Consider the following 230,686-nt stretch of genomic DNA (forward strand, 5'->3'; position numbering starts at 1 on the left):
AGCCGCCATTCAAAAACGCTGGCCGTGTGGTTGAATATCTCGGAAGATATACCCATCGTGTTGCCATTTCCAACAACCGCATTTTGAAGCTGGAAAACGGAACTGTCACATTCAAGTGGCGTGACTACAGGGATGGCAATAAACAAAAACATATGAACCTGGCTGCCGATGAATTTATCCGACGTTTTCTTATCCACGTGCTGCCTGACGGTTTTACCAAAATCCGGCATTATGGTCTGTTGAGTTCGGTTAATAAATCAACAAAACTACGACTGTGCAAAAAGCTTACAAATACGCTCGTGAATGAATTTCCAAAAGACAGGCTGTCTACGATTGAACTTTTAAATCTATTGACTGGCAGGGATGTTACATTATGTCCTTGCTGCGGGGTCGGACATCTCGTCAGGGCTTCCCCCTAAAGGTAGAAACCGCATAGGACTTATCAAATGCCTCTTTATTGGGGGAGGGGGAATCTCTGTGCATTTGTTTGTAATTGTTATTCCTTTGAAACCACCTTGCGCATGAACGGCCTTGCTATATCAATATTTGTCATTCAATCGTAAGATGAATTTTTTAATTTCCCCATAGAAACTAGCGTCAGCGCTTTCGTCCAATGAAATTATCCAAAGTCAGCTCACGTTTTCGTAGAGCTATTTTTTGTTTTATTGACTTTGGATAATTTACTATTCATTATGTAGAGCTCTACATAATACCGGCAAGGTTGAAAAGTTTAACCAAACTGTCGATTCCTTCTTACGGGAATCTGCTCTGGAGAAACCGCAAACATTAGAAAGACTGAATGAATTATTCCAAATCTGGCTTTCTGAATGCTACCAGAATAAGCCGCACACTGCTCTGAAAAGCAATATGAGCCCGGAAGCCGCCTTTCACAGTGACAGCCATCCCCTTATGTTTATCGAACCCCATGTTTTGGCTAATGCTTTTTTACACTGTGAATCCCGTAAAGTGGATAAGTCCGGTCGTATTAACTTTATGAGCAAAAAATATGAAGCGGGCTTAAGCTTCATTGGCTGCACAGTGGATGTCGTTTATGACCCGGCGGATATTTCCGAGCTTACGATCGAATATGAGGGCTATACCCCTTTTAAAGCGAAAGAACTAACCATCGGTGAACGTGTCGGCAAACGTTCGGGATTACCGGAGTATTTGCAAAGAAAGCCCGCGGATTCTTCTCGACTGCTTACTGCCGCTGCATCTAGGAATAAAGAAAGACAAAACCGTCAAAACCAGGCGATCTCCTTTCGCAGTGTAGGAAAGGAGGATGGCCGTCATGTTTGAATCCTTTTACAACTTAAATAAGGTTCCGTTTTCCAGGGATATTCCCACTGAATATTTATATAAATCGGCTGTCTTGGAGGAAACCCTGGGCAGACTTGAGTACGCGGCCGAACGCAGATGGTTTGCGGTAATTACCGGAGACTGCGGGACAGGCAAAACGACCACTATCCGCTGTTATGCTGAAATCTTAAACCCCGCCAAATTTAAAGTGCTCTATATCTCCGACTCCAGGCTTACCCCGCGTCATTTTTACAAAGGAATCTTAGAGCAGCTCGGACATGAAGCGAAATTTTACCGGGGCGATGCCAAGCGTCAGCTGCACCGGGAAGTGGAACTGATGCAGGTGGTTCACCACCAGCAGCCGGTTGTGGTCGTAGATGAAGCCCATCTTTTGGATAAAGAGATGCTGGAGGAAGTCCGCTTTCTCCTGAACATGAATATGGATGCCCAAAGCCCGATGGCCCTTATTCTGGTAGGGCAGACAGAACTCTGGGACCGGCTGCAATTACAGTCTTATGCCGCGATTCGCCAGCGGATTGATCTTCAGTGCAAGCTGAACTACTATGACCGCGCTGAAGCAGGTGCCTACATCAGGCAGCATTTGGCTTATGCCGGCGCCACCCAGGATATCTTTTCCGACCAGGCCGTTGATGACATCTACCGCTTTTCCAGCGGAACCGCCAGACTGATTAACAAAGTATGTACCCACGCCTTGATGTATGGCGCTCAAAACGGACACCGTATCATCGATGACCGGATGGTGAAACGGGTGATTGAGGGGGAACTGTCATGAGCAGGCCTTTATTAAGCTTGGAAGATTACTTTATCCACACCGGCTTTTACGATTTGCTGCCCTTAGCCACTCAGTTGGCGGAGGAGTTCGGTTATGCGCCAAGCGAAATGATTGAAGCTGTTTGCAAGGTTTACGATAAGCTTAAGCAGTATCCGCCCACCCGCAACAGAACAGCCTGGTTCAAATTGGTCTTTAAGGAAAAGCTCCATGAAGCCAGAGAGGATATTTTAACATTTAAGGCGATGGACAGGTAAGTTTTCTTACCATCTGACGGACAGACTGACCGACTTTCTTTTTCGGTCAGTTTATCCGGCAGATTAGGGACAATTAACACCAGCTATTTCTGGACATTTTGCGGGAGTATTAACACTTTTCTCTTTTATGATGCTGATAAATCTATTGAAGGTGCTTATTTAAAAAGCTTAAATAAGGCAGATAGGTACTCACTCATTCTGATTTCACCAGAAGATATTTGTGTACATGTGAAACAATGGTCTGATAATGGAAAGAAAAAGGTAACAATGAGCTTTAATTATAGCGGAATCCGTTATTGGTATGTGAGCATAACAGATACTGAGTTCGAAAATATATATCTACAATATCCAGATGGAAATTATAATTATCGTGAAAATTGCTTGCTTGTTGTGAGTTTACGGGATATGTATACAGATAAAAAGCATTATAAACCCGCTGGTGCCGACACTGTCGGTGTCGGGCAGACCAGACTGCCCTGGCTGGCCTTAAAGGCTTGACTTTGTAAGTCAGCCAGCCCGGCCAGACTGCCCAGCACTAGGGTCCTGTCCGGGTCATTCTCCGTGGTCCTTCAACCCCCAGCACCCGGAGCCCCCGACCCCAATCATGGGGGTCGGGGGCTCCGGGTGCTTCGCTGTGCCGGTGTAGACAATCGCCTCCCTTTTCTTCCATTGTACTGCAGCTCCGGCCCCCGTCGGCGCGGCCTCCGTGAACCTCCCGGGCAACTGTCAAGGGTACGCTCAAAAAAATATTTTTTAGTTTAGCCCTGGACTCTGGGTAAAAAATATTTTTTTGAGCCCGCCGCTAGCGGGTACTGGTTGCTGCCCATGCCAGGCTCCAGAGTTTGTTGCCGCGCCGGCCGCGCTAGGTCTAGTGCTGATAGTTCCGCTTCGACCGGCAGTTGCCGGTTTTACATAATGGCGGGCGGTTGCCCACCAAGGTATCAGGCGCTGATACATACATGGTCAAGATTTGTGCAGTTCGAGGAAGCTTACAAATTGTAACAACCGTAACTGGCACATTTTGTTATTTATACGCAATAAGGATCTGTCGCAGTAAAATGCTGGAAAACCCATGTTAAGACAATTATAGAATAAAAAAAGCCGATTTTCCCTATGATAAGGATAATCGACTTTCTTATTTTTCGAATTATATAGATGCCCATGAAAATTAAAAAAATGGCATATAGGCTTTGGGGTATACCACAACAGTAGCTTAACTCACAAAAAAGAAAAAGTCTATTCTTTTTTTGGGATTTCAATTATATTTTTAATGCTGGCTTCCAAGCAAAATAAAATTTGGGAGGTTTTAATGTGGAAAAAGTAAAAATCAAAAATTATCCTATGGTAAGTCCTGCTCCAACTGTCCTTATCGGAGCCGATGTAAATGGCAAACCTAACTATGCCACCGTTGGAGCATTTGGTGTGGTGTGTCTGGAACCAGTGTTTTACATCTCATTAAAAAGCACTCATTATACAACTATTGGGGTTAAGGAAAATGGATATTTTAGTATCAATGTACCCTCGGCAGATATGGTTCAAATGACAGATTATTGCGGTATAGTATCGGGAAAAACAACAGATAAGGCAATTGTGTTTACTCCGTTTTATGATGAACTTGAAAAAGCTCCCATGATTAGCGAATGTCCGTTGAATTTTCTCTGTAAGATCATTCATAGCATTCCTATTTGCGGCTTTGAAGTGTTCTTTGGGGAGATAGTTTCTACATACCTAAATAAGCAATGCTTGACAGACGACAAGCCTGACCCACTAAAAATCAATCCGATGATTATGATGGGTGCCAGTAACTTTGATTTAGGTCGGGCTGTGGGGAATGTGTTTAAAGAAGGTGTAGAATATAAGAAATCACAAAATATATGATAAATATAAATAATGTCAGTAAGAATATTGTTAATTGGCATTTTAAGCTCATGCGACATAACCAGATACTAATTTTACTATGGAAACCCGTTAAGGCGCTTACCCTTAAGACATTTTTGCAAACATCATTCTTAGGTAAGGAAGTTCAGGCCAGGCGGTTGCCCGGCCCTTTGGCTGGCGGGGATAAGGCAAGCTTAGGCCGGTTCTGGGGGTCTGCCGGCTCCGCTCAGCCGCTATGCCGGGGCAGCTTCGCCTATCGGGCGCGCTGCTTCCCGACGTGCTCAGCTGTCACACGAGGATGATGTAAATAATTAAACGAAGGTTATTTTTTTACTCTGGATACTAACGATAGCGTCCTGTCGATACTGCCAGGATATTTGTTTGTGTTACTAGGCTTGTCACCTTAGCGGTTAATGGGTAAGAATGTTGCTTTCAGGGGTTTACAGATACTGATAGATAATTAGGTTTTAATTAAAGAGAGAAATGAAAATGTTGGATAAAATGTTAGATAAAATGCAAAAATAAAAGGCCTCCGTTTTCGAAGGCCTTGATTTTCTTGTGGACACCGTGGAAAAAAGATTTCTTATCTTTCTCAAAAAAGAGCATCCAGTCCTCAAAATAAATCGGATTCTCCGCAGGCAATGACCAATTTTATGATATCATAAACCCTCAGGCTTTTCACTGTTGTGTTCAGACATTCATGCGACTGTTTTCGGTCGGTGTACTCGACATTGATCATTCCTGCTCTGCTTTCTGCTGAAAGACGGCGGGAACTTGTTCGGCTGAACTGTGTCGGGCGGTGGCTTCAAATAGATGATTTGTTTCTGCGCCAATATTTTTGATGAAACAGAGCGTTCAAGAAACGGATAATCCCGCCAGCATAAAAAAGAATGTTTTCGCATATTTTTCATTCTTCTGTCGGTCGGAAGCATTGCGAGGATTTTGCTGTAGCTGCTGTCATTGCTTCGGTGCAGAGCATCCCCTTGGCGGGGAGGCTCACACGCTGTCACAAACGGCTCACACACCGTTCCAACGGACGCAGTAGTGTCTACTGCTTCATCGATGCGGCTATCGCTTACAGGGGCAAAGCTGGGTTCCATATTCGTGGCGTAATTTTCTGTATGCATAGCTTCAGCAAGGGCATCCTCCTGAATGACTTTCATGAGCGCCAGCTTGGAAAGGTTCCGTTCTGCCGCAAGGTCAATATAAAACGAACGCTGCTCATCGGTTTCACAGCATTCCAGTATCACGGCGTTCTGTGTCCAGCCAAGGGACTGTGCCCTTTCCATAAGAACCTGGTTGTTTTCATAAGTGCGGTAAAAATCACGCATCCTGCGGAGATTACGAAGAGAGAAGCCTTTCAGCGATGGAAATTGGTCAGCAAGCATTTCAGCCAAATGTGGGATAAATGCTTTTTCTCCCTGACGGCAGATACATTGACCGATCCGTGTATAAAGCTCCAGCAGTGCCCGATTGCAGGGCTTCTCGTCTTTTTTATAGCATTCAGCTACCGCAGAGGCAACCTGTTCCAGATACAGGGCACTGTTCTTTTTCAATGCTTTCATAGACTTCTCCTTTCCGGCTCCGTGAGAGCCTGTTTTTTTATGTACCCGGCAGAGCAAGCTCCGCCGGTGAAATGCTTGGAATTGTTAGTAGCTTTGTTTCATTTCAAGGCCGCCGTCCTGTTGTGCAGTTGCTTCATCCATATGAACGCCCAGCCGGTTGGGAAGATAATCACTCAGCCAAGTGCCGCCGAAGGCACTGTGTGACTGCAAACGCCATATGGCGAGCTTTCCCATATGCAAATCCACATTTTCCACGGAAAACAGCAGATTGGTGCAGCCGTCATGCTCAAAAGCGAAAACCTCCTTGAAGGTATCGCCGTTTAGCAGGATACCTTCCTGTGTCAGCAGCTCGTTGATGCCGTTTACCCATTCTGAAAGCTCCCCGCCGCAGCCTTGAAGAATCAATCCTTCACGGTCTGTCATGGCGCGAAGCTCATCTGTCGTAATTCGTTTCACGGTATGGCCTCCCTTCATTCCATTTTCATGCCGAACTGCTGAGTAGGACTTTCCTCCGGCTCAGACGGTGCCGGACGTGAAAGCACTGAGAAGCCGTCCTCGCCGGGAACGACACCGAGGGTGCGTCCATTGTCAAAGGTGCAGTGAAGCGTGCCGATGTCATCCACAAAATTTACCGTCCCTTCCGTACCCGGCGCAATGGGGGCGTAGGGATCATCCATACTGTCGAGGCGGATGCGGGTTCCGCTGGGATACCGCTCCTTCATCCGCTGTGCTTTTTGATAATCAAAAAACATTTTCATTCCTCCTGATTCAAATTTTCTGCCAGTTCCATGCAATATAGAAAATCAGGCGCGGGATATTTCCCCGCACCTGATTGCCGTTGCCCTTATATGATCTGCTCAATCTCCGTTCCGTCCTTGAAACGGATGAGCAGTTTTTCTTCGCTGAGTACCGTGATGGCACTGATCAACTGCCGCACCGTGACCTCGTCAAAGGTGGCGATGCCGGTGTCCACCGATTCCAGCTCGGCGGCAAGCTGCTCCGCCCGTTCATCCGCCTGTTCGGTATCCTGCCGATTTTTCTCCAGCTCGCTCCGTTTGGCCACCAGTGCGGAGAATTCCATACTGACCTTTTTCAGTTCTTCATCGTATTGGGGGGAATCCGCTCCCACGGCGGCAGCAAGCTGGAGAAGCCGGTACTGCTGTTCCCGCAGTTGGGACAGCCTGCTGTCGATGGCTGCGAGGCTGGTTTCGCCGTTCTTCGGCAAAAGGGCTGTTCGGATGCTGTCCTGCAGAATCTCTTTCAAGCTCTTTTGGCTGAACATTTCGTTCATGGCACTGACCACCGCAGTGTGAATCCGGCTTTCCTCCAGCGTAGGGGCATCCTTGCAGAACTTTTTACCGTTCTCCAGACGGTTGATGCACCGCCAGACAATTTTTTTACCCTCCGGTCTGGTCCATGTCACTCTGCGGTAAGGGCTGCCGCAGTTCCCGCAGGATAACAGCTCCGTCAGCACATATTTGCCGCTGTATTTGGCAAGCTCGGTCTTGGCGGCTGTACTGACTTTTTTCAGGCTGGATCGCCGTGCCATTTCTTCCTGCACCCGCTGAAAGGTCAGCCGGTCAATGATGGCGGGATGGCTGTTCTCCACATAATATTGGGGGAGTTCGCCGGTGTTTTTCTTGGTCTGTCGGGTGAAAAGGTCTGCGATGTAGGTTTTCTGGAGCAGGGCGTCTCCCATGTATTTCTCGTTTCGAAGCATCCCCCGTATCACGCCGTCATTCCACTTTTTATGCCCCCGCGCCGTTTTGATGCCGTCCGCCTCAAGGTCTGCGATGATTTTGGCTACGCTGTGTCCAATCAGATACCGTGAAAAAATCCTGCGGACGATTTCCGCTTCCTCCGGGTCGATTTCAGGCAGATTGTTCTCGCCCCTGCGGTAGCCTAAAAATCCGGCATAGTGAAAGTAAACCTTGCCGTCCTTGAAATTTTTGCGGTGTCCCCAGCGGATGTTGCCGCTCATGGACTCGCTCTCGGCCTGTGCCTGGCTCATCATAAAGGTGAGGATCATTTCATTGTCCATGTAGAGGGTGTTGACATTTTCCTTTTCAAAGAAGACACCTACGCCCATCCGCTTGAGCCTGCGGACATAATCCAAGCCGTCCAGTGTATTCCGGCAGAACCGGGACACCGATTTAGTGATAATCAGATCCACCTTGCCCTTTTCGCAGGCTTTAATCATCCGCAGGAAATCCTTGCGCTTTTTGGTGGAGGTTGCGGTTTTGCCCTCGTCCGCAAACATATCCACCATGGTCCACTCCTGCTGGGCGGTGATTTTTTCAGTGTAATATTCAATCTGCGCCTGATAACTGTCGAGCTGTTCCTCAGAGTTGGTGGAAACGCGGCAGTAGGGCGCTACCCGCAGGCGCTGTTTGCGGATATCTTTCTGGTTGTGCTTGGGATCTGCGGGAATCACCGTGACTTTTCTCACTGCGCTTTCGGGCACTTTGCATCCTCCTTTCCATCTGCTTCAAGGGATTTTCCGTTGATGAGCCGCAAGCGGAGACCGCCGTGGGCGGTAAATTGGATTTCCTGCACTGCGGTTGTGAAAAGCTCTCTGAGAAGTTCCGCATTGATAGATTGTGTGAGGATTTTTTCCTTCAGTCTCTGCATCTGATAATAAGGCATAGAATCAGGCAGTCCGCTGTATTGCTCGGCGGCACAGGCCAGTATCAGCATTTTGGTGTACTCCGGTCCCGGCTCCGCTTTGTTCAGCTCCCGGATGACCTCGTTCTGGATGCGTACCGCCTCCAGCGTCGGCTCATTTGTATTTTGCGGCAGGGACCATTCTAAGAGGTTCGGGGTCTGCGCCAGCACATCCAGCCTTTCGGATAGGGCTGTGCGGATGTCCTCGTCCTCTATGTAACGGCGGTTGGTACAGCCCTCCTTTTCGCAGTACCAGCGGGGCTTTCCCCCAGCTCTGGTATCGCGGATCATCCTGCCGCCGCACACGCCGCAGACCGCCTTTTCACGGATGGGCTTGATGTAGTCCGGGCAGGGTGTATAGGCATTCTTTTCTCCCCTGACAAGCTGGGCCTGCAGAAAGGCTTCCGGCTCAAGGATGGGGGGATATTCCTTTTCCCCAAGATAGCGTTCGTTTTCAATGATGCGTTTAACCATGTGCTTGTTCCATTCAGTCGTGTGGCTGTGGTAACGAAGCCCCCGGCGCATCATTTCAGCGGCAATTTTGCTGTAGGCCATGCCGTCCGCATAAAGCCTGAAAATCTCTTTGACCGCCGCTGATTCTGTGGGGCTGCATTGTATCTCTCCCTTTTTCATGGTGTACCCGAAGGGGATTTTTCTCTGCCATGCCATATTACCGCACCGTCCTTTCCATGGTTTCTTTTAGTATCAAGCCATTGTGAAGGCTGATATTCATCTCGGTTTCCGATGAGATGGTGATGTTCTCCACCAGCATCTCAAATACTTCCTCCGTGAGTTCCTCCAGATAGTCAGGGCTGTCCTCCAGATAATCCAGCATGGCTTGGGTGGCTTTGATCTGACTGTCCTCGCCGTTGGCCTCCATGATGCGGCGACGTTGACGGCGCAGCTCTCGGAGCTTAAAGTCGATTTCGCCGATTTGGGATAAATAAAGAGCAGAATCTACGTATCCCTTCGACTTGAGTCGAACAAGAACGAGATTCTGCTCGGTGAGCTGGGCAATTTCTTTGTCAATATCATTGATTCTGCGGTTGGAGCGAAGCTCCTTTTCCCGAAGCTCGGTCAGCTGGGTTAAGACCGGGGACAGGATTTGTGTACGATACCGTTTCAGCTTGTGGTACATACGGAGGATTGCCGTGACAATCTGTTCCTCCGGTATCTGTGAGGTGGGACAAAGGTTTTTATCACGGTCATGCCTCCGGCAAGTCCAGTAGACCTTTTCGTTGACGATTTTTCTGCGGAACAGAGTACCGCAGCCTTCACAGCGGATTTTCTTTGCCAGCAGTGCGGAGGAAACCGTTCCGTTTGTCTGTCTCCGTCGGCTTTCCATCAGTGCCTGCACCCGCTGAAAGTCCTCCTTGGAAATAATCGCCTCATGGCAGTTCTCTACAAAATATTTTGGCTTTTCACCCTTGTTGCGCACCTGCCGGAACGGGATTTCGTTGGTGGCGAAGCTCTTTTGCCAGAGCATATTTCCGGTGTAGGCGATGTTGGTGAGGATGTACGCCACTGTGCTTGGGTGCCAGACGGTTCGCCCCTTGGTGCGGGGGACGTCTGCCTTGTTCAGATCGTCTGCGATGTCACTCTTTCCCTGACCGCTGAGATAAGCGGCATAAATGCGGCGCACTACCTCGGCCTGTTCGGGGATAATCATCAGGGTGCGCCCCTCCAGTCGATAGCCATAAGGCTCGGACGGCGAGAGGTAGTCGCCCTTTTCCATACGGATGCGGACGCTGATGCGCATATTGTTTGAGTGGTTCTGTGACTCCATCTGTGAAAAAGCGCCATAGATGGTGGCGATCTGCTCCGACGTCATTTTGCCGGTGTCGATGTTTTCTTTCTCAAAGTGGATGGAGATGCCCAGCCGTAAAAGCTCCCGCACATACTGGATGTATTCCTTGGTGTTCCTTGCGAAGCGGGATATGGATTTGACGAGGACGCGGTCAATCTTTCCGTCCCTGCAGTCTTGAATCATGCGGTTGAATTCATCCCGCTTGCTTGCCACAAGACCGGAGATGCCCTCGTCAGCATAAATGTCCGCCAGCTCCCAGCTCTCCTGTGCTGCGATATGCCGGGTGTAATAATCCACCTGTGCGATGTAGGAATTCTGCTGATCCTCCGAGTCGCTGCTCACACGGGCATATGCCGCCACACGGAGCTTTGCCGTTTCCGGCTTTCGCGCCTGTATCAATGTGATTTTGGGCGCTTCCGCCGATGTTGAATTGGGTTGATACATCTTTTTTCCCTCCTTTCAACGACATACACTACCACACCTCCCAGCATATAGCTACCGAATCGTTGATAATATTCAGAAAACAATTCCGCGACTCAGCATAGTGCGATGATGGTGGGTCGCAGCCTGCGTTCCAAGTCTTTTTTAATCCTTTCAATTTCCTGTTCTGTCATGTTCTTGGCGGCCGCAAGACGTGTGAGCTGCTGCAGGGCGGCAGCGTACATCAGATTATCGGATACCTGTGCGTTTGTCATGGCGTTTCCCTCCCTGATAGAATAGGCACTGGAGCCAGACCGACGCTGATTGCCAGTGCCTCGTCAATTTTTTTCATTTCCTGTTCATCCAGCCTGCCGACATATTCCCGCAGCCTGCTGCGGTCGATGGTGCGTATCTGCTCCAAAAGCACAAAGGATTCCTTCAGGCGGCCGCAGGCATGACCGATGCTTGCATGGGTGGGGAGCGGCTTTTTCGGCTTCGCTGTAATGGCAGCGGCAATCACGGTGGGGCTGTGGCGGTTTCCGACGTTATTTTGCAGAATGATAAGGGGCCTTACACCGCCTTGTTCCGAGCCGACCGTTGGATTTAAATCCGCGTAGTAGATGTCGCCTCGTAAAATGGTATTATGGAACTGTTTCAAATACACACCTCTTTCCTATGCCCATATTCTTAATGGCACAAAAATAGAGACCGCCCTGTATGATCTGCTTTGTTGTGAGAGCCTTTACAGGCAGGGCGATCTCCATTGCTTCTAACATTAAGATTCTTCTCGCTGTGCTTAATTCGACACTACTCCCCAAGCACGCAGAGCTCTGGTTTATAAGAGCTCAAAAGGCGACGGCCTGAACTGCGGCTGGCTTCACCGCATCATAGGAATCTCACCTCCACCGGGATCTCCGCTGGCTGCCCTCATTGCGTGGTCCCCATGTCTTGTGGGGGCTGTGACTGGACAGAAGTATCAATATAGGCTGACGGGATCATTGCGAAACAGGCTGCCACAGCCTGCTTTTCGGACGGATGGGTACCGCTTTGCACCTTATTTGGCCGTCTTTGATAGGTGGGAAAATGAGAAACCATGAACAGAATAAAAATAATATGGTTGCTTTCATGTTCTCATCGCCGTCCTACAGGTGGTCTTGGCGCATCCTCCGGAGTCGCTTTCCCTTTTGGGGTCCGTCAGCTAACGTATTCAGGTCGTCGGATATGAAATTTTCAAAGAGCAATGGGGGTGAATAGAAAAACCCCCTCACTACTAAGCCGATTTCGTGAGGGGGTCTACAAAAAATATTTTTACTTTTCTATCATTTTTTTGAGCTTCAGCCGAATCTGTCGTTCACGGTAGCTGATAGTTTGTTGCTTGATACCGGTTTCCCGTTCCAATTCCGACTGAGATTTTCCCTGAAAGTACAGGGCAAAGATTAAAGCCTGCTCCTCCTTAGAAAGCTGTGCGAGGCATCGGTGGAGCTTTTCCGCTATGAACTTGTCCACGACCACATCCTCCACACGGGGAGAAATAAGGTCCGGAATCCCATCCTCGCCTGTGGTTTCTGTCGTATCCATGGTGCTGTAATAAAAGACACCGTGTGCCGTATCCCTTTCCTCCAGATAGGTTTCACGGCGCTTCATGCGGTGATAGGTAACATAGACTTCTTCGCTGACCGGCACAAGCTGACCCTGCACCTTGATTTGGTATTTTTTCTTGATCTCCCTCTGATGCTGAGTGTCTCTTTTGATGCTTTTCATAAAATCTGCTCCTTTGAATTTCAAATTTTTGAAATCCGCCGGAGCCATCGAATCCGCATAAACGAAACAAGACGGCAGGAGAACCTCCTTTGCAGGAAGTTCCGCACTGCCGTCTTGCGTTCTGGCGGATTTCATTTTTATTACTGAGGTACGGTTATGCTACAGGTTTTACACGATCATGCGTTATGTTCAACGTGCCATCGGTATTTACGGTGATGCGAGTAACGCAATCTTTTATCTGAATTTCAAACAGACGTTGATCGCTGCTCATATCGCCGATGCGTTTTTTATTCAGGTTTCTTACTTCGGTCATAGAAATACTTCCCTCCCCTCGACTGATTTGTGAGTGTTCAGGCATATAAAGCAAAAGCTGTTATCGCCTTACGCAATAACAGCATACTAATTTATGGGACAAGCTTGGAGGTGTGGGAATAGCTTTCCGGTAGAGTGTGAGTAGCGAATTTTTAATATTGTACCAAGTTCATGCATGAAGTCTAAATATGTAAAGCCAATATCAGCGTTAATCAAGTTAACCTTGATATCAGTCTCAAAACGTGATAAAATATTCCAAATAGGCTATTTGAGGGCAAAGCTCTTTGGAGGAGATATTATGGCGTTCAGCTACAACAAGCTATGGAAAATACTGATAGATAGAAAAATGATGAAAAAAGATTTGATGGCTATGACGGGCTTAACTACAACTACTATGGCAAAGTTAGGCAAAGAACTGCCGGTCAGCATGGACGTTTTGGCGCGCATATGTAAGGCTCTCAGGTGTAATATTGGAGATATCGTCGATTACATTGATGAAGAAAATAAATAGGATACAGTTCAGTTTGAATGGAGGGTTTCGGCATGAGGTTATGTTTTGGCTCATATTTAGCGATTCTTGTTCCGTGCAAGGCAGTTAATATTGATAATAAGCAGTTGTGCGAAGCACTTCTTCATTCTGTTGCCCCCAATTATGAGTTTACCTTTTCAGGGCAGGAAAATGCAGATCGTGTCAGAGAAGATGCCACATCAAAATTACTGCGGTGTGAACAGAATCTCTCAAAAGATATTACTGGGCCAGCCCGCAACGCCGTTCCACAAGAAGTAGCCAGCTACTTTAAGAACAATGTCATCAAACTGTTGGACAGTAATTTATCCAAGCAGATAATCCTGGCGCTTAAAGACATGATTGGTAATGATTTTCCTGAAAAAGATGGGAAGAAAATACATGGTATTTACGATGATACGAAAGTCGAACTGGTCAATGGCATAACAAAAAAAGAATTGGCATCCCAAACCGAATTCTGTTTTCATTCGTTTTTGGCCGGAGTCTTTTTATATGTTGTCACAAACACTACGAACCGAAGCGGCAAAAAGACGATTCGGTCTGTTACACAAGAGTATGTTCTTTCCTTCACATCTCGGATTGAAGAAATAACGCTCCTTGAGGATAATGTGTCAGATCGGATCTGCACTTATGATTATAGAAACGGAAAGACCGATACAGAATTCGCCGAAGGTGTCGCAGAGTATTTGATAGACAAAATCAAGCAATTACCTCAGCCATCAAAACAGGACGATTCCCTGCTTGTTACTCTGCTGTCAGAAGCTAATGGTAAGTGTTTATATTGCGGTGGTTATCTTGGAATTCCCAAGCGAGGGAAGATTCCGGTTAAAAACTGTGAAATTGTCTATTTGAAGCAGTCACCAGATGAAGCGGACAGCTATGAAAATGCGGTAGCATTATGTACAAACGAATGTGCTCCTCTTGTTCCGGCGATGTCATCTGATGAAATAGCAGAGTTGCTTGAAAAAAAACACCGTTGTGCGGATATTCAGGCATTTCTTGACAGAATATCCGGCATTAAGTTTCAGGATGAAATAGAGACTGTTCTGCGCGAAGTTCATAAGACAAAGAATGCGCAAGGACTGGAACCAACAGATATCAAAGATTTGGTTGAGATTGAGCGTAAGATTCACGAACCTTTCCTAAAGGACAAGATTAATGCGAGTATGGCTCGCTTATATAAAACTGTAAAAAACACTTGCTCCCGTCTTGAACAGGAAATTGGATTTGACACGAATATGTTTGGGGAGTTAATGAAATCCGCTTATAAGCTGCTCGAAAGTGGAATACAGCAAAAATCAGATATCATCGATCCACAGGAATACATAGCAGATCTCTTAGTTGAAAAACTATTTTCACAAGTTGGACAGAGACATAGAGACGCCTGTGAGATCATTGTTGGATATTTAGTGAAAAGGTGTGATTTGTTCAATGAAAATACCAAGCAAAGTTAATTCTTTCTCCGATAGCGTCATTGCTCTCTTTGCGCCTATCTTGGAGAAATTAGAGGAGCGGGATATGACCCCGCATGAACTGCTCGAAGCGACACGGACAAAGGTATCGGAAATAAGCATATTTCTTGATGCTCTTGATTGTTTGTATAAACTTGGGCAAATAGAAATACCTGACGGGACGGAGGTACTCCACTATGTTAAAGCGGATAACATGTGAGAAGTTTAAAACTCAGCCGGAGGATTTCCGGCCTGGGCTTAACGTCATCCTTGGCAGTTCGGATGGCAGCAACGCTATTGGCAAGTCCACTTTTCTGCTGATACTGGATTTTGTATTTGGAGGGGATAACTACCCGAAATCCGCAAAGGATGTGATCACTCATCTTGATCACCACACGATAAACTTCATCTTTGAATTTGATGGTTTTCCCTACTTTTTTTCTCGAAGCACAAGCCGCCCGTCCGTGGTGAATCGCTGCGACAGCCAGTTCCATGTCATTGAGGAAATGAGTGTGCCGAACTATCGCAAATGGCTGTTCCACGAGTATAGAATACTTCTGAGGGGTATTACTTTTGATGAAATTGTAGAAAGATTCTTCCGTATTTACGGCCATGGAAGCCATAATGAACACAAGCCTCTGCAAAGCGAGCGCGAATCAATGGCAACGGCTGTCGAGTACCTTATGAAATTATTGGATAAGTTTGAAGCCATCCAGAATCTGAAAACCGCCGAAGAAAGCTATGGCATCAAGCCAAGCAAACAGGCGGAACGTTCCATATCGGATATCACGGCTGATATTGGCGAGAATAAGGATAAAATAGAAAGTCTGGAAAAGCGCCGGGAGAGGCTGTGCAGGCAAAATGAAGAGGCCAACCTGCGCGCTTTGGGTATTGATCCGCAGCAAGCGGAGCGGCTTGCTGAAATTAAGAGTGAGTTGGGTAAACTGAGCCGCCGGAAGAGCCGTTTGATATCCCAGCTTAATGCAGTCCGCAACAACATGCCTGGTAATGACGGAGTGCTAAAAAAAGACTTTTCGGCGCTGCTCCATTTTTTTCCTGATGCTAAAATTGATGCTTTTACTGATGTCGAAGCTTTCCATGCTAAGATCAACGGTTTTCTTCGTGCTGACATTGAGGAAGAAATTGCACGGCTGACGCCGCAAATTGAATACATAGATGCTGATATTGCAAACTATGAGAAGCAAATCGAGGGTTCAGGAGTCGCCAAATCTCTCTCGCAATCCATTCTTACTCAGTACGCACGTGTGTCACGGGAAATAGAAAAACTGGTTGAAGAGAATGAAGCGCTGCAAGGCGAAATGGAGCAAATGGAAAAGCGCAAGGAGATTGAACATCTGCTGGCGAATCTCCGTAAGCGGCAAGAAGAAGCTCTCGCCGCTGCTCAGGATGAAGTGAACGCTGAAATGAAGCGAATTAATGATATTATTACCGGCGGTGACAGAACCGCACCAGAATTGACGCTAAAACCGGACAAGACCTTTGAGTTTGAAACCCCCGATGATAAGAGTGAAGGAACAGCGTTTAAGAGTCTTGTGGTATACGATCTGAGTATGCTCGCTTTAACTCCGCTCCCTGTTCTGATTCATGATTCAAGCATCGTTAAGCGTATAGAGGATGCCGATTTTGAACAGATACTTGGTTTGTATCAGAAAAGCGGTGAAAGCGGCAAGCAAGTGTTCATCGCATTTGATAAGGCAGATACTTATACACCAAATACATACAAAATCGTTGATAAGGCGTCAGTTCTCCGCCTGTCCGTGGGGAATGAATTGTTTGGCAAGTCTTGGAGCCGGCAAAATGCTGTGCCAGAGACGGAGCCCATTTCCAGATCAGATGCCGAAGATAAAGCAAAAACAGAACAGCGAAACGATGAAGATTAAGGAGATAAAAGCACATGGCACGTATTGGAAACCTACTGAGGCAAATCTCCGACCCGACACTGCGAGAGCAGTTGACAACCGAAGTAGATAGTCTCAAAAAAAATAAGAAGTTTGGGCTGGTGTTTGAGGAACACGAGCCGGAGTATACGCCGCTTTACGGTGTCGCCTTTAGGTGCGGGTCTTTCGTCGCCAGAAAGACTGGAAAGCTTACAGGTGTTTATATCGTGAAAAAGATGGACGGTGAGACCGCCATCTGTGAACACAAGAACTCGCACGAAATTGAAACCATCCCGATTGCGGAACTGGTATCCGTGGCACAATTCGGCGAGCCGATTTTCCCGTCGCTTGAGCCGATTGCGAAAGTGGAAAATGCGCCGAATGACAGTCTCTGGCACACGATTATTGAAGCGGATAACTACCATGCTCTTCAGCTTTTGGAGTACCTTTACGAGGGACAAGTGGATTGCATATACATAGACCCGCCCTATAACACAGGGGCAAGGGACTGGAAATATAACAATGACTATGTGGACTCCGCCGATGCATGGCGGCATAGCAAATGGCTTTCGATGATGAAAAAGCGTTTACGATTGGCGAAGCGTATTCTTAATCCAAATACAGGCGTTCTTATTGTTACAATTGACGAACATGAGGTTCATCATTTACGGACGATGCTTGAGGATATCTTTCCAGAATTTTTTGTTCAAATGATAACCGCAGTCACGAATCCCAAAGGTGTAACTCAAGGCCGTTTTTCCCGTGTAGAGGAGTATGCTATCTTTTGCTTTGCTAAGAATGCATTTGTTGCAGACAGCAAAGATAATTTGCTTAATATACCTAATCCTAATCGAAAGCCTCGATGGAAAGGACTTCTTCGTTCCGGAACAGACGCATTGAGAACTGATAGAGAGAGTATGTTCTATCCTGTTTTAATCGATGCTGAAAAACAGATGATTATTCGTGCTGGGAATTATTTACCTATTTCCCAGAATCCTGTACTTGGAGATAAGATCGATGGATATGATGTTGCATGGCCTATCAGACGCGATGGGTCATATGGTCGGTGGAGCGTGGGTAGTGAAACACTGAATGATTTGATTAAAAAGGGATATGTGGCATGTGGGAAATTTGACATGCAAAGAGCGACATGGGGTATTTCTTACATCAGCCAACCTAATCAGCTTCAAATTGAGCGCGGTGGTATAAGAATTGTTGCTCGAAATCCAATTACAGGTGTTGTGGAAATTGAATATGTAAACGATGATACAAGAGTGATAAAAACCGTATGGCATCGTACCACTCACGATGCGGGTGCATATGGTTCTGACATGGTATCAGCGATAATTGGACAATCACGAGCGTTTTCATTCCCGAAGTCTCTTTATTCTACAAAGGATGCCATTTCTGCAGTTATGAAAAACAAGCCTACCGCTCTTATTGTTGACTTTTTCGCCGGTAGTGGAACGACTCTTCATGCTGTTAATCTGCTGAACGCTGAGGACAATGGAAAACGGCGCTGCATCCTTGTCACCAACAACGAGGTTTCCGAAGCCGAAGCCCAACTATTGACTGAACGTGGATACCAGCCGGGTGATCCAGAATGGGAAAAGCACGGCATTTGCCGTTCGGTGACTTGGCCGCGCACGGAGTACAGCATCCTCGGCAAACGGGCTGATGGTACGGTGCTTTCAGGCGAATATTTTACAAACCAAACAACGACAAAAGAAGTCAATCGCTCGTTCTATCAGCTTGGCTTTGTTGAAAATCCTGCATCACTTACCCCTGCTGCGAAAAAGCAGATTGTTGCTCTCATCGGTAAGGATAAGCTGCCGCAGTCTCTCGTGAAAGCAGACAGCCGTTTCATTGTATCAGAAAAGCATACAGCGTCCGTGTTGTTTGACTCTGATGCTGCTGATGAATGGCTCAATGTCCTTGAAGATCAGGAGCATATAACCGATTTCTATATCGTGGCAAAAGACAGCCGAACATATAATAACATCAGACAAAAGGTCGTGGACCTTCTCGGTACGGTCACGGTAACCGAACCTCTGAAGCGCCCGATGAGCGAAGGTTTCGCCGCTAATGTAGAATACTTCAAGCTTGGCTTTCTTGACAAAAACAGCGTGTCGCTCGGTCAGCAATTCGCCGAGATTCTTCCCTTGCTATGGCTGAAAGCTGGAGCGATTGGCAAGCGCCCCGAGTTGGACAGTGCGGAACTGCCGAATATGTTGATTTTGCCGCAGAACTCTTTTGCAGTTCTCCTTGATGAAGACTGCTACGGTAAATTTGCCGAGGCTTTGCTGGAAACGAAAAATATTGGTACGGTATATTTTGTTACAAACTCTGAGGAAGCGTTCAGAGAGATGTCGGATGGTATTGGGATCGAGCAAACTTATCAGCTATACCGCGACTATATTGATAATTTCGTAATCGGGAGCAGGAGGAATAATCTATGAGAGCAACGTTATTTCCGTTTCAAGAATCGGCACTTGCCGACTTGCATGAGAAGATAAAAAAAGCACATGCCTATTGGAGTGAAAAAGATCCTCAGGTCATTTCGTTTACTGCTCCCACAGGTGCCGGTAAGACAATTATTATGACCGCTTTATTTGAAGATATTATCTTCGGCCATGCCTATGGAGTAGCGGAGCCGGATTCTGTTTTCGTTTGGCTTTCGGATATGCCGGAACTCAATGAGCAGACACGTTTGAAAATTGAAAGCAAATCGGAAAAATTTCGCACAAGGGACATTCGGGTAATTGACTCGACTTTCGATGCAGAGTATTTTGCCCCCGGCGGCATCTATTTTCTGAATACACAAAAGCTCGGTTCGGACAAGCTGCTCACGCAGAAATCCAATTTGCGCGAATATACGATTTGGGAAACAATTGCAAATACTGCGGAGCGTCAGCCCAAGTCCTTTTATGTTGTAATCGATGAAGCGCATAGAGGAACATTTACATCCCCACAGGCCGAAAATAAAGCACAGTCTATCATGCAGAAATTTATTAAAGGAAGTAAAGAAGATGGGCTCCCTGTTATGCCTCTTATTATCGGAGTGACCGCTACGCCTCAACGGTTTCAAAAGCTTGTGGCCGATACGACATCTACTATACAAAAAGTTGTCGTTCCTCCTGAAGATGTGCGAGAATCCGGTCTTTTGAAAGACAGAGTTATTATTCACTTCCCCGACATTGCAATCGGTGCCGATATGACGATGTTTAAGGAAGCCGTTGCCAATTGGAAAAAGAAATGTGAACGATGGCAGTCTTATTGTGACCACGAGGAAATTAAGAAACCCGTCCGCCCTGTTCTTGTCATTCAGGTTGAGGATGGAAATGAACGGGAAATCACTCAAACAGATTTGGATTCCTGCATCTCCATACTTGAAGATGCGATCGGGCGCAGACTTCAAGCTGGAGAAGTTGTTCATACGTTTGATAAACACGAGACCATTAAAAGGCATGGGCTGGATATACGCAGGGTGGATGCTTCCCGCATTGAAGAAGATGAAAAGGCTATCGTTGTGTTCTTTAAAATGAATCTTTCCACTGGCTGGGACTGCCCTCGTGCCGAAACAATGATGTCGTTCCGACACGCAAATGATTATACTTATATCGCTCAATTGCTCGGACGTATGATACGTACCCCGCTTGCCCGTCGTGTGGAGTCTGATGCCGAACTGAACAATGTAGGTCTATTTCTTCCTTTTTTTGATGAAAAAACAGTCAAAATGGTGGAGCAGGCATTGCGCGACAGTGAGGCAATTGTTCCTGCTGAAACCGGATCGCATAAGGAGCTCATCACCCTGAAACGTGATCCTGCATTTGCCGATGTATTTAGCGATATGAATTTAATAACCTATCGCATAGATTCCGCGAGGAAACAACCCGCACTCCGCAGACTGATTGCGCTTGCCCGTGCGCTAACGCAGGACATGATTGCCCCTGAAGCTCGAAAAAGCACACTGAAAAAGGTGCTTGATGAGTTTGAATCGGAAATAGCCGAATTGAAGAAAAGCGGCAAATTTGAAGAGATCTCTAAAGCTGTTACCGGCTTGGCGCTGCGAACGCTTACCATAGATTACGGCAGCGGCGCAGAAGGGACGACAGACAACATATCAGAAATTGTGGAGCTCTCAGAATTTGATATCAACAATCTCTTTGAACGGGCGGGAAAAGTGCTCGGCGAGGGTTTGCACAAGGAATATTGGGTCCGTCACGCTGTCCGTGATTTTAAGGATGTAAAAACAGAAATTATTGTGTTGACAAACGACAATGCAGCCATGGAGCGTCTTGAATCGTTTGCAGACAAGCTGTTCAACGAATTATATGACATGCATAAAACAGCATTCCGAAAATTGAAAGAGGATCGTAGAGAAGCTTACAAAAAGCTGGCTCTATCATCAACGACCCCAATTGCTCTTGACTGGGAACTGCCTCCAACCATTGATTTTTTAATTGGCGAAGATGCTGTAATTCTGGAAAAGCACCTCTACATCCCTTCTGATGGTGGTGAATTCAAGGTAAGTCTGAATGACTGGGAACTTGGTGTTATCAGGGAAGAAATGAAGGATGAAAAGGGTGCTGTAGCATGGCTCCGCAACCTTGACCGTAAAAGGTGGTCATTGGAAATTCCATACGAAGTGGACGGTGTGGTAACTTCGATGTTCCCTGACCTGATTGTTGTTCGAGCTGATGCACATGGATATGTTTTTGATGTACTGGAACCGCATGACTCAAGCCGTAAGGATAATTATCCGAAAGCCGTCGGATTGGCCAAGTTTGCAGAGAAGCACGGAGAGCATTTCGGACGTATTCAATTAATCCGCAAGGCAAAAGGAGCGGATAAGCGAGATCACTTCTATCGCTTGGATATGGGAAAACTGAGCGTCAGAAATAGGGTCCGCGGTGTGACATCTAATGCCGAACTCGATAGAATCTTTAATGAGGATGCACAAACAGAGGAATAAGCTTCAAGAAGGGGGAAACATCGTGGCTAATTGTGAATATCAATATCCGGCACTGACCGTGGAAAAAAAGCATGGTGACGAGTGTTTCCTTAACGGCTGCTGCTCCGCTCATCTTGTAGACTTTTGGAGATGGGCATACTCCGACCTGATGGGAAATACGGAGCGTGGCAAACTCGCCGAGTACATTGTTTCTCTGGCAATGCACTGTGCCAATGGTGTTAGCGAAGGCTGGAGAGCTTTTGACGTGTTGACACCCGAAGGAATAAAAATCGAAGTGAAAACCTCAGCCTATTTGCAGAGTTGGGCGCAAAAGAGGATATCAAATATTCGTTTTGGCATCCGTGAAACTCTGGCTTGGGAGTCGGTTACGAATACTTATGCGGAAATTGCTATGCGCCAAGCGGACGTTTATGTGTTTTGCGTTCAAAACTGCAAAGAACAGAAGTTGGTAAACCCGCTTGACTTAGCACAGTGGGATTTTTACCCCATTACTACAGAAGCTCTGGACACTGCCGTTAGCAATCAAAAATCAATAGGGTTAAATACGTTACTGGCCCTTGGTGTCAAAAAGTGTTCTTTTACCGAATTGCGCGACACAGTAATTTCATTGGCTAAGACGCCGATTGACAGATAATAACAGACCAATAAAAAGATTTGGAGGTACTTTATGGCTTTTCAAACTGCTCTAACAATTAAGGAAACAATCGCTAATATACATAGCAAAAAATATTTGCTGCCGTCTATTCAACGTGAATTTGTTTGGGATGTAGACCAAATAACCCAGCTGTTTGACAGCCTGATGCTTGGCTATCCTATTGGTTCCTTTCTGTTTTGGGAGGTTAGCCCTGCTAACGTGAAGGAGTTTGTTTTTTATGAATTTCTTCGGAATTATCACGAACAGAAAAAGGATGGCCGGCACAATCCGAAAGCAAGTATTATCGGCAACGAGACCGTCACTGCTATTCTTGATGGCCAGCAACGCTTGACATCGCTGTATTTAGGATTAATGGGGACATACGCCTATAAAAAACCATATATGCGGTATGACAATCCGAAAGCCTACCCGATAAGAAAGCTTTATCTGAACTTATTGAAAAAATCGGATGACGATGACTGGTTTTATGATTTTGCATTTCTTACTTCTGATGAGTGCAAAAATGACGATAGCCACTACTGGTTTTTCGTTGGGGATATACTGGGGTTTGATAAACTGTCCGATGCGATGAAGTACCTCCAAAAAGTCAACAGCTATCTTGTTAAAATCGGACAAGGCTCATATGATGAGGAGAAAGCAGAATTTGCCACCGAAACACTTAGTAAACTGTGGCAAGCAATTCACGCCGATGGAACGATCAGCTATTATCTTGAAAAGAGCGATAAACTGGACAAAGTCCTCAACATATTTATTCGTGTAAACAGCGGAGGAACACCACTCAGTTACTCCGACCTTCTCCTTTCCATTGCTTCTGCACAATGGGATGATCTGGATGCCCGTGAGGAAATTCATAGTGCAGTTGACGAAATAAACGCAATTGGCAGAGGATTCAATGTCAATAAAGATTTTATACTCAAAGCCTGCTTAGTCCTGTGTGATTTCCCTGACATAGCATTCAAAATTGATAACTTCAATCACACTAATATGATGAAGATACAGTCGGAATGGTCAAATATTATGGCTGCCCTGCGAGAAGCGGTAACCCTTGCCGCCAGACTGGGTTTTAACAGAGATAACCTGACATCAAATAACCTGTTCATACCTATCGCCTATTATATTAAACACATAGGCTTGCCTTCAAATTTTGCGGCATCACCCAAAAATGCTGAGAACGTTAGGGCAATCAAAAAATGGCTTGTAAGCGCCATGCTGAAGCGTGTGTTCAGTTCCCAGCCTGATGGTGTCCTGCGCCCTATTCGGGAGATAATCGCTAAAAGCGATGGTTCGATCTTTCCGCTTGAACAAATTATTGAGCGGTTTAAGGGAACAAACAGAACACATGAATTTACGGATGCTGACATTGAAAATCTGCTGTATCTCAAATATGGACAAGGTGATACGCTGACAGTGATGTCGGTTCTCTACCCTTGGGCAGACTTGCACAATTTGTTTCATATGGATCACATTTTCCCAAAAGCAGAGTTCACAGAGCGCAAGCTTCGCAAGATGGGAGTTCCTTCGGATAGAATTTCAGATTTCTTGGAGAACTTCAATTACATAGGCAACCTTCAATTACTTGAGGGGCTGGACAATACATCAAAAACCAATAAAGATTTTAAGAAGTGGTTTGAGGATAACCTGCCTACAGAAGAGGCAAAGACTGCCTATCGGCAGAAACATCTGATACCCGCTGGCGTTGATCTTGCGTTTACAAACTTCCCGGAATTTTTAGAAGCCCGTGAAGCTTTAATAATTGATAGATTAAAAAAGGAACTGCAAGGATAGCGTGTGAGAAAAGAACTTGAGGGATGGATGATGGAACTGAAAATTGAAGAGCTGTGGTCTTCTACCCGCCAAGACGACTGGCTGATTGCCGAGAATTGTTATTGGAATCAGGTTTCTGATGCGAATAGAAATCTGGAAAAATCGCTTGAGATGTTAAATCCAGATGACATAAAACATATGAATGTTGAGACATTTTATCTTTTTCTCCACGACACTTACTTTGTCTGGAAATATACTGCCAAAAATCGGCTTGCCACCACCCGCGCACAGTTAAAAAGGCATTTGACTGACATCACCACACTGGCTGAGATTCAGAACGAGTTGTTTTCTTTTGATAAGGCACAAATTCGTACTGGACTTGAGATCGCAAGCAGGATTCGAGGTTTGGGCATCGCCGGAGCGTCAGGATTACTTTCAGTTTTATTCCCTGATTATTTTGGGACTGTTGATCAATTTGTAGTGAAGTCCTTGCTGCGCATTAATGAGTTAAATGAACTTGAAAATCTTGTTCGGATGCGCCCAGAGGCGTTGACGCTTGCAGATGGCGTAATGCTTGAACAGGTGTTGCGTGCAAAGGCAGACGAATTGAATCGAATATTTCAGACTGGCACATGGACGCCAAGGAAAATTGATAAAATCCTTTGGGCCTATCGTGAAAAGAATGAAAATTCGCCTTCTTTGAATAAAAAGTTAAAATTTGAAATTACATAACGAAAATCGGATTTAAGTTTGCTTTTTCTGGAAAGAGGAGTATTAAAAAAATGTTACAAAACAAAGAAAAGGAGCACTAATTAATTATGAAAACCGTTTCTAATTTAAATGAATTAATCACGAACATCCAAACTTTAGATGGATACCTCAATGCTCAAGTTGATCCGGAATATGATTTTGCCCTTAACTTAATCAAAAACGGAACTTGCTTTGTTGCGATGGAAGATTCCAGCGTTTATAGATTTTATCCCAGTAGATTCATTGGTTACGCTGACAATTCAATGGACGCTCATTTGAACAACGTGGAAAAAGACGGGAAAGAGACTAATCCGGCTATATCAAGAATTTTGGGTGCCAAACCTTCGGTCAATTCTATCTTAAATAAGGAATATGCAAGATACTGCGAAACATTGGGCTTTGAGCCACGTGATAAAGGCGCATTTGGAAGCGAAAGAAAGTTCTGGTTAATAGAGAAATGATTAACAGGAGCAAATACAATGTACGACTTAGATAAAATACTTGATGAAGTACGCACAAAGTACTATGCATCAAAAGCTTTACCACGCCCTAATATCTTATGGTCTGATGAACACTGGACAGCCATCAATGGCAAATACGATTTATATAATAATCAGATTACTATTAGCCGGGCATTAAATAGTAATGACATTTCTTATGAAGCTTTGGCATCCGTCGTTTATCACGAAAGCTTGCACCAGGATTTTGCAGACCATGACCGCAAATTTATGCTGAAGGCCAATAGATTTCCTAATTACAAGACATATGCAAAAGAACTGGATGAATACCTTAGCGATTACTCACTTAACTTGAAATATGACAAAATAACAGCTGATTATTCAAAAGGTAAAAACGAGGTGGTTTTTGTTATCATTCCTTATCTGGAAGATTTTCAAAACGCCTTTACTTTTTATGATGGGAACATTTATATTGACACAGAAGCAGAAATTTCAAAGGTTTCAAAAAGCAACTTGACAATCTTTCTGGTAGACAACGGAGAAAAATACCATATTGTTGCTTGGGCGGAAAATGCAGAGTTTTTTAAGTTTCAAAAGCAGATACTTCATGGCGATTTCGGAGGGCTTGACTTTTCTTATAGGATTTGGACTTTGAGGGATAATGTAAAAATTCTTTTTGATACAACATGTACCTATGCGATTTGTAAAAAAGCATTTCCTGCTTCTTTAGAGACTGATAAGTTTATCATATATGATATTACATCAGATGTAATACAAGAAGATTTAAAATATGTAAACTCATATTGCGAAGGCTTTTATGAGTTAGGCATGGCTCCTTTCGCAACAGAGAAAGCCGCGCCATATCTGCAGCTTGCATATAAGGAGTTGTATGCAATAGCTGTCAATGAGGTTGGGTTCCGGGGAGTATGGGCGGCAAATGCACTATGCAAAATGAATTTGAATTATGATACGCTTTTTAATAGAGCTGATGCTCTGAGGGATAGCGGACTTATTACATTGGCTTATCATGAAATGAAAAAGGCGTATTCTTTGGCAAGTAAAAATTCTAACTGTGTCGTAGAATTAATTAAATTATGTGCTATGGTATCAGATTTCTCTCTCGGCAATCAGTTGATTAAAGAACTCTCTGGTTCGATTGCTGTAGATGAATATCTTTCCAATAGTATTGCCCATCTTCAAAAGTAAAGGCATTGTATAATTCAGCGACGTTAAAAAAGTAGATAAATAATGGTTCATAACAAGAGAGGAGGTGTGTTAATGCCGTTTACTATTGTCCGTCAAGATATAACAAAGCTGAAAGTTGACGCCATCGTCAACGCAGCTAACACCGAATTGCAAATGGGCGGCGGGGTCTGCGGAGCGATATTTAAAGCAGCGGGAACAACGCAGCTCCAATCTGCCTGCGATAAACTCGCACCGATAAAGACTGGTGATGCCGTTATCACGCCGGGGTTTGATCTTTCGGCGAAGTTTGTCATTCATGCGGCGGGTCCGGTTTATCGACATTGGAATGAGGCAAAGAATGAGAAAGATCTTCGTGCCGCATACACAAATTCACTGAAACGCGCCGTTGAAAATAATTGTGAAAGTATAGCATTTCCGTTAATTTCAAGCGGCATATATGGCTATCCAAAGGATAAAGCACTAAAAGTAGCTACCTCGGCTATTCAGGACTTTCTATCTGGCCATGACATTGATGTGGCTCTTGTGGTATTTGATAAATCGGCGTTTAACATAAGCCGCGAACTGCTTGGTGAGGTGGACAGCTATATTGACGAGTACTACGCCGATGCGCATCCGCGCCAAACTCAACGGCGGGAACTGCTTGATGTGGAATTGGAAGCCTTAGAGGAAGCCGATAAAAGCGCAAGTAAGTACAACGGACCTTTTCTAAAAGATCTGCTTGCTCCGTCCGTTGGCGCCCCTGCTCCACTCGACGATTTGGTCGGCAACCTTGATGAGCCGTTCTCGAAGACGTTGCTCCGCTTGATTGATGCCAAGGGTAAGACGGATGTGGAAGTCTATAAACGGGCAAACCTTGACCGCAAGCTATTCTCTAAAATTCGGAGCAACACAGGCTATATGCCCAGCAAGCGCACAGCAATTGCCCTTGCCGTGGCGCTGGAGTTATCCCTTGACGAAACCGATGATCTTTTGAAGCGTGCGGGATATGCACTTTCTCACGCCGTTAAGTTTGACGTAATTGTGGAGTATTTTATCACAAACGGCAAGTATGATGTTTTTGAGATAAACGAAGTGCTGTTCGAATACGACCAGCCGCTGCTGGGAGGCTGATTAAATGAAACAAAATCTTCCTATTCCTAAACCAATCATTGATACTAAAGAAGCAAACGCCCTCGATACACTGACGGAGCGTTATAATAAACTAATTGAGCCGAGCAAAGTATCAAAAAAATTGAAAGAGGTCGGCTCGAAAGTTGAAGAAATTATCCCCAGCAAAGTTAAATCTTTAGGGAGCGGCGTATCCTCAGCTATATCAGAACAGGAAATATACCGACAGGCTCTTGAACTGATTGCTAAAGGATTTAAGTACGTTGAAGAGATGGCTGCTAAAACTTCAATTAGTGAACAGGCAATCATATCAAAAGTAAATAAAGCAACACCAGATATCTCTATTTCTGACTTTGAGGACATTTGCTTTGCACGCAGCTACAATATATCAAAACTGGTATCCTCATATAAAACTCAAGACTTTTTTATCGCTTTTGCAGAGGGCGGCGCAACAGGTTTTTTTGGTTTTGCAGGAATACCTTTCAACTTAGTCCTGAGTACATTTATTTACTTTAGAGCCGTACAATCGATAGCAATGTATTACGGCTACGATGTAAAGAATAGCGTTGAAGAATTAGTGATTGCAAGCGAAGTTTTTACAAAAGCATTAAGTCCGACTCAACAAGATGTAAATAACGAATTGACAGCTACAATCAGTAAAGTAATGCTAATGAGTCAAGCTTCTATGATTAAACAAACGTCCCAAAAGACTTGGTCTGATATGGCTTCAAAAGGCGGTATTCCTCTTTTGATGACACAAATGAGAGCTTTGGCGAATAAAGCTGCGCAAAAAGCACTCGATAAAGCGGGGCAAAAGGGGCTTGAAAATAGTCTGTTCAGAGAGGTGTTCGAACAAATTGGCAAAAAACTGACAAAAGAGGTTATAAAAAAAGGAGTTCCTTTTGTTTCGGCAATAATGGGGGCATTTATAGATGCGGCACAAATGAAAAAGGTATTAGACTACGCTGATGTGTTTTATCAGAAACGATTCATTTTAGAAAAAGAAAACCGCATCATGGAGATTAGCGGTGAAGACTGTATCATTATTGATACCGACATAATTGTAAACGAGAACAAAACCGATTAAAATTGTCGCTTTCGAAGTGACCACTCGCCTCGCTGGAGCTGTTATCCTTAAGTCATCAACAAAACTTAAGGAGGACATAGCAATGAAAAAGGGATTAACAGAGCTGGTTTTTATACTGGACAAAAGCGGATCAATGAGTGGTTTGGAAAGAGACACGATCGGCGGCTATAATTCCATGCTTGAAAAGCAAAAGGCGGTTGAGGGTGAATGCCGCATTACTACGGTGTTATTTGATAATAACTACGAGCTGCTTCATGACCGCATTGATATTAGGGCTGTCAATCCAATCACTGAGAAAGAGTATCAGGTGGGCGGTTCCACAGCGCTTCTTGATGCCATCGGCAGGACGATTCATAAAATCGGCAATGCACAAAAGAACACAGCCGACGACTATAGAGCTGAAAAGGTGATGTTCGTAATTATTACCGACGGCGAGGAAAACGCAAGCCGCGAATATTCCGCCGATAAGATAAAAGCACAGATTGAGCGGCAAAAGGCAAAATACGGCTGGGAGTTTATCTTCCTCGGTGCAAACATCGACGCTGTACAGACTGCGGGGCGGTTCGGAATTGCCCCAGATAGAGCTGTTGACTATCTGGCGGACAGCGCGGGAACGGAATTGAATTTTAAAGTAATGAGCGCTGCCGTATCGACATTTCGGGAAAAAGGAACTGTCGACGAAGCGTGCTTTGAAGACATTCGTAAGGATGTACAGCGCAGAGGAAAACGGAAAAGGTAATGAATAATATCAGGCATTCTGGAAGGAGTGGCATAGAAGAAAAAATGAAACGTGAACAAACCGTGTTGACCGGTAATGAGAATTTTGAAATGCATGGTATCGTACAGGATGCCAATATATCAGATTTTTGGGCATGGTCCATGTCACGACTGCTCGCAGACGGACCTCGTGGCGATCTTGCAGAATTTATTGTTCGATTAGCTCTTGGTGAAAGCATAACCATTCCGAAAAGAGGATGGGGTGAATGTGATATTATCCACCGAGGAAAACGAATTGAAGTAAAGTGTTCCTCCGTAATTCAAGAGTGGGAACGAGACCATCCTTCTCGTCCGGTATTTTCGATTCGTCCAACATATGCATCCGACATTGCGGAAGGTGTGGAAGGTGGCTATCGTTATGTCGGCCGACAAAGCAACGATCTTTGTAGGCGCTCGGATGCATATGTTTTTTGCCTTTTTTCCAATCCAAATCGCCAGACCGCTAATCCGCTAAAATTGGAACAGTGGACTTTTTATGTTGTATCCACTAATACTATCAACAAGGAGCTTGGACGTAGAAAAACGGTTTCTCTCCCAACTCTTGAAAAAATAGGCTCAATTAAGTGCGATTTTCCAAAGATTCGTTTGGCAGTACAATCTGTCTTGGCATAATGGACATTATACTTGCAACAAAAATTGAAGCTGGCCTTTCGTATGAATCTACTCAGGCCATGCTTCATTTTTGAATATAGCATATTTATTCTGTTTTTATTCGCGTGCACACTTTGTATTCAAAATTTTTAGGTCAGATGATTCGGTTGGCTGTTGGGGACCATTTGGGTTTTTGACGATGGTATGCTTATGTGAAATACAGTTTCTACCGTTCTTCTTGGCATAATACAGTTCCTTATCTGCACGATTATAATAATCGTTTATTGTGTCTTGTTTGTCCGGGATACTTATTTCAATGCCTATGCTGACAGATAAGCATTGATTGGCACAGGATTTCACTTTCAGTTGTGAGAGCGAAGCGAGAAGATTTTGTGCCATATTTATGACTTTTTCATCTTCGGTATCCTGAATAAAAATCAAAAATTCATCCCCGCCGATTCGTCCGATAATATCACTTTCCCTTTTAAAGCAACTTTTCATCTGAAGGGCAACCTGCTGTAGTATATGGTCACCCTTTAAATGACCTAATGTATCGTTATAGCTTTTAAAATAGTCTATATCGATCAGAAGTACCCCAACGAGTTTTCTTTCACGCTTGCAGATGTTTAAAGCTGCGGAGAGTGTTTGTTCCAGACCCTTTCGATTAAGCAGTTGTGTTAAATGATCCGTAGTTGCTTCCAGTGCCAAAGCACTCATTGTTTTATATTCACAAAGTAACATATGAATAAAATTTCGGGCTATTCTCATAGAAACTAAAAGTGTAGATATGTTGCAGAGTAACATCAGTAAAAACTCTTTGAGATATATTTTCCCTAAGCAAAATTCAATTGTTATATAAGCGGTCACAATTACAAATATTAGTACAATTCTTTGCCACGGAAGAACAAACAATATGGATAGTAAAATAAAAGCTATTGATCCAAAAACTGCGATTCGGATCACCGCAGATTCTGCTCCAAGTGATGGAACCAGCAACAGAATCGCAACTGCAATAATAAGCAATACCGATATTGCAATGCGTTGCTTGTTATAGTATTGTATTTTTTTCTTAACTTGTTTATCGTCAAAGCAGTGTGTTTTCATGGCATTCCTCGCAATATTTAAAAACTTTTCCTGAAGCATTTATACGTGCTTATTTGATCAGAGCATCTTTGGGGATACCAAACTGAGCGCGATAATTTAGGTGCTCCTGTTCCAGACGTTTCCATTCCATATCTGCAGTATGGAATTCAGACAAAGCCTTTTCCATTTCCGGTGAATCATATGGAATTTTTTTCTCCACCAATCGGCGAACCTTCTCTCGTCTCCTTTCTACAGTAATGCCTAATGTATATAATTTGCTTGCCTGTTTGATCAGTTTTCTTTTTTCAGTTGGTGTCATACCTATCCCTCTATAATGTAACTTATAATTTTTATATGTATCATTATAAGTTATACTTTGCGTAAAATCAAGTTGAAGAAAGCACAAAAAGAGCCTCCTTTCGGAGACTCTCATTGACTAACTTAAAATTATTCCTTTTCGGTAATATGGCGAACCAATACTTCTATCATTTCATTGACCATATCAATCTGATCCGGTTCCAGATGCTTTAGCTGTTTGCCGAGTTGCTCCACGCTGTCAGGTATCACTGGATGTTCCAGGAGATCCCCTAAGAGATAATCAGCAGAAGTTCCAAGCACATTGCATATCTTCAGAAAAAGAGAAAAGCTGGGCAGGCTGCCACCGCTTTCAATTCTGCGGATATGCACGGCGTTTACTCCGCACAGCTCCGAAAGCTGCTCAGAAGTTAACCCCTTGCTTTTACGCAATTGGTTTATTCTCTTTCCCAATGCCTGCCGCATTCTATTCTCACCTCTCTTTGTAACATTAAATTTTTATTTGTATATTTATAGTTTACAGAAGTAGCATTTCCATAAATAGCGCTTTGAATGTTACTTAAAAACATATAAAGATACATTTCTTCTTTCTCTGTAATAAATATTCTTAGAGTGAGAGGTTCTGGTGGGTTCATCATGAACCGCACCTCGGTTCAGCAGAAAGACGGAATACCCCCTTGGCGGGAAATCCGTCTTTTCGCTTTGCCACGATTCGGCTATTTTTTTAGAATCATCCGGTTGCTGGTGTTGCTGCCGTTTTCCCGGTAGCGGGACTCCTTTTCAATGAGCCCAGCATGAACCAAGTCATGCAGGGCGCGCTTGACGGTGCTGCGGGAGAGTTGTAGGTCGGCAGCAATGGTCTTAACCGCGGGCCAGCAGTCTGATCCCTTTCCCGCACGGTCGCGAAGGTAAATATAAACAGCCCTCGCCCGATGGGGCAGTTCATCGGGCGAAGCAGAATAAATGTGGTTAAAATAGCTCATTCGTTATCACTCCGTTCTGACATGGCTGCGCCGCTTTAGTGCCTCTGCGGGCGGCTCTGCCACAGGTGTGTGAAGTGCGCCGGTACCGGTGGGCGGTTCAAGGATTTCGCCCGTTTCCTCATCCACCATCAGACAGGCTGTGTGCTTGCGAACAATGTTTTCCTCCAGCGTCTGCTTATCGGCGTACACTACTTTGCGGTTCGCCTTTTCCGCTACAGTATAGGGCTTTCCGAAGCGGATGCCCCAATCCAAAAACAGCCGCAGTCTTGTCCGCATGGGATGAGTACCGGTTTTCATGACGACAAAGTTTCCTTTGGGAATGGATTTCAGCTCGTCCGGCGTCATGAGAGGACGCTCCATCATCTGTAAAGACTGGCTGGGATCGTTCTTGCCACGGCTGATACTGCCGCTCATCACGGTGCGGCTGCCCAGCGCCTTACTCAGCACTTCGGCCGTCTGGCTGTTTGGTGCAAAGCCACCGAAGATAGTGTCCTGGCAGTTGTCCACAATTATTTCCGCACCCTCTTTGCCGTAATTCTTTTCAAGCTGGCCGAAGGACTGGATAATGGGTACCATGGAAAGGCGGCGGGAGCGGCTGGCTGAAAAAATCAGTTCCAGCGATTCAATCGCGGGGAGGGTACCCAGCTCGTCACAGTAAAACATCACCCGGTTTTTCAGCTTGCCTCCGTTCTCATCCGCCACCGCGAGGATTTCCCGGTAGAGCTGCTGGATCATCAGGCTGACCATGAAATATTTGGTCAGATCTTCTTCGGGCAGGACGATAAACAGCGCGGATTTTTCATTGCAGAACTTCTCCGCGTCAATGGCGGTTTCAAAGCAGAGAATCTGCTCCATTTCACTGTCGATAAACGAATTGAGCCGGGACAGCACGGTGGACAGCACCGACGCCATAGCCTGCTCCGCGGAGTTGAGGGCGGCCCCGGCAAACCAGCGGGCCTTGTGGTCGGGCGGCAGCTTTTCCATGAGGAGCTGGAACTGGCTTTTGCCCTTTACCTTGCTGGGCGCCAGCAAATCCTGCACCAGCTTGAACACGCTGATGATATGGCGGCAGTCCACCTTTTTTCCATCCACCTTGGTGGGCGGCAGATATTCTGCAATCAGCAGAATGATGGAGGACAGAAGCCCCTCGGCGGCATCATAGAAAAACTGGTTCTGTCCGTAGTTTTCACTGCTGGCATTGATGATGGTCTTGGAGATGATTTTGGCATATTTCTCCGCCTTGGCCTTTGCCACAAGGTTGTTTTCATCGGCAAGATACGAATCCATGTAGGTGTTGACCAGCTGGAGCATATTGTTGCCATCCGAGCGTGTGGGATTTCGAAGGTCGATGACCGCCACATGGTAACCGTAATGGTCACGGGCAATGGCGCCGTAGTTGCGGAACAGGTCCCCCTTGGTATCGGTGGTCAGAAAGCTCATACCGCTGGCGCAGGCATATTCCAAATTGGGGTACAGGAAAAACGCTGTCTTACCCACACCGGACGCGCCGATCATGAGGCAGTGGACGTCGTCGGTATCCACCAGCGCCGTGACTTTGTTCTTTGCTCCTGTGCTGCCGAGGATGATGCCCTGCTCCGAAACAGCGGGGAGATTTTCTCCCTTCCGCCACAGCTCCGGCTGGAAAGGAATGTGCTTGTAGATGCTTTTGATTTCCTGCTTGGTGGAAAATCGTGCCGTACCATGCTGCCCATCGCCCACCGTGCGGGATTTAATTCCGTTGAGGGTGTAATAATGGGCTAAAAGAGAAAGGCCGCCGATGACGAGAAACATCACGGCGGCCGCTGCAAATAAGATGTAGACTTGGGATTGCATAGGTGAAACTCCTTTCTTATCAGCCAATTTGGTGGTAAAATAAAAGCCATACAAATCATGGTTATTGATGAAAGGGACTCGTAATGGACAAGGAATTATTATTGCTTAACAGCAAATTGGATTATCACCTGTTTCTTTACAAACAGCTCACGGAGCAGCTATCCTCCATTCAAAAATGTGCAGCTCAAGGCAGCATTGAAAGCTATGAGTCAATGCTGGCGAATGAAACGCTTCGAGATGCGCTGCTGCTGAAATTTATTCTTTTCCAGCGCACCATTAAAAAGGTTGGCATTTCAACTCTGGAAAGCCGGTATAAAATGCGTTTGAAACCTTTTCCGTGGCTGGAGGCGGAATACTTTGATCAGAACTGTGTGGTGCATTATGACTGCGTGTGGTCGCTTCTGCAGGACATCAAGCCGCTGAAACGGCAGATGGAGCGCATCAAAAAATACGATGACGCCCGGTATGAGGAGCATGGCGAGGATATTCACTGCAGCTTCTGCGGTAAGGGTCAGCAGGAGGTGGAACGCATCATAGCCGGTACCCATGAAGCAATCTGCAATGAGTGCGTCGGGCTCTGCTCCGAGATACTGGAGGAAGTAACGGAAGAGGAAAACGGGAAAAAATAATGTCAGGCAGGGTCATTCATGCCTGATTGCTATGCCATCCGCATTTCAAAGCCGCTCTGCCTTTGCTGCGCCGCTTCCGTTAAATCGTCATTCCAGTCCTTCCCCTGAGAAATCAGCCGTTCTGATTCATATCCCTTTTCTGCAAGCTGCTGTTTCAGCCGCTCACTGGCTTTGTGTCCGGCTTCGTCGTTATCCAAACATAGCGAGACCTTCCGGAGCTGCGGGTACTGCTCCAGCATCCACAGCATGGCCTGACCGCCCACGCCGCAGAGGGATACATAGCTGTGCCGCTGCCAGTCCTGCGGATGCAGGGTGATGAACGACAGCATATCCACCGGCGCTTCAAATACATACAGCGTATCGCTTTCGCCAAGCCAGTGAAAACTGTGCTGGGGATCGCAGCTGTCCACATTCCCCTTGAACGCCTGCCCCAAGGTGTAAATCCCGCGCTTGTGGGCATGGTGGGCAATTCCGTTTTCATCCAAGCCCACAAATACAGCGTTATGGTATTCCTTCGTGCCGTCCTTAGATTTTTCGCAGCTCTCATACAGGAGCTTTTGCTTTGCAAAGAAGCTGACCACCTCCCGGCCGATGTGCCGGGTTTTCACCAGATAGGCATAAACCCGCCGCATATCCGTATGCGCCGGTGGGAGCGCAAAGGGCTTTTTCGGCTCCGGCTCCTTTTGCGAGGCGGGTCGATAGCTTTCGCCCTGCTCACCGCCCAGCAGCAGGGTCACGGCTTCGGGATAGGAGCAACCGTAAAACTTCCGCACAAAATCAATGGCATAACCGCCGCTCTCCGCGGAGTGATCGTACCACTCGTTCCCCCGGACGGTGATGCTGCGGTCGGAGGCCAGCCGCTTATCCCGTCCGCTGGGCAGGAGTCTTTCGCCGCGCCGCTGGAGAAAGTCTGCTAAATCCACATTGTTGGCACGGTATTTCTGTTCATCTGTAAAATGCACATACACACCCATGGCGCACCTCCTATTGATGGCGATTGCCGATTCGATGAAAAAATGCCGCCCTTTTTACAGGACGGCATTGCTTTGGATACAAATTTTTCCGGACGGGTATCTGCCCGGTTTTCTTTTTCTGCTTTTTCATGGTGATCCTCCCATCGTTTTTTAGAGTGACATGGTCTGTTCGTGGTCATCCCGCGCATGACCCTGTGCCTGCTTCTTCTCCCGGAGCTTGCGCAGAAGTTTGCGGTCGATGCGCTGACCGGGCGGTTTCAAGGGTGGAGCGTTATCTGCAAACACACGGCTCATGTGATGCAGGAGCCGTGTGCCCGCCAGCAGGACGGAGGAGTCTTTGAACTCATCCATATGGTCAAGAAAAAACTGCGCGTAAAGATTGCCCTGCGCCGCTGACAGCGTAAACCAGCGGACGGCGGCCTCCTTGTCTTTTGGGACATCTTTTCCCATCAGGTACAGCTTGCCGAGGGTGTACTGCGCATATTGATTTCCCTGTTCAGCGGCGGCTGTCAGGAATTGCAGGGCAGCCGGAATGTCCTTTGGCACAGTTTCCCCCGTGAGATAAACCTTGCCCAGCCGGTATTGGGCAAATCGATTTCCCTGTGCAGCGGAGCGTTTCAGGTATTCCAATGCCTTGGGCACGTTCCTCGGAACATCCTCTCCCTTGAGATAGAGAATACCGATGGCATATTCGGCAAATTGGTTTTTTCGGTCGGCGGCAAAGGTCAGCCATCGAATTGCGGCTTCCACATCCTTGAGGATGCCACCGCCGCCAAGGTACAGTTTTCCAAGCCGGTATGCGGCAAAGTCGTTGTCCTGCTCTGCGGACAGGGCATAGAGTCGTACTGCTTCGGCCGTGTTCTGCGGAACGTACTGCCCCTTCTCATAGAGCTTGCCGAGAAAATAGGCGGCATAGGGATTTTCTGCCTCCACTGCCTGTTTGAGATAACCGAGGGCCTTTTCCACCTCTGGCGGAGATGCCGTTTCATCGGAAAGAATGAGCTTTGCAAGCTGATAGCAGGCAAAGGGATTTCCTACCGTCGCCGCCTTTTCAAAGTATTCCTTAGCCTTGGCTTCATCCTTTTCCGTGCCTACGCCATTCAGAAGCATCCAGCCCAGCCGGTACTGGAGCTTATCGTCGTGCCCTTTTTCCTCCAGAGAGACAAAGCCGAGAAAGGCTTCCTTGAAGCGCCGGTCAGCATCCAGCTGGTTTTTCACACAGCCGATGCCGTCCCGCAGCATTTTCCCAAGCTCGAAGCTGGCATAGGGAAAGCTCTGGTCTGCCGATTTGGTATAGAGGGCAAAGGCGGTTTTATGATCCTGCTCCACACCTTTGCCGTGATAGTACAGGCCGCCGAGGGAATACTGTGCGTACTTGTATTTTTTGTTTGCGGATAGGGTAAGCCAGTCTGCCGCCTGCAGATAGTCCTGCTGTGTGCCAAGCCCCGCGGAGACCATCTTGCCGATGCGGTACTCGGTGTATTTCCAAGGTTTTTCTTCCTCGGCCCTATGGAAAACAGTAAGAGCCTTTTCGTACCAGCGATAGGCTTCGTCCGCATCCGCTTCACACCCAAGCCCAGCGGCAGTCATACGGCCAAGGTCATAGAGTGCAAGGGGGTTATCCGCCCCGGTTTCCATGATGAAAAATTCACGGGCTTTCACAAAATTCTGCGGGATTCCAGCATCCTCATCGCCATGCAGATACTGCTTTGCCAGCTTGTATTCCTCCGTCCACCATGAGCCGGAGGATTTCTCTCCGTCGGAGGAAGGCATACGGGGCGGCGGTTCGGACTCGTCCTCCGGCTCAGTGGGTGTGTTCTCCGGCTCAGCCTCCATGGAAGGTGTATCGTCATCCGGTTCGGCATCCGGCAGAGCGGTTTCCACCGATGCCGGTTCCTCAAAGGTCATGGTTCCGCTGCCAAGGTTCAACGCCTCCTGAATGACACGATTGCGGATGGGCTTGAAATCCTCACAGCGGGAAAGGGGCGGCGGATCGGAGGGTGTTTCGGTATAGACGGCTTCGATTCTGCCCCTGACCTCCCACCACAGGCGGTAGGCTTCGGCAATGCGGCTGTCCTTTCCAAGCTCATCCACAATTTCATCCACCACATTTTTCAGGTCAGCTTTCAGGTAGCCGTACTGCTTTTTTCCGCTGACCTTTTGCAGACGTTCGGCAAGGTATGTGAGGAGCTGCTCCATGCGCCCGCTGACCAAAACGCCGCCCTTCATCTGGTGGAGCAGTTCCCCCATGGCTTCGGCGGCCTGTTCCTTCAACTCATCCCGCCGCTGGGTCTTTTCTCCGTAGAGCGGAATAAGCTCCTGACGGAAAATCTCATTTGCCAGAGAGGACTTCATTTTGCGGATGCCCTGTTTGGTGAGGTAGCCCTCCCTTGGGTCGATGCTGTAGCAGACCATATGGACGTGCGGATGATGCGATTCATTATGAAACGCACCATACCATTTCAGATGGTCTGGATGAATTTTCAAATTTTCCGCCAGCTCCATCGCTTTGGCGGAAAGCAGGGCTTTCCATGCACGGGCATTATCATAGCCCAGCCGTGCGGCGTCCTCCCGGCGCAGGGAAATAATCGGCGTCCAAACATTGCCGGTGTGGGCGGCCACTTCCTCCGCCACCTGAGACAAGACCAACGGCGCATCCCCGGATGTGAACAGACCATGGCTGTCGAACTTCTCCACGCGGGGACGATTTGCAATGTAGTCCAGGTATTTTTCCCGCCCGCTGATTTGATCAAGGTTTTGTTCCAGCGCAATGGAGATAAACTCCGAAGCGTTTCCCCGGTTGGGATTCTCACAGTAATCCTCGTATTCAAATAATTCTCTGGTATCGGGAAACTCTCGGAGAATCTGCGCAATCAGCTCCTGTTGCTTTTTGGTGGAGTTCCAGAGCCGGTGGGCACTCTCCATTTTTTCCACGCCCTCACGGGTAGCGATATATTTGACGAGGTTACTTAAGTGGGCGGCGGTTTTTTCGCTGCCCTTGAGATAGGGAACCTTGAGAATGATCCGCGCCATTATTCTTCAGCCTCGGCGCCGTTTTGGAACTCCACCGCATCATCCAGCCGAATTTTCCCTTTGGTCTTTTTCACCTCGGCAACGCACCGGCCGCGAAGTCGGTGCAGTTCCTCGTCGGTAATCTCCAGCGTGGCTGCTAAGAGATGCATCATCATGCTGATTTCCACCGAGAGGCGAAACAGGTTGCTTGCCACCCGGTTTTCGGTTTTCTGCAGAGTTCCCTCCATGGAGGAAAGCAGGGCCTTGGAAAGATAGGAGGAGGTGTCCTCCGTTCCAAGGTAGCCCATGTAAAAGCAGAGCGCCTTTTCTATAAACTCACTGCGACTCTTGCAGTTATCTTGTATGAGCCAGCCGTCCAGCCGCTCCATGGTTTCGGGATACAGCCATACCGCCGTTCGTTCCTTGTTGTTTTTCATGGTAAAACCTCCATTTTTGTGGGTGTTCACCTGTGAGGTGACCGTATAAAATCCTTTGTTTCCCTGTGCTTTCGCAGTTTCCGACCACCTTGACCGTGACAAATCTTCAATCCGACCACCTCATGGCAAGGCGCGAAAAACGCCCGGCACTGCTGGGCGAAGTGAGCGGCGGGCGGTCGCTTGCGACCACCCGCCTTTATCCCGCTCTTTTTTCGACCGAGGGGACCTGCCGGATTCGGGAGCCGGTGCGCCTTTCCAAACGCCCGGCACAAAGCCTTTACGTTGCCGTTTGGGGCGGGATGGGTTATGGATGCCACATCCGTCCTGAAAACGGCACACGGGGGCGAACAGGGGGCAACGCTGGGGGATACGTGCAGTGGGCGGTATGCTACTTCATCTCCATGCCAGAATGACCTTGGATAGGCTCGGATTGGCAAAGTTCTGTTTCTCTGAGGCTGAAAGAGGAAAGCGAATAGAATTCCCGGTCAAACTCACCCAAGCCGTGCCGTTTCAGAAATTCATCATTGCTGGCATTGATGCCGAGATCCTCTTTGCCGTATGCGTCAGTACAGGCGTATATTTCCTCTATGCTGCCGTCCTCCATGCGGAGAAACATTCCGGCCTTAATCTCATTGCTGTGCTTATCAAAATACTGCATCATTGCTCCTCCTGCCTCGGCTCTGCTGTTTGCCTGATTTTTTCTTTCTGCTTTTTGGGTGAAGCCTCCGCCGGAGCTTCACCCTCTATGCCCTCGTCAATGTATTCCCGGACGGAAGACGGAACATATTTTTCATAGAGCTTCTGCAGGGAATCACAAAGCTCTTTCGTGAGATCCGCGTCCTTCTTTTCCATGTAGCGTTTTACCGCACGGAGCTTTTCGCCGTCCATTTGTATGGTAATGCTTTCTTTTTTCATAATGGGAGCCCTCCTAATACTCAAATCCGATAAAGGTGAAGCCGGGTTCAAGCTCCGGCTCCTGCCCGGTGAATTCTGGAATGTCAGCAAAGAGCTGGCTGTATTCCGCGATCTTGCTCTTGCCGAGCGAGGTAAAGTTGCCGTCATGGGCGGTGTCGCAGACAAAAAACGGGCCGCAGATAATGTCCGCACCCAGCCTTCTGTTGGGTAGCATTCCGTTTATCTTGCCTTCCTCATTGCAGACGGCAACGCAGCCGTTTGGAAAGCCGATGCATTCAATCAGCCCTCCAACCTCCGCCTGCAGGCTGGCAAGGTCATTTTGGATTTCCTTGACTTGGGGCGCCTGCCCCGGCTCAATTTTGAGTACCTTAATCCTGTTTTCACGCATAAAATCATTCCTTCTTTCTCTTTTTACGGCAGATAATTTCTCGGATTCTGCTTCACGCCATTCACCCGCACCTCGAAGTGCAGATGGTTTCCGGTGCTGCGCCCGGTGGAGCCCACCTTGGCAACGGTTTCCCCGGCTTTCACCGTCTGCCCCTCACGGACAAGAATCCCCGAGCAGTGACCATATAAAGTCACCAGCCCGCCGCCGTGGTCAATGGTTAGATAGTAGCCGTAGCCGGTGCTGCCATAGACAACGGTTTTCACCGTTCCCGCCTTGGCCGCACGGATGGAGGTTCCTTTCGATGCGCCGAGGTCAATGCCGGAATGTCCCGCCCATTCCCCGGTGAGCGGGTCCGTCCTGCCGCCGAATTCGGAGGTCACCATGGAACGCCAGCTCTTTCCAAGAGGGGAAATAAGACCGGAGCTGGAGGTTTCCGGTGCGTCGGCATAGGGTCTTGTGTACAGCACCTGCTTGCCGGAATCGAATAAATCCCGGTAGACAACCTCCCCTCTGGAGGAGGACGCGTCCACCACCTTGCCGTCCCCGGCATAGATTCCAACGTGGGTAATGTTCATGAAGCGGCCGTTGGGCTTGTGGCTCCAGAACACCAAATCGCCGGGAGCAAGACCAGATTTGGGAATCGTCAGCCCGTTGTCTACGCAATATTTTCCCTGCGCCGCAGCCGTGCCGGGCAGATTTACGCCCAGCTTTTTGTACACCCACTGCACAAGATAGCTGCAGTCGGTGTAGCTGCCCTGTCCGCGCAGCTCCTGGGAATAGGGGTCGCCAAGGCGGGAAAGCCCCAGCCGGACAGCCTCTGCGCCCCTTTCTCCGACAGGCAAATCAGAATAAAAGCCGTCTATCTGATCCGGCGCCCAGTCCTCCCACAACCCGGAGCCGTCCCCCTCCATGGGTGCGCCGGTGCCGTACCGGGCACGGTAATAAATTTCGTTGGCGTTGGCCTGATCCTCATAGGTGATGGCTCTGCCAAGCAGTGCGCGGATGTTGTTGTAGACGGTGGGCAGAGAATCAATGGAAACGGCTACGGTGTAGGTTTCTTCCGAGGTGGTGCCGTCGCCGTTGTCCACGGTGCGGGTGCGTTCTTCATAGGTCACAAAGCAGTCCACATATTTACGATGCTCCAGCCGGGAGGGGGACGCTGCGCCGAAGAACAGAGAATAAAAAATTGCCTTGACGCGGTCATCGTCAAGGCTGTCGCCGCCCTCCATCTCTGCGTTCACGCTGGCAATAGCGCCGTCTATGAGGGTGAAGCTTTGGCGCATATCCCCGATGTATTCCCGGTACTCCGCAGGCATACTCGCTGGAATCACACCGCCGTGAAAGCACAGCTCCACAGCTGTGTTGTTGTGGTTTGTGGTGCCGGAGAGCAAGGAACAGACCAGCACGATGACTAAAATCAGCGGGGACAGGACGGCAGCGATTACCCATCCGATGGTCTTTCGGAGGCGTTCATCAGAGAGCGCGGCAGCGGCGGCCTTGGCAACCGCTGTAATGGTTGCGGGATCTGCCATGCCGTCACCACCATTTCATTTCACCAAAGCCGAATAGACTCTGCTGTTCCGGCTCCGGCTCACTCTCCATGAGCTGCTCGGTATAGTCCACCGCCTGCTCCAGAACAGCGGGATCAAACCCCGCGGTTTTGTAGCCCTCACGGATGGTGTTGTAGTAATAGTCCGATGGGTACCCCAAGCGATGCCCCGGCGTCATGACATAGACCATGGCGGACACCATTTGTCCGTCCAGCGGCAGCTCCATCATTTCCTTGTCATAGAACCGGGGAAAGCCCTCGTAAACATCCAGCGCCGCCTCGTCCTTCGGCGTGATTTTCCATAGCAGAACAGGGACGGAGGAGCCCTCGCAGGGTTCGATGGTAGCAACGGCTCCGCTTCGGCCGCCCCGGAACACAAGAGCATAATTCTTGATTTCGGATGCCCCCACCACCTTGGCGGATGGGCAGCGATGCGCCATCTGCGGCAGATTGAGATTGCTGCCGTAGGCGATATACAGTTTATTTTTCATATGATCTCCCTTCTACATGGACATAGTAAAAGCGGGGGACTGATCGTCCTCCGCTTCCATAATGGGTTCTGGCACCGCTTCTTCCGGCGGGGTCTGCGCCTGGGAGCGCTCCGCCTCCCGCTTTTGCCGCAGCCGTTCTTTTTGTCTTTGGGCTTGTGCCGGGTCTTTCCACGCAATACAGCCCTCCAGATGATCCAGCAGATGCTTACGGGCGGTTTTGAACTCGTCCCCGATCATGCCGAGGCGCAGAAGCCACACACGAAAGGTATATTTTTCGTTGCTGGATTGGGTTTTTGTCGGGCTTGCCGACCGCTGGTTGAGCGCCTGCGCAGTCATGGCAAGACAGAACTGGATGTATGCCTTGATTTTTCCGGCGTGCAGATCTCCGTTGAACGCCCGGAACTCCACTGTGCCTTTTTGAAACACGCTGTGCAGATTCAGGCAGTGGTAGCGGCTGTGATGGTAATGCTCCCGGCTGCCGTCGCCGCCGTTGTACCAGAGGCTTTTCAGCCGGTCGAGGGTGGCGGGCTTCTGCCGGTTGAGCCGCTCTAAAAAAGCGGGGTCAGTTTTCTGGCAGTAGTGGCTTTCCCGCCCCCGCGAGACCTTCAGCGCCTTGTAAATCATATCCTCCTTGGCCGCCATGATGTTGACCAGATTGCGCAGATGGGGTGCGTCAAAGGGGGCGGCGTTGATGTGGATATGGATGCCGCAGGAGGAATTCACAAAAGCTCCGGCTTCCCGGAGCTTGCGGATTAATTCCTGCACCGTTTCGATGTCCCCATACTGACAGATGGGGCTGACCAGCTCCACGCTGTAGTTCCGGTCAGCGCTGACCTTCCTGCGCCCCTCCTTCCGCTGGCAGTCCAGACTGCCGTCGCTCATGACCTTCCATTTGCGCCCGGTGGTATCCCTTGCGAAATAGGCGTCGTAGAAGCTGCCCTCATATTCTTTTGTGGTGCCGAAATGCTCGGCAATCACCCCGGCGGCACGGCTTCTTGTAAGCCCGGTCATTTCAATTTCAATCCCGAAATCCTGACTCTGTATCTCCATTTAACCACCGCCTTACCACATCCTGTGCTGCAGGGTCAGGTCTTTTTCCTGAGACAGCCCCGCAAGCTCCGCCGCGGAATTGAGGAAGCCGCACAGCCGTTCCCTGCGCCAGGTATCAATGAGGTACCGTCCGCATTCCTCGTTGAGCGCATTGATTTTCAGCACCGTATCCCGCACACACTCAGAAACGGCGGCGGGATCGCCCTGTGCCAAGGTGAGAGCGTCGATGTAATCATCCAGAATCTGCCCCATGAGAGACACATCCTCCGGGGTATAGTGGTAGCTCCCGGCATAGGGATCGGGGTATTCCTTACCGTCCATGCAGCGCCGAAGCTGCTCCAGAACAGCGGGGCGTTCGTCGCAGTCCGCTTTCTGGTACTTCTCCATAAAGGCTAAAAGATCCGCTTCCCGGTTGGGGGTGTAGCGGATGAAGGACAGCATATCTTCGAGGAGTCCCGATTTGTTTTCTTTCTGCTGTTGCAGTCTGTTCATGATTTTTTCTCCCTTCTTCATTATCTGCCGCCCGCCGTTCCGAACAATTTCTCCTTATATGCCGGAGCGTGAACCGCAAGGTTATACCGCTCAATACCGCATTTGTAAAGGCACACGCCGCGCTGGGGAAAGCGGATGAGGTTGTATTCGGATTCCTCTAATTGCAGGGAATCGATATAGAACCGCTTGTCGATGTTGCCTGCGTTAAACAGAAACGCATGAGACGGAATGGAAAACAGGGGCTTTGTCAGCTCCCGGATATGCTCGATGTTGAAGTCCTCCAAGTTCTGCGACGAAAGAATCACCGCCGACTCCTTCTTGCGCACACGCTTCATAAAATTGCGGATATATTCAATAGCCGTCAGGTTCGTGAGGAACAGGTACAACTCATCAATGGCGGCGACAGTGTTCCCCTCGGTCAGCAGCTTGTCGCTCATGAAGGACAGCACATTGAACAGCAGGGCGTTTTTCACATTCCGGCTGGCTTGGAGCAAGCCTTTTACTCCGAACACAATAAAACGGTCGGAGGTCACGTTGGTGTGGCCGTTGAAAAATTGACTTTCCGCGCCCATGCACATGGAGTGGAGCCCCAGCAGGATTTCCTGTAAAAGTTCTGGCGGGTAGAGCTGGTATTTGGTTTTGTCATAGCCCTTGTACTCGGCTTCAATCAGGGCATATAAGTCAGACAAAACGGGATAGTCTGTGGCGGCAAGGCTCCTGAAATCGGTGCGGTCGCTGATGCCGAATTGTTCATACAGCTTGCCCAGCATGATTTCAATGGCGTCAATGTGGCGGTCGGAAAAATCCTTGTAGCACCGGAAGAAATCCTTGAGAAAGCTGATATGCTGACTGAGCTTAGTGGACTGGCGAAACGCCTGTGGCGCATCGGTATCCTCCGGGCTGCCGCCCTCATCCCATGTTTTCGGCTCCAGCGGGTTGATCCGGTACCGGCCCGACATGAGGTCGATGAAACAGCCGCCGAGGTTTTCCGCCAGCTCCACATATTCGTGCTCTGGGTCCAGGCAAAGAACAGACTTGCCCGATTCGAGGATATTACAGAGAATGAGTTTTAACAGGTAACTCTTGCCTTGGCCTGAGTTGCCTAAAATCAGCACATTGGCGTTTGTTTTGTCATCGTCGCGCTTGTCAAAATCCGCGATGATATTCGAGCCGAACTTGTCCCTGCCGAGGTAAAACCCGCGAGGATCGGTTTTGCCGCTGTAGTTGAAGGGGTAGAGATTTGCTACAGAGCTTGCCGGGAGCACCCGTTCAAACTGGCTGGCGAACACGTTGTATCCGGCGGGACCTACGGCGAGAAAGCCCTCCCGCTGGCGCAGCATGAGCCGGTCCACATTGAGCTTACTGCGCACCAGCTCGGTGAGAACATCGGTCTGGAGGAGCTTCAGCGCATCGGGATCATGAGCGGTCAGCTCCAGAAACACAGCGCAGTGCAGGAGCGGCTCCCGGTTTCGGTGCATGGAGGATACCAGCGTGACCACATCCTGCAGATTGCTTTCGGCGGTGACGGTCTGCTGGAGGTCGTTGGTATTGCTCTTATCCATGCGGTTCTTGTTGGCGGCATTGTGGATGATCTTCTTTTCCTCGGCCGCCGTTACCTGACGGGTATAGATGCGCAGGGTCACGCCGTCCTTTTCGCCAAGGTGGCGCAGGATGGCCTGTTCCTCGGTAGCAGTGGGATATTCCCGCAGCACCCACACACAGCGGTAGGTGTTGCCGCAGAGGAAGTGGTCGGTGTTGAATTTGATGATGCCCGGTGCGATCATGTCAAGGAAATCCTTGATTTTTACATCCTCCTGCGGCGGAGATTGGCGCTTTCTTTTTCTTGCCATCAGCATTTCTTCCTTTCTGATTTTGATTTTGGGTATAGGAAAAGCCGCCACATTAGTGACGGCTTGAAGTAAAATGGTTCACTTTGATAAAGATGTGAGGTATAATTATTTTCTAAACCCTGTATTCAATTAAGGAGAAAATATATGATTGATAATTTTCAGATGACCTTTCATCACATAGGCAAACCTGTTCCGTTAGAAAACATTAAAGATAATAAGGATACGAAGTACAGTCCTCTGTTCGACATGTACTCGTTGGATATGAAAAATGATTTGTCCCTTCCAATAGAGTTACATGCTTTCGGTGAAAATTCCTCACTTGATGTTAGAATCCAAAAAGAACCTCACGTTGCTTTTAAGGTGAATGATATTGAGTCTGCCTTGGATGGGAAAGAAATCGTCATGCCGCTTTATCAGCCTTTTGCCGGGTATCGCTGCGCCATGGTTATCATTAACAAGCAGCTGATCGAGTTAATCGAAACGACATTATCTGAAAGTGAAATTTGGGGAGACGGAATATTTAAGGACAGTATTCTTTATCCCAAAGGGAAACACGTTTTAGATGAATCTGCGGAAAAGTGATTTGCGGAAAGCCGGGGGTGCATACTTCCGGCTTTCCGTTTATCTGTTCACTCATTCAAAATAACCCAGCGTTCCCCATCGTAATCCTCATACACCTCGGTCGTGACATTCTGCTCATAATAGACACCCAGCAGACGCTTGATGTCCGATTCACCCGCCTTGCGCACCGTGAAGCCCTGATCCTTGAGGCTCTTTTCGATGCGGGAAAGGTATGGCTGAACATCGCTTTCTTTTTCATTCCGAAGCCGTATAATGATTAAAAATTCCCGCGCCGTTGCCATCTGCACCTGCATATGGTCAAGGGCTGTCTGATCCTGTGCCAGCAGCTTTCGGATGACGGGGTTCTGCTCGGCGTCCATTCTGGCTTTCAGGTAGCTTTTGTTGTCCTCAAAATTTTCCCGGCTGTTCAGGCACAGCATTTCAATATCCGAGATGCCTTTCAGCACATTCATAAGGGCATAAATCCTTGCTCCGATGCTGGAATCGGACAGGACACTGATATTGGTAGGCTTGATCATAAAAAATACCAGCTCGCCGTGGGGAGTCACAAGGCTGTGGCCGGTGATGCCCTCGATGTCCATGAGCTGGCGGGTGGAGGCTTTTTCTCTGGCCTCCTGCTTCTTTTTCCGGTTCATATTCACGCCCTCCATTCATAGGTCTGCTGCTTTCCAAAAAAGAAAGCGGCGGCGTAGCGGATAAAATCAAGGATGCTCACATCCTCGAAGCGGATGGATAAAAAGGCATAGACCGCCGTCACGACAATGGGTGGCAGCCAGCCGAGCCGTGAGAGTGCGAACACTGAAATCAGGCAGCCGATGCCGATGATTCCGATGTCACGCAGCTCCCACAGCCACAGGGTTGCCTTGGATTTTAGGTTGTCGGGGTAGATGTACATGGGGGCGATTCCTCCTGTTCTTCATCAATTTTTCGCAAAAAATAGGCGATACCGCGGAGGACAAAGCTCACACAGGGTATCGCCACACTATTTCCAAGAGCCTTATATCTGGCGCTGTCGGATGCGCCGGGAATCAGCGTCCAGCCGTCGGGAAAGCCTTGGAGCCGTTCACATTCCAAAGGTGTCAGCCTGCGAATCAGGTTACGCCTTTCGACAATGCATTTATTCTGACTGACATACTGGCTGCCGATGCCTTTCTCATCCCCACGGCAAAGCGCGCCCACCACCTCTTGGTATGGCTCACACACTGCGTGGCGGTCGGAGGTCGTAATGGTGTAGCTGATGTCCGGCTTACAGCCGAGACCGTTGCCGCCGTTTTCCGGCTCCCGGTCAATGGTGTTCCCCGCAATGCAGATGGTTTCCTGCAAAATAGCAATGCCGCCTTGGTTTTTGCTGGGGTCGGGGTTTGTCGTGTCAATGGTTCTGGCAACGTCCGTTTCCCGGCATCCCGAATGGGGATTGGCTGATTTCATGCTGTTGGATTCCTTTGAATCAAGGGAAAATGCAACGGGGTTCCCCACCAGCGGAACATTGTTTCCTCCGGTTCCCATCCGGGCGGACATGGTGGGCGCCACAGCATGCGGGCCGGTGTAGCGGCTGTCGATGCCGTGATTTTCAAACAGCACCGGCTGGTTATTGCCACTCATACCGGCACTTGCCGTGATAGTCGGACAAATGCCCTCACCAATTTCAGCGCCGCCCTGCTGGGTTGCCATGACCAGCGGCTGGTGTCCATGCTCTTGGGCACGGAGCGTACCGGTGATATCCTCGGTGGAGTGCATCTGGCTGCCGCCCTGATCGTTGAGGCACAGAACTGATGGCGCAGTGCCCGTTTTAATGGTAGGGGAATACTCAGCCTGATAGCCGATTCCTCTGGCTTCGGCACTGGCATTGCCGCAGAAGCCTGCAGTAAGCACACAGGGATAGCCCTGTCCGGCCTGCCCGCCACCGCCGGTTAGCGAGGTGTGTGTTTCGGGAGTCAGAAAACAATCTCCATCCCCCTTGCTGACAACCCCTGCCGCAAACAACAGCCCTGCCGGGTTTCTGCCACCGCCGCCGTCCGCACCGGCAAGAGTAGGAGCCACACCCTCCGGCGTGAACACACGGCTTTGCTGGGTGTCCCAGCTGTTCATGCAATTGGGCTGAGATACCAGTGGAGGATGCCCTCCCATACCGGCGCGCAGTGTAGACGAAACATCCTCGGTGACATCCATCCGTTCGCCGCCCTGATCGTTTAAGCAGAACAGCGGCTGTGCCACAAAGGTCTGCTGCTTCATCCCCGGCTGGGCCTGTATCGCTCCTGCAACATCGTGCAAATCCCGTACCTCATCACGCTGATTTGCGGCAAAGGCTATCGCTGTTTTTTCTTCTGTCTGGATATATCCGTGCCCGCCGCCTTCGCCGCCGTAGAGGGCGGGCCATGTCCCAGTTTCTTCAAAAATGCGGCGGCTTTGGACATCCCATGGTGTCAGGCAAGCCCCGCCTGTATCATCAGTGCGTCCCTGAGCTGGGGCGGCAGTTCCTTGCCTCTGGCCTCCGCTCTGCGCAATATTCCCAAACAGGCCGTCTTGCTTAAATAGTATTTCGGGTGCGGTCGTACCTCCAAAATCTGCGACAAGGAAGATGCGACGGCGACGCTGGGCGACTCCCCAGAATTGAGCGTCCATGACTCTCCAAGCCAAGCTGAATTCATCTCCCAAAAGGGCAGCCCCAGCAGATTCCCAGCGCCCGGACTCAGGTCGAGGCACATCACAGGCACTGTACTTAATGCGGACGATCTCTTCAATGACCGCCCTGAAGTCCTCGCCGTCTGCGGAGCTGAAAGCTCCGGGGACGTTCTCCCAAACGAGGTATCGAGGTCGAACAAGGTGAGCTGGTACGTTTCGCTGCTCATCGGCTTTTCTCATCTCCTTTGCAATTCGGGTCTGCTCCATAAACAGGCCGGAACGCTCACCCGCCAAGCCCCGGCGCTGGCCAGCGACCGATAAATCTTGGCAGGGTGAGCCGCCACAAATGACATCCACAGGCGGCAGTTTCGCTCCGTCCAGCTTTGTAATATCCCCGACATGGCGCATTTCGGGGAATCGGATTTTCGTCACTTCGATAGGAAAGGCTTCGATTTCACTGGCCCATACGGGAGTGAACCCATTGCGGACGGCGGCAAGGGGAAAGCCTCCAATCCCATCGAAGAGGCTCCCCATGCGCATCATCAGACCATCCTCATCGCCTGTATGGGAGCCTCGGCCGGTACGGTGTTTTTTACTCTGCCAATGACAAAGCCGTTTTCCTGTTCCATTACCCGGCACACCGGGATGCCGAGCCTGACCGCTTCCTCAATTTCAAGGTGCATCCCGAAGGAAATACGGTCGCCATAGCACCACAGCTCGTCACAGCGGGGGAGCACGGCAAGCCCCATATCCAGACCGAGCTGGCGCTCCTGCGGCTTGGAATCATCAAGAAGCTGCGGATATAACAGATGGGGCGCAAAAAAAGCGTGCCCCTCATTCATCACATGGCGGCACGCTCTCTGGGCATATTTGGTATTCTGTTCGATGCCCCCTGCATAAGGGGACGCTACATAGATTAGTTTCATAGGCTTTTCCTTTCATAATTATTTCGGAGCTACCGCCTGTACGATGGTGCGGGTGGTGTTGACGGCTGCCTGTGCGGTATACACGGCGCTCATCACATTGGCCTTTGTGCTGGTATCAAGCCCGAAGGCTCCGGCGATTCGCGGCACCTCTCCCGCAGCCAGCATCAGACCAAGCCCCAGCAGGGCATGGGTTCGCAGGACCATAAGCCCTGCCGTGAGGATGGTTGCCTGCAAAAATGTGGTCAGGCACAGACCAATGATCTGCTTGCACCACTGTGTAAAGCCGTCGATATAGCCGCGGGGAACGGAAAACATATACAGGCTGCCCACGGCGATCTGGATCAGCAAAATGCCGCCGCGCTTCAGATTAGCAAAGAACACCTTAATGACCGCATAGCCCATCATGATAATCATAAAGAGCAGCAGGATGGGGCTGGTAATGACAGACAGTCCGCCGAACACGCCGGAGCCCATGGCGCCGCCGATGTCCGCCGAGCTGCCAAGCTCGGAAATGATGTTTCCGGCAAGGTCGCCAAAGCTGGTTCCATACCCGGTGATGCCCGCCGTGAGGCTGCTCTGGAGATTGACCGAAAGCTTGAACAGCTCCACCGGTACGATGGTAAAAAGAGACACCGCCATAAAGCCCTTGATGGCGTTTAAAGCGGTGTCCTTTACGCTGCCCCGGCCGTGCTGGTATTCTATGCCGGTTTCAAACACCGACACCACCAGCCCGGTTCCGTACAGCGCCCAAGCCAGATAGGAGAAAAACAGGACGATGGACTGTACCCAGCTCATCTCAAACAGCTCCACGCCCATGTTCCCCATCTGTGCAAAGAAGTCGGCCAGAAAGCCGACCACCTGTCCGTAGAGCCATTCGATGATCTGATCCATCACGGTTCCAAGGACGAAGTCCCATATGAACATTGGATTTTCACCTCTTTTCTGTAGAAATAAAAAAGGCACACCATAGCAATGCTGCGGTGTGCCTTTGTATCTGCCTGAACGGATTTCAGGCAGGGCGCAATGATTCATAAAACTTCAAAAACGACTTGACAATCTGTTCGTTCAGAGCTTCAATACCACACAACGGTGGCCGCCGAAATAAGGAAAAGGAGGTCAGTTGCGTGGCAGATTACAAAAAAATGTATGATTCGCTGTTTAACGATGTGACAGATGCCATTTCGCTGCTTCAGCGTGCGCAGCAAAAGACGGAGGAGCTTTTCATCTCCGGCGATGACGGTGTTGTGCTGGAACTCAAAAGAGATTCAGAACCCGACGGCAACGATAAATAACAAAGTCCGTTTGCAAAAAGCAAGGAGAGCGGTTCTGCCGCTCTCCTTGTTTTGCTGCTGCAAACGCCTTTTGGGAGAAATAAAAAAGGCGCACCGTGGGTTCATTCACAGTGCGCCTTGGAAAGTATTTGTGATTGTTGTTTTAGCTCGCTCACTCTGACAGGGTTTATATAATGGGTGGCATAGGCTTTTTCAATGTCCTCGCCGCCGCTTTTGGAAAACCGGAGTTTCTTTGCATGGGGGAAGCTTTTCAGTCCCCACTGTTTATAAAAAGTCCACGAAGCCTTGAGTTTGTTTTTGGCGGCATAGCTTCGGATTTCCCGCATGATAAGGGACAGCTCGGAGAGGTTCACCTTGCAGACACGCTCCAAATAATCCACCTTGCCGAAGCGCCACCGCTCATAATCCTCTTTGGAGAGGATGCTCAGATCCATCAGCACCTGCACCGGTGCCGCTATACCGCTCTTTTGGAGCTGCTGATACATGGAGTTATGAATTTTCCCCACAATTTCGCCGTGCTTCATCGCATCGCCTCCTGTGCGTTACAGCATTTTCTGCTGGGTATGCTCACCGGGAGCCTGCGTCCTTTCAAGACCCTCATCCAACTGGAGTAGGGTTTGGTTCAAGACTGCCATGCTTTCAGAGAGCTGTGCCGGAGAAAGAATGTCTCTTTGGGAAAATACATAAATCTCCTGCATTTTTGAAAAGGCTACCGTCAGCTCGGCATCCGTGCCAACAGCATCAAAAAGGGTGAATTGGGAAAAAGGTTTTTCCGACAGGTCACTTCCGATCCGCTCCCTTTCTTCTTTTCGCTTATAGGCGAGCATGGCTGTGAGTTCTTCCGGCGCTGAGAGCAGGGTGCGGATTCTTTCCTGTTCCATCATGATGGCAAGGTCATAAAGGTGCTTGGCGGTATCAAACAGCATACGCCGCTGGTAATAAAATTCCGCAGCCAGTATTTTATCTGCGAAGATACGTTCCAGCTTGATGGTCTGCACAGGAAAGAGTTTTACTCCGTAATTTGATTCGAGAATTTGGCGTTGCTCACCGGTTGCCTCTGAATAAAGAAGTGGTGAGATTTCAAGGATTTCCACCGGCTCGCTGATGGTGAAGGATGTTGCCTCCACCTTTACATAGCCAAAACGCTGCAGGGCATCAGCGGAATCCACCGCAGTTACAGGAACGTATTCATATACGCTGGTGATGCTGCCCTTCTGATTGCTTTCTCTGGCTTTATCGGTTGTCCTTGAAAGAGTATGATAGCCGTTTGCCGATGTTTCCAGCCGCTTTTTTCCCTGACTTTTTGAACAGTCATGAACTGCAACCGTCAGATCAATATCTTCCGAAAAGCGTTTCATTCGGCCGATGGATTTATACAGGGCGGTTCCGCCTTTAAAGTATGCGGGAAGGGACTCCTGCTTTACGGACAGCTCCCATAGTAGCAGCGTCAGATAGTAATCCTTTTCTATAATGTCGCTTCGGATGCCTGTTCTGCGGCTGACGTCCGAGAGCAGGGCTTCAAATGCGTCTTTATCCTGATGTAAGTTCATTGTTCACCTCCATGAGTAAATCGATAAGGGGCAGTATCACCTTTGCCGAGTAATGTTTGCGTGCGGTAAACAGCAGGGCAAGACCATCCAGTTCCTGTCGCTTTGCATAGCCTGTCAGCAGTAGCTCCGGCTTCTCCGCATCTATATGCGCATCGGCAAGCGCCATTGTCAGATCGATGAACTGGAGATATTTCCAGTTGTCGTCCGTTATCGGCACAGCAGGCTTTTTCAGCTTAATATGGCAATCTTTCGGCAGCTTTGCGCCATAACGGTTTGTGGTGATTTCCATGTTGCGGGGAATCAACGTCGTCAGTCCCAGCCTGTTCATCAGGAATGCGCCGGATTCGTACCCGATTTTGGCGCCGTTCTGTTCCGTCAGGGTTTTCTTCATCACCTGCTCAATGCTCGGCGTAACTTTCCCGAATATGGTCTGCTTCACCTGACAATAGACGCCCTTTTGCAGTCTTTCAATTTCGCCCTTGTCCGCCATCCGCTTCAGCTTCACATTGGTCAGTGCCTTGGCCTGCTCATAGGGCAAGGCAAAGGTTTCCGCCAGTTGTGCCGCAATATTTTCTGTTTGAATTGCTGCCTCGTAGGGAATATTTTTAACAGTCTCTGCAATGTGTTCTCCATATCCAATCTGCTCCATGTGCTTCACCTCCCGGTTAAGTGATATTATATGGTTGATTTTCATTTATAATCATTGCCATTATAATATCACTTTATGCGCCGAAAGTCAATTTTCTCCTGATTACATACCAAGTATCGTCCAGTCAATACTTGCATAAGGACGGTGAACGGATTTTAATTTTCAAACAAAGCCCCCCTTTTTCAAGAAATGGGAAATTATCATATTTTAGTTGACAATTACATTACAGCCGCATATAATATTTAGTAACCTCTTTGCACTGCATTACATTCTTTACTTGGAATGCGAGATCAACAGTACAAACTGAGCAGGCGATGAACCTTTTTTATAAGAGGTCATGGGGCCGGGCCACCCAACGAGTGGCAGCAGATTGCATAATGCGCACATCTGTGGGACAGTAGTATGTTCCATAGGTGTGCTATTTTTATACCCAAATGGAACAACGACCACGAAAATGGAGTGCCATAGAGCTATCAAACGCTGCCGCAAGGCCACAACGGAGGGTTCTTTTATGACAAGCAACAAACTGAACATGGCAGGCCTAGCCGCCGCCGAAGCAAAACGATTGCAGGAACAATATGGCAAAAATGAATTGACCTCACAGAAGAAAGAGAGCTTTCTAAGAAAAGTTCTGCACATTATCTGTGAGCCGATGTTTTTGCTGCTGATTGTTGCTGCAATCATCTATTTTATTCTGGGTGAACCCAGAGATGGTGCGATTATGCTCATTTTTGTAGTGGGCATTATCAGCATTGATGTCATCCAAGAATGGAAAACAGATAAAACCTTGAACGCTCTCAAGGATTTGTCTGCCCCACATGTCACAGTCATTCGTGACGGCAAGGAGCAGACAATTGCAAGCTGCGATCTTGTTCCTGGCGACTTAATGATGATTTATGAGGGAGTCAAAATTCCTGCTGATGGTATTGTGCTAAAATGTAATGACCTGTGCGTGGATGAGTCCTCCTTAACAGGCGAAGCAGAAGGTGTGTGGAAAATTCCAACCGAAAGTGCAGAGCCCATTTCTGACTATTGGCGGAAGGATTACTGTTATGCAGGAACTTTGGTCACACAAGGAACAGCAACAGTGCTGGTTGACAAAATCGGCAGCGGCACCGAGTATGGAAAAATCGGCGTTCATATTGCCGCTGCGCCAGAGGAGCCCACGCCACTGCAAAAGCAGACGGGAAGCCTTGTGAAGCTGTGCGCGGGGATTGCCGCCGTTCTGTTTGCGCTGGTAGGCATTTTTACTTGGTTCAATATTCCCGACCATCCCTTCGGCGCCCGACTGATTGAGAGTATTCTCTCCGGAGTTACGCTGGCCATGGCCATGATTCCGGAGGAGTTCCCGGTGATTCTCACGGTGTTCCTCTCTATGGGCGCATGGCGGCTGGCCAAAAAGCAGTCTCTGGTACGAAAGCTCCCCAGCGTGGAAACTCTAGGAGCCGTCTCAGTTCTGTGCGTGGATAAAACCGGTACTATCACCATGAACCAAATGGCCATGCAGAGCACCTGGGCCGTAGACGGCGACGAGCGCACGCTGTGCGAGATCATGGGAATGGGCTGTGAAACGGATGCCTACGACCCCATGGAAAAGGCCATGCTGGCTTATTGCGAAAGTCTTGGAATATCCAGAGACTTCCTCTTTGGCGGCAAGCTGGTCAGTGAGTATGCCTTTACCAACGAGCTGAAAATGATGGGGCACATTTGGCGACGGGACGACAAACTGGTGATTGCCGCCAAGGGCTCCGCTGAGCAGATTCTGACTATTTGCGACCTGACGGGCGAAGAAAGGGCAACTGCAGAGCGTAAAATCATGGAAATGTCCACGCAGGGGCTGCGTGTCATTGCGGTTGCTACAGCAAGCCCCGCCAATGAATCGGAGATCCCGCCGCAGATCACTGACTGCCGCCTGCGCCTGTGCGGCCTTGTGGGCCTTGCCGATCCTCCCCGTGAAAGTGTCAAGGCGGATATTGCGGTATGCAATAGGGCGGGTATTCGTGTTGTTATGATTACAGGCGACAACGGAATTACCGCATCCTCTATTGCAAAGAAAATTGGTATGCCAAACAGTGACCATATCATCACAGGCGATATGCTAAACGAAATGACTGACGTGCAACTGCGTGAAAGGGTTAAGGATGTCAGCATTTTCTCCCGTGTTATTCCTGAACATAAAATGCGCATTGTGAAAGCGTTTAAGGACAACGGCGAGATTGTTGCTATGACCGGTGACGGTGTTAATGATGCACCTGCTCTAAAATATGCAGACATCGGCATTGCAATGGGCAAGCGTGGCAGTGAGGTATCTCGTGAGGCCGCCGACCTTATTTTAATGGATGACAACTTTACCACCATTGTGGAAACAGTCAAGGATGGCAGGCGAATTTATGATAATATCCGCAAGGCAGTGGGCTATGTGTTCACCATTCACATCCCTATTGCATTTGCCTCCCTGCTTGCACCTATCCTCGGCATTGCGCCGACAGCACTGCTTTTGCTGCCGCTGCACGTTGTGCTTTTGGAGCTGCTGATTGACCCCACCTGCTCCATTGTGCTGGAGCGCCAGCCTGCCGAAACAGATATTATGGAACGAAAACCTCGTGACCCCAAGGAAAAGCTTTTGACTGCGCACATTCTGGCGAAAAGCGTGTTGCAGGGTCTTGTCATCTTTGCCGCATCCTTTGGTGCTTACTATGTGACGCTCTCCGGCAATGCAGACAATGCATCGGTTGCCCGCGCCATAGGGCTTTCCATTATTATGATTTCCAACTTATTCTTGGTGCAGGTGAACAGCTCTGATCATGACTTCGCCCTGCAATCTATCATTCGTCTTGCAAAAGACAAGGTAATGTGGGCCGTGAACTTCGGAACACTTGCGATGCTGGGCATTATCCTTTACTCTCCGCTGAATGCATTCTTGAAGCTGGCACCGCTGTCTGTACCCATGCTTTTGAAAGCCGTTGGGATTGCAGCAGTAGCCGTGTTCTGGTATGAGCTTGTGAAGCTTGTAAAAAAGCTGCTCAGAAGGTAAGCCTATGGGCTGGTATCAAGATATTGCTTTTCCAACGCTGATGCGATGGAATATTGGAAAAAATTCCATTTTGAAAAAGCGTACCGCACTGCTGAAACACGCATACGGCAACATTCTTGAAATAGGAATTGGGGAAGGCACCAACCTTCCCCTTTATCCTACTAATATTACACACATTGCTACTGTGGAGGCTTATCCTAGAAAGCTGAAGGATAGTGCCATCGAGGTTGCGTTATTTTCGGAAAGTGCCGCTGCACTTCATTTTGACGACAACACATTTGATACTGTGGTTTCAACCTTTTCCTTGTGCAGTGTGGATGATTTAGAACAATATAGTCCAGAGTATCCTTGTCAAAGGCAGGTGAGCGAATTTTAGTTATCATATCATTTTTCTCCTTTTTCCTCTGTTCATATGGTGAACATGTTTTCTCTTCAAACCTCACCTTAGATCCTTTAATATCCATTTTCATTGACAGAAAATAAAAGATGTAGTATCATACAGTTTAGTTGATACTACATCTTTTTTATGCTGGAGGTGCTATTATGGATGCCACTAAACGGCAAATCACAAAGATTGCCCGTGAAGTCAATAAGTTTACTGCCCGTATGCTGAAGCTGGACGATATTGGAACTGCGGAATATGATTTCATCCATGTGGTTCGCAAAAATCCCGGCATCACACAGGCTGCCATTCGGGAGATTCTCGCATTGGATAAAGGGGCCGCTGCCCGCCGTGCGGCCAATCTGGAGGCAAAGGGGTATCTTATCAGAAAGGCAAACCCTGCCGATGGCCGCAGCCAGCTGCTCTATGCCACTGAAAAGGCTGACCAATTAAAAAACTCCAAGGCTTCCGTTGAAGCTCTTTATTATGAATATTTGCAGGAAACATTGTCTCCTGAGGAAAATGCTGAGTTCTGTCGGCTGCTGAACATCCTTTACACGCGCTCCAAGGCAGAGAGCAAGGCAGACTTTCCAAACCTCATTCACCGCTTTTTAGAAGGGAGCGGAGGAAAATGAGCAGCACAAATCAAAATATCAAACAGGTTTCTCAGCCTGACCATATTCTGTCCTACTTCAAGATGGAACGTTGGTCGCTCACGCTGGTTACGATTTCAGGCATCCTTTACAATGTTGGAATGATTGCGGGGCCATATTTTGAAGGCCGTTTGGCACAGTGCCTGTTCGACATTATGGGTGGTCGTGAATCCTTTTCCGCCATGCTGTCACTGGCGGTGGTCTATCTGATTGTCATTTTAGCCGTGCAGGTCATGCGCTGCGTGAAGCGCTTCTATGTGCGCCGTTTTGCAAATAATACCAGCCGCAACATGCGTCATATGCTCTACAACAGCCTCGTGAACATGAGCCGGGATGAACTGGAGCGAGAAAGCATTGGAACGGTGATGACCAAAGCGGTATCGGATGTGGATGCCTGCGCGGAGGGCATGCGAAAGTTCACCACAGAGGTGTTTGATACCGGCGTGGTGCTGATTGCGTACCTTGCCATGCTGTTTTATTACGACTGGCGTCTGACGCTGATTTCCTGTGCCTTTACCCCTGTCGCTTATTTCATCGCAGGACGTTTGAAACACCGGGTAACGCAGTACAACGGGACATACAAAAAAAGCGCCGAACGGCTGAACGGTGCCACCATGGACAGAGTCTCCAATGCGGTTACCTATCGCATTTACAGCTGTGATAAAAACAGGGACCTAGCTTATGAGGGGTACCTGAGAGACTATGAAAAGTGCGCAGTGGCAGCAAATTTTTGGGAGAACACCATGCAGCCGCTCTACCACATCATTTCCATGTGCGGTGTGATATTTGTCTTGTATCTGGGCGGTAAAAATGTTACCGGTACTGGCTGGAGCAACTGGAATATCGCCGCTTTCACCACATTCCTGTCCTGCTTTGCCAAAATGGCGCTCAAGTCATCCAAGACTGCGAAGCTGTTTAATTCTGTTCAAAAGGCACAGGTTTCCTGGGCGAGAATCAAACCGCTTATGAAAGAGTATGTGGAGCAGTCTACTCTGTCCGATATGGATTTTTCTGCCGGGGCATCGATTAAAGTGCGGGATTTGTCTCTGCGCTGGGAAAACGGGCAGCAGGTGCTGCACGGGATTTCTTTTTCCGCACAGCCGGGACAAATCATCGGCGTGACGGGAGCAGTTGCCAGCGGAAAATCCATGCTGGGCAAGGCGCTGTTGGGGGAACTGCCCTACGAGGGTAGCATTGAGGTAGATGAGCGAGAACTGCGCACGCTGAGTTTATACGAGCGCAGCCGGCTGCTGTCCTATCTGGGGCATGAACCGGAGCTGATGACAGAGAGCATTGAAGAAAATATTCGTCTGGGTGAAAAAGGCGAAATAGCCCGCTGCCTGAAAACGGTGTGTCTGGCAGATGAAATTTGTAAAATGCCGCAGGGAGCGGCTACCTCCGTCGGCAGCGGTGGAATCCGTCTGTCGGGCGGTCAGCAGGCACGTCTTGCGCTGGCTCGCACCTGCTATCATGCACGGCAGATTTTGATTTTGGATGACCCCTTTTCCGCAGTGGACCAAAAAACCGAACGGGAGATTTTTGCAAATCTGCGTCTGCTGGCTGCAGACCGCATCGTTATTTTAATTTCCCACCGTTTACAGCTGTTTCCACAGTTGGATCATGTACTCTTTCTGGAGCATGGCACGAGCGTACTTTCCACCCATTCTGCGCTGATGCGGGGAAACAGCACCTATGAGACACTCTATCAGGCGCAGGCAATGGGAGGTGCAGGCCATGAAGAATAAGAACGGACTTGGCGTCGTTTTTCGGAAGACCGTCCGTCAAAACAGTGGGATGACCCTTCTCACCGGTATTCTGATCGCCGCCTGTGTGGCAGCCGCGCTGTTTCCTCCCCTTGTTCTGGAGCAGATGGTAAACCGGCTGACCGGACGGCAGGCCGTTTCTCTTGTGCTGCCCCTTGGTTACTTTGGGCTGCTGGCACTTTCTGATTTGCTGGAGTCAGGTCAGAGCGTGATGATTACGGTGTTCGGGCAAAAGATGGCCCATAGTCTGCGCAGCGAGCTTTGCGCCAAACTGAAACGACTGCCGGCGGCTTATTTTACACAGCATGCCCCCGCCAAAATCACCTCTCGCTTTGTCAATGATGTGGATGTGGTGGATTCTCTCTTTACAAACGGCATTATCGGGATGGTTGCCGATGCGTTTAAGGTACTGAGCATTCTTATGGTCATCTTTTATAAAAGCACCGGGCTTGGAATCCTGATGCTTTTGGTGACTCCGGCGCTGTTCGCCATGACGCGTCTGTTTCAAAAGCGAATGCTCAAGGCGCAGCTTGCAAACCGTGTCGCCGTCAGCAAGGTAAACAATCATGTGCCTGAAACCATTCATAACATCCGCACGATTCATACCCTGTTTCGGCAAAAGTACATGGAAGAAAAGTATGATTCCTATATTGAGGAAAGCTACCGTGCCCTCGATAAGTCCAATCTGTATGATTCCATTTATTCTCCCATCGTCATTTTTGTCAGCTCCTGCGTGATTGCAGTGATGATGGTGTTCGCCGCTTTGGGCGGTGGAATGCAACAGTTTTTTGGAATTACCGTGGGTACGGCAGTTGCCATCATCGCCTATGTGGGCAAGGTGTTTGAGCCGCTTGAAAGCATCGGCATGGAGATCCAGAACATTCAGTCTGCTGTGGCAGGCGTAAAGCGAATCAACGAATTCCTGTCTGAAAGAGAGCGCACCGTACCGGAGGGCACCTCAAACAGGGCGTTTTCCGACGCAAACGGGGAATCAGCTATTAGCTTTGACAATGTGGAATTTGGATATGACGATAAAACCGTAGTCTTACAGGATATGAGTTTTTCTGTGCAGCAGGGCGAAGCAGTCACATTTATAGGCAGAACCGGTGCCGGAAAAAGCACGCTGTTCAAGTTGATTCTTGGCTTGTATGCTCCGCAAAAAGGGCAAGTACTGATCAATGGCATTGATGCCGCCCAGATTTCGGACAAACAAAAAAGAAAGCTGTTCGGTTATGTGGAGCAGACCTTTCATTCAGTTGCCGGAACTGTGGCGGAGCAAATTTCTCTGTTTGATGATTCCATCGGTCAGAAACAGATTGAAGAAGCTGCAAAACTGGTAGGCCTGCATGAAAATATTATGGAACTGGACCAGAGGTACAACACGCCGGTGGAAAAGCTCACCTTCTCTCAAGGTCAGTTTCAGCTTCTCTCCATTGCAAGGGCGGTTGCGTCACAGCCTAAAATTTTACTGCTGGACGAAATCACTGCAAATCTGGACAGTGAAACTGAGTTGCGGGTGCTGCAAGGCCTGGAACGGGCGTGTAAGGGGCGGACCGTATTGTCTATCTCCCATCGTCTGAATGAGAGCACGCACAGTTCTCGCTTGATTCAAATTGGTGAATAACAAAATGTGAAGCCCTGAGATTCATCCTGAGAGGATAATAACTATGGATTTGAAAAAAAGAGCACGACAGTTGAAAACCGATATCCCAGCGGTATTTCTGTGTATGAAGGACAAAAACACTCCTGCCATTGCAAAAGTGTTGGCTGGTGTAACCGTCGCCTATGCCTTATCACCGGTTGATCTGATACCGGATTTTATTCCCGTGCTGGGGTATCTTGACGATGTCATTTTGCTTCCCTTTCTGATCGCGCTTACCATTCGTTTTATCCCGCAAGAGCTATTTGAACATTATCGGGAAGAAGCAACGGGCCAATGGGCAAGCGGGAAGCCGAAAAAGTGGTACTATGCTCTCCTGATTGTGGCCATCTGGCTTCTTGTTTTATGGCTGATTATAAGAGCATTTCTGTTTTAACTTTGCAGCTATCACAAGAAACTGGAAATAATAAATTGCAGCGCCTGCATTTTTTCTTAGATGCAGACAAGTTGATAATGTTATATTGCATATAACCTGCAATAGGCTGAAAGTATAGGCAATCTCACCAATTAGGATGAGATTGCCCATCTTCTATTTCACCATCACATTCCGAGAATTGTCCAAATATAGGTCGGCGCCGTCAGTGTGAACACCAAACAGGCGAACAGAATTGCAGGCGCCGCCCACTCAAATTGTCCGTGTTTTCTATAGTCGAAGTATGCAGTCCCCAATTTTGCAAAGAAAAACACCGCCAGAATCAGGTCGATGGCGGGGAATACCACCTTGTTGACCACGGTTTTAATCTGGCTGGAGGCGTCGTTCCACGTTCCTTCGATTGCCCCGGCCACATCGCCGTTTGCCGCAAAAGCGGTTGTGCTAAACAACAGGCTTACCATGAGAACAAGCGAGAGTGCCAGTGCAATTTTTTTGTATCTTTTCATGAAAACCACCTTCCTGAAATAAGGAACAAGGCCGCAGGATCGCTCCCGCCACCTTGTTCTTTTTCTGTGTTATAGCTAAGGTTTTTTAGGGCCAGCGTGCCAATCCTGCCACAAATTTCCCTTGATGGTCAGGCTGTCGGTCAGGTTGGCGGACAGCATTCCATCGGGCGTCCACGCATCTATGAGCCATGTGTTGACGGTATAGGCGCCATCGGGCATCCAGATCGGGCTGAAATGGGTCCGATTCTTGTAGGTGGAATAGGGATTTTTCTGAAACTCAAACCGCCCTGTACCCATTCGCTCCAACAGTCGCCAATAGGTTTCGTAGCCGAATTCGGGAAAATAGCTGACCGCATTCTGCGGCTGGGTTACCGCCGAGCTTTGGTTGGAGCTGATGCTCCCGGTGGCGGTCTGGTTGATGCCGTACCCGGATTTCATAGTTCTTCCGCTGGCAGTAGGATTTTTGCTGTCGCACTGAATGCTCATGGCTGCGGTCAGGCTGGCGCTGTAGCGATCCAGATCAAATTCGTACCACCCATGGTCGCACCAATATCCATCATCGTCCTCATCGCCGCTGTGCCACACCCAATATTCCTGCCACCACGGGCGCCAGACACTCCAGCTTACCGTGCTTTTCACTGCTCTACTTGGAACAGAAACACGGGAGAAACTGTCGTTGCGGTCATCGGCTACGGGATTGGGTGGCGGGTTCTTATCAAGATCAACGATTTTCACGTTGAGGGTCGTTTTCGCTGTGTTGCCGGGGCCGGACACTGTCACCTTAATGGTCATGTTTTGCTCGGTATCCGGGGTTCTCCATTTCACCCACGCAAGCTGGCTGTCGCCGTCGGGGTAATAAACATTGCCCACGCTGTAGGTCTGGCCTCCGATGTTGAAGCTGACGCGGGTGGGGCTGTCGGGATCAGACTGACCGCCGCTGATTCTCACTGCCGTGATGACATCGGTGTTGACACGGTACTCGTAGTCGTAGGCTTCAATCTGCGGTTTCTCCGGCTTTTCTTCAAATCGGACGATGCCAAGCCCAAGGCTGGATTTAATATCCGCGTTGGTGGCGGCGCTGGTCTTGCTGCCGCCCCATGCGGGATAGCCGAGATCGCTTACCTCCAGAAACATAGCAAGAGGCAGATTCTTGTGGGTGAGGGATACCATCCGCCGCCTTAACAGACCGCTGGTCTGCTCATCATAGAGCGCCGCCTCGGTGGCGGTGGTGGCAAACATATTGCCCTCGAACTTGTAGTAAGCCAGTGGCTCCAAAAGAATTTTATACTCGCCGCCGATGAGAACGTCATAATTCATGCCTGTAATTTCCGCAATACGCTTAACCACGTATTCGGAACAGAAGTATTTCTTTATGGCCTCAATGTTGTTGCTGCCGTTAGTGCTGATGATGCGTGGCATAGTCTGTCCGGGATTTTTATAGGTATAGCCACCTTTTACCGGGCTTAGTGAAGCACCGTTATTATATTGCAGTTTGCTAACCTTTCCAAAATGGTATATTCCCGCCGAGGGAGCCTTATTGGTAAAGTCAAAAGGTGTGGTGACCACCGCATGGTCGCTTGCGCGAACAACTGTTACACGCACACCTTCGTTGCCGGGACTCCATGAATTGGTGCTGGTTCCCTGACCCATCCCGCCGCCACCGCCGTCAATGTTCCCGCTGCCGCCGGTGTCGGCAAAAGCAGTCATCGGGCAGAGCATACACAAAATGAGGAACAGCGGCAGGGCTCTTAAAAGTAAATTTTTCATCCTAACCTCCTGTTTCTGCAAATAAAAAAGCACGGTATCTTTCAACCGTGCCATGGGGTATATTCTTATTTAGTCCATGATACCAACCTGTTTGTTGATATCGCCGTCTCCATCAACAACTTCTCCATGATTAGCACCGCCATCCGGCACATTATCAAAGCCGGGGATGCTGTTTCCACCGCTGCTGGGTTTAGAGGAGGGTTCCTGCTTCGGTGTTTCCTTCGGCTGTTCCACCTTGTCATGGTCGACAGCCGTGGGAGGCTCGGTGACCTTTTCGCCATTGGGCTTTTGCGTAGGGTCTTTGAGCTGTTCCTCGGTATATTCGGGCTTGCTCACATCGCCCTGAATGGTCTGCTCGGTGCCGCTGGAAACCGCGCCGTTGTCGGCACTTACCGGCTGAGTGGTATCGGGCGGGGTTACGGTGACCTCTTTTTCATTCTCTGTAATTTCCGGTTCGGATGGGTCTACCGTCACATTGCTTACCTCGGAGCTTTGGGACGGAAGGGGCGCATCTGCCGGTTCCGGCGTCTGGAGCCGCTGCCCGATCAGCACTACCAGCACCGCACAGAGGGCGAGTCCACCGGCGACGGCCAGCCACTTCTTCATTTTGGGATTCATATTTTTCATAAGAGTATCCTCCTATTGTTAAATTTTGAGATTCTTCTTGTTAAGTCACACCCTACCACGAAATTTTCAAAAAGTCTATCCATATTATAGAAAAAATTGAAACCAGTCAAAACCTCGGCGTATACCCGGCGCTGGTTTTGACCTTGATGGTCATGGGCGGCAGCAGCTTCCCGCCAAAGGATACGGGAACCTCCAGCAGGATGGTGCTGTCCGCTTCAAAGCGGTCGGAGGCATGATCCCCTGACGCAAAAGGTGCATTGCGAATATCCACATTTAGGTTCCAGGCCTTAAATTCCAGCTTGCCGTCCGGGGTGCGCTTTTCGTGATAGCCACTATTGTAGGAAAGCCCAAGGATGCCGTCCAGCCGGTCATAAATATCGCCGTAATCGAGGCTTTCCTCGAAATCTCCGGCATAGGGCTGGTAAGCGCCCGAATAGCCCTCCCGCACACCGTGGTACACATCATCGTAATTCTCCACCACGGTGGAGATGACAGCGGCCTGCACCGCATCCCGAACACCCTGCGCTATGATCATCAGCCGAAAATATTCAGAAATGCCGGTGAAGATGATGACCAGCGACAGGGTGATCGCAATAATCAGCGGAAAGCCCGCGCCACCTTTTCCCCGTAGGATTTGCTTGATTTTATCCATCATTTCCAATAAACCTCGCTCTTTCCCGCCGCGTCTGCTCTCAGCGTAATGGGGAACGATCCGAAGCCGCCGAACAGCCCGATGTTGGTCTGGTAGGTGACCGTTACCGTGACTTCCTCATTGAGCTGGATTCTGCCGGTTTCAGACCATTCCACGCTGGGGGAAAGCCCGGTCTTTTCCCGCAGAAGCTGCTCACGGAGGCTGGTTTCACCGCCCACCTGTCCGGCAATTTCGGCCTCCCGGATGAGCTCAGTGGCGAAGGTGTCCAGCTGCTGCTTTTGGATGTAGACGGGAAACACCTTCACAGCAAGGGCAATGACCAGCATGGCACACAGCACCAGCACGGCCACGTCAATGTAGCCCTCTCCGCGCTTGTTTCTCAGAATTTTCAGCACATGGTCACCCCCTGCTCAAAGGGTCCCTGTTCCAGCCTTGGTTCCGGGTTGTGGTCACTTAAGATACGCCACGCACCCTTGCTGAAATCGGCGGTGCAGATTTCCTGCTCCAGCAGTTCCTCCGCCGGAATATCTCTGGCAAATTCAGAGCTGCCGGGATTTCCTTTCACGCTGTGGCCTGTCAGCAGAAGCTGTGCGGTTTCCGGCGTCAGGTACACATACCCGCCGGGCGTCATCATGTCAAACGATGCGTTCGGGTGCGCTACAATAAATTTCCGCAGGGTGATTCTCACTTCCTCCGCGGAAACGGGCGCATATTCCGGGTCAAGGGTATATTCTGATTCCGATTCGCCCTTGTCCCACAGCGTCCAGAGCGCATGGGTGAGCTCCTCGCTGAAATCAACGTTCTGTTCGGATATCCACTGATCCGTTACTACCTCCAGCGGGTTTTCGAAGCGGAGCAGATACTCCATATATTCGGCGGAATAGCTGCCTTCGGCCAGCTCTTTATACACAAACTGCGCAGCGGCAATTTCACTTGCCAGCTCCACCAGCTCGGAGGCCGGTTTTTGCCGCCACTCCTTTTGATACCGCGCCATTCCGTTGTCCAGCTTTTTGCGCAGAAGCGTCATCATTTCCTGTTCCGTCATTTAGTTCGCACCTCCCTTAGAACATCCCGGAAAGGGATGTGATGATTTCATAGACAATAACCGCCATATAGGTCATGAGAAAGCACATGAGCATGGCAAAGGAAAACACCCGGATTTTCGGCGGGATCTTCATGGCCTGCGCTTTCAGCCGCTGAAGCTCCAGCTGCTTCATGTCGTGGGCCAGCATCTGAAAATACATCCCGCCGTCGTCCCCGCGCAGTACGCCGATCAGCCCTCTGGTAATATCCGAGAGCATGGGCGAATTGAACCTCGCCTCAAAGCGGGTCAACGCCGCCTCGTAGCTGGAGGAGCGCATATCCGCCGTGAGGATGTCAAGCTCCGCGGCGAAGTCCTCGCCTGCGTTTTTCTTGAAATTCTCCAGCATGGACAGCACGTCACGGCTGGCCTTCAGCTCCTGGGTGATGGTAGCCACAAAGCGCGGCAGCTCCTGTTCGATTTTCCCCCGCTTGGCGGAAAGCGCCTCATCCGCCTTACGGATTTCCTTGAAATAGACCAGTATGGCAGTAAACAGTACAATGGGTGCCAGCAGCGGCAGAACAATCAGGCAGGGAATGATACACAGCCCGATAGCCGCCGCCTTGACAATAGCCGTTGCCGTGAACAGCTCCGGCGAGTCGGAAAGCCCTGCCGCCGACAGCACATTTGCCATCCGGGTTTTCTTGTATGCATCCATGCGGAGATACCGGGAGAGCCCGACGGCGGCGTTTCGCAGCAGGGCATCGGTGGTTTTGGGCTTTGACTTGGCCTGCTTTCCTGCCGACAGCATCGCCTTTTGGGTGGCGAGAGTGGGCAGATGCAGCAGATCGGCGGCAAGGAAAAAGAGTCCTGTCGATAGGAGGACTCCGAATAAAAACAGATAGATTGTCATGGGCTCCTCCTTATCTTCGATATTCAATGGGCTGGGTGAGCTTGATCACAAACGCCGTGGAAATGAAAATCACGGCGGCGCAGATGGTCAGCACCACCTGTCCCAGCGGGGTGTGCATCAGGGTGTGATACCAGTCCTGATTCAAGAAATACAGAAGAGGGATATTTCCGATGACGAGGATCACCATAACGATGAATTCCTTTCTCGGCTCAAACACCATGTTTTCCAGCTCACCGTTGACCACCCGCATATCACTGAGCTTACTGACGATGGGCGTCAAAGTGGTTTTCAGGCTGCGGTCATGCTGGCAGGCAATGAGAGCATCGCACCACTCATGGAACACTGCGTTGTCAATTCTCGTTTTCACATCATGGAGTGCCGCCGTCACATCGGGGTCCACCAGCCGGACGCGGGACACAAAGCTCTGAAATACCGACAGCACCGGCGGGTTCAGGTACGGGAGGTTTTCCTCCACCGCCGTCAGAATATCCTCGTTTCGAAGATAGGCCGTGGTGATAATGGAAAGCGCCGTTTCCAGCTCCGCCGCAATGTCCTTTTTGAAGTGGCTGGCCGTGAGCTTCACCCACCAGAACGGCAGGAGCATACAGCCTGCCGCCATGACAGGAACCAAAAAAAAGTTTGAGAGCATGACAGCTACCGACGCACCCACGGCAAAGAACAGCAGGGACAATGCGCAGAGCATGGGAAAGCGCGCCGACCGGCCGGTGACCTTGAGGATAGACTGCACATCGGCAATTTCCCGGCGCAGATAGGACTTCTTTTTCCTGTGGGTGGTTTCATTGATTTCATCCCGGAGGGCTTTGGGCTGATCGGTCAGCCTGCCGAAAATGGCGGTTGTAAATGCCATAGGGGTCAGCCCAAGCAAAATGAAAGAGCCTGCGATCATGCCGATGCAGGCGATTAAAAGTATTGTTGTCATGCGGTTTGCGCCTCCTTTCTCCGCAAACTCTCAATGACCGCCTGCGGCATGCCGTTTTCCAGCAACCGCTTGGCAAGGCTGTCCGAGATGGTGTTGACCTGCGCATGGTGCCCCTCAATAATGAATTTTCCGTCCTCCATGCGGTTTTCGGTAATGACATACTGAAACAGCGGACGGAAACGCCTTGTGCCGTCGGGCAGGATTTCGCACTCCTGAATCTCCATCATGCGGCGCTGCTTGTTTTCCAGCTGCTTGCAGAACACCACAATGGGATAGGCTTCGGTGACATAGTCCATGAGGGTCGCATCGGACATATCCACGGCGCGCTTACACAGAGACACCATGCGGCGATAGGTGGCCTCGCAGGAATTGGAGTGGATGGTGGTCAGCACCGCCACGCCGGTTCGGGCGGCCTCCTGCGCGGCATTTGCTTCTGCACCGCGCATCTCGCCCACCACAATGATGTCCGGGTTAAAACGGAGGGCATAATCTAAAAGGTTGGTCTGGTCGATGCGCTGGCGGTCGTTATCGCTGTCACGGGTCAAGGTGTGGATGACCGAATTGACCACTTTCCCATCCTTTTCCCGCACCAGAGCCAATTCACGGGAGCCGTTCTCGATGGTATAGATGCGCTTGTTATCCGGTACGGTGGTCAGTACCCAGCCTGCCACGGTGGTTTTGCCGGAGCTGGTGGCTCCCGCTACGCAGACCGAAATCCCGTAGCGGATGCAAAGGGATAAAAAGTCCAGCATTGGGTCTGTCGCCGTACCGCTTCGGACAAAATCCTCTTTTTTCATACTCTGAGGGTTGACGATACGAATGGAAGCCGCCACGCCCACATCCTCGTCCACAATGGGGCTTTTGAGGACGGCAATTCGGATGTTTTTGCTGAGATGCCCCAGCACGATGGGACTGGCGTTATCCAGCACCATGCCGCTGATGTGCAGCATCCTGCGGATGACATTCACGGCGTGCTGGGGACTTTCAAAGCGTTCCTCCAGCTTAACCGTGCGGCCGTCGGAATACTGCACCTCAATGTCCCGCCACGAATTGATGTCGATTTCCTCAATGCCGGTTCCGAAGATGTATTTGGTCAGAAAGCCAAACTCCGCCATTTCGGTGTAGAGGGCGTCCGCCAGCCTGCCGCCGCTCATGCCATTAACAGAAATGCGGTTGTCCTGCAGGAATTTCTGGATATACCGCTTCATCTGCGCCTTGGCGTCCTCGCCGCCTGCGGTGAGGAGGGTGCTGTAATGCTCGGAGATGTACGCCTGTACCTCGGCAAGCACGGATGAGAAGTCTTTTCCCTCCGTTTCCGGGGTAAAGAACAGGCCATGCGCACGCAGCGCGCGGTTGTCACGTAGCGGTGCGGCTTCCTGCGCATCCGGCGGATTCAAAACATCTACATCAGGACCGAACTGCAAGTTTGCAAATCTCTCCGTCGTGGGTTCGGAGGTATTTACAGCTTTGGTGATCAGCTCCGGTTCTGTGGATAGCGGCTGACTGCCGTTTTTTTCTATGCGTGCTGCCTTATTCTGAAATGCCGATGCGCTTCGCTTTTTGCCTAAGCTCATATTCCAAACACCTCCCTTGTAATTTTTTCGATTTCCTTGCGGAAGGGGCGGCTGTCCTTCAGGGACAAATCCGCCAGCAGATTTCCCACCAGATACTGTTCCTCCAGCTCCGGAGAATGGGTCAGGGTAAAGGCCACCGAGCCCAGCGCCTGCCCAATCTGCTCCCCGGCCTGCCGGGGCTTTACATTGCAGGCAACCTTGTACTGCTTCTCTGCGTCCCACTTGGAATCCCGGAGCAGCGGGAGCTGGCTGGAGAGATAGCTCACGGATTTCAGATCGGCATTTGCAAGGCGCAGAACACTGTCGGCCTCCATAAGCACCACGGCGGAGAGAATATCGTTGGCGATATAGCTGCCGCAGTCCGCCACCACAAAGGGAGCTATTTTCCGCAGATTGTCCAGAAGCTCCTGCGCCTGGGTCTGCTCATAGGGCGGGTAGGTGTACTCGTTCTCTCCCTTTTTCATGCCGAGGATGGTGAGATATTTGTGCTTTTTCAGCGTCACCAGATTGTGCTTGATGAGCGGCTCCGTCACATGAGCCGCCGCAAGAATACTGCCCAGCGAATGCTCACCCTCCAGTTCGGAGGGCGGGCAGATGCAAGGCAGCATGGGTGCGGTCATATCGCAGAGCAGCAGCACCACGTTTTTCTTCCGGTCGGCAAGGTACTTTGCAATTTTTACCGCTACAGTGGTTTTTCCGCTGCCGGGGGAGCCCCAAACCGCAAGGATGCCATCCTGCGGCTCCTGCTGCGGCAAGGCATCCTCCTTTGGGGCTTGGCGGGTGAAGATGCCCTTTTTCTTAAAATTCAGCATCACTGCACCCCGCTTTCCGCAGGAGCTTCGGATGCAGTGCTTTCCTCCGGTTCCTGAGACTTAGAAGCGCTGTCCGGCTCCGCGGGATACAGCGCCGCGATGACCTTGTCCTGTGCTTCGATAAACTTGGCGCTGTTGGCAGGCGTACCGCGGTAAACGAGGGACAGATGGAGCTTGCCGTCTGCTTCCAGTTCTGCCAGCGTCTTGCTCTGCTCCGGGGACACCAGCAGGGTCACGGTTGCAGGAAGTTCTCGTTCATCAGACGCCGAAGGCGAATTGGGTCCGGCGTCACGCTGGTTGGCGTCGTAGCCGCTGCCCGCGGTGACGGCGATAACCTCCACATATTTCAGCTCGGCGGGAATCACGGTGGAGCCCTGCTTTTTGTAGTCCGGTGCAATCACCGACACGATATCGCCGCTCTGGAGCTTGCCGGACAGTCCGTTCGCAAAGCTCTTGATAGTGACCGATATGGCCTGCTTGGTGCCGTCCAGATTGTAAAGGTAGGTATTTTCCGCAGCCGGGGTATCGGACAGCTTGGTGTTTAGGATATAGTCCCCGACGGAAAGGTCGGCTGTGGCATATTTGCCCACGACGGATTCGCTCTGGCGCAGGACATTGTCGGGCAGACCAAAGCCGCCCACCTCCACGGTCTGCACCATCTCTCTGGTGACTTCCTCGCCTGCCTTGATTTCCTTTACGACACGGACAATTTCGGTTTTCTGACTAACGGACTGGTTAAACAGCGGCGTCACGCCGAAGCAGATCAGCAGGGACAAAAGGATGCAGATCACGCCGACAACCGTGCGGTTTTTGAAAAGGCTCATAGATTTTCCTCCTTGATCTCTTTATGATTTAGATGCTGGCGGAGCTGTATTTACGGGATTTCACCGCTTTCACAGCCTTGGGAATGAGCGCAGCTGCCAGCGAAACAGCAGCAATACCGGCAATGATGATGGTCTTTTTTTTGGTGATATGGATTCTTTTCATAGGATGTTTCCTCCAATTTTTAAAATGGTTACGGCAAGAAAGCCGAGGGACAAAAACGGCGCCATAGGCAGAGATGCCTGCGACGCCTTCTGCGGCTCCAGCTTGCGGAGCCGTCTAACCAGTTGGTTGATGAGATAAAAAAAGAGGGATGCCGTCAGTCCGAGCAGCAGCCCGGACGTGCATCCTCCAAAGCCCAGCACCATGCCTGCGGCGGCGGTGAGCTTGATGTCCCCGCCGCCAATACCCTCCGGCTTGCACAGGGCGGCAATCAGCAGGGGCAGTGCGGCAAGAACGCCCCAAAGCCTGACGGGGCTGAAATCCATCAGCCCCGTCAGTGCAATGAAAAGACAAATGCTGTCCGGGATGATCCGTTTGCGGAGATCCCACACAGAAGCCGCCAGCAGCAGACATAAAAAAAGCACCGCCTGTGCGATGCTATTAGCCTGCATAATTGAACATTTCCTTAATGCGCTGCACAAGGGTAGGCAGCACCGTTTCCCCGAACAGAGCATACAGCCCCGCAAGGAGCAAAGCGCCCAAAACCACGGCAATCAGGATTTTGATCGCGGTGTCAATGTAGCCGTCCCCGCGGCTGCCGGAAAGGACGCGGCGGGTTCTGGCGGCGGTCATGGCCGCCTTGGTTTTCAGCTTGCAAATGAGATGTTTCATGAATGCTCCCCCTTTATTCAAAATGGTACGTCACCGAGTAGGTGATGTTGGATTTGTTGTACATGCACGAGTGGTTGGTGTAATAATAGAACTCCAGTTGCGTGTATACGCCTGCGCCGAGGGTGCGGGTAAAAGTGATGCCGTTGGAGGTGGTGCCGTAGTCCAGCTGATCCCACTGGCCGGTCAGCCTGTTGTAGCCGCGCACTCTGCCGAAATCCGAGCCGCTGTGCCCGATGACAGGCGGTACCGTAAAGGTATATTCCGTGATGGTGGCGCCCTCAATGCCGTTTTCCATGATGACGGAATCAGGGCCGGTGAGGGTCATGCCACCGCCGCCGTTGGAGTCCGCCACAAAGAACACGATAGCAGCCCAGGGCGATTCAGCCCCTGCGGAATCCACCGCTTTGACACGGACTACGTTCTTTCCGCGGGGATAGGTCTGTGTTTCGGAATTTCTGCCCTCCCAAATCAGGGTGACGGAATCGCCGTCCGGGTCGGAGCTGGCGGCCGTAATCGTGACCGGCGTTCCCGGCGCCACGCTGTTGCCGTTCGGCGTTCGGGTAATCACCGGCGCTGTCGGCGCAGAGTTTGCCACAGTAAAGGTCTTGGAAACCCAATCGGAATACAACCCGGTTGCGTCCTTGGCGCGAACACGAACTGTGTGCGATCCAACGGCATAGTAATTGTCTGACGCCCTGTTTTCCCATTCCAGTGTGGTGGCGTCGCCATCGGCATCGGCGGCTGTGGCGGTAATATTCACAAAGAATTTGCCGTTTTTCGCTGTGCGGGTGGGGGCTGCGGTCAGGGTTACCGTTGGTGCGGAGCTGGTAATGGTAAAGGTCTTTTCCGTCCATGGGGAATACGCCCCGGCAATATCCTTTGCGCGGACTTTTATGGTATGGGTGCCGGTCGAATAGTAACCGCCTGATGCCTTGTTATCCCATTCCAGTGTGGTGGCGTCGCCATCCGCATCCGCTGCCTTGGCGCTGATATTGACAAGAAATTTGCCGTCTTTCACCGTGCGGGTCGGTTCGGCGGTCAGGGTCACGGTGGGTGCGGCATTGGTCACGGTGAAGGTCTTTTCTACCCATGGGGAATATACCCCCGCGATATCCTTTGCCCGGACACGGATAGTGTGGGTGCCCACGGCATAGTAGCTGTCGGATGCGGTATCCGCATACTCCAAGGTTACCGCATCCCCATCGGGGTCTGTGGCACTGGCGGTGACGTTTACAAGGAACATACCGTCCTTGGCGGTACGGGTGGGAACCGCTTCTACCACAGGAGCATTCGGCGCCGTGTTGGTGACCGTGATGTTCTCCGAATGGGTGGTGACTCGTCCTTCGCTGTCGTTAACAGAGGCGGTCAGGGTAAATGTGCCGGTATCACGGATGGCGATTTTCCCGCCGTCATTGCCGAGGGTTCCCTGATACTGTGCGGGATTGCCGTCCTTTTCCAGTGTCCAAGCTACGGTATAGCAACCAAGATACTGAACATTCTTTGCGGCAACCTCAAACTCCGTGCCGTAGTGAACGGTCTGCGGCATGATAAATGCGTACTGCACTACCGGCAGGATGCGGATACTTTCGCTGTGGGAATAGCTGCGTTTCAGGTAATCGGTCATGGTAGCGGTGAGAATATATTCGCCGTCATTCTTGAAGGTGATTTTGCCGCCCTGCGCGTTGAGTCCGCCGCTGAAAGCCTCCGAGAGCGGAAGGCTCTTTCCGTCCTTTGTCACGGACCACTCCACCGGCAGCACCTGATTGTTGCCGTGGGTTCTGAGGTCGAGGACGGTATCGGTATAGGCAAATTCGGGGAGGTCAAAACCGAGGGTCAGCACAGGCAGAACCTCGCATTTGTCATGGCTTTCGTACAGGAATACACGGCCGGTTTCATCGGTGACTCTGGCTGCCAGCTCATAGACACCGGCCCGTTTGAAGCGGATGGTCCCGCCGCCGTTTGTGAGTGTTCCGTCCACATAGGTCGGCCAGTCCTGAAACCCGAAGGTGTTGTCCACCAGCCATTCAACGGTGAGGCCGTCCAGATCGGCGGTTTCGATTTTGACTGTGATATCCGTATCGGTGTGGACATACTCCGGCAGACTGTAGCGGACGGCAGGCACAGGATACACCTTGAAGCTCTGCTCGTAGCGGTAGGTTCTGCCGCCGTCATCGGTGAATTCCGCTTTCAGAACATAGCTGCCCTTGGCATGAAACCGCATCTTGCCGCCGCTGTTGCCCAGCGTACCCTCGGTGACACCTGTGAGGGATACTTCTTTTCCATCATGGAGCAGCGTCCATTTTGCGGTATGGCTGCCGATTTCCCCGAAGACCGCCTCCACGGTGACGGCGCTGTCGGTGTGGAAGATTTCCGGCAGATAGAAGCCCGCGGAGCCTACCGGGTAGACGGTGATATTGACGGTATCCGAAAACACTCTGCCGGTGGCGTCGGTGACAGAGGCGGTCAGCGCATACACACCTTTTTCCTTGAAACGGATGCTGCCGTCCGAGAGCGCACCTTCAATAAAGGAGCCGGTTTGGGCAGGCTCGCCGTTCCGGGTCAGGGAGTAGGTTGCTGCAAGCCCCTCCGCTTCTTTTGTTTCTGTCTTGAGCGCCACGGTTTTATCCGTATGGGAAACGGCTGGGAGTGTCAGCTTGACTTCCGCTATCGGGTAGACATTTATGCTGTCCTGTGCGGTGATAACTTTGCCCAACTCGTCTGTAATAGAGGCGGTCAGTTTGTAGACGCCTTTTTCTTTAAACAGCACCGTGCCTCCTATGGAATCCAGCGCTCCGCTGAGAGCCGTTTCCATATCCAGGGCAGCGCCGTCCTTTTCAAGGGACCACACCACCGCATTGGAACCGAGATTTTCGGTCGTCAGCTCCACCGCTACGGATTTGTCGGTATGGGTGGTTTCCGGCAGCGTGAACGCCGCCGTCACCACTGGGTAGATGCTGATGGTCTGCTCATGGGTCACCGTGACGCCCCGGCTGTTTTTTGCCGTGGCAATCAGGGTAATGCTGCCGGTCTGTGTGAATTTCACTTTGCCGCCGTTTTTATCAAGGGTACCGTCTGTCAGCCCGGAAAGCTCCACGGGCAGGCCGTTTTTCAGGGCGGACCATGTCACACCGCTCACAGAACGGCTTTCCGGCTTGATCTCAATTTCATCGGCGGTATAGGCAGTTTTCGGCAAGGTGAAGCTGAACTGCGGGGCGGGAACATAAGAGCTGCCGCCACCGGAACCGCCGCTGGAGCTGCCTCCGCCAGAGGGCTTATCCTCCGGCTTGGCAGGAGTCGTCGGCTTGGGCGGTTCTTCCTTCTTGATCTGCTCTTTGGCCTTTTCTGTATCCACCAGCATTTCAAAGGCTTCGGCGCGGGTGGCCTCGCCGTCCGGTTTGACCGTACCGTCCGGGTAGCCGTCTACAATGCCGTATTCCTTGCCGGTGCAGATACTGGATTTATCCGCCTCGGAGAGTGTGCCGTCATCGGAAAAGCCGGTGACGCAGGGGCAGGAGGCGTCATGTTCCCCCTTACCGATGGCCCGCACCAGCATACGGATCATTTCCATACGGGAAATGGGCTGATCCGGTTGAAATTCTATGCCGAAATCGTCCTTTTGGATGATTCCAGCGATGATGAGCGCTTCAATATCCTGCTCCGACCAGTGTCCGGCAATGTCGGTGAAGCGAATGGTAACCTCGCTTTCCTCCGGTTCCGGCAGCTCCATGGTTCTGGAAACCAGCGCGGCAAATTCCCCTCTGGTGATGATGTCATCCGGGTGCGCCAGCCCGTCTGGATAACCGCTGATGACGCCTTTTTCCGTGAGAATCTGAATGGCTTCCTCCGCCCAATGCCCCTTGGCATCCTCAAAATACCGGTTTACCGCATAAGCGCTGCCTGCCAGCAGGGAAAGCACAAGGCAAACGGCGAGGACGAGACCCAGCGGCTTTTTCATTTTCTTCTTCATAGGCACCTCCTATATTCCGCCCATGACAGGCTGGCCTTGCTCCTGCTGGGCGGGGGATTCCTGTTTCTGCGCGGCGGTCTGTCCCTGAGTCAGCGCCTGCTGGTAAGCGCCGAGGACAGCCTTGTCGAATTCCGCTTTGGCCTCTTTGGTGCAGGGAAAGCAGATATCCTTGTACTCGCCGTTTCCGGCTCTGTAGCTTGGCATGGAGATAAACAGCCCCTTGGAGCCCTCCATGATTTTGATGCCCCGCACGGCGAAATCGCCGTAGACATTGACCGAGGCGGTGGCCTTGCAGCTGCCCTCCGGACGGATGGAGTGGATTTTCACATCGTACTTGGGGGCGGATGGTGTCGTATTGTTAGGCATGATCTTTCCTCCTTCTCAAAATGTCCGGCATCTTTAACCGGCGTAATTGAACATCTCTTTAATGCGCTGCACAAGGGTTGGCAGCACCGTTTCCCCGAACAGGGCATACAGCCCCGCAAGGAGCAAAGCGCCCAAAACAACGGCAATCAGAATTTTGATCGCGGTGTCAATGTAGCCCTCCCCGGCGTTCCCCGTGAGGATGGAGCGACTTTTGGCAGCTGCCGTGCCGATTTTTTTCTTAAGCTTGCAAAATAGATTCTTCATTTTTTTCCTCCGTTCTAATGATGAGGGCATGAAAAAAGACAGCCGACGGCTGCCTACATACGCATACCCATGGTTTGGGTTTGCTCCGGTTCCCCGAAGCTGATTTTCTGAAATCCAAAGCGGTCGCAGTAGTGAAATTCGCTGCCCTCTGCGTCATACAGCTCCACCACATCGGACATGGACAGGGAGTGTCCGTCATAACCGGGCGGATGATTCACATTGCATCTTGTGTAGATGGCTTCGAGATCGTTGGTATCCAGCTGGCCGTCATAGGCAACGCGGTAATGCTCCGGGGACGGCTCCCCGAACTGCCGCACCGTTTCCTCATAGGAGATAAACTTCATATACACGTCCGTATCCGGCTTCAATTGCCAGATGCGGACATTTTTGAGCGGAGCGGCGGCTTCAGCCATGCCGCCCATCCGTTCCCCCGCGGCAAGGCGCTCCATCACGCCGTCCGTCCACTGCGGGGTCAGGCTGCGGCTTTTGAGCCATGTGGTCAGCTCGTCGTTTCGGAAGATGCTGTCCACCACCGCCTTTTCTTTTTCTGTATATCCGGCCGGGTTTCCGTAGTAGGAAATGAGGCCGTTTTTCAGGGTGATTCCCGGCATATGCTCACCTCCCGGATCGTGTGTTGGGAATCCAAGACCGATTATTTGCCGTAGACGATTTCCTCCAGCATAATCAGCTCATCCAGCTCCGCGAGGCACACGCCGCTTTGGGCCAGCACCGTAAGAATACCTGCCGGCACATCGGTAATGTCCTGCTGGACATCCGCCTCTACCACCGTGATTTCGCCGCTGTCCTCGTCCGTATAGGCTTCCAGCTTGGCGTCCGCGGGGATGCCCGATTCCTCCAGTAGATAGCCGGGGATGCGGATGCTTTGGCTTTCATCCAGCAGATCATGGCAGAGAGAGCACCCTGCCACCCATTCGGCGGGGCAGCCCTCCCCGCATTCATCGCCGCAGTTGCTGCAAAGGCCGCAGGCGGAGGCGAGAACGACGGTCAAATCCGAGGCGAGGGCGCTGAGACTATGGATGGCGTTCGCCACCTCCAAGGCCGTCATTTTGTCCTTCAGAAACACAAGGGCGTTCTGTCCGGCATGAAGCTCCAGCGTATCCTTGTCGGTAAAGCCGGATTGCTCACAGGCGTCGGCAGGGAGACCGATTTGGGGCATTTGATTCTTTTTCATGAATGAGTTCCTCCTATAAAAGATTGGGTTTGAGATTTATGCAATGCTGTGCTAAGGGCGTTTTGCCTATTCCATGAAGCCTCCTTCTCCAAACAGATTCAGCTGTGACGGAGCGTTTTTCTCGCGCTCATGCAGATCATAGTTGGCAATGAGGATTTCGGGGAACTGCGCTCCGTTGTCGTACCGCTGCTTGATATTGTTAATGCGGGTAAAGGCTTCCGTCTGGATGCCCGGTGCTTCATAGAGGCTGCGGATAAATTCACAGTCGTTGTAGGACAGCAGAAATTTGCCGTCGATCCGCAGCAGCACATCCCGCAGACGGATATGGTCTTTTTCCGTGAAACCGTCCTCGCCCACGTTTTTGTAATAGCTTTCGGTTTCAAAATACGGCGGGTCGCAGTAGAAAAAGCTCACGGGGCGGTCATACTGCCCGATGAGCTTCTCGAAATCCTTGTTTTCGATGACGACCTTGGAAAGCCGACGGTGTGCTTGCTCTATGAGGGGAAAGTTGCTGCGGATGTCGTGGGGCTGGCTGCCGTAGCTGGTCAGCCCCGACGCATAGCTGTAGCGGATGAGCTGGTAAAACCACGCCGCCCTTTGCACATCCGATGCGGGAGAATCACGAGCGAGGGCGTTTTTCACAAGCTCGAAATCCGCGCGGGAATTGAGACAATAGGCAAGGGCCGCCATCAGCTCCTGCGGTTTTTCCCGCACGCAGCGGTAGAGGTTGACCAGCAGGCCGTTGAAGTCATTGTAGACCTCAAAATCGTTGCCGGGCTGCTTATGGAACAGCACCCAGCCGCCTCCGCCGAATACCTCAATGTACCGCTCATAATAGAGGGGAAACAGGGTGACGATCAGCTCCCGCAGGGATTTCTTCCCGCCGATCCAGGACATGAAGCTGTTCAGAAGTCATCACCTCCTTCCAGCGGCAGGCGCAGTTGGGTATCGTCAAAGGCCGCAAGGGAGCGGCGCAGGCCGGTAATGGCGGCGCTGATTCCGCTGATGCGGTTTCTCATATGCCGGATGGTCATGCGCACCTCGGCTTCGGTTTTCGCATAAAAGTACCCGTTCTGGTCGCTGGCAATGGGAACACCCTCCCGGCGCAGGGCATTGACCTGATCCCGCAGCTCCTTGCCTGAAACGCCGAAGCTGCGTTCCAGCTCTTTGCTTATGACGGCGTTTTCTGCGCCGTGGTGATACCGGCGCAGATGCTCTGCAAGCTGTTCTTTCTGCATGGGTCCTCCTTTCCGGCCGTTTCCCCGGAAAGAAAGGCAAAAAGGGCGCAAAAAAACAGGGCCGCCTCCTGTTGGGGAAACGGCCCTGTGTTGATGTTGGGTCTAAAAAAGCACAGGCATCTCTGCTTGCGCTATTGGATTACGCCAAGCTCTCTTAACACTGCTACGCAGTCCTTGGCGCCCTGAATGTACAGATGCTTCTGAAACGTTACCTCCAAATCCGAATTTTGACTCAGATAATACTCAATTCTGTCTTTTATACCTTGACTGATTTCAAAGCTGTTCTGGATGCTGTCACTGAGTGACATTAATTCCTGCACCAGTTTCTCCGACTGAGGGTCTGATTCACGCAGGGCAGCATACGATAGCTGAAATCGTTCCGCAAGCGCCATATCCAGTAAATCCAAGAGCTTTTCGTCCAACTGCCTCACCTCCTTCAGCACAACACAATGCCACAGCTTCATTGGAATAGCTATACCAAATGCCAACAAAATTTCGCTTATTTCATTTCCATCCCAAAGCTCTGGCTGGGACGGTTCAGGCATTGCTCCACCGTCATGCCGTTCTGCGGCTCCAGCATTCCATAGGATGTTTCAGCAACGCCGCGCTGTTCCAAAAGATATCGCCCGTAGCCTTCCAGATCGCAGAATTTGTTCAGCCCATAATCGCTTCCCACAGACAGCATCCGTTGGATTTCCTTTTTCGCATACTCTGCGGGAGAATCAGACAAAAGCTTGAATTCCTCTGTCATGGATGCAAGGTCAAGGGCTTCCTCCAGAGAAAGATCGCCGGGTGCTTCCTCCAGCATCGCCTTGTAGGTCGGCAGGCGGTTTTCCATTTCAAGCTGCCGGAGCTGCTCTGCCAGCTCATTCACCGGACCGTAGCAGTCGCCCTCCGAGGCATACAGGGCGTCATTTATTTTTTCGGTGAGGCTTGGCGCCATGCAGTCCTCCGCAGAGAATGCACATTCCTCCGGGGAAGCCACTCCGACAGCATCAACCGCCTGCAAAAGCGTCGCATCCCCGGCAGGGAGCTTCAGGTAGACAGCCGCTTCACTGTCCTGTGCAGGGCCGTTAAAATATCCCTTGGTTACACGGAGAAGCACAGTGTAATCCGGCTTTTCAAGGGAAACCGCATCGCCGCTGTGGTAGTCCGCTGCAATCTCACCGTTCTGCACCACATAGCCATGAGGCGTGAATACGCCACCCTCGCCCTCACGCATCTCTCTGCCAATTTTACCAAAGTCCAAATATGCGTAGACTTCATCCGATACCTTTTCCAGTGCCGGTACAAAGTCATTATCCGCATAAAATTTACCGAGGGACGAATCGTCGTGGGCTTCATAGGCGATCTGGCAGTGCTCGGTGCTGTGTGTCATGTTGATGAGCCGCTCCACCGGAATGGGAGCGTACTGAGTCTGAACGGCATCCATCATCACCATGCCCTCAAAGCAGTCCAGTTCCCATGCACTCAGGGAAGACAGCCGCTGTGCGAGGTGGTTCAGTTCATGAAGATTGATATCGGGCTGGATAAATTGCGGCAGATAGTCCAGCTGGCAGCTTAAAACCTCCGCAGAATAAACGGTGTCCCCGGCGGTTCCCGCTCTTTCCAACGCATCCGCCAGCTCATAGGGTGTGGCGGGGAGTGCGATTTCTGCCGACGGATTTATACCGGAAGGGTTCCACCGGCTGAGTTCTACTGAAAAATTTTTTTCTTCTCTGGCGTTAACGCTCATCTTGATACCTCCGTTTGATTGATCACTGCAATGCACATCCGGCGGTTACACGAAAACCGCTCCGTCGCACCACTTTTTCATGGCGTTGTACAGCAGCAGTACCTTGGTTTGATCCGATACCTCCTGCCATTCAGCCGGTTTGAACTGCCGGAGCCCGTATTGCCGTTCCCCTTCAAAATATGCGAGGATGCCGATGTGGACGGGAACTTTCCCAGCGATTCTGGCGGCAAGGGCTTTCGGCACACAGTAGTAATTTTCGTTCCCATGAAAGTTATGGCCGTTCCTGCTTTTGAAATCCTGATAGGTGATTTTGACTTCAAAACAGGTGACCATCATCCCAATGCGCCAATTATGGCACCGCAGGACACAGCCCCGGCATTTCTGCGCATTTTGCTCTGTGCTGCCGTCCCGAAAGCATTTTCCGGGTTCATGTCTATGCTCCGTCAGGTATGGTTCCTTTTTGGAAAACCGCTCCGCATCCAGAAGCCTGCAGAGATATTCCTCATTCTCGTAATAGTCCTCAAACCGAATGCTGTCTACGATCCCTGACGGCGTCCATACCTCATCCGCCCACCGGAGGGTTCGCTTTTCGGTATGCAGCTTTGGACGGTAGTGATGGGTCAGCGCCTTAATCCGTTTTGTTAATTCGGTTTCCATCATTCATCTCGTTTTTCCTGCGTTTTGCAATTTTTTGCATATCGGTTCTGAGGCAATCTCCCTCCGAGCTATAGCAGAAGAAACCGTGGGATGGGTACGGGCAGCTGCCGCAGCTTTGGAATGGACCGCGTGGCCGTTCGGCCGGTGGTATTCTGCCTACAGTGGAGAGAGTGTTTGAATCGTAGCAGGCGGTTTGTTTATTTCTTTTATAGCGTACCAACATGGCTACTCCTTTCCAGAAAACAAAAAAAGCCGGAAAATAAAGTGCGTTTCCGCACTCCAATTCTCCGGCTTTCCGATGCTTTCATTTTTAATGTGATTTTGGTGTATATATAAAAAAGGGCGCTAACTTTATCGGCTTTCAATCAGCCTTAAAAATCAGCGCCCTTTTTGGTTTCAGCTCATTCCTTTGATTGTATTTTGAGTGGCGCCCTTTTTCATTTTCTCTGTGCGAAAAAGGGCGCCACTCATGAATGTTCTTACTTGTAGGTTTGAGTCCTGTCTGAGTGAAGCTTTTACCCTAATAAATCTACGAGAAAAGGGCTTCCACTTTTCATCGTGGAAGCCCTCGAAAGGCTTGGATTTACTGGCTTTGTAAGCAATAAATCTTTTTTGCCTTTTGTTTTTGGTGCGGGCGGCGGGAGTTGAACCCGCACGAGGTTGCCCCCACTGGATCCTAAGTCCAGCGCGTCTGCCATTCCGCCACGCCCGCTTGTAATTACATATATATATATAGATATATACAGAATTTTTTATTTCAAAAGTACGGGTTCAAAAGAGTTGCTAATCTAGTTTACTACACTGGATTTTTTTCTGTCAAGGTATACCAACACATACCATTTAGCAATAGATAAAAGAGAAGTGACAATTAATACTGAAAAGAGTCAAAATATTTTTAATTATCCCCTTTTTTAGAACAACTGCTGAAGGATAATTGGTATTTTTGTCGAAGTAATTTTTAGGAAATAAATATTGCCGTATTCTTCCATGGGTATCCTTTAATATTTGTTGAAGCGTATACCTGCGGCAGATGATTGTTATGGTTTCTATGCAGCAATAAAGCGGGATAACAGGCTGGAATAATTGATATGTGAGTGAGCGAGGATGGCATCTGTTCTTAATTTGAAGGAAGGTGACAGCACACCTAAGTAGAGAATTATATAAGGTGTTGTTATGATGTAGAGTCCATCGGTACGAGCCGGTAAACACAAATCTGTGCTCTGGATTGTTATAGCTTAATAATGATTCCATGATATTGAGATAGGAGGATAAACTATATGCTGTGGAATAAACCTCAGAAAAAGCTTGATAATTATCTTGCTAAAGACGGACAACCCGCTGTGGTGCCACCATCAACCGCATCAGACGAAATTCCGGGGTCTGCAAAAAAAGATAGCATTATTGATTTAGTAGTTAAGCTTGCTCCGATTATCCAGGAGATGGTTCCGATGGACTGTACGATTGGTGTGTCGGACAGGGAAAAGTTTATTTATTACCTGCCCGGCCAGGAGATTAACTTTGGGTCGAAGCCTGGAGACGCGATTCCTAAAGGCAGTGGATTGTATGGCGCCGTCAGTACCGGAAGAACCATTGACACAGTGGTGCCCAAGGAAGCTTATGGCGTGTCTTTCAAGTCAAGAGGGCTGCCGTTGAAAGACGACAGCGGGCAGGTTGCTGGGGCGGTCGCTTTTGGTTTGAGTCTTAAAAACCAGGAGACATTAATTGAGGTGGCGCAGAATGTCGCGTCTTCAACGCAGCAAACTTCCGCTACTGTTGAAGAACTTGCTTCATCCGCCCAGCAGTTGGCCGGCAGTCAGGAAGTTCTCGAAAACCTGGGTAAGGAGGTGTTGGAGCAGGTTAAGAAAACAGATGTGATTCTTGGATTTATTCACGAGGTGGCTGACACATCAAATCTGCTGGGGCTTAACGCGGCAATAGAGGCGGCAAGGGCTGGAGATCATGGGAGGGGGTTTTCGGTTGTAGCTGAGGAAATCCGCAAGCTTTCAATAAAAAGTGCGCAGGCCGTCAAGGAAATTAGAGATATCCTTGCCATCATAAATGATAAAGTGCTGGTAATGTCAGAAAAAGTTGTCGAAGCGGCAGCCTTGAGCGAGGAGCAGGCAGCGGCTACCGAGGAAATATCCGCGGCCATGCAGGAACTGGCTTCTTCAGCCGGAAAACTTGAGGAAGTTGCTTCGGTAATATAAATAAATATAAATAATTAAATGACCCCGGGAGAGGTATGGGGGAGGGGATATAGTTGAATCTTGGGATTAAAGGTAAAATATTTCTTTTAATAATTCTATTCGGTGCTTTTATGCTTGGGATAGTCATATTTGGTTCCATCTCAATGACTAGCATTGACAAAAATTATTCAAATCTCCTGGAAAAAGATGTTAAGGTTGCCCAATCAACTTTGGCACTGCAAGGTCATCTATATAAGGTGGGATATACTGTACGCGGATACTTTATTGAACCGAGTGACAACAATCTAAACCATTACCGGGAAGCTGTCAATGAATTAAAGGAGCAGCTGGCGTTTCATAACAACAATAATCTTGTTAGTAACAAGGAAGCCTGGGCACAATTCGAAAACGGCATAAACAATTATGTGAGCTTAGCTGACGGCATTGTTGCTTCGGTTCAGCGGGGAGTGACGCTTCAACAGCTCAGACCGCAAATTGCCGAGGCTGGTACTGTTATGGCGGATTTGGAAGGAATTATCCAAAATTCTGTTAACTCGTATAATAGTAACATCAATACCCGGAGCCAGGAACTGGACCGTGAAGCCGGCAGGACCGTGGTTACTTCATACGTGGTAGGCACTATTGTAGCCTTTATTATGCTGGGTCTCGGTTATTGGTTTGCCACCGGCATTGCCAGACCGATCGTATCTTTAGTCAAGACGGCGGGTGTTGCTTCGTCCGGTGATTTAACAGTGCAGATCACGGCCGGTTCTAAAGATGAGGTGGGCACGCTGGCCGGGGCTTTTGGTGACATGGTTGGCAATATGCGCTTAATGGTGCAGCAGATAAACGAAAAATCCGATATGGTTGCCGATTCAGCCCAGCAATTGACGCTTAACGCGCAGCAAACGGCGGCCGGCGCCAGCGAGACCGCTGCCGCCGCGGGTGAAATTGCCACTACCATTGAACAGGTTTCGACCAGTATTCAGGAAATTTCGGAGGCATCGCAGTCTGTAACCGAGCAGGCCAACGCGGGTAACAGGGATATTATCAATGTTAGTGAGCAAATGAGGAATATTGCCAAATCGTCTGAAGATGTTTCCAAAGTGATAAACGACTTGAGCAAAAAATCACAGGAGATAAATCATATTGTCGGTTTGATTACAACCATTGCCGATCAAACCAACTTGCTGGCCCTTAACGCGGCTATTGAAGCGGCCCGGGCGGGCGAACAGGGCATGGGATTTGCCGTCGTGGCTGAGGAAGTGAGAAAGTTAGCCGAACAGTCTGCCGATGCTACTAAAGAGATAAACAATCTGGTTAACGCCATTCAGGTTGAATCACGGAAAGCGGTTGAGGAGACGGAAGAGAGTGTCAAAGTGGTTGAGTCGGGCACTAAGATAGTCCAGGGTGTAGGTGAAGGATTCAAGACTATTATTGAAGCAATACAGGGTTTGACAGAGCAAATCCAGGATGTTGCCGCTGCGGCGGAACAGGTATCGGCGGGAGTACAAAATGTAGCGGCATCCACCGAAGAACAAACCGCTGTCATGGAAGAGGTTTCGGCTTCTACTGAGACCCTGTCCAAGCTGTCCGGAGAACTGGATGAATTAGTAGGCAAGTTTAAAGTTTAATTGATGAGCATGATAAAAATGATTTAAACAGTAATCCCGTATCACTTTGATAATGATACGGGATCTCTTTTTAAAATCATTGTGTGCTTGTTCCAGAACCTTAATATGGCTGGGGCGGCTGGATTCGAACCAACGAAATGCCGGTGCCAAAGACCGGTGCCTTACCGCTTGGCGACGCCCCAGTAATAATGAGTGGGGTGGGTAATGGGACTCGAACCCACGACCCCCAGAGCCACAATCTGGTGCTCTATCCATCTGAGCTATACCCACCACGTTGCCAATATGATGCTGTCAAAGTTTCCCCAAATATCCGCAAAAGTTATGTTAACAAATAATAATGGCATTGTCAAGAAAAAACCATTTGATTATTTGAGCGGATGTTTATATTATTACATTAAATTAATATAGATGCAAATGGTTTTGGGTAAAGTCAATATTTAAAGAAATTCTTTTTACCAGTTGATAATTTTCACCGGTGCGGATATAATTGAAAAGTAATATAATACCGCCTTGCGACGGTAGTATTGCAGCGTTTGGTTCTTGTCAGCGGCGCGGCAGGCGGGTGAGCCCCACCGGTAATAAGAAAATGATTGGTGCCAGGGCTTTTGTATGCCTTGGTTTTTTAGTTGTATTTTAAGGAAAGAGTTTTGAAGGAAAGAATATGGTAATTGTAGAATAATTTATTAAAGCGGTTAGAATATTATTACAGGTATTTTATGGTATTCATAATCAACGGAGAGGGTGTGACTTTTCTATACAGCAATTGTCTAAGTAAATTACTAGAATGCAATCAAACTTTTAAGGAGGAGCATACATGAAAGCTAACGCGGAAAGGATAGAAAAGAACACAGTTCTCCTTGAGGTAGAGGTGGATGCCGAACTATTCTCACAGGCAGTAAACAAAGCCTACCGCAATATAGTGAAAAAAGTTAACATACCGGGTTTCCGCAAGGGTAAAACTCCGCGGCATATTCTTGAGCGTTATATTGGTAAAGAAACTCTTTATGAAGAAGCAGTGGAAGCCTTGGTGCCCGAAGCTTATCTTGACGCGGTAAAGGATACCGGTATTGAACCTGTTGCTCAGCCTCAAGTTGAGATTGTGCAGGCTGAAGAGGGCAAGCCGGTGGTGTTTAAGGCCACTGTAATGGTAAAACCGGAAGTAGAACTGGGCCAGTATAAGGACTTGGAAGCAGTTAAACAGTCCTATGAAATTAAAGAAGAAGATGTGCAGAAAGAACTTGACCGGCTGCAGAACAGCCATGCCAAGCTGCTGACTTTGGAAGAAGGCGCTGTGGCGAAAGATGACATAGCGGTAATTGACTTTCTTGGAAAAGTGAACGGTGAGCCCTTCAAAGGAGGAGAAGGCAAAGACTATTCCCTGGAAATTGGTTCCGGTTCCTTTATTGAAGGATTTGAAGAGCAAGTAATAGGCATGACTATTAATGAGACCAAGGATATCCAGGTGACTTTCCCCGAACAATACCAGGCGGAAGAATTAGCCGGTAAGGAAGCCACTTTTACCGTAACAGTGAAAGAAATAAAAAGAAAAGAACTGGCGCCTTTGGATGATGAGTTTGCCAAAGATGTCAGTGAATTTGATACTCTTCAGGAATTAAAGGATGATATTAAGAATAAATTAATACAAGCTGCTGAAAGCAGGGCAAAATTCACGCTCCGGCGGGAACTGCTCAATAAAGCTGTCGACAACGCTGTTACCGAAATTCCGGACAGTATGATTGAACAGCAAACCAAAGAAATGCTTGCCAATATGAGTAACAACTTTGCCAGACAGGGTCTTTCGATGGAGGATTATCTCAGTTATTCCAAGTCATCTATGGATAAGATAAGAGAAGATATGCGTCCGGAGGCTGAACGGAGCGTTAAAACTTCTCTGGTGATGGAAACTATTAGTAAAGCTGAAGGTATTACGGCCACTGAGGAGGAAATACAAGTGGAGATTGAAAAAATCGCTTCAGCATACCGTCAGGATCCCGAAGAATTTCGTAAGGCTCTTGAAAGTGAAGGCAGCTTTGATTTTATTAAAGATAATATAATAAAAGAAAAAACATTTCAATTCTTGGTCGATAATGCGAAGATAATTGAGGACACGAACGTGCAGGAGGCGGAATAGTAATAGAGGAAGCAAAGCAAACAGGTTGTTGGGAGGAAAAGATTAAGATGAATCTGGTGCCTATTGTTGTAGAACAAACTAATCGCGGGGAAAGGTCATATGATATTTATTCCCGGCTGTTAAAGGATCGCATCATTTTTATCGGCGGGCCGATAGATGATTACGTTGCCAATCTGGTGATTGCTCAGTTCCTGTTCCTTGAGGCGGAAGATCCGGAAAAAGATATTCATCTTTATATTAACTCTCCGGGGGGAGTGGTTACTGCCGGGATGGCCATTTACGATACCATGCAGTACGTTCGTCCGCCCGTTTCAACCATTTGCCTGGGCCAGGCCGCCAGCATGGGGTCGTTTCTTTTGGCCGCTGGAGAGAAAGGTAAGCGTTACGCCCTTCCTTACGCCAGGATCATGATTCACCAGCCGCTGGGCGGGGTCCAGGGTCAGGCGACAGATATTGATATTCACGCCAAAGAAATTTTGCGGACAAAGGATATTTTAAATGAAATCCTCTCCAGACATACGGGCCAGCCTTTAGATAAAATAGCCAGGGATACCGAACGGGACTTCTTTATGTCGGCACAGCATGCTAAAGAATATGGTATTATTGACGAGGTGTTCGATGTCAGGAAGCAAAGGTAAAAGAGGTGGAAATATGTTTAACGATAAAGGGCAGTTGAAGTGTTCCTTTTGCGGTAAGCTTCAGGATCAAGTAAAAAAACTGGTGGCTGGCCCTGGTGTTTATATTTGTGATGAATGTATTGAATTGTGCAATGAAATTATTGAAGAGGAACTCAGTGAAGACCTGGGCTTGGAACTTGGCGATATACCAAAGCCGAAAGAAATCAAAGAGATTCTGGACCAATATGTAATTGGACAGGAGAATGCGAAAAAATCATTGGCGGTTGCTGTTTACAATCATTATAAACGGATCAACCTCGGCGGTAAAATTGACGATGTCGAATTGCAAAAAAGCAATATAGTGATGCTGGGGCCTACCGGAAGCGGTAAAACTCTTCTGGCCCAGACCTTGGCCCGTCTGCTGAATGTTCCTTTTGCCATTGCCGACGCCACGTCCCTGACTGAGGCCGGTTACGTGGGCGAGGATGTGGAAAACATCCTGCTGAAATTAATCCAGGCTGCGGATTATGATGTGGAAAAAGCGGAAAAAGGCATTGTATATATCGACGAGATTGACAAAATCGCCCGCAAGTCGGAAAATCCGTCGATAACACGTGATGTTTCCGGAGAAGGCGTTCAACAAGCACTGCTGAAAATACTTGAAGGCACTGTGGCCAGTGTCCCGCCTCAAGGCGGACGCAAGCACCCCCATCAGGAGTTCATCCAACTGGACACCACCAATGTTTTGTTTATTTGTGGCGGAGCTTTTGACGGGATTGAGAAAATCATTGAGAACCGCACGGGCAAAAAGTCGATGGGGTTCGGCGCTGAAATCAAGCCCAGGAAAGAAATGAAAATAGGGGAAATCCTCAGCAATATACTGCCGGAGGACCTGCTTAAATACGGACTTATTCCTGAGTTTGTCGGCAGGTTGCCGGTTATTGTCACCTTGGATGCCCTCGATGAGGAAGCATTGATCCGTATCCTCACCGAACCGAGGAACGCGCTTGTTAAACAGTATGAGAAACTGTTTGGCTTGGATAATGTTGCCCTTGAGTTTGCCCCGGAAGCGTTGAAAGCGGTTGCCGAAGAAGCGCTCAGGCGCAACACCGGCGCCAGGGGCTTGCGGTCTATTTTGGAAGAAGTCATGCTGGAAGTGATGTATGATATTCCGTCACGGGATGACATCGCCAAATGTATTGTTACCAGGGAAACAATTCAGAAAAAGGAATCCCCGCGCATCATCGCTCTGGACCGCAAGAAGAAGAAGGAAGAAACGGCTTAAGTCGCGCCGGAGTTGTTATACGCGAAAGAAAGCTCCTGACGGGAATAATTCCGCAGGGGCTTTTTTCATCACTAAGGCGTTTCTGTTTCTTCCACTTCAGACAGGCAGCCAATGTTTCGGTTATTTATAGTTTAGTTTTAAGTAGGATTCCATTACCTCTTTTAAAAATGTTACATGTTTTACATCATTTGTATTTGTGAGCAGGTCATACAGTTCATATAAAGCCTCTTGAAATTCATCTTTAGGCACTCGAAGCAGTATATCTGGCGTAACTCCTAAGATTTCTGCTATTTTAGCCAAAGTCAGTAGTGAAGTATTTCTTTGGCCTCTCTCAAGATAACCCAGATATGAGCCGGTAATACCTAAACTATGTGATAATTGTTCCAGTGTTAAATCTTTTTCCTTGCGGTACCGGCGAATATTTTTTCCACATACTTTCAGTATATCAAGCACTCGTTTTCACCATCGCTATTTCAAAATATTTTTATAAAATCCCCATTTAGTAGAATAACTATCCCACCCGTACACTTTTCAATGTAAAGTAATTGATAATATAAACATATAGTTGTATAATTATTGTTAATTGTAGGGAAAAGTAGACTGATAGTTTCTTTGGAGGGCAGACCATTTCGAAAGAGTGGGGCGCAAAGCCTTGGATCTAAGGTAACTAAGTTGCTATGATTGTCAGGCTGCAGAAAGAAACGGTGACACAAATTTTTACTCGTCCTTTCTGAAAAAGCCCCTTGATACCATGGTGATGGAAGGGGTATTGATTAAATGTTTGAAGAGTTAAATAACTTAGTCAAAATGATCTATGATTACAGTTTAGAAACTTATCAACATTCAGTCAATGTGGGAATCATTGCCACTAGAATCGGGAATTTTCTAGGATTATCAGAAAAGCAAGTTTCGTTAATCAAATATGCGGGTTTGCTTCATGACATCGGTAAAACTAAAATTGATTTAAAAATATTAAATAAACCAGGAAAGTTAACAAGTAAAGAGTTTACTATTATTAAGAAACATACGGAATACGGAGTTGAAATATTATCATCCTATCCTTGGACCAAACCTTTTCTCCAGTTGGTGAATCTGCACCATGAGAGATGGGATGGCAGCGGTTACAACGGCTTTCATGGAAGAGATATTCCCATGGGAGCAAGGATACTGGCCCTGGCAGATGCTTTTGATGCCATGACTTCAGGCAGGCCTTATTCTCAAATTAATAGTATGGAGCAAATTATTAATGAATTAGATAAGTTTAGCGGCACTCAGTTCGATCCCCACTTGGTTGAAAAGGTCATCCATGCTTCAGATAAGGTATTGCTAAAAGATTGGGATGGGGTTGTTTAACTTGAAATCAGGTAATTCGAATGATACCGGGAGAAAGGCACAAATTTCAATTATACTGTCTGAATTTGAGATTCCCCCGATACAGGACGTACTGCTCATCGGCAAAAAGGCGCCCGTTGGTCCCGAAGCCGTTCAACGGATGATAGATGTGCTGAGTCCGGAACAATATGAAATTATAAAGGTAAATGAGGGGCCCTTTGAAGCAGTGGTAATTCGAAATTCACTTTCCCTATTGATTACCCGGGATAAGCTATTAAATATTATTCTGGATGAAGGGTGTAAGATTGCATCCGAAACAGCAGTTTTGAAAGCTCAAGTAAATATAGTTTTGAATATTAATGTTGAGGTTGACCTGTGATGCTCAAAGTATTTGATGTTATGTCTTCTCCTGTCATTACAGCCGATGTTCTGGATAGCGTTAGTAAAGCGGCTTTAATTATGGAAAAAAATAAAATAGGCGGTCTTCCGGTTTTAGATGAAAGAAAACAGCTGTGCGGCATTATAACCTCCCGGGACGTGCGCCGCGTCCATCATAATCGTATTGTTGCCGACGCCATGAGCAAAAATGTAGTACATGTTAACAAATATACTACTCTATGGGATGCTAAAAGTATTCTTGAGGAAAAAAAACTGGAAAGGCTACCGGTTTTAGAGGGCTGCAAACTAGTCGGAATTATTACTAGAACTGATATTCTTGTTAAAATTGGCAGGCATACAGATCCGCTAACCGGGCTTATGACAGGTTCATATATAAGATATCTGGCTGAGAACATTCTGAAGGCTGGGAATGAACTCACAGTCATATTTTTTGACCTGAACGGTTTTGGACTTATTAACAAAAAACATGGACACGTTTACGGAGATCGTTGTTTGAAAATAGTCGGGCAAATTTTTACCGAAAATACGTCCGGCGGACTCTATTTTCCAGGACGTTATGCCGGGGATGAGTTTATAGTAGTGACCACGGAAAAAAAAGATGATGCCGGTTTATGGGCCAATGAAATAATAAAAAAAATAGTCAATATCACAAAGAAAAAGGGCATGCCGGTAAACATCGCCGCCGGAGTGGCAGGCGGCCGCAGAAAAAATGCACGGATGGAAATACATCTTTCCGCAACTGTAGATGACTTAATCAATTCGGCCAGTCTTGCCTCGACTTTATCAAAGCAATACTGTGTACCTGTTACATTTTCAAATTGATATTATTATTGATAAAAGAAAACGTGCTGTTCACAGCGCCGGCTCGCAACAAGAAAAAAACGGCTTAAGTCGCGCCGGAGTTGTTATGCGCGAAAGAAAGCTCCTGACGGAAATAATACCGCAGGAGTTTTTTCTTCATTGCCGGCCGTCGCCTGTTTGGATTTTGTTCTGTTGTAAGACTCAGGATGCTTGAATTTAAAAATTTTGGTTAAAATTTCAAAAACTTAGCAATACTAATGTTAATATTCCTGTTTGATGGGAGGAAGTGTCTTATGGGAGATTATTCTTCCGGTTTTGGCAGCATATTGACTTTTATTCAGGTCTTTTTCGCGGTGATTATCGGCTTGTATTTTTGGAATTTGTTAAAGAATCAGCACAGCAGCAAGAACGTGCTGGAGAGAGAATCAAAGAGAGAAATGGAAAAGCTCAAGGAACTGCGTTCCATTTCCCTGACTGAGCCTCTTAGTGAAAAAACCCGCCCGGCCAGTTTCCAAGAAATTATCGGGCAACCGGAGGGGCTGAAGTCTTTGCGCGCGGCCCTTTGCGGACCTAACCCCCAGCACTTGATCATCTATGGGCCGCCTGGTGTGGGCAAGACCGCCGCGGCCAGACTGGTGCTGGAAGAAGCGAAGAAGAACGCCTGCTCTCCGTTTAAGGAGGATGCTAAATTTATCGAAATCGACGCTACCACGGCCCGTTTTGACGAGCGCGGCATTGCCGACCCGTTGATCGGGTCGGTCCACGACCCGATCTACCAGGGGGCGGGCGCGATGGGTATCGCGGGCATTCCCCAGCCAAAGGCCGGCGCGGTAACGAAGGCGCATGGCGGAGTGTTGTTTATTGATGAAATTGGTGAGCTGCACCCCAGCCAGATAAACAAGCTGTTGAAAGTGATGGAAGACCGCAAAGTCCACCTGGAGAGCGCGTATTACAGCGCGGAGGACCCCAATATACCCTCGCATATACATGATATCTTTCAAAACGGACTGCCGGCGGATTTCCGGATGGTGGGCGCGACTACGCGGGGTCCGGAACATATCGCGCCGGCTATTCGCTCCCGCTGTTTGGAAGTTTATTTTCGCCAGCTTCTGCCTGACGAAATTGAAATGATAGCTGCCAACGCGGCCGGGAAAATAAAGATGCCTCTCAGCGCGGGAGCGCTTGAAGTGCTGAAAAAGTATGCCACAAACGGACGCGAGGCTGTAAATATTATTCAAATTGCCGCCGGTTTGGTTATAACCGAAGAACGGGAGGAGATCCGTACTGCCGATATCGAGTGGGTTGTCCAAAGCGGGCAGTACGCGCCGCGTCCTGACAAAAAGATACCTGATCACCCTCAAGTCGGACTGGTTAACGGACTCGCCGTGTATGGCCCGGGCATGGGGGTTCTCCTTGAAGTGGAAGCCAATGCTCTGCCCGCTGCCAGGGAGCAAGGCAAGTTAACTGTTACCGGACTCGTGGAAGAAGAAGAGATGGGGGGAGGCGGCAAGACCGTTCGCCGCAAAAGTATGGCCAGGAGTTCGGTGGAAAATGTTCTCACTGTGCTGCGCCGGGCGATGGAATGCGACCCCCGGGATTACGATATCCATGTGAACTTGCCTGGGGCGGCGCCTACCGATGGGCCTTCGGCAGGTGTTACCATAGCCACGGCTGTTTATTCGGCAATCCTTGGCCTGCCGGTTGACAACACAGTGGCCATGACCGGTGAGGTATCCATTCGCGGCTTGGTTAAGCCTGTGGGCGGCATAGTGGCCAAGGTGGAAGCCGCCCGCCGGGCCGGAGCCAGAAAGGTGCTGATACCGGCTGAAAACTACCAGGAACTGTTCCGTGATTTTACGGGGATTGAGGTGATCCCTGTCAATCGTCTGGAAGAGGTAATGCGTGCGGCGCTGATCACCATGCCGGTGTTGGGCAAAAAAATAGAGCGGCAGGCTCCGGCCGCGCCGGATGTATTGAGCGCTAATGGTTTAATGGTGGGACATACCTTGTAAAATGGCTGGATTCAACGGAGATGGCATGGCCTGCTGAGTCAACTTGCTTTGATTAGCAAGAAGAAGCAAAATATAAATACAATGTCCAGATCTGTATTAATAACCCGGCTTAAGCCGGGTTTATTGGTTTTCTAGTAATTATTACTATAGGGGTTTTCAAAATTTCATGTTAAAATAAACGCATATGAATGTACGTCCTAATATTATGACAACGTAAGCAACATCTTCTCAAAAGGAGGCGCAGCTATGCATTCTGAAATAAAGACTTTGCCCTTGTTGCCTTTAAGGGGTATTCTGGTCTTTCCCTACATGGTCATTCACCTGGATGTCGGCCGTGAAAAATCAGTAGTTGCCATAGAGGAAGCGATGATCCAGGACCGGGTTATTTTTCTTGCCACCCAGAAAGAGGCGCAGACTGACGATCCGGGACAGGATGATATTTTTGCTATTGGCACAGTTGCTGAAGTTAAACAACTATTAAAACTGCCGGGTGGCACTATCCGGGTTTTAGTGGAAGGACTTGCCAGGGCAAAGGTCAGAAATTTTATAACTAACGAGCCATATTTTCAGGTGGAGATTGAGCAATACTCCGAAAATGTTCAAAAAAACAGTGAAATAGAAGCGCTGATGCGCAGTTTGGTTTACCAGTTTGAACAATACGTTAAACTATCCAAGCGGATACCGCCCGAAGCGGTTGTTTCCGTCGTTAATCTTGACGAACCCGGGCGTCTGGCGGATATTGTCGCTTCGCACCTGACCCTGCGTATTGAAGATAAGCAAAGCATTCTTGAGTCTGTAAACATCTCCCAGCGTCTTGAAAAACTATGCGCTATTGTGGCAAAAGAGCTGGAAATTGTTGAACTGGAACGTAAAATCAATATTCGTGTCCGCAAACAGATGGAAAAGACTCAGAAGGAATATTACTTGCGTGAACAAATGAAAGCGATTCAGCGGGAACTCGGCGAGAAAGATGAACGGGTGGCCGAGGGTGAAGACCTGAGAGAGAAAATCGCCCGGGCCAAACTGCCGAAAGAAGTGGAAGAAAAGGCCATCAAGGAAGTTGAAAGACTTGAGAAAATGCCGCCGATGGCGGCGGAAGCAGCGGTAGTACGCAACTATTTGGACTGGCTTTTATCCTTGCCCTGGAACAAAGCTACCAGAGACCGGCTTGATATCAAAGGAGCCGAAACCATCTTGGAAGAAGACCATTACGGATTAAAAACGGTGAAGGAACGTATTTTGGAATACCTGGCAATCCGCAAGCTGGCCAAGAAAATGAAAGGCCCGATTATCTGCTTTGTGGGGCCGCCCGGTGTGGGTAAAACTTCTCTCGGCCGTTCAATAGCCCGCGCCTTGGAGCGGAAGTTTGTCCGCATGTCCCTGGGCGGAGTGCGCGATGAAGCTGAAATCCGGGGGCACCGCCGTACTTACGTCGGCGCCATGCCGGGGCGGATCATCCAGGGTATGCGTCAGGCCGGCTCCAAAAACCCGGTATTCCTGCTGGATGAGATTGATAAAATGAGTATGGACTTTCGCGGCGACCCGTCTGCGGCGCTTCTCGAAGTGTTGGATATGGAACAGAACAACACTTTCAGCGATCATTACATTGAAGCCCCGTTTGACCTGTCCAACGTTATGTTCATCACCACGGCGAACGTGCAGCAAAACATTCCCAGGCCGCTGCTGGACCGGATGGAGGTAATCTATCTATCCGGCTACACGGAAGAAGAGAAAGTGCAGATCGGCGTGCGTCATCTCTTCCCCAAGCAGGTAAAAGAACACGGGTTGAGTAAAGGCATGTTGAAGATTTCTGAAAACACCATTCGCAAGATTATCCGGGAATATACCAGAGAATCAGGCGTGCGGAATCTGGAAAGACAAATAGCGGCGATTTGCCGCAAGACCGCCAGGCAGATTGTTACCGATAAGACCAAAAAGGTTCAGGTGACCACGCAAAACTTGAGCCAATTTCTAGGCACTTCCCGTTTCCGCTACGGCGTGGCGGAGCAGGACGACCAGGTAGGGGTGGCTACAGGCCTGGCCTGGACGGAAGTGGGCGGCGATACGCTGGCGATTGAAATCACTATTTATAAAGGAAGCGGCAAGCTGACTTTAACCGGTAAGCTGGGCGAAGTGATGAAAGAATCGGCGCAGGCCGGTTATAGCTACATCCGGAGCCGGACTGACGAACTGGGTATAAACGAGGAGTTTTACAATAAGGAGGATATTCATATCCATGTTCCCGAGGGGGCTATTCCCAAAGACGGCCCCTCGGCGGGCATTACCATGGCTACCGCCCTGGCATCGGCTATTACCGGGCGCAAGGTGCGGCATGACGTGGCGATGACGGGTGAAATTACCTTGCGCGGCCGGGTGCTGCCGGTGGGCGGAATCAAGGAAAAGGTGCTGGCTGCGCACCGTGCCGGTATAAAAACTCTGCTTTTGCCTAAAGATAATAAGAAAGACTTGGACGATATTCCTAAAAAGGTGAAAGATAAGATCAACTTTATTCTGGTGGATCATATGGATGAAGTATTGGAAACGGCCCTCGCGGAAAAAGAATACAGGCCCGAAGGTCTTGACGCTGTCCCCCCGGTGGTGTCGCCGGAAGTTTATCACCCTGCTGTAATAAGCGAGGGAAGCGCCCCTGCACCGTCATGAAAATAACCAGCGCGGAATTCGTTACCAGCGCGGTTAAAGCCGCGCAGTACCCGGCCGGGGAACTTATGGAGGTAGCCCTGGCCGGGCGTTCTAATGTAGGGAAGTCTTCCCTGTTGAATAAAGTCGTCAACAGGCGGGGGCTTGCCCGCACCAGCAATACCCCGGGACGTACCCGCCTGATTAACTTTTTTCTAATCAACGGGCAGTTTCATTTAGTGGACCTGCCGGGCTACGGTTATGCCAGAGTGGCTGCCGGTGAAAGGGAAAACTGGGGTAGAATGATTGAAACCTACCTGACGGGGAGGAAAAATTTAAAAGGCATTTTACTGCTTATCGATAGCCGCCACCCGCCAACAGACCTGGATATTCAAGTGTTCGGCTGGTTAAAGAACTGCGGTATCCCGGTGGCGGTTGTCACGACAAAAGCGGATAAGCTATCGCGTTCGAAGCTGCTCCGTTCCATGCAAACCATCAGGAAGGAATTGCCGCTAGACGGGGAAGACATGTTGACGGCTTTTTCCGCAGAAACCGGTCAGGGTAGGGAAGAACTGCTGAGTATAATTGAACAATGGGTGAATATTACTGGAAGAATATCATAAATGATTTTCTTTTTTTCTTTTCTGTTTCCGTTTCCGGGGCGTACGTTACTGTCTCAACCGCCTGACGGGCGAAACTCGTGACAACGGTAGTATCGTAAGGTACTGGTGCGGCAATTTCCCCGGCATTTTTTGCCGCGGTGTTGAATCTTTCATAAGGTTCGCGCTCGACTACCGGATTATCTGTCCATATCTTTAATGTGCCGTACCGTTCGATGGATTTTATCAATACCTGCATCTCAAGATTGGAAAATGACGGGTAAACCGCCATGGCTGCTTCTTCGGCGCTGTGTTGTTTTAGCCAGAGCTGGGCCTTGTATATAGCATTGGTGAACTTTTGGATTATCTCCGGGTTAGATTCTATATATCCAGGCAAGGCGGCGAAAGCTGTAATTGTCATATCGTCACACGCTGCTCCTACCGAGGCAACCACCTGACCATAACCTTCCATTTCTGCCATGGAAGCTTCCGGTTCCAGTAACTGAAGGTAATTGCCCGTTCCGGCGCGAAAAGCGCCGACGCGCAATTTCTCAGGAATATTGTAATAGATGGTCACCTGTCGGTAGGGAAGGATGCCGGCCTGCCTGAGAGCATTTTCAAGCGCGATTTCTGAACTGTCGTTATGAGGGCTGCCGATAATTGTTTTGTTTTGCAGCTTTTGCCATTGGAAGGCGGAATCGTTTTTCTTGCTTAATAGAAGGGACCCGTCCCGGCAGGCCATGGTGGCAAAGACTATCGGACCATTTTTCTCCCTCTCAGGATCGTCCGGGTTGAAGATTATTTTTTGCATGCCGCAAAGCGCCACGTCTGTTCTCCGGTCGGCCAGGGCGGCACGGATGAACTCAGGATTGGCTGTGGTAATTTTCACATCCAGGTGCTGTTCCTTAAAAAAGCCCAGATTTAAAGCCAGGTATTGGGGCAGGAAGTACGGCGACCTTACCGATTCTAATACCCTGACGGTATGGACCTCCTGCTCTGCGGCAGGTTTAATTCTGTCATGCAAGGCAAAAATTGCCAATGTGGCCAAGAGGGTTATCATGGCAATCTTGGCAATAAGTGTCGGACGCAAGCTGTTCAACCCCCATGTTAGTTATCTTATTGTCGCTACTAAGGAGTTAGTGGTCAGTAATCAGCAGTCTGAAAAAATGTTTTATCGTCTCGAAATACTCTGACTGCTGAATTCTGACTACTTGAATAGCAATCATAAAATTTTATTTTTTAATGAGCGCTTTCATGCCTGAAAAGCAATTATATTTTTTTTGAAGGATTTTTGCCTTTCCTGGAGAAAATATGCCAAGAGGTGCGAATGATTTCTCCTCTGCTAACAGGTGGAGGGTTTTGGTTTTTTATAATGGAGATGTAAGGAGAGGAGCGCTTTGGCTAAAGCAGATATTCCTTCCACCTACGATCCACGTGCAGTGGAAGACCGGTGGTATCCCTACTGGGAAAATGGCGGGTTTTTTCACATCGGGGTTAACCCGGAGCAGAAGCCGTTTTGTATTGTAATGCCCCCGCCCAATGTTACCGGGCAGTTGCACATGGGGCACGCTCTGGATTACACTTTGCAGGACATCCTGACCAGGTGGCGGCGGATGCAGGGTTACAACTCGCTTTGGGTGCCGGGTACGGACCACGCGGGTATTGCCACTCAGGCCAAGGTTGAAGAGCAGTTGGCGAAGGAAGGGACTTCCCGGTACGAGATTGGGCGGGAAGCGTTCCTGAAACGGGCATGGGCATGGAAAGAGCAGTACGGCAGCCGGATCACCGCCCAATTAAGAAGGCTGGGCGCCTCCTGCGACTGGCAGCGGGAACGCTTTACCATGGATGAAGGCTGCTCGGAAGCTGTGCGGGAAGTCTTTATCAGGCTCTTTGAGCGCGGTTTGATTTACCGTGATTATTATATTACCAATTGGTGTCCCAAATGCCACACCACCATATCCGATATTGAAGTGGAGCATATAGAAAAACCCGGGCATTTTTGGTATCTGAAATATCCTTTTAAAGACGGGGACGGTCACGTTGTTGTCGCGACCACCCGGCCTGAAACTGTGCTCGGCGACACGGCCGTGGCGGTGCACCCGGATGACGAACGCTATGCCGGCTTGATTGGAAAAATGCTTGTTCTGCCCCTGGTCGGGCGGGAGATGCCGCTCATCGCCGACGAGTATGTAGACCCTTCCTTCGGCACAGGGGCGGTTAAGATTACCCCGGCCCACGATCCCAACGACTTTGAGGTGGGGTACCGGCACGGCCTGGAGCAGATCATAGTAATTGACAAAGAGGGCAAGATGAGCGCGGAAGCGGGCCCGCGTTACCAGGGGCTGGACCGCTATGATTGCCGTAAAAAAATCGTACGCGACCTGGAAGCGGGCGGTTACCTTCTGAAAACCGAAGACTTGTCCCACGGTGTGGGCCACTGCTACCGCTGCAACACGGTTATTGAGCCGATGCTTTCCCGCCAGTGGTTCGTCAAAATGAAACCGTTGGCTGAGCAGGCTATTGAGGCGGCAAAAGCGGGAGATGTCCGCTTCATTCCCGAGCGGTTTACCAAAGTTTACCTGAGCTGGATGGAAAATATCCGCGATTGGTGCATCTCCCGCCAGCTCTGGTGGGGTCACCGCATACCGGTATGGTATTGCAAGGATTGTGATGAAACGATCGCGTCCAAAAAGCCGGTGTCACAGTGCCCTAAATGCGGCGGCACAGATTTAGAACAAGATCCCGATGTGCTGGACACCTGGTTTTCCTCCGCCCTGTGGCCTTTCTCGACCTTGGGGTGGCCGAAGCAGACGATTGAACTTGCGTATTACTATCCTACCTCTGTCCTTGTGACCGGGCGCGATATTATTTTTTTCTGGGTTGCCAGGATGATCTTTTCCGGTTTGGCCTTTATGAACGACGTTCCGTTCAGGGTTGTTTCCATTCACGGAATGGTGCTGGACGCCCTGGGGCGAAAGATGAGCAAATCCTTGGGCAACGGGGTGGACCCGATTGACGTCATTGAGTCGCACGGCGCGGACAGTCTGCGCTTTATGCTGGTAACCAGCAACACTCCAGGCAACGACCTGCGCTTTAACTTTGAGAAGCTGGACGGGGCGCGTAATTTTGCCAATAAACTTTGGAACGCCTCACGGTTTGTTTTGATGAACCTGGAGGATTTTGAGCCGGGCGAGCAGCGCGGCCAATACACGTTGGCCGACCGGTGGATCATTAGCCGTTACCAGAACCTGGCGGAAGAAGTCACCCGGTTGCTTGAGTCGTATGAACTGGGAGAGGCTGCCAGGGTTCTCTACGAGTTTATCTGGAATGAGTTTTGCGACTGGTATATCGAGTTGGCCAAACCTAGACTTTACGGAAAAACCACTCCGCAGGACCGCTATACGGCGCAGAGCGTGTTGACAGCTGTGCTGAAGGGCACACTGGAACTGCTCCACCCGTTTATGCCGTTTATTACGGAAGAGATATGGCAGCATTTGCCCGGCAAGGGACTGACGGTAATGCGCGCGTCCTGGCCGGTTGCCGGAAAAGAACTGGCTGATCCGGAGGCGGAGCGCCAAATGGAAATGTTGATGGAGGTAACAAAGGCCATCAGGCATATCCGCAGTGAAATGAACGTCCCGCCGGGAAAACAGCTCGAAGCCTACCTGGAGGCTCCCCAGGCCGCTTTCAGAGACGTTCTGGAACGGGGAACAGGGTATATTCAAGGCCTGGCGAATGCGAAAATAGCTATCTTTGAGGCACTGAAGGAGAAACCGGAGCAGGCTGCCCATGCTGTAACCCATGGTGCGGAAGTATTTGTTCCGCTAAAGGGATTGATCGACATTGAGCAAGAAGCTGCCCGTCTGCGTAAAGAACTTGCGGTGTTGGAAAAAGACCTGGCTAGGGTGAACGGCAAGTTGAACAACCAGGGCTTTTTAAGTAAGGCGCCGGCCGACGTGATTGAAAAAGAGAAGAAAAAAGAAAATGAATTAACCGGCAAACAGACTGCCATCAGGGAAAGGTTGTCCATGCTGGTGGGGGGAAATGAATAATTTTTACGTCAGCTTTGGACATGCTAAAGTGTATTAATATTTTGGAACAGGGTGAGACAAGGGGACGGTGAGACTGGAACCGTCCCCCCTGTCTGGATTAGTGGCCTATGGAGCTTGCATGAGAGCATGACTGCCAACAGGTTACCGGAGGCGAATTTGTTCTGGACTTCAAAGAAGCGTTGGACTACCTCGCCAACTTGACTAAATTTGGCGTTAATTTTGGTTTAAGCCGCATTGAAGAATTGTTGAGCCGGTTGGGCAACCCGCACCAATTCTTAAAAGTAGCGCATATCGGCGGCACAAACGGTAAAGGTTCCACCACCGCCATGCTGGCAAATATATTGCAGTCGGCTGGATACAAGGTGGGAACATTCACTTCGCCCCACCTGCACTCCTATTGTGAACGGTTCCGGATCAACGGCGAAGAAATAGGCGGAAGCAGGATAGCCGGTTTGATAGCGGACCTGCAGCCGCATCTGGAAGCGATGGTGTCGGAAGGTTTTGAGCATCCGACTGAATTCGAAGTATCCACTGCCCTCGCCTTTCAATACTTCTATCAGGAAAATGTTGACTTTCTGGTGCTGGAAGTGGGCATGGGAGGAGCAGTCGATTCCACCAACGTAATTGCGCCGGTGCTTGCAGTTATTACCAACGTAAGCATTGACCACACCGATTACTTGGGAAAATCAGTAAGGGAAATTGCCGAAGTTAAGTCCGGCATTATTAAGCCCGGTGTCCCGACAGTTACGGCGGCGGCGGGAAAGGCGCTGGCGGTGATCACGAAAACGTGCCGTGAAAGAGGTTCCCCGCTGACGCTGGTGGGACGCGACATTACCTGGAAGCATCAGTCCTCATCCCTTGACGGACAGCGGTTTTCGGTTCAAAGTCGCCGGTATGCCTATGATAATTTATGGCTGCCCCTGATCGGCAGACACCAGCAAATTAACGCTGTTTCAGCGATAGCGGCGGCGGAACTGCTGATTGACCGGGGCTTGCCAATAGATATCGGGAATGTGCGGGAGGGACTCGCGGCCACACGTTGGCCGGCCAGACTGGAAATTTTACGCAGGGAGCCGTTTGTGCTCATTGACGGGGCGCATAACTATGAATGCGCCCGAAGCCTGCGCCAGGCGTTAGATGATTATTTTCCGGGCAGAAAAGTTATTTTGGTAATCGGCATGCTGGCGGACAAGGAGCGGGCCAAAGTGGTGTCGGAACTTGCTCCGGCGGCCAGAGCGGTCATCGTGACCAAACCGGACAGCCCGCGAGCCGGAAATTGGCGGGAGTTGGCTGTGGAAGCACGGCGCCATGCCCCGGAAGTATACCTGGCGGAAGAAATTGAAGCAGCTTTAAATAAAGCGCTTTCAATAGCCGGACCCGATGAACTGGTATGCGTTACCGGATCGCTTTACATGGTGGCGGAGGCGCGGGAATTGCTTTTACAGTAAAAAGTAGGGAGGCTGTGATATTGTCTTATGAAGAAAAACTAAGTGATATGGGGGTAAACATCCCCGCCGTGCCCAAGCCGGTTGCCGCGTATATTCCGGCGGTGCGCGCGGGCAGCTGTGTTTACACGTCGGGGCAACTTCCCCTTGTTGATGGCAAGCTGATGTTTTCCGGTAAAATCGACAGGGATTTGTCGATGGAAGAAGGCTGCCGGGCGGCTCGTCTGTGCGTAATCAATTGTCTGGCCGCGATAAAAAGCGTGCTTGGTACTTTGGATAATATTGAAAGAATAGTCAAGGTTACGGGGTTTGTCAACAGCATCAGCGGATTTACCGGCCAACCACAGGTTATCAACGGCGCGTCGGATTTTTTGATAGAAGTATTTGGTGAAAAGGGACAACACGCGCGAGCGGCGGTTGGTGTCAGTGAATTGCCCCTGGACAGCGCGGTGGAGATAGAAATGATAGCGCTGGTAAAAGAACCGTAAAGTATGCAATTTTAGCCTGTCCCGGCAAGCGCCAAGCCTGTCTTAAACGAGCAGGCTTAATATTTTAAAGAAATATTTACGCTAAATAACATTTTTTTAATATTTTCGTCAAACCTTGTCATCAAATACTTAAAATGATAAACTGTTAAATAGCGCATGTGCTTGTCTCTTTTGTTTGGTTTCTTGTAAGCGGGGGAGATATTATGGCAAAGAGTTTTAAGAACTACGGCAATGTTTGGGTTTTAGTCCTGCTCCTGCTGGTTGGCGGACTGACCGGGAGCGCTATCGGGAACGCGCTGGCTCCGGTGTTGCCCTGGCTGGGAACTACTACAACCATAGGGTTAAAACAGTTTACGCTGGACTTGCAGTTTTTTAGCCTGACCTTTGGCTTTACTTTCGCTCTGAATCCGCTCACAGCTTTGGGACTTATCCTAGGTTATTTTATTTACAGGCGGGTGTGAAAAATAAAGGAAATAATTCTCGCTTCGTCCTCCCCGCGCCGGGCGGCTTTATTGAAACAAATTGGTTTGAATTTCCGGGTTATCGTATGTGATTTGGAAGAACACACTCCACCCGGGCTGCAGCCTTTTGAAGTAGTTGAGCGCCTTGCTGCCAGGAAGGCCATGTTTGTAGCGGATAGTTTGGCGGAAGGGATTGTTGTCGGGGCCGATACCGTGGTGGTATGGCGTGGGCAATTGCTGGGCAAGCCGTCTTGTGCGGAAGATGCCGTAGAGATGCTGAAACGCTTGCAGGGCAATGTTCACGAAGTACTTACCGGGGTTGCGCTGGTAGACGCCGGCAGCGGTAAAGCTGAGGTGGGCCATGAGCAATCCCGGGTAATGTTCCGGCCGCTGGACGAGGAAGAAATCCGGAGGTACGTCGCCACCGGTGAGCCGTTGGATAAAGCCGGCTCTTACGGTGCCCAGGGGATTGGGGCGGTTTTTGTCGAACGCATCGAAGGTTCATATACGAACATCGTCGGACTTCCTCTGGCCAAACTTTCCCTGATGCTGAAGAATTTTGGTTGCAGCGTGCTGTAAAAGAGGTTTTCTGTTAGGAGATGGACCTTTGGTTTTACCAGGCGATCGTCTAACTATTAAGGAACTTCCGGCAGATATGAGGCCCCGGGAAAGACTGTTGCAAGAAGGAGCCGGAACGCTGTCGGAAATAGAGCTTTTAGCTATTCTTCTGGGAACCGGTTCTCATGAAAAAACTGTCCTGGAGTTGGCTTCCCTGATTTTGGCGCGCTTTAAAAGTCTCCGCTTGCTTGTAGATGCCACGGTTGAAGAACTAAGCGAGATTAAAGGCGTTGGACTGGCCAAAGCCAGCCAGGTGAAGGCGGCGTTGGAACTGGCTAAAAGACTGTCCCGTTTTACCGGTCAGCCCCGGCCGGTGATTAAGTCGCCGGGGGACGCGGCCGGGCTGGTGATGGAGGAAATGCGCCACCTGGACCGGGAACATTTCAGGGCGTTGTTGCTGAACACGAGAAACCAGGTTATTGCGGACGACGAAGTGTCGATTGGCACACTAAACACTTCCAGTGTGCATCCCAGGGAGCTTTTTCGCAATGCGATTAAAAAAAGCGCTGCGTCATTGATTCTGGTGCACAATCACCCCAGCGGCGACGATACCCCCAGCAAAGAGGACCTGGATGTGACCAGAAGGCTCAGTGAGGCCGGAAGGATTATCGGGATCGAGGTGCTGGACCATATTATAATCGGTGATAACAAGTTTACCAGCTTTAAAGCAGAAGGACTTATTTAATTTTTTTGTTTTTGTATTATACATAGAAAGGGGCCGGGAAATGCGCGTCGGTCTGTTTTCCAAAGATATGGGTATGGATTTGGGTACGGCCAACTCCCTCGTATACGTTAAAGGAAAGGGTATAGTTATCCGTGAGCCTTCGGTGGTGGCGATCCAAAAGGACACCGGCCAGGTGCTTGCGGTTGGGGAAGACGCTAAGAGAATGATCGGCCGTACTCCGGGGAACATTGTGGCGATTCGTCCGATGAAGGATGGAGTTATCGCGGATTTCGACGTTACTCAAAGCATGATTAAATACTTTATTAATAAGTCGCTCCGGAACCGTACTTTTTTAGTCCGTCCACGGGTGGTCGTGGGCGTTCCATCCGGGGTTACCGCGGTGGAAGAGAGAGCGGTGCGCGAAGCGGCGCTTCAAGCGGGAGCCAGAGAGGCTTATTTGATTGAAGAGCCGATGGCGGCGGCTATCGGGTCGGGATTGCCTGTGCACGAGCCGACCGGCAATATGATTGTCGATATTGGCGGAGGTACTACTGAAGTGGCGGTTATATCTCTCGGCGGCATTGTTACCAGCCGCTCGATCCGGATTGCCAGCGATGAAATGGACGAGGCCATTATCAACCACGTTAAACGCACCTATAACTTATTAATCGGGGAGCGCACGGCTGAGTTAATCAAGATTCAAATCGGTACGGCTTATCCGCTTACGTCATCAGAGACGGAAGAAGTGCGGGGGCGTGATCTCGTCACAGGATTGCCTAAGACTGTCAATATAACTTCCGAAGAGATCTACAAAGCCCTTTCCGAACCTGTAACCAGCATTATTGAGGCAATCAAGGCGACACTTGAACAAACCCCGCCGGAACTGGCTGCGGACATCATGGACCGGGGCATTGTAATGGCCGGGGGCGGATCGCTGCTGCGGGGTCTTGACCGGCTGGTTATTGAAGAGACCGGGATGCCGGTGCATATGGCGGACGAGCCGTTGCTGGCCGTCGCTTACGGCGCCGGACGGGTGCTTGAGAATATTGATGTGTTGCGCAAAGTGTTGATTCAACCCAAAAAGCTGGCCTGACGGCGGCTTTGGTTCCTGATTTTCGTTATTGGAATTATTAGAGCAGGGAGTGAATTATGGGTGCGTTGGGTAACTGCCAGGAGGCTGTTTTTGCTTGCGGTCCTGGTGGCGGCCGCCTTGGTAGCCATACGCGTCACGGTACCCGAGCGGACCCGGCTGACCCTCCTGGAAGCCATGTTCAGGGATGCTATAGCGCCTGTACAGACAGGATTTAACTGGTTGGGCAAACAGACCAGCCATCTGATATCTTTCCCTGTTTCCATGTACAGGGCGGGAGAACGCAATCAGGCTCTGGAAGAGAAAGTTGCCAGCCTGGAAAGCCAGATAATCCAGTTGAACGAGTATAAGCTGGAAAACGAGCGCCTGACCAGTTTGCTTAATTATAAGCAGGTGATGGCTGAAACATATGATTTAATCGCCGCGTCTGTCGTCGGCAGAGATCCGGGCAACTGGTTCGGCAACATAACCTTGAACAGGGGAACCAGTGACGGTGTTGAGGAAAACATGACTGTTCTTACACCTGAAGGACTGGTGGGGCGGGTTATTTCCGTTTCCTCCTCTACCTGCGAGGTGCTTCTGATTACCGACCCGCGCAGCGGGGTGGGTTCAATAATTCAGGATACGCGCACATCCGGTATTGTTGAAGGGACAACCGCCAGTTCAGGAATGACCAGGATGATTCATATCCCTAACAGCGCGACGGTAGAGGCAGGCCAGGTGGTGATAACCTCGGGGCTGGGGAGTATTTTCCCTAAAAACATCCCTGTGGGGAGAATAACAGATATCCGGAGTGAACCGTCCGGCATGTTTAACAGCGCCGATATTCAACCGTTCGCCGATTTGAGCCGGCTGGAGGAAGTGCTGATCATTAGCGGTACGCATCCTTAAACATGGATCACTACCGGGAGGAGGTTAAGCAGTGCCGTTTCCCGCTTTGTTGCTCCTGGTGGGAGTGGTTTTGATTTTTCAAACCACTATAATGGATTATTTGACAGTTTTTGGGGTCAAGCCTGACCTGGTGATGCTTTTTGTTGTTTTCAACGGCTTCCTCCTGAGCCCAAGGGAGGGGGCTTTTTTGGGTTTTGCCGGCGGCATAATTGAGGATTTGTTTGCCGGGAGCTATATCGGCATAAACGCTCTAGCGAAAATGGCTGCCGGTTATTTGGCCGGCGTCTGCGGTGAACGTCTATATAAAGAGAATTCACTGGTGGCAGCAGGGGTTACCTTTTTCGCCACAACAGCCGGTTTGCTGGTTAATTACCTTTTGCTGCTGTATCTCAATATTTACATGCCCTTTTTTTACACTATGTTAAGAGTTGTTCTTCCTACAGCGCTTTACACGGCAATGTTGGTGCCGTTCCTTTACAAGCGTGTGCTCCGTTTGATAGTCGTCAAGAATAAGGATTTATAATTGTTGTTAGGAGCGGGGGACGGGATGGAAAAGAAATTGGTGGAGAGAAGAATGAGGGTTTTCCTTTACGTGGTAATCTTTATTTTTCTCGTTCTTGTGTCCAGGCTTGTTTATATGCAGTTGCTGCAAAACGACAGGTTTTCCACGTTGGCGAGGGAAAACCGGATGAGGTTGGTTACCATCATCGCTCCCCGCGGCGAGGTTTATGACCGCAACGGGGTCAAAATAGTCGGCAACCAGCCGGTTTATACCGTATCTCTGGATACAGTTTCCCTGGCAAGCTCTGGACAAGAGGATACCGGCGAAGTGGTCCGGCGGCTGGCAGCGATTTTAGACATGGATCCCCAGGAAATTCAGCAAAAAGTCGACCAGCAGGAACGCTTCTACGAACCTGTAAAACTGGCAACCAGAGTGCCGCTGGAGATTGTTACCAGAATTGAGGAGCAGCGCATGGAACTGCCGGGGGTAGTTATCGATATCGAGCCGCTGCGGGAATACCCCAACGGGAGTCTGCTGGCCCAGGTAATGGGGTATGTGCGGCAAATCAGCCCGGAGCAACTTGAAAAAAACAAAGATAAAGGATATAAGTCCGGTGACCTTTTCGGACAGTCAGGACTGGAAAACACATACGAGCAATACTTGCGGGGCCAGGACGGCGGGAGGCAGGTTGAGGTTAACACCGGGGGGATGCCGGTGCGTGATCTGGGTGTTAAAGAACCGGTGCCGGGCAATAACCTGGTGCTAACGATTGATCAGAAGGTGCAGAAGGCGGCGGAAGATGCCCTGGCCAGAGCCTCCCAGGAGGCGTTGAAACAGGGATATAATGAGGCCAGGGCCGGCGCCGCGGTTGCCCTGGATGTGCGGACCGGCGCGGTGCTGGCCATGGCCAGTTACCCCGGATACGACCCGGTGAAACTCTCCGGGTATTTGTCCCAGAATGATTACAACGAAATCTTTAACTCGCCCTGGAAACCCATTCTTAACCGGGCGTTATTATCTTATGTGCCGGGCTCGACATTTAAAATGATTGTGGCCATGGCCGGCCTGGAGGCAAACGTAATCACGCCACAGGATACCATATCCGACCCAGGCTATTTTTTCCTGGGCACACGTTTCAATGATTGGAAGCCGGGCGGTCATGGGATTGTGAATATGGTCAGGGCAATAAAGGTATCCTGCGACACCTATTTTTACCAGCTTGGATTGAAAGTGGGCATTGATAAAATCACCCGTATGGCTGAAGAATTTGGCCTGGGCGGGAAAACGGGCATTGAATTGCCGGGTGAGGACGCCGGTGTTGTTGCCGGCTATGACGCCAAATATCAGTTGCGCGAAGACTTTTTAAGCTCCGCGGCTCAAAAGAAAGTAAAGGAGATTGAACAGCGATACAACGACCTCCTGGCCAAGGCTATCGGTGATGAACAGAGGAAGCAGTTACTCAGCAAGAGGTCAGATGAATTGCTCGCGGTCGACTGGGAGTTGGCCTGGCACGAGTATGACACGATTATTTCCGCGATTGGCCAGGGCGACAACCGTTATAGCATGCTTCAATTGGCAAATTACGTTGCCACTATTGCCAACGGGGGCACTCTTTACAAACCATTTTTGGTGCAGCGGGTAGTCGACCCCAATGGCAAGGTTATCAAAGAGAATAACCCGGTTGTGGTTAATTACGCCAAAGTATCACCGAAAACTCTGGCGATAGTCAGAGAGGGGATGCGTGAAGTAACGCTGCCGTCTGACGGCACGGCTTACGGTTTTTTTGCCGGATTTCCTCCTGTGGCCGCCAAAACCGGCACAGCGGAGGTAAAAGATCATGACAATCATGCTCTGATTGTGGGGTTTGCGCCTTATGACAATCCGGAGATTGCCGTGGCGGTAATCGTGGAATTCGCCGGCCACGGCGGCACTATGGCCGGACCGGTGGCTGAGAGTATGCTCGCAGCTTATTTTGGTTTGCCTGATCCGGGCATAAAATCTATCAGCAGCCCGGAATAATGAAAAGTGTCTAAAAAACATGAAATGATGAGGTTTTTTATTGCCCTTTTTTTGTGTTCTATTAGCAGGATTTGGTTATCGTTCGTAGAATTTATTACCTGATAGTTCAGGAGGAGATGGCTTTGGCTAATTCTTATAGTGTTTCAGGATTTGGCCAGGATATGGCAGCCGATTTAGATGATTTGGTTGATGAAAAAACGATCCTGGTGCAGCGGACGCTACGCTCCGGCCAGAGTATTTATTACGATGGGAATGTTGTTATTCTGGGGGATGTCAACCCGGGAGCCGAAGTTACAGCAAAAGGCAATGTTATTGTAATGGGTTCCTTGAGAGGCGTGGTGCACGCGGGGGCGGGCGGTGATGAAAATGCTGTGGTGATGGCTTTTCACCTCCAGCCGACTCAACTTAGAATCGCCAATCATATTACCCGCCCTCCGGACAACGAGACGGTGGAAGCCGATTATCCGGAGATGGCGCGGATTAAAGGCGGAGTGGTCACGATTGAATTTTTTCAGACCGCTGGAGAACGCCAGGGGAAGAATATTTAACCTGAAAAGAAGACGGCAAGTTTTTGACCTCCGGCGCGAGGCGTCCAATGACTTGACAAGAGGAGGAGCTAATGAATGGGCGAAGTAATTGTAGTGACTTCCGGCAAAGGTGGTGTGGGAAAAACCACCTCCACCGCCAATATGGGAACCGGTTTGGCAGCCATGGGGTATAAAGTGGCTTTGATTGACACTGATATTGGTTTGAGAAACCTGGATGTTGTTCTGGGACTTGAGAACAGGATTGTTTTTGATATCGTTGATGTTGTCAACGGGAACTGCCGGCTGCGCCAGGCATTGATTAAAGACAAGCGGTTTGACGGCCTGCACTTGCTCCCGGCCGCTCAAACCAAGGACAAAACGGCGGTCACCCCGGATCAGATGCGTGATTTATGCGCGGAATTAAAAAATGAGTTTGACTATGTTATCATTGACTGCCCGGCCGGTATTGAACAGGGTTTCCGGAATGCCATAGCCGGAGCGGAGAAAGCGGTAGTGGTAACCACGCCTGAAGTTTCGGCCGTGCGGGACGCCGACAGGATAATCGGATTGCTGGAAGCCGCTGAGTTGCGTGAACCAAAACTGATCATTAACCGTCTCCGTCCCAAGATGGTCAAGCAGGGGGATATGATGGGCATTGACGATATCATCGACATCCTGGCCGTTGACCTGCTCGGGATAATTCCGGAAGATGAGATGATCGTAATTACCACAAACCGCGGAGAAGCTGTGGTGCTGGATCAACATTCCCGTTCCGGTCAAGCATACAGAAATATCGTCCGCCGCATTCTGGGCGAGGAAGTACCCATTATCAACCTGGATGAAAGCACCGGATTCTTTAAAAAAATAAAGAAAATTATCGGCCTAGGGTAAACCGGGAAGGAGGAGCAGCCTTGTTAGAGTTTATCACCAAGCTTTTTGGTAGGGACAACGGGAGCAAAAACGTAGCTAAGGAAAGACTGCGCCTGGTTCTGGTGCATGACCGGGCCAGCATATCGCCGCAGATGCTCGAATCGCTGAAATTAGACTTGATCCAGGTTATTTCGAATTACATGATCATTGACGAGGCCAACCTGGAGGTTAATCTGGACTCAAGCGGCAGTACTGTGGCGCTGGTTGCCAATATTCCCGTCAAAGGGATGAAACGGAACGCGGGAGATGCTTAAATATACAGATTGGGTTGCTGAGACGTAAAGACACAACAGCCTGTATTAGTCTGATACGGGCTTTTTTTGTGCTTAAATTTATAATATAATTAGCTTGTATATAGAAAAATTGTTGTTGAAAGGAATAGCGGAGTGTTAATTCAAAGCAGATTGTTTAAAAAACTTGATTACACTTTGTTGGCCTCCGTTGCCATGATCATTCTGCTGGGGCTAATTTTTATTTACAGCGCTACTAAGCCAACTGAGTTGCTGCCTGTAGCGGGATCCGTCGCGAAGAACGCAGATCCCTTCTCTGACGTAAAAAGGCAGATGCTTTGGGTATTTGTGGGATTTAGCGTGATGTTCACGGTGTTTTATTTATATTACGAAGATTTGATGAAACATGTGAGATTTTTATATGTTATTAACCTGATTATGCTTGTTGCGGTAATTAAATTCGGAATTTCCGATTTGGGGGCGCAGCGGTGGATCGAAATCGGAGGTTTCAACTTTCAACCTTCCGAATTTTCCAAGCTAATATTGATTATTTGTTTCGCGGCATTTTTGTCATCTCGTAAAAAGAAGCTTGACCGGTTGCGTGACTTGCTTCCCAGTTTTGCTTTTTTCGGCGTCCCGATACTATTGATATTAAAGCAGCCGGACTTGGGCACCGCCCTGGTGTTGTTGGCAATAATGTTCGGGATGCTCTTTGTTTCCGGCGCGAACCCCAGGCTGCTAATTATTATAATAGTTACCGTTCTTGTAATGTTATCAGTATGGATAGGGGCTCATCTTTGGCTGGAGGCAAACCGCGGAGTGACGCTATGGATGCCTTTAAAGGACTACCAGCTGAACAGGCTGATTATTTTTCTTGATCCCTGGCAAGACCCGACTGACGCCGGTTATAACGTGATCCAGTCGCAAATTGCTATCGGCCAGGGTGGCTTCTGGGGACGCGGTCTTTTCCAAGGAAGCCAGACCCACGGAGATTTTCTGCCCATTCAGGAAACCGATTTTATTTTTTCCGTCGTTGGAGAGGAACTTGGTTTTATTGGCGCGCTAACGCTTTTGACGTTGTATTTTGTGGTTATCTACCGGTGTATTCTCATAACGATAAACGCCAAAGATGATTTCGGCACCCTGATCACTGCCGGAATAGTATCCATGCTTACTTTTCATGTTTTAGTCAACGTGGGCATGACCTGCGGGATTATGCCCGTGACCGGCATCCCCTTGCCGATGTTCAGCTACGGAGGAAGCAGCATGATTACCAATCTTGCCGCGCTCGGACTGCTCTTGAATATAAACATGAGACGGCAAAAGATTCTGTTCTAAAGTAACTGTGTCAAAATCCCGTACCACTATCAAAGTGGTACGGGATTTTTTTTGACCAGTCATATTTCCTGATAAAGGAAAATATGCTTTACAGACAAGCTTACGATAAGTCAGGGGGGTGGCACTTTTGAAAGGGATTGATTTCAAGACGGGTGGATTATTGAAAAAAGACGACGACTGGATTTCAAGTTACCAGCAGCCTCACTGGAGGAAGCCGGGACGCGGTGGGGGCAGCAGGTATAATCTTTACCGGGCCGCTGTCGCTCTCCTGGTCTTCATGGTATTTTGGGCCGTCAAGGAGACCCACAGCCCCTGGGGCATAGAAGTGAAAGAAACTTTGAGAAATGTGCTGACTTCTGAGTGGAACTATCAGCCTGCGCTGGAAAAAGTAGTTCAGTACGGTTTACAGGTTGCAAACACGGACTGGCCTTTTTGGGGCGCCGTCCAGCCTGTTGCCACAAAACCTCAACAGGATGAAGTCAGTGTGATGTTGCCGGTGCCGGTTTCCGGCAAGGTGGTCCGGGGGTATGGTATGAATGTTGACCCGATTGACGGTATGGAGCGTTTCCATTGCGGGATTGATATTGCCGCGCCCGTCGGCAGCGCGGTTAGAGCGGTGCAGGACGGCAAGGTGAAACGCACAGGTGACAGCGCGGCGGTAGGAAAGTATGTATTGCTGGAGCATGACCAGGGCAGTTTTACCCTTTACGGTGAGCTTGCCAGGGTTGCTGTTAACGAAGGACAGCAGGTGCAGGCCGGCCAGACTGTTGGAGAAATAGGAACGGAAGGCGACATCCCCGGCGGGGGCCTGCACTTTGAAATGCGGGAAAACAACAAGTTGATAGATCCTCTGACCAGGTTGCAACCTTTGAATTAAGAGTAAAGCTTAGTTTTCTAAAGAGTGCAAGGAGTCAGGAGTCAGAGGACAGGAGCGAAAAAGAGAGCATGGTTTATGTCTTTAAAAATACTGACTTCTGACTCTGAATTCTGACTCCTGACTAATGAACAGGGTGGTGTCGCTTTTGAAGATTGGCCGTATTTCCGGGGTGGAAATTCATTTGAACAATTATTTTCTGGCCCTGCTCGGGCTGTTTTTTGTGGCCGGTGTGCTCGGAAAGGGGCTGATTGCTTTTGCCGTGGTGTTTTTCCATGAGTTGGCGCATGTAGTCGCCGCCCGCCGTCTGGGTGTGCAGGTTGCGGACGTCGAGCTGTTGCCTTTTGGCGGTGTCAGCCGCATGGGCGGTGATATCGTTTTTGACCCCGCCAAAGAAGTATGTGTCGCTGTTGCCGGACCGGCCGCCAATCTTTTTTTGACTGGCCTGGGGATGGTGTTAAATAATCACAGCCTGTGGGATAAAGACCTGGGGCTGTTTTTTCTTCATTGCAATCTGATGGTGGCCGCTTTCAACCTGCTTCCGGCCCTGCCCCTGGACGGCGGCAGGGTTTTCCGCGCCTACCTGGCCAGAAGGACCGGTTTGAGGAAGGCTACTTACCTGGCAGCCTGGTGGGGGCAGTTCTGGGGTGTTGTGATTACAGCCGGTGGATTAATTGGTCTGGTAATGCGTGTGTCGGGTCTGGATATCATTATCACGGGACTGTTTCTTCTTTATGCCGCCACACGGGAAAAGAGCCTGGCGCCTTACCATTTTATCCGGCACCTCGTTCAGAAAAAAAATGAGCTGGCGGCGGCAGGCGTGCTGCCCGGGGAACCGCTCGTTGCTCTTGATACGGTACGGTTGGGACATTTGATCCAGGCGTTCCTGCCGCAGCGGTTCCACCTGGTGCTGCTGCTTGGCCACGACTGGCAATATAAAGGTGTGGTCAGTGAGGTTCAGATAATTGACGCATTGCTGGCGAAGGGGGTGGATCTTCCTGTCGGCAAGTTGTTAGATCCACATGTTTGAAGTCATCTCTGCACGTTTTTAATCATCAGGAGCACATGTGGGGTGATTATTTATAGAAAGGGTTTCCATATTGATTGTAGAATAATACTCCAAGAGAATATTTGCCCGGCGGCTTTTGGTTATACTAGTGGTAAAGGTTTTGCCGGATGTTTGCAGTTGCGCTTGCCGCCGGAAGTATTAATGGGGGACACAATATCATATGGATTTACTCGAGCAAATTCTGCCGCTGGTGCAAAAGCCCGCCCGCTATACCGGGGGTGAGTGGAATATCGTCCGGAAGGACTGGGCTAAAGCTGACATAAAGGTGGCATTCGCCTTTCCTGATGTTTACGAGGTGGGCATGTCCCACCTGGGCTTGCAGATTCTTTATCATGTTGTTAACAGCCGGTCTGACGCCCTGATGGAAAGAGTATTCGCGCCGTGGCCTGATATGGAAGAAAAAATGCGGGAGCACGGCCTGCCCCTTTTTGCCCTGGAATCTTACCGGCCGGTCCGTGATTTTGACGTTATTGCCTTTACTCTGCAATATGAAATGTGTTATTCCAATGTTTTGAATATGCTTGATCTGGCCGGCATTCCTTTAAGATCCAACTTGCGCGGTGAGAAACACCCGCTGGTTATCGCCGGCGGCCCTTGCGCTTTTAACCCTGAGCCGCTGGCTGATTTTATCGACCTGTTTGTTATTGGGGAAGGCGAAGAAGCGATTGAAGATTTTTTGGATTCTTACCGGGAAGCAAAAAGCCGGAACCTGGCCAGAAAGGATTTTTTGACGGAGGCCGCGCGGGTGCCGGGAGTTTACGTGCCTTCGTTATACCGGGTTGAGTACCGGGCAGACGGCGAAATCAGCAAAGTGGAACCGGTGCTGGAAGGAGTGCCGGAAGTTGTTGAAAAAAGGGTGGTCCGGGACCTGGACAAGGTTTCTTTTCCGACCCGGCCGGTGGTGCCTTCCACCCAGATAGTGCATGACCGGATCATGATCGAGGTGCTGCGGGGCTGCACCAGGGGGTGCCGTTTCTGTCAGGCCGGCATGATTTACCGGCCGGTGCGGGAGAAAAAGCCGGCTACGGTGCTGCGGCAGGCCGCTGAACTCGTCCGGCAAACCGGTTATGACGAGATTTCTCTGACATCCCTCAGCACCAGTGATTATACCCCGGTGCGCAGCGTGATTGCCGCGCTTATTAAAGAGCATGCCGGCCGCGGTGTGGGCGTTTCCCTTCCCTCGCTGAGGGTTGATAATTTTTCCATGGAACTGGCGAAAGAGGTTCAGAAAGTACGGCGGTCCAGCATCACCTTGGCGCCGGAAGCCGGCACCCAGCGTCTGCGTGATGTGATTAACAAAGGGGTTACTGAGGAAGATCTGATGGCCGCCACTGAAGTGGCGTTCCGGGAAGGCTGGCAGGCGGTCAAACTCTATTTTATGATCGGCCTGCCCACAGAAACAAACGAGGACCTGGACGGGATCATCCGCCTGGCCCGGGAGGTGCTGGCCGGGGGCAGAAAAGCCGGCGCGCGCCGCGGCCGGTTGCGGGTGACTGTCAGCGTTTCTTCCTTCGTGCCCAAAGCGCATACTCCCTTTCAATGGGAGCCGCAGCTTCCGCTGGCAGTCCTTAAAGAAAGACAAGCTTACCTGGCCGCCGGGCTGCGCGAGCGGGGGCTGGTCTTCAACTATCACGATACTGCCGTGAGCTTTATGGAAGCGGTATTCGCCAGGGGTGACCGGCGGCTGGGCGCGGTGCTGGAAAACGCTTTTCATTTGGGCTGTAAATTTGACGGCTGGTCGGAAAATTTTTATTTTGAAAAGTGGCTGGAAGCCTTCCGGCAGGCGGGGCTCGAACCCGGCTGGTACGCTTACCGGCGTTATGAATATAACAGTGTACTGCCCTGGGAGCATATCGGGGCCGGTTTGTCAAAACAATATCTGATGCTGGAACATCAGCGGGCTCTGGCCGGTGAAACCACGGACGACTGCCGGACAGGCGCTTGTTCCGGCTGCGGCTTGTGCCCCGGCCTGGAAGTTGAACCGGATTACGCGGGGGGTGAGGGTGACGCCCAGTTACCGGATGCAGTACAGTAAGAAAGGGCCGGCCAGGTATATCTCCCATCTTGATTTGCTGCGGTCCTTTGAGCGGGCCGGCCGCCGGGCCGGGCTGCCCCTGGCCTTCAGTCAGGGTTTTAATCCTCACCCGAAAATTTCCTTTGCCGCTCCGCTGGGTGTCGGCACGGCAGGGGAGGCGGAATACGCCGACATTGAACTAACCGCTGACTTGCCGGCGGGGGAAGTGTTCCGGGCCCTTTCCGGCGTTCTGCCAGAGGGGCTCCGGCTGCTTGAAGTCCGTTCAATTCCGGACCAGTCTACCTCTTTAATGGCGGCTGTTGACTGCGCCACCTACCGCGCTTTGGCGAATTTGAGCCGGCCCTTTGGCCGCAAGGAACTGGACAGCGTCATTTCTTCTTTCATGGCCCGGCCGGAGATATGGGCGGAGCGAAAGCTCAAAACAGGAGGAAAGAAGAAACAGAATATCCGCCCGGGGATTTTTACGCTGTCAGGCAAGTCTGAAAATGATATAATTATCTTGGAAGCGGAATTGAAAGCAGGAAGCAACGGCAATGTCCGGTTTGAGGAAGTGTTGGAAGCCTTAATGGAAACCGTGGACTTGCCTTTAAAAAGCGGATTTGTATTAAGCAGGACCGGTGTGTTTACAAGATTTGGGGAAGAGAAAAAAGCATTATGGCAAGATTATTAATAAGCTAATGGTGTAAATAAAGAGAGGATAGGTTATGTTTAAAGAAATAGTGGTCAACGTTGGGGAAGAAGAAAACAGGGTTGCTGTTTTAGAAGACAAAGTACCTGTGGAAATATATATTGAGCGGTCGGTCAACCAGCGCCTTGTAGGCAATATTTTCAAGGGGCGGGTGGAGAATGTGCTGCCGGGGATGCAGGCGGCCTTTGTCAATATCGGCCTGGAGAAGAACGCTTTTTTATATATTGAAGACGCGCTGCCGGCCAGGTCTGCGGAAGGATCCGGCCAGACGGGTTCGGCTTTGGGATTGAACATTTGTGACATTTTAAAACAAGGCCAGGAAATGGTTGTGCAGATTGTCAAGGAGCCGATTGGTACCAAAGGGCCGCGGGTTACCACACACATCACCCTGCCCGGCCGTTTTCTGGTATTAATGCCTACGGTGGATTACATCGGCATTTCCCGCCGGATTGATTCGGAAAAAGAACGGGATCGTTTGAAAGATCTAGCCTCGAAGGTTAAGCCGGCGGGAATGGGGGTAATTGTCCGGACGGTGGCGGAAGGAGTGGAGGAAGAAGAGTTCCGCCAGGATATCAATATGTTAACCAAACTGTGGCGGAAAATTCTCAGCAGGGCGGCCCACGGGCCGGTGCCCAATCTGGTGCACCGTGATTTGGTGCTGGTCCAGCGTATATTAAGAGATGTTTTTACAGAGGATGTCGACCGTCTGACGCTGGATTCCCGTTACGAGTATGAAAAGGTTCTCGACCTGCTGGACATTACCGGACCCCATTTAAAAATGAAGGTTTTCTTGGAAGAGCGGGAAAATATATTTACCGAATATGGAATTGAACAGGAGATAGAGAAGGCGCTAAAGCGAAAAGTCTGGCTAAAATGCGGCGGGTACCTGGTTATCGACCAGGCAGAGGCATTGACCGCCGTGGATGTGAACACAGGCAAGTATGTCGGCACCACCAACCTGGAAGATACCGTACTCAGAACCAACCTGGAGGCGGCCAGGGAAATCGCCAGACAGCTTCGCTTGCGAAACATCGGCGGGATAATAATAGTTGACTTTATTGACATGATTAAAGAAGAGCACCGTCAAGAAGTGCTGCATGTATTGGAAGAAGAAATCAAGAAAGACAAGACCAAAACAAATATTTTGGGGATTACTCAACTTGGCCTGGTCGAGATGACTCGCAAAAAAGTCCGCCCCAGCCTGTCGGAAGTGCTGCAAAAGCCCTGCCCTTATTGTGACGGCAGGGGGAAGGTGCTCTCGGAGGAAACCCTGGGTATCAACTTTAAGAGCCAGATTTATCATGTGGCCCGTCAAACTTCGGCAGACACCATCCTGGTGGAAGCGAACCCCCTTGTCGCGGCAAGATTGATTGGCAGCGGGGGAGTCAGTCTGCGGGATTTGGAAGGCAAGACAAACAAGAGTCTATACATCCGCGGTTCCGCCATGCACCATATCGAATCGATCACCATTAAGCCAATCAACGACAACGATGATATTCAGGAGCATTCTCTTCCAGTCAAGACGGGAGAAGTTCTGGAAGTCAGGGTTGAAGAACCTCACGTTTCCAATTTGAATGACGGTATTGCCCGCGTCAACGGATTTATCCTGAACATCGAAGGGGCCGGAGTGATGGTGGGCGAAACTATCCCGGTGGAAGTGGGCAAGGTTTTCCGTACTTATGCCAAGGCCCGCCCGGTCAGAATTTAACCGGCCCGGGGAGCAATCATTTTGCCGTAGAGGAGGTTCGTAAATGAAATCAAGTACAGAATATCTTACCTTTAATACCCGAAAACACCGCGAATACATAAATATTACCGGTCCGGTGGAAGATGTGGTGAAAAAAAGCGGCGTCAAAGAAGGCCTGGTTTTAGTTTCAGCCATGCATATCACAGCCGGGGTGTGGGTTAACGACGACGAGCCCGGCATATTGTCGGATATTGACGAATGGCTGGAAAAACTGGCTCCTTTTAGAGAAGATTACCGCCACCACCGCACCGGGGAAACCAACGGGGACAGCCATCTTAAAAATCTGCTGGTGGGCTGTCAGGTAACCTTGCCCGTGACTAACGGCAAATTGGACCTTGGCCCCTGGCAGCAAGTTTTCTATGCTGAATTCGACGGCCGGCGAAACAAGAGACTGGTTATAAAAGTTATTGGTGAATAAAGTGCGGCGGTCTTGACAAATTTGCTTGATGTGTTAAAATCTTATATCGTAGGTGTTTTTACCTGCGCTTATACCGCTCGGAATAGGTCGCGTTTGTTTAAGAACGGAGGAACTCTCCTACCTGATTCCGGCGAGTCCTGATATTACGGGGTGATAGTATTGTATGCAATCATTGAAACAGGCGGCAAGCAGTACCGCGTTCAAGAAGGCGAAACTCTCTATATTGAGAGGTTGCCTGCCGTTGCCGGTGAAACGGTGGAAATCAGCAAAGTATTGGCAGTGGTTAAGGACGGCGAATTAGTAGTGGGCGCGCCGTTTGTGCAGGACGCCAAAGTGTTTTTTAAGGTGGTCAGGCACGGCAGGGGCAAGAAAATAATCGTTTATAAGTACAAGGCTAAGAAAAATTACCGCCGCAAGCAGGGGCACAGGCAGGCGTTTACCCAGGTTACCGTGGAAAAAATTGAGGCTTAGTTTAAAATAGTCTAACGGAAATTAGGTACTGGAGGTGATTGTTTTGGCACACAAGAAAGGTGTGGGAAGTTCACGCAACGGCCGCGATTCTCAACCGAAAATGCTCGGTGTGAAGAGGGCTGACGGCCAGTTCGTTTTAGCAGGAAATATTCTGGTCCGCCAGCGCGGCACCAAGATCCACCCGGGTCGCAATGTTGGCAAGGGTGGGGACGATACCCTGTTTGCCACGGTTGACGGTATAGTCAGCTTTGAGCGGAAGGGCAGGGACAAAAAGATCGTCAGTGTGAACCCGCCAGAGGCAGTAGTGGTTGGATAAGAAGTGCAGCGGTCCCGGAGGGGACCGCTTATTAATTATTACGGGCTGCAGCAGATGCAGAAGGAGGGATGTGTTTGAATTTATTGAACTACTTAGAAATCATTCAGGTGCAAAGACATGATTTTTTGAACCACCTGCAAGTTATTTCCGGTTTGCTGCAGTTAAACAAAGTTGACAGGGCGCGGGAGTATATTAGCCAAGTTGGTTTGGAGATTGCCCATGCGAGCAAAACTAGCAGGGTTAAAATACCGGAGGTTTCTTTAGCTTTACTTTACTGCTTGAATGAAGCGGCGAAATATCAAGTGGAAGTCGAGTTAACTGTTAACTCGGATTTAACCGGCTGCGGAGTGCCGGGTCAGGTGATTGGACAGGCTATCGAGCAGTTGGTGGATTGCACGCTTGAAACAATTTTTTCGCCGGAAGTCACCGGGAAACGCCTTGAGATTATTTTGAATGAGAATGATAAAAAATATGATTGCCGGCTGCTATTCCCGGAACCTCCTCAGACAGATTTGCGCCGGTTTGAAAACAGGCTTGCCAGTGTTGGAGAACTCCTGAGCCCGCACGGCGGCCGGGTCAACATGGCGATTGCCAACAGCGGCATAGAAATTTTTTTGATTTTTCCCCGTAAAGACGCAATTAATGGTTAAAATACCTGTCAGGTGAATCTAAGATGTTTTACGATAAAGCAAAAATTTTTGTCAAGGGCGGCGACGGCGGAAATGGCTGTGTCGCCATGCGCAGGGAAAAATACGTTCCGGAAGGCGGCCCCTGGGGCGGCGACGGCGGACGGGGCGGGGATGTTGTTATGCGCGCCGACGAGGGGCTGCGCACACTGGTTGACTTTCGTTATAAGCGTCATTACAAGTCCGGGCGCGGCCGTCATGGTGAGGGCAAAAACAAGCATGGCGGATCAGGTGATGACCTGACTATTCGTGTGCCGGTGGGGACAGTGATCAGAGACGCGGAAACCGGTGAACTAATCGCTGATCTGACTGGTAACGGCCAGGAGGTAGTGGCGGCCCGGGGCGGGCGGGGCGGCAGGGGAAACGTGCATTTTGCCAACCCCCATAACAAAGCGCCCAAATTGGCTGAAAAGGGTGAACCCGGAGAAGAGCGCTGGCTTGAACTGGAGCTCAAACTGCTGGCTGATGTCGGCCTGGTGGGATTCCCCAACGCGGGCAAATCAACTGTAATATCCCGGGTGTCCGCGGCCAAGCCCAAAATTGCCGATTATCCATTTACGACGATAACGCCGAATCTTGGCATGGTGCGTCTGGAAGACGGACGCAGTTTCGTAGTGGCCGACATACCGGGTTTAATTGAAGGCGCCCATGCGGGTACCGGTCTGGGCCACGATTTTTTGCGGCATGTGGAGCGCACCCGCCTGCTGGTGCATGTTCTTGACACCGCGGGCAGCGAAGGACGTGACCCGGTGGATGACCTGCGGGTGACCAACCGGGAACTGACTTTGTACAATCCCGCCATCGGTAAAAAGCCGCAAGTCGTCGCCGCGAACAAGATGGATTTAAGCGGAGCGGCGGAAAACCTCTCCAGAATTAAAGATATTTATCAAGACCAATATGATATTTTCCCAATCTCGGCTGTTACCGGGAGCGGCCTTGACGCCTTGATTTACAGAGTGGCCGATTTGCTGGAGGAACTTCCCCCGGAAGCGCAGCCTGCCGTTGAACCGCAATATAATGTCACGCACGTTGCGCAGCCGCGATTTACGGTCGAACGCGAGGATAATTGTTTTATCGTCGGAGGTAAAGAAGTCCGGCGTCACGTTGCCATGACCGATTTGAACAACGAGGAGTCAGTTGAGCGCCTGCAGCGAATTATGCAGCGCATGGGTATTGACGACGCTCTAAAGGACGCGGGGGCAAAAGAAGGGGATACAATTAAAATCGGCGGGTTTGAATTCGAATATGTGGATTAAGGGAAATTACTTATCGTCTGTATTCTTACGAGATTCTTGGATACGGTGATTTTTCCGGAAAGTACCCACATAAATAACCCTGGGCATTTTTTTACGCGGACCGGAACAGCGCGGTACGACGGGCCGCCGGAAGTATCCCTCCCAGAAGGAACTGATATGATCTTCCATCCAGATTCTTTCCCATGCACCGACAGCAACTCTGCCAATATAGGCAGCGCCTGAGTAGCCCCGGAAGTAATGAAGATATCCTGTGGATGAACAGTCATTCCCCTGCTGCGAAAGACCCAGCCGGCAATTTCCTCGCGGAGCGCCGGAATTCCTTCCGTCCATGAATATCCAAGTGCCAGTTTGTATTGTATTATTTTACAACTACAGGTTGATGTTCACAAGTGAGCAGCCCGGATGAAGGATAAAGGCCTGTAAAAGATAAGCGGCGGTATTCGGGCTGGTTGCTGGAGACCCTGACTGCTTGCCACTTTTAATAGATAATCATATATGGTATACTATCCATGGTTTGGCCAACAAAGGAGCCGTCATTAAGTGAGGCAGTATGGAAGAGCAGGAACGTAATTTTCATTTATTTAAACGTTTTGTCGTAAAAGTGGGTACCAGTTCGGTCAATCACCCTAATGGCAGGCCTAATCTTTTTCAGATAGAGACTTTGGTTCGCCAGCTTGCCGACCTGTGCAATCAAGGAAAAGAAGTGATCCTGGTCACTTCGGGCGCTGTAGGCGCGGGCGCCGGGAAGCTGGGCTTGAAAAGCCGGCCGAAGAACATCCCGGAAAAACAAGCGGCGGCGGCCGTCGGTCAGGGTATGCTGATGCATATCTATGAAAAGATTTTCGCCGAATACGGTTTGACTGTCGGCCAGGTGCTCTTGACACGGGAGGATTTCTCTGACAGGCGCCGGTTTCTAAATGCAAGGAACGCTTTGCATACATTACTCCGGCTTGGCGTTATCCCGGTAGTTAACGAAAATGACATGGTGGCCGTGGATGAAATTAAACTGGGTGACAACGACAACCTTTCGGCTTTGGTGGCCAGTTTGATCGATGCGGAAATGTTGTTTTTGCTTTCCGATGTTGACGGGCTTTACACGGCGGACCCCCACAAAAATTCGGACGCCAGGATAATTTATGATATAATTGAAATAACTGCGGAACTGGAAAAGCTGGCTGGTGAGGGTGAAGCCGGAAGCATGGGTACCGGTGGAATGACTACCAAACTGCAGGCTGCCAGGATAGCCATGCACTCCGGAGTGGTAACAGTGATTGCCAGGTCGGGAAAAAAAGACGTGCTGCGCCGGATTATCGCCGGTGAACTGGAAGGGACCGTTTTTTGGCCGTTAGTGAACAAACTTGAAAACAAAAAAAAGTGGATTGCCTACAGCTCTACCGTTCAAGGAGAGATTTTCGTGGACAAAGGGGCGACTCAGGCACTGTCGAGATATGGCAAAAGCCTTCTGCCTTCAGGTGTAACCGGGGTGGAGGGAGTTTTTGAACTGGGCAATACCGTCAGTATAGTCGGTCCGGACGGGCAGGAAATAGCTAGAGGGTTGACCAACTACTCTTCCGCTGAGATCGAAAAGATTAAGGGCGCTCAGACTAGAGATATCGCGCGTATTCTTGGTCATAAGGATTACGATGAAGTAGTGCACCGCAATAATCTTGTTCTGGATTTATAAGAAAGGCTAAAATTTGTCACACTTTATCATGCAATGACTTTTACTTGCATTTTAGATGAGAAGAATGTAATATTTTAGTTATGAGAAAGAGTACCGGTCGGGTGTGCAAGTTGGGAGTAATGGGCGGAACCTTCGACCCGATTCATTATGGCCATTTGGTTGCCGCGGAAGGCGCGAGGGAAGAACTGGCGCTGGACAAGGTTATATTTATCCCCGCCGGCAAGCCGCCGCATAAGCCGGGGCATGATCTTGCCGATGCGGGAGATCGTTATCTGATGACCGGACTGGCGATTGACTCCAATATTTTTTTCGAGGTTTCATCCATCGAGATTGACCGTCCCGGCCCGTCTTATACTGTTGATACGATCCAGTTTATCATGAACCAGTACCCGGGAGCGGAAATCTATTTTATAACCGGGGCCGACGCAATATTAGAAATTATTACGTGGAAAAATGTCGAAAGATTATTATCGCTGTGCTATTTTGTCGCGGCGTCCCGGCCTGGTTACCGGTTGGACGAGCTTTGGGAAAAGGTCGGCGCTTTTATTCAGTGCCCGGAAAAAAAGATACTGGGTATGGAGGTTCCCGCATTGGCGATATCATCAACTGATATCAGAAGGCGTGTGCGTGAAGGAAAAACAATTAAGTACCTGCTGCCGGAGCCTGTGGAAGAGTATATCGCCAAAAAAAAATTATACCGGCGCTAAAAGCCTGGAAAAATCTTAGTCTGATTAAGATTGCATTAGGACAGTTCCTTTTGCAGATAATAGTTCCAATTAATAAGTTTCGGAAGGGAAAGAGGTGATTACTTTTGACGCGTACACTATATGTGGGAAATCTACCGTGGGCTACTAAAGCTGAAGATCTCGCCAATGCTTTTTCAGTACATGGCGAAGTTCTGAGTAGCCGCGTTATTACAGATCGTGAGACTGGTCGTTCCCGCGGGTTTGGTTTTGTTGAAGTCCGGGAGGAAGATGCGGAAGCAATGATAGCCGCAATGAACGGCACGGATCTTGACGGTAGGGTTATCACCGTTAATGAGGCAAGGGCGCGGGAAGAAAGATAAAGGAAAAACCTCCATTAAAGGAGGTTTTCTCTTAGTAATATTTTGAGCCATATTTTGCTGTGGCATTGTATATGGAAGAGAATATTATATTTTAGTCAGTATTAAGGAGGAGTGGCGTTGTCCTTAAGTCCACAGGCAGTGGTGAACATTGCGGTGCAGGCGGCGGAAGACAAGAAAGCAATGGACATAACCGTTCTTGATATTCGTGAAATATCTATTATCGCGGACTATTTTATTATTTGCAGCGGCCGCTCAGGAACCCAAGTGCAGGCTATTGTTGAGAACATCCAGGAGAGATTGGATAAAGACGGGGTTGTTGCTTTGCGCCGGGAAGGTTTCCGGGAAGGCAACTGGGTGTTGTTGGATTACGGTGATGTCATAATTCATGTCTTCCGGGAATCTGAACGGCAATTTTATAATCTTGAACGCCTGTGGGGTGACGCTCAGGTGGTGGGGCTTCCCGTTAATATTTGACATTAAAGAAGCATGTAGATATCACAGGGCACACTTAAAGCAAAATTTATTGATGTGCGGCAAACCTCTTGTCTCTCGCGGGAAAGAGGTTTTCTTGCTGTCCGGCGCGAGCCTTGAGTAATCCATGTTTTTATGATAAAATTTGCAAATGGGTAAAAACGCCTTTATCCGAGAAGCATGGTGGCTGCGTCAGTGAGGCGGCTTTCAGATAAGGAGATGGGATAATTGAAAGAAAAGTATGACTTTCAAGAAGTGGAAAAAAAGTGGCAGGGACGCTGGGCCGCGGAGAATCTTTACGTAGTGCCTGATTTCTCGGACCGGCCAAAGTATTATTGCCTGGAAATGTTCCCTTATCCTTCCGGGAAATTGCATATGGGCCATGTGCGGAATTATTCGATTGGCGATGTGGTTGCCCGTTTTAAGACCATGGAGGGCTATCACGTGCTCCACCCGATGGGATGGGATGCTTTCGGCCTGCCGGCGGAAAACGCGGCGATAAAACACGGCGGCATCCACCCGGCCGACTGGACCGTGGATAACATAGACAATATGCGCGAGCAGCTAAAGCAGCTGGGCATAAGCTATGACTGGAACCGGGAAGTCGCCACCTGCCACCCGGAGTACTATCGCTGGACCCAGTGGCTTTTTCTCCAGTTGTTCCATCAGGGGCTGGCCTATAAAAAACAAGCAGCGGTAAACTGGTGTACGGACTGCGCCACGGTGCTCGCCAACGAGCAGGTGAAAGACGGGAGCTGCGAGCGTTGCGGGGCCCCGGTGGAAAAACGGGAGCTGGCCCAGTGGTTCTTTAAAATTACCGATTACGCGGAGCGCCTGCTCAAGGACATTGACCTGCTGGGAGGCTGGCCCGACAAGGTCAAAATCATGCAGGAACACTGGATCGGGCGGAGCGAGGGCACGGAAATAGACTTTAAAGTTGTCGGCCATGACGAAGTGATCACTGTTTTCACCACCCGCCCGGACACTGTTTTCGGGGTTACCTACATGGTGCTGGCGCCGGAGCACCCGCTGGTGGAAAAACTGGTCGCGGGTACGGACTACGAAGCGGAGATAAAGGAATTCGTGCGCAAGGTAAGCAACATGAGCGAAATAGACCGCACTTCCAATGAGATAGAAAAGATCGGCCTGCCGACGGGAGCGTATTGCATCAACCCGGTGAACGGCGAAAAAGTGCCCGTGCTGATCGGCAACTACGTTCTGCTGGAGTACGGCACCGGCTGTGTCATGGGTGTCGCCGCGCATGACCAGCGGGACTTCGAGTTTGCCAAGAAATATGATTTCCCGATCCGGGTGGTAATTCAGCCGCCGGGAGAGGATCTGGACCCCGCCGCCATGGAAGGCGCATATGAAGAAGAAGGCGTGCTGGTGAATTCCGAGCAGTTTGACGGGATGCCCAATACGGAGGCCATTAAAGCTATTACGGAATATCTTGAGCAGAAAGGGTGGGGCCGTTTCCGGGTGAATTTCCGGCTGCGCGACTGGCTGATTTCCCGCCAGCGTTACTGGGGGGCGCCGATCCCCATCGTGTACTGTGAAAGGTGCGGGACCGTCCCGGTGCCTGAAAGCGAATTGCCGGTGCTGCTGCCCAGGGAAGTGGAGTTCAGGCCGACCGGGCAGTCCCCGCTGGCTGAATGCCCGGAATTCGTCAATACTGTCTGCCCTGCATGCGGCGGGCCGGCCAAAAGAGAAACCGACACGATGGATACGTTTATGTGTTCTTCCTGGTATTACTTCCGTTATACCAGTCCGCGGGAGACAGCAGGACCGTGGGATAAGGCCAAGGTGGACAGGTGGCTGCCGGTTGATCAGTATATCGGCGGGGTGGAGCATGCCATTCTGCACCTGTTATACTCCCGGTTTTTCACCAAAGTGCTTTACGACTTGAAACTGGTGAGCGTGCAGGAGCCTTTCACCAACTTATTGACCCAGGGCATGGTGCTTAAAGACGGGACCAAGATGTCCAAGTCGAAAGGCAATGTGATCAGTCCGGAGGATATCGTGGCGCGGTACGGTGCCGATACTGCCAGGCTTTTCATACTTTTCGCGGCTCCCCCGGAACGCGACCTGGAATGGAGTGACCAGGGAGTGGAGGGCTGCTACAGGTTCTTGAACCGGGTCTGGCGTTTGGTGGCCCCCCTGGCCGACAAAATAAAGAGTGCGGCGGATGACGCGCCCCGCGCCAAGCAAGTGGGCGCCAACCGCGAGATGCTCCGGGTGACGCACGGTACAATCAAAAAAGTCACGGATGACATCGGCGCGCGCTTCAACTTCAACACTGCGGTCAGCGCCATCATGGAACTGGTCAACGCGCTATACCAGTATAAAGAACTCCCCGAGACCGACCGGGATCAAGGGGTACTGCGGGAAGCAATTGACGCCCTGCTGCTATTGCTCGCGCCTTTTGCCCCGCATATCACCGAGGAAATCTGGGAAGCCACCGGGCACACCGGCAGCATTCACAGCCAGCCCTGGCCGGTTTACGACGAGCTTGCCATCAAAGAAGAAGAGATAACCATAGTGGTGCAGACGAACGGCAAAGTGCGTGAACGTCTGCTGGTTCCTGCCGGACTGTCTGCCGACGCGCTGCGGGAGAAGGTGCTGGGGGAACCGCGGGTGCAACAGCTGATTGAAGGCAAAAAATTGGTCAAGGTGATCCCCGTTCCGGATAAACTGGTGAATATCGTAATAAAATAAGGCGAAACATAACAGTACGGTGTGTAAAACGGCAGGGGTGGTGCGGCAATTGCTCCTCGAACATATTTACCGTACTGTTTTTGTGTATTTTTTGGTCCTGGTAGTGATCAGAATGATGGGGAAACGGGAAATCGGCCAGCTTTCCCCTTTCGATTTCGTAGTCGCGATAATTATTGCCGAGCTGGCGGCCATACCGATGGAGGCCACTGATGAGCCGCTCTGGAATAGTATTCTGCCTCTGGTTATCCTGGGCTTGCTGGAGGTGGTGATGTCCTACGCCACCCTGTTCAGCAGAACCTTGCGCTGTATTGTCTGCGGCCGCCCGCAGGTAATTATCAAAAGCGGGCAGCTGTTGCGCAACGAGATGAGAAAAGCGCGCTATAACCTGGATGATCTGCTGGGACAACTCAGGGATAAAGGGATCGTCGACGTGGGTGAAGTGGAGTTTGCCGTACTGGAGACATCCGGGAAACTCAGTGTTATTTTAAAATCCCAGTACCGCCCGGTTACCCCGGCCGACCTGGGCATTTCGACTCCTTACGAAGGTCTCCCCACGGTACTGGTGATGGACGGCAGTGTGATCGGCGAAAACTTAAAAGAAGTCAACCTTGACGAAAACTGGCTCAACGAGCAGCTAAGAGAGCGCGGGCTTGAACCGAAGAAAGTCCTGCTCGCCACGCTGGGGACCGACGGCAGGCTGTTCGTCAATGAAAAATAAGCGTGGTAGGTATATAAAAAAATAGTTGCCACTAGAATTTTAGGGCTAAAGGGTTTAGTTATATATTCATCAGCCCCAATTCAAATCTAAACAATTCATCCGATTCTTCGGTTCGGCTGTCAGCATAATGATGGCTATATATAGAAATATCCTCCAAAACTAATACTTGCATTTTACTGATTCATGAAAAAATCTTAAAAAATTGCTTATTACCACCCGAATTTCCAGCCATCCCGAAGCATTGCCAGAAGATGTTGCTTGATAAAGCATATCATATTCCAAGTTTATGTAAACATTACTCTGCCTAGTAAATGGAGGGATAAATATAAATTATAGGCTGTATAGATTTATCTTTCCAACCCTTTATAAAAATCAGCATTTGGAGAAGTCTTCGGTATTGCGGAAAGCGTATATAGCGCGGACGGCGCTTCCAAACGATAGCTTACAATATTTTCTTATATGTATTAATACCTTGAAACGGCAAACAAACTTAATGATGATTAAAATAAAAAAAGGAAAATGCTGTTGTTGGTAGAATTACTCTAAATATGTAAAGAATATCAATGATTTGTTGCAAACCGCAGAGTTTTCTTTGGCAGGGCGGTGGGGACGTATTATTCAGCTCGATCGGAAACAACAGTTGATTATACTCCTGCTGGCAGGGGTGATTTTATTCAGCGGGGGCTACCGTTACGCTCAAATAAAGGAGCGTGCGGCGAATGAAAGCAAGCCCGCGTTGGAGAATACAACTGAAACTAAGACAAAGGAAATACAGGTGCATGTAGTGGGGGCGGTAGACAGGCCGGGAGTTTACAAATTGTTTCAAGGTGCGAGGGTCATTGACGCCGTTAACATGGCCGGGCCGAAAGAGGACGCTGATCTGGATTCTTTACAGCTCGCTTCGCTGCTCAATGACGGCAAGACAATACCTGTCCCATTTAAAACATCCTCTCCAGACACGCCTGGGAACATTTCCGAAAACACACCCGGCGGAGGTGGATATGGCGCCGCAGTTCCCGGGCAGGGCGCGGGTCAGGCTGGTTCAGCCCAAGCTAACGGCCTAGTGAATATAAACACGGCGGATCTCAGCCAGTTGGACACGCTTCCCGGGATCGGTCCGTCGCTGGCGCAGCGAATTGTCCAATACCGCGAGACAAACGGGTCTTTCTATAGCATCGAAGATATTAAAAATGTGTCGGGCATAGGCGATAAAAAGTTTGAGGAACTTAAGGACAAGATAACCGTGCGTTAATCATGCAACTTGCACTGTGCGAAGCGCGCGTTGTCGCCGATAATATTGTTAAAACACAACCTTTGGGAAACGGAGGGTTTCGCATTTGGATGTAAGCATACTGGTTAGAATGCTGTTAATGAATTATCTGCAAACTGCTCTTACCGGAGAAAAAAAAGTCGATGAGACCGGTAGCGCCGGTATCTTTGGTAGCGCCGGCGGCGACGGCAGCGATTTTGAGTCGCTGCTGGCCCTGGCCATAGCCGGCGGCAGTCTCGGCCAAGGTGACTATCTATCCAGTTACGGTGTTCCCGGCAGTGTTTCCACACGGCGGGTAAAATCCGCTTCAACCGGCACTGTTTCATCCAGAAGCGCGCAAAAGTCCGGTACTGCCGCCGGTACAGGCCTGGCCGGTTTGATTGAAAGAATTTCCTCCAAGTACGGGGTTGACCCGGCGCTGGTTAAATCGGTAGTCCAGGCGGAGTCCAGCTTCAACCCGAACGCCACGTCGCCCGCGGGAGCCATGGGATTGATGCAGCTGATGCCCGGCACAGCCGATTCCCTGGGTGTGGATGACCCTTATGATCCGGTGCAGAACGTGGACGGCGGCGTGCGCTATTTGAGGCAGCTCCTAAACCGCTACAATGGGAACAGCAGCTTGGCGCTGGCGGCCTACAACGCCGGTCCGGGCGCGGTCGACCGGGCGGGTGGAATACCGAATTACCGGGAAACGAGGGATTATGTGCGCAAGGTGTTGGAAAACAGGGTAAACTTTATAGTTTAAGCCTTGGTAATTACTCAGGAGTCAGTAGTCAGAAAAGAGACTCGTATATATCATCTTAAATTATTTGGGTTCGGTTAACTAGTTTATTAGAATAACCATCTTTAGCCATTCTTTGGAAAACTATTTTCTGGAAAATAGGTTCAAGTCATGCTCCAAAGCGGATGGGGTCTTTTAATTCAACTGAAATTATATGATTATTTTGCCATGCATGTGTCTTAAAATGTTTTATTCGACTCCTGACTCCTAAATACCTGTAATTATTCGAGGTAGTTCTATGAACAGACCTCTGATTGTTCTTACTGCCTGTTACATGGCAGGTGTTTTATCAGGCGGACTGGTAAACATTAGCTCTTCTTTGGCATTGCCGCTGGCGGGTTTTTGCCTGCTGGCGGCAGCGGCCGGTTACGCGGTGGCCTGGCGGGAAAATCGCCGGGTTATTTTAATTCTCTTTTTCTGCCTGGGACTGGCCATGTCCCGCCTGGCGCTTGAAGAAAGTGAAACGCTTCTGGTTGAATACTCCGGGCGGCAGGTGGTTCTCACCGGGCGGATAGTGGCGGAGCCGGATGTGCGGGAGGATAAAGTGTTTTACCTGCTGCAGGCGCGGGAGCTGTCGTCGGGTGAGGAGAGCCGGGCGGTCACCGGGAAGGTGCGGCTTCAGGTCAAGGAATCAAACCGGGTCCTCGGTTACGGCGACGTGGTGAAAGCAGCCGGGCTGCTGGCCAGGCCGGATTTGCCGGGCAACCCGGGTGGGTTTAATTACAGGACGTATCTGGAGCGGCAGGGCATCAGAGTAGTCTTGATGGCCCGGGGTGAAAAATCTGTGGAAAAAACCGGCGACAACACGGTTAACCCGCTGCTGAACGCTGCCCTGCAGCTGAAACGGAAACTGTCTTCAGCCGCCACCGCGTCGCTCGCGCCAACTCAAGCGGCAGTATTAAACGGAATTGTCTTCGGCACTCAAGGGCTGATTGACCCTCAAACAAGGCAGGCTTTTACTGAAACTGGAATAGTACATATCCTTAGTGTTTCCGGGCTGCATATCGGCCTGGTGCTGGGCGGAATGGTAGGATTGTTGCGGCTGCTGAGGTTGCCCCCAGGACTGACGGTGCCGCTGGTCACGCCGGTATTAATTTTTTATGTCCTGATGACCGGGTTTAACCCGGCTGTGCTGCGCGCGGCCGTCATGGCCCTTTTGTTGCTCTGGGCGCACCAGTTGGGCCGTGACCGGGACTGGCCCACCACCATGGCGCTGGCGGCCCTGGCCATCCTTCTCTGGAACCCGCTGCAAATTTACCATCCGGGATTTCAGCTTTCCTTCGCCGCCACATGGGGAATTCTCTATCTGTCACCTATTATAGCTAACGGCTGTGCCGGGCTGTGCAAAGTTTTTCCGGACGGTTTGGCCCGTCCTTTAGCCCAGGCGCTGGCAGTCCCCCTGGCCGCCCAGCTGGCGACAATACCGCTGGTGGCCTGGTATTACAACATGATTTCGCCGGTATCGCTCCTGGCCAACCTCGTGGCGGTGCCCCTGGTTGGAATAATCATGCTGCTGGGTGTCATATCCGCGTTTCTGGGCATGGTCTGGCTGCCGCCGGCTGTTTTGGTGAATGTAAGCAACGGTATCATTATCAATATGTTCTTGAAGATCGTCGGCTTCTTCCAAGGGCTGCCCGGCGCGGTGTTTTACCTGCCCACGCCGCCGGAGGCGCTGGCGGTGGTCTGGTACGGTGGTCTGCTGGCAATTGGCTGGCTCCATTCAGGAGGACCCGGGCCGGCTGTGAAAGAGCGGGTGAAAGGATGGATAATAGTAGGGCTGGCGCTTGGCGCCGCGCTCTTTTTGGTTTGGACGTCCTTGGCCGGCGGGCGGGAATTGGCGGTGCATTTTCTGGATGTCGGACAGGGGGACTGCATTCTGGTGCAAACTCCGGGCGGCAATAACATGTTGATTGACACCGGCGGCAGGCGGGATGAATTTCAAACCGGCACCGGGACCGGTGACCAAGTGGTAACGCCCTACTTGCATAAAATCGGGGTCAGGCGTTTGGACGTACTGGTTTTGACTCACCCGCACGAAGATCACGCCGGCGGCGCCGCCGCGGTAGTAAGAAATTTTCCTGTAAAAATGGCGGTTGTTTCACAAATGGACGAAGTCCTGAAGAGCCTGGAAGAATCGGGGGCTGAAGAAACAACCACCGTCAAAAAAAAAGGAAAAAATGACACCGGTGAAGAAGTACCTTTAGCTTATATAGATTTGCTGAAAAAAATGGCCGCCGCCGGCACCGCGGTGCGGACTGCCGGCGCTGGCGACATGATTAAGCTGGACCGTGAGACGGAGGTGGAAGTGCTTTATCCCGGATTGACGGCGGGCAAGACAATATCTAATATGAACAATTGCTCACTGGTGCTTAAGCTGACGTACAGACAAAGGTCATTCATGTTTACGGGAGATGTCGAGATGGATGCGCAGAGCGAATTAATCCAAGGAGGGGCGGACTTGCGGGCGGATGTCTTAAAAATGCCCCACCACGGCAGCCGTTCCTTGCTGCCGGCGCTGGTGGAACAGGTGAATCCTGAAGCGGCGGTAATTTCCGTTGGCGCTCACAATAACTTCGGCCACCCCGCCCAGTTCACCTTGGATACGCTTAATCGGGAAGGGGTGCGGGTTTACCGCACCGACCTGGACGGGGCAGTGCTCTTTGAAACAGACGGACGCCGGCTTGAGGTGAAGACCGGTAAAAATAAAGATGCGAAATGATAATGTAGTTTGCTATTATCATGTTGATGAAAAATTTATAAAGTGGTGAAGTGAATGCAGAATTCTCAAACGGGCAGTGAAGAATATGTCTTTAGCCAGGTTGAAAACCTGCTGAATGTGGGAATCGCCCTCACTGCCGAAAAAGATCACAACCGGCTGCTGGAGATGATCGTCTCTGAAGCGCGCAATATTACGAACAGTGACGCCGGCACCCTTTATTTGCGGCAAAATGATCAACTCGTTTTTAAAATAGTGCAGACAGAGTCTCAAAATGTTTTCCTGGGCGGTTCAGGGGAAGAAGTCAAACTGCCGCCGGTGGCGCTCGTGGAGAGTAATGTGTCGGCCTATGTGGCGCTTACCGGCAAAACGGTGAATATAGCCGATGTATACTTCGCTGAAGGGTTTGATTTTTCCGGCCCCCGCAATTATGACCGGATCACGGGTTACCGTACCAAGTCGATGCTTGTCGTGCCGTTGGAAGACCACGAGGGAGAAATCATCGGCGTACTGCAGCTGATCAATTCCCTGGAAAGTGACAACCGCACAGTCAGAGTATTCCCTGCACACTACCAGAAAGTGATTGAGTCCCTGGCCTCCCAGGCCGCCATCGCCCTGACCAACGCGCAGCTTTTAAGAGATATTGAAAACCTGTTTAATTCCTTTGTGCAGGTAATGGCTACGGCCATCGACGCCAGGACACCGTACAACGCGAACCACACCAGGCGCGTCGCCATGCTGGCGAGGGCGACCGCGGAAGCGGTAAACGTTGTTCAGGATGGACCTCTGGCGCAAGAGCACTTTAACCGGGAAAGGCTTGAGCAATTAACCATGGCGGGATGGCTGCATGACATCGGCAAGGTCACCACGCCTTTATCCGTGATGAATAAGGCCACCCGCCTGGAAGGCCGGATAGATATCGTGCTGCAGCGAATGGACTTTATCAGCCAGTCCGAAAAAATGAACAGTCTCGCCAGGCAAGTGGAACTGTTGAAAAAAGGAATGCCGGAGGAAGCTGAGCGGGAGATCCTGCTAAGCGCGGAGCGCCTGGTAAAGATCAAAGAAATAAAGGAGTTGATCGTCAAGTGTGACAATCCGGCAACCTTTATTGACGACCAGCTTCTTGAGCAGCTGCGCGAGGCCGCCGGCCGCAAATATCTTGATCCGGAGGGTGTGGAGAAACCATATCTAAGCCCGGCGGAACTGGAGTGCCTGTGCATCCGCAAGGGTACCCTCACGGACGAAGAACGGGACATAATGGAACAGCATGTGGAGGTAACAGGCAAAATGCTGGAAAAAATTACTTTTATCAAAAAACTCAAGGATGTTCCCCTGTTTGCGAGCATGCATCATGAGTTTCTGGACGGAAACGGTTATCCCAACAAGCTGAAAAACGGCACTATCCCTCTTGAAGGGAGAATACTGTCTCTGGTCGATATCTATGACGCGCTGACGGCGGGAGACCGCCCTTATAAAAAAGCCATACCATGGGAAGAGGCCCTGCGCATTCTTGGTTTTATGGTAAGAGAAGGCAAGCTGGACAGTGAATTGTTTAATGTTTTTAAAGAACACCGAGTTTGGGAAAAGGTATGTGATTAGATGAACGGTACTCAACCGCCGGGTGCCCATCCCGGCGAAGAAAATGAAACAGCGGATGAAATTAATCAAGCAAAGCCGGACAGCCCGCTGCAATTTTACCTTTGCAACACACTTGGCTGTTTAATGGAAAGGGAGCTCAGATCTTGCTTTGAGTGCGATGACTTCCCCTGCGCAAAATTACGTCCGTTTGGATAATATTTCTGTGCTCTTATTGTAACCGGGTTGAATTTCCCGGCGTTTGACCTGAAAAATCAAGAAAGATATAATAATTGTACGGTGAGGAGGGGTTTGCCTTGGACAAGATTAAATCAGCTTACGAAATGGCCATGGAACGTTTCCAGCAAAGGAAAGAAGTGCCCCGCCCGGAAATCGACCGGCTGGAGTACCTGCCTGTGGGAAGAGCTATAGCCGCTAATTACCTAAAGGAAATCAATTACGATATTTTCGCTGAAATCGGCAAGCACTCCGATAATTATAAAAAGTACATAATCGAAGGCATGCAGGAAACCTTTTTGAACAACATCCTGCCGCCCGCGGACAAATCTTCCCGGGAGAAAAACAAGAAGGCGATGGAAGGGCTGCTGCTAATCAAAGAGGATAAACGGGCGGTGGGGGAAGTTTTTGGCCGGCTGGAGCACCTCTTTAAGTATTACGAGCAGGCCCTGGCGCAGGCTTACAGCCGGTTCAAGGATGATTATGGCGCGAAGATCAAGGCGGCTGTGGGTAAAATGACCGGGGGGAAAGTAAATATCGATCCGGAAAAGCAACCGGGTTTCCGGGAAGAATGGATGAAAGCGCTTAGCCGTTTAAACGACCAGTATATAAGCGTGCTGGGGGAACAGAAAGATTTATTGCGAAAGTTCAATTAAATTACGCAAAGTGGGGTGGTAAATATGGCCGTTGCGGAGGTAAGCATTGTCCCTGTAGGCACGCCGTCGCCCAGTCTGAGCGAGTATGTGGCGGGATGTATCGCGATACTTGACAGCGCTGAAGGAATCACCTATCAGCTTAACCCCATGGGTACTGTCATAGAAGGGGAACTGGACCGCGTTTTGGAGGTGGTCCGGAGGATGCACGAGCATCCTTTCACAAAGGGTGTCGAAAGAGTGGTCACCACTGTCCGCGTTGACGACCGGCGGGACAAAAAGTTGACTATGGCCGGTAAAGTGGCGGCGGTTGAGGCCAGACTGAGACAGGGGCAACAGTAATGCAATATTTTATTGAGCTTTTAAACAGCCTTGAACGGGGAGTAGTTGCCCCGGTTTATCTGTTTTACGGGGAAGAGACCTACTTGCGGGAGCAGGCTGTTGCACGTTTTAAGGACTATTTTGTTCAGGGCGGCGAGTCCGCCCTGAACTATGACCTGGTTGACGGCGAAGCGGTAAACCCGGTGGATATAGCGGCAAGGGCGGAGACGCTCCCTTTTTTTTCTGATAAGCGCCTGGTGGTGGTCAGGAATCCTCTTTTCTTCAAGGCCAGACGGGCCGGCGAGCCAGTCGCGGAAACGGGGGAGGAAACGAAAGTACCGGAAAAAGAACAGACGTTGCTGAATTACCTGGAGAACCCGCTGACTTCAACCTGCCTTGTTTTTACCACCGGTGAGCCGGTGGATAAGCGCAAAAAAATATTTCGTTTAATTAAAAAGAACGGGCGGGCAATCGATTTTAATTTCCTCAAAAAGGCGGAACTGGGCCGCTGGCTGGCGCAAAAAGCCGGCGCGGCCGGCAAAAAATTCGAAACGGGAGCGGGAGACGCTTTCCTGGAGTCTGTTGGCCCGTCGCTGCAAAATCTGGTAATGGAACTGGACAAGTTAATCAACTACACAGCCGGGCGCGAAGTGATCACTCTGACGGATGTGCGCCGGGTGTCCACGCCCGGAGTGGATGACAATATTTTTGCCATTGTCGATGCGATCGGCGGCAAGCGATGCGGGGAAGCGCTGGCAGGCATAAAAGAATTGCTGGCGGCGAAAGAACCTCCGCTCCGCTTGCTGGCGATGATCACCAGGCAGTTCCGCCTGCTGCTGCAGGTGAGCGACTTAACCGGGCGGGGCTGTCCGGCCCGGGAAATCTACGGAAGGCTAAAAATACAGCCATTTGTTTATAAAAAAATTGCCACGCAATGTCGCAATTTTGAGCAGAACCTGTTAATTGGCGTTTTTGAATCCCTGTCGGAATTGGAGTCAGCGGTAAAAACCGGGCGGCAGGAGTTTTACCCGGCGATTGAGACGTATTTGTTAAAACTTTGCCTGTAGTCCTGTTTCAGGTGCGAACAATAAAACCACCCTTGACCGCATAGGGTGGTTTTTCCGTTTAACCCATCAGTTTATTGAATTTCTTCATCAGACGTGATTTTTTGCGTGACGCTGCATTTTTATGTAAAATGCCTTTTGTTACGGCTTTGTCAATTGCTTTCACGGCATTGCGAAGCTTTGTGCCGGCTTCTTCAGCATTGGTTGCGCCCAGGGCTCCTTCGAACTTTCTGATAGTAGTGCGCAGCGCCGATTTGATCCGTGTGTTGCGTAATGTCCGTAAACGGATAATTTCGGCTCTTTTTGCTGCTGATTTAATGTTCGGCATGTTTATCCTCACCCCCCAACGGGACCAATTTTACCATGCGTGGTGAAAAAATGCAAGCGCGACTGGTATATACTTTCAAATTTCGGGCAAAAATACAGGTAATTGAATAAGATAGGGGGTGATTTGAGGATGCAATGGCTCGGATTAGTAATCAGGTTTGTCGTTTCAGCACTTGTTTTAATTGTAGTAAGCTGGCTCTCACCCGGCTTCGTGGTGAGCGGAGGGTTCGTCGGGGCTTTAATTGCGGCGGTGGTGATTGCCGTACTGGGTTACATCGCTGAAGCCCTCCTGGGTGAACGTATTTCTCCCAGAAACAGGGGTCTTGTCGGTTTTATTACGGCGGCAGTGGTAATTTACCTGGCGCAGTTTATTATTCCTACGCTGCTCAGTGTGAATCTGCTCGGCGCGTTGATTTCCGCATTTATTGTCGGACTTATTGATGCTTTTGTACCGACTGTCATACGTTAACAGAGACGACCTTCATAAACCCTTCCTCCGGAACATAGAATTAATGGACGATTCCTGGAGGGGGGGGTTTTTATGTACCCGGTGCACGCCGCCCGGTTCCGCTACGCGCGCATTGATCACGTCTGCAGATTTATCGCCCTCGCCGGATTGCTGTCAATGCTGCTGTTATTATTTTCCCGGATAACAGGCGCTGCAGCCTTGACTGCGCTCAAAGAAACCGTGGATAAAATACCGGAAGGAGTCATAGCGGTTTTTTACCAGCGTGAACCGTTGAAAATACTTCAAGGCGCCCTGCCGGTGCTGTGCTGGAGCGGTTTTGAAGAGGATTCCTGCTCCGGCAGCCTGTCCCAATCGCTGCTGGATTCCCTGGGTGTTGTTGTCCGGGTTGATATGAGCAGTCCTGCCGCGGTTTTAAAATCACAAATGCCGGTGCTGGTTATGTCGGCGCCGCCGGGAGCGGTAGCTGTAAGCAGGTCAGGTGGCGCTCATCCGGTTGACAATGCTCCGGCGGCTCAAACCTCCACGCTGCCTGGAGAAATTCTGGTGATAATCTATAACACGCACACCGGAGAGACATACAGCATGACTGACCGGGCAGAAAGGCTGGACGGCAGGCAAGGCGGAATTGTGACCGTGGCCGCGGCGTTGCAGGAAACCCTGGAGAGCAAGTACGGCATTAAAGTGGCGCGCTCGGACCGTATTCATGATGCCGACTATAACGCTTCCTATCTTGAGTCGGAAAAAACCTTAAAGGAAATGCTGGCCGCCAACCCTGAGGCCAGGGTTGTTTTTGACATTCACCGCGACGCCGCGAAATCGCGTGAGCAAAGTCTGGTGAAAATTAACGGTGAGAACGTGGCGCCGCTTCTTTTCATCACCGGCGCCCGCATGTCGTCGAACTATGCCTTCGCTGCAAAGCTCTCGGCAGAAACAAATAAGATGTATCCGGGGCTTTCCCTGGGTGTCAGAGTGAAGACCAGCAATTATAACCAGTATCTTCACCCTCACGCGGTGCTGGTGGAAATAGGCACGTCAAAAAATTCAGTGGAAGAGGCGGTACGCTCAGCGGTTCTGTTTGCAGATGCGGTAGCCCGGGTGATTATGGAAGAGAGTAAGGTGATATCGTGACCTGGACAAAATATAAGTGCGTAGTTTTAATGTCAATTGCTGCAGTAGCTATAGGAAGCGCTTACACGCTGGCCAATTTTAACGAAATCGTCGCACCTGATGTACCGGTACAGGCTATCCGGTTTGAAAACGCGGGAGCAGACGTTTATCGTTTGGAAATCATGGGGGAAAACCTTGTTGTGAAAAGGCCGGATAAATATTACCGCCTTATTGAAAACAAATGCGGCGAAATCTTAATGTCCTCTAATAATAACGCCGCAGCATTCCGGGACAAGTTCCTCTCAGATATTATACCACGCGTGCTTCAGATAGAAAAAGGATTAGAACATTGGTTCCAGACCCTGCCTTTTGAAAGCGTCCGGGAAAAGGGCTAAAGATAAGAGAAGATATTGATGAAAACAAACGGTAACCCCTTGGCAGGGGTTATTTTAGTTCATGGCTGAATATTTTTTCAAAAGCATGGTGGACAAAGCAGTTAAACGGTGTTAGTATACTTTTAATTAAATAATTGTTTAGGTATCCCCGGTATATCGGGGATGAAAAGGGAACCGGGTGTGAATCCCGGACGGTCCGGCCACTGTAAGTGGGGAGCAGTTCCCAAAATGCCACTGGTTTTTGATAGCCTGGGAAGGCGGGAGATGCGCTTTGAGCCACGAGTCAGGATACCTGCCTGGGCAAAATTAAGTATTGCCTTCCGTGGAAAGGTTTGTGCTTAGAGGGTGCTATATATAAAGGTGTGAGGCCTTTTAAAACCCGGCTTTTACGGAAAAGCCGGGTTTTTCTACATCCCTATACCTGAATTTTCGATATACTGCCCTCATTAAGTCCTCCTTGCCAGGGTTCCAATAATCCTTTACCCTGAAACATTTTTTAATACTAAGTTTTAAGAAATACAAACTTAAACTTCATCCAGCCAAGAGCAGCTTTGATAATGGCGGCAGTTGCAGCTTTATGTGATGTGAGATAAGGCGTTCATTTTTTTTAGTTAGGAAAACAGGTGCCCCGTCCTGTGATGGACGGGAGTTAAAAGGGAAGCCGGTGTGAATCCGGCGCGGTCCCGCCACTGTAACGGAGAGCTGTCTTACTTAATGAAGGAGCAAACCGTCGGTTTTGGGGAAATTCCTTTTTCCTCGACGATTTCACGAAGGAATGTCCCCCACTCTTTTGCCACTGGGTTTTGCCCGGGAAGGCGTAAGGCAAGCGATGAACCGGAGCCAGGAAACCTGCCTGTTTTCCCCAGCGTTGGACCTTACGCGGATAAGGGGGTGTTGGGGTTGTACCTGGCAAAATCAATATTTCCTCCCTAGTTAATATTTAAATAATTTTCCAATATTAAACAGAGTTAGGGAGGAGAGACTTTATGCAAGGTATCAAAAGGCTTATCATGGGTATATTCATTGTTTCCCTGGTATTATTGTCTGTGGCGCCGGCGATGGCCGGAGAGAGCGAAAAAGAAAAAAAGGCCATTCTGCTGGTTACCTTCGGGACAGGCGTCCAGTCCGCAATGCCGGCATACAACAACCTGGAGCAAGCTGTCAAGGATGCTTTCCCCGGGGTTGAAGTGCGTTGGGCCTACACCTCAAAACTCATCAGGGATAAAATAGCCAAGCGGGGCGGACGGATTGTCGACGCTCCCTTCACCGCATTGTCCAAGTTGAGAGCGGAGGGTTACGGGAAAGTTGTGGTGCAGTCGGACCATATTTTCCCGGGACAGGAATATAGCGATCTCCTGGAGGTCGTCAACAGTTTTCTGACGCTTCAGACGCCGGAGGGTGAATTTGGCCCCAGGAAAATGTCCCTGGGCAGACCCCTTCTCTATCACCACGCGGACTATGTTGATGCGTCGGAGGCCATCGCTTCCCAGTTTCCCGCCGATACCGCATCGAACGCCGTGGTCCTGATGGGACACGGCAGCGAACACCCTTCCGCTTCCGCTTACGGGAAGCTTAACGATATTTTGCGGCACGAGTATAAGAATGTGTTTTTAGGCACGGTGGAAGGCTATCCCAGCCTGGAGGAAGTGAAGAAAGACCTGGCGGCGTCCGGAGTTAAAAGAGCAACCTTGATACCCTTTATGAACATTGCCGGCGACCATGCCCTGAACGACCTGGACGGCGATGAGGAGGACTCCTGGAAATCCCAGCTGAACAGACTCGGATATGAAACCGATACCCAGCTCAAGGGGCTTCTGGAGAACAAAGCAATCGTGGATATATTCGTAAAACACCTGGCCGCGGCTATGGCGGAATTGGATGAGAAAAGCCTGAAGGACGCGGAAGTGCGGGTTAACGGTGAAAAAATTGCCTACAGCGAGCCCCCGCGCGCCGATGGTGATTTGATCATGGCCCAGATGAGACCAACCTTTGAAGCCATGGGCTTTAGTGTTTCGTGGGATGAAAACGAGGGGGCGGCAGTGGCTGAAAAAAGTGGCCTGACGGTGTCCTTCCGGCCCGGCAGCGGCTATGCGCTGGTAAACGGCGTGGAAACCGCGTTGGATGCCGAATGCCAGGCAGCCAACAACGGCTCGACGATGATTCCGCTGTCCTTTTTCAGCAAGCGACTTGGCTATTCGGTTAACTGGGATGCCGACGGCAACATCAATATATTTAACAAATAAATGAAAGGTTCAAATGCAAAGCAAATTAATTCTGGTCCAACGAAAAAAGGAAAAGCAAAGGCTGCTTGTCTTACTTGTCCTGGCTGTGCTCCTGACCGCCGGCTGTCTGATCTTTACTGGCTCGGGCGTCATTAAAATACCGCCCTGGGAGATAGCCAGAATCATTTTTTCATCTTTGACCGCCGACGGCACGGCGCTTGCCGGTTTGGACGATATCCACCGGGCGGTAATACTGGAGATCAGGCTGCCCAGGATCTTGACTGCTGTCCTGGTGGGGGCCGGTTTGGCCACCGCCGGGGCAGTCTTCCAGGGGCTCCTAATGAACCCCCTGGCCGACCCCTATACCCTCGGCGTATCCACCGGCGCGGCTTTCGGGGCCGCTCTGGCCATATTCTTCGGCATCTTCCTGCCCGGCGGCTTGGGTATGCTGACAGTGCCCCTGTTTGCCCTGGCAGGGGCTCTTCTGGCTCTGGGAGCCGTATACGGGCTCGCCCTGGTTAACGGCACCCTGGCGGTCACCAACCTGATCCTTGCGGGGGTTATTGTCAGCGCCATACTTTCTGCGGCCATCAGTTTTCTGAAGAGTATGGCCGGCGAAGGAGTCGGCTCAATTGTCTTCTGGCTGATGGGAAGCTTTGCCTCCCGGGGCTGGCATCACGTTTTTTTATGCCTGCTCCCGGTCTTGGCCGGCCTTTTGATCTGCTGCTATTACGCCGACGACCTCAATGTCCTGAGCCTGGGGAGCAATGCGGCCAGACAATTGGGGGTCGATGACGGCAAAGTCATTACCATCCTCCTGGTCACTTGCTCTTTGATTACCGCAGCCTGCGTTTCGGTTTCCGGCATCGTCGGCTTTGTGGGGCTGATCGTCCCTCACCTGATGCGTATGCTGGTGGGGCCTGATCACCGGATCCTGATCCCGGTATCAGCGGTGGGAGGGGCCCTGTTGCTAAGCGGAGCGGATACCATCGCCAGAAACCTGCTGGCCACGGAAATCCCGGTGGGGGTCCTGACCACCCTGCTCGGCGGGCCATTTTTCTGCTATATTTTCAAAATGAGGGCAAAAAGCCAGATGTTTTAGGAGGACACTTTGGAAAAAACGGTGCTGATCAAGACCGACAACTTGACTTTGTGTTACGGAAAGCACCCCGCCCTGCAGACAGTCAGCCTGGACATCCGGGAAGGGGGCTTTTACGGCGTGCTCGGGCCCAACGGCAGCGGCAAGACCACCCTGATCAACGTTATGTGCGGGGTGCTGAAGCCTTCCGCCGGACGTGTCTTTTGGCAGGGCAGGGAGCTGCGGTTTTACCGCCGCCGGCATATTGCCCGCAGTTTCGCCGTTGTGCCCCAGGACTGCTCCATCAACTTTCCCTTTACCGTGCTGGAAGTTGTCATGATGGGGCGCAAACCCCACCTGGGCCGGCTGGGCAGGCTTACTGACGAAGACCTGGGGATTGTTTACAGCTGTATGGAACATTGCGGGGTTTTGGACTATGCCGAAAAGGCCGTTACCAGCCTGAGCGGCGGGGAGCGCCAGCGGGTGATTCTGGCCCGCGCCCTGGCCCAGACGCCGCAAGTGCTGTTTTTGGATGAGGCTACGTCAAATCTGGACATTTCCCACAAGATAGATTTGCTTAAACTGATTAAAAGGTTGAACACGAGGCAAGGCGTGACGGTCATTGCCGCGCTGCACGATTTGAACCTTGCCGGGATGTTCTGCGATTATTTTATATACATGGAAAAAGGGCAGGTAGCTTGCGAAGGTCCCGGAGACCTTGTTTTTAACGAAAAAGTGATCAAGCAGATTTTTAATGTGCAAGTGGAGATAGACAAACATCCGGTTACCGGCAAGTATCATTTAACTTTGCTGCCCGATTCGGGATGAAAGGAGAAAGATGAATGAAGAGATCCGGAATGATGTTTATTTTTTTTATCATTACCCTGAGTGCCGCATTGGCCGGATGCGGCCAAACCCGGACTGCTCCGGCGCCCGACAACCTGGTGGTGGTGGACGACCTGGGCAAGGAGGTCAGGTTGGAGGAACCGGCCCGGAGGATCATCTCGCTTTACGCCGCGCATACGGAGAATCTCTTTTCCCTCGGGCTGGACGAAGAGATTATCGGGGTGTCCGACAGCGAGACCTACCCGCCGGCCGCCCTGGCAAAACCCTCCTACAGCTTCCGGGAAGACGCTGAAAAGATCATAGCGGCCGGGCCGGACTTGGTGCTTGCCAGGACTTTCATAGCCAACAATTACCCGGATTTTATAGCAAAATTGGAGATGGCCGGTATTCCCGTCGCGGTTCTGTACCCGGAGAACATTGATCAATTTCTTCTGTACCTGCAAAAACTGGGTCGGCTGACCGGTAAGGAGCAAGAAGCCGCTGGGCTGGCAGCCGAATTCAACAGCCGCCTAAAGACGGTTGAGGAATTAGTGGCCGGGGTACCCTGGCAGGAGCGAAAAAAAGTGTTCTTTGAGACGACCAAGGACATAACCACCTGCACGCCGGATTCCAATGCCGCTTTTGTCCTGGAAAAGGCCGGCGCCGTCAACGTGGCGGCGGACGCGCCCGCGGTTAAACAGGGCAGCACCATAGCCTCCTATGGTCAGGAACGGCTTCTCGCCAGTGCCCGGGATATTGACGTGTACATTGCGCAAAAAGGTGAAATGAACAAGGTCAGGGAGGAAGAAATATACCTGCGGCCCGGTTACCAGGTCATCAAGGCCGTCCGGGAACATCAGGTTTACCTGGTAGACGAAGCGGTGGTATCACGCCCCACCATGCGGTTATTGGACGGCATTACCGCGCTCGGACGGATCCTGTATCCGGATTGCTTTAAAAATATATAAATCTGAATACTGAATATTACCAAATCGGAACATATTGCAAAAGATCGGCGTAGAAAACAGGGCCGGTCTGTTAAATAGCGCCACGTATTTGACATAACATTATTGAGTTAATTAATAATGAATAATTAATATAAATAAAGGACTTCCTCAATGGGGGAAGTCCTTGGTAATTGCCGCCCATTTCCGCCGGTGATATAATAATATAGTTGTGCTTGAAATAAGGAGTGAAGTTTTTTGATAGAGTGGGAAAAAGATAGAATCCGTAATTTCTGCATAATTGCTCATATTGACCACGGCAAGTCCACCTTGGCGGACAGGCTGCTGGAATATACCGGCGCCTTGAGCGAGCGGGAGATGACCAACCAGGTGCTGGACCAGATGGACCTGGAGCGGGAGCGGGGCATTACCATCAAGATGCAGGCCGTGCGCTTGAATTACCTGGCCGGGGACGGCCGGGAATACCAGTTGAATCTGATTGACACCCCCGGCCACGTGGACTTCTCCTACGAGGTGTCCCGCAGTCTGGCCGCCTGTGAAGGCGCGCTGCTGGTGGTGGACGCGGCCCAGGGAATCGAAGCCCAGACGCTGGCCAATGTTTACCTGGCCATGGATCACAACCTGGAAATAATCCCTGTCATTAATAAAATTGACCTGCCCGGCGCGGACCCGGAAAGAGTGAAGCAGGAAATCGAAGATGTGATCGGTCTGGATGCTTCGGACTGCATATTGGCTTCCGCTAAAAGCGGGACCGGTGTTAGGGATATTCTTGAACAAATTGTGGCTAAAATACCCCCGCCCGGTGGTCAGACCGGGGCTTCCTTAAAGGCGCTGGTTTTCGATTCCCACTACGATCCCTATAAGGGAGTTATCGCCTATATTCGCGTCATGGAGGGCATAGTAACTAAGGGTATGCAGATTAAGATGATGGCTACCGGCAGGGAGTTTGAGGTGAGTGAAACGGGAATATTCCGCCCCACTCTCCTCTCTGTCGGTGAACTGCGCACCGGCGAGGTGGGTTTTATCGCTGCCGGCATAAAAAACGTCAAGGACTGCCGGGTAGGGGACACGGTTACGGACGCCCGGCGCCCGGCTGCGGTGCCGCTGCCCGGCTACCGCAAGGTCACCCCGATGGTTTACTGTGGCTTATACCCCGTGGACAACATACAATATGACGATCTGAAAGACGCGCTGGAAAAGCTCAAGCTAAACGATGCTTCCTTGCTATATGAACCGGAGACTTCCGAGGCGTTGGGTTTCGGCTTTCGCTGCGGCTTTCTGGGCCTGTTGCACATGGAGATTATCCAGGAGCGGCTTGAGCGCGAGTACGGCCTGAACTTGATTACCACCGCACCGAACGTCGTTTACCGGGTTACCACCACTGCCGGGGAAGTAATGGAAATCGACAACCCCAGCAAAATGCCGCCGGCCGGCAAAGTGGAAATAATTGAGGAACCTTTTGTCAAGGCGCTCATCATGTGTCCGAAAGATTATGTGGGCGCGGTGATGGAATTGTGCCAGGAGCGGCGCGGCACTTTCGCCGACATGGAATATATGAGCGCCGGCCGGGTCATTTTGACTTATAACCTGCCGCTCAGTGAGATTATTTTTGATTTCTTCGATCAACTCAAGTCGCGGACAAGGGGCTACGCCTCGCTTGATTACGAGTTGTCCGGGTATAAGGAATCAAACCTGGTTAAGCTGGATATCATGATTGCCGGTGAAGTGCTTGACGCTCTTTCTGTAATCATTCACGATGATAAGGCTTATTACCGGGGCCGTCAGCTGGTGGAAAAACTGCGGGGGCTGATTCCGCGCCACCTCTTTGAAGTCCCGATTCAAGCCACCATCGGCAACCGTATTATCGCCCGGGAAACAGTGAAAGCGGTGCGTAAGAATGTGCTGGCCAAGTGCTACGGCGGAGACATCACCCGCAAACGCAAGCTGCTGGAGAAACAAAAAGAAGGCAAAAAGCGGATGAAGCAGGTTGGCAATGTCGAAATACCGCAGGAGGCCTTTATGGCGGTCTTAAGCATTGAAAAGTAGTCAGGAGTTAGGAGCCAGGATTCAGAATAAAAAAATGGTTTACTGTCCCGAATTATTCTGAATTCTGACTCCTGAATTCTGACTTCTGAACGACTAGAGGTGTCCGGACAATGACCCTTGGTTTATATATCCATGTTCCGTTTTGTGTTAGAAAGTGCCGTTATTGCGATTTTATTTCTTATCCTTATACGAAAGGGGCAGCCGGAATCTACCTGGATTCTTTGTTTAAGGAGATAGAAATGTATGGCGGTATTTTACCGGAACATGATAAAATACTCACCAGTGTTTTTATCGGCGGCGGGACACCTACCTGCCTGCCGGTTGAAAAATTGCTTTCCGTGTTGGAAAAGGTAAATAAAAATTTCCACTTGCCGCCGGGGTGTGAGATAACTGTGGAGGCTAATCCGGGAACGGTTGGCCGCAGGTCCCTGGCGCTGCTGCGGAAGGGTGGGGTGAACAGGCTCAGCCTGGGGGTGCAGGCTTTTCAGGATAACATATTGGCGGTGCTGGGGCGTGTCCATACCGCCGCCGAAGCCGCCGGGGCTGTCCGCGCGGCCAGGGAGGCCGGGTTTGAAAACCTGAATCTGGACCTGATCTACGGAATTCCGGGTCAAACCGGAGAAGACTGGTTGGAATCACTGGACCAGGCTACTGCTCTAGGCCCGGAGCACATAGCGGCCTACGGGCTTCAGCTGGAGGCGGGAACACCTCTGGAACAGGCGGTGTCCAGCGGCGGGCTTGAGCCTTGTTCTGAAGATCTGGAACTGTTCATGTATCAGACGGCAATTGATTATTTGACCGGGCGGGACTATGTTCATTATGAGATTTCCAATTTTGCCCGGTCCGGACGGGAGTCGGTTCACAATCTGAACTATTGGCTTAATCAGTCTTACCTGGGCATCGGTCCGGCCGCGCATTCTTACCTGCAAGGTGAACGTTTCGCCAATGATTCCACTATAAAGGGCTACGCCGGCAGTCTTGCCCAGGGGAAATTGCCGGTGGCAGCAAGAGATGCCGCAATCGTCCGGCATGAGATGGCCGAGACCATGTTTCTGGGCTTGCGGCTGCTCAAGGGAGTTCACCTGGAAGCTTTTTACCACCGCTTCGGCCGGCGGGCGGAGGATATTTACCGGGTGGAAATAACTTCTTTGCGGGAAGCCGGACTGGTGGAGCTCGCGGACGGATACCTGCGCCTCACTGCAAAAGGCCTGCCGCTCGGTAATGAAGTTTTTAAAGAATTTGTATGCAGCCATTATTAGTAAAATATTTGCATACTTTTCACCAATTCCCTTGACAATTCGTTATAGTAGTGCTATTTTTTATTTAGAGGTTTTTAGCACTCAATAACGTAGAGTGCTAACAAGAAGGAGGTCCGGCAAAGTAATGGAAGACCGTAAGCAAAAGGTACTGTTAGCTGTCGTTCACGACTACATTGCCACCGCTGAGCCAGTCGGTTCCCGGACCATCGCCAAAAAATACAAGCTGGGGGTAAGCCCGGCTACAATACGCAATGAAATGGCAGACCTGGAGGATCAGGGGTTTATCGAACAGCCTTACACCTCGGCCGGCCGTATTCCGTCGGAACTCGGCTACCGTTATTATGTTGACTTTTTAATGAGAAAGCAGGAATTATCGAAGGAAGAAGAAGAGTTAATCAGGCGGGAATATAGAGCCAAGGTGAGAGATGTCGGGCAGGTGATTCATAAAACAGGCCTGCTTCTCTCCCAATTGACTCATTATACCGCGATGGTGCTGACGCCGCGCATTGGCATCAGCAGTCTGAAACATGTCCAGATTGTATATATGCATCAGTCCCGGGCCATGGTAATCGCCGTTATGGATAACGGCGCTGTTCAGCACAGGATGATCGAGATACCGGAGAGCATCACCGCTTTGGACATGGAAACGATATCCAGGGTGCTGAACGACAAGCTTCAAGGTCTTACCATGAAAAGCATTAAATTGAATCTAATTAAGGAAATTTATTCCGAACTCGCCAGGCATAAAAATGTTCTGGACATGGTCATGGAATTAATCCAAGATAGCCTGACGCTTGAAGTCGAGGATAAAATATACCTCGGCGGGGTATTTAATATGTTAAATCAGCCTGAATTCCACAACGTGGAAAAGATTAAGACCATGCTGAGCATCATGGAACAAGAGAAACTTCTTTGCAATATCCTGGAAGGCGGGGGCGAGGATGAGGGTGTGACTGTGCGGATCGGCGGGGAAATCGACCAGTGGGATATGAAGGAGTGCAGCATGATTACCGCCCCTTACACTGTGCGTGGCCGCAAGATGGGTTCTCTTGGAGTGCTGGGACCCACCAGGATGGAATACGCCAAAGTGGTAAGTGTCGTTGATTATTTGACAAAATACCTTTCCCGGACTCTGGAGCGGATGATCCAGGGCGTGCGAAAGTGAGGGGGAACCCTGTTTGAGCTTAAAGAAGGAAGCAATTTCCGGTTCTGAGGTAGATGAAAAGCTGGCCGCCCTGATGACCAACTCCAATGCCATCCGGGCCATCGCGTCAGCGGTGGAAGGCACCCTGGGGCCCAAGGGGCTGGACACCATGCTGGTTGATAAATTTGGAGACGTGGTAATAACAAACGATGGCGTGACGATACTAACAATGATGGAAGCCAATCACCCCGCTGCGCGGATGCTGATTAACATAGCCAAGGCGCAGCAGGAGGAGATCGGGGACGGCACCACCACGGCCACGGTGATGGCGGGAGCGCTGGTCAGCGCCGGCTTTGAGCAGGTTGCCAAAGGGGTGCCCGTGGCGCGGGTAATTGAAGGATTGCGTGTCGGCTTGAAAAGAGCTCTTGAAGCAATGTCTGAGCAAGCCCGCCCGGTTGAAGGACTAAGCGACCCGGCGGTCCGGCAGGTGGCGCTGGTGGCCGGACGAGAGCATGGGGATATCGCCGATCTGGTGGTGCGGGCGGCGGTGTTGGTAGGTGAGGACAAACTCAGGGATGATCCCACGTTTAAATTTTCCGATACTATTATTGCCGAAGAAGGGGCGGAAAATCAAGTTTTTATGGGCGTTATTATCAACAAGGAGCGGATGAACCGCCAGATGCCCAAGGAACTGGAACGGGTAAAAGTGCTGGTGATTGACGATGCCCTTGAGCCGGAGGAAATTGAAGACGAGGCTTTAGGGACCGAAGCGGGATTTAGCCGTTACCTGCAACTACAAGCTGAATTTAAAGATAACATTAATAAAATAGCCGGCCTGCAAGTTGGCCTGGTTCTGGTCGATCGCGGAGTGGACGACGCGGCTGAAGAGATTCTCACGGACAATGGCATAATGGTTGTCCAGCGGGTGTCCAACAAGGAACTGCGCAAGGCGTCGGAACTGACGGGCGCGAGAATGATCAAGCGCACCGGCCTGAAAAAGGCGGTTGATGAGCTGGAAAAATGCCTGGGTTACGCCGATAGGGTGTACAGCGATGAAAAGCTGGAACAGGTATGGGTAATGGGCGGCAAAGGAAAGCCCATGGCAACCGTGCTGGTGGGCGCGGCCACGTCGGAGGTGGTCGGCGAAAGGGAGCGCATCGCCAAGGACGCCGCTTCTTCCGTCCAGTCCGCTATCAAGGGGGGTGTGGTCCCCGGCGGGGGGGCCATGGAACTGGCGGTGGCGCGCGAGGTGGAGAAGGTAAGAGAAGGGATCAGGGGAATGGCTGCATACGGGGTGGATTGCGTGGTTGAAGCCTTGAAGCGGCCCATGGCGCAAATTGTGGCCAACGCCGGATTCAACCCGCTGGAGAAGCTGGGCGACGTCATTGCCGCCCAGGTGGAAACAGGCAAGCATTCCCTTGCGGTTGACTGTGACAGCGGGCAAGTTGCCGATATGGATGAACTGGGCGTTGTTGATCCGGCCAATGTGAAAATCTATGCCCTGAAAGCGGCCGGTGAAGTGGCCGAAGCCATCTTGAGAATAGACACGATCATTAAAAAACGGGAAGAAAAAGATATGCACGATAAAGACATCGTTAATCAATGATTATGCAGTAGTCAGTAGTCAAAAGACAGAATGGGAGAATGAGAATACTTTTTTGCGAGGTGTGGGTAAGGTGAGTCATGAAGAAGAATTTAAAGAGAACCTGGAAGTAAAAATAAATCAGCCGGAAGTGGAACCTGGTGAAACGAAGCAAAATGGAACAGACGACGGCCCGGTAGCGGAGGACGCGGGCACAATTGAGGAGAAAAACGGGGATGGTGAGTTAGCCTCTTTACGGTCGCAATTGGAAGAGCAAAAGACGCGCGCCGATGATTATTACAACCGCCTGGCCAGGGTGCAGGCCGACTATGAGAACTACAGGCGGAGAACCCGCCAGGAGAAAGAAGAATTCTTTAAATATGCCTCCGAGCAGCTGATCGTGGCGTTGCTGCCGGTGCTGGACAATTTCGGCAGGGCTCTGGCGGCGGAAGGTCAATCCATTGAGAGTTATAAAGCCGGAGTGGAAATGATTTACCGGCAGCTGCAGGATGTTCTGCAAGCCGAAGGGCTGGCGGCTATTCCAGCTGTTGGTGAGCAGTTCGATCCGGCAAAGCACGAGGCGGTGCTGCAGGCAGAATCCGATGAACACCCGGACAATACGGTAATTGAGGAATTTCAACGCGGTTATTATTTAAAAGAAAAGGTAATCCGGCCGGCTATGGTCAAAGTTGCCAAATCATCTTAATAAATTTAGCATGGGACTTTAATAATAAAGATAAAATTATCAGGAGGTTAATAATTGATATGTCTAGGATAATAGGTATTGACCTGGGTACCACCAACTCCTGTGTGGCTGTTATGGAAGGTGGGGAAGCGGTAGTAATACCCAACGCCGAAGGGGCCAGAACAACTCCTTCCGTGGTCGGATTCTCAAAAAACGGTGAAAGACTGGTGGGGCAGGTGGCCAAACGCCAGGCTGTCAGCAACCCGGAACGTACTGTTAGTTCAATAAAACGGCACATGGGAACCGACTACAGAGTAAAGATTGACGGTAAAAACTATACCCCGCAAGAAATATCGGCGATGATTCTGCAAAAAATGAAATCAGACGCCGAAGCTTACCTGGGGAGTAAAGTCGATCAGGCTGTCATCACGGTGCCGGCTTATTTCAGTGACTCCCAGCGCCAGGCGACCAAGGACGCGGGCAAGATCGCCGGCCTGGAAGTGCTCAGGATTATCAACGAACCTACAGCCGCCGCGCTCGCTTATGGTTTGGATAAGGGAGAAGAGCAGACGGTGCTGGTGTTTGACTTGGGCGGCGGCACTTTTGACGTTTCCATTCTGGAACTGGGCGACGGCGTGTTTGAAGTTAAGGCGACCAGCGGCAACAACCGCCTGGGCGGCGATGATTTTGACGAGCGGGTTATTGATTTTCTGGCGGACGAGTTTAAAAAAGAAACCGGAATAGACCTGCGCAACGATAAGATGGCTATGCAGCGTTTGAATGAAGCAGCCGAAAAGGCTAAAATCGAACTGTCCGGCGTTGCCACCACCAATATCAATCTGCCTTTTATCACCGCCGACGCCGGCGGGCCCAAACACTTGGACGTAAATTTAACCAGGGCTAAATTTGAAGAATTGACCGCCGATTTGATCGAGAAGACGATGAGCCCTACCCGCCAGGCCATGTCCGACGCCGGGTTGCAGCCCAAGGACATCGACAAGATCCTATTGGTGGGCGGTTCAACCAGAATACCCGCGGTGCAGGAAGCCATACGCAAGTATTTGGGCAAGGAGCCGCATAAAGGGATTAACCCGGACGAGTGTGTTTCGTTGGGTGCCGCTATTCAGGGAGGAGTCCTGGGGGGAGAGGTTAAGGATGTGCTGCTGCTGGATGTGACGCCGCTTTCCCTCGGTATTGAGACATTAGGCGGGGTATTTACCAGGCTGATCGACCGCAACACGACCATCCCCACCGCCAAGAGCCAGATCTTTTCCACTGCGGCGGACGGCCAGACTTCGGTTGAGATACATGTACTCCAAGGCGAGCGCCAGATGGCGGGGGACAACAAGACGCTGGGCCGTTTCACCCTCACCGGTATTCCGCCCGCGCCCAGGGGTGTGCCGCAAATCGAGGTAAAATTCGATATTGACGTCAACGGTATTGTCAACGTGTCCGCCAAGGATATGGGGACAGGCAAGGAACAGAGTATGACCATAACCGCCTCCACTAACCTGAACGATAAAGAAATTGATCAAATGGTGAAGAACGCCGAAAAATACGCCGAGGAAGACACCAAACGCAAAGAAGAAGTGGAGACCCGCAACCAGGCCGACAGTATGGTCTACCAGGCTGAAAAAACTATTAAGGACTTCAAGGATAAGGCCGACGCGGCCGCCGTTGAAAAATTGCAGAAGGCCACTGACGAATTAAAAGAAGCCATGAAGGGCGGCGACATAGCATCCATTAAAGCGAAACTGGAAGCTATCACCGGACCGCTTTATGAACTGACTGCTTCTATGTACCAAAATACCGGTCAGGATCAGGCACAAGCCGGTAATGCCGGCGCCGGCGCCGGCTACGCCGGTGGCGGCGGCCAGGGCGATAAAGATAATGTGGTGGACGCGGATTTTGAAGTAAAGGAAGATAAATAAAAAAATAGCCAATATAATTTTTATATTATAATATATAAGTTAAGGAAACCTTTTGAGGGGAATTTCGGTTCCCCTTTCCTTTGTTTTAGTATATTAAGGTGGTGGATAGATGGCTAAGCGTGACTACTATGAGGTACTTGGCGTATCCAAAGATGCGACCACTGACGAGATAAAAAAAGCTTACCGTAAACTTGCGCGCCAGTATCACCCGGACGCAAATCCGGGTGACCAGAACGCGGAGGCCAAGTTTAAAGAGATCAACGAAGCTTATGTCGTTTTGTGTGATCCTGATAAAAGGGCTGGTTACGATCACTTTGGCCACGCTGATGCCAACGGTCAGGGCTTTGGCGGCTTTGGCGGGGGTTTTGGAGATTTAGGCGGTTTTGGCGATATCTTTGATATTTTTTTTGGTGGCGGCGGACGCAGGCGCACCGGCCCGGAAAGAGGTTCCGACATCCGGACGGATATGGAAATTAGCTTAAAAGACGCCGCTTTCGGTATGGAGCGCGAGATAAAGGTGCCGCGCGTGGAAACCTGCAGCACCTGCGGCGGCAGCAGGGCGGCGGCGGGCAGCAAGCCCCAGACCTGCCCGACATGCGGCGGCGCGGGCCAAGTGCAGTATTCTCAGAACACTCCCTTCGGGCGTGTTGTTCAGTCGCGCACTTGCGACCGCTGCGGCGGCGCCGGCAAGATTATCGACAAACCCTGTCCCACCTGCCGGGGCACCGGCCAGGTGCGCAAGACGCGCAGCATCAAGATCAACGTGCCGCCCGGAGTGGACAGCGGTTCCCGCCTCCGCCTGGCGGGCGAGGGCGAAGCCGGTTCGCGGGGCGGCCCGCCTGGTGATCTCTATGTATATATTCACGTCAAGCCGCACCGTGTTTTTAAGCGCGAAGGCGATGACTTGATTTGTGAAATACCGGTTTCATTCGCCCAGGCGGCGCTGGGTGACGAGTTAGATGTCCCGACTCTGAACGGCAAAGCCAAGTTAAAAATTCCTGAAGGCACTCAATCAGGCACTGTTTTTCGTATTAAAGGCAAAGGTATCCCCCATATCAACGGTTATGGCCAGGGAGATCAGCACGTGCGAGTTAAAGTGATTACTCCCACCAAGCTCAATGACAGGCAGAAGGAATTGTTAAAAGAATTCAACAGCATCGACAGCGAGCGCCGGCACGCTTCAGGCGATAAAAGTTTTTTTGAAAAAATGAAAGATGCTTTTATGGGGTAAAATAACAAGGGAGATAAATGCGTGGACTGGCTGGAAATTACTGTTCGCACTTTGCCCGGCACGGTTGAAGCGGTGGCCGGATTATTCGAAGAGTTGAAAAGCGGCGGCGTGGTTATTGAAGATCCTGCTGTTATCCTCAGGTATGCCGCGGAAACCCACCCTGATGAGTGGGGTATTCCCGGAACAGTGTCCGGGCACAGTTGGCCGCTGGTCAAGTCTTATTTCCCGGCGGATCAGGATTTGGACCGCAGGCTTTGTGATTTCCGCCAGGCTTTAGAGCGGCTGGCGCTAAGTCCGGCGCCGGAAGTAAGCACCCGCCGGGTCGCCGACGAAGACTGGGCCAATGCCTGGCGCGCTTACTATAAACCGGTGCGGGCGGGCCAACGGCTGGTGGTCAAACCTTGCTGGGAAGAGTGGAACCGTAAAGAAGGCGATCTGGTTATAGAAATGGAGCCAGGCATGGCATTCGGCTGCGGCACGCACAGCACTACTTTGTTATGCCTGCGTTTATTGGAGAGGCATGTCCGCAGCGGCGCCACGGTTTACGACGTGGGCACCGGTTCCGGTATTCTGGCGGTGGCCGCCGCCAAGCTGGGCGCCGGCCGGGTGACGGCCACGGATCTGGATGAAACAGCCTGCCGGGTGGCTTTGGAAAACGTTGCCAGGAATCAGGTCGCTGGAATAGTCCGTGTTGTTCAAGGCAACCTGCTGGACTTGGTGGAAGGTCAGGCCGACCTGATCGTGTCGAATATTATCGCCGATGTGATCATTAGTTTAGCCCCGTACGCTTCAAGGGCGCTGGTTCCGGGCGGCGTATTGATCGCCTCGGGAATCATCCGCGGCCGCGCTGCAGAGGTGCACGCCGCCATGGAAGCGTACGGACTGGCTGTCCGCGACCAGTTGGGTGAGGGTCATTGGGTGGCCTTTGTGGGAGAGAAATGTTAGGATGAAGCTGTCCCATTTTTTCGTGGCGCCAAATCAAATAAGAGAAGGCCGGGTTGTCTTAAGCGGAACCGATGCGGTCCACATCGCCAAGGTGCTTCGTTTAGGTGCCGGTGGTAGAATTGTTTTGTCTGACGGGAAGGGTAAATCGTATTTGGCGGTGTTGGAACAGGTCGACAAGAAAGATGTTTCCTGTACGATTGAAAAGGAGTTCGCCGCGGCGCCCCCAGACTTGCCGAAGGTTACTTTGGTGCAGGGTATCCCCAAAAGTGACAAGATGGATTTAATCATTCAGAAAGGCACCGAGTTGGGATTGAATGGATTGATTCCTCTGTTGAGCGAGCGGGTGGTGGTTAAGCTGGAAGGGGACAAACAGCTTAAACGGTGGGAGCGCTGGCGGAGAATAGCCCTTGAAGCGGCTAAACAATGCCGGCGTCCGGATATCCCGGAAATCAGCGGGCCTAAAAGCTGGGAACAGGTGCTGGGCGCCTTGCCGGCGGAAGCTGTGGCGTTGATGCCGTGGGAAGAGGAAAAAGCGGAGTCGTTGAAGGGTTTTTTGCAGTACGGCAAGCCGCCGGTGGAGATATACGTTTTTATCGGTCCGGAAGGAGGTTTTTCTGCCGGGGAGGTGGAGCGCGCACGGCTGCATGGTGTCCGCCCGGTAACTTTGGGGCCGCGGATCTTGCGCACTGAAACCGCGGGTCTGGCTGTTTTGACGATGATTCTTTACCAGTGGGGCGATCTTGGGGGATGATTAAGTGAAGGGTGAACGGGTGGCCATAACCACCTTGGGCTGTAAGGTCAACCAGTACGAGTCAGCCGTGCTGGCGGGGACTTTCCGTGATCGGGGCTACCGCCTGGTGGAATTTGAGGAAGAAGCTGATATTTACATAATCAATACTTGTACGGTAACACATCTGGGTGACCGCAAGTCCAGGCAATTGATCCGCCGCGCCGCCAGGACCAATCCCGGCGCGTTGATTGCCGTCACCGGTTGTTACGCCCAGGTTTCCCCGGAGGAGGTCCTGGCGATACCTGGTGTGGATCTGGTGGTAGGCACGAAGGACAGGACAAAATTGGTGGAACTGGTGGAAACCGCGGAGAAGGGTCTTATGCCTGTAAATGCGGTCAGCAGTTTAGAAAACGATGGTGAGTTTGAAGAGATTCCGGCGCTGCCTCTTCAGGAAAGAACCCGCGCCTACTTAAAGATTCAGGACGGCTGCAATAATTTTTGCACATATTGTATTGTTCCGTATGCCAGAGGGTCGCTGCGCAGCAGGCGCCCGGAAAGAATATTGGAAATGGCCCGCGAGCTGACAGCTGCGGGATATAAGGAAATCGTACTTACAGGTATTCACACCGGCTCTTACGGTGAGGACCTGGCGGACGGTGTCACCCTGGCCGGACTGTTGAACAGGCTGGTATTGATACCGGGTTTGTCAAGAGTGCGCCTGAGTTCGCTAGAACCAAATGATATTACCCCGGAGTTGGTGGAAATTCTGGCCGGCTCCCCTGTTTTTTGCCGGCATTTACATATTCCGCTGCAAAGCGGCGATGATCAGGTGCTGCGGAGAATGGGCAGGCGCTACACGGCCGGGGAATATACCCGCCTGGTGAATGTTTTGCGGGAGAATATTCCCGGTTTGGGTCTGACCACTGATGTGATGGCCGGATTCCCGGGAGAGACAGATGAATGTTATAACAATACTTACCGGCTATTGAAGAAAAGTTCGTTTAGCAAATTGCATGTTTTTAAATATTCGCCCCGCCCGGGTACGCCTGCGGCCGGTTTTACCGGCCAGATTGAACCGGCGGTTAAAGAAGCGCGCAGCCGCAAGCTAATCGGACTGGGCGGCCAGATGGCGGCCGGCTTTGCTGCCTCATTGCTGGGACAGGTGCTGGAAGTGCTGGTTGAGCGGCAGTATCAGGAAGAAGCCGGGTTGTATGAAGGTCTCACGGATAATTACGTGCGGGCGCTTTTTCCCGGGAGCAGGGAACTGATTGGGTCGATAGTGAAAGTAAAGGCTGAAGAAGTCCGGGGTGCTGCCATAAAAGGCAGGATTGTTTGAGCGCTAAGCAGGATTTATTTTCTTGGTGTTGAATAATAATAATGTTATATGTCTTTTTTTATGTCATTTCTCTCCAGGGAGGAGGTGGTTAAGTGCAGGATTGCATTTTTTGTAAAATTATTAACAAGGAGATACCTGCAGAAGTTGTGTATGAAGACGACTTTGTCATGGCATTTAAGGATCTTAAGCCAGAGGCGCCTGCCCACCTGTTGTTAATTCCGAAAAAGCACATTCCCACCTTCTTTGATTTAAAAGAAGAAGACGCTGAGATAATGGGCCGGATTCAGCTGGCGGCGGGACGTATTGTCCGTGAGTTGGGGCTTGCCGACCGTGGTTTTAGACTGGTCAGCAACTGCGGCCGTGACGCGGAACAGCTTGTGATGCATATCCACTATCACCTCCTGGCAGGAAGACCGCTAACATGGCCTCCCGGTTAAAACACGCCCCTAAAATCCCGTTAGGACATGCCTAAATCACTGCTTAAATCACTGGTTGACTGCCAACATGCCCTGCTGTATAATGAGAAAGTGTTTTCGCGTATAGTAAGATCTTCATATATAGATAGAGTTTATGGCTCCATGGTTATTGCGGAGGGAGGGAGAGTATAGTGGCTGAAGTAAAGGTTGGTAAAAATGAAACACTTGACAGCGCCCTCCGGCGCTTCAAACGGTCGTGCCAGAAAGCCGGTGTATTGGCCGAAGCAAGAAAACATGAACATTATGAGAAACCTAGCGTTAAAAGAAAAAAGAAATCTGAAGCGGCGAGAAAAAGGAGATTTCACTAATAAATATAAACCGATAACAAGACGCCCGGCTATTGTGCCGGGCGTTTTTGCTTCAGGAGTCAGGAGTCAGAAAAAAGGAGACAGAAAACAGGAATCAGGAAACAGGAATCAGAGTAAGAGTAATAAGAGAAAGGCTTGATGTTTTAAAATATTCTGAATGCTGACGCCTGACTCCTGAATACTTAATGTTTTTGATTGGTTTGTTTTCCATTTAATAGTAATCTATTCCCCTCTATTTGCATAAAATCTTGCAGGAGGGGATTTTTTTGGCTTGGCGTGATTTGAGAAAGAAATTAAAAAGGCAGTTCTCGGAATTCCTTGAATTACCCGGTGACGTGATGCTGGATTTGCCTAAAATTGTTCTATTCGGTAATGTTCAGCTGCAAATCGAAAATCATCATGGGATAATCGAATATACTGCGAATACTGTCCGGATAGCCACCGGTGAAGGTGAGGTGGCAATAAAAGGGGAGAATCTGATACTGCGTAATTTGCTGCCGGACGAGTTGCATATAGAAGGGAAAATCCGTTCTTTGAGTTTTGATTAACGGGGGTTAAGACCATGATGTTTTTTAAACTAATGTCATATTTCATCGGTTATGTAGTAATAATAGTCACCGGTAAGGCTCCTGAAAGATTTATTAATATGGCTGCCAGCAGGGGAATTTACCTTTGGGATATTTCCAGAACAGGGGAAAACGCTTTCTTGCTCAAGGTACGGCTGCATGCCGTGAAACCGCTGCGGCATATCGCCAGGCGCACCGGCTGCCGCTACAGCATTGAATCCAGAAAAGGACTGCCTTTTAGTATTGTCAGGATACGGCGTAGAAAAGCGCTGGCGCTGGGATTTGTTTTCTTCCTGGGAACACTTTATTTTCTTTCTTCTTTCGTGTGGTTCATAGAAGTCAGGGGCAACGAGCGGCTTACTGCCGCGGAAGTGCTTGGCGCCGCCGCCGATTCCGGCTTATCCAGAGGAAAGCCGAAGTGGAAAATAGAACCCGAGCAGGTGGAAGCCAGGATTCTCGAACGACTCCCGCTTGTGGCGTGGACAGGCGTATATATCAAGGGCACAAAAGTGACAATTGAAGTGGCTGAGCGGATTGTGCCTGAGGAGGAGGATCGGAGACCGTCCCACATCGTGGCGGCAAAAGCGGGGATGATTAAAGAAGTGCTGGTTTTAAACGGCAACCCGCTGATTAAGGAAGGAGATACGGTTGCACCGGGCCAGGTGCTTATTTCCGGTGAAATACCCCCCCTATTGGATGACTCTGCCAAGCAAGGTGAGGGCAATAAGAAAGAAGAGCCTAAAGCGATCCGGCCGGCTTATTATGTTCATGCCAGGGGTATTGTGCGAGCCAGAGTCTGGTATGAGGGTTACGGGGAGGCGCAGGTTATTGAAACAGGTTACCGGTTTACCGGAAGATCGAAAAAGCGGGTCAGTTTAAAATATAATTCGCAGGAAAAAATTTTGTTAGACAGCGAAAACATACCCTTTGAGCACTACGAGGTAGTGACATCTGTGAAAAAGCTTCCCCAATGGAGGAATCTTGACCCGCCCGTCGAACTAGTAACAGTAAAATACCTGGAGTTGGCCGCCTATTGCGATGAACGCAGCCGGGAGGACACTTGTAAAGCCGCTGAGGAGGCGGCCCTGGAAGCAGTAATGAAGCAATTGCCCCGGGATGCTATTGTTCAAGGACGGTGGCTGGAGGATGTCAGCGCCGGTCGCGATGAAAATGTCGTCCGGGTAAAGGCCGTTTTAGAAACGGTTGAGGATATCGGCAAGGAAAAACTATTTAAACCTTAAAGGAGGCCGGGTATTGACAGATAAATTTGAAGCCAGGGCAGAACTGGATGATATTGGCGCCGCGGCAGAAATATTCGGAAAGCACGATGAGCACCTGGTACAGATTGAAAGGATCTTGGGAGTTCACGTTGTGGCGCGGGGCCATGCTCTGACAATAACCGGTGAAAAGGAAAAGGTGGAGCAGGCAAGGGAGATCCTGGATCAGCTAAACAATTTTTATCAAGCGGGCAACCACATAACCGCCCAGGAAGTCGGCTACGCGATTAAGTCGGCGCAAGGCGGCTTGAAAAACGCTCTGGATAGTATAGCTAAAGATGTTACCATGATTTCCGCCCGGGGTAAGCAGATTAAACCTAAGACTATCGGTCAGCAAAAATACGTTGAAGCCATAAAAAATAACGATGTCGTTTTTGCCATCGGCCCGGCCGGGACGGGCAAAACCTATCTGGCGGTGGTGATGGCGATCAAGGCACTGCGCAATAAAAACGTCGGGCGCCTTGTTTTGACCCGTCCGGCGGTGGAAGCGGGTGAGAAACTGGGGTTTTTGCCCGGCGATCTGCAAGATAAGGTTGACCCGTATCTAAGGCCGTTTTACGATAGTCTCTACGATATTCTGGGAGTGGAGAACACCCAAAAGTATCTTGAACGTCATATAATCGAAATTGCTCCCCTGGCCTACATGCGGGGCAGGACGCTGGAGGACTCGTTTATTATCCTGGATGAAGCGCAGAACACCACTCCGGAACAGATGAAAATGTTTCTGACCCGGCTGGGCTTTGGTTCGAAGGCGGTAATTACCGGGGATATCACTCAGATTGACCTGCCGAAAGGACAGGTTTCCGGCCTGGTCAACGCTGTTAAAGTTTTGAAGGATATTGAGGGATTGGGTATCCATGCCCTCACTGGCGATGACATTGTGCGGCACCCTCTGGTTGAAGAGATTATCAGGGCATATGAAAAAGAGCAATAGGGCGGTAACCGGAAAGGGGGGTGAAATCGTGCTTCCAATCAGCGCGGTAAAAGGTAAAGTCGCGGCCGTCCTGTCCCTGTTGGCCAAGCAACGCAAGGTACGGCGGGGCAGTGCGGCGATTTTGTTTTTATTTCTGACTACTGTAATCATATCTTCTGACTTTATCAATGAAAAATCCAGCATGATCGTGGGGCAGGTATCTCCCACGACTGTAAAAGCTGAAAAAAGCATCGTCTTTGAAGACAAAAACAAGACCGCCATGGAGCGCCGCCAGGCTGCGGAAAAAGCCGGCAATGTATATACGATTGACCCTCAGGTCAGTGTCGCTGTGCAAAAAGATATTTCCGATCTGGCAAAAAAGCTGTCTGACGTGCAAAGCGATACCAGTTTGGACGTGGCCGGAAAGGTGGCCATGCTCCGTTCGATTTTTCCTTTTGTCATGCAAGACGCTGAGCTTAACGACCTGGCGCATGCCACCGCCAAGGACACTATGCAGGTTGAATCCGGAATAAATAACCTGGTGGCAGAGGCGATGAATGATGGAGACGGAATTACCCAGGACGTTCTGGAAGAAAATAAGAAATCCATAAACAATAAAATTGTCGGCATGCGCTTTTCCAAGGTTTATGAACAATTTGCCAAAGGTGCTGTTGATTACTATCTTCGTCCCAACGGTTTTATTCAGTCTGATAAAACCAGACAAAAGCAGGAGGAGGCTATGGCCTCCGTTTCCCCCGTCATGGTTTCAATTAAGGAAGGGGAAAAGATAATCGGGGAAGGGGAAATACTAACTGAGGAACACCTTGCCAAGCTGCAGGCGCTGGGTATTACCCGCCCCAAGCTGCATCTGTCTTCAGTCCTGGGTGTATTGCTGCTGGTCGTCCTGCTCACGGTGGTTGTGCTGGTTTATCTTTATCAGCAGAACAGGGAGATTTACGAGCATCCCGGGCACTTGTATCTACTGGGTATAATTGTTTTAGTTGTTCTGGGGGTTGGCAAAGCTATTATTGCCATTAACGTCAGCCGATGGCCGGAGTTCAGCGCCCAGTTCGGCTACATGGTTCCCCTGGCCACGGCGGGGATGTTGATTGCCATTCTGCTGGACTCCCGGCTGGCTGCGCTAATGGTAGCCGTGCTCAGTCTGATGCTGGGAACGATGACGGATAACCAGCTCCGTTTCGGGCTGGTGGGGATAATCGGCGGCATCACGGGAGTATACAGCGTATCGAAATTGAGCCAGCGGGGAGATCTCGTCCGGGCCGGGATTTACATCAGTGTTGCCAACGTAGTGGCTATTTTTACGGTTGGCCTGGCCAATAATATTCATTTTGGCCTTTTGATTTCGTCCTGCCTGGCTCTCGGGATAGCCAACGGCATTTTGTCGTCCGTGTTGACGAATGGGGCTCTGCCTTTTCTGGAGGGCACGTTTCGGATCACTTCGCCGGTCAGACTTTTGGAATTCTCACACCCTAACAACATATTGTTAAAAAGGTTGTTAACCGAAGCGCCGGGCACTTACCACCACAGCATTATTGTGGGGAACCTGGCGGAGGCGGCCGCCGACGCGGTGGGCGGCGACTCGCTGCTGGTCCGTGTGGGTGCTTATTACCATGATATCGGCAAGATCAAAAGGCCGTATTTTTTCATAGAAAACCAAATGGATTGTGAAAACCCGCACGATAAAATCGGCCCTTCGTTAAGCACCCTGATTCTCACCTCCCACGTAAAAGACGGTGTGGAGATGGCCAGGGAGCATAAGCTGCCTCAGGGGATTGTCGATATTATTGAGCAGCATCATGGCGACAGTATGGTTAGTTATTTTTACCACAAAGCTCTGGAAAACGACCGCACCGAAAGTGTCACCGAAGAAGAGTTCCGTTACGAGGGTCCCAAACCACAAACCAGGGAAGCCGCCATTGTGATGCTCGCAGACTCGGTAGAGGCGGCGGTTCGCTCGCTGCAGAACCGTACCCCGGCCCGCGTTGAGGGTCTGGTGAGAAAATTCGTCAAGGATAAGCTGAACGACGGCCAGCTTGACGAGTGTGACCTGACTTTTAAAGATCTGGATATCATAGCGACTTCATTTGTCCGCGTGCTGTCGGGAATCTTTCACTCCCGGGTGGAATACCCGGATCTGTCACAGGAAATTGAAAGGAGAAAAAAGCGTGTCAGTTTTCGTAAGCAACCTGCAGGAAGAGGTGGCGCTGGATAGCGAGCTAATTGATTTTTTAATCCCGGTAATAGAGGAAGTCCTGAGGGGTGAAGGATACGGTGAAGAAGCCGAGGTAAGCCTTGTATTTGTAAACGACAGCTATATACGCGACTTGAATTTACAGTACCGTGAGATAGACAGTCCCACAGATGTGCTGTCTTTTTCCATGCTTGAAGGGGAGTCTTTCCAGGAGGAGTGGGATGCTGAAGTGCTGCTGGGCGATGTGGTCATTTCCCTCCAGGCTGCCGTGCGGCAGGCGGAAGAATACGGACACGGCATCCGGCGGGAAGTTGCTTACCTGGCGATACATGGTGTGTTGCACCTGCTGGGATATGACCATTTGAAAGAAGAAGACAGACAGGCCATGCGTAAAAAAGAGGAGGAAATACTCCTGAAATTAAATGCTGCCAGATAATTTAGCCCTTTACCGGCCATGAGCGGCTCAGGGAACAATGGTTATGTGGTGATGCCGATGGATGTGCAAAATTTTTTAAAAAGTTTTACTTATGCTGCCGCGGGGTTGCGGCACGCGTTGTTTACCCAACGCAATATGCGGATACACTTTGCGGCCGCGCTGTTGGTGCTTGGGCTGGCGTTATATCTGAAAATAGAAGCCCATGATCTGCTTTTTTTGATATTCTCAATTACCCTGGTAATCATGGCCGAAATGTTTAACACCGCGGTTGAAGCGGTTGTCGACCTTTACGTGCAAACTTACCACCCTCTTGCCCGCGTTGCCAAAAATGTGGCTGCCGGCGCGGTGCTGGTTGCCGCCTTGAACTCGATCGCGGTAGCGTATTTGGTGCTCTATCCCCGCCTGGCTCAGTAACCATGAGAAGGAGTGCAATTTCATGGATTTTCCGGTTGAAAAACTGATTAAGGCCGCCAGTGCGGCGCGGGAAAGAGCATATGCTCCTTATTCGCATTTCAAGGTGGGCGCCGCCATACTGACCGTGGAAGGCCGTTATTATACCGGCTGCAATGTCGAGAACGCGTCTTACGGCTTGTCTTGCTGCGCGGAACGGGTGGCTTTGTTCAAGGCTGTTTCAAACGGTGAGCGGCATTTTGAGGCCATCGCCGTTACCGCCGGCACTGATGAATACTGCGCGCCGTGCGGCGCTTGCCGCCAGGTGCTAATGGAGTTTAACCCGGCGATGAAAGTTTTTATGGCAAACGGCAAGGGTGATTTCCGGATGCAAACCGCCGCCGAACTGTTACCCGCGGCCTTTGCGTTAACAAGCCGCGCGGCGGGATGCGCCGGACGGGATAAAGAACCTTCTGCCGGCAAGAAGACCGGCCTGAACATATTTGAGCCGGTGATCCGGCAACATGCGGCAACCGGTATGGAGGAAATTAAGTGAGTATTTTTGAGGTTCTCATGCTGGTTTGTTTCGGAGCGGCGTGGCCGGCGTCTATTTACAAGTCTTACGTATCAAGACAAACTGCCGGGAAAAGTATTCTCTTTTTATGGATTATATTCACCGGTTATTTTTTTGGCATCATCCATAAGTTAATCTTTAGCTATGATCTTGTCATATATCTATATGTTATAAATGGTGTTATGATTATGGCGGATATAATATTATACTACCGCAATAGGAAGCTCAATAATCCTGAAGAAGTTAAAGGTGATAGTTTTGGTAGAAGAAAATGACAATTTCAGATCAGGGTTCGCGGCGCTGGTAGGCAGGACCAACGTGGGAAAATCCACTTTGTTAAACAGGCTGATCGGGCGGAAAGTAACCATTATGTCCGAAAAGGTTCAGACGACCAGGAACAGGATTCTTGGCGTGCTCACCCGCGAAGAATGCCAAGTTATTTTTTTGGACACTCCGGGTATTCACAAGCCGAAACATAAGCTGGGTGAGCACCTGGTGCAAGTCGCTCTGAATACATTAAATGAGGTTGATCTTGTTCTCTTTCTGGTAGAGGCGAACCGGCAGCCAGGTCCCGGCGACAATTACCTGATCCGGCAGTTTGCGGATTTATCGACCCCGGTGGCGCTGGTGATTAATAAAATTGACCTGGTCAAACGGAAAGAATTGCTGCCTCTGATCGAAAGATATGCCCGGCTATACAAATTTTCTGAGATTATCCCTGTGTCGGCGTTATCCGGGGAGAACACCGGACGATTGCTTGAGGTGACGACAAGCTACCTGCCGGCCGGGCCAAAGTATTACCCCGACGAGATGGTTACCGACAGGCCCGAGGAGTTTATCCTAGCCGAACTGATCAGAGAAAAGGTTTTGAGCCACACGGAACAGGAAGTGCCTCATGCGGTAGCCGTGGTAATCGAGGAGATGCAGGAGCGACCCAACAATGTCATGGCGGTCCGGGCGGTGATATACACAGAGAGAGAAACGCAGAAAGGGATCCTGATCGGCAAGGGAGGCCAGATGCTGAAAAAAATCGGCAGCCTTGCCCGCGCGGATATGGAAAAGCTGCTTGGTCTAAAAGTTTTTCTCCAAATCCGGGTAAAGACGAGGCCGGACTGGAGAAATAAAGAGGCGCAGCTTAAAAACCTGGGATACTATGAAACATAGGAATCAGGAGTCAGAAGACAAGAGACAGAAGTCAGGAGACAAGAGTCAGGAGACAAGAGACAGACGATTTCTTTCTTTAATTTATATTTTGAATACTGACTCCTGAATTTTGACTCCTAAAAGAACTCTGACTCCTGAATTCTGAATACTTGAATTTGGGGTCTTACTGATGAAACTTTACAAGATTGAGGCTGTCGTCCTGCGGGCCAGGGACTGCGGCAATGCGGACAAACTATTGATTTTATATTCCAGGGAACAGGGTAAAATAAAAGTAATGGCGCACGGCGTCTCCAAACCGGCAAGCCGCAAACGCGGCGCCACGCAGCTTTTCTCTCATTCCAGGTTTTTGGTGAGCCGGGGCCGCGAGCTTGATTCAATCAGCCAGGGCGAAGCTATCGAAATGTTTTCTTCTCTCAGGGACGACTTAGTAAAAATAGTAAGAGTCAGCTACCTGGCTGAACTGGTGGATGTCATAACTCCGGAAGGGGAGCCGAACACGCCGCTTTTTGAGCTTCTCCTTACCACTATGAAACTTTTGGATGCGGGGGATGCCGAACTGCTGACGCGGTCTTTTGAAATTAAGGCGGTGTCTTTGCTGGGTTACCGCCCTGTGCTGGAGCAGTGCGCCAACTGTCAGGGACCTGTGGCAGGGCGTCCGGCATTCAGCCCGGCGATAGGCGGAGTGCTGTGCGAAACTTGCAGGCCGGCGGACCCGGCTGCAATGTCTTTTAACAGGGGCATGCTGGAGACCCTCAAGCTGCTCTTAAGGTGGCACCCGGCTAAATTGAGCCGACTTAAAATAGAGGGTTCAGTCAGGAGCCAGATCAGGAGTTTGCTCCATGCGTATATACGGTATCATCTGGAGCGGGACTTAAAATCAGCCGCGTTTTTTGACCGGTTTCATCAGGAGCGGGCCGGTGCCAATCATGTTCATGTATAAAATTTATCGCTGTGGGAGTAAATAAAGGAAAAAGGATAAGTCTGCTTGGGTAATATAGACGTGGTACTTACCTACGGGCTTATGTTCGCCCTTAATATTGTACGAGCTCCTTCGCCCTCGGGCTCGGTCAAACTCGCTCGCTTCACTCGCTCAAACAGTTCCCTCGCTATTCCGAGGGCTCACTTTGAATAAGGCTCAAAATCGCCCTCAAGGTAAGCACCACGCTGTCATATTAAGCAGACTTAATACTAGTCTAAAAAAGGGGGATTAAAATGGGTGAGCTTGAAAAAATCGATATCTTAAGAACCAGATTGGGTGTAAGTTATAAAGAGGCCAAAGCCGCCCTGGACGCGGCGGACGGCGACGTTTTGCAGGCCCTGATAAATCTTGAGGAGAAAGAACATACTGCGGGCGGTTCCTTCCATGAGAAAGGAAGCGAGGTCCTGGGACAGATCAAAGGGCTGTTTAATAAAAATCGTGGATACCGGATTAAGGTTAAGCAAGGTGAGCGGACAGTGGTTGAAATACCGGCCTCACTGGGGGCGCTGGGGCTGTTGGGCGCCATGGCCAGCAGTGAAATAGCCATTCTGGGGGTGTTGGCTTCAGTAGCGGGGATGGCTAATAAATATTCACTGGATATAGAGCGTGCCGGGGAATCCGATGGAGTTGAGGTAAAAAGCGGCTCCGGGGGAAACGATATTTAGCGCCGGGCATTGACTTTAACACAAAAATTTGATAAATTGTAACAAAAATATGAGTGAATAAAAGAGTCAATGACGGCCGGTCTGACAGGAAGCGCGTAAAATGACTCCCGTCTCTGGTGAAATGCCTGAGGCCGGGGGTTTTACTTTTGTTAAATATTGATCGAGGAGGCATGGTATGAATTTCCAGGAGTTAATTATCACCCTGAACCAATACTGGTCCAATCAGAACTGTATTATTTTGCAACCCTACGATGTGGAAAAGGGAGCGGGCACCATGAACCCGGCGACGTTTTTGAGAGCGCTGGGGCCGGAGCCGTGGCGGGTCGCCTATGTGGAGCCTTCCCGCAGGCCGACTGACGGGCGTTACGGTGAAAACCCGAACCGGCTGCAGCATTATTACCAGTATCAGGTTATTTTGAAGCCATCCCCGGATGACGTGCAGGAATTGTATCTGGCCAGCCTCCAAGCTATCGGCATCGATCCGGAGGAGCATGATATACGCTTTGTGGAAGACAACTGGGAGTCGCCAACTCTGGGCGCGTGGGGGTTGGGCTGGGAAGTGTGGCTGGATGGGATGGAGATCACCCAGTTTACCTATTTTCAGCAGTGCGGCGGCATCGACTGCCGCCCGGTCTGCGCGGAAATTACCTATGGTCTGGAGCGGCTGGCCACGTTTATCCAGGGAGTGGACAGCGTGTTTGAGATCACCTGGGTTGACGGGATCAGTTACCGTGACGTTCATCACCAGGGAGAAGTGGAACATTCCCATTACAATTTTGAACTGGCCGACACGTCCATGTTGTTTAAGCTGTTTGATATGTATGAGCAAGAAGCTTTAAGAGTGATCGAAAAAGGTTTTGTGCTTCCTGCTTACGATCAAGTGTTGAAATGTTCGCATACATTTAATTTACTGGATGCGCGCGGCGCGATCAGCGTGACTGAACGCACCGGTTTTGTCGCCAGGGTGAGAAATCTGGCCCGCGCCTGCGCCCAGGCTTACGTGGAACAGCGGGAAGCGATGGGCTATCCGCTGCTGAAAAAGGAGGGGGCGTGAGCACATGGCTGGCAATGCGAAGGATTTTTTATTGGAGATTGGGGTCGAGGAAATGCCCGCACGGTTTTTGGATCCCGCCCTGGCCGAGTTGAAAGAACTGGCGGAGGGGGCTCTTCAGGAGCATCGTTTGGGCTTCAAAGAAGTGAAAACTTACGGTACGCCGCGGCGGCTGGCCCTGTTCGTGGAAGGGCTGGCGGAAATCCAGGAGCCGCTTGAAAAAGAGATAAAAGGACCTGCCGCGAAAGCAGCCTTTCACCCGGACGGTTCTCCGACTAAGGCTGCGGCCGGCTTTGCGAAAAGCCAGGGAGTATCCGTTTCAGACCTGGTTAATAAAACTGTCGGAAAAGTTGAATATGTGTTTGCCGTCAAGCGGGAGGCCGGGCGGCAGGCTTTGGCGGTGCTGGCCGAGGTGGCGCCCGCATTGGTTGCCGGGCTTCATTTCCCCAAGCCGATGCGCTGGGGTGAACTGGAAATCCGTTTTGCCAGGCCAATCCGGTGGATCGTTTCGCTGCTTGGTGATGAGGTGGTGGAATTTGAATTCGCCGGATGTCAATCGGGGCGGACTACCGCCGGGCACCGTTTTTTATGCCGGGAACCGATAGAACTGGAAAACGCGGCTCAATATTTTGGAAAAATGCGCAATGCTTACGTGCTGGTTGATCAACTGGAGCGGAAGGAGGACATCCGGCGCCAGGTAAGGGAACTGGCCGCGTCGGCGGGAGGAACTATAGAGGAAGACGAGGAGCTGCTCAATGAGGTAAATAACCTGGTAGAATACCCGACCGCCTTAGCCGGGGAGTTTAGTGCGGAATATTTAAAGCTGCCCAAAGAGGTGCTTGTTACCTTGATGCGGGAACACCAGCGCTATTTTCCGGTCGCCGCGGCTGACGGCAGCCTGCTGCCCAAGTTTATCGCCGTGCGGAACGGGGGAGCGAATCATTTGGATATCGTCAGGGCTGGCAACGAGAAAGTTTTACGCGCCCGCCTGGCTGACGCGGACTTTTTCTTCCGGGAGGACTTGAGATCACCGCTGGTTGAAAAAGTGCCGGCTTTGGAGAAAATTGTATTCCAGGAAAGTCTGGGCAGTGTCTATGACAAGGTCGTCCGGATCAGCGCCAACGCTGAGTACCTGGCCGGCGCGCTGGGTGTAGGTGAGCAGGATGGCAAGCGCGTCTTGCGGGCAGCCTACCTGGCCAAGGCCGATTTGGTGACAAACATGGTTTACGAGTTTCCCGAGTTGCAGGGGATTATGGGCCGGGAATACGCCGAGCGCTCCGGGGAAGAGCAGGGCGTGGCAGCTGCCGTCTTTGAGCATTACCTGCCCCGCTTCGCGGGTGACGATTTGCCCCGCTCCATACCCGGCAAAATTTTAAGCATCGCGGACAAGATAGATAATATCGTGGGGTGCTTCGCCATAGGCATTCAGCCCAGCGGGTCGCAAGATCCGTATGCTTTGCGCCGTCAGGCGTTGGGCATCAGTCATATTCTTCTGGCGGGGGGGATAGACCTTTCGCTGAAACAATTAATCGCGAGCGCCTATCAGTGCTACGAGGGTAAAGTTCAGCTTAAGCTGAGCCTGGAGAAAGTGACCGAAGAGGTAACCGAATTCTTTGGACAGCGGCTTAGAGGCATCCTGGAGGAGCGGGGTTTCGCGTACGACACGGTCGAGGCGGTTCTTGCCTCCGGTTATGATAATTTCAGCGACGTGGCGCTCAGGGTGGAGGCTTTGACGGAGCTGCGTCCCGACCCGGCTTTCAACAATTTGCTGACGGCTTTCGTCCGTGCGAACAACCTGTCCAAAAAAGCCGGGACGGATCAAGTGGTCCGGTCACTTTTAGCGGATCCTGCAGAGATTGAGTTTTACAATCGCCTGTGCAGCGTGCGTGATCAGGCGGGAGAGTACCTTGCTTCCGGAGATTACCGTTCATTACTGGCGGCCATCGCCACCTTGCAGGAGCCGGTGGACAAGTTTTTTAACGCGGTGATGGTGATGGTGGATGACGAGCAAGTGCGCGAAAATCGCCTGGCTTTGCTTAAAAGTCTTGCGTCGCAAGTAAAGCAGGTGGCTGACTTAAGCAGGATAGTAGTGGAATCAAAATAATTCATAGGATAAATACTTGCAAAGCCAAGGAGTGCGACAGGAAGGTTCTCTAATGTCGCACTCTTTTTCTTATATGGTAAGGGGCAATACCAAAATTCCTCCCCTGCTGAAATAAACAAAACGCTAGCTGAACTAAGAAACAGCTTGAGAATGAAAAAGAAACAAAATTTAGCATTAAAAGTCTAGCGTAACGTTTGACTGTACGCTATGTTGGTTATATAGTAAGTATATTAAAGAAGATAAAAAAATTCTGAGGTGATTCCATTGGGGAGTTATTGAAATATAAAATTGGAAAAATCGCCGAGTTGGCAGGGGTTAGTAAAAGGACAGTTGATTATTACACAAATTTGGGCCTGTTAGAGCCTGTAAGATCAGAAAGGAACTATAGGTATTATTCTGAAGAATCCTTGATTAGGCTTAAATTAATTGAAGGTTTGAAAGAGAAAAGGTTAACATTGGAGGAGATTAAGGAGCGTTTGAGTCTCCTGGATGGCAATTTGGGGGAAGCAAGGAAAGGGAACAAAGGCAGGCCAAATGATATTGATTCCATAATAGAGCAAGTCAAACAGTTTGAAAACCAACTTACCCAGCTGCAGCCTGCCGTGGTATCCAGCCTGGGGCCGGAGCAAGCTGCTGTGTTGACTAAACAAATGTTTCTGCAAAGTATTATGATAGTCAATTCTTTATTGATGTATATTAATGATTTAATGCCCTAGATAAACCTCCTTTTTTGTATAAATGCAATTTGAAAGGAATGTGCTAGATAGCATAGTATCTTACGGCAGGCCCGGCTTCGGCGGCTTTATCGGCGGCATGGTGATGGGCCTGCTGGGCGCAGCAATGCTGGCCGAATTTTAGTAATTTAAAAACTATTAGAGGTGGAGGTCTAAATGAACACCATAAAAGTATGGTTATTGATGGGTACGCTTTCTGTTCTGCTTGTGTTAATGGGCAATGCCATTTGCGGCCGCTCCGGAGCAATGCTGTTTTTCCTGATAGCAATGGGGATGAATTTCTTCGGCTACTTTTACAGCGATAAAATTGCCATAAAAATGACCCGCTCATATCCGGTTTCTGAGGCAGAGGCTCCTGATCTTTATGATATAGTAAAGAAACTATCGCAGCGGGCAGGCATTCCTATGCCAAAGCTTTATGTAACGCCATCCCACCAGCCCAACGCCTTTGCCACAGGCCGCAATCCCTCCCATGCGGCGGTAGCCGTTACGGAAGGCATCATGCATCTATTAAACCGTTCCGAGCTTGAAGGCGTGTTGGCTCATGAGCTTGCCCATATCAAAAACAGAGACGTCCTGGTAGGCACCATAGCCGCAGCCCTGGCCGGGGCCATAACCATGATGGCCAATATGCTGCAATGGGCTGCTATATTTGGCATGGGCGGAAGCAACGACGAAGACGAGGGTGGCGGTAGTATGGCAGGTGGCCTGATCATGGCCATCATCGCTCCCTTAGCAGCCACGATTATTCAGTTGGCCATCTCCCGTTCCAGGGAATACATGGCCGATGCAACCGGCGCCAGTATAGCCGGATCACCCGCCGGCCTGGCGAATGCGCTTCTAAAATTAGAGTCAGGAGCACACCGCATACCAATGCAGGTTAATCCCGCCGCTTCACACCTTTTTATCGTGAATCCGTTTTCAGGTGCTTCTCTGATGAAGCTTTTCAGCACGCACCCGCCCATTCAGGAAAGGGTAGAGAGGCTCCGGAGAATAAGTCTGTAAGTAATAAGAATAATTTATCTGTAACTACAATATAAATTAATCAGTTATTGATTAATTTATAAGGGAGTGGTTTCTTTTTTATGGACCCAGCGGACCCTAGCAGGTTAAAGAATGGTGTTTTATCTAATCTAGGTCTGTTTATCGTTAAAGGTTCGGTTGCGTTATCTTGCGGCAGTGCGGCAATATATGCTTCTACCCTGTATTCCTTAAGCAACACTTTAAATGACGTTTTTTCCCTGCTTGGACTAAAAATGGCCTCCCGTCCGGCGGATGCCGAACATCCTTTTGGATACGGCAAAGAGTTATATTTTTGGTCATTCATTGCCGCGGTGTTTATGCTGGGTTTTGCCAGTATGGGCGCTGTCGGCAGGGGTCTTAAACAAATTAAAGAACAGTATGTGATAACTTCAGACATTTTACCGGTTTTAGCCCTGGCAATAGCTTTTCTCTATGAGTGTTTTCTTCTCAAATCAGCACTTGCCCGCAGTGTGCCTAAAGAGGTTCAAGATAGTGATTACATACTGAAAAACTATATCCGTTTGTTTAAAAGAAATACCAACCCCACCAATCAGATAATGGTCCTGCAAAGCACTGCAGCAGTAATCGGAACCGGGGTGTCTCTCAGTGCAACGCTTATTGCCAGTTGGACAGGCAGCTATCTGTTTGACGGACTTGCTTCAATCTGTGTGGGACTTCTGTGCGGCAGTATGGCCTTGATACTTGCTTTCCAGTTAAAAGAGCTGATCATTGGCTGCTCAGCCTGTCCGGATACTGTACGGTTAATTAATAATCTGGCTATGCAGGTGCCCGGTGTGACAGATGTCCCTAAAATAAAAACCATGTTTATAGGATCTCATTCATTGTTGGTTAACATGGAGATCAAGGTAAAAAGCGGCCTTGATATAGAATCTATAGAGGATATTAATGACGAAATAGAAAAAATTATTAAAATTAATCTGGGTAGTGTCAGACACATTAATATTGAAACATTCGCAGACGATATGGTTCAGGATTGGAAAAGAAAAACCGATTTTTATTTTAAATCAAAAACTGTAAGTGAGGTTATGTAATTAAAGAACCTGCTTCTTTTGGAGCAGGTTCTTTCCCATGACGAAAGGCGGTGCCACTCCTTGCATTCTACGGGCTATAAAGCCTTATGGATTGCCTTATTTGCCAACCTGTCTGTTTTTTTAACAAAAGCTATTGCTGCCTGGGTCGGTAATAGTGCGGCCATGTTTTCTGAAGCTCTCCACTCGCTGTCGGACCTGGTTAACAGCATCTTCCTGCTCGTCGGCATGAAGCTGGCATCACGGCCGGCGGACATGGAGCACCCCTTCGGTTATGGTAAAGAAGTATACTTTTGGTCGTTTATTGCTTCAGTATTTATGTTTGGTGTCACCAGTATGGGTTCTATAACCAGAGGCTACCACCAGATAATTGACCCTCACCCCATTGAGGCTGTAGAACTCCTGGTCATCGCTTTATCCCTTGCTGCATTATTTGAAATGTACGCTGTCAGGGCGGCCATGAGTGCAGTTTTAAATGACGTCGGTGTACAAGCAAGAGGGTTCAAAGCCATAGCGGCTTCTTTTAAAAATATCAACAATGTGGCCAACCCGGCAGTGAAGTTTGTTTTTTATGAAGACTTTGCGGCTTTGGTTGGAGTAGTCATAGCATTGATTGCAGTAGCCATAAGCAAGGTTACAAATAACATAGTTTACGACGGTGCCGCCTCAATTATAATCGGAATCATATTGGGTGTAATGGGCGTCATGCTGGCCTATGAGAACAGGGATATGATTATCGGCAGGGCGGCTCACCCCAATATAGTAAGGAGAATCGGCGACATTGCCATGAGAGTTCCAGGCGTTACTGATGTCCAAGAGATAAAAACAATGTATATTGGAGCCCATTCCCTGCTGGTTAACATGACCATAGAGACCAAGCCCAAGCTTAGCATTGAATATGCTGATGATATAGTTGCAGAGGTGGAAAAAAGGATTGTCAAAAGACTTAATATTGTAAAGGAAATCAATATAGAAGTTGTCGCTGACGACAAAATTTCCGACTGGCAGAAAAAAAGAACAGAACTGAATGAGCTGGATAAACATTAGTTTTATTTTTTCCGCCGGGGTGTTATTTTTCTGATAAAGAAAGGTTGAACTGTTTCCTGCGGTAGTATAATATATGAGTCAGTTAGTTTATCAACATTTTATGCTCTCAAGGGGCGATTGTTTTGGAACTATCCAGGCGGCAAAATGCTATTTTAGAGATCGTTAAAAGCATGGGGCCGATAACCGGCGAGCAGATTGCTGAAAAGCTTTCTCTGACGAGGGCGACTCTGCGGCCGGATTTGGCTATCTTGACCATGTCAGGACTGCTTGAGGCGCGTCCCAGAGTCGGGTATTTTCATAGCGGCAAGTTTCCGCACCAGATTGTGGCCAAAAAGATCCACAGCATACTTGTTGCCGATATTAAGTCGGTTCCTATTGTTGTGTCGGAAAAATGCTCTGTTTATGACGCGGTGGTCACCATGTTCATTAAAGATGTCGGTACTCTCTTTGTGGTTAAAGAAGGCGGGCTGTTGGAAGGGGTTATTTCCCGCAAAGACTTGCTCAAAACAACTCTTGGCGGCCAGGATATTCAGAAACTGCCGGTTGGAGTGGTTATGACCCGGATGCCCAACGTGCTGTTCACCCACTCCGAAGAGTCAGTATGGTCGGCAGCCTGGAAGTTAATCACTCATGAAGTTGACGCTTTGCCGGTCGTGCGCAAGGTTGCTCAGCCGGACGGGAGCGACGGGTTTGAAGTAGTCGGACGTTTAAGCAAGACTAACATTACAAGGCTTTTTGTGGAATTGGGAGAAGGAAATTAAGGAGGAGTTCACTATTTCTGCCAAGAATGATCTAAAGCTTGTCATATATGCCATATCCGACTCAGTAGGTGATACCGCCGAACTGGTGGCGCGGGCCGCCGCCAGTCAATTCAATCAGGACGCAGTGGAAATCCGCCTGGTGCCCTATGTTAACGATCCCGGCGAGATACCGGAGATCGTCGAGGAGGCCGGTGCCTTCAACAGTTTGATTGCTTATACTTTGGTTCTTCCGGAGCTGCGTGATCTTCTCGTCAGGGAAGCGGCAAAACAAGGCATCCCCACATTGGATATCATGACCCCGATGATTGACGCCATATCCGCCATTGTTCATCATCCACCGAAGCTTGAACCGGGATTGATTCGTAAAACGGATGAAGAATACTACCGCAAGGTTGAAGCTATTGAATTCGCTGTTAAATGTGACGATGGAAAGGACGCGCGGGGTATCACCAGGGCCGACCTGGTGGTGATCGGGGTTTCCCGCACGTCAAAGTCACCTCTTTGCATGTACCTGGCCCAAAAGCAGATTATGGCCGCAAACTTGCCCCTGGTTCCTGAAGTATCACCGCCGGAAGAAATTTTCCGGTTGCCTTCCCACAGATTGTTCGGGTTGAGTATCCAGCCCCAGCAATTAAACGAAATACGGCGGGAGCGCTTGAAAACTCTCGGTATTACTTCCAATGCCGACTATATTAGTATGGAGCGTATTCATAGAGAGTTGGAATATGCTGAGAATATTATGAAAAAGACCGGCTGCACGGTTATAGACGTCACCAATAAAGCAGTGGAGGAAACTGCCAGCAAGGTGATGGAAATATACTTTCGCGGGGAAAGAGTAGAAGAGTACAAGTAACCAGAGAGCTATTGGCGTGATTTAATCGCCCTGGACATGATTAATACGGCGATTACTGAAAAGGCCGGTATAAACATTGAGAAGTAAGCCGGTGGAAGGAGATTTATTATCAGCCTTTCCCCGTAAATCATTTCACCGGCAACCCAGGCGATAATAATACCGCCGACATAGGTAATCCAGCTGAACCTGGACATCAGGCCAGCCAGTACCTGGCTGCCGGTCATTAGCAGCGGCATGCTGAACAGCAGGCCGAGAAGCAGCAGGAACAGGTTTCCGTGTGACGCTCCGGCCACGCCCAGGATATTATCCAAAGACATAATCATATCGGCCAGCACGATTGTCTTAATGGCTCTGAACAAGTTCCTTTGGGGTGAGACTACCGTGCAGTCGACGTCTTTTTCCACCAGGAGTTTCACGGCGATCCAGATTAACATCAGACCGCCGAACAACTGCAGCAAAGGGATCTGCACCAGACTGACGGCGGCTATACAGGTGAAAAATACCCTCAGTAAAATGGCGGCTGCCGCGCCCAGGATTACGGCCTTCTTCCTGCTGCGGATGTCCAGGTTCCTGGTAGCCATACCGATAACCACGGCATTATCCCCACTCAAAATAAGATCGATCACAATTATCTGCAGCAGTGAAATCATGAGTGTGAAGTCGCCGAATAGCTCCATGGTAATCTTACCCCCGGCCTAAAATGATCTATATACAACATAATCATATCGAATAAATTATATTCCAAAATTTTTACATTCTTGTTTAATTCCCAAATATCATGGGAATTTTATATTTATGGGAAATAATATTGATTCTAATTTGCGTGACAATTTTATTATGTATTGTTTGGAATCTTTTTTGCGTGATAGAATAATATCGCATTAAGGGATGATTACGCCAGTGAAGGAAAAATATAATGAAAGGGGAGAGGAATGGAACAATTTTTGTATCTTCGACGCATTAAATGATACAAGAAACATGGAGTAAGCCGTTTTAGTGGTCATCGCCGAAGGTGTGCGCTTCCAGGCCACTGGAAAAAAAGAAGCCCACAAGACAATTTATCGGGACAAGCAACAGATCGCCTGCCGGTCAGCCGGCATGCCGGAGTTCAAACTCCCGGCGGCAAGGAAGCAGTGCGCCGGAATCATGGAGAAGGAGATTTGTTATGTATGATAATAAGGCGGTAACTCAATGGGTTGAAGAAATGGCCAGGCTCACCAAGCCGGACAAAATTGTCTGGCTTGACGGGTCTGACGAAGAAAGAATCAGACTGACCGAAGAAGCTGTCAGCACTGGGGAGATAAAGTATCTGAATCAAGAAAAATATCCTGGTTGTTTATTTCACAGGACAGAAAAAAATGACGTTGCCAGAGTGGAACACCTTACTTTCATCTGTTCCAGAAAAAAAGAAGACGCCGGGCCGACAAACAATTGGATGGCGCCGGAAGAGGCATATGAAAAGGCGGCAAAGATATTCGACGGTTCCATGCGGGGAAGAACGATGTATGTTATTCCCTATATTATGGGCCCGCCCGGTTCGCCGTTCAGTAAGGTTGGGATCGAATTAACCGACAGTATTTATGTGGTCTTAAATATGAGAATTATGACCACGATGGGTCAAGCGGCAATAGAGCAGCTTGGTGATTCCGCCGGTTTCGTCAAAGGCCTTCACTCAAAAGCCGATCTGAATCCCGAAAGGCGTTACATTATGCACTTTCCTGAAGATAACACCATTTGGAGCGTGGGTTCCGGATACGGCGGCAACGTCCTGTTGGGAAAAAAGTGCTTTTCTCTGCGCATAGCCAGCAATATGGCGCGGCACGAAGGTTGGCTGGCCGAACATATGCTGATCCTGGGTGTGGAAAATCCCCAGGGTAAAGTGTCCTATGTCGCCGCAGCCTTTCCCAGCGCGTGCGGAAAAACCAACCTGGCGATGCTTGTCCCCCCGCCGGCTTTAAAAGGTTATAAAACCTGGACGGTAGGCGACGACATCGCGTGGATGCGGATTGGCGAAGACGGCCGTCTGTGGGCTATGAACCCAGAAACGGGTTTTTTCGGTGTTGTACCCGGGACAAGTTCAAAAACCAACCCGAACGCGCTGATCGCAGCATCGAAAAACACCATTTACACCAACGTGCTTGAAGGGCCGGATGGTACCATTTGGTGGGAAGGACTGGATCAGGACCCGCCGGCGCACGGTATTGACTGGAAAGGAGATCCCTGGACACCGGATAGTGGCACAAACGGCGCCCACCCGAACTCCCGTTTTACTGCTCCGGCCGGTCAGTGCCCTTCAATCTCACCAGAATGGCGAAATCCCAAAGGCGTACCCATTTCGGCATTGATCTTCGGCGGACGACGGGCGAAAGTTGCTCCCTTGGTTTACCAGTCCTATAACTGGCAGCACGGAGTGTTCGTGGGCGCCACCATCGCTTCGGAAACTACCGCGGCCGATACCGGAGAAGTCGGCATCGTGCGCCGGGACCCCATGGCCATGCTGCCTTTCTGCGGCTATCACATGGGCGACTACTGGCGCCACTGGCTGGAAATGGGTAAAAAGATCTCCAACCCGCCAAAGATTTTCCATGTTAACTGGTTCCGCACCAACGAGCAGGGTAAATTCCTCTGGCCTGGTTTTGGTGAAAACTTACGGGTTTTGAACTGGATCATCTCCCGCTGTGCAGGCGGAGGTGGAGCTGTCGAGACTCCCATAGGCTATATTCCGGCAGTGGATGCTCTTAACTTGGAGGGGTTGGACTTGCCTGCCGGGACAATTGAATCCCTGTTAAGTGTTAACCGAGAGGTTTGGGAAAAAGAGTTAAATGAACAGTTACCCTTTTTTAAGAAAATTGGAGATAAGCTGCCGAAGGAAATAATGGATGAACACAAAGCGGTTTTGGACAGATTAAATAAATGAGTCTAATATTACTTGGCATGTTCTTTTGCTTATTATTAAAGGAGAGGCAAGCTTGCTAAAAAGTATAATTCAGGAGGGAAAGCTGTGAGTAACAAATACGTTTATCTTTTTGAGGAAGGAAATGCGGAAATGAAAATGCTGCTTGGCGGCAAAGGCGCCAATATGGCCGAAATGACCAATATCGGGCTGCCCGTGCCGCCGGGTTTGATTGTTACAACCGAAGCATGCAGAGATTTTACCGCCCTGGGGCAGAAATTTCCCGCCGGTTTGGAAGATGAGGTAAAAGAAAAAATAAAACTGCTTGAAGACAAGTTGGGTAAAAGGTTTGGTGATGAAAACAACCCGCTTTTAGTGTCGGTTCGTTCCGGGGCTCCCGTCTCCATGCCGGGCATGATGGACACCGTGCTGAACCTGGGATTGAATGACCGCACGGTGGAAGTCCTCGCCAAAGCCACCAACAACGAACGGTTCGCCATGGATTGCTACCGCCGCTTTATCACCATGTTCGGCGACGTGGTGATGGGCGTGGAGCACCATAAGTTTGAAAGCATCCTTGAGGCGCAGAAGAAAAAATCTGATGTGCGTTTTGATCACGAGCTTACGGCGGCAGACTTGCGGGAAGTAATTGTTGATTATAAAAAACTGATTCAGCAGGAAGCCGGGCGCTCATTCCCGCAGGAGCCGGTCGAGCAGCTTTTTATGTCTGTTTTCGCGGTATTTAATTCTTGGAATAATGACCGGGCCATTGTTTACCGGAAGCTGAACAAGATCCCCGACGATTTCGGCACCGCCGTAAACATCCAGGCGATGGTTTTCGGCAATATGGGCGATGACTGCGGCACCGGCGTGGCTTTTACCCGCAATCCGTCCACCGGGGAGAAGAAGCTCTACGGTGAATACCTGATCAACGCGCAGGGTGAGGACGTGGTGGCCGGCATCCGCACTCCCCAGCCGATTGCCGCGCTGGAAAAAGATATGCCGGAAATATACCGGCAGTTTGCCGATACCTGCAAGCTGCTGGAAAAACATTACCGGAACTTGCAGGATATTGAGTTCACAGTTGAACGCGGCAAACTGTGGATTCTGCAGACCCGGAACGGCAAGCGCACTGCGCCGGCGGCAATAAAAGTCGCCGTGGATATGGTTGAAGAAGGGCTGATTACAAAGGAAGACGCGGTGTTGCGCGTGGAGGCCGGTCAACTCGACCAGTTGCTGCACCGCCGTATTGATCCGGGCGCCAAATTGGATGTGGTGACCAAGGGATTGCCGGCTTCTCCCGGCGCGGCATCAGGCGAGGTGGTTTTTGACGCGGAACTGGCCGAAGAACTGGCAAAGACGGGTAAAAAGCTGCTATTGGTGCGCACCGAGACAACTCCCGATGACATTCATGGAATCGTAGCTTCACAAGGGGTGCTGACTTCCAGGGGCGGCATGACCAGCCACGCCGCCGTGGTTGCCCGGGGGATGGGCAAGCCCTGCGTCTGCGGCTGCGAAGCAATGCGGATCGATTATGGCAATAAGCTGTTCACTATTGGTGATTTAAAAATAAAAGAGGGCGATATCGTATCGATCGACGGTTCTAACGGCAATGTTATGCTGGGTGAAGTGCCGATGATTGACCCGGAGCTTTCTCAGGAATTCCAAAAGATATTGGAATGGGCGGACGAAATTCGCACGCTTGGTGTAAGGGCGAACGCGGACACACCGGAAGACGCCGCCAAATCGCGCGAATTCGGGGCGGCCGGGATCGGTTTGTGCCGTACCGAGCACATGTTCATGGCGCAAGACCGCCTGCCGATCGTCCAGGAAATGATTCTCGCCTCCAACCTGGAAGAGCGGCAGGTTGCGCTGGCCAAGCTGCTGCCGATGCAGCAGGGCGATTTTTACGGGATCTTGAAAGCGATGGACGGTTTTCCGGTAACCATCCGCTTCCTTGACCCCCCGCTGCACGAGTTCCTGCCTAACGCTGAGGAACTGGTGGTGGAAATAACCACCCTGCGGCTGACTAACGGCGATAAACGTGAAATTGACAAGAAAGAAGAACTGCTGCGCAAAGTGCGGGCGCTCTCCGAGCAAAACCCGATGCTGGGGCACCGGGGCTGCCGTCTAGGCATCACCTTCCCGGAAGTTTACGCGATGCAGGCCAGGGCAGTGCTGCAGGCTGCCGCGCAATTGATCAAGGAAGGGTACAATCCTGTTCCGGAAATTGAAATACCCCTCGTTATCGATGTGAAAGAACTGGCTTACCTGCGGGAACTTGTTATTAATGTCGGTGAGGAAGTTATGAAAGAGACAGGAGTGAAAATTCATTACACAATCGGCACTATGATTGAGGTGCCCAGGGCGGCGCTGCTGGCCGACGAAGTGGCCGCACAGGCGGAGTTCTTCTCATTTGGCACTAATGACCTGACCCAGACCACTTTAGGGTTTTCCAGAGACGACGCGGAAGGGAAATTTATCCCCGCCTATCTGGAGAAGAAAATCTTTACCGACAGCCCGTTTGTTGTGCTTGACCGCTTTGGTGTGGGCAAACTGATGAAGATGGCGGTCGAATTAGGGCGTACCACTAAACCTGATTTGCTGATCGGTATCTGCGGCGAGCATGGTGGCGAGCCTAGTTCAATCGAGTTCTGTCATCTCGCCGGGCTGAATTTCGTGAGCTGCTCACCGTTCCGGGTACCCATAGCCAGGCTGGCGGCGGCCCAGGCCAAGGTTAACAATATGCCCGGCGCGAAGAGGGATTTCGGCACGCTCTAATATGCCCGAAGGCCGTCGAAGACGTTAATTAAGGTCGAGCGGGTTTGCTTGTATTTGAAATGCGAAGGGAGACTTTAAATGGTCTCCCTTCGCATCAACGTGCTATTTCTTGTTCTCTTTACCATTCTCTTTGGGTTTTGGGCCGACAACAATAACTCTGTCTTCGGACGCGTAGTAGTCGCTTGAGATCTGCGTTCTGGACTTAACCTGGTTATCAACAATTGATTCGCGGTACACCCATGCTTGATATCCTGCTTTGCCGGGATTTTTTATTCTGATTTCACCTTCCGAAAGCGTATTATCCTCGTATGTGATAATATTTGGACTGATTGCATCATAGTCTGAGGTGATCCTGACCGAGTGCCCGTCTTTATTTTCGGCGCCAAAAATACGGATCGTCAATTTCCCGTATTCAACCATGCTGGAGATATAAACCGGTGTGTCCCGCTCATTGATAAATTTTAAGTCCAGGTAATCTCCGGCTATGGTGGCGTCGCGGCCAACCGGAACATAAGCTACCGGACTAGGGTGCGAATAACGCTCTATAACTGTCAAATCTGCAAGCAGCGCCGCGTTGTACAGAGTGGTGGCAACCTGGCACACCCCTCCCCCATAGTCCAGAGAAAGCTGGTTGTCAATAAATGCTGGGGCTTTTAAATACCCTGTTTCCGCCAGGCGGGGACCTAGGCGCCGGTTTAATGAGAACACGTCTCCCGGTTTTAGCAAGGTGCCGTTTACCGCAGTGCTGGCCAGGGCGATATTATGAGTCCTGTTCCAGGCGCTGTCATCGAAGTTGGTCACGTATTCGGCCAGTAACGTGTTGATTTCTTCCAGCGTGGCGGAAGTTATCCCCGGTTCCAGGACGCGGCCCGCCGCCTCAGCGGATAAACTTCCCCCGGCCAGCGCCAGACGGGCCTGTTCCATAGTTTTATCGAAATCAAGGTGGTACCCTTTTTTTTCGGTAATAATTACAATTTGATCATTCAACAGCTTGATTTCCGCGTCCTTAGGCGGCGTATCCCATGCCTTTTGGATACACCTAATCCTGTCAGCCAGTTTTTCACCGGAAAAAGTAATTCTAACCCGCATGTCAACCGGCGCAACCCTGAGACGCAGATTGGACATCAACTGGTTAAGCAGATTGCCCTTTTTGCCGTACGCAAACGCTTCCCCCGCGGTAGCCAAGTAATCATAACTACCGTCGATATCGGATAGAATAATTGAACAGCTTTTTCCTTCGTTACTGATTACAAACGTGCTGTCCAAGGGACGCGGCAATGCGCTTTCCAGTTTTGCCGCGGCTTCCGCGGGATTTAAACCGCCAACTTGCACGCCTTTGACAGCAACGCCCTGTTGGATTGATTCCGAGTACCTGTTATCCAGGATTGCAGCAGCTCCGACAACGCTCGCGCCGGATTGAAACATAATAATCAGTGACAGGAGAAAAGCTTTTTTAAAAAGCGGCATTTTTTTCTCCAGCGGTTAATCGCGGATATTCAAGGTGAGCTGAATATAGCGATCGGCAGCCTTGGCGCGTTCAATCATTTCACTGGTGATTGTATCGCCTTCCTCGGCCACAACCTCACCGTTGTCGGCAACGATTTTCATGGTTGCTTTTTTGCCGATGAGATATTTCCGCTGTTGTTCTTCAAAGTGTTCCAAAGCGTCTACCGGCTGTTTGTCGCTTTTCTCAAAATTTGGCAATTCCTGCGTTGCAGCGGGAATTGCGTCACTTTCCTGTATATCCGCAACCAGCATGTTTTCTATATTTTCTTCAACCACTAGAAAATCGCGGCCAAAAGTAAGGATGGATTTTCTGGGGATTATCCCGGCTGGTTTTTCACCGCGCACAAGAGTTAACTGGCACCCCATGATTACTGCGTTATTCTCATCGATAATAAAATCATCGATGGTGCCCACCAACCGGCCTTTTTTACTAAGAACCTGAGTCCCGGGCAGACGAAGGTTTTTTTCAAGCAGAGCTATAACTTCGGGTGAATCCGCCACCGCTGACAGAGCAGAACGGCTGCCAATAGTCAGCCCAAACTCGCCAATGCCTTGCACCGCTTCAAAGGGCATTGTTTTCAAACCCAGATACCATGCCGCGTCTTCGACTAACAGATAGCTTACTTTTCCGAGTTCCGGGTTTAAAACCAGGTGCTTAACTATACCTATTTGTTTGCCTTCTTCGATACTTAAAACCGGTAGCCCAAATACTTGCCGACTGTTTTTCAAACTATCCCGCCTCCATAGTTAAATTTGCTAATTTTACAGACGTTTCAATGTTTGCCTTCATTTTTATTAAATTGGGTACCTTCGAATAAGGAGCGTTGGACATTTTCGCCATCCTGAGAAGTCCGACTAGCGTATCTAAATATATGATCTGCTTCTTTAGCTTTTGCTTTAAAGAAAAATCTGGAATTAAGCCTTCCTGCCCTAAAACTGATTCGATAATCATTTTAGCTTGAAAATACTGGCCCAATTCCTGGTAAACCGCGGCTATCTCCATAGCCAGAGCGATTGACAATTGCTGCCCTTGATATAAGCGGAAGGCTTTGAAAAAATAGTCCGCTGCGGCGTCCATGTCGCCTCTGGCTTTAGCTTGAAAACCTGCTGATATATAATCATTAACCATGCCGTCGTTTATTGGCACGGCCGAGTCTTCTAATCCCATATCCGCGTTGTTCTCCTGATCCGGGTTTTCCTCCGGGGAGGCGGCAAGCTGCCCGGTATAATCCGGTTCATCTTCAGGAGTAACATCCGGTCCGGCAGACTGGGTGTCCGGTTCGGACATAGTATCCGGTGCGGCGGGCGGGAGATCGAATTCAGGCAAAATATCCGGTGCTGCGCGCGGGAGGTCAATATCGCGCGTAATATCCACAGGAAGGTCCGGCTGCGCCGTTAAGGCAACCGGTGGGTGCGACGCATCTTCAGCAACCGGCTGGGCAAATTCAACAGGAGGATATAATTCCGGCGAATCACCGCCGGATTCGAGTTGATTGTTCCCGGCAACGTCTCCGGGTTCAGATGCAACATCCGGGGCGGCAAGCGGGAGGTCAGATTCTGAGGCCGCACCTTTAACCGGGACGGTATTGGCTTTCAGGAAGAATCTGTTCTCAAAATAACTTAATACAGTTGCGGAAAATACGGTTAATCCTAAATAAATTCCCAATACCTTGCCTGTAGTAAGATTTGATAAGGCAGCGGGGAAAATTGCCCCCAGAGTTAAGGAAATTGCCACTGTACCATAAATGGTTCGGGTGCTAAGCAGGGGTATGCTTTTTCTTAATAAAAGAAATATTACTAATAAGACCAGGCTCGTGAGTAGTAGTATAATAAGGTATTCTTGCATGTTTTCACCTCAGACCTTCTGAAATAATTATCAAATTAATTAGACAATAAATCAAGTGCTAATTTTGTTTTTAACAGTAACTTTTTTTAAAAAATATATAGATAAAATTTCCTTTGTTATTAGGGAGGAGTTTACGGGTATCGACGGCGAATTATCATTTTTATTTTATTGAACTTATTTGCGGGGTGGTTACTTTACGGCAGATGAGATTGTTTGTGGCGGTTAATTTTACTGATGAAGCAAGAAAAAAATTAGGTTTTTTGATCAGGGAACTTCGGCATCTTCCCTCTGATCTAAAGTGGGTTGATGAGGCAAACCTGCATCTTACTATTCAGTTTCTCGGAAACGTCCCTGAAGATCAAGTTTCTGCCCTTGTTAACGTTATGCAACATTCCGTAAACGGAATTTATCCTTTTAGACTTGATCTGGGCGGGGTGGGAGTTTTTCCGTCGGCAGAACGGCCACGGGTGTTTTGGATGGGTATATCAGGAAATACCGCGATTTTGTTCCGTTTGCAGCGTCAGGTTCAAGAAGGGCTCAGTAAGATTGGATTTATGCCGGAGAAACGCCGGTTTTCTCCTCACCTTACCTTAGCCAGGGTCCGTTCCGTCGCCGGTTTCCCGGATGTGCTGAAAAGGGCGGAAATGCTTGCGGGAAAAAACGAAATAATATGTTCGGAAAAAATTTGTTCAATAGAATTGATGTTAAGTGAGCTAAGTCCAAAAGGACCTAATTATTACGTTTTGTCCAGGATTCAACTGCCAGGGTGAAAGGCAGTGGAGTCCCCCAACTAGCCCCTAGTTTTAGCGGAAGCTAAACGAGTCATTGTCTTGAAGTATTTTGAATTCTGACTCCTGAATACTTGGGTAGAGGTGGTGTCAAATGTTGGATATCCGTTTGCGTGCCGAAGAAATTGAACGCCGGGTATTAGCGCCCCACGCTTGTTTTAGCGGTGCAACCAAGGGAAGGCTTAAACCGGAGGCGGAATGTATCGTTCGCACCGCTTTTCAACGTGACCGGGACCGCATTATCCACTCAAAAAGTTTCCGTCGCCTTAAACATAAAACACAAGTTTTTACAATACCGGAAGGAGACCATTACCGGACAAGGCTTACTCATACTCTTGAAGTTGCCCAGATTGCCCGCACAATTGCCCGGGCGCTAAGATTAAACGAGGATTTGACCGAGGCAATCGCCCTGGGACATGATTTGGGGCATACTCCTTTTGGGCATGCCGGGGAGGAAGCTTTGAACGAGGTGTTTGAACCTGGCTTTAAGCACAACGAACAGAGTCTGAGGGTCGTCGATGTGCTGGAAGGAGGAGGAGGACTAAATCTCACTTTTGAGGTGCGGGACGGTATTCTGAACCACACCGGTCCGGTCAGACCGGCAACTTTGGAAGGTCAGATTGTGAAAATCGCGGACCGCGTTGCCTACATTAATCATGACATTGATGACGCTTTACGCGGCGGGGTCTTGACCAGAGAGCAGCTTCCCGTCGAATGCCTTACTGTTTTAGGCTATGAACACCGGGAGAGGATTAATAATATGGTGCTGGACTTAATTTATACAAACTGGGACAATGCGGAGGGAATTGTTATGAGTCCCGCTTTTCAGGTGGCGACTGACCGGTTGAGAGAGTTTCTCTTTGAATATGTATATATTGGCTCAGAGGCCAAGCGGGAGGAAGCAAAAGCGCGTCACGTCGTTAAGCGCTTATTCAGGCACTTCCAAGAAAATGAAGGGTTTTTACCAGGTGAATACCTCAAACGAACGGAATCCAACGACACCAGGCGGGCAATTTGTGATTATATTGCAGGTATGACGGACAGATATGCGATCAAAGTATATCAGAAATACTTTTTGCCTGTGCCATGGGTGGAATGATTAAAGTGATAACTGTAGCAAAATATGGTAATAATATTTGGAGTTGAACTACAACATATTGAAAAAATATCACAATACAGGCAGGGAAATCTTAAGTTATCACGAATATTTTTTACAATAACAATTTTTCATGGGTCAATAAAAGCTAGTGGGAAAAGCAGTAAATTTGTTGCTTAACAACATATTACAATATGGTTTTAGAAGGTGAGCAGGGTGGGCTTAATTCCTGATGATGTAATAGAGGCAGTCCGCCTGCGATCAGATATCGTTGAGGTGGTATCCCGTCATGTACAATTAAAGAAAAAAGGGAAATATTTTACTGGTTATTGCCCTTTTCATAAGGAGCGTTCACCATCGTTTACCGTCACTCCTGATAAACAAATTTTTCACTGTTTCGGCTGCAATACGGGAGGTAATGTTTTTAAGTTTTTGATGTTAATAGAAAACGTAACCTTTGTCGAAGCGGTCAAGATGCTGGCACAGCGGGCGGGAATAAGCCTTCCGGCAAACGAAAGCCCTGCTGAACAGGAAAGGCGGCAAAAATTAGCTCAACTAAGACAAATCAACAGCTTGGCGAACGACTATTTTCGTAATGTTTTTAAAAATCACGGTGCGGCGGGCAGGGCCAGGTCGTATTTGGCCGAACGTGGACTTTCTCAAGATACGCTGGAAAATTTTCAAGTGGGATTCACTCTTCCGGAATGGGATTCCCTGCTAAAGTTCATGGAGAAGCAAGGCTACCGCCCGCAAACAGTGGCGGAAGCCGGGCTGGCGGTAAAAAACGAAAGCGGGAGATATTATGATCGCTTTCGAGAACGCATTATATTTCCAATCTGGGACGTGACCGGCAGGGTTATCGGGTTTGGCGGTCGCGTAGTTAATAATACTGCCACTCCTAAATATCTGAATTCTCCCGAGACTGTTTTATTCAGTAAAGGACACCTCCTTTACGGTCTGCACCTGGCGAGAAGATCGATCAAGGAAAAAGGCTACGTTGTTATTATGGAAGGATATATGGATGTGGTAACCGCTCACCGTTATGGAATAACGAACGCGGTAGCTTCGCTGGGTACCAGTCTTACCAGGGAACAAGGCAGGCTGTTAATTAACTATAGCCGGAATGTAGTAATCGCTTATGATGCTGATGCGGCCGGCGTGGCTGCCACTTTGAGAGGTTTGGAGCTGTTGCAGGAAATCGGTTGTCAGGTGCGTGTAGTGAATATCCCGGAGGGGCAAGATCCCGACGATTTTTTGCGACGGCACGGGCGTCAGGGGTGGGAAGATTTAATTGAGCAAGCGTTTTCTTTAATTGAATATAAGCTGCGGCAGGCAGTCGGCAATAAACCGGTAAGGACTGTTTCCGAAAAACTGGAAGTAATGAGGCTAGTGTTTCCTGGTGTTGCAGGAATTAAAAGTGAGATTGAAAGAGAAGAGAGTTTAAAAACTATATCACGTTTTCTAAGTTCAAGTCCTGAAGCAGTTACAGCTGAATTTAAGAGATTTCAAGCAAATTCGGGAAAAAAATGGACAAATCCGGATAATATTGTTAAAACTAAGCATAATATAATAATAAACAAGGAAAATAAACTTAACTCCAGGGAAAAAGCGGAGAATGGTCTATTGCGGCTGGTTTTGGAAGACCCGTCTCTGGTGGAAATTATTTTAAAAGAACTGGGAGAGGAACCTTTTAGAAACACAAGTCATAAAAATATATTTAAACAGTTTTTAATAATATCAAGAGAGCCCTTTTACCAGCCGGCTAAAATCTTTAATTATCTTAAGGATGATGAACAGCCCTTGTTGAGTCAGTTTCTGCTTCATGATATCCCCGGCGAAAACCGGGTTCAGATAATGAAGGATTATTTGGAGTCAATTCATCGTTGCAACAGGCAAGAGCGCAGGGAAAAGTTAATAAAGGAGATTGGTGACGCGGAAAAGTCGGGCGACCATGATTTGTACGGTTATCTATGGCGTGAGTATATAATTCTAAGAGGAATTGCTGAGGCTGAGCGGATAGGTGACCATGATCGTCTTGCAAATTTGTTGCATGAATATCAGCAATTTTTAAAGACGGATACTTGGAAGCACCCTAAAGAGGGGAGTGAGAGCGCTGAGAGACGAAGTTAAGAGTGAGGGTGTTAAGGAGCTAATTGAGAGAGGCAAAAAACGTGGTGTGTTAACTTACAACGAGATTATGGACAGCCTCCAGGGAACTGATCTTACTCCTGAACAAATTGACGATATATATGAAAAATTAGCCAATATGGGCATAGAAGTTGTCCCTGAAGCAACGGAATTGGAAAAGCTTGATGGAACGGTAATTGAAGCCCAGCCCGAAGAAGAAATGGAAATAGATCTTTCCGTTCCGGAAGGCGTCGGTATAGATGATCCCGTTCGCATGTATCTGAAAGAAATTGGCCGGGTTCCGTTACTGACTTCAGAAGAAGAAGTTGATCTGGCCAAGCGCATGGAAAATGGAGACGAGGATGCGAAGCGGCGGTTGGCCGAAGCCAACTTAAGGCTGGTTGTCAGTATTGCTAAACGCTACGTGGGTAGGGGTATGTTGTTTCTGGACTTAATCCAGGAGGGCAATCTGGGTTTAATTAAAGCGGTGGAAAAGTTCGATTTCCGAAAGGGATTTAAATTCAGCACTTATGCTACCTGGTGGATTCGCCAGGCTATAACCAGGGCGATAGCTGATCAAGCCAGAACCATCAGAATACCTGTTCATATGGTGGAAACGATTAATAAATTAATAAGGGTGTCGAGACAGTTATTGCAAGAATTAGGGCGTGATCCAAGTCCGGAGGAAATCGCCAAGGAAATGAATATTTCCGAAGACAAGGTCCGGGAAATCATTAAGATTGCCCAGGAACCGGTATCCCTGGAAACGCCTATTGGGGAGGAAGAGGATTCCCACCTGGGCGATTTTATTGAAGATCACGAAGCGCGAGCTCCCGCTGAGGAAGCATCCTTTACCCTTTTGCGTGAACAACTGGACGAGGTGCTGAAAACCTTGACCGACCGCGAGCAAAGGGTGTTGCGCCTGCGGTTTGGACTTGACGACGGCCGTGCGCGTACGCTGGAGGAAGTAGGCCAGAAGTTTGGTGTAACGCGGGAACGTATCCGGCAAATCGAGGCCAAGACCTTGCGTAAACTGCGCCACCCCAGCCGCAGTAAGAAATTGAAAGATTATCTTGATTGATAAAAACCATGGAAGCCTTCACGGTGATGTTTCCCGGGGAGCGGATAATAAGTTGGGTGAACAGTTTACCCGTCTACAGCAGGCGGGCTTGATTTTTATTTATTAATTTTATCATTGGCGATATGTTGACGGGTGGCACAAAATATCGTATAATGTTAACTACCGATGTTCCTCGATAGCTCAACGGTAGAGCAACCGGCTGTTAACCGGTAGGTTGTAGGTTCGAATCCTACTCGGGGAGCCAATTTTTGGGCCCATAGCTCAACGGTAGAGCATCCGGCTCATAACCGGCTGGTTCCAGGTTCGAATCCTGGTGGGCCCACCAATTTGGTCTACGAAAATAGGGGCGATTAGCTCAGCTGGGAGAGCGCCTGCCTTACAAGCAGGATGTCGGCGGTTCAAGCCCGTCATCGCCCACCAAGTTTCAGGCGGGTTACGGGGTTTTGGGAAATTACCAAAACCCCGTTTGCAATAATAATGGTTTTACCCGATGCTGATGGTCCAAATTCCTTAGGTAAGTCAATTACCACAACGCTGCAAAAGCCATTTCCGTGTGATTTAGCCGGTTCCCCAATATCTCCACAAACTTCTGTACAATTTGCGGATCAAATTGTGTACCAGAATACCTTTTTAGCTCAGCTATAGCTTCCCTTTGATTCATAGCCTTTCTATAGGGCCGATCGCTGGTCATTGCGTCATAAGCATCGACAACAGCAAGTATCCTGCACTCAAAGGGGATTTTTTCACCATACAAACCTAAGGGGTAACCTTTACCATTAAACCATTCGTGGTGTTTGAGAATCCAATCGGCTATCGGGATTAAATCAGGCACGGAATTGGCAATGTTATAGCCGATCTCACAATGTTTTTTGATTTCAAGATATTCTTCATTAGTCAGCGAGCTCTGTTTAAAAAGAATTCTATCGGGAACACCAATTTTCCCAAGATCATGAAAGAGAGCGAAAAGGCTCATATCATTAAGCTTATATTCAGGCAGCCCACAGGCTGTGGCTAAGTGAACAACAAGTTCTTGCATGCGTTCTGCGTGTCCTTCAGTCGCGAAATCTCTAACCTCAAGCATCTTAGTTAGTGTCCTGACAATAATATTGCGGGTACTTTGACTATGGCTAAGCTTTTCTCTATACATATTAAGCTCTGCCTCTATAAAGAGTTCATGAGGGCTGGGGTGGTTGTCACTAACAGCGAATCCTATTGATAGACTTAGAGGGAACTCAGAGTTTGCCTCAGTATATTCTTTAATGGATTCCTTTAGCCTATAGCAAGCGTTTTCTACTGTTGGTTTATCTGTATATGGAAGCAACACTACAAATTCATCTCCGTCGATGCGTGCTATCATACCACTTGAGCGGAAGCAGCTTTTTATTAAATTGGCTGCTGAAACCAGCAGAGTATTGCCGGATTCGTAACCCATAGTATCGTTTATGAATTTTAATCCATCTACATCACAAACAATAATGCCCAGTGGCAGATGACGTCCTTCTTCTAATCTGAGCATTTCTTCATTAAAATAAGCGCGGTTATAAAGACCGGTAAGGGAGTCGTGTGAACTGAGGTGTTTTAGTTTTTCCTCCATCTGCTTACGTTCGGTAATATCCCGAATGGTTTCAATAGCGCCTACTTGATTTCCTTTACTATCATAAAGTGGAGCCGCTGTTATCCATATATGAGCTCCTTTACCATTGAATAGTGTGGGTACGAAACTTTCAGCATGTAATACGTGGCCTTTTTTCTCAAAATAAGTAAACTTTGATATGTATTTTGACTCTTTCTCCAACCTGTCGTGAAAAGTGAAATCGACCAGCAAAGGCCTTGACTCTCCGTATATTAAAACAGCGAAAGCATTATCATCCTTACCGAGAATTTCTGCTTTGCTGATTCCCGTGTACTCTTCAATAGCTCTATTCCAAGCGATTATCTTTTTCTCACTGTCAATGACAAAGGTGAGATCGGGAAGAAATTCAATTAATTCAAAAGCGGATTTCCCGATTCTTTCTTCAGGAGTATACCCTGTAATTTTTTTAATCGACGGGCTTATGTACCCGGATATTCCATTTTTATCTATCTTAACAATTGCGTCAAGTGAATTTTCAATCAGAAGACGTAACTGAGCTTCACTGGCTTTGAGCGCATCTTCCACCCGTTTCCGCTCGATAATCTCCTGCTGAAGCAGTTCATTGAATTTGACCAGTTCCATAGTGCGTTCTTTTACCACCTCTTCGAGGCAGCTACGGTATTTTTCTACCTCTTCTTCCGCTCTTTTACGCTTAGTGATATCACGAATTGATTCAATAGCGCCGGCCAAATTTCCCTCACTATCAAAAAGTGGTGATGCTGTTATCCACAGGAAGGCTTTCTCACCACTAAAAGGCAGCGGAATAAAGGTCTCAGCATATAATGTCGTTCCCTTTCTTTCAACATATTCATATTTTTGTTCAGTCTCCTCGTCATTGGAAAAGACAAGATCGATTAAAACTGGCCTTTGTTTACCGTAAAAGGGAACAGCGTAAGCATATTCATCTTTGCCGATAATCGCTTCTTTTTTTACTCCGGTCATTTTTTCTATAGCTTTATTCCAGTGTATTACCTTCTTTTCACGATCAATAACAAAGGTAGCGTCGGGGAGAAATTCAATAATATCCAGAAGTTGCTTATTGTTATTGTGTTGCTTTTCTGCGAATGATTCTCTTGCGATACGGTTATTTAATATTTTAAATTCAGTAACTTGTTTACGATTTTCAACCAACTTATTGAGTAGCTGTTTTTTAGTTTTAATAATGTCTTTCAGTTTTTTCACCCCTTTTTGACAAAATTCGATAAATCCCTAAGAAAGTACAATATCCAGTCGATTATAAAAATCTAACTGGACTATAAAAAAATAATTTAAATATTTACAATTAACTAAATAATACGACACAATAAATAAATTTCCTCTAAATAATTATTAAAAAAAGGACTTGGAGGGCTTGTCAGTGTCAAAAAAGGGGCAAAAAGCACATAATAAAAGCGAGGAAATGCTGTATTCAGCTTATTCGTTTCCGGTACGGCACAGGTATATACTGGACGGAAGGCCTTCTTTGAGGCGGCTGCGGGTATAGTTCCATTAATTCATAAATTTCTTTTGTTATGCCTAATGAAACAGGTAACCCCATATCTCTTAATATTTCATAAGTTATTGGATAGTCGTGTGTCCAACGCCCATCCGTTAAAATTTTCGAAAGCTGCCGCGCTTTTTCCTGGCTGTCAAATTTGTCCGCGAGAATATTGTAGATGCTTTCCCTAACCTGATTTATAGCCTTTGCCGCAATATCGGCCAACATTAAGGTTTCGTCATCAACTTTTTCAAGCGGTTTATTTTTAAGAACATTGATTATTGATGCTGCCGGATAACCACCTATTTGAGGATCTATAGGTCCTAATACAGCGTTTTCATCTATAACAATTTCATCAGCCGAGGTTGCTATAAACGCCCCTCCTGACATGGCATAATGCGGCACGAAAACAGTCACCCTCGCTGGATGATTCCTTATCGCATGCGCGATTTGTTCGGCTGCAAGCACTAATCCTCCGGGAGTATGAAGAATTATGTCTATGGGCATTTCGTCGGGGGTAAGTCTGATCGCTCTTAAAATTTGCTCTGAGTCTTCTATATTAATATATTTTGAAATTGGCAATCCTAGTAAACTTATGGATTCCTGACGGTGTATTAATGCGATTACTCTTGTACCCCTTTTTAATTCAATCTCCCTTATTTTCTTGAGTCGAGCGCTTTGTGTTTTTCTTTGCTTGAAAAGCGGCAGAAAACTGATAATAATAAGAAGAAACCAAAAAACGCTGGAAAAATCAAAAGTCATAACCGGATTCATCTCCCGTTGCCCCCGAATAAAGCGGGGTAAATAAAATAATATGCTTAACTCTAATGTTCTCCATCAAGCCCCAAAATAAACCCGGCGCGTCAGGAAGGTTGTGCCGCCTCAATAACAGGTTGAATAGAAGTAATAATAAACCTGAAATATTATATGTGTTAACTGAATGTATTGCTATTTTCTCGGCTTCTTCGGTGAAGGCGCCGCGGCATTTCCGGGCCTCAATTTCGGCGGTTACGACGGTTTTAACCGGCTCGGCGGAAATTTCCCTACCGCGGCGCTCTGAGGCCACACGGCGGCGCACAACGCCACACAGGCGATAACGGCTATTCCGGTGATAATTTGCTTCTTCATCTGGCCATCTCCCTTCAGCAACAGAACATACCACACTCCGGCGAATATAGCTACCGTCATGCCGAACAAATTTCCTGAATTTGAAATTTTCTTAAACAGGAAGTATAATGAGAAAAAAAGTATAAGAGGGATCGGAATGGATTACATCAGCGTAAGGGAAGCCGCGGATAAATGGGGTATCACAAGCCGGATGGTCAATTACCATTGCGCAGCCGGACGAATCGAAGGCGCGCAGAAAATAGGCAATATGTGGGTCGTACCGAAAAACGCTCCCAAGCCCGACGACGGAAGAAAACGTCCGAAAAAATGATTCCTGTCCGATGTGAGGTGAGCGGCAAGCATGCGTCCGGAAACCGTCGAATTTCATAACGGCCTGCCGGTCCGGGCTTTTGTCCGGGGCGGCAACCAAACCCCCTACCACTGGCACGACGCGCTGGAGATCGTGCAGGTACTGAAGGGCCCGGTTAACATCGGTATGGGCGACGACGAGATGCCGCTGAAGGCAGGCGATATCGCCATTACGAACATGGGCGAGATCCACCGCATGACCGGCGACGCAGACAACGAAATCCTGTTCGTCCACATCGACGCCGGCTTCTGCCGCAGCGTCCTGCCGGACCGATACCTGTTCCTCTACTGCTGCTCCACCTATCACGAAGCCCAAGCGCCGGAAAAGTACGGCGTGCTCAAAGACTACCTCGCCCGGCTGGTCGCTCTGCTGGTCGCAGACCAGCGCAGCGCGGATCACAGCGCGGTGAAGAAGCTCCTGAAGGAAATGCTGGTCTATACCGTGTACAACTTCGATTTTTTACGCTGGGGCTTCGGCACCGAGCCTTTTGACGAAAAGCGCGTGGCAAGGCTCCGGCAGATGGCGCAGCATACGACCGGCGGCGCGGAGGTGCAAAAGGGCCTGACGGCGCTTGCCGCGGAGCTGGGCGTCAGCCTCCAGCATCTCTCCGCCGACATCAAGGAAAAATTCGGCATGTCCTTTCAGGAGCTGCTGTGCTACGGCCGGTGCGAGCGCGCGGCAAGGCTGCTGCTCGGCACCGATAGGCGCATCGTGGAGATCGCGGAGGAATGCGGCTTTTCCGACGCCAAATACCTCATCAAGTATTTCCGGCGCTTCTTCCACGCCACGCCCTCGGACTTCCGCAAGGCCCACCGGGCGGACAGCGCGGCCCTGGCCCGGCAAACGCGATACAGGGACATGCCCCTCGGCCATGCCGGCCGCCGCCTGGCGGCGGCCGGCGCCGGAGATCACACAGAATAACCGGATGTCAATATCGTTAAATTTAGCTAAAAGAGGAGCTGTCGCACTTTGAACTCTATTGTTCGTTGTGCAACAGCTCCTCTTTCTTTTTTCCCCGGAGCTTAAAAGTGTCAATGCGCCGCCTTTCCAAATGCAATAGAGTTATGGCAACGAGGAAAGGAAGGCGATGATGGATGTACCCCGAAATCATTGAATTTTCAGGGCGGATACCGCTGAAAGCCACGGTGCGGCAGGTCGACGAATACCCCTACCACTGGCACAATGCTGTGGAGGTCATCCTGGCGCTGGAGGGCAAGGCGGAGATCACCCTGTGCGGCGAAACCTACCTGCTGAAAGAGAACGGGGTCGCCGTCGTCAACGTGGACGAGCCGCACCGCATCAAAAGGAACGGCGGCGCAAACCGGCTGCTGTTCATGCAGATAGACCCCGCCTTCTGCCGCCGCGTCGATCCGGACTTTGACTACGTGCTTTTTCAGTGCTGTTCCCCCTGCCACGAGGCCGGAGCGCCGGAAAAATACCGCTGTTTGAAAGAGCACATCGCCCGGCTGGTGCGGCTCCTCCCGGACGGTGAAGCGGGCCCATGCCAGGAAGCCTCCGTAAAAGCCTGTCTGGAGGAACTGCTGGCCTATATGACCGACAGCTTCGACTACCTGCGCTACGGCGCGGGGACCCGGCGGATCGGCGACCGGCAGGTGCGCCGGTACAGGCAGATTTATAAGTATATCCGGCAGCAGCCGGTGGTCAGGAATTCTCTCGCGGAGCTGGCGAAGGCCGCGGGGATTACCCAGCAGCACATGTCCAACGATATCCGGAAGAAATACGGGTATTCCCTGCGGCAGCTAATCTGCAGCGGCTACTGCATGCAGGCGGCCCGGCTGCTTTTGAGCACAGACGCGATGATCTATGAAATCTCCGCCGAATGCGGGTTCTCCGATCCCAAATATCTCATCAAGAGCTTCAAACAGTTTTATCACTGCACGCCCTCCGAATTCCGCATGAGGCACAAGACCGGAGCCGAAGGACTGGAAGCGCAGACGCGGTTTGAGGATTTTCCTCTGTCCTCCGCAAAAAAATTTTTAGTTTTATCCCAAAACCTTAAAAGTGTCAATGCCTCATTTGGAAAAACCATCTAAAATGGGATTTGTCATAGGATACTACGACCCTGCGGTTAAAGCCAGGGTCGCAAAATTTCATAGATAGGAGGACGAGAACAGTGAAAAGCTTGTTCCGGATAATAACGGCCCTGCTCATGACGCTCTGCATGATCGCCGGCATGACGGGCCTCCCCGCGACAGCTTGCGCGGCAGGGCTTGACGACGCGGCCATCGTCGCGGCCGACAAAGAGGCTCTGGCGATTGGCTTTGCGGTGGGTGACAGCGTGTACGGCGTGAAGGACGACCTGACGCTGCCCCTGTCCGGCGCTTCGGGCAGCACCGTCACATGGTTGTCGGACACCCCGGCGGTAATCGCCCATGACGGTACGGTCACGAGAGCGGCCGCCGGCGGGTCGGACGCGGAAGTCACCCTGACCGCCACCATTACCTACGGCGAGGCCGGGGATACCAAGGCATTCACGGTGACGGTGCTCAAAGAAGAGGGTGGGCTGCAGATGCTGATGGAGCCGATGGACGGTGTGATCTGGCAGGGCAGCGGCACGGAAATAGACCCCTATCAGGTAGCATCGGCGGATCACCTTGACGCGGCGCGGGATAATTTAAGCGCCTACTATGTCCAGACGGCAGACATCGACCTTGCCCTCGCGGGCTACGACAACTGGACGCCCTTTGGGACCTACGCGGCGCCCTTTACCGCGCACTATGACGGCGGCGGGTATGTCATCAGCGGGCTTACCGTTACCGGCTGCAACAACAACGCCAGCCTTTTCGGCTTTGTCAGCGGCAATGCCGTCATTGAAAATGTGCGCATCCAAGACGCCGCTGTGACAGGCAATCTCAACGTCGGCATCCTGGCCGGCATCATCGCCGACGGGGGCGGCGCGACCGGGGGCGCAACCATCCAAAACTGCTCCACCAGCGGTACGGTTTCCGGCAGCGCCCGGGTAGGCGGCTTGATCGGCGCGGTCCAGCACGGCAGCGCGGTGGTCAAGGAAAGCTTTTCCACCGCCGCGGTATCGGCCGATCCGGCAAATTCCAGCCAACGCGGCACGGCGGGGGGCCTGGCGGGCTTTGTCCTGTCAGGGCTGGTGCAGGACTGCTACGCCTCCGGCCGGGTAACGGCGGGCCGGTATACAGGCGGCTTCGCCGGGGAAATGCAGGGCGGCACGGCAAGATACTGCTATGCCAACGTCCCGGCAGCGGGTACGTATCCCGGAGGATTTTTGGGTTACAGGCAAGGGTCTCCCACGGTCGCCGACTGCTTTTATGACTCAGATGCCGCGGGCACGACCAGTTCCGCCGCCGGGACGGCGAAAATCACAGCGGAGATGAGGCGGCAGGCGACCTTTACCAACTGGAATTTTGACAGCGTCTGGAGCATCAATGAAGACGTCTTCTACCCCACCCTGCGTTATTATGATTATGTGTGGACGCCCGATGACCGGATTGCCGCGGATTTAAGCGCCATAACCTGGGACCTGATCAGGGGAGAGAATATCAGGCCGGAAGCTGTTACCGGGGATTTGAACCTTCCTCTTACCGGAGGCATGGAGTCGGCGATTGCGTGGGGCGCGGAACCCGCAGGGATTGTTAACGCAGAAACCGGAACGGTGGCAAGACCGGCTGATACCGATGCAACCATTGTCCTTACCGCCACGGTCAGCTATGCGGGGGGAACGCCCCGGACCAAGACGTTTACCCTGGTGGTCGTAAGAAGCTCCTTCAACTGGGAGGGCGACGGCAGCGCGGAGCATCCCTACGAGGTATCGTCGGCGGATCACCTGGATGATCTGCGCAACATAATGGGCAGCGGCGTGCATTTCATCCAGACGGCGAATATCGACCTGTCGGGCTATGCCAGCTGGACGCCCATCGGAACCAGCGCCACCCCCTTCACCGGCATCTATGACGGCAAGGGGTATACCATCGAGAACCTTGCTATAGACAGAGAAAATGAGGACTTTATTGGGCTGTTCGGCAAAATCAGCGGCGGAACCGTGGATGATCTGCATATAACGGGCGCTGTCGTAAAAGGGAAAAGATATGTGGGAATCCTCGCCGGACGGATTGAAAATAGCGGAAAAGTAACACTCTGCTCCGCGGCGGGAAGCGTGACGGCAGCTACGTCGGGAGAAGCGTCTATAGGAGGTCTAGTAGGAGAGATAACTTCAGGCTGTGAAATAACCAAATCCTATTCCTCAGGAACGGTAGCAGCTTCCGACGGCTACCGTGTGGGTGGATTAGTAGGAAATTCCGAGGGTACGATCAAAGAGTGTTTCAGCAGCAGTGCGGTAAATGGCCGCCAGTGGGTCGGAGGATTGGTAGGCTCTAACTGGGAAGGGTACATCGGAAACAGCTATGCCACGGGCGATGTACACGGCTACGAGCAACCCGGCGGTCTTGCAGGCGTTCACGGTTCTGTTGCCCAGAATACGGTTATGAACAGTTATTCTACCGGAGAGGTAACAGGGACAAATAATGTCGGAGGATTGTTTGGAACTATTTACAATGGAGCGATTATAAATTGCTATTACGACAAAGATTCTTCCGGAAGAAGCGATACCGGCAAGGGTACGCCGAAAGAGACCGGCGACATGAAAAAGCTGGAGACTTTTACCGGGTGGGACTTTGGAACCATATGGAAAATCGGCGAGGGCATATCCTATCCTACCCTGCAATGGCAGGGGCCATGGACGGACGATGAAATCATCAGCACGGACCTGGCCGCTCTGAAATGGGACGATATCAGGGGAGAGAATATCGGGATGAATTTTATGACCGGAAATCTTGCGCAGTTTCCCGTCACCGGCTTAAAAGGCGCTGCAATTACCTGGAGCGCCGTCCCAACGGGATATATCGATACCGTAACCGGAGCGCTCATAGAAAGGGAGCAAACCGAGGATGTAACCGTCACCCTGACCGCCGAGGCAAGCTATGGGGCAGGCGCGGCTCGGACAAGAGCATTTGTCCTGACCGTTAAAATGCTTGAACTGGAACGTTATGCCGTTGTCTATGACGCCAATGGCGGCACGGGAACGCCGCCAACGGAGAGTGACAGGGCTGAAAACGAACTCTTCCAGGCGGCTGCAGCGGACAATCTGCAGCCGCCGGAGGCAATGCGGTTCAAGGAGTGGAACACGGCGGCAAACGGTACAGGCGCAGGTTATGGAGCGGGAGCCACGGTGACCATGCCCGGCAATGCCTTGACCCTGTATGCGATATGGGAGATTTACTGGATCGGAAACGGCAGTTCCCAAAGCCCCTTTCAGGTGCCTTCAGCCGCCCATCTGGACGCGGTTCGGCATAATATGGGCGCGCACTACATCCTGACGGCGGATATCGACCTGCCGGCGGCGGGCTATACCAATTGGGAGCCGATTGGAGCAAATAATAGTATGTTCACCGGGGTTTTTAACGGTAACGGCAAGAGCATCACCGGGCTGACCATCGACCGGAGCGGGACTGATTATCAGGGGCTGTTTGGAGCCATCGGCTCAGGCGGCCTGGTGAAAAACCTCGGTGTGGCGGATGTAAGCGTCACCGGCAATAGGTACGTCGGCGGCGTGACGGGACGAATTTCCGGCGGCAAGGTGGAAAGCTGCTATGTCAGCGGCAGTGTCAGGGGCAATGGCTCTGTCGGCGGTATCGTAGGGCGTTTTTCTACCGGCGAAGTGAGAAACTGCTATAGCGAGAGCGATGTCAGCGGCAGCGGCAGCAATATCGGCGGTGTGGCGGGAGAAATCCAAAATGGACAGATGTTCCTCTGCTACGCCACCGGCAATGTGAGCGGCAATAGCTTTGCCGGCGGCGTGGCGGGACGCATGCTCAACGAGGGGATCGTGATGCTATGCGCGGCGCTGAACCCCCGCGTGACAGCAGCCGGCAACGGAGGGAGCCGGGTGATAAATGTGCCCGGCACCCGGACGGACGACAACTACGCCTTTAATGGCATGACGGTAACAGCGAACGGCGCGGCTAAGGCAATTAAGGCCGGCGTAAGGTTAGCGGACGGCGAGAATCTGTCCTTCGATTCCCTGTTCAGCGAAAGCTTCTGGAACGGCACGCTCTTTTTTAACACGAGCACGATCTGGCTCATCGAGGACTACAAGCTGCCCGTCTTGCGAAACATTGCGGGGCAAGACGGCGCACCGCCGCACCTGATTAAGCTGTTCGTGGACGCGGCGAAAAATGCGGCGGAGGGCGCAGCCTACAGCGACATGGCCCAGGCGGCGGCGACCGGTGAGGCTGCTATCACGAACGCGCTGCAATCCGAGGCCGAAGCGGCGGTCAACAACAGCAGCGTAACAGTTACCGTCAACAAGGTCAGCTACACGCCGCCGGTTGCCGGCGACTCCGCAAGTCCTGACGGCACCAACGGCAGCTTTGTCTTTACCGTCACCGTGGCAAGGGATTCGCAGGACCAGACCACCACGCAAAAATCCATCACCATTACGGCGACGCCTTATACAGGCGTCACGGATGTTCAGGCGGTAGCCGCGGCCAAGGCGGCCCTGACCGACGGCTCCGTCAATGTAGCCTTCGGCGCGTCGCAGAGTGACAAAACGGAGGCGGTGCAAAGCTATGTTAACGGCTTACTAAGCGCTGTACCCAACGCCGCAGGGGTAACGGCGAACGTCACCTACAACGGCGCCACCGGCCGGTATGAGGTTGCGCTCTCCAAGGGCAGCGCAACCGGCAGCACGAGCCTTACTATGAGCGTAAACGAAGCACCCGACCCGGACATAGCAATCGTGGGTAACGCTAAAACAGCGGCGGAAAACGCAGCCTACAGCGATATGACCCAAGCGGCGGCCAGCAGTGAGAATGCAATCAAAACGGCGCTAAGAAATACTGCTGTAACAGCGGTGAATAGCGGCAGCGTTGACGTCGCCGTCAACACGGTCAGTTACCTGGTGCCGGTGGCAGGCACCTCCGCGAATCCGAGCGGCACAAACGGCAGTTACACCTTTACCATCACCGTGAGCAAGGGTTGGCACAGCCAAACCACCACGCAGAAAACCATAAGCATTGCCGCGACAGCTTATACTAGCCCCAGCAGACCGGGCAGAGGCAGTTCCGCCCCCTCCGGCATCCTGGTGCCACCGACAGGCAAAGACATTGCCGACAGCGGCGTTTCCATGTCCTTCCCCGCCGGAGCGGTGGAAAGCGATATCCGCGTCCAGGTACGGGAAGCGGCTCTGACTTCCGGGATGCGCCTGCCCGATGATAGCCGGCTGATTAGCAAGGTAGTGGACATCGTGAAGAACCGGTCCGGTAATTTCGCACAACCGGTTACCATCACCATGTCCTTTAATAAATCGCAGGTAGACCCGGAGAAATACGATATCAAGATATGCTGCTTCGATGAGCAGAGCGGAGAGTGGGTGGAACTGGACAACATCAAAGTGGATTTAGATGGATCTACCGTATCCGGCCAAGTCAATCACTTTACCAAATTGGCGGTCATCGCCACCTTGAAAGCCGACGCCAAAGAAGAAAAGTCCCAGACCCCGGCTCCGCAGCCGGAAATCAAGCTGCCCGCCGACATTGCCAATCACTGGGCCAAAGACAGCATCGCCAAGCTCATGCAGGCCGGAGTAATCGGCGGCTATCCCGACGGCAGCTTCCAGCCCGAAAAGAGTGTTAGCCGGGCCGAATTCACGGTCATGCTGGTCAAAGCGTTAAAGCTGGAGGCCAAGCAAGGCTCGGTATTCAAAGACACCGCCGCCCACTGGGCCAAGGATAGCATCAACACCGCCGCCGCTCATGGCATCATCAGCGGCTACGACCAGAACAGCTTCGGCCCCGACGACCAAATCACCCGGGAACAAGCCGCGGTCATCACCGCCCGGGCTACCAAACTGCAAGCTGGAGATCAGGCGTTGAGCTTCAGCGACGCCCAACAGATATCCCCCTGGGCCTTGTCCGGCGTAGCCGCCGCAGTAGGCAATTCCTACCTGAGAGGTTATCCCGACAACAGCTTCCGGCCCCAGGGCTACACCAGCCGCGCCGAAGCGGCAGCGATTACCGCCAAATTGCTGTATTAGCGGCGGGTGTAAACGGTCTGCTTACCGGAGATGCCGCAGGGGTAACGGCAACCGTCACCTACAACGGCGGCACCGGCCAATATGACGTCACGCTTGCCAGGGGTAGCGCAACCGGCAGCACGAGCCTTACCATGACGGTGAACGAAGTGGTGACTTACACCGTCACCGTAGTAAACGGCACAGGCGGCGGCAGCTACGCACAGGGTGCGACGGTATCTATTATCGCAAATGCGGCGGCCAGCGGCCAGACCTTTGATAAGTGGACATCAAGCGACAGCGTTACCTTTGCAAATACAAACAGCGCAACCACCACCTTCACAATGCCAGGTAAAAACGTGACCGTCACGGCGACTTATAAAAATACGGGCGGCGGTTCCTCTGGTGGTGGCGGCACTCCGTCAACACCGTCAGCGCCGGAATATAACGCGGACGTGAAAGCGGAAAACGGCACAGAAACAACGCTTCCGGTCACGGTAGACAAGGATGCCGGAACCGCACCGGTAGACGCAGGCTCTCAGAACCTCGCTCAGGACGGAACAGTCATCACGGTACCTTCCATTCCCGATGTTAATACCTATACCGTCGGCATACCGGTTCCTGAGCTGTCAACGACTGATGCTCAAGGTACGCTGACCCTTGATACGGACACGGGCAGCGTCACCGTCCCGTCCAATATGCTGACAGGCACTCAGGGAATCAGCGGAAGCAAGGCGGAAATCTCCATAAGCCGAGCATTGTTATCTGGTACATTGACGGCAGCGGCAAGGCGGTATCAGTACCCAACGGACGCTACGACCCGGCCACGGGAACCGTGACCTTCTTTACCACCCATTTCAGCGAGTATGCGGTAGCGTATAACAAGGTGAGCTTCAACGATGTGGCTCCGAGTGCCTGGTATAACAAAGCCGTGAGCTTCATCGCGGCAAGGGAAATTACAAGCGGCACGGGCAACGGCAATTACAGTCCTGAAGCGAAGCTGACGTGCGGAGAATTCATCGTCATGATGATGAAAGCCTACGGAATCGCGCCGGATGCGAACCCGACCGATAATTTCTCCGACGCAGGCAACACCTACTACACAGGCTATCTGGCGGCGGCCAAACGCCTTGGAATATCCGCAGGGGTAGGCACGCGCCGGGCAAGGAAATCACCCGTCAGGAAATGTTCACTCTGCTGTACAACGCGCTCAAGGTCAGCGGCCAGCTGCCGGAGGGGGACAGCGGAAAAACGCTCGACCAGTTCACCGACGCAGGACAAATTGACTCATGGGCAAAGGATGCCATGACGCTGCTGGTCAAGACCGGCACCGTCGGCGGCAGCGCCGGAAAGCTCACCCCGCTCAGCACGACCACCAGAGCGGAAATGGCACAGGTGCTGTATAATCTGTTGGGGAAATAAATATCTAAATGATTCAATAGGCTGTGAGACTTCAAATCTCGCAGCCTATTTTGCTCTAAGCAAAGAAAAGAAGCCACAAAATCTGTGACTTCTTTCTTTTCCGTATCGGTTTGGGGTATGGTCAATAAGTTTCCCTATTAAACCGTGCCTTTACCGGCGGGTTTTTTTAACCCCGGTGTCCCCATGGCCGGCGAAATTAATACAAATTTAGATTTAAGGTAGATTTTAGGTTCAGCTAAGGTAACCTTTTCTTAGATTTAAGGCTGCGGCTGTTGAAATTAAAAACAAACAGACTCTAAATAAAGGGAGAATGTTGGCGCGAGGATAAAGTTGCAATTTAATTGAAAAAGAATTAAAATTAATAAGTCGTTTTTGAGTTTTTTAATTACTTTTCTTGACTTTTTGAGTTGTAATTGCGTTAAATTCGCCACATATGAAAATTTGATATGAGGAGATGATAACTATGGATAAGCTAGTGACTATCGCGACATATCTTAATGTGTCTGAAGCACATATTGTGAAAGGTCTGTTAGAAAGTGAGGGCATTCAGGTTTTTATTTATGATGAACAAGCAACTATTAATTTTGTTAATTTAATTGGTGGCGTAAGATTGGTTGTTAAACAATCAGATGTCGAAAGAGCGAAAATAATTATCAGTCAGAATTAAATTTTTTCCGTCAGCCGATAAATTGACAGGAAAAATACAACGATTAAAGAATCTTATTTAGATGTTATTTTAGACAATGTTTCTGGTTCTAAAAATATGGCAGGGAGGGTCCTTTTTGTCTAATCAAAAAGCACCGAGAATAACTAACATGTGGTCAAAAACTGTTGATGGGGAAAAAGGCGAGTGGCTTTCCAAAGTAATACTTGAGTCGACGAGGCCATATACTTATGGTGCCAGAAACGCAGGCGACAGGGTTATTTTCGCAGGTAAAGGCGTTGTTTTGAATATGCCGGAAGGAACGACAGAGATAAACGACGGACTATTACGCGCATTGATCGCAAAACAGGATGGTGAAAATGCCGTTTCAGTGGAAATGGTGCTGGAACACCCGGCGGAGTATCGCTTGACTGCTCTTGAAGGTTTTCCCTTCCGGGTGGAAATCAACTTGGAACGCTCTTTTGTCGCCAAGTTATTCGGGGGGAAAAAAATTGTCATAGACCCCGGTCATGGCGGTGAAGACGCCGGCGGGAAAGGACCTGTCAGCCTTCAGGAAAAAAACGTGGTTGTGCCTATTGCCAAGAACCTGGAGAATATCCTGCGCCGGGCAGGCGCGGATGTTGTGCTTACTAGGCATGGTGATGAAAATATTACTAGGGAAAGGAGATTGGATCTGGCCAGAAAGGCAGGCGCCGATTTATATATCGGGGTCCACAACCGCTCTTGTACCGACACTAATGAAGACGGCATTGCCACGCTGTATGCTCCCGCCAATAAACAGAGCGCCGTTTTGGCCCGTTACGTCCAGGAAGGATTGGTTAATAAACTCAAGGCTGCTGACAGGGGGACAGCGGAACAGGCGCAGTTGGCCGCACTCAGTGAAATACCGGCGATAGAGGCGGAAGTGCTGACCATAACCAACTTGGTGGAGGAGGTATTTCTGCGCGGACTGTCGGTGCAAAAAAAGGCGGCGGAAGGGATTTTCAACGGTCTTATAAGATACTTTGCCCGAAACGGCGCAAATTTTAAGGGTGATTTTTGATGATCTCCGGAAGAATTCCGATTAAAACACACATCGTTACAGATAAAGACGATATCGTGGAGGTGGCGAAAAAATACGCCGGCGAGATAACCTCCCCGGGCGATATTATAGCCGTCGCCGAGAGTGTCGTGGCTATTAGTCAGGGACGGGCTATCCTGCCGGAAACGGTGAAGCCGGGTTTGCTCGCCCGCATTTTATGCCACTTTCCAGGTAAAGAAGGTAGTCTGGCCGCGCCGCCGTCCATTCAGGTGGCCATACGGGAGACCGGTTTGCCGCGTTTTCTCCTGGGAGTGGCGGCAGCGGGACTGGGCCGCTTGGTCGGGCGAAGAGGAGATTTTTATCGGGTGGCCGGTCGTCATCTGGCCCAGATTGACGACTTCGCAGGCACTATGTGGCCTTTTGACAGGCATATCGTCCTCGGTCCGAAGGACCCGCAAAAAGTGGTGGACAGGATCAAGCAGGCAACCGGAGCCGAGGCGGTTATTACCGATGTGAATGATTTAGGAAAGGTAGATATCCTGGCTGCCACCGACGGTGTCGCCCGGGAGATGCTGTTCGACTATCTTAAAGACAACCCGCATGGCAATGATGACCAGCAGACACCGATAGTGGTGCTGATATCTGAACAAAACATGAGAAATTTTGCTTAAAACACGGTAATGTCAATAGAAGGATGGGAATGAATGTTGCTGGATCAGAATAGAACACCTCTTTTTGACGCTGTGAAGTATCATGTAAAAAGAAATGCTGTTCCGTTGCAGATACCGGGCCATAAACATGGAAACGGACTCGAAGAATATAAGGAATTTGTCGGCGAGAATGTTTTGAGAATGGACTTGAACCAAACAAGAGGCATCGATATAATCTGGGACCCGGCTTCCGTTATTACGGAAGCTGAAAAACTTCTTGCTGAAACATTTCAAGCAAGTTCCGCTTATTTCCTGATCAACGGCACAACGTCGGGTGTACAGACAATGATTATGAGCACTTGTAAGCCTGGAGACCAGATCATACTGCCTAGAAACGTCCATAAATCGATCTTCAACGCTCTAATACTTAGCGGCGCGAGACCGGTTTATGTACTCCCGGAAATCAGCGGCGAACTGGGCATCGTACTTGGTGTCACGGAAGATAATCTACGCATAGCGGTAGAAGAAAATCCAAGCGCCAAAGCAGTGCTGGCAATTAATCCGTCATATTATGGAGTCGCATCAAACCTCAAGTCAATTGTGGAGACGGCACATCGCGGCGGTATGTCGGTCTTGGTGGACGAAGCCCATGGCACCCACATGCATTTTCACGATCATTTCCCCTTGTCCGCCATGAAGGCCGGGGCCGATATAAGCGCGGTAAGCCTTCATAAGACCGGTGGTTCGATGACTCAGAGTTCGGCGCTTCTTATTAGGAACAGCAATATTGATCCGGTCTATATAAAGCAGGTGCTTAATCTCGCTTATACAACCAGTCCATCTTATATTCTACTGTGCTCCCTGGACGTCGCCAGAAAGCAGCTGGCTATCAGAAGCAGAAAAATACTAGATCAACTCTTGGAGCTGTTGAAGTGGTCCAGGGAAGAGATAAATAAAATTGACGGGCTCTTCGCGCCGGATAAAGTGTTTTTTGAAGAGTCCGGGCAATTTAGTTTCGATGAAACAAAGCTATTGATAAACGTCCGGAAAATCGGGCTTACCGGTTACGAAGTCGAAGAAATGTTGGCTAAAGACTACAACATACTTATTGAGCTTGCCGACATGTACAATATCCTGGCTATCACAGGTTTGGGAGAACGAAAGGAATACCTGGAAGCTTTAATAAACGCCCTGACAGACATAGCCCGGCACACTGAAAGAAGAGAAATCAAAAAAATTGAAGCCGTGCAGTTTAATCCGGAAATTGTCCTGCAGCCGAGAGAGGCGTTTTACAGCCTTAAAAAGCCGGTGCCCCTTGAACAATGCGCCGGGGAAATATCAGGTGAAATGATCATGGTGTATCCGCCGGGAATTCCTCTGGTCAGCATGGGAGAAGTGATAACGCATGAAATTATTGAATACGTAAAGTTGCTTAAGCAGGAGAGATGCACGCTCCAAGGTACTTTCGACCCGTATGTCAATAACGTAATGGTTTTGGACAGATAATGGCAAAGTATTTTGCCTCAACTGCTGACGCATAATTATGTCACCTCCAGGTAAACTAATACAAAAAAGGAGGTGTGTTAATGGATCTTATAAAGTGGGATCCCTTTCATGAACTGACGGGCTTGCAGTCGTCTATCAACAGGCTTTTTGATGAAAACTTTCGTCATCCGCGGATGCTTGCGGGGACACTTGCCCATGGATGGGCCTTCCCGGTGGACATCAAGGACACGCCCGACGCAGTTTTGATTAAGGCGGAAATTCCAGGCGCGAACAAGGAAGATATCCAAGTTACTTTTAACGACAACCTGCTGACTATACGGGGTGAGCGCAGAAAAGAAGAAAAAGAGGAAGGGGCTAATTTTCTCAGGACGGAACGTAGCTACGGCTCTTTTAGCAGGTCTTTCACGATGGATATACCGGTGAAACACGATGAAATGAAGGCGCGCTACCGGGACGGCATCCTGGAAATTGTCCTGCCAAAGGATATGGATGCGAGAAAAGTGGGGAAGAACATCGAGATACAGTAATAAAGCCGTAGAAGAAGCCTTGAATATTAAAAATTAATTTTGTGGGAACCCGGTGCATAAAAACCGGGTTTCCTTCTATAAATTGCCCGGATTAATTTTTAAAGAATAAAATATACGCCACCTATAGTGGGGACGTAAAATTTATTGAAATCATAGCATCTTTTTGATAGTTTTAATATGGCAAGCAATTATTGGATACTGCTAGTTGGCCATTCTGGCAGCGGCATCCTTGAGCATTTGACGAATGGGCAGGCTATAGGGGCATTTTTCTTCGCATTCACCGCACTCTAAGCAAGAATCCGCGTTGACCGGCAGTCCCCGGTAGCGCTCCCTGGCCCAGTTCTGCAAATCATATCTCGTATAATAGCCGTCAAGTAAAAAAATCGTGGCTATGTCGATACCCTGGCTGCAGGGCAAGCAATACTCGCAGCGGCGGCAAAAGGCCGCGCCTAGTTTTTCCTTTTCTTTTTCTAACATTTGTTTCTCAGCGGCTGATAACGGGGCGGGATTACTTCCCGCGGAGGCGTTTTCCTCCACTTGTTTGAGAAAATCCATACCCGGTATTACGGTAGAGACGGGATATTCCAGGATATAACGTAAAGCCGGACCGGCCTTTTTTAAAGCGCCCCCGGCAAGCGGTTTCATAATAATAACGCCCGTGTCCGTTTTCCCAGTGTCGTGCAATAATTCATTTACTCCGGCTGTCTCAATCGCGTTAAAGGGAAACTGCACTGTTTCTATTTCTTTTATTTTAATCGCTTCCATCAAATAGCTCTTAATATGCCCGGTAATACCTATATGTCTTATTAAACCATCCTGTTTTGCTTTTGTTAAAGCGGCAAGAGCGCCGTTCTTGCTGAATACTTGCTTTAACGTCATTTCATCCTTGACATTATGCAGCTGGTAAATGTCAATGAAATCTGTTCTCAATGCCTCCAGGCTTTTTTGAATGTCGGCGGCCATGCCTTCCCCGGTTCTGGACATGGATTTTGTCGCAATTACCGCTTCTTTTCTCCTCTTTATTAAGGCGGCGCCCAATTTTGCCTCACTATCGGTATATCCCCTGGCTGTGTCGAAAAAATTTATTCCGAGATCTAACGCCTTGTTTACGATTATACTGGCATCTTCTTCGGTAACTCGCTGAATCGGTATACCCCCAAAGCCGATAACAGAAACTTTTATTCCTGTTCTGCCGAGTTTTCTGTATCTCACGGAGCTCACCGCGGGAGTATTATAACATTACTGTGAATTATTATTAAGTGTTAAACTGATTGCGTGATTATGGATGTTTGTCTTTTCGTGAAAAGTAAATTATACTGGTTTCTGAAAGATAAAGCGGAGGTGTTTCATGGAACTGGCAAAACGCCTGGCCGCCCTGGCCGCGTATGTGCCGGCGGGCGGCATTGCGGCCGATATCGGGACCGATCATGCCTACCTGCCTATTTTTCTGATTGAGGCGGGCATAAGCGAAAAGGTTATTGCCACCGATTTAAATCCCGGTCCGCTTGAATCCGCGAAGCGGGCGGTTGAAAAGCGCCATCTCGAAGACCATGTGGACCTCCGCCTCGGAGACGGCTTGAAGACGCTGCTGCCGGGCGAGGCTGAAGTTTTGGTCTTGGCCGGTATGGGCGGCAATACCATAAAAGAAATCCTGGCTGCCGGGCCGGGAGTTCTCAAGAGTGTGAACAGGCTGGTTATGCAGCCGATGGCGGATGCCGGCGACTTGAGAATTTGGCTTGCCGGAAACGGTTGGAAAATTATCGGCGAAAAACTAGTTGATGAAGACGGCAGGCTATACCAGATAGTTGTTGCCGAACCCGGCCGGGAATTGTTTGACGATAAATTATGCCTTGAACTGGGGCCTCGCTTAATTGAGGGAAGGGACCCGCTGCTGAATGCTTATCTTGGTAAAATAATCGAACAGTACGAGCGGGCGCTAAGCGGAATGGCATCCGGGAAGAACAATGCCGCGCGGGAAAAGGCCGGGCTGCTGAAGAATAAACTTGAGCGCATCAGGAAGGTGGTGGGAAGATGCCTGTAAGTTGCCGGGACATATTTAGCCTTATTGAAAAACTTGCGCCGATATACCTGGCCGCGGAATGGGACAATCCCGGCCTGCAGGTTGGCGATCCGTTTGCGGAAATCGAACTGGCCATGTTGACTTTGGATATCAATATTGATGTTGTTAAGGAGGCAAAGTTTAAAGGCGCCGGGTTGATTATCAGCCATCACCCTTTGATTTTTAAGCCGCTTAAATCGCTGCGCTTTAACCGGCCCGACGGAAGACTTGTGGAATATACCATAAAAAACAACATTACGGTGTATACCGCCCATACCAACCTGGATATCGCTGACGGTGGAGTCAACACCGCCTTGGCGGAAAAACTGGGGCTGAATGAAACCACGGTTCTGGAACCGGCCGGCCGGGAACAGTATGTCAAGCTTGTAGTGTTTATTCCGGCCGGACATGTGGAAGCTGTGCACCAGGCTATATCCGAAGCCGGAGCGGGATGGATCGGCAAATACAGCCATTGCGCTTTTCAGACCCGCGGCACGGGAATGTTTCAGCCCCTTACCGGCACGAAGCCTTTTATAGGAGAACAGGGCAAGTTGGAATCGGTTGAGGAGGCAAGGCTGGAAACAATTGTTCCAACAACCGGATTAGATGCTGTTATCCAGGCCATGTTAAGGACTCATCCTTACGAAGAAGTGGCCTATGACGTGTATTCGCTGAAAAACCCCGGCCCGGCCTACGGGTTGGGGAGAGTCGGCAGTTTAGCCCGCCAGGTGTCTTTTCGCGAATTCGCGCGGACAGTAAAGGAAGCGCTGGGCTTGCCGGCGGTCAGATTGGGCGGTAAATCCGAAAGCAAGGTCAAGAAAGTCGCTGTTTGCGGGGGAGCGGGAGCCAGGCTTTGGCCTGCGGCCCTCCGCGCCGGCGCGGATACATTTGTCACCGGAGATATCAGCCATCATGAAGCCCGGGATATGCTGTCGGCCGGCCTGAATTTTATCGACGCGGGTCATCATGGCACCGAGCATGTGGTTTTGTCCGCGCTTAAGGAATACCTGGAAGAGCAGTGCCGCATGAGCGGGCTGAAGGTCAAAATGGTTTTATCCGATACGGATACCAACCCTTATACTTGCATGTGAGCCCGGAATTGTCTTGAATAATGCGTTTCTTTGCATATTGTTTGTCCGGATGTTATAATGAACATAGTCGATTAAGTGAGTAAATCAGATGATCGCGGGCGCCGGGCCGAAAGGTGGCGTCTGAGGAAAGTCCGAGCTCCGCAGGGCAGGGTGCTGGGTAATACCCAGTGGGGGCGACCCCAAGGAAAGTGCCACAGAAATGTAGACCGCCACTTCCCAAGTGGTAAGGATGGAACGGTGCGGTAAGAGCGCACCAGCGGCCGGGTGACCGGCCGGCTAGGTAAACCCCACCTGGAGCAAGACCGAATAGGGGAACATTTGCGGCGGCCCGCCGTTGCTTCCCGGGTAAGGTCGCATGAGTCGCGCTGGCAACAGCCGTCCCAGATAGATGATCATCCACGACAGAACTCGGCTTATGATTTGCTCACTGATAACTTTTTTACGGTTAATAATTTTGTGATCTTTGTTATGGCTTACTGAAGTGATTTATGCATCACTTGGTGAGCCATATGCTTTTTCGGCTGATATCAACGCGCATTTCATCGAATTCCTTTATATCTCTTATAGCCTTTAACAGGCCAATTCCAGTTGGACGTTTTAAGATAACAGGAATTGTAGTTTGTGCTGTCTAATTATATAATGAGGTTAAAAATAGCAATTATGAGGGGTTGAGTTTAATATCGCAACCGGAGGTAACTGAAACGGCGGCAGTTAAAACCCCGCGTAACCTCTTTGATCGTTATGAGTGGGCCGGCGCTTTCGGCGATTTGGGAACCCTTATACCCTTTGCCATGGGCTATATTGTGATAATGAAGATAGACCCGCTGGGTTTGCTGGTTGCATTCGGCATCCTGTTTATTTGTTCAGGATTGTATTATCGAACCCCAGTTCCAATTCAGCCCATGAAAGCGATCGGCAGCGCCGCGATTACCCAGGCGGCTGTTATTACGCCCGGTATGGTCTGGGGAGCCGGCATTTTCACCGGTATATTCTGGCTGGTCATGGGCTTGACGGGTACTCTTGAGATCATCTCCAGAATAGTTACCAAACCGGTTGTCAGGGGTATTGTTTTAGGTCTGGGTCTATCCTTTATCATGGAGGGCATTAAAATGATGCGGTCCGATTTCATCGCGGCCGTTATCGCCCTGGTAATTACTTTTATGCTGCTTGCCGGCAGGCGTATCCCCGCTATGTTTGTCTTATTGATTATTGGATTAATTACCACTCTGGTAAGGAGTCCGGAGCTTTTTAAAGAATTGTCCGGTATCCATTTCGATTTCCAACTGCCCCGCTTTGTATTGGGACAAATCACCTGGTCCGACTTCGTCAAAGGTACGCTTATTTTGGGCATTCCCCAGGTGCCGTTAACCCTCGGCAACGCCGTTATAGCTATAACAGCCGAGAATAACAGGTTGTTTCCTGAACGGCCTGTCACCGAAAAGAAAATTGCTGTTTCCCAGGGGATTCTAAACCTCTTTTCCACATTATTGGGGGGTATCCCCATATGTCACGGCGCGGGAGGCATGGCCGGGCACGTTCGCTTCGGCGCCCGGACCGGCGGCGCCTTGATCATCCTGGGAGTTGTTTTATTGGCAACCGGCCTTTGTTTTAGCAGCTCAATACTGCTGATATTTAAAATTTTCCCTTTAAGCATATTGGGGGTAATTTTATTCTTCGCCGGCTTGGAGCTGGCTGCTTTCGCCCGTGACGCGGGCAGTGAAAAGAGCGATTATTATACGTTGTTGATAACTGCCGGATTTGCCACTTGGAATATGGGCGCCGGTTTCATAGCCGGAATAATAATTCAAGAACTGTTTAAAAGAAAGGTGTTTAAAGTTTAGTCTTTTTCTTTAAGCAAAGAAGAAGTATAAAAGCAAATTATTAAACTATACTATATTATTAAGGAGAAAAAATTCCTTGTTGCCTTGTGCTTTAGATGCTAAAATAATAAGTAACTGAAAAGATTGCAGCGATTATTGCAGAACGTGGATTGAGTTTTGTTTACTTGCCAATTTAAATTAGCGCCTGTCTGGAGGCGTTTTTTTAATAATATAGGGTGAAATGAAATTATGAAGAGTTTTTTAAAGATGAGGGAACCGGTGAACACGTGGACACATTTTGTCACTTTCATCGCGGCTTTGGCAGGCCTGGTGCTGCTCATTATTCTGGCTAAAGACGATGTTTCAAAGTTGGTAACCCTGACGGTTTACGGAATCAGCGTTATTGTGTTGTATGGAGCAAGTTCTTTATACCATTGGATTAAAACAACGCCGCGCAAAAATTTGGTGCTGAAAAAGATAGATCACGTGGCGATATACTTGTTAATCGCGGGATCATACACGCCGGTGCTCTATTACGGACTGACAGGAGCATGGAGATTGGTGATGCTCATAGTAGTCTGGGTATTGGCGATAACAGGCATTTTGTTGAAAATGTGGTTTATTATGGCGCCTCGTTATGTCTCGGCGGTTTTTTACCTGTCATTAGGCTGGATAGCTTTGGTGCCGATGGTCCAGTTGTTTAAAAACCTCCCGTTCGGCGCGATTGTTTTAATGTTCACAGGCGGCATCCTCTATACGATAGGGGCGATTATTTATGCCGCCAAATGCTTTGACTTTTTTCCGAACCATTTTGGATTTCATGAGATTTTTCACTTGTTTATCATGGCCGGAAGCATTGTTCACTTTGTTATGATGGTGCGATATATAGTGCCGCTGTAAATTCCGGCGCTGTTGTTTAATTATTATACAAGTAGTTATTTTTTATTGCAGTTTTGTATTACAGGAGTTACTACGGCATGGTTTCAGACATGATCATTTTAATAGCCGTCGTGGTAGCGGCGGCGCTTGTTTTCGCGCTGACCAACGGTTTGCATGACGCAAGCTCGGTTGTGGCCACGTTTATCGCCTGCGGTGCGGGAACGCCTTTGCAGGCGGTGGGATTGGCGTCCGTATTTGGTTTGCTGGGCGCGCTGTTTAGCGGCAGCGCGGTGGCGGACACTGTCGCCAAAATTGTCAGCCTGCCGGTTCAGCCGTCATTGCTCAGTGTGTTGCTGGCTGCTTTGTTAGGCGCGGTTGTATGGAATTTAATCACCTGGTATCTCGGCCTCCCGTCCAGCTCCACACACGCGCTGGTAGGGGGGATTGTCGGAGCGGTTTGGGTTTCAAGCGGTTGCGAGCATATCTTATGGGGATGGAAGGAACTTATTTATACGCATCAGTTGACTGGCCTCGTGAAAGTATTTTCAGCCTTGTTAATTTCACCTGTGCTGGGTTTTGCGATAGCTTACTGCCTGCAAAAAACAGTCAGCTTTTCTTTGAAAAATGCCAGGTTCGCCGTTAACAGGCGGCTGAAAGGACTGCAATGGATCATGGCGGCCTTGCTGGCCTATAGTCATGGCGCTAATGACACCCAAAAAATAATGGGACTGATCACCCTGGCCTTGCTGGCCGGCAATCTCCTGCAGCAGCAGATTACACCCGAATGGGTAAGATTATCCGGAGGGATGGTTATGTTCGCAGGCACGTTGTTCGGCGGCTGGTCTATTATGAAGACCTTAGGGCAGGGTATCTTTGACATCCGGCCTATCCATAGTTTGAATGCACAAGTATCCTCAGGCGGGGCGATCATGTTTGCCACCGTGCTGGGAGTGCCAATATCGACCACGCATGTGGTTGCGGGCAGCGTAATCGGTGTCGGGGCGGCAGACGAGTACCGCATGGTCAACTGGAATATCGGCAAGGAAATGATGGCCGCCTGGTTTGTGACAATTCCCGCTGCGGCGGTCGTCGGCGCTATATTTTATTATCCGGTAATTTGGCTGGTTGGTTCATGGTAAAGGGGATGTGATATGGGAAAAAAGAGCTTCTTGGACAGGTTGTTTCCCGCCAAGTACGACTTTTACGGCATGCTGCGTGAACAGGCCGAAGTAACGGCGCGGGGAGTTAAAACCATGCTGGCATGGCTGGAAGCTCCCTCAACTGAAAAATTCGACCTGGTTATTAATCTGACCCTGCAGGCAGATACAATCCGCATGGACATGGAAGAAAAATTAATTGAGGCTTTCACCACGCCCTTTGACAGACAGGATATCTACTATATTTCAGTGCGCATGGACCGGATTATTGAACATGCCCGGATCGCCCTGCAATCTATCAAAGAATATGACGTTCAGCCGGATGAGTTAATTGTTAAAATGGTACGGGAATTAAGTGAGGGAACATATACGTTTGCGCAGGCGGTGGCTTTATTGGAAAGCGATCCGATTCAGGCGCGGAATCAGATACAGATGATCCGTAACGCTCATAAGGCTGTGGAAGATTATTACCAGAAGGGTATGGCCGCCATATTTAAAACGGCGGATGCCATAAACGCGATAAAACATTACGAAATAAATTGTCAGTTGAGAGACGCGGCTAATTATTTAAGCCATTCCGTGGACATTTTGCACAGGATCGTCGTGCGCTTAGTATGAATAATCGGGTAAATTCCGTCAACGTGACCGGGCAAATCCCAAAAAACCGCGGCGTCCGGATTTAACTTCCGTATATGCCACGGCTTTATTGCGTGCTTATATTACCGATCTCAGGGTGTCGCTGCGTAGGCCGACGCGCAGCGCCTCCAGCGCTATCACCTCACGGGGCGGGATGTTGCCCAGATTGACGTCGGGACCGAAACGCAGGATCAGTTCTTGCTGCTGCTCTTTGAGCGGCGCTTCCCAGATTAACAGTTCCGGGCTTTCCACGGCCGACAGGAGCAGAGCCAGGTGCTCTTTTGTGAAATGTCCGTCTCCATCGTAGAATCCGGTATTTTTACCGGATTCCCGGCCTTCGACAATGACCTTGTAAGCGCCGTTTTTCAAGTCGAGTTGAATTTGTTCAGCAGAATCTTCGATAGGCGCTCTGTCCAGGGGGTTCTTTTTGCCGATTTCCGTTAAGACCTTGAATCCTTTTTCTGCGGCCAGGGAAATTGTACGCGCTCTCACCTCCGGAGAAATATGCAGCGTGCCGTCCGAGACTTCAACCGCCGTGTAGCCCAAAGCTTTCGCCAACATTAAAAATTCCTTCAGCTTATCCTGCATAATGGCAATTTCCAGGAAAGTCCCACCGGGATAAATATCTACATTAAATTGTTTCGCCAGGTCGATTTTTGCTTCAAGCGCCTTTTGCGGGTACAAGGCTGAGGTGCCGAAACCAAGCTTTAAGAAATCGATGTAATCGCCCGCGGCATGGAACAAGTCCTTTGTTTCCTCCGGTCCGAGGCCCTTATCCAGGAGCATGGTGAGACCTTTATGACGCGGCTTTTTGCTGCGGGTGTCGAGGGGGAAACGCAGTATTTCCAGCCATGCGTTGCTAGTGGAATTTTCGCCCATGATATTACTCCTTTCCGGTCATATATGCTCTTCTATAGTATTCTTGCGGAATAGAAAGGTTCCCTGTTAAAACGATTGTTTAGAATACCGCCAGGTGAAGCCCGTCAGTGCTTATTTCGCCGGTTTTTTCGCCGGATTGATTTTTAAACCGATAGTTGACCACAGACCTTTCTTAGCCTGCGGGGCGGTTTGTTTTTGGGTTTCCGCGTTACCCGGGTCTTTGATAAAAACCAGAGCCGCTACGGCAGTCAGCAGGGCGAGCGCGGCTGAACTCCAGAACATCAAATTGGTGCTCCTGGCCATCAGAAAACCGTAAATGGGAGGCCCGAAAGCCACCCCTAAAAACCTCACGCTGCCGTAAAGCGAAGTGACCAGACCGCGTTCTTCCATGGAAGCGGCACTCGTAATCAAGTTGTTGAGACAGGGGAGCGCCATGCCGGTACTGACGCCGACAATGGAAATAGCGAGGAAATAGATAATCACGCCTTTGGCCAGCGGCAGGAAGGCGAGCGCGGCGGTCATTATGGCCAGGCCGGCCACCACCAGGAACTTCATCAGGGTTTTTTTCTTTTTAATAATAAAACCAGTCGCAAATGAAGTAGCGCTCATGAATAACACCGGAATGGCCAGGGCAAGGCCTTTAATTATTCCATCCAAGCCAAACTGCTGTTCCAAGTATTCGGAGAGGTAAAATAAAATCCCGAAGAGGACCATCAACACGACTGCCCCGGCCAGGTAGGACGACAAAAGCAAGCCGGCTTTGTTATTAAAGATATTTTTTACGGATTTTAAGTACTCCGACAACTTTTGCTGCGCGCGGTTGGATTCGGGTTCTTTAACCAGCAGCCACATCCCGATCACGACGGGGATAACAATAACGGGAAAGAAGATAAAAGCGGTGTACCAGGCAATCAGGCCGATGGCCGCACCAAGGACGGGACTGATCACTTTGCCGAGACCGTTGGAAGACTCCATCGCCCCCAGAGAGCGGCTGCGCTCATTCCCCTGGAAAAGATCGCTGCAGAGAGCCATGGCTATCGGCGCGGTGCCGGCCGCCCCGGCGCCTTGCAATATCCTCCCTGCCAGAATGACGGAAAAAGCTTGTTGTTTCAAAAAAATGGAAGCGAAAGCGGCAATCAGCCCCCCGAGGCCGTATAAGATGATGGCGGGAATGATCACAACTTTTCTGCCGTAACGGTCCGATAAAAAGCCGGCTACCGGAATAATTATGCCGGCTGTCAATGAAAACAAGGTGATCAGTAAACTAGCGGCGATAGGAGTCAAATTCAACGCGTTTCTGATATCGGGCAGGACGGGAATAAGCATTGAGTTGCCCAAAACCATGATAAACGGCACGCCTGCCAGCGCTGTTACAGAAAGCCAAAAATTATTTTCCGTTTTTGGTGCGTCATTTTTTTTTGCCAAGTCAGGTCCTCCCAAAATGTTTTAATATGATTTGATTATCAGGAAACAATAATAATTGAAACTAATAAACGAGGTGATGATAGAATGAAAAAATTAAGAGTCGGGATTATCGGCGCCGGGATGGCTTTTGAACAGTTGCATTACCCGGCTTACCAGGAGCTTTCGGATAAATTCGAAATTGTCGCCATATGCGATCTAAATCCCCAAAAAGCTAATTACTGGGTGAAGAAATTGAATCTTGCTCAACAAAAAGATTACTCCGCATACAGGAGCATGGTAGTCAGGGACGATCTTGACGTCATTGATATTATGGTCCCAATCGAGCTAAATTATAAAATTACTGAGGATGTCGCCTCACTGGTATCAGGCTCCCGGAAGTGGATCATTTGTGAGAAACCGCTGGCCGCAACCCCTGAGGAAACCAAATCAGCCATGGAACTGCCGGAAAAATACCATGTGCCTATTATGATTACGGAAAATTACAGATATAATGAGGAAACAAATATAATCAGGGATTATATTAACGGAGGAAGAATTGGCGAGGTTTTATATTTCATGCAAAACAGAGTGGTTAATTTTCTGGAAGACATGAATATGAACAAGTTTCCCTCCACGGAATGGCGTCAGCACCCGGAATTTCCCGGCGGCGCTATCCTGGATACCGGTGTCCACGATATTGCCGCCTTAAGACATATTTTTGGCGCGATTGATAAGGTCCAGGGTTTTGGAGTGCCCCAGGGCTATGATTTTTCCCCATATGCAGTTATTTGCGTGAACATGCTTTTCAAGAGCGGCCTGATTGGCCAGTTTTCATTTTTCTGCAGCGGGAAGGAAATGCAAAGACCGTGGATCGGCTTGCGGATATTTGGCACGAAAGGCATGATTTATTTGGAGGAAAGAGATTGCGGAACCATAAATATCGCTTACAACGACGGTCATCTGGAACAAATACCGTACCGGAAGCAGCGTGGTTACTACAATGAACTCCTTAATTTGTACCAGGCGGCGGCCGGAAACGAACCGATTTCCGTTACTCCCGAACTGGAATTCGGCGATACCAACACGATATTTCAAATTCTTGAAGCAGTGCGCGAGGGTGAAACGATGCCGGTTGACCGGGAAATTGACTTTATCCCGGCGTATGACCTCGAACGCAAAACACAAGCGGTTTACGATCGTTATCATTAGGAAATTTCCTTTCCCGCCCGCCAAGTGGCTTAAATTATTATTTCTTTTTACTTGCCAACTAATTGTTTTTTACATAAAATAACATTATCGCCCTGCAGAAGGAAAATCGGCATGGGCTTCGAAATATACAACATTAAGATAAACGGTGGTGCTGATTGACTTTTGAAAGAACCGGACGTCAAATATTTTGAGCATATTCCTGTTGCGCCCGACAGGAATTTAATACTCACGAGGTTGGGATACAGGAAGGGAACAACCGCGCTCAGTGAAAAAGACAACATATTTATAGAAGCGGCGGTAAAAAGAGCGCTTCTTTTATGTAATGCAAAAGGAGCTTTTTGCCGAAGCAGTATTAATGAGCGTTCAGCGGGCAGGGTCGTTCTGGAAAACGGCATCGAACTGCTCAGTGAAAAGCTGTCGCTTTTTTTGCAGCAAAGCAGTGAAGCTGTTTTAATGTCGTCCACCGTAGGGAGGGAAATCAGCGATAAAGTTGCTGAGGCGATGAAAAATGGTGACGCGGCTTTAGGTCTTATTTTTGACGCGGTGGCATCCCAGAGTGCGGATGCGGCTTTAGACTGGATGATGAAATTTATTGACAAAATAATAAAAACAAAAGGGAAAGTCTTGACAAAGCGCAGGTTCAGCCCTGGTTACGGAGATCTTGACCTTTTTCATCAAAAGGTTATTTACGATATTCTCGATCTAAAAAGAATTGGTATTTCTGTGACGGAAAAATTCATGCTTGAACCGGAGAAATCAGTTATAGCGATTGCGGGGATTGAGGTGTCACATGAATAAAGATACATTTAGACAAATGACGCAGGGGAAAATTGTATTATTAGACGGCGCGACAGGAACCGAGCTGCATAAAAGAGGTATACCGAAAGAAGCATGCCCCGAGCAGTGGGTGCTGGAACATCCCCATGTTCTTAAGGAAATTCAAAGTGAATACATCGAGGCGGGCTCTGATATCGTTCTGGCCTGCACCTTCGGCGGAAACAGGATTAAATTAAAAGAATTCGGACTTCAGGACAGGGTTTTGGAATTTAACAGGGCGCTCGCCGGAATATCTAAAGAAGCGGCGGGTGCAAGATGCCTGGTCGCAGGCGACCTCGCGCCGACAGGAAAGTTTGTGGAGCCTTTTGGCGATGCGGGATTTAATGAAATTGTTGATGTCTATAAGGAACAGGTTCAGGGTCTGCTGGCCGGCGGCGTTGATCTTTTTGTTATTGAAACCATGATCGATCTGCAAGAAACCAGGGCTGCCGTACTGGCCATCAAGGAAACCTGTGACCTGCCGGTAATCGCCAGCATGACCTTTGATACCGGCGCGAAAACCTTGACCGACAGCGATCCTGTCACAGTGCTGATCACCCTGCAAAGCCTGGGTGTTGACGCCGTTGGCGCCAATTGCTCCACCGGGCCCAAGGACATGTTAAAGGTAGTTGAGCTTATGGCGCCGTACGCGAAGGTTCCGATTATGGTGAAACCAAACGCGGGATTGCCGAGGCTTGTGGACGGGCACACGGTTTTTGACATGGGACCGGAGGAGTTCGGCAAATACGCGGTTGATTTCGTTGCCAGAGGAGTGGGGGTGATCGGAGGATGCTGCGGCACCACTCCACAGCATATAAAAAGTGTAAATGAAAATATCGCGGGGCTAAAGCCTGCCGGACGAGAGCCCAATCCCTACAGGGCGCTGACTTCTTCCAGAAGAACCGTTTTTTTCGGAGACACTTATCCGGTCACGGTGGTGGGGGAGAGGATTAATCCGACCGGCAAAAAAAAGCTCAGTGAAGAGCTGAAAAACGGCAAGCTAACCGAGGTCAGGCGTTTAGCCGCGGAGCAGGTGGAAAACGGCGCGGAGATCCTGGATGTAAACGTGGGGATGCCTGGAATTGACGAGAAAAAAACCATGGTGGAAGTGGTCAAGTTATTGAGTAATGTTGTGGAGTGTCCTTTATGTCTGGATTCTTCCTCGCCCGATGTTCTCGCAGCCGCCCTGAGAATTTATCCCGGAAGAGCTTTGATTAATTCAATATCGGCGGAAAAAGCGAAAATCCAGCGGATGCTCCCTATCGCGCGCAAATACGGAGCCATGTTTATCCTGCTTCCTTTAAGTGACGAGGGCGTTCCGGAGCAAGCGCGGGAAAGGTATGAGATAATTGAAAATGTGATAAGCGAAGCGAAGAAGCATGGCTTTGAAAATAGCGACATTGTGGTGGACGGACTGGTCATGTCGGTTTCTTCAAATCAGAGCGCGGCGGAAGAAACATTGAAAGTGATCAGATGGTGTGCCGAAAAGGTTGGCTGCGCCACTATCGCCGGACTGTCCAATGTGTCTTTCGGTTTGCCCAGGAGAGATTACCTGAACTCGGCGTTTCTGGCCATGGGGGTTGGCTGCGGATTGAGTATGGCGATAGCTAATCCCTCCAGTGAAATGATTATGGATATTAAGGCGGCTTGCGATGTTTTGACCGCCAGGGATAAAAACAGCTTGGCATATATAAAAAGGTATAGCGAAGAAAATGCGGAAAGGCCGAAAAAAGTTGAACAAGACAGTAATTTGCAGACAGTGGATCGGATCAAGCTGTCCATACTTGAGGGAGACCGGGAGAATGTTGTGGGTTTAATCGAGGAAGCGCTGGCGGAAGGCGTCAAATCTGGTGTTATTATTGATGATTACCTGATACCTGCCATCACCAGGGTAGGTCATCTTTACGAGGAAAGAAAATATTTCCTGCCGCAGCTCATCCAAAGCGCCGAGGCGATGAAAACGGCCTTTAACTACTTGGCGCCCCTGCTTGCCGGGGACCGGGAGAGAAACGGCAAAAACAGCCCGGTTGTCGTCCTGGCGACAGTTAAAGGCGACATTCATGATATTGGAAAGAATATCGTGGGGTTGATGCTGAGAAACAACGGATTTACGGTACATGATTTGGGAAAGAACGTGAGCGCCGAAAAGATTATCGGTGAGTCGAGAGAGTTGCAGGCGCGAATCATCGGACTTTCCGCCCTGCTGACAACCACCATGGTTGAAATGAAGACAGTTGTTGAGCTTGGCAGGAGCGAAGGCCTGGATGTCAAATATATGGTTGGCGGAGCGGTAGTCAATGAAAGCTTCGCGCGGGAAATCAGGGCGGATGGTTATGCGAAAGACGCTTACGAAGCGGTCAGGCTCGCGAAAAGATTAACCGGCCTGGAGTAAAGCGTGATGCACTGCTGTCTTGAAGGGCGAACATGAGCCCGTTGGTAAGCGCTATATAGTGCGACCCGAATCTATTAAAAAAAGGGGGGGTTGAGCTGACCTCAAAAATTGTCTTTCAAATTATGCATGTCGAAAACACATTTCTTGATCCGCGCGCGGATTTTCAGCCAATTACGATAAAAACACAGGTGCGTACCGATCCTCTTACCGGTAGAACCGGCCACTTTTCACACTTTGGAGCGATCAAGCCGCAAAAGCTGGATCTGGATAAATATCTGGAGCCGCGAATCAAAGGCTTTTGTCCATTTTGTGGCGACAGGAGGAACCATGTCACGCCCATGTTTCCTGAGGGATTGTTTCGTAAAGGCCGCCTGGCGAGGGGGGAGGCGCTGCTTGTTCCTAATCTGTTTCCATATGATGTTTACAGTTCAATTGTGATCATGACTGACGATCATGTTGTGTCATTAGAGAGCTTTAATGACGATAAAATATATGACTCGTTTTCCCTGGGAATTGATTTTCTTAAAAGAGTCAGGGGGAAAAGCCCCTCGGCACCATATCAGGTGATGGCGTGGAATTACATGCCGCCTTCCGGGGGCGGGCTGGTTCACCCGCACCAGCAATATTTCGCCACGGAACACCCGGGAAATCAGTTTGCGGACGAATACAAGGCTGCGGAATCATTTTACCATAACCATCAGGTAGACTACTGGACGGAATTAATAAAAGAGGAACAGCAGCATGGCGAAAGGTATATCGGTCAAGTCGGAGACACGCACTGGCTGGCGTCATTTGTTTCGCTAGGAATGCTTGGGGAAATCATGTGTGTGTTTCCCGGTGTCTATTGCCTTGATGATTTTACGGATGCGCATATCCGGCGCCTTGTTTCAGGGCTCCGAAAAATATTTTGTTATTATCTCAAAAACGACATTTACAGTTTTAACGCATCCTTATACTGGGGCGCCGAAGGCCAGCAGTTTTTCCCTGCCCACTTCCGGATCGTGCCGCGAACATTTCTCAATACCAGGGATTACGCGCCTGACATAAATTTCTTCCAGACAGTATTGCAAGAGCCTGTGTCAGTTGTTTTACCGGAAGACTTGGGCAAAGAGGTCAAACCATATTTTGTTAATAGGTAATTCGGTTAAAAGGGTGTAAAATATTGTACTTTTGTGATAAAGTTACTTAATAAGGGTAATGGTGGGGGATGGATGCTCTTTGAATCAATCGGTCATTATTTTGCTGGTTGTCGCTATTCTAGGGTTAATCGGTAAGAACGGCACAGTGGCGGCGGCGGCGGGTATTTTACTGGTCATCCGGCTGTTTATCGGAGAGCGGCCTGTCCCATTCCTGGAAGAGTATACGCTTAAGGCAGGCATTACCGTCATCACCATGGCAGTGCTTGTGCCCTTCGCCACGGGAGAGGTGGGCATACAATCACTTTTGAACACGCTGAAAAGCTCCGCCGGCCTTATAGCTGTACTAGTCGGTGTGGTTATCGCCTTTCTGGGGGGGAAAGGTGTGACTTTTCTGACCGATCAGCCGCAGGTGCTGGTTGGATTGCTGATGGGCACAATCATCGGTGTGGCTTTTTTCAAAGGCGTGCCGGTCGGCCCGCTTATCGGCGCCGGGATAGTGGCGGTAATATTATCCGCACAATAAACGGCTGGTTTCCCTCTTTTTCACGTTCCCGTGAGTCCATTTCCACCAAGTCGCTTATGCGCCGGTCTGTCAGCAGTTCTTGCCAGCAGTGAGCCACTGCATCAATAAAATCTTGTCTCAACGGTGTTTTTCTTTTGATCAAAGGACACGTGTAGGGCAAATATAGTGTTTCATAGATTAATAAAAGAGTGCCGTCTTTTAATAAATGCGGCGCCAAGGGGAAAAGGCGGCAATTCAGCGGACGGTGTTTCCTGGGACAGGGCTTGGTGCAGCAGATAAAGTATACCGGGTTGTTCCATGATGCCGGAAAATCATCTTCCCCTGGGTTTCGCCGCTCCCAACGCAGCCAGTCCTCCTCCCTCGTGAACATCTCTTCTTCACCCGGATACAAATACATTCCCAGGGTATTATTTTTATCCGGCCGGCAACAAATTTTGCCGCACAGCTTGCCGCAGTCATCTGCCAAAGGGGTCATATTTTCAGTTATGTTGTAGAGTTTTTGGTAATTTACGATTTTCGCCGACATATATTTATTATATCATTACTTAATATAATGTTTTATAAATAATCGCCCGCGTATATTGATAGAGGGTGTTATAATTATCATATATATATATTTTGGAAGCAGAGAGGTTCATACAGTATGGCCGGCAGTTGGCGAAACGCTGTTAAGGTAATTGCTTTTATTCCCGCCTTATTAATCCTGGCGCTCACACCGGTGCTAATTTGGGGCTACTGTTACGCGAACTGGGTTTTGGCCGGTTTCTCCAGTGCCAAAGCCTTGTCCACAGTATTTGACCAGAACTCTTTCCTGTATGATGAAAATGGCAACTTGATCTGTGAAATTCATGGTGAGATCAATCGTACGCCTGTTTCGTTGAGCCAGGTTCCTGAGCACGTTCAGAAAGCTTTTGTGGCGATTGAAGATGAAAGGTTCTACAGCCACAGCGGAGTAGATATCAAGGCTATTTTACGCGCGGCGTTCAGTTATTACCGATCAGGACGGATTACCGAGGGGGCCAGCACGATTACCCAGCAGGTTATTAAGCTTTACTTTTTGTCGCCGGAACAAACTCTGCGGCGAAAAGTAAGGGAAGCTATGCTGGCTCTGGAATTCGAAAGACGCTTTAACAAGGATGAGATTCTGGAGTTTTACTTGAATAGAGTGTACTTCGGTGAGGGCGCCTATGGCATTCAGAGCGCGTCAAAAGTTTATTTTAATAAAAATTCCTCTGAGCTCACGCTGGCGGAGGGCGCGCTGCTGGCCGCCCTGGTACAGGCGCCCAGCGCCAACGATCCTTATTTAAATCCGGAAAGCGCGCAGCGGCGGCGAAACGTAGTGCTGGAAAAAATGAGCGAACAGGGCTACATCCTTAAATCCCAAGGGCAGGAAACACAGCGGAAGCCTGTGGAATTAAACAGCGATGTGAGTCTGGAGAATTACCGATCTTATTTTCTCGATTATGTCATGGATGAAGCGGTTGGTGTAATCGGCAACGATAAGATATTTAAAGGCGGATTAAAAATATACACTACCCTGGAGCCAGAAATACAAAAGAAAGCCGAACAGGTGTGCGCGCGAACAGATTTATTCCCTTCTGAAAAAGTCGAAGCGGCTATAGCGATGGTAGAGAACGGCACAGGGGCGGTGAAAGCTGTAGTGGGAGGCAGGCAGTACGGGGTGAACCGCGGATTTAACCGGGCTACCCAGTTATCCAGACAGCCAGGATCAGCCTTTAAGCCGATTGCTGTCTACGCGCCGGCTTTTGAACTCGGTTACACCCCGGACTCGGTTATTTCGGACTCGCCGTTTAAAGTCGGCGGGTACGAGCCGCATAATTCCGGCGGCGGCTATTACGGGCCGATTACTATCCGTACAGCTGTGCAGTGGTCCCGCAATGTAGCCGCAGTCAGGCTGTTAAACCAAATTGGAGTGGACCGTGGTTTCGAAATGGCCGCGAAATTGGGCTTTGAGCTGGTGGAAGAGGACCGCTGCCTTCCTTTAGCCCTGGGCGGATTGACCAAGGGAGTATCCCCGCTGCAAATGGCCGGGGCATATGCTGCTTTCCCCAACGGAGGTGTTTTTATCAAGCCGTATTCGATTAAACACATCGAAGACTCGCAAGGGCAGACACTTTACCGTCATCCCCAGGGGACCCCGGTAATGAAAGCGTCCACAGCCGATTTCATTAAAGATGTTTTACGCGCGGTTGTAGAGGCGGGAACAGGAAACAGGGCGAAAATTCGCGGCGCGCAAGCGGCCGGGAAAACCGGCACCACCGAGCTGCCGGACACGGCAGAGTACCGTGGCTTGTCCGGCAACAAGGACGCGTGGTTTGTCGGCTTTACAGACCGGTACACCACCGCGGTATGGATGGGCTATGATGAGAGAAACATGGACAGACAACATTACCTGACTTCTTATGGCGGTAATCAGCCGGCAGAAATATTTCGCCTGGTGATGGCGGGTGTCATGGGCCTTGATGACAGGCCGGCGGGAGGATATGTTGTTCAGCCGCTAACTGAAGAACAAAAAGCTGAACAAAAGAAACCGGAAGAGAGCGATAAACAAGCTGAACAAAAAAAACAGGGTGATTCGATAAATCAGGTTAAGCCGGGCAAGCAAGGGGAAGAGAAAAAAGAAAATGAGGATACAAACAAACAACAAAATGATCCTGAGGGTAAAAGTAATTCCAATGATAATGAGGAGCAGAAAGATCCTGCAAAATCCGTGACGCCGGCGCCGCAGGATGAGGAGCAGAAGGCATTGAGTCAACCAGTTAAATCGTCTCCCTAAGTATAAAAGCCGTGCTTTCATTTACGAACAGCACGGCTTTATGCAGGGGGCAGAATTCAGGAATCAGAACGCCAGAGAAAATAAATTGCCTGAGATTGCTGAAATGAAGGAAACGGGTGATGTTGACATTGTTGGAACATCTTAATTTTGTTAGGATCAGACAGGTATTTCCCCTGCTGGAAGTTGACGATCCTCGCCAAAAAGCCTTGAAAGAAATGGAACGGATTAACCTTGGAGGAAAAATCAGGCCTGGCTGGCGGGTCGCCATTACGGCAGGGAGCCGGGGGATTAAAAATATCGGTGCCATCTTGAACGCCGTGGTGGAAGCGGTTAAAATAGCGGGGGCGGAGCATTCATAGTAGGCGCCATGGGCAGCCACGGCGGCGGTACGGCGGAGGGGCAAAAAGCTGTGTTGAGCAGTCTGGGCGTCACGCGGGAGCATTTGGGTTGTCCGGTATTGACCTCGGAGGAAGTGGTGGAGATAGGCGCTACTCCGGACGGGACAAGAGTTTTCTGTGACATTGACGCGTGGCGCGCCGACGGCATTATCGTCTGCAACAGGATAAAACCCCATACCACCTTTCACGGGCCGGTTGAGAGCGGTTTAATGAAAATGATGGCTGTCGGCCTGGGAAAAACAAAGGGCGCTGCTTGCTTCCACCGTCTGGGACCACGGCGGATGGCCCGGTCCCTGGTTGACATAGGCGAGGTTTTTACGCGCTCGGGAAAAATAATCGGCGCTGTCGGCATTGTTGAAAATGCTTACGAGGGCACTGCCATTATTGAGGCTGTTTCTCCGGACAGGCTGGCAGAGGTTGAAGAACGGTTGCTGTTAGAGGCTTACCGGCTGATGCCGCGCCTGCCGGTTGACCAGCTGGACTTTCTGATTGTCAGGCAAATGGGTAAGAATTTTAGCGGAACCGGAATGGACACCAATGTGATCGGGCGGTTGCGGATGGCCGGTGTACCGGAACCGGAAACGCCGTTTGTCGCCAGAATTGTCGTACTGGATTTAAGCGGGGCGTCCCACGGGAACGCCACCGGTGTGGGCCTGGCGGATATCACGACACAGCGTCTGGCCAATAAGATGGACTCCCGGAGCACTTACCTCAATTGTATCGCCAGCGGCAATATCCAGCGGGCCATGCTGCCGGTAATAATGTCTGACGACCGGGCTGCGATAGAAGCCGCGGTCCGCAGCCTTGCCGCGGATGAGCCGGTGAACCTGAAAGGAGCTGTGATAAACAACACCCTTGAAATGGAATATATGTGGGTTACCGGCAGCGTGGCAGGTGAGTTGAAGGGAAGGAGCGATATAGAGCTGATTGGAGCACCGCGCCGGTTGACCTTCAACGACGGATTGATGGCGCTTGAAGAGGATTAGTATTATATGATTTTCTTATGATAAAGTTAAGTATATAATATTAAGCGGGACGAGCCTGTTTGCTGTGTGATACGGAGTATTTCTGAAACTAAGCTTATTTAAGGAGATGTCAGTATGGAAATCAATGAAATTGCCCGCCAGGTTAAAGAAGCGTCCATACAGCTGGCTGCAATGAGCGCGGACCTGAAAAACAGGGCCTTGGAGCAAATAGCCGGCTCATTGATTGGCCGGCAGTCAGAAATTGTTAAAGCAAATGATGAAGACTTAAACCGGAGCGCGAAGGAAAACCTGCCGGAGCCCTTGTTGAAAAGGCTGAAGTTCGACGAAACAAAGATAGCGGATGTGGTTGACGGGATCAACAGCTTGATAAACCTGCCGGACCCGGTCGGCAAGACACTGCTTGCGACTGAACTGGACGAAGGGTTGGAGCTGTATAAAACCACTAGCCCGATCGGCGTCATTGGTGTGATATTTGAGTCCAGGCCCGACGCCCTGGTGCAGATTTCCACCCTTTGCCTGAAAAGCGGCAACTGCGTGCTGCTCAAAGGGGGCTCCGAGGCGAAAGAAACTAACCGCGTACTGGCGGATATCATTATCGACGCGACTAAAAAAGCGGGTATCCCGGCCGACTGGCTAAAACTCCTGGAAACCAGGGCGGAAGTCGATGAAATGTTGAAGCTGGATGAATATATTGACCTGATCATACCCAGAGGATCGAACGATTTTGTCAGGTATATCATGGACCACTCAAGAATCCCGGTCATGGGGCACGCGGACGGCATATGTCACTGCTATGTCGATGAAGATGCCGACCTGGAAATGGCGGTGAAAATTGTAGATGATTCCAAAACCCAGTATGTTGCCGTGTGTAATGCCGCGGAAACACTGCTGGTGCACGAAAAAGCCGCTCCCGGGTTTTTGCCCCTGCTGAAAGAAGCCCTGGACAAGAAACAGGTCGAAATAACCGGCTGCCCCAGGACAACAGAGATCATTCCGGCGTCTTTCGCCACGGAAGAAGACTGGGGGACGGAATACCTTGATTATAAACTTTCAATTAAAATAGTAAAAGATATTGATGAAGCGATAAATCATATTAATCATTATGGTTCCGGCCATACGGACAGCATTATTACCAGCAGCAAGGAGAAAGCGGCCAGGTTTATGGCGTTGGTGGATTCGGGGAATGTATTCTGGAATTGTTCCACACGGTTTAGCGACGGTTTTCGCTATGGTTTTGGCGCGGAAGTGGGGATCAGTACGAGTAAAATTCACGCCAGGGGTCCGGTAGGTCTGGACGGGCTGGTTATTTACAAATATAATTTGCTCGGAAATGGACACATAGTGGCGGAATACGCGGACAGAGAAAAAACATTCAAGCATAAAAGAATAAATAGAGAGTTTCCTTTTTAACAGGGGGTTGCAAGTTTGTACAATAATATTATTTTTAAAGTTAATGATGGTGTGGCTGACATTACCCTGAACAGGCCCGATGCCATGAACGCCTTAAACCATGATATAATAGCGGAGTTGGCCGAAGTTTTGCAGATTTGTCAAGGAGATAACACAGTGCGTGCGCTGGTAATTGCCGGTGCGGGTAAGGCGTTTTGCGCCGGCGGTGATGTGAAATGGATGCTCTCCGCCCGTGATGAGAACTGGAAGTCTGGTTTTGACAGTTTAGTGGACAGTTTTAATAAGGTTATTCTACTGATCAGAGATCTCGGGAAACCGGTCATTGCCGCAGTGAACGGATTTGCCAGCGGGGCCGGATTCAGCCTGGCGATGGCCTGTGATATCCGGATCATTAGTGATAAGGCTAAATTCAACCAGGCATATGTCAACCTGGGATTGACCCCTGACGGTGGCTCGACCTATTTCCTGACATTAATGCTGGGGGCCGCCCGGGTTATGGATTTAGTCTTTACCGGCAGGGTGATTGAGGCGAAAGAGGCACTGGCCCTGGGCCTGGCCAGTGAGTTGATCCCGGCTGAATCTTTAAA

The 230,686-nt window shown here is 50.0% G+C and carries 226 protein-coding genes, 6 tRNA genes, 1 other RNA gene, 1 pseudogene and 4 riboswitches (1 of these 238 cut by a window edge); of the genes and pseudogenes, 156 read left to right on the forward strand and 78 right to left on the reverse strand.

All coding sequences use genetic code 11. The annotated features are described in order from the left end of the window. The 5 genes from L9W92_RS02285 to L9W92_RS02305 form a co-directional block, all read left to right on the forward strand. The coding region (locus L9W92_RS02285; protein WP_240082171.1) for an IS91 family transposase at nt 1–419 on the forward strand (419 nt) is incomplete at its 5' end. A 448-nt stretch (nt 420–867) separates the two neighbouring features. Further along, nucleotides 868–1,299 carry a Mu transposase C-terminal domain-containing protein gene (locus L9W92_RS02290; protein ID WP_240082172.1) on the forward strand — a complete coding sequence of 144 codons (432 nt, stop codon included), beginning with the start codon at nt 868–870 and terminating at the stop codon, nt 1,297–1,299. Continuing rightward, a complete protein-coding gene (locus L9W92_RS02295; RefSeq protein WP_240082173.1) occupies nt 1,292–2,092 on the forward strand; it encodes an ExeA family protein in 801 nt (266 codons plus the stop codon). Before L9W92_RS02290 ends, L9W92_RS02295 begins: the two co-directional genes overlap by 8 nt. After that, nucleotides 2,089–2,346: a hypothetical protein gene (locus L9W92_RS02300; protein WP_240082174.1), complete on the forward strand. Its 258-nt coding sequence runs from the start codon at nt 2,089–2,091 to the stop codon at nt 2,344–2,346. The genes L9W92_RS02295 and L9W92_RS02300 overlap by 4 nt, the downstream gene beginning before the upstream one ends. A gap of 72 nt (nt 2,347–2,418) precedes the next feature. Further along, a complete protein-coding gene (locus L9W92_RS02305) occupies nt 2,419–2,844 on the forward strand; it encodes a dual OB domain-containing protein (protein ID WP_502687945.1) in 426 nt (141 codons plus the stop codon). Nucleotides 2,845–2,881: 37 nt separating this feature from the next. Here L9W92_RS02305 and L9W92_RS02310 read toward each other — a convergent pair whose 3' ends face one another. After that, on the reverse strand, nt 2,882–3,088 hold the full coding sequence (locus L9W92_RS02310) for a hypothetical protein (protein ID WP_240082176.1): 207 nt from the start codon (nt 3,086–3,088) through the stop codon (nt 2,882–2,884). 569 nt (nt 3,089–3,657) lie between these two features. On the opposite strand from L9W92_RS02310, the gene L9W92_RS02315 reads away from it, so the two are divergent. After that, nucleotides 3,658–4,224, forward strand: coding sequence for a flavin reductase family protein (locus L9W92_RS02315; RefSeq protein ID WP_240082177.1), 567 nt, complete (start codon nt 3,658–3,660; stop codon nt 4,222–4,224). Between the two features lie 698 nt (nt 4,225–4,922). On the opposite strand, the gene L9W92_RS02320 is transcribed toward L9W92_RS02315, so the two are convergent. From L9W92_RS02320 to L9W92_RS02365, 10 genes and pseudogenes are all read right to left on the reverse strand, one after another. After that, nucleotides 4,923–5,789 (reverse strand): DUF1016 N-terminal domain-containing protein, encoded by an 867-nt coding sequence (locus tag L9W92_RS02320; protein WP_240082178.1) that lies wholly within the window; start codon nt 5,787–5,789, stop codon nt 4,923–4,925. Nucleotides 5,790–5,906: 117 nt separating this feature from the next. Continuing rightward, nucleotides 5,907–6,263: pseudogene (locus tag L9W92_RS02325) on the reverse strand (hypothetical protein); the annotation flags it as partial. After that, nucleotides 6,260–6,547 (reverse strand): DUF4314 domain-containing protein, encoded by a 288-nt coding sequence (locus tag L9W92_RS02330; RefSeq protein ID WP_240082180.1) that lies wholly within the window; start codon nt 6,545–6,547, stop codon nt 6,260–6,262. The pseudogene L9W92_RS02325 and the gene L9W92_RS02330, both read right to left, overlap by 4 nt. A gap of 86 nt (nt 6,548–6,633) precedes the next feature. Continuing rightward, a complete protein-coding gene (locus L9W92_RS02335) occupies nt 6,634–8,253 on the reverse strand; it encodes a recombinase family protein (RefSeq protein ID WP_240082181.1) in 1,620 nt (539 codons plus the stop codon). Further along, nucleotides 8,235–9,122, reverse strand: a complete 888-nt coding sequence (locus L9W92_RS02340; protein WP_240082182.1) for a recombinase family protein — start codon at nt 9,120–9,122, stop codon at nt 8,235–8,237. Before L9W92_RS02340 ends, L9W92_RS02335 begins: the two co-directional genes overlap by 19 nt. 1 nt (nt 9,123) lies before the next feature. Further along, the gene (locus tag L9W92_RS02345; RefSeq protein ID WP_240082183.1) at nt 9,124–10,659 is read right to left on the reverse strand and encodes a recombinase family protein; all 1,536 of its coding nucleotides are present in this window, start codon (nt 10,657–10,659) and stop codon (nt 9,124–9,126) included. Between the two features lie 137 nt (nt 10,660–10,796). Further along, nucleotides 10,797–10,955, reverse strand: coding sequence for a hypothetical protein (locus L9W92_RS02350; protein ID WP_240082184.1), 159 nt, complete (start codon nt 10,953–10,955; stop codon nt 10,797–10,799). Beyond that, entirely contained in the window at nt 10,952–11,338 is a 387-nt protein-coding gene (locus L9W92_RS02355; RefSeq protein WP_240082185.1) for a type II toxin-antitoxin system PemK/MazF family toxin, read from the reverse strand. The genes L9W92_RS02350 and L9W92_RS02355 overlap by 4 nt, the downstream gene beginning before the upstream one ends. Before the next feature lie 650 nt (nt 11,339–11,988). Next, nucleotides 11,989–12,441 carry a sigma-70 family RNA polymerase sigma factor gene (locus L9W92_RS02360; RefSeq protein WP_240082186.1) on the reverse strand — a complete coding sequence of 151 codons (453 nt, stop codon included), beginning with the start codon at nt 12,439–12,441 and terminating at the stop codon, nt 11,989–11,991. Nucleotides 12,442–12,595: 154 nt separating this feature from the next. After that, nucleotides 12,596–12,754, reverse strand: coding sequence for a hypothetical protein (locus L9W92_RS02365; protein ID WP_170313502.1), 159 nt, complete (start codon nt 12,752–12,754; stop codon nt 12,596–12,598). Between the two features lie 297 nt (nt 12,755–13,051). On the opposite strand from L9W92_RS02365, the gene L9W92_RS02370 reads away from it, so the two are divergent. The 15 genes from L9W92_RS02370 to L9W92_RS02440 all read left to right on the forward strand — a co-directional run bounded on the left by L9W92_RS02370 (nt 13,052) and on the right by L9W92_RS02440 (nt 30,019). After that, nucleotides 13,052–13,264, forward strand: a complete 213-nt coding sequence (locus L9W92_RS02370; RefSeq protein WP_117418225.1) for a helix-turn-helix domain-containing protein — start codon at nt 13,052–13,054, stop codon at nt 13,262–13,264. A gap of 32 nt (nt 13,265–13,296) precedes the next feature. After that, nucleotides 13,297–14,733, forward strand: a complete 1,437-nt coding sequence (locus tag L9W92_RS02375) for an ABC-three component system protein (protein ID WP_240082187.1) — start codon at nt 13,297–13,299, stop codon at nt 14,731–14,733. Continuing rightward, nucleotides 14,711–14,950: an ABC-three component system middle component 7 gene (locus tag L9W92_RS02380; protein ID WP_240082188.1), complete on the forward strand. Its 240-nt coding sequence runs from the start codon at nt 14,711–14,713 to the stop codon at nt 14,948–14,950. The genes L9W92_RS02375 and L9W92_RS02380 overlap by 23 nt, the downstream gene beginning before the upstream one ends. Continuing rightward, nucleotides 14,928–16,631, forward strand: coding sequence for a DUF2326 domain-containing protein (locus L9W92_RS02385; RefSeq protein ID WP_240082189.1), 1,704 nt, complete (start codon nt 14,928–14,930; stop codon nt 16,629–16,631). Before L9W92_RS02380 ends, L9W92_RS02385 begins: the two co-directional genes overlap by 23 nt. Nucleotides 16,632–16,645: 14 nt before the next feature. Continuing rightward, the gene (locus tag L9W92_RS02390) at nt 16,646–19,087 is read left to right on the forward strand and encodes a site-specific DNA-methyltransferase (protein ID WP_240082190.1); all 2,442 of its coding nucleotides are present in this window, start codon (nt 16,646–16,648) and stop codon (nt 19,085–19,087) included. Continuing rightward, nucleotides 19,084–21,603: a DEAD/DEAH box helicase family protein gene (locus tag L9W92_RS02395; protein WP_240082191.1), complete on the forward strand. Its 2,520-nt coding sequence runs from the start codon at nt 19,084–19,086 to the stop codon at nt 21,601–21,603. The genes L9W92_RS02390 and L9W92_RS02395 overlap by 4 nt, the downstream gene beginning before the upstream one ends. Before the next feature lie 22 nt (nt 21,604–21,625). After that, a complete protein-coding gene (locus tag L9W92_RS02400) occupies nt 21,626–22,237 on the forward strand; it encodes a hypothetical protein (RefSeq protein WP_240082192.1) in 612 nt (203 codons plus the stop codon). Nucleotides 22,238–22,270: 33 nt separating this feature from the next. Beyond that, nucleotides 22,271–24,043: a DUF262 domain-containing protein gene (locus L9W92_RS02405; RefSeq protein ID WP_195198680.1), complete on the forward strand. Its 1,773-nt coding sequence runs from the start codon at nt 22,271–22,273 to the stop codon at nt 24,041–24,043. A 3-nt stretch (nt 24,044–24,046) separates the two neighbouring features. Further along, the gene (locus L9W92_RS02410; protein WP_240082193.1) at nt 24,047–24,754 is read left to right on the forward strand and encodes a hypothetical protein; all 708 of its coding nucleotides are present in this window, start codon (nt 24,047–24,049) and stop codon (nt 24,752–24,754) included. Nucleotides 24,755–24,840: 86 nt separating this feature from the next. After that, nucleotides 24,841–25,233, forward strand: a complete 393-nt coding sequence (locus tag L9W92_RS02415) for a hypothetical protein (RefSeq protein WP_195198678.1) — start codon at nt 24,841–24,843, stop codon at nt 25,231–25,233. A gap of 18 nt (nt 25,234–25,251) precedes the next feature. Beyond that, nucleotides 25,252–26,436: a hypothetical protein gene (locus L9W92_RS02420; RefSeq protein WP_240082194.1), complete on the forward strand. Its 1,185-nt coding sequence runs from the start codon at nt 25,252–25,254 to the stop codon at nt 26,434–26,436. A gap of 72 nt (nt 26,437–26,508) precedes the next feature. Next, nucleotides 26,509–27,546, forward strand: a complete 1,038-nt coding sequence (locus L9W92_RS02425) for a macro domain-containing protein (RefSeq protein ID WP_240082195.1) — start codon at nt 26,509–26,511, stop codon at nt 27,544–27,546. Between the two features lie 4 nt (nt 27,547–27,550). Next, a complete protein-coding gene (locus tag L9W92_RS02430; protein WP_240082196.1) occupies nt 27,551–28,630 on the forward strand; it encodes an EcsC family protein in 1,080 nt (359 codons plus the stop codon). A gap of 82 nt (nt 28,631–28,712) precedes the next feature. Then, nucleotides 28,713–29,369 (forward strand): vWA domain-containing protein, encoded by a 657-nt coding sequence (locus tag L9W92_RS02435; protein ID WP_195198675.1) that lies wholly within the window; start codon nt 28,713–28,715, stop codon nt 29,367–29,369. Beyond that, entirely contained in the window at nt 29,369–30,019 is a 651-nt protein-coding gene (locus L9W92_RS02440) for a hypothetical protein (protein WP_195198674.1), read from the forward strand. Before L9W92_RS02435 ends, L9W92_RS02440 begins: the two co-directional genes overlap by 1 nt. A 96-nt stretch (nt 30,020–30,115) precedes the next feature. Here the strand turns inward: L9W92_RS02440 and L9W92_RS02445 are convergent, their stop codons facing one another. The 6 genes from L9W92_RS02445 to L9W92_RS02470 all read right to left on the reverse strand — a co-directional run bounded on the left by L9W92_RS02445 (nt 30,116) and on the right by L9W92_RS02470 (nt 34,212). After that, nucleotides 30,116–31,141, reverse strand: a complete 1,026-nt coding sequence (locus L9W92_RS02445) for a GGDEF domain-containing protein (protein ID WP_240082197.1) — start codon at nt 31,139–31,141, stop codon at nt 30,116–30,118. A gap of 10 nt (nt 31,142–31,151) precedes the next feature. Then, nucleotides 31,152–31,487 carry a hypothetical protein gene (locus L9W92_RS02450; protein WP_240082198.1) on the reverse strand — a complete coding sequence of 112 codons (336 nt, stop codon included), beginning with the start codon at nt 31,485–31,487 and terminating at the stop codon, nt 31,152–31,154. A 41-nt stretch (nt 31,488–31,528) separates the two neighbouring features. Next, on the reverse strand, nt 31,529–31,828 hold the full coding sequence (locus tag L9W92_RS02455) for a helix-turn-helix domain-containing protein (protein ID WP_240082199.1): 300 nt from the start codon (nt 31,826–31,828) through the stop codon (nt 31,529–31,531). A 5-nt stretch (nt 31,829–31,833) separates the two neighbouring features. Then, complete coding sequence (locus tag L9W92_RS02460; RefSeq protein ID WP_240082200.1) at nt 31,834–32,034, reverse strand: hypothetical protein; 201 nt, start codon at nt 32,032–32,034, stop codon at nt 31,834–31,836. A 78-nt stretch (nt 32,035–32,112) separates the two neighbouring features. After that, the gene (locus L9W92_RS02465) at nt 32,113–32,379 is read right to left on the reverse strand and encodes a helix-turn-helix domain-containing protein (RefSeq protein WP_240082201.1); all 267 of its coding nucleotides are present in this window, start codon (nt 32,377–32,379) and stop codon (nt 32,113–32,115) included. 6 nt (nt 32,380–32,385) lie between these two features. Further along, nucleotides 32,386–34,212: a VirD4-like conjugal transfer protein, CD1115 family gene (locus L9W92_RS02470; RefSeq protein WP_240082202.1), complete on the reverse strand. Its 1,827-nt coding sequence runs from the start codon at nt 34,210–34,212 to the stop codon at nt 32,386–32,388. Between the two features lie 83 nt (nt 34,213–34,295). Here L9W92_RS02470 and L9W92_RS02475 point away from each other — a divergent pair, with 83 nt between their 5' ends. Then, nucleotides 34,296–34,841 (forward strand): ClpX C4-type zinc finger protein, encoded by a 546-nt coding sequence (locus L9W92_RS02475; protein ID WP_240082203.1) that lies wholly within the window; start codon nt 34,296–34,298, stop codon nt 34,839–34,841. A 29-nt stretch (nt 34,842–34,870) separates the two neighbouring features. Here L9W92_RS02475 and L9W92_RS02480 read toward each other — a convergent pair whose 3' ends face one another. The 11 genes from L9W92_RS02480 to L9W92_RS02530 all read right to left on the reverse strand — a co-directional run bounded on the left by L9W92_RS02480 (nt 34,871) and on the right by L9W92_RS02530 (nt 46,005). Continuing rightward, on the reverse strand, nt 34,871–35,815 hold the full coding sequence (locus L9W92_RS02480) for a DUF3991 and toprim domain-containing protein (RefSeq protein ID WP_240082204.1): 945 nt from the start codon (nt 35,813–35,815) through the stop codon (nt 34,871–34,873). A 150-nt stretch (nt 35,816–35,965) separates the two neighbouring features. After that, entirely contained in the window at nt 35,966–38,848 is a 2,883-nt protein-coding gene (gene mobP3, locus L9W92_RS02485; protein ID WP_240082205.1) for a MobP3 family relaxase, read from the reverse strand. Beyond that, on the reverse strand, nt 38,848–39,264 hold the full coding sequence (locus L9W92_RS02490) for a hypothetical protein (protein WP_240082206.1): 417 nt from the start codon (nt 39,262–39,264) through the stop codon (nt 38,848–38,850). Before L9W92_RS02490 ends, mobP3 begins: the two co-directional genes overlap by 1 nt. A 388-nt stretch (nt 39,265–39,652) precedes the next feature. Next, nucleotides 39,653–39,925 (reverse strand): hypothetical protein, encoded by a 273-nt coding sequence (locus L9W92_RS02495; protein ID WP_240082207.1) that lies wholly within the window; start codon nt 39,923–39,925, stop codon nt 39,653–39,655. Next, nucleotides 39,922–40,179 carry a DUF6103 family protein gene (locus L9W92_RS02500; protein ID WP_089608640.1) on the reverse strand — a complete coding sequence of 86 codons (258 nt, stop codon included), beginning with the start codon at nt 40,177–40,179 and terminating at the stop codon, nt 39,922–39,924. Before L9W92_RS02500 ends, L9W92_RS02495 begins: the two co-directional genes overlap by 4 nt. 13 nt (nt 40,180–40,192) lie before the next feature. Continuing rightward, nucleotides 40,193–40,567, reverse strand: coding sequence for a DUF3846 domain-containing protein (locus tag L9W92_RS02505; RefSeq protein ID WP_117415745.1), 375 nt, complete (start codon nt 40,565–40,567; stop codon nt 40,193–40,195). 23 nt (nt 40,568–40,590) lie between these two features. After that, on the reverse strand, nt 40,591–42,081 hold the full coding sequence (locus L9W92_RS02510) for a peptidoglycan DD-metalloendopeptidase family protein (RefSeq protein ID WP_341457603.1): 1,491 nt from the start codon (nt 42,079–42,081) through the stop codon (nt 40,591–40,593). Between the two features lie 22 nt (nt 42,082–42,103). Beyond that, a complete protein-coding gene (locus tag L9W92_RS02515; protein ID WP_117415747.1) occupies nt 42,104–42,607 on the reverse strand; it encodes a gamma-glutamylcyclotransferase family protein in 504 nt (167 codons plus the stop codon). Nucleotides 42,608–42,619: 12 nt separating this feature from the next. Continuing rightward, a complete protein-coding gene (locus L9W92_RS02520) occupies nt 42,620–43,657 on the reverse strand; it encodes an amidoligase family protein (RefSeq protein ID WP_240082208.1) in 1,038 nt (345 codons plus the stop codon). A 12-nt stretch (nt 43,658–43,669) separates the two neighbouring features. After that, on the reverse strand, nt 43,670–44,149 hold the full coding sequence (locus L9W92_RS02525) for a hypothetical protein (protein WP_240082209.1): 480 nt from the start codon (nt 44,147–44,149) through the stop codon (nt 43,670–43,672). 20 nt (nt 44,150–44,169) lie between these two features. Continuing rightward, nucleotides 44,170–46,005 (reverse strand): VirB4 family type IV secretion system protein, encoded by a 1,836-nt coding sequence (locus L9W92_RS02530; protein ID WP_376741773.1) that lies wholly within the window; start codon nt 46,003–46,005, stop codon nt 44,170–44,172. Between the two features lie 138 nt (nt 46,006–46,143). Here L9W92_RS02530 and L9W92_RS02535 point away from each other — a divergent pair, with 138 nt between their 5' ends. Beyond that, nucleotides 46,144–46,581 (forward strand): hypothetical protein, encoded by a 438-nt coding sequence (locus L9W92_RS02535; RefSeq protein ID WP_089608645.1) that lies wholly within the window; start codon nt 46,144–46,146, stop codon nt 46,579–46,581. 47 nt (nt 46,582–46,628) lie between these two features. Here L9W92_RS02535 and L9W92_RS02540 read toward each other — a convergent pair whose 3' ends face one another. The 5 genes from L9W92_RS02540 to L9W92_RS02560 are packed head-to-tail and all read right to left on the reverse strand — an operon-like array spanning nt 46,629 to nt 51,053. Then, complete coding sequence (locus L9W92_RS02540) at nt 46,629–47,216, reverse strand: hypothetical protein (RefSeq protein WP_117415748.1); 588 nt, start codon at nt 47,214–47,216, stop codon at nt 46,629–46,631. A 2-nt stretch (nt 47,217–47,218) separates the two neighbouring features. Beyond that, complete coding sequence (locus tag L9W92_RS02545; RefSeq protein WP_089608647.1) at nt 47,219–47,476, reverse strand: hypothetical protein; 258 nt, start codon at nt 47,474–47,476, stop codon at nt 47,219–47,221. Beyond that, entirely contained in the window at nt 47,452–49,746 is a 2,295-nt protein-coding gene (locus L9W92_RS02550) for a DNA cytosine methyltransferase (protein ID WP_240082210.1), read from the reverse strand. The genes L9W92_RS02545 and L9W92_RS02550 overlap by 25 nt, the downstream gene beginning before the upstream one ends. Then, complete coding sequence (locus L9W92_RS02555) at nt 49,746–50,129, reverse strand: DUF7768 domain-containing protein (RefSeq protein WP_240082211.1); 384 nt, start codon at nt 50,127–50,129, stop codon at nt 49,746–49,748. Before L9W92_RS02555 ends, L9W92_RS02550 begins: the two co-directional genes overlap by 1 nt. Nucleotides 50,130–50,147: 18 nt before the next feature. Then, nucleotides 50,148–51,053 (reverse strand): conjugal transfer protein TrbL family protein, encoded by a 906-nt coding sequence (locus L9W92_RS02560; protein ID WP_018307436.1) that lies wholly within the window; start codon nt 51,051–51,053, stop codon nt 50,148–50,150. A 200-nt stretch (nt 51,054–51,253) separates the two neighbouring features. Between L9W92_RS02560 and L9W92_RS02565 the strand changes: the two genes are divergently transcribed. After that, nucleotides 51,254–51,421 carry a hypothetical protein gene (locus L9W92_RS02565; protein ID WP_018307435.1) on the forward strand — a complete coding sequence of 56 codons (168 nt, stop codon included), beginning with the start codon at nt 51,254–51,256 and terminating at the stop codon, nt 51,419–51,421. A 101-nt stretch (nt 51,422–51,522) separates the two neighbouring features. Here the strand turns inward: L9W92_RS02565 and L9W92_RS02570 are convergent, their stop codons facing one another. The 3 genes from L9W92_RS02570 to L9W92_RS02580 are packed head-to-tail and all read right to left on the reverse strand — an operon-like array spanning nt 51,523 to nt 53,620. Next, nucleotides 51,523–51,945 carry a hypothetical protein gene (locus L9W92_RS02570; RefSeq protein WP_018307434.1) on the reverse strand — a complete coding sequence of 141 codons (423 nt, stop codon included), beginning with the start codon at nt 51,943–51,945 and terminating at the stop codon, nt 51,523–51,525. An 18-nt stretch (nt 51,946–51,963) separates the two neighbouring features. Continuing rightward, a complete protein-coding gene (locus L9W92_RS02575; protein ID WP_018307433.1) occupies nt 51,964–52,971 on the reverse strand; it encodes a nucleotidyl transferase AbiEii/AbiGii toxin family protein in 1,008 nt (335 codons plus the stop codon). Then, entirely contained in the window at nt 52,952–53,620 is a 669-nt protein-coding gene (locus L9W92_RS02580; protein WP_018307432.1) for a DUF6088 family protein, read from the reverse strand. Before L9W92_RS02580 ends, L9W92_RS02575 begins: the two co-directional genes overlap by 20 nt. Before the next feature lie 293 nt (nt 53,621–53,913). Next, nucleotides 53,914–54,020: riboswitch (NiCo riboswitch) on the forward strand. A gap of 111 nt (nt 54,021–54,131) precedes the next feature. Between L9W92_RS02580 and L9W92_RS02585 the strand changes: the two genes are divergently transcribed. From L9W92_RS02585 to L9W92_RS02610, 6 genes are all read left to right on the forward strand, one after another. Further along, nucleotides 54,132–56,654, forward strand: coding sequence for a cation-translocating P-type ATPase (locus tag L9W92_RS02585; protein WP_240082212.1), 2,523 nt, complete (start codon nt 54,132–54,134; stop codon nt 56,652–56,654). Nucleotides 56,655–56,658: 4 nt separating this feature from the next. Next, nucleotides 56,659–57,030, forward strand: a complete 372-nt coding sequence (locus L9W92_RS02590; RefSeq protein WP_018306936.1) for a class I SAM-dependent methyltransferase — start codon at nt 56,659–56,661, stop codon at nt 57,028–57,030. Between the two features lie 167 nt (nt 57,031–57,197). Continuing rightward, entirely contained in the window at nt 57,198–57,671 is a 474-nt protein-coding gene (locus L9W92_RS02595; RefSeq protein ID WP_240082213.1) for a MarR family winged helix-turn-helix transcriptional regulator, read from the forward strand. Beyond that, nucleotides 57,668–59,434, forward strand: a complete 1,767-nt coding sequence (locus L9W92_RS02600) for an ABC transporter ATP-binding protein (protein ID WP_230398909.1) — start codon at nt 57,668–57,670, stop codon at nt 59,432–59,434. The genes L9W92_RS02595 and L9W92_RS02600 overlap by 4 nt, the downstream gene beginning before the upstream one ends. Further along, a complete protein-coding gene (locus L9W92_RS02605) occupies nt 59,424–61,076 on the forward strand; it encodes an ABC transporter ATP-binding protein (protein ID WP_240082214.1) in 1,653 nt (550 codons plus the stop codon). Before L9W92_RS02600 ends, L9W92_RS02605 begins: the two co-directional genes overlap by 11 nt. Before the next feature lie 43 nt (nt 61,077–61,119). Further along, the gene (locus L9W92_RS02610) at nt 61,120–61,488 is read left to right on the forward strand and encodes a YkvA family protein (protein ID WP_225544039.1); all 369 of its coding nucleotides are present in this window, start codon (nt 61,120–61,122) and stop codon (nt 61,486–61,488) included. Nucleotides 61,489–61,652: 164 nt separating this feature from the next. Here L9W92_RS02610 and L9W92_RS02615 read toward each other — a convergent pair whose 3' ends face one another. From L9W92_RS02615 to L9W92_RS02730, 25 genes are all read right to left on the reverse strand, one after another. Next, nucleotides 61,653–61,991 (reverse strand): DUF3852 domain-containing protein, encoded by a 339-nt coding sequence (locus tag L9W92_RS02615; protein ID WP_018305753.1) that lies wholly within the window; start codon nt 61,989–61,991, stop codon nt 61,653–61,655. A 75-nt stretch (nt 61,992–62,066) separates the two neighbouring features. Continuing rightward, nucleotides 62,067–63,758 carry a DUF8193 domain-containing protein gene (locus L9W92_RS02620; RefSeq protein ID WP_230398911.1) on the reverse strand — a complete coding sequence of 564 codons (1,692 nt, stop codon included), beginning with the start codon at nt 63,756–63,758 and terminating at the stop codon, nt 62,067–62,069. Between the two features lie 69 nt (nt 63,759–63,827). Further along, nucleotides 63,828–64,385, reverse strand: a complete 558-nt coding sequence (locus L9W92_RS02625; protein WP_018305751.1) for a DUF6550 family protein — start codon at nt 64,383–64,385, stop codon at nt 63,828–63,830. A gap of 106 nt (nt 64,386–64,491) precedes the next feature. Further along, nucleotides 64,492–65,037: a hypothetical protein gene (locus L9W92_RS02630; protein ID WP_026198775.1), complete on the reverse strand. Its 546-nt coding sequence runs from the start codon at nt 65,035–65,037 to the stop codon at nt 64,492–64,494. After that, nucleotides 65,037–65,432 (reverse strand): DUF4320 family protein, encoded by a 396-nt coding sequence (locus L9W92_RS02635; protein ID WP_018305749.1) that lies wholly within the window; start codon nt 65,430–65,432, stop codon nt 65,037–65,039. Before L9W92_RS02635 ends, L9W92_RS02630 begins: the two co-directional genes overlap by 1 nt. Then, a complete protein-coding gene (locus L9W92_RS02640; protein WP_117415769.1) occupies nt 65,426–66,082 on the reverse strand; it encodes a DUF3848 domain-containing protein in 657 nt (218 codons plus the stop codon). Before L9W92_RS02640 ends, L9W92_RS02635 begins: the two co-directional genes overlap by 7 nt. Nucleotides 66,083–66,098: 16 nt before the next feature. Further along, nucleotides 66,099–66,971 carry a type II secretion system F family protein gene (locus tag L9W92_RS02645; RefSeq protein WP_089608661.1) on the reverse strand — a complete coding sequence of 291 codons (873 nt, stop codon included), beginning with the start codon at nt 66,969–66,971 and terminating at the stop codon, nt 66,099–66,101. 10 nt (nt 66,972–66,981) lie between these two features. Beyond that, complete coding sequence (locus L9W92_RS02650; protein WP_117415770.1) at nt 66,982–67,911, reverse strand: type II secretion system F family protein; 930 nt, start codon at nt 67,909–67,911, stop codon at nt 66,982–66,984. After that, entirely contained in the window at nt 67,908–69,485 is a 1,578-nt protein-coding gene (locus L9W92_RS02655) for a type II/IV secretion system ATPase subunit (protein WP_117415771.1), read from the reverse strand. The genes L9W92_RS02650 and L9W92_RS02655 overlap by 4 nt, the downstream gene beginning before the upstream one ends. After that, nucleotides 69,482–70,297 (reverse strand): CpaE/TadZ family protein, encoded by an 816-nt coding sequence (locus tag L9W92_RS02660; protein ID WP_117415772.1) that lies wholly within the window; start codon nt 70,295–70,297, stop codon nt 69,482–69,484. The genes L9W92_RS02655 and L9W92_RS02660 overlap by 4 nt, the downstream gene beginning before the upstream one ends. Then, the gene (gene cpaB, locus L9W92_RS02665; RefSeq protein WP_117415773.1) at nt 70,297–71,121 is read right to left on the reverse strand and encodes a Flp pilus assembly protein CpaB; all 825 of its coding nucleotides are present in this window, start codon (nt 71,119–71,121) and stop codon (nt 70,297–70,299) included. The genes L9W92_RS02660 and cpaB overlap by 1 nt, the downstream gene beginning before the upstream one ends. A 28-nt stretch (nt 71,122–71,149) precedes the next feature. Further along, a complete protein-coding gene (locus tag L9W92_RS18760; RefSeq protein WP_278335922.1) occupies nt 71,150–71,284 on the reverse strand; it encodes a hypothetical protein in 135 nt (44 codons plus the stop codon). Beyond that, the gene (locus L9W92_RS02670) at nt 71,281–71,733 is read right to left on the reverse strand and encodes a prepilin peptidase (RefSeq protein ID WP_240082215.1); all 453 of its coding nucleotides are present in this window, start codon (nt 71,731–71,733) and stop codon (nt 71,281–71,283) included. Before L9W92_RS02670 ends, L9W92_RS18760 begins: the two co-directional genes overlap by 4 nt. Continuing rightward, nucleotides 71,723–71,953 (reverse strand): DUF6133 family protein, encoded by a 231-nt coding sequence (locus L9W92_RS02675; protein WP_240082216.1) that lies wholly within the window; start codon nt 71,951–71,953, stop codon nt 71,723–71,725. Before L9W92_RS02675 ends, L9W92_RS02670 begins: the two co-directional genes overlap by 11 nt. Nucleotides 71,954–71,966: 13 nt before the next feature. Continuing rightward, nucleotides 71,967–75,920, reverse strand: a complete 3,954-nt coding sequence (locus L9W92_RS02680; RefSeq protein WP_240082217.1) for an S-layer homology domain-containing protein — start codon at nt 75,918–75,920, stop codon at nt 71,967–71,969. A gap of 9 nt (nt 75,921–75,929) precedes the next feature. Next, nucleotides 75,930–76,286 (reverse strand): SpoVG family protein, encoded by a 357-nt coding sequence (locus tag L9W92_RS02685; protein WP_117415779.1) that lies wholly within the window; start codon nt 76,284–76,286, stop codon nt 75,930–75,932. Nucleotides 76,287–76,319: 33 nt separating this feature from the next. Further along, nucleotides 76,320–76,550, reverse strand: a complete 231-nt coding sequence (locus L9W92_RS02690; protein WP_089608670.1) for a DUF6133 family protein — start codon at nt 76,548–76,550, stop codon at nt 76,320–76,322. Between the two features lie 53 nt (nt 76,551–76,603). Then, a complete protein-coding gene (locus L9W92_RS02695; RefSeq protein ID WP_089608671.1) occupies nt 76,604–77,161 on the reverse strand; it encodes a YodL domain-containing protein in 558 nt (185 codons plus the stop codon). Between the two features lie 41 nt (nt 77,162–77,202). Beyond that, nucleotides 77,203–77,742 (reverse strand): hypothetical protein, encoded by a 540-nt coding sequence (locus L9W92_RS02700; RefSeq protein WP_089608672.1) that lies wholly within the window; start codon nt 77,740–77,742, stop codon nt 77,203–77,205. A 66-nt stretch (nt 77,743–77,808) separates the two neighbouring features. After that, a complete protein-coding gene (locus L9W92_RS02705) occupies nt 77,809–78,639 on the reverse strand; it encodes a DNA adenine methylase (RefSeq protein WP_117415780.1) in 831 nt (276 codons plus the stop codon). Between the two features lie 8 nt (nt 78,640–78,647). Beyond that, a complete protein-coding gene (locus L9W92_RS02710) occupies nt 78,648–79,031 on the reverse strand; it encodes a hypothetical protein (RefSeq protein ID WP_446676300.1) in 384 nt (127 codons plus the stop codon). A gap of 80 nt (nt 79,032–79,111) precedes the next feature. Next, complete coding sequence (locus tag L9W92_RS02715; RefSeq protein WP_117415781.1) at nt 79,112–79,402, reverse strand: hypothetical protein; 291 nt, start codon at nt 79,400–79,402, stop codon at nt 79,112–79,114. A gap of 77 nt (nt 79,403–79,479) precedes the next feature. Beyond that, the gene (locus L9W92_RS02720; RefSeq protein ID WP_240082218.1) at nt 79,480–80,715 is read right to left on the reverse strand and encodes an antirestriction protein ArdA; all 1,236 of its coding nucleotides are present in this window, start codon (nt 80,713–80,715) and stop codon (nt 79,480–79,482) included. Between the two features lie 45 nt (nt 80,716–80,760). Beyond that, nucleotides 80,761–81,375: a hypothetical protein gene (locus L9W92_RS02725; protein WP_240082219.1), complete on the reverse strand. Its 615-nt coding sequence runs from the start codon at nt 81,373–81,375 to the stop codon at nt 80,761–80,763. Nucleotides 81,376–81,998: 623 nt separating this feature from the next. Further along, nucleotides 81,999–82,084 (reverse strand) — tRNA-Leu (locus L9W92_RS02730). Between the two features lie 565 nt (nt 82,085–82,649). Here L9W92_RS02730 and L9W92_RS18765 point away from each other — a divergent pair. Together L9W92_RS18765 and L9W92_RS02740 are read left to right on the forward strand one after the other, a co-directional pair. Further along, nucleotides 82,650–83,579 (forward strand): methyl-accepting chemotaxis protein, encoded by a 930-nt coding sequence (locus L9W92_RS18765; protein WP_282442279.1) that lies wholly within the window; start codon nt 82,650–82,652, stop codon nt 83,577–83,579. Nucleotides 83,580–83,632: 53 nt separating this feature from the next. Then, the gene (locus tag L9W92_RS02740) at nt 83,633–85,192 is read left to right on the forward strand and encodes a methyl-accepting chemotaxis protein (protein ID WP_240082220.1); all 1,560 of its coding nucleotides are present in this window, start codon (nt 83,633–83,635) and stop codon (nt 85,190–85,192) included. A gap of 106 nt (nt 85,193–85,298) precedes the next feature. On the opposite strand, the gene L9W92_RS02745 is transcribed toward L9W92_RS02740, so the two are convergent. Both L9W92_RS02745 and L9W92_RS02750 read right to left on the reverse strand, forming a co-directional pair. Then, a tRNA-Gln gene (locus L9W92_RS02745) sits at nt 85,299–85,374 on the reverse strand. 11 nt (nt 85,375–85,385) lie between these two features. Beyond that, a tRNA-His gene (locus L9W92_RS02750) sits at nt 85,386–85,462 on the reverse strand. Between the two features lie 544 nt (nt 85,463–86,006). Here L9W92_RS02750 and tig point away from each other — a divergent pair. Genes tig through clpX form a run of 3 tightly spaced genes read left to right on the forward strand, consistent with a single transcriptional unit; the run spans nt 86,007 to nt 89,225 of the window. Continuing rightward, nucleotides 86,007–87,323, forward strand: coding sequence for a trigger factor (gene tig, locus L9W92_RS02755; protein WP_240082221.1), 1,317 nt, complete (start codon nt 86,007–86,009; stop codon nt 87,321–87,323). 47 nt (nt 87,324–87,370) lie between these two features. Continuing rightward, on the forward strand, nt 87,371–87,961 hold the full coding sequence (gene clpP, locus L9W92_RS02760) for an ATP-dependent Clp endopeptidase proteolytic subunit ClpP (RefSeq protein ID WP_240082222.1): 591 nt from the start codon (nt 87,371–87,373) through the stop codon (nt 87,959–87,961). Between the two features lie 13 nt (nt 87,962–87,974). Continuing rightward, on the forward strand, nt 87,975–89,225 hold the full coding sequence (gene clpX / locus L9W92_RS02765; protein ID WP_240082223.1) for an ATP-dependent protease ATP-binding subunit ClpX: 1,251 nt from the start codon (nt 87,975–87,977) through the stop codon (nt 89,223–89,225). 120 nt (nt 89,226–89,345) lie between these two features. On the opposite strand, the gene L9W92_RS02770 is transcribed toward clpX, so the two are convergent. Further along, nucleotides 89,346–89,678, reverse strand: coding sequence for a helix-turn-helix domain-containing protein (locus tag L9W92_RS02770; protein WP_240082224.1), 333 nt, complete (start codon nt 89,676–89,678; stop codon nt 89,346–89,348). 155 nt (nt 89,679–89,833) lie between these two features. After that, nucleotides 89,834–89,922, forward strand: a riboswitch (cyclic di-GMP riboswitch). Between the two features lie 80 nt (nt 89,923–90,002). Between L9W92_RS02770 and L9W92_RS02775 the strand changes: the two genes are divergently transcribed. From L9W92_RS02775 to yihA, 6 genes are all read left to right on the forward strand, one after another. Beyond that, nucleotides 90,003–90,578 (forward strand): HD-GYP domain-containing protein, encoded by a 576-nt coding sequence (locus L9W92_RS02775; RefSeq protein ID WP_240082225.1) that lies wholly within the window; start codon nt 90,003–90,005, stop codon nt 90,576–90,578. A gap of 1 nt (nt 90,579) precedes the next feature. Then, nucleotides 90,580–90,936, forward strand: a complete 357-nt coding sequence (locus L9W92_RS02780; RefSeq protein WP_312038053.1) for a hypothetical protein — start codon at nt 90,580–90,582, stop codon at nt 90,934–90,936. Next, entirely contained in the window at nt 90,936–91,778 is an 843-nt protein-coding gene (locus L9W92_RS02785; protein ID WP_240082366.1) for a CBS domain-containing protein, read from the forward strand. Before L9W92_RS02780 ends, L9W92_RS02785 begins: the two co-directional genes overlap by 1 nt. Nucleotides 91,779–92,050: 272 nt before the next feature. Further along, nucleotides 92,051–93,769: an ATP-dependent protease LonB gene (gene lonB, locus L9W92_RS02790; protein ID WP_240082227.1), complete on the forward strand. Its 1,719-nt coding sequence runs from the start codon at nt 92,051–92,053 to the stop codon at nt 93,767–93,769. A gap of 246 nt (nt 93,770–94,015) precedes the next feature. Further along, nucleotides 94,016–96,430 carry an endopeptidase La gene (gene lon, locus L9W92_RS02795; RefSeq protein WP_240082228.1) on the forward strand — a complete coding sequence of 805 codons (2,415 nt, stop codon included), beginning with the start codon at nt 94,016–94,018 and terminating at the stop codon, nt 96,428–96,430. After that, nucleotides 96,427–97,029 carry a ribosome biogenesis GTP-binding protein YihA/YsxC gene (gene yihA / locus L9W92_RS02800; RefSeq protein ID WP_240082229.1) on the forward strand — a complete coding sequence of 201 codons (603 nt, stop codon included), beginning with the start codon at nt 96,427–96,429 and terminating at the stop codon, nt 97,027–97,029. The genes lon and yihA overlap by 4 nt, the downstream gene beginning before the upstream one ends. Here the strand turns inward: yihA and L9W92_RS02805 are convergent. Then, entirely contained in the window at nt 97,010–98,095 is a 1,086-nt protein-coding gene (locus L9W92_RS02805; RefSeq protein WP_240082230.1) for an ABC transporter substrate-binding protein, read from the reverse strand. The genes yihA and L9W92_RS02805 overlap by 20 nt on opposite strands. 307 nt (nt 98,096–98,402) lie before the next feature. Here L9W92_RS02805 and L9W92_RS02810 point away from each other — a divergent pair, with 307 nt between their 5' ends. The 24 genes from L9W92_RS02810 to obgE all read left to right on the forward strand — a co-directional run bounded on the left by L9W92_RS02810 (nt 98,403) and on the right by obgE (nt 121,820). Next, nucleotides 98,403–101,057, forward strand: coding sequence for a valine--tRNA ligase (locus L9W92_RS02810; RefSeq protein WP_240082231.1), 2,655 nt, complete (start codon nt 98,403–98,405; stop codon nt 101,055–101,057). Nucleotides 101,058–101,236: 179 nt separating this feature from the next. Then, entirely contained in the window at nt 101,237–102,505 is a 1,269-nt protein-coding gene (locus tag L9W92_RS02815; RefSeq protein WP_240082232.1) for a bifunctional folylpolyglutamate synthase/dihydrofolate synthase, read from the forward strand. Nucleotides 102,506–102,519: 14 nt separating this feature from the next. Continuing rightward, complete coding sequence (locus L9W92_RS02820; RefSeq protein ID WP_312038057.1) at nt 102,520–102,990, forward strand: RidA family protein; 471 nt, start codon at nt 102,520–102,522, stop codon at nt 102,988–102,990. Nucleotides 102,991–103,193: 203 nt separating this feature from the next. Then, nucleotides 103,194–103,451 carry a DUF4321 domain-containing protein gene (locus tag L9W92_RS02825; protein ID WP_240082234.1) on the forward strand — a complete coding sequence of 86 codons (258 nt, stop codon included), beginning with the start codon at nt 103,194–103,196 and terminating at the stop codon, nt 103,449–103,451. Nucleotides 103,452–103,466: 15 nt separating this feature from the next. Then, complete coding sequence (locus L9W92_RS02830) at nt 103,467–104,030, forward strand: Maf family protein (protein WP_312038058.1); 564 nt, start codon at nt 103,467–103,469, stop codon at nt 104,028–104,030. Nucleotides 104,031–104,058: 28 nt separating this feature from the next. Beyond that, on the forward strand, nt 104,059–104,754 hold the full coding sequence (radC, locus tag L9W92_RS02835; RefSeq protein WP_312038054.1) for a RadC family protein: 696 nt from the start codon (nt 104,059–104,061) through the stop codon (nt 104,752–104,754). 40 nt (nt 104,755–104,794) lie between these two features. Further along, complete coding sequence (locus L9W92_RS02840; RefSeq protein ID WP_240082236.1) at nt 104,795–105,826, forward strand: rod shape-determining protein; 1,032 nt, start codon at nt 104,795–104,797, stop codon at nt 105,824–105,826. Nucleotides 105,827–105,886: 60 nt separating this feature from the next. Next, entirely contained in the window at nt 105,887–106,714 is an 828-nt protein-coding gene (mreC, locus tag L9W92_RS02845; RefSeq protein ID WP_240082237.1) for a rod shape-determining protein MreC, read from the forward strand. A gap of 31 nt (nt 106,715–106,745) precedes the next feature. Then, on the forward strand, nt 106,746–107,237 hold the full coding sequence (gene mreD, locus L9W92_RS02850) for a rod shape-determining protein MreD (protein WP_240082238.1): 492 nt from the start codon (nt 106,746–106,748) through the stop codon (nt 107,235–107,237). Nucleotides 107,238–107,261: 24 nt separating this feature from the next. Beyond that, entirely contained in the window at nt 107,262–109,235 is a 1,974-nt protein-coding gene (gene mrdA, locus L9W92_RS02855) for a penicillin-binding protein 2 (protein WP_240082239.1), read from the forward strand. 161 nt (nt 109,236–109,396) lie between these two features. After that, nucleotides 109,397–109,783: a septum site-determining protein MinC gene (minC, locus tag L9W92_RS02860; RefSeq protein WP_376741774.1), complete on the forward strand. Its 387-nt coding sequence runs from the start codon at nt 109,397–109,399 to the stop codon at nt 109,781–109,783. Nucleotides 109,784–109,858: 75 nt separating this feature from the next. Then, nucleotides 109,859–110,653, forward strand: coding sequence for a septum site-determining protein MinD (gene minD / locus L9W92_RS02865; protein ID WP_240082241.1), 795 nt, complete (start codon nt 109,859–109,861; stop codon nt 110,651–110,653). Nucleotides 110,654–110,673: 20 nt separating this feature from the next. After that, complete coding sequence (gene minE / locus L9W92_RS02870) at nt 110,674–110,946, forward strand: cell division topological specificity factor MinE (RefSeq protein WP_240082242.1); 273 nt, start codon at nt 110,674–110,676, stop codon at nt 110,944–110,946. Between the two features lie 150 nt (nt 110,947–111,096). After that, nucleotides 111,097–112,260 (forward strand): rod shape-determining protein RodA, encoded by a 1,164-nt coding sequence (gene rodA, locus L9W92_RS02875; RefSeq protein ID WP_240082243.1) that lies wholly within the window; start codon nt 111,097–111,099, stop codon nt 112,258–112,260. Nucleotides 112,261–112,387: 127 nt separating this feature from the next. Continuing rightward, on the forward strand, nt 112,388–113,137 hold the full coding sequence (locus tag L9W92_RS02880; protein ID WP_240082244.1) for a M23 family metallopeptidase: 750 nt from the start codon (nt 112,388–112,390) through the stop codon (nt 113,135–113,137). Between the two features lie 136 nt (nt 113,138–113,273). Beyond that, nucleotides 113,274–114,164, forward strand: coding sequence for a M50 family metallopeptidase (locus tag L9W92_RS02885; RefSeq protein WP_312038059.1), 891 nt, complete (start codon nt 113,274–113,276; stop codon nt 114,162–114,164). 199 nt (nt 114,165–114,363) lie between these two features. Beyond that, complete coding sequence (locus L9W92_RS02890; protein ID WP_240082246.1) at nt 114,364–116,238, forward strand: TIGR03960 family B12-binding radical SAM protein; 1,875 nt, start codon at nt 114,364–114,366, stop codon at nt 116,236–116,238. Then, entirely contained in the window at nt 116,207–116,908 is a 702-nt protein-coding gene (locus L9W92_RS02895; RefSeq protein WP_240082247.1) for a TIGR03936 family radical SAM-associated protein, read from the forward strand. The genes L9W92_RS02890 and L9W92_RS02895 overlap by 32 nt, the downstream gene beginning before the upstream one ends. A gap of 34 nt (nt 116,909–116,942) precedes the next feature. Continuing rightward, a complete protein-coding gene (locus L9W92_RS02900; protein ID WP_240082248.1) occupies nt 116,943–118,634 on the forward strand; it encodes an Rne/Rng family ribonuclease in 1,692 nt (563 codons plus the stop codon). Between the two features lie 43 nt (nt 118,635–118,677). Further along, nucleotides 118,678–119,091, forward strand: coding sequence for a secondary thiamine-phosphate synthase enzyme YjbQ (locus L9W92_RS02905; protein WP_240082249.1), 414 nt, complete (start codon nt 118,678–118,680; stop codon nt 119,089–119,091). Between the two features lie 159 nt (nt 119,092–119,250). Continuing rightward, a complete protein-coding gene (gene rplU / locus L9W92_RS02910; RefSeq protein WP_240082250.1) occupies nt 119,251–119,562 on the forward strand; it encodes a 50S ribosomal protein L21 in 312 nt (103 codons plus the stop codon). A gap of 43 nt (nt 119,563–119,605) precedes the next feature. Further along, nucleotides 119,606–119,878: a 50S ribosomal protein L27 gene (rpmA, locus tag L9W92_RS02915; RefSeq protein ID WP_282442280.1), complete on the forward strand. Its 273-nt coding sequence runs from the start codon at nt 119,606–119,608 to the stop codon at nt 119,876–119,878. Nucleotides 119,879–119,952: 74 nt separating this feature from the next. Continuing rightward, a complete protein-coding gene (locus L9W92_RS02920; RefSeq protein WP_240082251.1) occupies nt 119,953–120,528 on the forward strand; it encodes a Spo0B domain-containing protein in 576 nt (191 codons plus the stop codon). A 23-nt stretch (nt 120,529–120,551) separates the two neighbouring features. Then, entirely contained in the window at nt 120,552–121,820 is a 1,269-nt protein-coding gene (gene obgE / locus L9W92_RS02925; RefSeq protein WP_240082252.1) for a GTPase ObgE, read from the forward strand. A 6-nt stretch (nt 121,821–121,826) separates the two neighbouring features. On the opposite strand, the gene L9W92_RS02930 is transcribed toward obgE, so the two are convergent. Next, nucleotides 121,827–122,150, reverse strand: a complete 324-nt coding sequence (locus L9W92_RS02930; protein WP_240082253.1) for a hypothetical protein — start codon at nt 122,148–122,150, stop codon at nt 121,827–121,829. Nucleotides 122,151–122,370: 220 nt separating this feature from the next. Here L9W92_RS02930 and proB point away from each other — a divergent pair, with 220 nt between their 5' ends. The 14 genes from proB to holA all read left to right on the forward strand — a co-directional run bounded on the left by proB (nt 122,371) and on the right by holA (nt 137,094). After that, nucleotides 122,371–123,504, forward strand: a complete 1,134-nt coding sequence (gene proB / locus L9W92_RS02935) for a glutamate 5-kinase (RefSeq protein ID WP_240082254.1) — start codon at nt 122,371–122,373, stop codon at nt 123,502–123,504. A gap of 80 nt (nt 123,505–123,584) precedes the next feature. After that, on the forward strand, nt 123,585–124,211 hold the full coding sequence (gene nadD, locus L9W92_RS02940; RefSeq protein WP_240082255.1) for a nicotinate-nucleotide adenylyltransferase: 627 nt from the start codon (nt 123,585–123,587) through the stop codon (nt 124,209–124,211). A 104-nt stretch (nt 124,212–124,315) separates the two neighbouring features. Continuing rightward, complete coding sequence (locus L9W92_RS02945) at nt 124,316–124,570, forward strand: RNA recognition motif domain-containing protein (RefSeq protein WP_240082256.1); 255 nt, start codon at nt 124,316–124,318, stop codon at nt 124,568–124,570. Nucleotides 124,571–124,687: 117 nt separating this feature from the next. After that, the gene (gene rsfS / locus L9W92_RS02950; RefSeq protein ID WP_240082257.1) at nt 124,688–125,044 is read left to right on the forward strand and encodes a ribosome silencing factor; all 357 of its coding nucleotides are present in this window, start codon (nt 124,688–124,690) and stop codon (nt 125,042–125,044) included. Nucleotides 125,045–125,269: 225 nt separating this feature from the next. After that, on the forward strand, nt 125,270–127,756 hold the full coding sequence (gene leuS, locus L9W92_RS02955; RefSeq protein ID WP_240082258.1) for a leucine--tRNA ligase: 2,487 nt from the start codon (nt 125,270–125,272) through the stop codon (nt 127,754–127,756). Nucleotides 127,757–127,868: 112 nt separating this feature from the next. After that, complete coding sequence (locus L9W92_RS02960) at nt 127,869–128,474, forward strand: DUF421 domain-containing protein (RefSeq protein ID WP_240082369.1); 606 nt, start codon at nt 127,869–127,871, stop codon at nt 128,472–128,474. A 592-nt stretch (nt 128,475–129,066) separates the two neighbouring features. Beyond that, nucleotides 129,067–129,726, forward strand: a complete 660-nt coding sequence (locus tag L9W92_RS02965) for a ComEA family DNA-binding protein (RefSeq protein WP_240082259.1) — start codon at nt 129,067–129,069, stop codon at nt 129,724–129,726. An 85-nt stretch (nt 129,727–129,811) separates the two neighbouring features. Further along, entirely contained in the window at nt 129,812–130,489 is a 678-nt protein-coding gene (locus tag L9W92_RS18770) for a lytic transglycosylase domain-containing protein (protein ID WP_282442281.1), read from the forward strand. Between the two features lie 274 nt (nt 130,490–130,763). Further along, nucleotides 130,764–133,244: a DNA internalization-related competence protein ComEC/Rec2 gene (locus L9W92_RS02975; RefSeq protein ID WP_240082260.1), complete on the forward strand. Its 2,481-nt coding sequence runs from the start codon at nt 130,764–130,766 to the stop codon at nt 133,242–133,244. Between the two features lie 54 nt (nt 133,245–133,298). After that, the gene (locus L9W92_RS02980; protein WP_240082261.1) at nt 133,299–134,840 is read left to right on the forward strand and encodes an HD domain-containing phosphohydrolase; all 1,542 of its coding nucleotides are present in this window, start codon (nt 133,299–133,301) and stop codon (nt 134,838–134,840) included. Continuing rightward, nucleotides 134,841–135,035, forward strand: coding sequence for a DUF3795 domain-containing protein (locus L9W92_RS02985; RefSeq protein WP_240082262.1), 195 nt, complete (start codon nt 134,841–134,843; stop codon nt 135,033–135,035). It begins immediately after the preceding gene. A gap of 98 nt (nt 135,036–135,133) precedes the next feature. Further along, the gene (locus L9W92_RS02990; RefSeq protein ID WP_240082263.1) at nt 135,134–135,709 is read left to right on the forward strand and encodes a DUF6657 family protein; all 576 of its coding nucleotides are present in this window, start codon (nt 135,134–135,136) and stop codon (nt 135,707–135,709) included. A 24-nt stretch (nt 135,710–135,733) separates the two neighbouring features. Continuing rightward, nucleotides 135,734–136,048, forward strand: a complete 315-nt coding sequence (locus L9W92_RS02995) for an MTH1187 family thiamine-binding protein (protein WP_240082264.1) — start codon at nt 135,734–135,736, stop codon at nt 136,046–136,048. Then, nucleotides 136,048–137,094, forward strand: a complete 1,047-nt coding sequence (gene holA / locus L9W92_RS03000; protein ID WP_240082265.1) for a DNA polymerase III subunit delta — start codon at nt 136,048–136,050, stop codon at nt 137,092–137,094. Before L9W92_RS02995 ends, holA begins: the two co-directional genes overlap by 1 nt. Nucleotides 137,095–137,152: 58 nt before the next feature. On the opposite strand, the gene rpsT is transcribed toward holA, so the two are convergent. Next, nucleotides 137,153–137,419: a 30S ribosomal protein S20 gene (gene rpsT, locus L9W92_RS03005; protein ID WP_240082266.1), complete on the reverse strand. Its 267-nt coding sequence runs from the start codon at nt 137,417–137,419 to the stop codon at nt 137,153–137,155. 129 nt (nt 137,420–137,548) lie between these two features. Here rpsT and L9W92_RS03010 point away from each other — a divergent pair, with 129 nt between their 5' ends. The 38 genes from L9W92_RS03010 (at nt 137,549) to L9W92_RS03195 (ending at nt 175,950) form a co-directional block, all read left to right on the forward strand. After that, entirely contained in the window at nt 137,549–137,887 is a 339-nt protein-coding gene (locus tag L9W92_RS03010) for a phage holin family protein (RefSeq protein WP_240082267.1), read from the forward strand. 72 nt (nt 137,888–137,959) lie between these two features. Next, on the forward strand, nt 137,960–139,015 hold the full coding sequence (gene spoIIP / locus L9W92_RS03015) for a stage II sporulation protein P (protein WP_240082268.1): 1,056 nt from the start codon (nt 137,960–137,962) through the stop codon (nt 139,013–139,015). A 29-nt stretch (nt 139,016–139,044) separates the two neighbouring features. Beyond that, nucleotides 139,045–139,389 (forward strand): hypothetical protein, encoded by a 345-nt coding sequence (locus tag L9W92_RS03020; protein ID WP_240082269.1) that lies wholly within the window; start codon nt 139,045–139,047, stop codon nt 139,387–139,389. A 123-nt stretch (nt 139,390–139,512) separates the two neighbouring features. Further along, nucleotides 139,513–139,703: riboswitch (cobalamin riboswitch) on the forward strand. 290 nt (nt 139,704–139,993) lie between these two features. Beyond that, nucleotides 139,994–140,260, forward strand: a riboswitch (cobalamin riboswitch). A 115-nt stretch (nt 140,261–140,375) separates the two neighbouring features. Beyond that, a complete protein-coding gene (locus L9W92_RS03025; RefSeq protein WP_240082270.1) occupies nt 140,376–141,632 on the forward strand; it encodes a sirohydrochlorin cobaltochelatase in 1,257 nt (418 codons plus the stop codon). A gap of 13 nt (nt 141,633–141,645) precedes the next feature. Further along, entirely contained in the window at nt 141,646–142,713 is a 1,068-nt protein-coding gene (locus L9W92_RS03030; RefSeq protein WP_240082271.1) for a FecCD family ABC transporter permease, read from the forward strand. Between the two features lie 9 nt (nt 142,714–142,722). Then, nucleotides 142,723–143,517, forward strand: a complete 795-nt coding sequence (locus L9W92_RS03035) for an ABC transporter ATP-binding protein (protein WP_240082272.1) — start codon at nt 142,723–142,725, stop codon at nt 143,515–143,517. Nucleotides 143,518–143,531: 14 nt separating this feature from the next. Further along, nucleotides 143,532–144,482, forward strand: coding sequence for an ABC transporter substrate-binding protein (locus L9W92_RS03040; protein WP_240082273.1), 951 nt, complete (start codon nt 143,532–143,534; stop codon nt 144,480–144,482). A gap of 237 nt (nt 144,483–144,719) precedes the next feature. Beyond that, a complete protein-coding gene (gene lepA / locus L9W92_RS03045; RefSeq protein WP_240082370.1) occupies nt 144,720–146,525 on the forward strand; it encodes a translation elongation factor 4 in 1,806 nt (601 codons plus the stop codon). Between the two features lie 110 nt (nt 146,526–146,635). Further along, nucleotides 146,636–147,784 (forward strand): radical SAM family heme chaperone HemW, encoded by a 1,149-nt coding sequence (gene hemW, locus L9W92_RS03050; protein ID WP_240082274.1) that lies wholly within the window; start codon nt 146,636–146,638, stop codon nt 147,782–147,784. Between the two features lie 124 nt (nt 147,785–147,908). Beyond that, nucleotides 147,909–148,949, forward strand: coding sequence for a heat-inducible transcriptional repressor HrcA (gene hrcA / locus L9W92_RS03055; protein WP_240082275.1), 1,041 nt, complete (start codon nt 147,909–147,911; stop codon nt 148,947–148,949). Nucleotides 148,950–148,962: 13 nt separating this feature from the next. After that, the gene (locus L9W92_RS03060) at nt 148,963–150,534 is read left to right on the forward strand and encodes a TCP-1/cpn60 chaperonin family protein (RefSeq protein WP_240082276.1); all 1,572 of its coding nucleotides are present in this window, start codon (nt 148,963–148,965) and stop codon (nt 150,532–150,534) included. 70 nt (nt 150,535–150,604) lie between these two features. Beyond that, nucleotides 150,605–151,216 (forward strand): nucleotide exchange factor GrpE, encoded by a 612-nt coding sequence (gene grpE / locus L9W92_RS03065; RefSeq protein ID WP_240082277.1) that lies wholly within the window; start codon nt 150,605–150,607, stop codon nt 151,214–151,216. Nucleotides 151,217–151,275: 59 nt separating this feature from the next. Then, nucleotides 151,276–153,126, forward strand: coding sequence for a molecular chaperone DnaK (dnaK, locus tag L9W92_RS03070; RefSeq protein ID WP_240082278.1), 1,851 nt, complete (start codon nt 151,276–151,278; stop codon nt 153,124–153,126). A gap of 109 nt (nt 153,127–153,235) precedes the next feature. Next, nucleotides 153,236–154,357: a molecular chaperone DnaJ gene (dnaJ, locus tag L9W92_RS03075; RefSeq protein ID WP_240082279.1), complete on the forward strand. Its 1,122-nt coding sequence runs from the start codon at nt 153,236–153,238 to the stop codon at nt 154,355–154,357. A gap of 21 nt (nt 154,358–154,378) precedes the next feature. Beyond that, the gene (gene prmA, locus L9W92_RS03080) at nt 154,379–155,302 is read left to right on the forward strand and encodes a 50S ribosomal protein L11 methyltransferase (protein ID WP_240082280.1); all 924 of its coding nucleotides are present in this window, start codon (nt 154,379–154,381) and stop codon (nt 155,300–155,302) included. A gap of 1 nt (nt 155,303) precedes the next feature. Beyond that, nucleotides 155,304–156,053 (forward strand): 16S rRNA (uracil(1498)-N(3))-methyltransferase, encoded by a 750-nt coding sequence (locus tag L9W92_RS03085; RefSeq protein ID WP_312038055.1) that lies wholly within the window; start codon nt 155,304–155,306, stop codon nt 156,051–156,053. Nucleotides 156,054–156,057: 4 nt separating this feature from the next. Continuing rightward, nucleotides 156,058–157,368 carry a tRNA (N(6)-L-threonylcarbamoyladenosine(37)-C(2))-methylthiotransferase MtaB gene (mtaB, locus tag L9W92_RS03090; protein WP_240082281.1) on the forward strand — a complete coding sequence of 437 codons (1,311 nt, stop codon included), beginning with the start codon at nt 156,058–156,060 and terminating at the stop codon, nt 157,366–157,368. A gap of 92 nt (nt 157,369–157,460) precedes the next feature. Continuing rightward, a complete protein-coding gene (locus L9W92_RS03095) occupies nt 157,461–157,805 on the forward strand; it encodes a histidine triad nucleotide-binding protein (protein WP_240082282.1) in 345 nt (114 codons plus the stop codon). Nucleotides 157,806–157,975: 170 nt separating this feature from the next. Further along, a complete protein-coding gene (gene rpsU, locus L9W92_RS03100; protein ID WP_240082283.1) occupies nt 157,976–158,152 on the forward strand; it encodes a 30S ribosomal protein S21 in 177 nt (58 codons plus the stop codon). 266 nt (nt 158,153–158,418) lie between these two features. Next, a complete protein-coding gene (yqfC, locus tag L9W92_RS03105) occupies nt 158,419–158,700 on the forward strand; it encodes a sporulation protein YqfC (RefSeq protein ID WP_240082284.1) in 282 nt (93 codons plus the stop codon). A gap of 14 nt (nt 158,701–158,714) precedes the next feature. After that, nucleotides 158,715–159,959 (forward strand): sporulation protein YqfD, encoded by a 1,245-nt coding sequence (yqfD, locus tag L9W92_RS03110; RefSeq protein ID WP_240082285.1) that lies wholly within the window; start codon nt 158,715–158,717, stop codon nt 159,957–159,959. A 13-nt stretch (nt 159,960–159,972) separates the two neighbouring features. Then, entirely contained in the window at nt 159,973–160,929 is a 957-nt protein-coding gene (locus L9W92_RS03115) for a PhoH family protein (protein WP_240082286.1), read from the forward strand. After that, nucleotides 160,913–163,141 carry an HD family phosphohydrolase gene (locus L9W92_RS03120; RefSeq protein WP_240082287.1) on the forward strand — a complete coding sequence of 743 codons (2,229 nt, stop codon included), beginning with the start codon at nt 160,913–160,915 and terminating at the stop codon, nt 163,139–163,141. The genes L9W92_RS03115 and L9W92_RS03120 overlap by 17 nt, the downstream gene beginning before the upstream one ends. After that, nucleotides 163,095–163,556: an rRNA maturation RNase YbeY gene (gene ybeY, locus L9W92_RS03125; protein ID WP_240082288.1), complete on the forward strand. Its 462-nt coding sequence runs from the start codon at nt 163,095–163,097 to the stop codon at nt 163,554–163,556. Before L9W92_RS03120 ends, ybeY begins: the two co-directional genes overlap by 47 nt. Before the next feature lie 18 nt (nt 163,557–163,574). Further along, nucleotides 163,575–163,970, forward strand: coding sequence for a diacylglycerol kinase (locus L9W92_RS03130; protein WP_240082289.1), 396 nt, complete (start codon nt 163,575–163,577; stop codon nt 163,968–163,970). A gap of 22 nt (nt 163,971–163,992) precedes the next feature. Continuing rightward, nucleotides 163,993–164,502, forward strand: coding sequence for a cytidine deaminase (gene cdd, locus L9W92_RS03135; RefSeq protein WP_240082290.1), 510 nt, complete (start codon nt 163,993–163,995; stop codon nt 164,500–164,502). Continuing rightward, nucleotides 164,499–164,795 (forward strand): hypothetical protein, encoded by a 297-nt coding sequence (locus L9W92_RS03140; RefSeq protein ID WP_240082291.1) that lies wholly within the window; start codon nt 164,499–164,501, stop codon nt 164,793–164,795. Before cdd ends, L9W92_RS03140 begins: the two co-directional genes overlap by 4 nt. After that, nucleotides 164,779–165,684: a GTPase Era gene (gene era / locus L9W92_RS03145; RefSeq protein WP_240082292.1), complete on the forward strand. Its 906-nt coding sequence runs from the start codon at nt 164,779–164,781 to the stop codon at nt 165,682–165,684. Before L9W92_RS03140 ends, era begins: the two co-directional genes overlap by 17 nt. 169 nt (nt 165,685–165,853) lie before the next feature. Further along, complete coding sequence (recO, locus tag L9W92_RS03150) at nt 165,854–166,624, forward strand: DNA repair protein RecO (protein ID WP_240082293.1); 771 nt, start codon at nt 165,854–165,856, stop codon at nt 166,622–166,624. Between the two features lie 272 nt (nt 166,625–166,896). After that, a complete protein-coding gene (locus L9W92_RS03155; RefSeq protein ID WP_240082294.1) occupies nt 166,897–167,328 on the forward strand; it encodes a DUF4342 domain-containing protein in 432 nt (143 codons plus the stop codon). Between the two features lie 175 nt (nt 167,329–167,503). Beyond that, nucleotides 167,504–168,382, forward strand: a complete 879-nt coding sequence (gene glyQ / locus L9W92_RS03160) for a glycine--tRNA ligase subunit alpha (RefSeq protein ID WP_240082295.1) — start codon at nt 167,504–167,506, stop codon at nt 168,380–168,382. 4 nt (nt 168,383–168,386) lie between these two features. After that, the gene (gene glyS, locus L9W92_RS03165; RefSeq protein WP_240082296.1) at nt 168,387–170,483 is read left to right on the forward strand and encodes a glycine--tRNA ligase subunit beta; all 2,097 of its coding nucleotides are present in this window, start codon (nt 168,387–168,389) and stop codon (nt 170,481–170,483) included. 275 nt (nt 170,484–170,758) lie between these two features. Further along, nucleotides 170,759–171,199 carry a MerR family transcriptional regulator gene (locus L9W92_RS18775; protein ID WP_277444725.1) on the forward strand — a complete coding sequence of 147 codons (441 nt, stop codon included), beginning with the start codon at nt 170,759–170,761 and terminating at the stop codon, nt 171,197–171,199. 174 nt (nt 171,200–171,373) lie between these two features. Further along, a complete protein-coding gene (locus tag L9W92_RS03175) occupies nt 171,374–172,222 on the forward strand; it encodes a zinc metalloprotease HtpX (RefSeq protein ID WP_240082297.1) in 849 nt (282 codons plus the stop codon). 80 nt (nt 172,223–172,302) lie between these two features. Beyond that, nucleotides 172,303–173,292 (forward strand): cation diffusion facilitator family transporter, encoded by a 990-nt coding sequence (locus L9W92_RS03180; protein ID WP_240082298.1) that lies wholly within the window; start codon nt 172,303–172,305, stop codon nt 173,290–173,292. Between the two features lie 60 nt (nt 173,293–173,352). Next, complete coding sequence (locus L9W92_RS03185) at nt 173,353–174,336, forward strand: cation diffusion facilitator family transporter (RefSeq protein ID WP_240082299.1); 984 nt, start codon at nt 173,353–173,355, stop codon at nt 174,334–174,336. Between the two features lie 122 nt (nt 174,337–174,458). Continuing rightward, nucleotides 174,459–175,097 (forward strand): transcriptional regulator CcpN, encoded by a 639-nt coding sequence (gene ccpN, locus L9W92_RS03190; RefSeq protein WP_282442282.1) that lies wholly within the window; start codon nt 174,459–174,461, stop codon nt 175,095–175,097. After that, the gene (locus tag L9W92_RS03195) at nt 175,093–175,950 is read left to right on the forward strand and encodes a pyruvate, water dikinase regulatory protein (RefSeq protein WP_376741776.1); all 858 of its coding nucleotides are present in this window, start codon (nt 175,093–175,095) and stop codon (nt 175,948–175,950) included. The genes ccpN and L9W92_RS03195 overlap by 5 nt, the downstream gene beginning before the upstream one ends. Nucleotides 175,951–175,958: 8 nt before the next feature. Here the strand turns inward: L9W92_RS03195 and L9W92_RS03200 are convergent, their stop codons facing one another. Then, on the reverse strand, nt 175,959–176,627 hold the full coding sequence (locus L9W92_RS03200; RefSeq protein WP_240082301.1) for a TerC family protein: 669 nt from the start codon (nt 176,625–176,627) through the stop codon (nt 175,959–175,961). 319 nt (nt 176,628–176,946) lie between these two features. Between L9W92_RS03200 and L9W92_RS03205 the strand changes: the two genes are divergently transcribed. The 3 genes from L9W92_RS03205 to ppdK all read left to right on the forward strand — a co-directional run bounded on the left by L9W92_RS03205 (nt 176,947) and on the right by ppdK (nt 181,624). Next, entirely contained in the window at nt 176,947–177,123 is a 177-nt protein-coding gene (locus L9W92_RS03205) for a hypothetical protein (RefSeq protein ID WP_240082302.1), read from the forward strand. Then, nucleotides 177,116–178,867: a phosphoenolpyruvate carboxykinase (GTP) gene (locus L9W92_RS03210; RefSeq protein ID WP_240082303.1), complete on the forward strand. Its 1,752-nt coding sequence runs from the start codon at nt 177,116–177,118 to the stop codon at nt 178,865–178,867. Before L9W92_RS03205 ends, L9W92_RS03210 begins: the two co-directional genes overlap by 8 nt. 84 nt (nt 178,868–178,951) lie before the next feature. Continuing rightward, a complete protein-coding gene (ppdK, locus tag L9W92_RS03215; protein ID WP_286724866.1) occupies nt 178,952–181,624 on the forward strand; it encodes a pyruvate, phosphate dikinase in 2,673 nt (890 codons plus the stop codon). 102 nt (nt 181,625–181,726) lie between these two features. Here ppdK and L9W92_RS03220 read toward each other — a convergent pair whose 3' ends face one another. Genes L9W92_RS03220 through L9W92_RS03230 form a run of 3 tightly spaced genes read right to left on the reverse strand, consistent with a single transcriptional unit; the run spans nt 181,727 to nt 184,796 of the window. Continuing rightward, nucleotides 181,727–183,091: a VanW family protein gene (locus L9W92_RS03220; protein ID WP_240082304.1), complete on the reverse strand. Its 1,365-nt coding sequence runs from the start codon at nt 183,089–183,091 to the stop codon at nt 181,727–181,729. A 15-nt stretch (nt 183,092–183,106) separates the two neighbouring features. Continuing rightward, nucleotides 183,107–183,859, reverse strand: a complete 753-nt coding sequence (locus L9W92_RS03225; protein WP_240082305.1) for a PRC-barrel domain-containing protein — start codon at nt 183,857–183,859, stop codon at nt 183,107–183,109. A gap of 1 nt (nt 183,860) precedes the next feature. Further along, complete coding sequence (locus L9W92_RS03230) at nt 183,861–184,796, reverse strand: hypothetical protein (RefSeq protein WP_240082306.1); 936 nt, start codon at nt 184,794–184,796, stop codon at nt 183,861–183,863. Between the two features lie 383 nt (nt 184,797–185,179). Between L9W92_RS03230 and thpR the strand changes: the two genes are divergently transcribed. The 7 genes from thpR (at nt 185,180) to L9W92_RS03265 (ending at nt 190,488) form a co-directional block, all read left to right on the forward strand. Beyond that, nucleotides 185,180–185,746: an RNA 2',3'-cyclic phosphodiesterase gene (gene thpR, locus L9W92_RS03235; RefSeq protein WP_240082307.1), complete on the forward strand. Its 567-nt coding sequence runs from the start codon at nt 185,180–185,182 to the stop codon at nt 185,744–185,746. A 115-nt stretch (nt 185,747–185,861) separates the two neighbouring features. Continuing rightward, nucleotides 185,862–186,863 carry a deoxyguanosinetriphosphate triphosphohydrolase gene (locus L9W92_RS03240; RefSeq protein ID WP_376741777.1) on the forward strand — a complete coding sequence of 334 codons (1,002 nt, stop codon included), beginning with the start codon at nt 185,862–185,864 and terminating at the stop codon, nt 186,861–186,863. Nucleotides 186,864–187,076: 213 nt separating this feature from the next. Further along, nucleotides 187,077–188,990 carry a DNA primase gene (gene dnaG, locus L9W92_RS03245; RefSeq protein WP_240082309.1) on the forward strand — a complete coding sequence of 638 codons (1,914 nt, stop codon included), beginning with the start codon at nt 187,077–187,079 and terminating at the stop codon, nt 188,988–188,990. Next, the gene (gene rpoD / locus L9W92_RS03250; RefSeq protein ID WP_240082374.1) at nt 188,974–190,068 is read left to right on the forward strand and encodes an RNA polymerase sigma factor RpoD; all 1,095 of its coding nucleotides are present in this window, start codon (nt 188,974–188,976) and stop codon (nt 190,066–190,068) included. Before dnaG ends, rpoD begins: the two co-directional genes overlap by 17 nt. Nucleotides 190,069–190,237: 169 nt before the next feature. Further along, a tRNA-Asn gene (locus L9W92_RS03255) sits at nt 190,238–190,312 on the forward strand. Nucleotides 190,313–190,318: 6 nt separating this feature from the next. Then, nucleotides 190,319–190,393: transfer RNA gene (locus L9W92_RS03260), tRNA-Ile, on the forward strand. A gap of 19 nt (nt 190,394–190,412) precedes the next feature. Further along, nucleotides 190,413–190,488, forward strand: a tRNA-Val gene (locus L9W92_RS03265). A gap of 103 nt (nt 190,489–190,591) precedes the next feature. On the opposite strand, the gene L9W92_RS03270 is transcribed toward L9W92_RS03265, so the two are convergent. The 3 genes from L9W92_RS03270 to L9W92_RS03280 form a co-directional block, all read right to left on the reverse strand. Next, nucleotides 190,592–192,883 (reverse strand): sensor domain-containing diguanylate cyclase/phosphohydrolase, encoded by a 2,292-nt coding sequence (locus L9W92_RS03270; protein ID WP_240082310.1) that lies wholly within the window; start codon nt 192,881–192,883, stop codon nt 190,592–190,594. A gap of 226 nt (nt 192,884–193,109) precedes the next feature. Beyond that, nucleotides 193,110–193,952, reverse strand: coding sequence for an SDH family Clp fold serine proteinase (locus tag L9W92_RS03275; protein ID WP_240082311.1), 843 nt, complete (start codon nt 193,950–193,952; stop codon nt 193,110–193,112). A gap of 234 nt (nt 193,953–194,186) precedes the next feature. Beyond that, nucleotides 194,187–194,366, reverse strand: coding sequence for a hypothetical protein (locus L9W92_RS03280; RefSeq protein WP_240082312.1), 180 nt, complete (start codon nt 194,364–194,366; stop codon nt 194,187–194,189). Between the two features lie 76 nt (nt 194,367–194,442). Between L9W92_RS03280 and L9W92_RS03285 the strand changes: the two genes are divergently transcribed. The 12 genes from L9W92_RS03285 (at nt 194,443) to L9W92_RS03340 (ending at nt 208,504) form a co-directional block, all read left to right on the forward strand. Then, a complete protein-coding gene (locus L9W92_RS03285; protein WP_240082313.1) occupies nt 194,443–194,616 on the forward strand; it encodes a helix-turn-helix domain-containing protein in 174 nt (57 codons plus the stop codon). Between the two features lie 30 nt (nt 194,617–194,646). Further along, a complete protein-coding gene (locus tag L9W92_RS03290; protein ID WP_240082314.1) occupies nt 194,647–195,576 on the forward strand; it encodes a helix-turn-helix domain-containing protein in 930 nt (309 codons plus the stop codon). Between the two features lie 173 nt (nt 195,577–195,749). Beyond that, on the forward strand, nt 195,750–196,709 hold the full coding sequence (locus L9W92_RS03295; protein ID WP_240082315.1) for an AraC family transcriptional regulator: 960 nt from the start codon (nt 195,750–195,752) through the stop codon (nt 196,707–196,709). Between the two features lie 80 nt (nt 196,710–196,789). Then, complete coding sequence (locus tag L9W92_RS03300; RefSeq protein WP_240082316.1) at nt 196,790–202,738, forward strand: immunoglobulin-like domain-containing protein; 5,949 nt, start codon at nt 196,790–196,792, stop codon at nt 202,736–202,738. Nucleotides 202,739–202,869: 131 nt separating this feature from the next. Next, nucleotides 202,870–203,553, forward strand: coding sequence for an InlB B-repeat-containing protein (locus L9W92_RS03305; RefSeq protein ID WP_240082317.1), 684 nt, complete (start codon nt 202,870–202,872; stop codon nt 203,551–203,553). Beyond that, nucleotides 203,550–204,023: an S-layer homology domain-containing protein gene (locus L9W92_RS03310; RefSeq protein ID WP_240082318.1), complete on the forward strand. Its 474-nt coding sequence runs from the start codon at nt 203,550–203,552 to the stop codon at nt 204,021–204,023. Before L9W92_RS03305 ends, L9W92_RS03310 begins: the two co-directional genes overlap by 4 nt. Further along, complete coding sequence (locus L9W92_RS03315; protein WP_240082319.1) at nt 204,020–204,136, forward strand: hypothetical protein; 117 nt, start codon at nt 204,020–204,022, stop codon at nt 204,134–204,136. Before L9W92_RS03310 ends, L9W92_RS03315 begins: the two co-directional genes overlap by 4 nt. 463 nt (nt 204,137–204,599) lie before the next feature. After that, on the forward strand, nt 204,600–204,803 hold the full coding sequence (locus L9W92_RS03320; protein ID WP_240082320.1) for a putative signal transducing protein: 204 nt from the start codon (nt 204,600–204,602) through the stop codon (nt 204,801–204,803). Between the two features lie 115 nt (nt 204,804–204,918). Continuing rightward, the gene (locus tag L9W92_RS03325) at nt 204,919–205,842 is read left to right on the forward strand and encodes an N-acetylmuramoyl-L-alanine amidase family protein (protein ID WP_240082321.1); all 924 of its coding nucleotides are present in this window, start codon (nt 204,919–204,921) and stop codon (nt 205,840–205,842) included. Beyond that, nucleotides 205,842–206,492 carry a coenzyme F420-0:L-glutamate ligase gene (locus tag L9W92_RS03330; RefSeq protein WP_240082322.1) on the forward strand — a complete coding sequence of 217 codons (651 nt, stop codon included), beginning with the start codon at nt 205,842–205,844 and terminating at the stop codon, nt 206,490–206,492. Before L9W92_RS03325 ends, L9W92_RS03330 begins: the two co-directional genes overlap by 1 nt. A gap of 33 nt (nt 206,493–206,525) precedes the next feature. Then, nucleotides 206,526–207,977 carry an aminotransferase class I/II-fold pyridoxal phosphate-dependent enzyme gene (locus tag L9W92_RS03335; protein ID WP_240082323.1) on the forward strand — a complete coding sequence of 484 codons (1,452 nt, stop codon included), beginning with the start codon at nt 206,526–206,528 and terminating at the stop codon, nt 207,975–207,977. Nucleotides 207,978–208,057: 80 nt separating this feature from the next. Then, nucleotides 208,058–208,504, forward strand: a complete 447-nt coding sequence (locus tag L9W92_RS03340) for an Hsp20/alpha crystallin family protein (protein ID WP_240082324.1) — start codon at nt 208,058–208,060, stop codon at nt 208,502–208,504. Between the two features lie 201 nt (nt 208,505–208,705). Here the strand turns inward: L9W92_RS03340 and L9W92_RS03345 are convergent, their stop codons facing one another. Next, complete coding sequence (locus L9W92_RS03345) at nt 208,706–209,716, reverse strand: aldo/keto reductase (RefSeq protein ID WP_240082325.1); 1,011 nt, start codon at nt 209,714–209,716, stop codon at nt 208,706–208,708. A 136-nt stretch (nt 209,717–209,852) separates the two neighbouring features. Here L9W92_RS03345 and L9W92_RS03350 point away from each other — a divergent pair, with 136 nt between their 5' ends. From L9W92_RS03350 to L9W92_RS03380, 7 genes are all read left to right on the forward strand, one after another. Then, on the forward strand, nt 209,853–210,545 hold the full coding sequence (locus L9W92_RS03350; RefSeq protein WP_240082326.1) for a tRNA (adenine(22)-N(1))-methyltransferase: 693 nt from the start codon (nt 209,853–209,855) through the stop codon (nt 210,543–210,545). After that, entirely contained in the window at nt 210,536–211,654 is a 1,119-nt protein-coding gene (locus tag L9W92_RS03355) for a Nif3-like dinuclear metal center hexameric protein (RefSeq protein WP_240082327.1), read from the forward strand. Before L9W92_RS03350 ends, L9W92_RS03355 begins: the two co-directional genes overlap by 10 nt. Before the next feature lie 76 nt (nt 211,655–211,730). Beyond that, nucleotides 211,731–212,085: RNase P RNA component class A (gene rnpB / locus L9W92_RS03360), an RNA gene on the forward strand. Nucleotides 212,086–212,322: 237 nt separating this feature from the next. Beyond that, nucleotides 212,323–213,495, forward strand: a complete 1,173-nt coding sequence (locus L9W92_RS03365; protein ID WP_240082328.1) for a putative sulfate/molybdate transporter — start codon at nt 212,323–212,325, stop codon at nt 213,493–213,495. A gap of 228 nt (nt 213,496–213,723) precedes the next feature. Then, on the forward strand, nt 213,724–214,374 hold the full coding sequence (trhA, locus tag L9W92_RS03370; protein WP_240082329.1) for a PAQR family membrane homeostasis protein TrhA: 651 nt from the start codon (nt 213,724–213,726) through the stop codon (nt 214,372–214,374). 77 nt (nt 214,375–214,451) lie between these two features. Then, a complete protein-coding gene (locus L9W92_RS03375; RefSeq protein ID WP_240082330.1) occupies nt 214,452–215,492 on the forward strand; it encodes an inorganic phosphate transporter in 1,041 nt (346 codons plus the stop codon). Nucleotides 215,493–215,504: 12 nt separating this feature from the next. Then, nucleotides 215,505–216,128, forward strand: a complete 624-nt coding sequence (locus L9W92_RS03380; protein ID WP_240082331.1) for a DUF47 domain-containing protein — start codon at nt 215,505–215,507, stop codon at nt 216,126–216,128. A 96-nt stretch (nt 216,129–216,224) separates the two neighbouring features. On the opposite strand, the gene comA is transcribed toward L9W92_RS03380, so the two are convergent. Together comA and L9W92_RS03390 are read right to left on the reverse strand one after the other, a co-directional pair. Further along, the gene (gene comA, locus L9W92_RS03385) at nt 216,225–217,025 is read right to left on the reverse strand and encodes a phosphosulfolactate synthase (protein WP_240082332.1); all 801 of its coding nucleotides are present in this window, start codon (nt 217,023–217,025) and stop codon (nt 216,225–216,227) included. A gap of 111 nt (nt 217,026–217,136) precedes the next feature. Next, nucleotides 217,137–218,450, reverse strand: coding sequence for an MFS transporter (locus L9W92_RS03390; protein ID WP_240082333.1), 1,314 nt, complete (start codon nt 218,448–218,450; stop codon nt 217,137–217,139). 84 nt (nt 218,451–218,534) lie between these two features. On the opposite strand from L9W92_RS03390, the gene L9W92_RS03395 reads away from it, so the two are divergent. The 5 genes from L9W92_RS03395 to L9W92_RS03415 all read left to right on the forward strand — a co-directional run bounded on the left by L9W92_RS03395 (nt 218,535) and on the right by L9W92_RS03415 (nt 224,508). Further along, nucleotides 218,535–219,638, forward strand: a complete 1,104-nt coding sequence (locus L9W92_RS03395; protein WP_240082334.1) for a Gfo/Idh/MocA family protein — start codon at nt 218,535–218,537, stop codon at nt 219,636–219,638. A gap of 162 nt (nt 219,639–219,800) precedes the next feature. Continuing rightward, nucleotides 219,801–220,436, forward strand: coding sequence for a methionine synthase (locus L9W92_RS03400; RefSeq protein ID WP_240082335.1), 636 nt, complete (start codon nt 219,801–219,803; stop codon nt 220,434–220,436). Beyond that, entirely contained in the window at nt 220,429–222,846 is a 2,418-nt protein-coding gene (locus L9W92_RS03405) for a homocysteine S-methyltransferase family protein (RefSeq protein ID WP_240082336.1), read from the forward strand. Before L9W92_RS03400 ends, L9W92_RS03405 begins: the two co-directional genes overlap by 8 nt. A 122-nt stretch (nt 222,847–222,968) precedes the next feature. Beyond that, nucleotides 222,969–223,985, forward strand: coding sequence for a hypothetical protein (locus L9W92_RS03410; RefSeq protein WP_240082337.1), 1,017 nt, complete (start codon nt 222,969–222,971; stop codon nt 223,983–223,985). A 79-nt stretch (nt 223,986–224,064) separates the two neighbouring features. Continuing rightward, nucleotides 224,065–224,508 carry a DUF441 domain-containing protein gene (locus L9W92_RS03415; protein ID WP_240082338.1) on the forward strand — a complete coding sequence of 148 codons (444 nt, stop codon included), beginning with the start codon at nt 224,065–224,067 and terminating at the stop codon, nt 224,506–224,508. Here L9W92_RS03415 and L9W92_RS03420 read toward each other — a convergent pair. Beyond that, nucleotides 224,465–225,034, reverse strand: coding sequence for a hypothetical protein (locus tag L9W92_RS03420; RefSeq protein ID WP_240082339.1), 570 nt, complete (start codon nt 225,032–225,034; stop codon nt 224,465–224,467). The two genes, L9W92_RS03415 and L9W92_RS03420, sit on opposite strands and share 44 nt — an antisense overlap. 117 nt (nt 225,035–225,151) lie before the next feature. Between L9W92_RS03420 and L9W92_RS03425 the strand changes: the two genes are divergently transcribed. From L9W92_RS03425 to L9W92_RS03445, 5 genes are all read left to right on the forward strand, one after another. Continuing rightward, nucleotides 225,152–227,305, forward strand: a complete 2,154-nt coding sequence (locus tag L9W92_RS03425; RefSeq protein ID WP_240082340.1) for a transglycosylase domain-containing protein — start codon at nt 225,152–225,154, stop codon at nt 227,303–227,305. Between the two features lie 119 nt (nt 227,306–227,424). Beyond that, nucleotides 227,425–227,664 carry a hypothetical protein gene (locus tag L9W92_RS03430; protein ID WP_240082341.1) on the forward strand — a complete coding sequence of 80 codons (240 nt, stop codon included), beginning with the start codon at nt 227,425–227,427 and terminating at the stop codon, nt 227,662–227,664. Between the two features lie 8 nt (nt 227,665–227,672). Then, nucleotides 227,673–228,689 carry a nickel pincer cofactor-dependent isomerase, group 22 gene (locus tag L9W92_RS03435; protein WP_240082342.1) on the forward strand — a complete coding sequence of 339 codons (1,017 nt, stop codon included), beginning with the start codon at nt 227,673–227,675 and terminating at the stop codon, nt 228,687–228,689. 114 nt (nt 228,690–228,803) lie between these two features. Beyond that, nucleotides 228,804–230,099: a glutamate-5-semialdehyde dehydrogenase gene (locus tag L9W92_RS03440; RefSeq protein WP_240082343.1), complete on the forward strand. Its 1,296-nt coding sequence runs from the start codon at nt 228,804–228,806 to the stop codon at nt 230,097–230,099. Between the two features lie 15 nt (nt 230,100–230,114). Beyond that, on the forward strand, nt 230,115–230,686 hold the 5' portion of the coding sequence (locus L9W92_RS03445) for an enoyl-CoA hydratase/isomerase family protein (protein ID WP_240082344.1). It continues 217 nt past the right edge of the window; the window shows 572 of its 789 coding nt (coding positions 1–572); it begins with the start codon at nt 230,115–230,117; the stop codon falls past the right edge of the window.

Origin of the sequence: Pelotomaculum terephthalicicum JT, assembly GCF_022410535.1 — a bacterium.
In the GTDB taxonomy this organism is placed as follows: Bacteria; Bacillota; Desulfotomaculia; order Desulfotomaculales; family Pelotomaculaceae; genus Pelotomaculum_D; species Pelotomaculum_D terephthalicicum.

Excerpts from the sequence above, each read along its gene's own strand:
- L9W92_RS02290 (WP_240082172.1), top strand. The coding sequence starts at position 868 with ATGAGCCCGGAAGCCGCCTTTCACAGTGACAGCCATCCCCTTATGTTT.
- L9W92_RS02295 (WP_240082173.1), top strand. The coding sequence starts at position 1,292 with ATGTTTGAATCCTTTTACAACTTAAATAAGGTTCCGTTTTCCAGGGAT.
- L9W92_RS02300 (WP_240082174.1), top strand. The coding sequence starts at position 2,089 with ATGAGCAGGCCTTTATTAAGCTTGGAAGATTACTTTATCCACACCGGC.
- L9W92_RS02320 (WP_240082178.1), bottom strand. The coding sequence starts at position 5,789 with ATGAAAGCATTGAAAAAGAACAGTGCCCTGTATCTGGAACAGGTTGCC.
- L9W92_RS02330 (WP_240082180.1), bottom strand. The coding sequence starts at position 6,547 with ATGAAAATGTTTTTTGATTATCAAAAAGCACAGCGGATGAAGGAGCGG.
- L9W92_RS02340 (WP_240082182.1), bottom strand. The coding sequence starts at position 9,122 with ATGGCATGGCAGAGAAAAATCCCCTTCGGGTACACCATGAAAAAGGGA.
- L9W92_RS02350 (WP_240082184.1), bottom strand. The coding sequence starts at position 10,955 with ATGACAAACGCACAGGTATCCGATAATCTGATGTACGCTGCCGCCCTG.
- L9W92_RS02360 (WP_240082186.1), bottom strand. The coding sequence starts at position 12,441 with ATGAAAAGCATCAAAAGAGACACTCAGCATCAGAGGGAGATCAAGAAA.
- L9W92_RS02365 (WP_170313502.1), bottom strand. The coding sequence starts at position 12,754 with ATGACCGAAGTAAGAAACCTGAATAAAAAACGCATCGGCGATATGAGC.
- L9W92_RS02370 (WP_117418225.1), top strand. The coding sequence starts at position 13,052 with ATGGCGTTCAGCTACAACAAGCTATGGAAAATACTGATAGATAGAAAA.
- L9W92_RS02375 (WP_240082187.1), top strand. The coding sequence starts at position 13,297 with ATGAGGTTATGTTTTGGCTCATATTTAGCGATTCTTGTTCCGTGCAAG.
- L9W92_RS02380 (WP_240082188.1), top strand. The coding sequence starts at position 14,711 with ATGAAAATACCAAGCAAAGTTAATTCTTTCTCCGATAGCGTCATTGCT.
- L9W92_RS02385 (WP_240082189.1), top strand. The coding sequence starts at position 14,928 with ATGTTAAAGCGGATAACATGTGAGAAGTTTAAAACTCAGCCGGAGGAT.
- L9W92_RS02390 (WP_240082190.1), top strand. The coding sequence starts at position 16,646 with ATGGCACGTATTGGAAACCTACTGAGGCAAATCTCCGACCCGACACTG.
- L9W92_RS02395 (WP_240082191.1), top strand. The coding sequence starts at position 19,084 with ATGAGAGCAACGTTATTTCCGTTTCAAGAATCGGCACTTGCCGACTTG.
- L9W92_RS02405 (WP_195198680.1), top strand. The coding sequence starts at position 22,271 with ATGGCTTTTCAAACTGCTCTAACAATTAAGGAAACAATCGCTAATATA.
- L9W92_RS02415 (WP_195198678.1), top strand. The coding sequence starts at position 24,841 with ATGAAAACCGTTTCTAATTTAAATGAATTAATCACGAACATCCAAACT.
- L9W92_RS02420 (WP_240082194.1), top strand. The coding sequence starts at position 25,252 with ATGTACGACTTAGATAAAATACTTGATGAAGTACGCACAAAGTACTAT.
- L9W92_RS02425 (WP_240082195.1), top strand. The coding sequence starts at position 26,509 with ATGCCGTTTACTATTGTCCGTCAAGATATAACAAAGCTGAAAGTTGAC.
- L9W92_RS02430 (WP_240082196.1), top strand. The coding sequence starts at position 27,551 with ATGAAACAAAATCTTCCTATTCCTAAACCAATCATTGATACTAAAGAA.
- L9W92_RS02435 (WP_195198675.1), top strand. The coding sequence starts at position 28,713 with ATGAAAAAGGGATTAACAGAGCTGGTTTTTATACTGGACAAAAGCGGA.
- L9W92_RS02440 (WP_195198674.1), top strand. The coding sequence starts at position 29,369 with ATGAATAATATCAGGCATTCTGGAAGGAGTGGCATAGAAGAAAAAATG.
- L9W92_RS02445 (WP_240082197.1), bottom strand. The coding sequence starts at position 31,141 with ATGCTTCAGGAAAAGTTTTTAAATATTGCGAGGAATGCCATGAAAACA.
- L9W92_RS02460 (WP_240082200.1), bottom strand. The coding sequence starts at position 32,034 with ATGATGAACCCACCAGAACCTCTCACTCTAAGAATATTTATTACAGAG.
- L9W92_RS02465 (WP_240082201.1), bottom strand. The coding sequence starts at position 32,379 with ATGAGCTATTTTAACCACATTTATTCTGCTTCGCCCGATGAACTGCCC.
- L9W92_RS02470 (WP_240082202.1), bottom strand. The coding sequence starts at position 34,212 with ATGCAATCCCAAGTCTACATCTTATTTGCAGCGGCCGCCGTGATGTTT.
- L9W92_RS02475 (WP_240082203.1), top strand. The coding sequence starts at position 34,296 with ATGGACAAGGAATTATTATTGCTTAACAGCAAATTGGATTATCACCTG.
- L9W92_RS02480 (WP_240082204.1), bottom strand. The coding sequence starts at position 35,815 with ATGGGTGTGTATGTGCATTTTACAGATGAACAGAAATACCGTGCCAAC.
- mobP3 (WP_240082205.1), bottom strand. The coding sequence starts at position 38,848 with ATGGCGCGGATCATTCTCAAGGTTCCCTATCTCAAGGGCAGCGAAAAA.
- L9W92_RS02490 (WP_240082206.1), bottom strand. The coding sequence starts at position 39,264 with ATGAAAAACAACAAGGAACGAACGGCGGTATGGCTGTATCCCGAAACC.
- L9W92_RS02495 (WP_240082207.1), bottom strand. The coding sequence starts at position 39,925 with ATGATGCAGTATTTTGATAAGCACAGCAATGAGATTAAGGCCGGAATG.
- L9W92_RS02500 (WP_089608640.1), bottom strand. The coding sequence starts at position 40,179 with ATGAAAAAAGAAAGCATTACCATACAAATGGACGGCGAAAAGCTCCGT.
- L9W92_RS02505 (WP_117415745.1), bottom strand. The coding sequence starts at position 40,567 with ATGCGTGAAAACAGGATTAAGGTACTCAAAATTGAGCCGGGGCAGGCG.
- L9W92_RS02515 (WP_117415747.1), bottom strand. The coding sequence starts at position 42,607 with ATGAAAAATAAACTGTATATCGCCTACGGCAGCAATCTCAATCTGCCG.
- L9W92_RS02520 (WP_240082208.1), bottom strand. The coding sequence starts at position 43,657 with ATGGAGATACAGAGTCAGGATTTCGGGATTGAAATTGAAATGACCGGG.
- L9W92_RS02525 (WP_240082209.1), bottom strand. The coding sequence starts at position 44,149 with ATGAACAGACTGCAACAGCAGAAAGAAAACAAATCGGGACTCCTCGAA.
- L9W92_RS02530 (WP_376741773.1), bottom strand. The coding sequence starts at position 46,005 with ATGCTGATGGCAAGAAAAAGAAAGCGCCAATCTCCGCCGCAGGAGGAT.
- L9W92_RS02535 (WP_089608645.1), top strand. The coding sequence starts at position 46,144 with ATGATTGATAATTTTCAGATGACCTTTCATCACATAGGCAAACCTGTT.
- L9W92_RS02540 (WP_117415748.1), bottom strand. The coding sequence starts at position 47,216 with ATGAACCGGAAAAAGAAGCAGGAGGCCAGAGAAAAAGCCTCCACCCGC.
- L9W92_RS02545 (WP_089608647.1), bottom strand. The coding sequence starts at position 47,476 with ATGTACATCTACCCCGACAACCTAAAATCCAAGGCAACCCTGTGGCTG.
- L9W92_RS02550 (WP_240082210.1), bottom strand. The coding sequence starts at position 49,746 with ATGATGCGCATGGGGAGCCTCTTCGATGGGATTGGAGGCTTTCCCCTT.
- L9W92_RS02555 (WP_240082211.1), bottom strand. The coding sequence starts at position 50,129 with ATGAAACTAATCTATGTAGCGTCCCCTTATGCAGGGGGCATCGAACAG.
- L9W92_RS02560 (WP_018307436.1), bottom strand. The coding sequence starts at position 51,053 with ATGTTCATATGGGACTTCGTCCTTGGAACCGTGATGGATCAGATCATC.
- L9W92_RS02570 (WP_018307434.1), bottom strand. The coding sequence starts at position 51,945 with ATGAAGCACGGCGAAATTGTGGGGAAAATTCATAACTCCATGTATCAG.
- L9W92_RS02575 (WP_018307433.1), bottom strand. The coding sequence starts at position 52,971 with ATGAACTTACATCAGGATAAAGACGCATTTGAAGCCCTGCTCTCGGAC.
- L9W92_RS02580 (WP_018307432.1), bottom strand. The coding sequence starts at position 53,620 with ATGGAGCAGATTGGATATGGAGAACACATTGCAGAGACTGTTAAAAAT.
- L9W92_RS02585 (WP_240082212.1), top strand. The coding sequence starts at position 54,132 with ATGACAAGCAACAAACTGAACATGGCAGGCCTAGCCGCCGCCGAAGCA.
- L9W92_RS02590 (WP_018306936.1), top strand. The coding sequence starts at position 56,659 with ATGGGCTGGTATCAAGATATTGCTTTTCCAACGCTGATGCGATGGAAT.
- L9W92_RS02595 (WP_240082213.1), top strand. The coding sequence starts at position 57,198 with ATGGATGCCACTAAACGGCAAATCACAAAGATTGCCCGTGAAGTCAAT.
- L9W92_RS02600 (WP_230398909.1), top strand. The coding sequence starts at position 57,668 with ATGAGCAGCACAAATCAAAATATCAAACAGGTTTCTCAGCCTGACCAT.
- L9W92_RS02605 (WP_240082214.1), top strand. The coding sequence starts at position 59,424 with ATGAAGAATAAGAACGGACTTGGCGTCGTTTTTCGGAAGACCGTCCGT.
- L9W92_RS02610 (WP_225544039.1), top strand. The coding sequence starts at position 61,120 with ATGGATTTGAAAAAAAGAGCACGACAGTTGAAAACCGATATCCCAGCG.
- L9W92_RS02615 (WP_018305753.1), bottom strand. The coding sequence starts at position 61,991 with ATGAAAAGATACAAAAAAATTGCACTGGCACTCTCGCTTGTTCTCATG.
- L9W92_RS02620 (WP_230398911.1), bottom strand. The coding sequence starts at position 63,758 with ATGAAAAATTTACTTTTAAGAGCCCTGCCGCTGTTCCTCATTTTGTGT.
- L9W92_RS02625 (WP_018305751.1), bottom strand. The coding sequence starts at position 64,385 with ATGAAAAATATGAATCCCAAAATGAAGAAGTGGCTGGCCGTCGCCGGT.
- L9W92_RS02630 (WP_026198775.1), bottom strand. The coding sequence starts at position 65,037 with ATGGATAAAATCAAGCAAATCCTACGGGGAAAAGGTGGCGCGGGCTTT.
- L9W92_RS02640 (WP_117415769.1), bottom strand. The coding sequence starts at position 66,082 with ATGACGGAACAGGAAATGATGACGCTTCTGCGCAAAAAGCTGGACAAC.
- L9W92_RS02645 (WP_089608661.1), bottom strand. The coding sequence starts at position 66,971 with ATGACAATCTATCTGTTTTTATTCGGAGTCCTCCTATCGACAGGACTC.
- L9W92_RS02650 (WP_117415770.1), bottom strand. The coding sequence starts at position 67,911 with ATGACAACAATACTTTTAATCGCCTGCATCGGCATGATCGCAGGCTCT.
- L9W92_RS02655 (WP_117415771.1), bottom strand. The coding sequence starts at position 69,485 with ATGAGCTTAGGCAAAAAGCGAAGCGCATCGGCATTTCAGAATAAGGCA.
- L9W92_RS02660 (WP_117415772.1), bottom strand. The coding sequence starts at position 70,297 with ATGCTGAATTTTAAGAAAAAGGGCATCTTCACCCGCCAAGCCCCAAAG.
- cpaB (WP_117415773.1), bottom strand. The coding sequence starts at position 71,121 with ATGAGCCTTTTCAAAAACCGCACGGTTGTCGGCGTGATCTGCATCCTT.
- L9W92_RS18760 (WP_278335922.1), bottom strand. The coding sequence starts at position 71,284 with ATGAAAAGAATCCATATCACCAAAAAAAAGACCATCATCATTGCCGGT.
- L9W92_RS02670 (WP_240082215.1), bottom strand. The coding sequence starts at position 71,733 with ATGCAGGCTAATAGCATCGCACAGGCGGTGCTTTTTTTATGTCTGCTG.
- L9W92_RS02675 (WP_240082216.1), bottom strand. The coding sequence starts at position 71,953 with ATGAAACATCTCATTTGCAAGCTGAAAACCAAGGCGGCCATGACCGCC.
- L9W92_RS02680 (WP_240082217.1), bottom strand. The coding sequence starts at position 75,920 with ATGAAGAAGAAAATGAAAAAGCCGCTGGGTCTCGTCCTCGCCGTTTGC.
- L9W92_RS02685 (WP_117415779.1), bottom strand. The coding sequence starts at position 76,286 with ATGCCTAACAATACGACACCATCCGCCCCCAAGTACGATGTGAAAATC.
- L9W92_RS02690 (WP_089608670.1), bottom strand. The coding sequence starts at position 76,550 with ATGAAGAATCTATTTTGCAAGCTTAAGAAAAAAATCGGCACGGCAGCT.
- L9W92_RS02695 (WP_089608671.1), bottom strand. The coding sequence starts at position 77,161 with ATGCCGGGAATCACCCTGAAAAACGGCCTCATTTCCTACTACGGAAAC.
- L9W92_RS02700 (WP_089608672.1), bottom strand. The coding sequence starts at position 77,742 with ATGAAAAAGAATCAAATGCCCCAAATCGGTCTCCCTGCCGACGCCTGT.
- L9W92_RS02705 (WP_117415780.1), bottom strand. The coding sequence starts at position 78,639 with ATGTCCTGGATCGGCGGGAAGAAATCCCTGCGGGAGCTGATCGTCACC.
- L9W92_RS02720 (WP_240082218.1), bottom strand. The coding sequence starts at position 80,715 with ATGAGCGTTAACGCCAGAGAAGAAAAAAATTTTTCAGTAGAACTCAGC.
- L9W92_RS02725 (WP_240082219.1), bottom strand. The coding sequence starts at position 81,375 with ATGATGGAAACCGAATTAACAAAACGGATTAAGGCGCTGACCCATCAC.
- L9W92_RS18765 (WP_282442279.1), top strand. The coding sequence starts at position 82,650 with ATGCTGTGGAATAAACCTCAGAAAAAGCTTGATAATTATCTTGCTAAA.
- tig (WP_240082221.1), top strand. The coding sequence starts at position 86,007 with ATGAAAGCTAACGCGGAAAGGATAGAAAAGAACACAGTTCTCCTTGAG.
- clpP (WP_240082222.1), top strand. The coding sequence starts at position 87,371 with ATGAATCTGGTGCCTATTGTTGTAGAACAAACTAATCGCGGGGAAAGG.
- clpX (WP_240082223.1), top strand. The coding sequence starts at position 87,975 with ATGTTTAACGATAAAGGGCAGTTGAAGTGTTCCTTTTGCGGTAAGCTT.
- L9W92_RS02775 (WP_240082225.1), top strand. The coding sequence starts at position 90,003 with ATGTTTGAAGAGTTAAATAACTTAGTCAAAATGATCTATGATTACAGT.
- L9W92_RS02785 (WP_240082366.1), top strand. The coding sequence starts at position 90,936 with ATGCTCAAAGTATTTGATGTTATGTCTTCTCCTGTCATTACAGCCGAT.
- lonB (WP_240082227.1), top strand. The coding sequence starts at position 92,051 with ATGGGAGATTATTCTTCCGGTTTTGGCAGCATATTGACTTTTATTCAG.
- lon (WP_240082228.1), top strand. The coding sequence starts at position 94,016 with ATGCATTCTGAAATAAAGACTTTGCCCTTGTTGCCTTTAAGGGGTATT.
- yihA (WP_240082229.1), top strand. The coding sequence starts at position 96,427 with ATGAAAATAACCAGCGCGGAATTCGTTACCAGCGCGGTTAAAGCCGCG.
- L9W92_RS02825 (WP_240082234.1), top strand. The coding sequence starts at position 103,194 with ATGGCAAAGAGTTTTAAGAACTACGGCAATGTTTGGGTTTTAGTCCTG.
- L9W92_RS02840 (WP_240082236.1), top strand. The coding sequence starts at position 104,795 with ATGCGCGTCGGTCTGTTTTCCAAAGATATGGGTATGGATTTGGGTACG.
- mrdA (WP_240082239.1), top strand. The coding sequence starts at position 107,262 with ATGGAAAAGAAATTGGTGGAGAGAAGAATGAGGGTTTTCCTTTACGTG.
- minC (WP_376741774.1), top strand. The coding sequence starts at position 109,397 with ATGGCAGCCGATTTAGATGATTTGGTTGATGAAAAAACGATCCTGGTG.
- minD (WP_240082241.1), top strand. The coding sequence starts at position 109,859 with ATGGGCGAAGTAATTGTAGTGACTTCCGGCAAAGGTGGTGTGGGAAAA.
- L9W92_RS02890 (WP_240082246.1), top strand. The coding sequence starts at position 114,364 with ATGGATTTACTCGAGCAAATTCTGCCGCTGGTGCAAAAGCCCGCCCGC.
- L9W92_RS02900 (WP_240082248.1), top strand. The coding sequence starts at position 116,943 with ATGTTTAAAGAAATAGTGGTCAACGTTGGGGAAGAAGAAAACAGGGTT.
- L9W92_RS02905 (WP_240082249.1), top strand. The coding sequence starts at position 118,678 with ATGAAATCAAGTACAGAATATCTTACCTTTAATACCCGAAAACACCGC.
- obgE (WP_240082252.1), top strand. The coding sequence starts at position 120,552 with ATGTTTTACGATAAAGCAAAAATTTTTGTCAAGGGCGGCGACGGCGGA.
- L9W92_RS02930 (WP_240082253.1), bottom strand. The coding sequence starts at position 122,150 with ATGGACGGAAGGAATTCCGGCGCTCCGCGAGGAAATTGCCGGCTGGGT.
- proB (WP_240082254.1), top strand. The coding sequence starts at position 122,371 with ATGGAAGAGCAGGAACGTAATTTTCATTTATTTAAACGTTTTGTCGTA.
- nadD (WP_240082255.1), top strand. The coding sequence starts at position 123,585 with ATGAGAAAGAGTACCGGTCGGGTGTGCAAGTTGGGAGTAATGGGCGGA.
- L9W92_RS02960 (WP_240082369.1), top strand. The coding sequence starts at position 127,869 with ATGATGGGGAAACGGGAAATCGGCCAGCTTTCCCCTTTCGATTTCGTA.
- L9W92_RS02975 (WP_240082260.1), top strand. The coding sequence starts at position 130,764 with ATGAACAGACCTCTGATTGTTCTTACTGCCTGTTACATGGCAGGTGTT.
- L9W92_RS02980 (WP_240082261.1), top strand. The coding sequence starts at position 133,299 with ATGCAGAATTCTCAAACGGGCAGTGAAGAATATGTCTTTAGCCAGGTT.
- L9W92_RS02985 (WP_240082262.1), top strand. The coding sequence starts at position 134,841 with ATGAACGGTACTCAACCGCCGGGTGCCCATCCCGGCGAAGAAAATGAA.
- L9W92_RS02995 (WP_240082264.1), top strand. The coding sequence starts at position 135,734 with ATGGCCGTTGCGGAGGTAAGCATTGTCCCTGTAGGCACGCCGTCGCCC.
- holA (WP_240082265.1), top strand. The coding sequence starts at position 136,048 with ATGCAATATTTTATTGAGCTTTTAAACAGCCTTGAACGGGGAGTAGTT.
- rpsT (WP_240082266.1), bottom strand. The coding sequence starts at position 137,419 with ATGCCGAACATTAAATCAGCAGCAAAAAGAGCCGAAATTATCCGTTTA.
- L9W92_RS03010 (WP_240082267.1), top strand. The coding sequence starts at position 137,549 with ATGCAATGGCTCGGATTAGTAATCAGGTTTGTCGTTTCAGCACTTGTT.
- spoIIP (WP_240082268.1), top strand. The coding sequence starts at position 137,960 with ATGTACCCGGTGCACGCCGCCCGGTTCCGCTACGCGCGCATTGATCAC.
- L9W92_RS03020 (WP_240082269.1), top strand. The coding sequence starts at position 139,045 with ATGTCAATTGCTGCAGTAGCTATAGGAAGCGCTTACACGCTGGCCAAT.
- L9W92_RS03025 (WP_240082270.1), top strand. The coding sequence starts at position 140,376 with ATGCAAGGTATCAAAAGGCTTATCATGGGTATATTCATTGTTTCCCTG.
- L9W92_RS03030 (WP_240082271.1), top strand. The coding sequence starts at position 141,646 with ATGCAAAGCAAATTAATTCTGGTCCAACGAAAAAAGGAAAAGCAAAGG.
- L9W92_RS03040 (WP_240082273.1), top strand. The coding sequence starts at position 143,532 with ATGAAGAGATCCGGAATGATGTTTATTTTTTTTATCATTACCCTGAGT.
- hemW (WP_240082274.1), top strand. The coding sequence starts at position 146,636 with ATGACCCTTGGTTTATATATCCATGTTCCGTTTTGTGTTAGAAAGTGC.
- hrcA (WP_240082275.1), top strand. The coding sequence starts at position 147,909 with ATGGAAGACCGTAAGCAAAAGGTACTGTTAGCTGTCGTTCACGACTAC.
- dnaK (WP_240082278.1), top strand. The coding sequence starts at position 151,276 with ATGTCTAGGATAATAGGTATTGACCTGGGTACCACCAACTCCTGTGTG.
- dnaJ (WP_240082279.1), top strand. The coding sequence starts at position 153,236 with ATGGCTAAGCGTGACTACTATGAGGTACTTGGCGTATCCAAAGATGCG.
- L9W92_RS03085 (WP_312038055.1), top strand. The coding sequence starts at position 155,304 with ATGAAGCTGTCCCATTTTTTCGTGGCGCCAAATCAAATAAGAGAAGGC.
- yqfD (WP_240082285.1), top strand. The coding sequence starts at position 158,715 with ATGATGTTTTTTAAACTAATGTCATATTTCATCGGTTATGTAGTAATA.
- L9W92_RS03120 (WP_240082287.1), top strand. The coding sequence starts at position 160,913 with ATGAAAAAGAGCAATAGGGCGGTAACCGGAAAGGGGGGTGAAATCGTG.
- L9W92_RS03130 (WP_240082289.1), top strand. The coding sequence starts at position 163,575 with ATGAGCGGCTCAGGGAACAATGGTTATGTGGTGATGCCGATGGATGTG.
- cdd (WP_240082290.1), top strand. The coding sequence starts at position 163,993 with ATGGATTTTCCGGTTGAAAAACTGATTAAGGCCGCCAGTGCGGCGCGG.
- recO (WP_240082293.1), top strand. The coding sequence starts at position 165,854 with ATGAAACTTTACAAGATTGAGGCTGTCGTCCTGCGGGCCAGGGACTGC.
- L9W92_RS03155 (WP_240082294.1), top strand. The coding sequence starts at position 166,897 with ATGGGTGAGCTTGAAAAAATCGATATCTTAAGAACCAGATTGGGTGTA.
- glyQ (WP_240082295.1), top strand. The coding sequence starts at position 167,504 with ATGAATTTCCAGGAGTTAATTATCACCCTGAACCAATACTGGTCCAAT.
- glyS (WP_240082296.1), top strand. The coding sequence starts at position 168,387 with ATGGCTGGCAATGCGAAGGATTTTTTATTGGAGATTGGGGTCGAGGAA.
- L9W92_RS03175 (WP_240082297.1), top strand. The coding sequence starts at position 171,374 with ATGAACACCATAAAAGTATGGTTATTGATGGGTACGCTTTCTGTTCTG.
- L9W92_RS03180 (WP_240082298.1), top strand. The coding sequence starts at position 172,303 with ATGGACCCAGCGGACCCTAGCAGGTTAAAGAATGGTGTTTTATCTAAT.
- L9W92_RS03200 (WP_240082301.1), bottom strand. The coding sequence starts at position 176,627 with ATGGAGCTATTCGGCGACTTCACACTCATGATTTCACTGCTGCAGATA.
- L9W92_RS03210 (WP_240082303.1), top strand. The coding sequence starts at position 177,116 with ATGTATGATAATAAGGCGGTAACTCAATGGGTTGAAGAAATGGCCAGG.
- L9W92_RS03220 (WP_240082304.1), bottom strand. The coding sequence starts at position 183,091 with ATGCCGCTTTTTAAAAAAGCTTTTCTCCTGTCACTGATTATTATGTTT.
- thpR (WP_240082307.1), top strand. The coding sequence starts at position 185,180 with ATGAGATTGTTTGTGGCGGTTAATTTTACTGATGAAGCAAGAAAAAAA.
- L9W92_RS03275 (WP_240082311.1), bottom strand. The coding sequence starts at position 193,952 with ATGAATCCGGTTATGACTTTTGATTTTTCCAGCGTTTTTTGGTTTCTT.
- L9W92_RS03280 (WP_240082312.1), bottom strand. The coding sequence starts at position 194,366 with ATGACGGTAGCTATATTCGCCGGAGTGTGGTATGTTCTGTTGCTGAAG.
- L9W92_RS03285 (WP_240082313.1), top strand. The coding sequence starts at position 194,443 with ATGGATTACATCAGCGTAAGGGAAGCCGCGGATAAATGGGGTATCACA.
- L9W92_RS03290 (WP_240082314.1), top strand. The coding sequence starts at position 194,647 with ATGCGTCCGGAAACCGTCGAATTTCATAACGGCCTGCCGGTCCGGGCT.
- L9W92_RS03295 (WP_240082315.1), top strand. The coding sequence starts at position 195,750 with ATGTACCCCGAAATCATTGAATTTTCAGGGCGGATACCGCTGAAAGCC.
- L9W92_RS03305 (WP_240082317.1), top strand. The coding sequence starts at position 202,870 with ATGACGGTGAACGAAGTGGTGACTTACACCGTCACCGTAGTAAACGGC.
- L9W92_RS03315 (WP_240082319.1), top strand. The coding sequence starts at position 204,020 with ATGACGCTGCTGGTCAAGACCGGCACCGTCGGCGGCAGCGCCGGAAAG.
- L9W92_RS03320 (WP_240082320.1), top strand. The coding sequence starts at position 204,600 with ATGGATAAGCTAGTGACTATCGCGACATATCTTAATGTGTCTGAAGCA.
- L9W92_RS03330 (WP_240082322.1), top strand. The coding sequence starts at position 205,842 with ATGATCTCCGGAAGAATTCCGATTAAAACACACATCGTTACAGATAAA.
- L9W92_RS03335 (WP_240082323.1), top strand. The coding sequence starts at position 206,526 with ATGTTGCTGGATCAGAATAGAACACCTCTTTTTGACGCTGTGAAGTAT.
- L9W92_RS03340 (WP_240082324.1), top strand. The coding sequence starts at position 208,058 with ATGGATCTTATAAAGTGGGATCCCTTTCATGAACTGACGGGCTTGCAG.
- L9W92_RS03350 (WP_240082326.1), top strand. The coding sequence starts at position 209,853 with ATGGAACTGGCAAAACGCCTGGCCGCCCTGGCCGCGTATGTGCCGGCG.
- L9W92_RS03355 (WP_240082327.1), top strand. The coding sequence starts at position 210,536 with ATGCCTGTAAGTTGCCGGGACATATTTAGCCTTATTGAAAAACTTGCG.
- trhA (WP_240082329.1), top strand. The coding sequence starts at position 213,724 with ATGAAGAGTTTTTTAAAGATGAGGGAACCGGTGAACACGTGGACACAT.
- L9W92_RS03375 (WP_240082330.1), top strand. The coding sequence starts at position 214,452 with ATGGTTTCAGACATGATCATTTTAATAGCCGTCGTGGTAGCGGCGGCG.
- L9W92_RS03380 (WP_240082331.1), top strand. The coding sequence starts at position 215,505 with ATGGGAAAAAAGAGCTTCTTGGACAGGTTGTTTCCCGCCAAGTACGAC.
- comA (WP_240082332.1), bottom strand. The coding sequence starts at position 217,025 with ATGGGCGAAAATTCCACTAGCAACGCATGGCTGGAAATACTGCGTTTC.
- L9W92_RS03395 (WP_240082334.1), top strand. The coding sequence starts at position 218,535 with ATGAAAAAATTAAGAGTCGGGATTATCGGCGCCGGGATGGCTTTTGAA.
- L9W92_RS03405 (WP_240082336.1), top strand. The coding sequence starts at position 220,429 with ATGAATAAAGATACATTTAGACAAATGACGCAGGGGAAAATTGTATTA.
- L9W92_RS03410 (WP_240082337.1), top strand. The coding sequence starts at position 222,969 with ATGCATGTCGAAAACACATTTCTTGATCCGCGCGCGGATTTTCAGCCA.
- L9W92_RS03420 (WP_240082339.1), bottom strand. The coding sequence starts at position 225,034 with ATGTCGGCGAAAATCGTAAATTACCAAAAACTCTACAACATAACTGAA.
- L9W92_RS03425 (WP_240082340.1), top strand. The coding sequence starts at position 225,152 with ATGGCCGGCAGTTGGCGAAACGCTGTTAAGGTAATTGCTTTTATTCCC.
- L9W92_RS03430 (WP_240082341.1), top strand. The coding sequence starts at position 227,425 with ATGTTGACATTGTTGGAACATCTTAATTTTGTTAGGATCAGACAGGTA.
- L9W92_RS03435 (WP_240082342.1), top strand. The coding sequence starts at position 227,673 with ATGGGCAGCCACGGCGGCGGTACGGCGGAGGGGCAAAAAGCTGTGTTG.
- L9W92_RS03440 (WP_240082343.1), top strand. The coding sequence starts at position 228,804 with ATGGAAATCAATGAAATTGCCCGCCAGGTTAAAGAAGCGTCCATACAG.